Genomic DNA, 177,625 nt, shown 5'->3' with positions numbered 1-177,625 from the left:
CCGGCATCATTGATTGGGGCGATCTGAGCGTAGGCCATCCGGCTTGCGATTTGAGCGTTGCTTACAGTTTTTTACCACCGTACGCTCGCGGCGTGTTTTTCGAAACGTACGGAGTGGCGGACGAGGAAACGAAGCTGCTGGCGCGGCTGATAGCCGTATACATCCCTGTACTGATCTTGATGCAGGCGGTCGATGACGGGAATGAAGCGATTGCGACAGAGGCGAAATCCAACATCATGCGGGCACTGTCGGATTAGGCTCATATTTCGTTACGGCTAGGGGGCTGATGGCTAGGGACTAAATGCTTCAAGGGAAGCGATTGAAAGCGGCCCGGACGAAGAAGGAAGATTTTCACCATTTTCTAAGCTTTTTCTGCTGAACAACGGAACTTCGCAGGAGCTGTTAGATGAATATAATGTGCAAAAGCTATCCTCCACGGGACAACCTCTTTTTAGGCCTAAATCTGAGAAGTCTGTGATAAGCCCTCTGAGGGTAACCACCAAAACAGATGAATTGGACAGGGAACAAAACAGCCAATGGGAATTGGCCGGAGTTGGGGATTAGTGCAGTCCATAGGGTAAACGATATCAGCGGCGGCACCAGCAATGCTCCCGTTATTGCCTTTGGTACCGATTTAACTATTACTAACGTAGGTATTTGGCTGCCTGACGGTCATGACTACGAGGACCAATTTACTGTAGATTATAAAGGATCTGGTCCAACTAGGACAGACTATTGGGTAGGTATCTACTATCATAATGATACTGCCTCGGCAATTGCATATGCGTTATCAAAATTGATTTTACCTACTACCTTTACAAGTAAGGAGAAGCAACTTTGAAGAAGTACCTCGGCATAGCCTCTGCTATATTGATTACGAGTGTGTTCGTTTTTTTGTACGCTATGAAGATTGGTCCTTTCAACAACAGTTCTACCAACAAATCAGTAGAACCGGCTGCCTCAATAACCAGCGAGAAGACCGACGAGATAGACGAGAGCGATGAAAAAATAAGCGTAACCGCGATGGAAGCGCTGCTCCTTGGGTATGAAGAGGCAAAGAAACATACTGATGAAGAGCCATTACTTATACACTTGACAAGCACGGATGATGCGACTGTGCCACAGGAAAGAAACGATGGTGCTGACGGAAAAAGAAACACATGGAATCTTAGTTTTGGCAGTGAGAAAGGGAATTTTTCCATATCCATGAAGATCGACAATGGAAAAGTGATTCCGCAAAACGTGAGAACGGACGACAACAATTTACTAAGTAAAGGGCAGTATGCTATCTCTGATATTCATATTGATTCTCCTAAGGCCGTTAAACAAGCTATTGAAGAACTGGGGATGCGGTCTGGTGACCCTGAAATACCGGATGACTGGATCAAGGGGTATCATTTTACGATCGCCGGATATCTTACAGATCCCAACTCTTTCGAAAAGCATTGGCTTCTAAGAGTTATGGGCATCTCACCGAATTCTCCCAACAGTGAGAATGAAAGCTTGAGAATGAGCGTATTCTTTGATGTCAAAACAGGCGAAATGTTAAACGCCACCGAGATGACTGGTTATGACAAGGATGGAAATTCTAAGTGGAGGGATGTTGAGCCTAAGCATTGAGGATGTCAGGCAATAAGTGAATATCGGGCGCAACGAAGAATATTTGCGTTCTAAGAGAGTCTTACCTTATTGTTACAACAGAGTGATAAAAGACGGCAACTTGGAAGAGCAAGTTCAGGTGATATTGCAGAAGCATAATTGAAATGGATTAGTAGGTGAATTCCTAGGGATTAGGCTGGTGCACTGCAACAATGAGGAACTTGAAGATGGTAAACAAGCTGGCCGGCATGGCCAAGGAGTGGTGAGCACATTTTGAAACGAAAACTCCTTAAACATTTCCCTTTTTTGTACAAAACGCGTGTTGTCCAGCTCATTTTGAAACGACATCTTCAAAACACATTTTCCTTTACTAAGTTTGCAAAAGTATTTGCTTATCCCAACCTTTTGAATTTCATTACTCGGATTATCATAGAGAGAAATATACCGAACAAATGAGAATTATCTTTGTGGTGGAATCGAAGATAAAGATTTAGCTTCTCAAATTTTTGTTGCCTATGAGAGAGGAATAACTCTATATGGAATACCATTAAGTGAGCATTATGAACCTATCGAAAGTCGATATTACCTTGACTCTATTTTACACGATGTTCAAGGAGCTGCGGAGGAGATATTTTTCAATCCCCCTGAGTACCTCACCCCTATGTACCTAACCTTAAATCTCTGCCGAGTTCTTTATTATATGAAAGAAGGTAAGATATCTTCAAAGCGAGGAGGGCGGAGAATGGGGAGTAAAAAATGTGCCTCAAAGGTACCAGCAATTGGTTAAACATTGTCTAAATGATTTCAACGGAAAAACAGATAATATTGATTTTGATTACCAAAATTTCCGAGAATTTGTTGAATACATGATACAAGTAATAAAGCAAGACATATCATTACGCTAACGGGTACGATAGCTGAATAAATACATGACGGCAGCCGGCCAGAACGATCGGCTGCCGTTTCTCAACTATCGGGCAGATTAGTGCCAATGTTGCGCCATAATAAATATAAAGGGAAAATCGCCCAATTTATTGAAATGTTTACTTGGAGTTGCACGTTTTGGGTCCATTCATTCGTCTATATAGAGAAAGGTTGGATTAGAATGGAGCAAAGTTTAGATCGTGAAGAGGTAAGATTGGCCTCCAAGGGAGATACAGCAGCATTTGCTTCATTGGTTAGGAAGTACAAGAATGCTGTGATAGCTTCCTCTTTTCACCTCGTTGGTGATTTTTATCAAGCTCAAGATATAGCGCAAGAAGCTTTTGTTCGAGCTTGGCATCATCTTAATGACCTTAAGGAAGGAGATAAATTTGGGAATTGGCTGTATTCAATCACTAGACGCTTGTCAATTGACTGGCTGCGAAAGAATAAGAAGCTGAAAATGATGTCCTTAGAAGAAATTTCTTCATATAAAGACACGATGACAGTAGAGGATCGAATCATTGCACTTGAAAATCAATCCGAGGTGTGGAGAGCAGTAAACGAACTTGAGGAGCCCTATAGGATAGCCACGCTCATGTATTACATTAGCGGATTCACTTCAAATGAAATCAGCCGTTTTCTGGGTGTATCGAAAAACACAATCGAAAGCCGTATTCGCAGAGCAAGGACTAAAATGAAAAGGGAGCTGATCCAAATAGTGGAGACAACGCTAAATGAGCATAAAGTAGGGCAAGAATTTGAACAAGAGGTCATCCATCGAGTGTCAGAAGTAGCTTGTATTAATCTTCCAGTTAGTAACATTGAGGTCTCTACAAAATGGTATGTGGATCATCTGGGGAGCTCGATACTGCGAGAGCCTCAGCGATTTTCCGATGGAAATGCCAACTCGTTAATTAGGTTAGGGAAAACCGGACCCTTTCTTTTCTTGGTGAAGTTGAAATTGAGAAGAGAGAGAAAACAAACCAAACAACTTCTTATTATTCTTAATTACATATGTATAAAATACGGGTTTTGTGAATATGTATACGGTGTTGAGCGACAATGCGCGCGCTAAAATCAAAAACCCGCAAAAATTGCGGGTTTGAATCGGGCTATGTTCAAAATTCGATCAAGTTGTAATCGTAATCGTTTCATTAACTTTTAAATTGATAACTTCGTCCAGATAAATAACATTACCTTCCCGAACATAAGAAATCGTCTTTCCTGCTGCGGTGACGCTACTTACCTCTTTGCCATCGAGTAAATCGGAGCGGAACTTGCTCAAACCGATTCGACCGTATTTAACGGCCAGCTCCAATTTACCCTTGTGATGAGTAAATTGCCCCCATCCTTCATTCAATGACCAAAAGGCCGCGAACTTTTCACGACTGACAACTGGATTAAAGCCGATATACCGTTCAGTCATATCGTATTCAAAACCGCTTAAAGCAAGTAACAACGAATAAGAAGCCATTGATCTAACGTAATTACTCCCGCATTCGAATTCATTCCAAGGATTTCTGCGCTCCCCGTCATAACGATGGCGAACCGCTTTCACACACTCTAATCCTTCATCGATTAAGCCTTCATAAATCATTTGGCAAGCCGACTGGTATTCGAAACCGTTCATACACTCATCCGCATAGGGCACTGGCACCTTTGGGCTATTGCCTTTTGGCCATGTGCTAATCAACAGCCCCTGTTCGTCGTTTAAACCGTAAATTCGGCAAGCGTTCGGATAATCCCGTAAACACGTGATAAAATTATATTTATAGATCGACTCGACGGCTTTGCGCACTTTTTGCCGGTCAAAAATGTAACCCAGCCCAATAACATGGGCATGCCATTGTCCTAATACCTGATCGATATGACATCCTTCACCGATCTGATATTTAATTTCACCGAGTTCAGGATCGATCGGAAATCGAGTGTCTTGCAAATCGATTTTTTGGTGGAAATACTCTCCGTTGAACAAATTTTCATCCATCCATTTTCGGCCTTTTTCATACATTTCCCGATACTTTACACCGGATTCGTCGCCAAGAGCTTCCGCCATTAGTGAAGCTGCAAGCAAAGCTCCATGATACATTCCTGTAATATATGAGTTCGGACCGTAGATTTCTACGTCAAGCGTATGATGCTGCTCGCCTTCCATCACACCATCTTCGTCGCGATCCCACCAGTCTTCATTCGTCGAATCCCAGGCATATTCCAAGGCTTTCTTTACTTCAGGCCAGATCCTCTTTAGCCACTCCGTATCACCAGAAATTTTCCATTCCCGGTACACTTTCATGATGCCACCCATTTGACCGTCTGCTGCAGCACGTTTCTTACCAGTTTTATGCGATTCGTCCGTCGTTGTTCGTTCGGGAGGCAGCATTAAGCGAAACGCCATTTCCCCATTGGGAAACTGTGCGGAAGTGTAGTCGATGTCTCGCATCGAACGGGCCAACACTGGAAACAAGAAAGGAGTTACCTGTTCGTAATTCCATACATGAGTGCAGGATCCTTCGCACGAACCTTCATCCGTATGACATCCTTCGAACCCGTACAGCGTTCCATCGGGTAGTCGAAGCACAGTCGGTGATTTCAAAATCGAAATGTTTGCGGAAATTGCATCCAGTACATAGTCTGGAATACTGGACTGAAACAGCAATTGTTTAAACAAACTCGTTTCCGTACATAAGCGTTCATAATTTGCAAAAATATATCGCGACGTTTCAGTAGAATCAGCAAACAATAAACTATAATAATTTTTCCAACTTGGCAATGCACAACCTGCCTCATGACAACCTCCAGGATTCCAATAATTCACATAGTTTGGAATGTTCCATGAGATAACAAATGTGAATTTCCCTTTTTCACCCGGTGCAAGTGATTTATGATTGCTAAGTAAACATACGTCACGCCGTTTCTGATGTGCCATTTCATCGTCCAAATTACGATCGGACGGATAAAATCTTTCTTGAAACATGCCCGGAGTAGTGAAGTCCTTCCAGAAAACAGTCAGATTATCGAACCAGCCCCCCCGATACCAATAACTCTGGTAACTGATGTTTTCTCCATCTGTACTTAACGTTATATCCCCGTATTCCGGATCGTCATCCTTGTAGAAATTGGAATGCAGTTTAAAACCTTTGTACGAGTTTTGATCAAAATAAGTGTTTACCGCCCCTCTTTTAAACGGATTTGATACATTTCCAACTAAACTGATATCGAGATGTTCAAGCGTTCGGTTACACACTTCAAAAGTAAAGATCGCTGCGGGTAATGACGAATCTTTATCGTTTAGAGGAATCAACGGGTTAAACGCTGTTAATTTCACATCGACCGGATCTCCCTCGTCATCATAAACGATTTCAGCGAAAGGAAATTCTCCTTTGAATGACGTGTTACTGAAGTGAGGAAATCCTGACATATTTTCTCTTCGCGGCCCATAACCGTACCCTTCATACTTCCCCCTTCCTTCCCCCATAAATGAAGGCAGTTGGTCGCCATGGAGCACTTTTGCCAATTTCACTTCACCTTTCGATTCCACTTTGATGGCAAAAAATGAAAAGCCATTATGACTCATTTTATTTGGCCGGTTAAATATTTCCCAGTCTATAAGTCTCCCATTGCCTGCCAATCCTATACTTCCACTGCCGATTCCACCAAGCGGGAAGGAGATTTCTTTCGTACGGTAGCTGTCGTAATTAAAATATTTGTTTGTCATATCCGGTACCTCCATCAGAATTTTTTATCGAATTATCACCAAGATTTCATCCGTGAGCGGGTATATTTCCCTTTTGTTTGGTTTTGAAAAGCACTCTCCGCTTTGCAGCGAAATGCCTCCACCGCTTCACGGAATACGGGACTCTGAGCATTCTTATTGGTTTATCAATTATTTTACCTAGTAGACGATCATCAAGGAATGAGGGAAATCAAGCGACCTAGTGAGAGAAAACGACTTTATTCAAAAGAACAGCCGCTCGGGAATGGCTGGAATCGAAAAGACCTGGAACGCATATGCGCGAACCAAGTCTTTTTTATTCCAATCTGATGAATGACCTTTTACTGCGTAATGATCATGAGAGGACGGTTGGCAGCCGTCGTTTGTTCTTTANGATCGGCGAATAAACACCAATACTGATTTTTTTATCGGTGAACAAAGCATTGTTAACCTGCGTCGTTACGTCGATCTCAATTGGCGTTCCGACGGCCATCGATGACCAACTTGCCAGAAGAGTGCCTGCAGCGGGTCTATTGTTCCATATGAGCGTCGTCTCTCCCCAAGTGTTATCAGTGATAGAATAAGCACGGTTCGTTGTGCTTGTCGATCCGACGCCTACGGGAACCAACCTGATTTTGGCGCTCTGTACCGTCCCTGTCAACGAGGACAAATCAAAGCGAAGGAACGATTCGCGGTTCACGCCTGACGTGCTTTTTTTGGTAACAAGCCCCGTATCCGCACCATAATTCGTAGTCGGGGTTCCGTCGCGTACAAAAGCATCCGCCTCCGGCAGGAGCGTAATCACAATGATCGGGATTGCGCTTTTTTCATTCGAATTTACACTTTCACCAGTTGTACTGTAGGCGGATACGGCAAAATAGTAGGTCAAGCCGTTCGTTAATCCGGTAACCGTTCCATTTAGCGCCAAGCCCATATCCACAACGTTCGTATAGCTGCCTGGTACGGTACCGTACTTGACTTTATAACCTGTCGCTCCTTCGGCCTGCGACCACGATAATGAGACTTGTTCGCTCGCTATTGGGTCAGTGTTGATTAAGGTTGGCGCTGCAGGTACGATAGGCTCAGCTTGAGTGATGATCAATTGAGGACGGTTGGCAGCCGTCGTTTGCTCTTTGGAGCCATAGATGATATCCCCGGCTGCACCGACGTCGATCGGCGAATAAACACCAATACTGATTTTTTTATCGGTGAACAAAGCATTGTTAACCTGCGTCGTTACGTCGATCTCAATTGGCGTTCCGACGGCCATCGATGACCAACTTGCCAGAAGAGTGCCTGCAGCGGGTCTATTGTTCCATATGAGCGTCGTCTCTCCCCAAGTGTTATCAGTGATAGAATAGGCACGGTTCGTTGTGCTTGACGATCCTACGCCTACGGGAACCAACCTTATTTTGGCGCTCTGTACCGTCCCCGTCAACGAGGACAAATCGAAGCGAAGGAACGATTCGCGGTTCACGCCTGACGTATTCTTTTTTGTTACAAGCATCGGATCTGTTCCATAATTCGTGGTTGGGGTTCCGTCGCGTACAAAAGCATCCGCCTCCGGCTGGATCATCATATTCATGTATGCGTTTTTCTCATTCGAATCTCCACTTTCACCAGCCGCGCTGTAGGCAGATACGGCAAAATAGTAGGTCAAACCGTACGTTAATCCGGTAACCGATCCATTTAGCGCCAAGCCCATGTCCACAACGTTCGTATAGCTGCCTGGTGCGGTACCGTATTTGACATTATAACCTGTCGCTCCTTCGGCCTGCGACCACGCTAATGAGATTTGTCCGCTCGCTACGGGTTCAGCGCTGATTAAGGTTGGTGCTGCAGGTACGATAGGCTCCGCCTGCGTCATGATCAAGAGAGGACGATTGGCAGCCGTCGTTTGCTCTTTGGAGCCATAGATGATATCCCCGGCTGCACCGACGTCGATCGGCGAATAAACACCAATACTGATTTTTTTATCGGTGAACAAAGCATTGTTAACCTGCGTCGTTACGTCGATCTCAATTGGCGTTCCGACGGCCATCGATGACCAACTTGCCAGAAGAGTTCCTGCAGCGGGTCTATTGTTCCATATGAGCGTCGTCTCTCCCCAAGTGTTATCGGTGATGGAATAGGCACGGTTCGTTGTGCTTGATGATCCGACGCCTACGGGAATCAACCTGATTTTGGCGCTCTGTACCGTACCTGTTAACGAGGACAAATCGAAGCGAAGGTACGACTCGCGGTTAACGCCGGACGTATTCTTTTTCGTAACAAGCGTCGGATCTGTTCCATAATTCGTAATTGGGGTTCCGTCGCGAACAAAAGCATCCGCCTCCGGCAGGAGCGTAATCATAATGATCGGGTCTGCGCTTTTCTCATTCGAATTTCCACTTTCACCGGCCGCGCTGTAGGAGACTACGGCAAAATAGTAGGTCAAGCCGTTCGTTAACCCAGTAACTGTTCCATTTGTCGCCAAGCCCATGTCCACAACGTTCGTATAGCTGCCTGGTGCGGTACCGTACTTGACTTTATACCCTGCCGCTCCTTCGGCCTGCGACCACGCCAATGAGATTTGTCCGCTCACGATTGGGTCAGCGCTGATTAAGGTTGGCGCTGCGGGAGTGGTTGCCGCCCCAATATTGAATCGGGCATGAATTGTCTTCCCTTTGCTGCCGTTTACATTGACGGAAAACTTAATAGTTGGGCTGAGCTGCGTTACTGTAATGTTTGGATCGGCGAAGAGAACGCCCGACGAGCTGCTGTTGATTTCAAAGTTGACGCTCTCTGTATTGGCCTGTGTTGGATCCGACACGTAAATATCCACCGCATCAACTGTTTCTTTAAGCAAGACGGAAGCTTTATTGTCGCTGGTAATGGATCCGACCGTTTTCGTCATTGTATTCCAGAAGTTCACGGCAAGAAGATGCAATGAATTTTCTTGAACAGCCTGCGCGTCGGTCGAATTTTCGACGATCGTAAAATCTGGATCGCTAGCAAATGAAGCCGTTTCTGCGGCCAAATAATTCGGAAGGACGGCGTATGCATAGGTAGTGTCCGTTGGATCAATCCCATGATCAAACCAGAACGTTTCGAAGTTGTTTGAAGTCAACGCTGAACTGGAGCTGCTTTGAATGCTCCTCCAGGACCCTGTGCGGGTTTCCCGGACTCCCTTCAGGGTCGCGCCTCCAGGGAAATAATAACCGAAATTCGATCCCGGGACATTGCCCTCCAGATTTAGCCAATTAACGCCGGAATACGTCTGTATTCCTCCTGTTAATGAGGTCGATTGCGACGTACCGTCTACGATGAATGCATTGTTGCCGCTTGCATTCAGTTTCCGATTGTCGACGATCGTTTCGATTCCCCTCCCGGACGTACTTGTAATACCGGCTCCGAGAGCCACGACCTCGTCATCGAATAAGAACCACGACTTTTTCCCCGTTAAGCTGCTATTGTATGCGTTCCACTGCATCCCTACAGCGCCATATGTTCCGTCGGATACACCTCCTACCCAATCATGGCTTGTGGTTATGCTTTGGCCGGCTGCATTTGCTAACGTTCCAACATCCACGGTTGTTCCTGGCAGACGATAAGGATTCACGGTCGGCCAATAATTGTCGTTATACTGGCTGGAATCCGCCGTATAAACATATGTAGCGCCGTCTCCCATGTGCCATCCGTGCAGGTTATCGCCGTTTAACGATTCATAGCGGGAAATACGGCTTGACGACATGGCAATCCCGAAGCCGAAGCCAGGACGCAAATGGACGACACGATCCGAGTCCGGGAAAATCTTGTTTTTGACCAGTTCGCCTCTCGACACTACACTTGGATCATTCATTAGTAATGTTTTTGCCATCACGATATAGAAAATTGGGCTTTGCTGCATAAAATTGAGATACGTATCGGCAGTGATCCAATATTTGACCATGCTTTTGTACGCATTAGCGTCCGAAGAGGGAGCAAAAGTGCTAAGGAGCATGATAGCCCGAAGCGCAACATGACCATATTGATGATCATTTGCACCGCTGTACGAAATGGTGCGTCCGCGTGCCATATCCATCAGGGCACCGTTATAAATGTATGGCTCGTAAGCATCATAAACCCACTTATATACGTTGGACGCATTTGGATCCGTAATCTCCCATGTGGAGCCGCTCAATAAATACATCATTTGTACGATCAGCGATAAAAAGGTTGTCCCGTAATTGCCGTTATACGGATGATTGGTATGCATAATAAAGGAACCGTCCGGATGCATACCGGCCCCACCGTTCACATACTTGAAGACGTTGCTGGCACCATTAGTCCTTGTCGACAAGGTTGTCGAGTCGCTAAGACCGTCACGTCCTAGGGCAACTTTGGCGGCATCCTTGACAATAATGCCGCGCAGGGCAACTACCCAGCTCTTCTCGACGCGATTCGCGCCGTTGGCCGTAGCTCCGTTCGTACGGTTCGGGTCCGGTGCAAAACGATTCACCGCATTCATATAATTCGTGATCTGTGTCGGCGTCAGATCGTCATACATCAGCACGACTGCATCTTCCAGATTTTGCGGTCCGGACATTTCCCAGTGATACCAGTTATTATAAGGAGATGTTGCTTCATTATATCGGTTGGAATACATCCAATCTAGCGCATCGATAATATCTGTTTTTAACGATGCATTGTGATAGAGCGGATTGTACCCAGCAGAGCTTGCACTTGATGCACCTGGTGTTTGATAGGCAAGCGCCATCGCCCGAATGCGGCGAAAATCGTTCACGATATTCGCCGATACCGTCGTACCTCTCAAATCCGTCCATAAACAAGCACATGATGTCCGGCTTGTTCCTGTTTGTAACGTATCCCAATAGCCGGTGGAAGAACTGTTCTGCACTTCACTTACAACATTGCCGATTTGCGCGGCGATATCCGGGTCGTTTGCATCGGCCGCGCCGCCCGTGAGCATATCGCTCCACTTTTGTCTTAATACATCAAATTCATCCGCAGCGAAAGTCTTCGGTGGATTGACAGAGGCAAAAAAAGAAAACAGCAAAACAAACGTAAGGGAAATAATAGATATTTTACGTAAGCCGATCAAAATATTATCCTCCTTCACAAGAATATCTAAGTATAAGAAAGATTCGACGAATCCGCCAACCTTGTAACCGGTTACATCATGATTATGACGTAAATATTCCTTTCAAGGTATGCCGTAATTCGACTACGTTTATGCTAGTATTCACTCCTCTTGAGCCCGTCCTGCATACTGCTGCCGGAACTCAGATGGTGTCAATCCCGTATGTTTTCTGAACAAATCGCTGAAATACCTTCGTCCCAGGTATCCTAACAACTCTGAAACTTCTTGTACGGGAATGCCATCAATGAGCAATCTTTTGGCTTGTTCGATGCGCTCTTGCGTAACAAACTGATTGAAGGTCGCCCCTGTTATTTTCTTGAACAGATTGGCGTAGTAACTTTCACTCAAGTGAACCCGTTTGGCGCAATGCGCCACGGTCAAATCTGCATGCAGGTTATTACGAATATACTTTACGGTTTGATCGATGATCTGAGCTGCCTCATTCCGGTAAATCGATTCGATCCGCTCGCAGCCCTTTACGCAAATATCGAAGATCTGTGCTTTTAAACCTGCAAACGAAGTCGTATTGGAGCGGACTTCCTGCAGCTTATGTTCAAAAGTTGCAACCTCTTCGAGCGGAAGCTTCTCTTGCAACGTTCGGAGCATCATAAATCCCAGCTCGCAACAGATATTAACCAACTTAGCAGGCTCGGGAAGAGGATCCAAGATCGAGAGACGGGCAAACATGCTTTCAAGCAGCGATACAGCCCTTTGCTTATTGCCCGAACGGATAGCTAAGGATAGTTCCTGCTCTTCTTCGCGCGAGTACAGCGTCAAATACCGTTTCGTACTCATTGCATCGCGAAATGAGAAAACTCCATTTCCACCCGTATAGAAATGAAAGGAAAGCGCCGCAAGCCCCCCCACATACGATTCAGATAATTCATGAATGTGCTCCACTTCTCTGCCTAACCCGATCGATACGGTATAGCGGGTAAAGCGGTTGACATGTTCCCTGCATAATTCTCCCAAAGCGGATATATCGATAACTTCGGAGACATTAAATACAGCCACGAAACGATTCCAAGATTCGCGAAAGACGACCCCTTTCGTATGTTCGAGTATCGTCTCTTCCACAATGCTTTGCAGCGCGTAACGCGTCAGTTCGATTTCGCGGATCGAGAAGGACTTGCACTCATCGCCGAATCGATCGATTTCCAGTACCATAACCGCGAGATGTTCCGGCTCCAAATCGACTTGCAAAAATTCCAACCTGTTGCGGGAGCTGTCCCGGTCTGCTTGATGACGGATGAGCAGCTGAAAATACTCCTGCCGCAGTACCGGCATACTTTGCTTGATCCTCTGTTCCATTTGCTCAAACTTGACAGACTTTTGGCGCTCATCCTGCAAAACTTGCTTCGCTTCCAATACCGCGTCTTCGATTTGCCTGAGCGAGAAAGGCTTTGTAATGATATCGAGTGCCCCAAGCCGAAGCGCCTGCTGCGCATATTCGAAATCGGTAAAACCGGTGATCAGAAGTACTTTGCTTTTCGGGAGCAACTGCTTGACCCGCTGCGTAAGCGCGATGCCGTCCAGCTTCGGCATGCGGATGTCCGTCAAAATAATATCCGGCTTGCAGGATTCGATCAACCGCATGCCGTCTTCACCGTTTTGGGCCTTCCCGCAAATCGTAATGCCGTGACGCTCCCAGTCGATTTGCGTCGCAATTCCTTCCGTCACGCTTCGAATATCATCAATCAGGATCATTGTCATATTGTCCCGAAGCTCTTCCATCCCAATCACCCTCTGTAAATTGTCAAGCGGAGTACTCTTCCTAATCTGCTTGGACAGGCACGATAATCGATATTGTCATGCCGATGCCGGCCGTACTCGTCATGGTCAGCTCCGCCTCCTGACCGTACTCCAGAAGAAGGCGCTGTCTGATATTATCCAGCGCGTACCCTTTCATGGAAGAAGTCGCGGTTATCGGACGCATCCCTTCCATTTCAGGGCTCATGCCGCTGCCATTATCCTCCACAACCATCCGAATATGAGTTCCCTCCCTCGTGACCTTTATTGAAATGATTCCGCCTTCATTTCGGTCTTTGAATCCGTGTAAAATGGCATTCTCGGCGAGGGGCTGCAACAAAATTTTCAAAATCGGGTGCTTCATATCGATTTCTTCCGCCACATCGATCCGATACTCGAACAAGTTTTCATAGCACTGTTGTTGAATAATCAAATATTGTTCGACATGGTTAAGTTCATTTTCGAGGGTAGTCATTTCCCGTCCTTTATTAAGGCCAAGCTGGAACAGCCGGGAAAGCGAGAGAACCATTTCCTGCACATCGTCAAGCTGCTTCATTTGGCTCTTCCAGTAAATCGTATTCAATGTGTTATAAAGAAAATGAGGATCAATCTGCGCCTGCAGCGCTTTGATTTCCGATTTGCGCTTTTGCTTTTCGGCATCCATTACTCGCTCAAACGAAAGCTCGACTTCCTCAAGCATGCGGTTGAACCGGTAGCCCAACTGCGCAATTTCATCCTGCCAAGGACTTTCATATCGGACGCTTAAGTCATTTTGCTCGACCTTTATCATGACTCGCTGCAAATCCTTAATCGGCTTCAACAAGAGCCTAACAAGCAATTGTGTAATGGTGTAACAAGCAATTAAGCAGCCTGCGATAATCAAGAGAATCGCATATTTCAAGTCGTCAGTTTGTTTCAGCAATTCCGATCTAGGAATGACGCTGAATAAAACCCAATCGCTCACGGCATTTAATCTTTTGTAGTTTACATTTACGGCCTGTTCTGCGAGGTTAGTGTCAAACTTTCCGTCGTCACCACTAAGCGCTTCCTGAAATTTACTATTTTCGATTAGCTCTCGAAATAATTTCGGATCGCCTCGCAGCACTTCTTTCCGATCTTGGGAAACAAGAAAAATTCGCCCTTCTATCCCATTCAAATTCTGAAGGAGATATTGCTTTAAGGATTCTTCCTTGATATTGACAACAAGGTAATCTTCTTTGGTCACGTCATTCATAACGCCCTCCGTCATGAACGAAACAACTGCCCGCCCGTCACTGAAAAACAGGTCGTCATGTCCTTCTACCCATATTTCGCGGTGTACTCCGGTGCTTTGAAGGAAACGTTTGTGCAAATCGGAATTGACGAACATCTGTCCCTGTTTCCGAAGTTGTGATATTAGGTAATAGTCGCCTTGCGGCGTACTCAATAAGACAGTGTCGATTAGTGGCTCGATCAGCTTCAGTTGCACGAAAGTCGACTGCAACGTGGACTGACGCGTATAATAATCGCTGTATTCCGAGCTATTGTCCAACCCAAGCGCACGGCGGTAATCCGTGTTCAGCATCATGGAGAAGATCGACGTTTTTACCTTGTTCAGTTTCTCATCCAACGCTTGGGACGTTTTGTTCAGCGTCTCCTGGCTGAAGCGGTATGCATTTTGTTCCGTCGTGCCGACGGCAATCCGATAGGTAAGAATACCGATAACAGCAATCGCTAGCGTAACGACCAACGAAACGCATAGATAAACACGCATGCGGAACGATAGCCGATGGTAGACTCTCGTTTTCAATCGCACTACTCCTGTCTGGTGAGGTTTCGATACGGTTATGCTACCATAATTTAACCTCTTTCGTCATGAATTGAAGATACCGCAACGGGTTACCGTTACCCTTTTATTGCACCGACATTCATTTGCATAAACGTTTTGTTTGCCATAAGGTAGACGATCAACATCGGAATCATCGAGATACAGGCCCCGGCCAGCATATAATGGCTATTCATCGCCCCGCCGAAGCCATATCGCAGGTTTGCAAGACCGACAGTAAGCGGCTGCAGCTTAGGCTGCGACATTGTAAAAACAAGCGGCAACAAATAATTATTCCAGCCGCTCCGAAATGCGAACAAGGAGACGACGCCGATTGCGGGCAAAGATAGCGGTAAAATGATGCGGGCGTATATATAGAAGAAGCTTGCTCCATCCATCATGGCCGCCTCATCCAGATCTTTGGAAATACCCTTGATAAAAGCAAACAAGATGAAAAAAGTCGTTCCTCCTGATGCTGTCATCATGATGATCAAACCGAACAATGATTTTTGAAGACCCAGCGATACCATGAGTTCAAACGCCGGTTTCATCGTGATGGCGCCTAAGTGGATGAACATCATGAAGGAATAGACGGCAAGCAGCGGCTTACGACCTGGAAACTGCCTGCGGGCGACGGCATAGGCAGCCAGAGAGCAAACCAGGACCGTCGTCACCGTCGAGCTAACGCTGTAAATCAGGCTGTTCCAGATATAACGGGAAAATTTCGCTTCAACCCAGGTATGGGTGTAGTTCTTCAACTGCCAAGCTTGTGGCAAGATCGTCGTTCCAGCCGTCAGTTCCTGATTGGTTTTGAACGACCCCAGCATGGCCATGACAAGCGGAAACAAGATCAGTACCGCCACTCCGAGCAGAAACACCCAGACAGCGGTTTTTCTGAATACTTGATGCATTAACGAATCACCCCGGTGTTCATCTTCAATAAATGTTGTTCAGTTTCCTTGTCAAGTACAAGTAAATGCCTGTAAGAGCCCCTACCAGAAGCGACAAGAAAAAAGCCACTGCCGAACCATACCCAATATCCTGCGGCACCGTTTCTCCTGTGGACACCGGAAAAAGCAGTTTGAACAAGTACATGTACATCACTTGCGTTTTGCCGACGGGACCTCCGCCTGTCAAGACCATGATCGATTCATAGCTGTCCAGAGCGTTCATGATCGCGATCATCATAATGATGTTCAGCACCGGTCCGAGCATCGGGATCGTTATGTGGACAAATTTCCTCCAGCCGGTGGCTCCGTCCAATTCGGCACTCTCGTAAACGTCTTTGGGAATGCCTTGAAGTCCAGCCAGAAACAACAGCATATAATTTCCGATCCCACCCCAAGCTGCAATGATGATGCAGGTCAGCATCGCATATTCCACTCCGAGCCAATCCACTCCGGTCGAACCGATCGTTTTCAGAACTTGGTTCAATAGTCCGTTGTATGAGTTGAAAATAATGTAAAACACAACAGCCATAACGGCTGTACTGAATATCGTCGGCATAAAAATGATTCCACGCAGTACGTTGCGTCCACGCAGCTTGCCATTTAAGAGTACGGCTAATACAAGTGCAATTGGAATCGTCAGTACTAATTTGCCGGCAGCATAGACGAGTGTGTTCCAGATGGACATCCATAAAACGTCATCATGCCAAAGCCGTGTAAAATTTTCGAATCCGATATAACGAGCCTCGCCGTAGCCTCTGTACTCATAGAACATGTACCGCAATGCCCACAGGATCGGATAAATGCCGAGCGTCATCGTCAAGATGACGCTCGGCGCAACGAACATGTGAGCTTCGATATGGCTCTTCCATCTTCTGCTCACGACAACTGCCCCCAATGTTGTTATTTGCCTTGCAGCGATTTCGAATCAAAGTTGGGAATCACGACTTTTTTTGTCGTTCCGGCAGCTGCGCCTTTTTCCAGGGCTGAATTATAACGGTCGTTAACAGATTGAATGATTTTGTCCAGATCGCCGCCAACCAGTATATACCCGCCGAATTCTTCCTGCCAAGTTTTCCCTTCCAATTTAAGGCCTTGCGGACTTAACGGCCAATTGGCGTCGTATTTCGTCAGCAAAAAGTTTTTGATCCCCGGGATATTAGGCTCTTTGGCCGCTTTAGAAATACTCGGCACAACGGAAAGTCCGTATCCCAGCTCGTGGTAAGCGGTTTGCATTTCGTCGCTGTACATATACTCCATGAATTTCCATGCCGCGTCTTTGTTTTTCGATTTGCTGCTCATCGATAACCAGATTCCGCCACCCGGGCCGGCAGTCCCTTTCGGTTCGCCGCCATCGATCGTAGGCATCGGCGCCGCGTCCCACTTGATTTTTGGAGGAAATTGATTTTTGTAGACGCCCGGTTCGACAGAGTAGGAGATGTACATCCCGATCTTGCCTTCGGCGAACTGCGCGCGCATCGGATCCATATCAAGCGACTCAGAACCCGGCAGCGTACTCCCGTCCGTTTTCATTTTACGGAGTGCCTCGATAAGCGGTTTCCAGCCGGAGTAATCAAACTTGCCTGCCTTGTAATCATACCCGTCAGACATTCCGTTTAAGGCTGCCATTGGCATCAGGGAACGGTTAAGAGCGCTTGCCGGGCTCTTATAAGGAAGCGACCAGCCGTAGATGCCGTCTTTTTTGCCGACCTCGGTAATTTTCTTGGCTGTTTCTACCAGTTCGTCTAACGATTTCGGAGGCTTGACTCCTGCTTTCTCGAAGATGTCGACATTATAAATCAGGCGAAGGGTTGCGCCAGAATTGGGGAACGAAATGATGTTTCCGTTAAACATATTGTCATTTTCGTTGAACATCCCGTCGAACTTTTTCTTTATGTTATCAGTCATGTATTTATTCAGCGGCTCAAAATACCCTTTTGCACTGAATTCAGCGGGAGTAAACGTGCCAAATACATCAGGCGCCTGGTTGCTCGTAAATGCCAGATCCAGCGATTGGGCGTAGTTCTCGGCCATCATAGTCATTTCAACTTCAATATTTTCCTTATTCGACTCATTGAACTTTTTGATTTTTTCTTGGATGAAGTCGGCATCATGACGCTGGAAGGTCCAGTAAACGAGTTTTGTTTTTTCTTTCTTGGCCGCAGGTGTAGGAGAGCTCGAGTTTGCCCCCGGTGCTGTGCTGCTTTTCGCCGAATCATTGCTTGTTCCGCAAGCCGAAAGCCCTACAGTCATCGCCAGACCGAGCAATACAGCTGCTGGCTTCTTCAATTTGTCCATCTTTGTTTTTCCTCCCTTTTGATTGGTCTAACCAGTTGACTTCTTCTTAATCTTACATGGTTTCCAATCGAAATGGAGTGCAACAAAACGATGATCAAAGAGTAACAATACTATGATGTCGATTGAGGAGGGCTACATAGATTTCAGGAAAATCAAAGTACGGTCAAAATTTCTTCATATACAAGCTCCCACCCTTCAATTGAACCTCGAACTATGGTTGTAGATAGGATAACTCCGTACATTTGGAGCTTAATCGCAGCTCATAATTCTAAATGTATAGCACCCGAAATAAACTGGATCGGTTTCCCGTCCAGCATGAAAGTAGATCTTAATAAACTATAAATACCAAGCGGGTTGCGTTCTGAAACAATTTACATAGCACGGGTTGATGAGCGCTCCACTTTACTCCAGTAAAGAGATGAGCCACGATATTTGTGCAAAAAGAGATTCATTTTTTCTATTACGCTTTAGTCAAAAATAAGTCGTGGCTTCACGTAATGAAAATAATACTAAGGCAGCCTTCCAGTAATGCTGCCTTGGATGGAGAGCCGTTTGCTAAGTTCGAATTATACTTGGTGCCGATCCAGTCTTCGCCAATTAACGGTTTCATCATAGAATTTTCTTACATTTTCTAAGCTGTCCATTTAGCGCCCTGAACATAAATTTATTAATCAGAACAAAATAAAAAATCCCACCCCCAAGACATTTGTCTCAGGGACGAGATTGAATTCCTCGTGGTACCACCCAGATTCGCTGATAGGTCACCCTATTAGCCTCTTCAAGTACGGCATTCCTGTGGAATGATTATACTCTAGCTCTGTAACAGGAGCTCCTGTCACACCATCCCTATTCTCGGATCCGATGTGCTGCTCAGAGGCTTTTTTCTGTAAAGAACACTTTACTCCTTTTCAGCTACAGGAGCTCTCTGAGAAAGATTTCTTTACGTACTTCCCTCATCATCGCTTTTCAAATATTAGGAGAATGTTACCAAGATTATTCGGTCTTGTAAAGGTCTTAAAAATAATCGCATTAAGGCCCTAAATATCGAACAAATTCAATTTACTGCCCGTTTAGTTGAGTGCCTCCACTTTACTTCGGCAAAAGGGTCAAGTTCTTGTCGTTCGTCCGCGACAAGAAACTGACCCTATAAAATCAAAAACCCGCAAGTTATGCGGGTTTGAATCGGGCTATGTTCTTGTCGTCCGACAGGTGGTTAGGCTTCCCATTTTAATCGCACAGTCGCCGACTGATCCTGCCGCTGCCGTGCTTCACGCTTTCGCATTTGGGTCCGCTGCCCGTCGCACAATCAATAACCCGCATAACTTGCGGGTTATAATCGGGCTATGTTCTTGTCGTCCGACAAATTGGTGGTTACTTTATATGCGCGGATTTCTTCGGGACACGTTGTCCGGCTATACACCGCATAGCCTCCTTACGAAGTTTTATTCTGTATCGTCAAAAAAGCACACCCCGGGCGCGTTGCCGCGCTAATCGGAATGTGCTTAAATCAATTGTTCCCGCGTCTACTACTGCTGCTTCCCCTCGATTAATTGAAGAACGCGATACAAGAACGTCGCCGCTTCCGCTCTGCTGGTCGTACTCTTCGGCTTCATATAGCCGTCGGAACCCGTAACCAGCCCATGCTCGAACATCGTTGCCACGCTGTCCGCAGCATATGGCGCAATCTGGCTCGCATCATGGAAGCCCTCAAGTGTTGAACCGGATGTGGACGGCTTGATTGCCCCCGTCTTTTGCAGCGCTCGGATCAGCATAACCATAGCGTCCTGGCGGCTGATTGAGTCACGAGGAGCAAAGTTAACTTCGTCCACTCCCGAAACGATTCCCAATTGCTTGGCGATGGACACCGCATCGTAGTAATAATCATTCGGCTTCACATCGGCGAACGTCGAGGTAATCTCGGCGCGCAGGTCAAGCATGTTCACCAGCATCAGGACAAAATCAGCTCGCGTTACTTGATTTGCGGGGCTGAAAGTGCCATTTTCGATCGAGGTGCCTTTGACGATGCCTCTTTCGGCCAGCTTCTCGATCGCCTCGCGCGCCCATTCATGCTGGCCAAGGTCAGTGAACGCAGCCGGTTTCTTGCCGCCGACAGCATAGACGCCGACTTGGTCGATGGAGAATCGCAGTACGCCCTTGTCTTTGTCATAAGATGCGCCATCAATTGCCGCCGCGCTGTTGCCCGTCAGCTCAAAAGCTTGCAGATCAGCTGCTTGCTCTCCCGCTTGAAGCGAATATGGAATCGCAATGGAATTCGGTGCCTTCGCATTGTTCCAAGACAGAGCTTCACCGTCCAGTTGCAATGCAATTTCCACGATTGGCCTGTTGCCGATCCGGCCAGCCGCTTCGTTGCCGCGATACTCGCCTGAATGGTCGCTTACGATAATGAGCAGCTTTCCGGCATTCTTCTTGACTCCTACCAGCATGTCACCATTCAAAGCAAGCTGGGCATACGGCGTGGAGATATGCAGAATCAGATTAGACTGGTTCGTCAGATTAGCTGCCGGAAGCTCCAAAGCATAGCCGCCAGCCGCGTTCGACGACTTCAATTCAAGACGAATATGCTTGTTGCCGTTGCTGTCGGCTGTTGCCTTGAGTATCGCGGCATTCAGATCAGCTGCTCCGACCGAAGCCGCAGCCTGATTGCCTTTCAATGTCGGGACAAGCATGACTTTGACTGAACCGTCCGCTTGCAACGTATACGGATCTTGCGCCTGACCGCCTCCACCGCTACCTCCACCGTTGCTTCCATTGGTGCTTCCATTGGTGCCTCCATTGCTGCCTCCATTGCCTCCGCCAGTGGAAGGCGGCTTGCGAAATTCGAAGGCGGCCTGCTCTGGAGTCGTCATGTCATCCGTTTCAAGCTCGACCGTATACAGTCCTTGCTCTTCTCCGGTCAACGTAAAGGCGATGCGGAAGCTTCCGTCATCCTCTGTGCTCGTCTGACCGGTATATTGAATGTTGCCTTTTGGGTCAAGCACTTTGACATACAAATGTTCTTTCTTGCCGTTCATGACCAACCCGTCGATCGTGACTTTTTTCGTGGAGGCGTCCACGGCGGCTTGTATGCCGTCCAATGTCTTCAGCTCTTGCTGCTGGGCAAGATCGTACACGCCGAATTCATAGAAGGAATAACCGTAGAACGTTGCCCGATTCAGTCCCTCAAACTTGATGTATCTTGCCGTCGTTGCCGGGAATACCAGTGTATTCTTGCCGTCGGACGCTTTAACCACGCCATTGTTGCCGACTTTCAAGGGCTCCCACGTCTGCTTATCATCCGAGACGCTCAGACGGTATTGGTCCGCGCGCGCATATTCCCAATCGATGCGGATCGTATCGAAGGTTTGCTTGTTGTCCAGATCGATCTGGAACCAAGCGGTATCGCGCACTTCGCTCGCCCAGCGCGTTCCCGGTGCGCCATCCAGCGCTTTCGAAGGCTCCAGACCCGCGGCTTCCGTCGAGGATGCCTCTGCTTCTTTGTCTTGCGCGATGCTGCCGATCTCGTAATACACGCCTTCCTTCAGCGCCGTATAAGCGCTTTCCGTTACAAATTCAAGGCCTTTAGCCCCTTCCAGCTTCGCATTGAATGCCAGCAAATAGTCCCTGGCTTGCTCAGAGTCGCTCTCTTGCGTACGCTTCATCATGATCAGGGCGTTGCGCATAGCGCGGACCGTATCGGCATTGCTAAGCTGCTTGTTGTCCGCGTACTCATCAACAAGAGCCAATAGACCTTCAGCGCCCAAACGTGCTTCTATTACGAATTTAACCGTCTTGGATTTGGCAGCCGCCACCGTCAGCTCCAGCACATGCTTACCCGGCTTACCCGTCAGATCTACAACAGTTCCTTCCGTATAAGGCTTGCCGTCATACTTGGCCGTAACTTTAACAATCCCGCTCCCGCCATCTCCCGGAATGCTCCAGGTGAAAGCGGCCTGTGTCGTATCAGGCACGATCGTATGCTCCGAGATCGGCTGCCCGTTCATGAGCGCTATAACATCAGGCGGAGCAGCGTCTTGCTTCTGATAAGTGCCTTTAGAGAATTGGTATAGCCAATCGTAAAGCACGCGGGTAGCAGGGTCTGTGCTTTCAGCCGCGTTGTATACAGCGTTGTTGCCTTGATAGTAAGCTTTATATCCATGCTGCATCAGACCGGTATCCACGCCGCTGTTCAAGTACTCGATGAACCGCTCGCGGAAGACGGCGTCGTTGATCATCCGGTCGTCGAATTCCAGCTCCAGCGACATGCCGTACCGCTTCGCCATATCCGCTGTATCCTCCAGACGCGAAGGGCTCAGTTTCTCGAAGAAATAGTTCGGCTGCAGAGATACGGCATCAATGCCGACATCCTTCCACATGAATGCCTTATAGGCCATAAAATGAGGAATCCAGAACAGCTTCAGGCCTGCGGTATGAACGATGTCGCTCGCTCTCTTGACCATCTCCGGCCCGGTCGCATGCGTGCTGATTTGTTCCTCCAGCCAATACATGCCGACAAGCTCCAGGTTCGAGTAGCCCGCAGCCGTCCATCTGGCTTGCACTTCATCGACCCACCACTGAATCGCTTTGGCCCTGTTATCCAGCGATGCGGCATCGCCGACCGCACCTACATCGAAGTTCAGATACTCGCCTTCAATGCTGCCGAAGTCGGACTGATACTCGCCCGGTTCTGGAATCATCAGAACAACCTTCGTCTTATGTTCGGGCTCGCCAAGCTTCACGCCTGCCTCGACCGTCGCCTCGTTCAACGCGCTCATATCGCCGCCTACGTTAAACGTTTTATCCAAATACCATCCCCATTCCTGTTTTCTGGCTTTGCCGGCCGCTTCTGTCGCTCCGAAGCCTCTGCCGTTATCCGATGTCAAGCCCAGATACAGCACGCCGTCGAATAGCCAATCGACAGGCTCTCCCTGCTCGTTCACATAACTGATATTAGGGATAGCCCGTTCCTTCGTCCAATTTCCTGTGCCGTCCGCGTAGTGTCCGTTATACAGCAAGCCCAGGTTTTGAATCCCGCCAGTAGCATCTCCAGGCTGCAGGAGGGCGTAAGGCTCAGGCTGTACCGGCTGCGCTCCGGAGATCAAGCCATCCGCACCGGTAATCGTCACCTCGTCAATCATGCTCCATGCCCTCGGATGCATGGAGAACACTACTTTCACATACCGAGCGTATACGAGTCCTTCGGTATAATCGCCACGCTTGACAGCTCCAGTTTCAGGGCTGCCGTCCCATGCAAATGTCTCGATGTTGGTCTGGTCGCCCCATAACAACTGAGTTGGATTATGAGACAATACGCCCCAGCTCACCCCATCGTCCGACGCGTAGAACGAAACGGTGAGCGGCACAAGCGTTTCGTTGTTCGGCCAATCGTGCAGGAAACGCGCGCTCACCTCCTGAACCGTCTTTTGCTCGCCTAGATCAAACACAACCGAACGGGATTTCTTGTTGCGGTGGCCCACCCAGTTGCCGCTTTCACGCGCGGGGTCGGCGGCATTGCCGTCCGACAGCTTCGTCCCGTCATCCGGGAAAGCGCCCTCCGGCTGTTCCGACCATGTGTACGTTTTCCCTTGGGCCAGATTATAAAAGCCGGCGCTTTCTCTGCCCGCCTCCTCCGCATTCACAGACGATATTAACGATAACAGCATGACCGGGACAAGCAGCAAAGCAGTCAAGCTTCGTCTAGTTTTCACCTAATCTCACGCTCTCTTTCTATGCATAATTAGTTCTGCTCCTGTTCCTTCAACTCCGCAAGCGCATCAAGCATATTCAGAATAACGGTCACTGCTTCAGCTCTCGTCGCCGAGGCGGCCGGCGCGAACCGGTTGTCCCCGCGACCGTTCATCACTCCCGCCTCCCGGGCTGCTGCCACGTACGGCTTCGCCCAAGCCGGGATTTGATCCGCGTCCTCGTAAGAGAGCTCATGCCCTTCCGCAGTCTTCAGACCCAAGCCGCGAACAATCATTGCTGCCAGTTCTGCTCGACTAATCGAAACCTTCGGTCGGAATGTCCCATCCTCATAGCCGCTGATCAGGCCGGATTCCAAGGCTTGCGTAATATAAGGCTTCGCCCAGGTTTGAATCGAATCTGCGTCCGCGAAGTCCAGCGAACTGTTCGTACCTTGCAGCTTCAACGCTTTCACCAGCATGACGACGAATTCGTCTCTGCTGACCGTCTTATTCGGCTTGAACGTCTTGTCGGTGTAGCCCTCTACGAATCCAAGATCAACCGCCCGTTTGATGGACGCTTCTGCCCAATGGCTCGCAATATCGTTCAGCCGAACCGTTGTCGATCCGCCGGACTCCCCGCCGTTGCCGCTGCCGTTCTCATTGCCATTGCCTGGATCTTCACCTCCCGGATTCGAACCGCCGTTTTGGCCTTCTTCCGGATCAGGAGTTACTGGAGTCGGAGCCCATCCTCCGTCGCCGGAGCCAGGCAGCGCTTTGATTTTGATCTTGAACGTTTTCTCCGCGGATGCAGCTCCCTTGCTGATCGTCGCGGTCAGCACGACCTCCATGTCGCCTGACCCGCTTGACGGACGTTTCAACAACTGTCCATTCGCATTCAGGTAGTCGGGTTTTGAGCTGCTCCAGACGATGCGCGTACCGAGCTGCCCTTTCTGCGGGAGGTAAAGGTTGGATGCGATACTTCCGTTTACATTAAGCTCGATCAGACCCATTACGTCTTCGATCGTTAGACGATCACGCGCAACGCTCAGCCCTGCATACGCCTGTTCGGCCTCAGGACGAGACAGCTGGGCGTTTTGAATAGCCGCAGTCGCTTGCCCAATCGCTTGCTGAAGCTGTGCCCAGCCCTCAGGAGAGTAATTGTCCTCCACAAGCTTGTCGGCCTCGATAGCCGTCAACAGGTCGATAATCGGCCGTAGATTGCCGAGTTTATATTCCTCGCCGTACACTTCAAATTCCTCAAAGGAATAGCCGAACATAGTAGCTCTGGACACGCCTTCGAACTTCACGTATCTGGCTGGCGTGCTCTGGAAGGTAGTCACGACTCGTCCCGGCTTTCCGTTAATTTCCCCGTTGTTGTCTTTCACAACGTTCGTCCAGTTCTCCTTGTCCTCGGACACAAGAATGCGGTACTTCGAACCATAAGCCGTTTGCCACAAAATAGATACAGCATCAATGTTCTTCACTTCACCTAGATCCACCATGAACCAGGTATCGTCCACCCAATCGCTGGACCATCTGGTATCCCCTCTGCCGTCCACCGCTTTATCCGCAGTGTAGGACGAGGATTCCGGTTGCGAGGATTCGGCTTGCTTATGCAAAGCCAGATTTCCATGCAGGTCCAAGTAGGTGTTCCTTACGATGAGTTCGTCAATCAAGCCTTTAAAAGCATTCGTTTCGCTGCCGATTTTGGCTACCGGCAGAACGAATGTTTCCAGCTTGGAGCCGTCTTTGAGAGTAGCCGTATATTCACTGCCGTTAATGAAGATGGAGGTCCCGGTATCGTCGCCGATCATAATGACATGGGTCCAGCGATCGGTCGCCAGCTTATAATTGAATTCGCTGATGTAATTTTCTTTTGTGACGGCGATTTTGCCGCTGCCCCCTATGTTGTATTTCAGCTGTCCGTCCAGAGATTCCAGCAGCACAACTCCTTGCGGGTTGTCAGCGTCCGGTTTGATCCACATGGACATCGTCCAGCCGAAACCAAGCGTGCGAAGCGACGTTTCCACGTAGCTAGCCCCGCCGTTTAGCCTCACGGCTTGACCGAAGATTCCCTTCTCTGTGCCTGCGTTTACCTCGTTGCCGTCAAAGCCGTTCCCCGAACGGTCCGCGAAGCCTTCGTCGAAGGTATAATCCAGTACGAGATGCCGCTCATTGTCGATTTGAAGCTTGTGTGACTGATGAACACCCGGCGGGTCCACGTACCTTGCGGCATCCGCCTGGAAGCTTGCGAAGTTCCGATCGATGCGGTTGCCTCTCCACAGCTTTTCCGCCAGCACTTGCATGGAAGGCAAGATCCGCTGATGCGAGTCCGCCATGGATACGCCTTTCTCTACGGACACATCGTTCCAGAGCGCGAACATGCCGCCTTTGACCTGCGGATGCGCATAAGGAAGCTTCGTCTCCAGCCAATCGTTAGGCTCCCACTCGTTGTAAATAAAATCGTAATTCAAATAGCTGCGGTACAGCTGCGGAACGATGTAGAGCAAATTCGTATTGGTATTGATAATATCGTAGCCGAGCTCCATGGCCTGCTGAGCGCTTCCGTACGGCTCATACCAGATGTCCATCGTCGCATCGTTACTGACCGGCGTCGTGCCGTCGTATGCGGACAGACTGCCCCATAGACGGGCGCGTTTGCCTTTGCTGTTAATGTGGTTAAGGAGCATATCCACGTACCTGCGGAACGCCTCCTTGTCGTCGCCTAAATATTCATCCGTGCCGACGTGCACATCCGGGCCGACGAAGGTCGGATTGCTGCCGTCGAGATACTCGTCAAAGAGTGCTTTAATGAAGTCGAGCGTCTCTGGACGATTGATATCCAGCTGATTGTTGCTGCCCAATCGAGAATCGTAGGCGATGAACGCGCCGGAGTGGCCCGGCGTATCAATTTCCGGCACGACGTTTACGCCGTATTCCATCCCAAGCAACTGCAGGTCTCTGAATTGCTGCTTCGTATAATAGCCGTCCTTGCTCGTCACTCCCGGAAATTTCTCGCTCTCCAGACGGAAGTAACCGACATCGCCGACATCATCGTTCAAGTGAATCTGGAACCGGTTCATCTTATAGTAGGACATCAGTTTGACATAGTCCCGCAAAAACTCGATCGTATAAAACTTGCGGCCCACATCGAGCATAAAGCCTCGATCCGCGTATTTCGGATAATCGCGCGATTGCCCCTTGGGCATCGTCTTATGATCGGCAGCGTGGCCAAGCAGCTGCAAGATCGTTCTCGTACCGAACATGACGCCCGTCTGATCGGAACCAGCGACGGAAACATATTCGCCGATATTCAGCTCATACCCCTCAGTCCCCAACAGTGCTTGCGCAGCATCCAGCACCAAGTAGATGTCCCCTGCTTGAGGTGAGCCAACCGTTACTGTCAGCGGCAGCTTCGTTAAATCAAGCAAGTCCTGCTGCAAAATGTCAGCCGTCCCCCGCATAGCCGCTTCATCATCTGCGCGAATGACGATTTTCGACTTGTCCGTCAAGCGGAACTCGCCTGTTGCGCCAAGCCACTCACGCAAAGAAGGAATGACGCGCGGCTCCTGGTTCCGATCGCTCGTCTGCTTGTAGAGACCGGGTACGGTGACTAGCGCATTATCCGTTAAGAGATATGTCGGATCGCTGTCGCTCTGGATTTGCAGCAGCAGCTGAACCTGAGTATCGACTAGCGGCGCTTGGATCGTGCCCTGCGCATCGATCACCGGCAAGCTGTCTGTGTTCACCAACGACAGCGTATAACCATCCGGTACAGCGGGCAGGTTCAGCTGAGTGTCTCCTTCGGAGACGCCGATGCTGTTTTTGACCGCGTCCATCATAGGCGGCAACAATGGTTTGCCTTTGTATACCTCGAATTCCCAGAAGGAGTATCCGTAATAGATACCCTCAACTGGACGTCTCGTTACTCCTTGAAACTTGACGTATTGCGCCAGTGTCGGCTCGAAATCGATCGTATCCTCGACTGGTCCGCGGGCGACGAGCACACGGTTGTCCGCGAATACGTTCCTCCAGGTTACCGCATCGTCAGACACGAGAACTTGATATTGTTCCGCCGGCGTCTGCCAGTTGATGATGACTCTTCCGATTTCTACAGGCTCGCCCAGATCAACGTAGAACCACTGGTTATCCGTTCTTTCTGAAGACCAGCGGCTTGCATCCCGATTGCCCCCATCGACCGCTTTCTCAGGTCCGAAAAAATCCACTTCGTTCGACGACGAATAAGCCGTCTTCCCTAGAGCCATATTCCCTGTTGCGGCATTGGACCTCTCCGAAGGGGTCGTCACCATTATGAAAGCGGCAACAAATATGACTAAAAAAATAACCCTCTGCCGTAAACCCACGAATATCCCTCCCGTAGTAATTAGCACAAATTACCACAAGCAACCCGCATGACCTTCCATGCTATTTGCTGCGGCAACTTCATTATAAGTAGAGGGCAATGAAGCATCGATATACATGTGTTTACATTCCATATACAAATGTGGACATTTGGCCTTCTACGGTGAATCAAGGCTAAGCACCGCTTTCCGATTCCGCAGTTCGAAACTTCAAACACAGCACCATTATTAAATACAATACCGTCATTTCCAGGTGTTACTAGGTCTCTTTCTAGTAATGTTAATTTTTTCACCTTTCTTTGAACATCAAAATAAAGACATTTTACAAAAACTATGCTACCTCTATTTTTACATGTTCAATTTGTTCGAATATGGGAAAAGGAATGCTCCTTAAACCATCCTGCCCGGTGAAGCTGAACGCCACTTTACTTCGACAAAAAGGTCAAGTTCTTGTCGTTCGTTCGCGACAAGAACCTGACCCTATAAAATCAAAAACCCGCAAGTTATGCGGGGTTGAATCGGGCTATGTTCTTGTCGTCCGACAGCTACATCCCGAGCAAATCAAACGAATAAAAACGCGCATATCCCCAACAAAAGGATATACGCGTTTTTTCACTACGGCGTTGGAATGATTTCAAGCTTCATGTCGTCGAACCATACAGGTGCTCCAGCGTTTGCCTCTAATCTCAAATAAACCTGGAGAATCGTTGCATCGGCTCGGGGGACAAGCTGTACTTCAAAGTACTGCCAGCCCGGACCGGAGGTGCTGATCGGCGCATAGCTATAACTCAAGGATGCACCCGCCTGATTCGTTTGGCGCAAGCCAAATCTGGCGTTGCTATTTTCACTGTACACCCACCCGCTCAAACGATATTTAGCTCCGGGAGTAACCGCAACATCGTGTGAACGGCCTGTTATTACTAACCCCGGATTCTGCGGATCAGGCAACACTTTGACTGCATAGCTTCCGCTATGCGCCTGCTCATTCGATCGCTCAAATTTTGCCGAGGACCAGTCGCTTGGAAGTAAGGGATTCGTCGTACTCGCCTTTTCGAAGCTGGGATTATTCAGCAAGTTGTCGTAATACGCTACATTGAATCTTGTATGCAGCGCATCCTTGCCGCCCATTCCCAAACGAATATCCACGGAGTAGTCGCCTTCTCCCAATTCCACAGGGACGGTTAATGTTCCTTCTACCGTCAACGACTGGTTGGCAGGAATCGTAACCGGGCTGGCAAACTGGAGTTGAATCCCATTCGCTCCCGTACCGGAAAGCTCAACATTCAGAGGGACGGAACCATTATTTTTGATCGTTACGGGAACCTTATACGTCCCTGCACGCGTAACCTTGATCTCTTCGCTGGAGAGCTGAAGATTAAGCTGTTTTCTGATCAGCGCATACGCGCCGTCGACGAGAACCTGACTGTATGCTTCGCTTAATACGCCAGCGGACCGAAGTTGCTCCGCTTCTATGATGAAATCAGCAAGAAGTCCTACATAGGGTTCCATCTCATTCAGCTGATATTTTTGATCGGCCGATTCGAGTAATCCAAGCATCGGCTGAGCTTGGGCGTCGGTCAGCTCCCCTGCAAGGATATAACCGTTTACAACGTCAATCAAATTTGCTGCGCCGCCGTTTCGAGCTTGATAAACGCCAAGGTCATCCAAATAGACGGTGGCATCTTCCGCATTATTGATTTGCGTGTTGATTAGAATATTTTGAATATCGCGGCCGTTAATTTGCGCTGGCATTTCTTCCAAGAAGTTGATCTCCGTCCATTGCCCGGCATGATCGGCTAATGTCATCGCTTTGGAGTAATACACCAATTTGTTCTTCCCGGTATGGAGTTCAATGACGATTTGAACGATACCTTTGCTGGTCGTCCCTGCCGGTGTGTAAAATTTTACAGAGGAAGCCAATAATCCAGGCTGAACATCCACATACTTCCACACACCGGCTTGCTTGGCGTTTGTGAAACGCAAACTGTGCGTTCCGCTAAACGACTGTTCATCCGTAACTTCGATGTTGGCCGTATAATCCGGCCTCCATTTATTCCAAGTAGGGATATCCGCCTCCTCGAATGAAGTATCGACTGCTAAAGACTGCCCGATATCGGTGCGATCCAGCAAGTTCGCAAATTCGCGGAGCTTCGGCTTGGAGGCATCCTTCTGGAAAGCGTGAATGCGTTGCATAACCGCGTTATTCTCATCCAAAGGACCGTGCTCCTCCAAGTAATGTTTGACAAGCCATAGTTCATCTGCATTCCAACCGGTCCAAGTTTCCCCGTATGAAATCGGATCGGAAGGGTATCTTAGCGTCGGGTTTTGGTTAAATTCGGCAATGAGTTCCGGCCGGCGCTTCACCAGCTTTAATCGCTCTTCTAATGTTTGTTCCATATCGTTCAACAGGGCCAACACGTCATTATCGCTAGTCGGCTTTTGGATCTGATGCGGATAAGAAAACGCAGAAACTTCGTAATATTCTAATTGTCCCAGCAATTGCTCCGCTCTTGTTTTTTGCTGCGTCGTCTTAGCCTTGGCGAGTACCGTTTCGAGCAAGGAGCGGCTTTGAATGAGCTCGTCTTTGGCAAGCTCTAAATACGTATCATTTCTCATCGATAAGTAGATGTAATCCTTGGAAGATTGGAACCAGGATGACTGTGGTGCCTTCGTTCTCCAGAATTGTTCCCACAGATCATAATACTGTTTCAAGTACGGAGCCGCTTCCGGACCTACAGCTGCTTGATACCAATGATCGAGTAATGTATCCGCTCTCTGCTCCATACTCCAGCCGAGCTTGGCGATGAGCCAAGGCTGAGGGCCGTCTCCAAGTACAGGATGCATATCCCAGTGGTGTACGAGCACATTATTCTCTTGTGCATACGAGTACAACTCTTCTACCAGATGTGGATAAACACGCGGAAGCGGATAGACATAGCTCAGCATGTAATCATACCAGCCCAATTGCTCCGCCTTTTCACTCCAGGCTTCCATATGCGCTTTGCCTCGCGCTTCCACTCCCGGGTCAACCCAGGTTAACCGATCCTTCGTTATCACAGGAATCACACGCGGGTTCACCTTAAACGAAGGAGCATCCGTAACCTCCCGATACGCATAAACACCAAACCATTTGTCCGGATAGTCCGCCAACACGCCTTCGGCAACCTCATTCACCCATTTGTAATAAATGTCCGACATGTCCTGCAGGCCGACTGAATTGACCTTGTTCGGATATAAAGGATGAGCAAGGTTTCCTTCGCAAAAGCCCCCTACATCGTTAACAGCAAGAGAGTAAGAGCTTGCTTGCGGATTATTTCGGAAGAACTCTTTTATATTGTATACCGCTTCTGTAATAGTAGCCGGATTGCTGAAACACGGCTGCCATCCCCCGTCTGCACTAGCAGCAGGCGGCTTATTATCCGGATAAAAATTCGGATACTTTGCCGTATCTCCATATTTCGCAACCGGGAAAAGATTAAACAGATTATGGCCAAGTGCGATATCCGATGCCGAAATCGTCCGGTTCTGGCGTTTCCACTCTGTACGAAGCGTGCCATAAACCGACTCGCTGCCCATATTCATCGTGCGCTTTAACGCGAATCCAGTTGGTTCGTCTTTCCAACGGTCTTTGGGCAAAAGCAGTTCGTCCAGCTGTGGAACATCAACCCACTCTTCCCCCGGAAATAGCCATGTAACCCCTACATATTTCTCCAAAAAGGCGTATGCGCCGTTACGGGTTCCGACCAGCGTCGGACTTGTAATGATCAACTGATTGTTATCGGGAACGATGATAAAGCCGTCAGGATGCATAGCTCCCACTTCATCTGCCAATTCCCGATCTTCGGTGTAGGAGCCGGCTCCAATCCGTATCGTGACCGTAGAAGGATCCAACATCAACCCTTCCAGCTGATCGACCGCATATACCGAAAGCGTTACACCTGTCGCGCGACCGATATAGTCAGCAACTGCCGTTGTCGCTTCGTTTATTTCCGTACTGCTCTGCACCGGCTTGACTATGACCGCATGGGCTTCTCCTTGCGAAACGATGGCCAAAGGTTTCGCAGTAGGTGCTGGCGACTGAGTAGGTTCAGGCGATTCCGTAGGTCCAGATGACGAAGTAGGTTCAGGTGATTCCGTAGGTCCAGTTGACGAAGTAGGTTCAGGTGATTCCGTAGGTCCAGTTGACGAAGTAGGTTCAGGTGATTCCGTAGGTCCAGTTGACGAAGTAGGTTCAGGTGATTGCGATGGCGCAGGTGTTGCTGTCTGTGTCGGCGTACTCGATGGTGTCGGTGCAGAAGGGGTAACGTTGCCGCCATTGGCCGTTGGCGAAGGTGATGTTGAACCTGCTCCCTCTACCTTATCCGGTTTCTTCTCGAATGTTGAAGCTTTCGCCTGTTCGTTTATGACAGCTTTTCGGATCTGGCCTTTTCCTAGAACTTTGGCCGCTGCCTCCAACAAAAGAGACACAATCGTCGATCCATCGTCGACATTTAACTGGACTCCATTGCTTTTTGCTGTCGTCGTTCCTTCAATCGTCACATTTTCCAGAAATACTTCACCTGCGCCGATTCCTTCAGCCAGAATCAGATTGCCGGTTATTCGCATATTCCGCAAGGAAACGCCGGCAGCGTTTACCACAACGTCCCGTCGCACGGTTTCGACTCCTTCGGACGGTCCGTATGTTCCCTCTTGATTGTAAGTCGCCGTATATCTTACTACAATTGCGCGGTCTAGGATAACGACAGCCTCTGCACGGGTGATCGGCGCTTCCGGTTTGAATTTACCGTCTTCATAACCTTCCAATAAGCCGGCATTGGCCGCCGCCCCTACGGCCTCCCTGCTCCATTCGGCAATGACGCTTGCATCACTAAATCGACCGGCAGCGGCGCGATATACCGTACCGTCCAACCGGATCAGCCTGGCAATCATGATAGCCGCCTCCTGACGGCTAATCGGACGATCCGCACCGATCGTTCCGTCTTCATATCCTTCAATATAACCGGCAGCAACTGCCTTGGCTACTTCATCATATGCCCAATTGGAAGCTGCCAGATCCCGAAAATGGATGGAGACCTTCTCGGTAAATCCGAATGATCGGTTGACAAATGCCATAAACTCCAAACGGGTTATGATGTTGTCCGGTTGGAACGTACCATCCGCATACCCTTGAATATGTCCCTGGGTAGACCAATCCGACAGTTGCTTTTCCGCCCAATGGCCTTTAATGTCAGTCAAATTGCCGGAATCCGAATTTTCCGCACCAAGCGCTACAGACCCCAGATTGAAAACGGATTCAAATGAAGGCAGCATCAGACTCAAAATAAGCAATAGAATAAACTTCGTTCCGATAAACCGAATTCTTTGCATCTTGAACCTCCTGTTTCATAGTAATCGATTTCCCAAAATTAAAACGAGTTGCCCTTTCTTCCATATACACCTCCTCTTCAAAATACTGTTTCAAGCGAAACGAACCGAACTAGATCGAATGATTTAATGGAGATCCAGCATCACATTCCCGGAAGGTATCGTAAGCGACGTGTTCACTTTCAAAGGTTTTTGCACGGTATCGTCTGAAAAGCACTCCGAGTAATAATAATTTGTTCCTGCCCGGACAATCCAAACAAACGTATTCGTCGAGGTTATGACATCATTTACATTATAAAAAACGCAACCCTTGAACAACGTAGTCGGCTTTATTGTACCTTCTTCTTGAATGCGGACAATATAATCGGAAGTATCGATATTCTTTTCGAAGCGGCAATTAACAAATTCCAGTAGTATATTTTTATTTCCGGCTGTTCTCGCAATGAATATCGTTTGTGTGCCTGATAAAGCAAACCTTACATCATCAAAAAGGATCCGTCCGGTTGTCGTGAGATTCATTCCTCCGAAAACGGAACATTTGTGAAATTGAATCTCAGTTGTCGCAGAGGACCCTCCAACTATATGTTTATTGTCCGAAAACTTACAATTATCAAAATAAACCCCCAGAAAATTAAAGAGCATCGGAATCGCCAAGAAACTATTCGCTGCTTTCAATAATGGAGAACCTTGAAGCGCTTTCAAATAAAGCGGCTCGGAAGTGGCGACGCAGGTGCATCGGTCGATATGCATATGAAACTTGGCTTGATTGTACACAACGATGTCTCCGGAGGAGGATGTACTTGATGCGAATGTATTCATATCCATTCCGCTATGATCGAACGTACAATTACTGATTTGAATCGTTGATTGAGATTCGTTGCCGGAACATATCATTCCCACGGCCAGCTGTCCGGGCTCGCTTACGCGCAATTGGATCGAACATTCATTCAGCCTCACCACATCGTTCGGATGGTACGCATTTATGGCAACTCCAAATCTGGAGCCCGTGACATAACAACCCGAGCATGTGACTGAAAACCACTTGGCCAAACTATCGGATGCGATAATCCCATACAAATTATCGATAGCGATACAAGAGTCAAGCACGAAAGCCGCCGCTGCCGATTCTTGAAGTCGGTTGGCCCCCGGCGATACCATAAAGCCGCTTTGGGTGTTATTTTCGGCCACGCATTGGGAATATGTTACGTTCTCCGAATTTTCGGCCCAAAATCCAGTATTATATTCGCCCCCTCCGTAAAGCTTGGACTGATCATGTCCGAAACGAGCATAACATTGCGAGTAAGACAGATTGGTACTTTTACTTTCAGAGACGAACCCGATGCGCGTATAGTCTTCGGCCAAGCAGCGGTCAAATTTGACATTGCGGCTGCCTGCTACGTAAACTGCGTCACCGAAATTTCCTCTGGCTTTTCTCATCGTACAATCGACGACCGTAACCGAATTACAACTTTCAACCCTCAACGTCGCCATCACGCTATTTTGGAATACACACTGCTGCAGGTGAATGTTACTGCTGTTATATACAAAAAAAGCAAGCGCACCGGTAAAAGAATCGTAGTTGGAGCTACTCCAAGCCACCGGATCCGGGCTTACCGCTCCATCGAACGTCAATCCTGTGATTTCGATGCCGTTTTGTCCGATTATTCTCAAAAAGTTGTATCTATTGGATCCCGGCGAATTATTTTTTACTGTTGCTCCTTCGTAGCTGAACCACGAGGTATGGAGCAATAATCCGTAAGTCATATAAGTTCCTGATGGAAAATATAAACGTTTGGACAATGCTGCGGCCGTATTATCGGCGTTCTGAACCACCACGGTATCATCCGTCAGCCCGTCTCCCTTGGCGCCAAACCATTTCACATTCACAAAATCCGTAGCAATGATGCGCTTGTATCGGACGCCGGATGCCGAGACGACAACCGTTCCCGTATTATCAGTCGAAACCGTATCGGACGCATCGCCAATAAAAGGTCCTTCTTGTCCGGCATCCGTTATGTAATACAAATCGTCGGACAGCGGTTCTGAACTGGCTCTCAAATCGGCCAATTTAATAGGGATGCAACAGGTACCAGCCCAACCGCCTCCCGAACCGTAAACAGATTGCGTTACCGTATTTCCATTACCATTTCCGAACACACTTTTTTGTCCGAACATGGTTGAAGCCACAGTCGCTGCACCTACAATACCGATGGAAGCAATTAGTTTTCTCCGGCTAATTCTATTTTCACTTCCCGCCTGTTGCATACCCGAATCAGATTCGAACGTATCGCTCGGCATGTTATCCCTCCTTAAGGACTTTTATTGTCGTCTTTGCCGCTTCCCTTATTGAAACCGCTACCAAAAATAAAAAGCTGCCCCCCTTCCGTTAGAAAGGAATTGTAACCAAAAAAAACGATTAGCTAAACTTACTTTCCGTTCTTCACAGTAATCGATTTCTACAAATATCCTGCGCCGCAACCTTAGATGATCATTTACAACCCAACATTAACATATGTTAATTACTAAGTAAATATATTAACGTATGATAATCCAAAAAAAAAAAAAAAAAACGAGCCTCCGTTTCCGTCAAGGATTCCGTTGCTCGTATTTCTCCCGCTATTCGCCCCTTCTATTCTCATTACAAATCGTAACGCTGCCTCCATGGAATAAACCAAACTTCGACAACAGTATTCGCTGAGGCTCATCGTCCTTATGTCTAATGATCTCGATGAGACGTTTCACAACCAGCGAAAGCTCATCCGGGTCCTGGTAAAAAACCGTGAGCTGCGGAACGCTGACTTTCACAAATTCGGTAAACTCCACCCCGATTAGACTAACCTCGTTGGGCACGCCGACTCTTCGTTCCTTTAAACGATGAAGCACGCTGAACTGGATGACCGAATTCACGCAAAAGGCGGCCGTGTAGTCGATTTCAAGCGTTTCCATCCGATCGCAAAGCTCGTAGCCGTTCTCTTCTTTACTAACCTGAATCAAGCTTTTATCGAGTGTGATCCCCGCTTCCTCCAAAGCTTGCTTATACCCTTGCAAATTATTTTTATGCGTGACAAGCTCAAGGGAGCCTGATAAGAACGCGATTCTTTTATGCCCCAATGAAAGCAAATACTTTGTCGCTTCGTAAGACACCTTCGCATGATCAGGCATCATAATATTGAGATCGCTTCGATTCGTTCCCCAATAAAAGACGGTTGGGATTTTGGTCTGGCGGATCATATCGACGAATAACTCATCCACGGCCCCGGTAACAATCAGGCCCGCCACCTTATGCTCCTTCAGAAACAGCTCCAGTTGCTGGTAACTCTCCCGATTCGCCTTCACACTCCTGAACAAAAGCTGGTATTGATGCGTTCCCGCCGCCTCTGCGACGCTTTTCAAAAACGTAATATAACGTGGATCGTCATCGTCCCGGTCGTACAGAACGAAACAGATTTTCGGACTGACTTCGTTATCGTTATCCCAGTACCCCAGCTCGCGAGCCGCTTGCAGAACCTGGGCCCTTGTTTTTTCCGATACTTTCACATTAGGCGTATTGTTTAATACAAACGAAACCGCCGACCGTGAAATTCCGAGATGTTCGGCGATTTCTTTTTTTGTAACAGCCATTCCTGCTCACCTTCCATTAACTACAATTAACGTTGCGTTAGTTCTGATTTCAAGAGTACATGACTTTTCTAACATTCGTCAATCTGCATTTTGTAACGAAACGATTCCTGGACGGATATTTGTTACACAAATGAACCATTCCACGCACCCATTCAACCAACAAATCGAAAATGCGACATTCATGAAAGATAATAATGTTCAAATGCAGCGAGGCTGCCGAACCATACCGGTAGCCTCGTCTTCGTTGATTATTAAGCTCTCGTACCCGTTGCGTAGCGCCGCTCCAAAAAGTTACTGAAGCCTATTTCAAGTTTCAAAAATGAGTAGACGCCGATCATTTAGACCGACGCCGATTAGTTCTTCAAAAAACGGTAGCCACCCTTTATTTCGTCACGATAAAGTAAGGGACATTTTTTTCAAGATACTTAATTCTTTCCGAATAATCTTGTTTTGCATGAGCTTCCGAAAGTATATTGTTCGACACTAACAAATCATAAAATGATTTCAGCATCTGGGCTGATATAGCGGAAGTAATCATCATTCTTTGACCGTCGATCAGAACAGAAGATATTTTTTCAGGCTGTACAAGTTCAATCTGTACGTCGTTCCTGTCGATTATGAAATACATCTCCTTTGCATTTTCAAACACTAAATGTTTGACTTCTGCCCCGTTTGCCAAGCGACTCTGAACTTCTTTCATTGAATAACCCGGAATCGGATCATTTATCAGCAGCCATTTTGCAAAATCTTTTGCATCGACTTCATCTGTATCATATTTTTTCCAAACCGCGCCATTATCTTTGCTTATCTGTATGGTGTTATCCAACATGACACGAAGATATATTTCGTTGTCCATATAAACTGCACGATACTTTGAAGCCATAAGGCTGTCTATCAACTTCGGTACATCATATTTCTTGTTGAATGATAAATCGTGCGGCATTAAATCAGTAGTGGTGGCACCTTGAGATAATACGGGCACTATTTCGGTAGTGATGGTACCTTGATATAATGCGGGCACTATTTCGGCTGAAGGTTCGGCTGTAGGATTGTCGATATCCGTAACAGCTTCCGTTTTGTCCAATGCAGAAGTCGCAAAGATGATAACGACACTGGCTACAAGCCCAATAGCGAGCAGCATCGTGGCGATAGTCATTTTCTTGGTTTTCATGATCGATATAATCCTTTCTTCGGTTGAGTTTTTGGAAAAGCTACTAATCATCGGCGACAAACCGATTTTCTTCTCTTCCAAACGTACAAGTGCTCTAGCATAAGTAGATTTCGTGTTTTCCCCAAATTTTCGTATGACTGTTTCATCACAGAATAGCTCGATATCACGGTTGGCAAGAATATACATGACCCATACAAAGGGGTTGAACCAATGGACGCATACGCTAGTGGCAAGAATCCATTTTTTTAGTGTGTCGAATCGCTTGATGTGCGTAAATTCGTGGGTCAGGATAAGCGCAAGTTGTTTCTCATCGTCATAATCTAAATTTTTCGGCAAGAGTACAACAGGACGAAAAATACCGTATGTAAGCGGAGTTGAAATATGATCTAGTTGCCTGATTTGAACATCTCTCCATAACAAATTTGAATGCTGCCATCTTCTTATAAAGTCGTTTCTAATAGGCAAAGCCATTTTGTAGATTTTGTGATACCTTAAATGCGGAATGATAAAAAATAAAGCACATAACGTAAAACCAACTAACCACACCCAAACAATAGGCGATATATGTGAAGCCGTCTCCAATGGCATAATCGGCGCGGTCACATGTTCTGTAATTGGTGGCATGATTACCGTAGTTCCATTAACAAATGTTGAACTTTCTGACGTGGGAATCAATTTTGGCACTGTAACCATTCTGCTTAAATGTTCCGCTACCGTAAAAATGCTAAATTGCGATTGAACGGAAACAGGTACAAGCAATTGAATTAATGCAACACCCCAAAGAAACATAAAGGTCATTTTGGGCAGCTTGTGAATAAGCAAGGAACGTAAGAAAATAACTGCAAGTATAAAAACAGAAGCCGAGGTACTTATTTGAAGTAACGACATTCCCTCACCTCACTCCATGCTATCGATAAGACGTTTTAAGCGGCTAATTTCTTCTGTCGACAGTCGTTTGTGTCCCAACAATGAAGCAATCAGTCTGTCGGGGGCGCCATCATACATTTTATTAATCAACTCTGTTGTTTCGTGTTCTTGCGCTTGCTCTCGTGTAACAAGCGCATGGCAAACGAAATTAGGTTCCCGTCGTTCAATCGCCCCTTTATCAAGGCATCTCTTGATGATGGTATACGTTGTTGTTTTACTCCAACCTACTTTTTCTTTTGTAATTTCTGCAATTCTCTTTGCGGGGGTATCGCCATCTCTCCACAAGATTTCCATAATATTAAGTTCGCTGTCGAATAGCTTCATAACCAAATGAATACACCTCGTTCAATATTATTCTACTGCTGTAGAATCACATATTAATATTCTACTGGAGTAGAATCTTTTTGTCGATAGAGTCCTGTAATTTTCTTACACCCGTTCCCCATTCCACATGCAGCCATTCTTGATTGCCTTTGAATTTTACTATCAAAACGAAAAAGACGCCGATTATTCGACGTCAATCCATCGTTTCATATCGTTCATGTACGCCCATTCTTCGGTGTTGTCGCCCGTCCATAGGATTAGGACTTCGTATATCCTTACGTCGATCTCGATGAGTAAAAGGCGGTTTTCATGCAATTGCAGCCAGTGCCTCCGCCGCTTCTTGCTTAATGCCTGTTTTGAAAGTAAAGTATAGGGACTGGAGTTGAGATCGAATATGCGATCCGCGGTCCCGCCGAATCGTAAATATTGCCGCGGATGGGCGGGATGGATAAGCCCTTCGTGATCATGCTTGTCTGGCGTTCCTAGAGACTCGGACCCTCGACGAACTGTAGATAAGCAAAACGTACGATTCGTGAAGAGAACAGGAGAAATGTTAGCATGGAAAAGAATTTCCATACCATTCCTCATTCCGTGTTATTTTCAAAATTTACGCTTCCGAATCCATGAGACCGATGAATTCCCGGATCGGCTGTCGTCTATATAAACGAAGGCACAAATGAACACAAACTAATTTGACGAAGAGGTGTTTTGAAAATGGCATTAACGTCCGCATTCACGAGCTTCAACCTGCCTGTAAAAAACGTAGAACAATCGAAAGCGTTCTTCACCGGACTCGGATTCGAGCTCAACCCGCAATTCCCCGAGAACGAGAATTCGGTAGCCATCGTGATCGGCGACAACCTGCAGGTCATGCTGATCAATCAAGCATTCTTTAATACGCTCACGGAGAAGGAATCCGTCGATACGAGCAAGTATGCGCAGATGACGATCGCATTGGCCTTCGAGAGCCGGGAAAAGGTCGATGAAATCGTGAATACCGCGGTCTCCTTGGGCGGGAAATTGCACGCTGAACCTGAAGATCATGGGTTCATGTATCATTGGGGCTTTGTGGACTTGGACGGCCATCTGTGGGCCATTAACTACATGAACATGGATGCGGCACAAGGTTAAGGTTAAGGTTAAGGGTAAGGTTAACGGAGAGCACGCTCGTACTAGGGTTCAAAAAGAAAGACGCCGGGCATCTTCCCCGGCGTCTTCTTCGCGATGATTAGTTTTGTTCGGTATAGGCTTTGAAATTGTCCATGATCGCTTGCCAGCCCGCTTGCTGGAACTCGACGGGATTGGAGCTTTCCGCGTCGAACGTTTCAATGACCTTCGTCTCATTCCCTTGATCGACGAATGCAATATCCACTCTTCTTCCGTCTTCCATGGTGTAGCCGATCGCCTCATGCCGATTCACGACATCGTAGATGCCGCCAAAATCAAAGCCCATGCTGACATCCTTCGCTTCCATCCGTGTCAGAAACATGCCGCCGACCCGCAGATCGTTTTCGGCTCTCGGTGCATGCCAGTCCTCGGACGCTTGATTCCACTTCGTGATGTGATCCGGCTCGGTCCAATAGCGCCATACCTTCTCGACAGGGGCTTGAATGACGGCTTGCACGGTTACTTTCGTCGGTTGACTCGTTTCCATTTTAAATAGACACCTCTCTCATGATATTCGTCGTTTGGTTATTCTCAATGATATAGACGTAAGCCAATGACGAAATTCATTGGTCAATTCGCTCAGGCAGCCCAAATCGCGAAAATAATGGCGTATGAATGAAGTTTTGAACGTGCAGGATTTGATTTTCTTTGGTTTCGATGATGTGGATGCCCCAGGGTACCAGGCCAGAGCCCTCTTTGCCCGGCATGTACTGGGCCAACGCCGGATAACCGCCATTCACCGTAATGGGTACAAATCGAGAACCTTCGCAATGCCAGCGAGTAAGCGAATAGAAGGCGGATAAATCTTCCTTGCCGCGGATCCACATCTCGAAGGGCGGCATCGACATGCAGCCTTCCTCGTGGAACAACGCGACTAGCGCAGCAATATCGAATTGCTCGAAGGCCTCCACATACCGGGACAGCAATTGCTGCTCCGGTTGAACGTCCATGCTGCTGAGCTCATCCGAGCGAAGCTGCGCCCGGTCCATCGTCTCTCGGGCTCTTTGCAAGGCGCTGTTCACCGCTGCCGGCGACATCGCCAACGTTTCCGCGATCTGCTTGGAGGACCATTCAAATACATCCTTCAAAATGAGTACCGCGCGCTGCCGCGGAGGCAAGGTCTGCAGGAGAGCGATGAAGCACAGTTTAAGGGTATCTCTGCGGACGAGCCGATCCTCCGGATTGCCCCCAAAGTCGGGAGATGGCCAGATCCAGGCAGAGTCCGGCAACGTGTCGCGCGGCTCGACGATGGCGAAGGCCGGGTCGAACAGGTCAACGGGAAGCGCGCGGCGTTTGGATTGTCTCAGCTTGTCCAAGCACAGGTTGGAGGCGATCCGATAGACCCAAGTTTTGAACGAGGAATCCTGTCTGAACGTGCTCCAACTCTGCCAGACCCGAATACTCGTCTCCTGAACGGCATCGTCCGCATCGTCCATGGAGCCTAGCATTCGGTAACAGAACGAGGTTAAGCCCGGCTTCAAGCTTGCAAATAATGGTTCGTCAAATGCGGTCTCGTTCATCGCGGCCTCCCTTAACGATCTACCCGAAGGGTGGTACCTTCATTATATGCAATGAAGCGGACAGCCTCAATCCGAATAAAAACAACAGAGAGTGAAAGTTAATCCGTTCTTTCATAGTAGTTGAGAAACGGCAGCCGGTTGTTCTGGCCGGCTGCCGTTTCAAGTTTTATTGAGCTAATGTACCCGTTAGCGCAGCAAAGTTCCGCTCACTTCGGCGGTTGCTCCAACACGAACGGCCGCGTCCACGTCACGAACTGGAAGCCTTGCTTGCGCAGGATCGGCGCGGAAGTCGGCAACGCGTCGACGAAAGCATGCGTCCGACCGCGGTCACGGGCTTCCTGCAACCTCGAGGCGACCAGCGCGGTAAAATGGCCTTGTCGCCGGTGTGTGGTCTTGGTGCGGCCCCCGGTCAGTTCGGCGTATGACCCGCCGGTTCGGAAGTAGACTCGCCCACAGGCGACGGGCTCGCCGTCCACGTAGGCGATGTGGATGCTCATCTCGTCCAGACTCTCCTTCAACTTCAGAGCCAGCGCGCGCCGTTCTTCCTCCACGTTTCGCCTGCCAATTTCGCGGGACACCTCGGCGTAGTCGGCCAGATCGCGCTCGTCCCGGACGATCCTGATATCGTACCTATCGACGTCACCGAAGGTGGCCAGCGATGCCTCGTCCAGCGGCAGAACCAGCACCTCCTCCTCGTCGTCAGCCTCGAACCCGGCGGCGACGAGCCGCTCGGGAAGTTCTACGGGCGTGTCGTGGCCGTAGTACTTCCACTCCAGACTATAGCCGCCGGCTACAGCGGCGTCCCGCTCCCGGCGGATCAGTTCATTGATCTCCTCCGCTGGACAACTGGAGAACACGATCCTGCACTCCGATCCATCCCCGGTACGCTCCACGACTACGTCACCGCCGGCAGACGGCGTGCCCATCGCCCGGCGCTCCGCATCCAGGGCCGCCAGGATGTCGGATCTCACAAATTGGCTTATGTCACAGCGCTCCTTTACGATTATTGTTATTAAACTGGATTTCAACTTGTTACCACTGTCTATGTATTACAATATATTGAAATTAGCCTGCCCATTAGCTGAGAAGGGGCCGATGGCCCCTAAAAGAAACGCCTATATAATTCCCTTCTCCGTTCACCACGCAGCTGGCCGTAGATCTGGTTACCTGCTCTTGTTAGCGGAACACCTTGTACGGCTATTTCTCCAACTCATATCGGGCCGCGATAATGCCCGATTTGAGCGTTCGGCTGGACAGCAGCTTGAGCCTGATTTTCTCGCCGCCACCGTCGAATACCGATTTTCCGCCGCCCAATACGACCGGACAAATTGTAAGCAGGAATTCGTCGATCAGGCCGAGCTTAAGCAGCGTCTTCGCCGCTCCCGGGCTGCCGAAAATAACGAGATTTTTGCCGGGCTGCTCCTTGAGTGCCTTGATTTCCTCTGCGATATTGTCCTTGATCAGCATCGTATTGTTCCACTCCACCTTGTCCATCGTGCCGGAAATGACGATCTTTTTAACATCCTGCAGCCATTTGGCATGCTCCATACCGTGCCTCGACGCATTCGGATTGTCCAGCACCGTCGGCCAGTAGCTCTCCATCATGCGATACGTCGTGCGTCCGTAAACGGGTGCTCCGACTTCGGCTACGACCTCCTCGGCGTATTTCTCTAATTCCTCATTGTACGGAATCCAATCGAGTCTTCCGTCCGAATCCGACGCATACCCGTCCAGCGACACATGCATGAACAATACAAGTTTTCTCATGTCCGTTTCTCCTCCGATTTCGAATTTATTTCGTTCGATTTTTTTGGCCGTTGGCCTGCGTTTCAACCTGCTGTATCGTTCATTTTAAATCATTACGTTACGTAAGGTTCAAGTGAAAATCTGATTTTTTTTGAAGACAACAATGTTGCGCAAAACTGCCCGATAGTTGAGTGCCTCCACTTTACTTCGGCAAACGGGTCAAGTTCTTGTCGTTCGTCCGCGACAAGACTTGACCCTATAAAATCAAAAACTCCATAAGCCGCTGGGTCAACCGCACAACTAAACTGAAACATAGGTCAACCTGATCACCTGCTCGCCAATTCGATCGCTTGCCATGAGGCGCACGAGGCGCAGCGGCGGCAGCGGACGACGAAGAACGGCTTACCGTGACCCAGCACGGAGATAGAGTCGATACTCATCAACGAGACCGAGCTCCGTTAGACTGTGCGCCAACTCCGGACGAAATCCGTACCACGTACATGTCTCTCGTCCTCACAAACCGACATTTTCAATCGCCGTCACAAAAAGGAAGAGGAATACAGCCATTGATGCATTAATTACTTCGAAAAGCATAAGTGGCGCAGACATTTTAGTCGGTGATTTTGGAAAAATACCAGCTAAGTCGATAATGTACACGATAAAATATAAAACAGCGATAATTTTCGTGATGAGAATGGCATTAGGATGTGAAATCAACAAGAGATAGCACACGATAAACGACGTAATTCCAAGTAAGATAAGAAACAGATTAAACCCCCAAAATACACCCCCTTTTAATTTTGAAAAATCTCTATTCTCAATAGGCCCTCCTGGAACCAATATCGCCAACAACGTTACATTTAAAAACACTAGTAAACTTGCTATGATCATAGTATCATGCATCGTTATTCCTTCCTCTCATCTGTTAGTGTCTCAAGATTAACAGGAAGGAAAGACATTGTATTGTAAAAAATCAGCATCAATGATCAGGCTTTCATCACTTCTGACCATGCCATAAATATCGAAGAGTTAATTCATGTGGCAATTTCTCCAACTCTTTGACGGTTTTGCCTACAAATTTTTTGGCTGTTTTGATGAGGTGGGACTGATCATAGTAACTATCCTGCATATCCTTCCTCAATCCTTCATCCTCAACGTGTTTTCTAAACTTCACAATATCTCCATAGGCCTTTGGAGTCAGTCCGATATGTTTTTTGAAGTAACGCTCCAACGTACTTACTGAAATACAAAAAAAATTTGCCATACTCACAATGTTCAAGTTTTCATACTCTCGTTCTACATAAGTAAGCATTTCCTCTATGCGACCAGTATCCTTCTTATTCAACGCCATTTTATGCAGTAAATAATGATTGATTGCTGTGATATTTTGCTCCACATCTTTAAATCTCATCATCCGGTACAGTTCATCTAGTTCAGGGTCCACATCGATGGCTTGTACGATTCGCTCTTCCAATTCGAGGTTGGGCATTTGAAACAATTGTATAAACCCTAACGGAGTTAATGAAATCCCGATTTGGTACAGCTGTTGTCCATATCGAACATATTTCGCCCTTTTCATTTGACCAATCACAACCGTATTGGGGATCACCACTTCCTGATCATCTCCCACTAGCCTATAAGTAGACCCATAATTGAAAATGATATTGATATATCCCAGCGGCATAATAATATCTTCTCTGTTGTCATCAGCGAGAAAGTCGAAGTCTACGACCCAGATATAGTCCACTACCCGAAGTAAGGCATTTATAGGTTCAAAGGTTTGAATCATCATATGCATCTCCAATACGGTGTTATTGTTATCATTCTCGCTATACCTCATCGTATTGGCCCCCAGCTCCACCGTAGGCAATTTGTCATAACGGGCGGCTCTGTGGAGGAAAGATCTGTCTGTCGCCACCTTAACTATTATACCCTACCAGGTTGGAAAAAGAGAGTTTCAGATTCAGTCGATCACGAACTCCCCCTAATAATTGGGGGCCACGTCCGGCAACGATTGGCTGTACCAATCGGAAATCCACATGGAAAACAGCTGAGGAAGCCCGGGCGGTAGCGAATTTAGAGGGAAAATAGGTATGAACCACTAAAAACGAGGCGGAAGGACTCTCCCACCTCGAAAAATAATAAATTTATTTACTTAGAAAAGAAAGGAAAAACCGCCAAATCCCTTGAATTACGGGCAAGGAAAACGGAAAATATCTACGATAATAGCAATCGGAATTCGAATAACTATGAAGACTCTATCAACACCGCTAAAAACCCTTAAACGAATGACGCCCCCCCTAACCGTCAATAAGCATCCAATAAATGTGCCAACTAATGTGCGGACAACAACAATGTTGTCGATGAGACCAGTGGATAGTTGTTCTTGAATCTTTAATTGCTTCTCCAAAGATACTCTTCTTGACGATCTTATCGTTTTTTCTTCAGCCATCCTAGACCACCTCTAATTTTTGTCTTCTTTTATTCTATGAAAAGTACAAAAAAATGGCCTGCACTCCCCCCTATTCATATATTTCTCTTTGCATATCATTAGGGACAAATATACTGTTAAGAAGCCATTTCATGAATTTCAATCACCACTCCTCAATATTTTTTGAAACTGAATAGTATTGTCCATTATTTCCGTTTTACAAATAGTCATCTCCAACATAAAAACTCTGCTTTTGGAAAGTGTAACAATAAGTGACTTACCGATCAGCAAGGAGCTGCAGCTTGAATTGAAAACGGATGCTTTAAAACAATAGGTGTATTAGGCGTCAGCCCAAGCGACTAAGGGCTCTAGATCATATATTGCATTAGCGCCTATGAGCCTATTTTTCAAACAGGAGTGAATTCCGATGACCTTAAACCCTCCGTCTGGACCGCCAGGACATCATGGCTTGAAGCCGTCTCTGCCACATGGACATCAAGAACCGCTGCATGTTGGACCGCCGCCTCATGAACAACACGTACCGCCGCATGTTGGGCCGCCGCCTCATGAACATCACATACCGCCGCATTTTGGGCCGCCGCTTCACGTACACATTGTACCGCCGCTGTTCCCCCCGCCGATTTTTATTCCTACGTTTCCTGTGTTTATCGTGAATCCCAGTTCGATATCAAACTGCTTGTTCCGAAACACCTATGTTTGGCTGACGAACGGAAACCAATTCTGGTTTTTCCCGACCGATGTCGGATTCGCTACCGTAACAGGATTTTGGTGGACGGGAAACGTCTGGTTAATCATTGTGTTGAGCCTAAATGAGATTCAATCATTTTCTTGCTTCTAAGCTTCCAAAAAAAAGATGTACGGCAAACCCACCCGTATATCTGTCTTCTTATTTGGATCATTAATTCGAAAAAGGGCTAGGTTCTGATCCCGCATCAACAAAGGGTCAAGTTCTTGTCGTTCGTCCGCGACAAGAACTTGACCCTGTAAAACTAAAAAACCCGCAAGTTATGCGGGTTGGGTTTGAATCGGGCTATGTTTTTGTCGTCCGGCACCTAGTAGTCGAACGGTCGGCGGTACTTCACATCATTTGGAAACATTCTTTCAGCCATGGATAACCAAATGATATTTTCTTACGGATCGTTATTTCTTCTTACCCTCCCCCCCCGCTGTCACGCAGCTTCACCGACGAGCCTTGCAGGATTACTGCGGGTCCCGCGTATTAATTGCAAATCTCAATCAAGCGTTACGCCAAGCTCATCAAAGTAGGCAACGCCTCCTGAGACGTTCGGGTCGTCGTGTTCCAAAACAATGTGCACGACATCGCCGGCATCGGCAGGCGCCGTAAAGCTGAACGTATATTGTCCCCAGGTCGTGCTGTTAATGGCCGTGCTCGCCCCCAGGGCGACGGAATCGGTGACATTGTACACGTTCGCTTTCGCTTTCGCGCTGGAGCCATTCGTTTTCGCATAGAAGGTTACCGTATAATCGGCTGACGGCTTGAATCCTCGCAGCGTATAGCGCAGTGTTTGGCTTCCGGCGCTCGGATCGGTAGTCAGCTTGAGACTATTCGTTCCTTTATATTTCTCTGCCGTGTCGATCGCAGCATCGGCAGCAAGCGTGCCCGCTCCGCGCTCCCAATACTTCGGCAACGTTTGGTCATCGTTGTCTTGTTCCTCGAAGCCTCCGTTCGGCGCAAAGGAGTTCCATAACGAAGCGTAAATTCTCACATCGTCAAAATACGCGAATTCGTTTGCCGGGCTATACAAGTTATGATACAGATCGATCTTCAGCGTATCTGTCGGATTGTTCGGTGTCGTGAAGCTGAGTGTCTCCGTCTCCCATGCCGTATCGTCTATGAACAAGCTGCCGACTGCGTTCAAATTCGAATAGTTCATGACATCCGCCCGGCCCATGACACTGCTCGTTCCGGTTTTCCCAACGACTTTCAATTCATACGAGCTGTTGGGCAAATACCCCTTCATCTCCTGCTGCACGATATTCCACGCGCTGCCGTTTGTCCGGTTGGCCAAACCCGCATCTCCTTTATAGGCGTTGGCGATATCCCGATATGCCGTGCTTGATGTTGTATACGGCAAATAGCGTTGCCAGTAAGCCGGCAGCGTGGGATCGTCTTTATCCGCCCACTCGAAATCGCCGTTTACAAGCATCTCTGGATTATAAATGGCGAGATTTGCCATATAGGGTAAGATCCAGGCGAAGCCCTCCTTCCAGGATTCATCTATGGTCGTCCGCATAATCGCATCGGCAATATGCCAAATTTGCGGATCGAATTCCGCCAGCTTCAACCATGCCGACAAATCAGTGTTGTACAGCAAAAGCCATGTGGTTCGCACTTCGTTATAGTTGACTCGGGGACCAATGCCCGGGTTCGTCACGGACCCGTTCCACATGGCATCGACGAAGGTGGAAGCAAATTTCTTCATATCCGTATCGTCGAAAACAACCCCGTAATGGTAAGCCGTAATGACTGCAGACACATCCAGGTTGGCATGCGAGGTATCTTCCTCTGCGCCGACATAAGTCATTCCTTGATCCCACGAGCCGGCAGAATCCCAATAATTCCATTGATACGCAGTAGGCACGGCAGGATTTACCTGGAGGTGGTCTTTAAAATTGTTCAATAAAGCTCGCGCGCGATCCGCATAGGCGCTGTTGCCCTTAATATCGCCAAGCAGCAAATAACATTCGGAAGCGACAAGATATTGATTATGCGGCAGCGTCCGCTCCGGGAAATAAGCCGCTCGGTTGCCTGCCGGGAAGACGTAAACTCCCCGGTCATTGCCCAAATCCCGATAATACGTCTCCCATTTGGGCAAAATGAGCTCCTCAATGAAAGAAAGATATTCGTCCGCCTTCGTACCATAAGCAGCGGTAAGATCGCTGTCTCCGTATACCGTCTTAACAAATTTCAGGGCGGACTTGGCAAGTATCGTTTCATGAACGAGCCAGGTAGACCGTTCGCCGACTGAAACCCGGTCAAATACGGCATATTGCGCGCTGTTATTGGCATATTGCTGTGTAAGTCGAATTTCGATTACATGGTTGCCGGCGGCAGGCGTGCTGAACAACAGTTGCTGACCGGCCCAATCCGTATTCTCGAACGTCATAGACGCCAGTTCAGCGGAAGCCGTAACATCGTATACGACTACCTTGCCGCCATTGGACGGCGCATTTGTCTTACCATGGAAATATAATTCGTAGGGCTTGCCCGGATCGTATCCTTGCAATTGCTGCATCACATAACCGTCCGTCGATCCGTCATTCCCGACGACCAGGCCGTACCCTCCGACGGATTGACCCGCTTCATTCGTTGTATAGGCGGTGAGCTTTGTCTTGTTCACCCGCGTCCATCCGGCGGCGCTTCGTTTCAGGATCGGTACGACCTGCACATCGTCATAATACGAAATCAAACTGTTCGTTGCAGCGGTCGACGTTTGACGAAGCCGGAGATACACCGTATCCGTCACAGAAGACGGCGCCGTAAACGTAAACGAATTCCCCTGCCATGCCGTATTGCTGAAGGTAACGCTTCCCAGGGCGGAAGACGAATTGGCATGATAGATTTCCACTTGTCCTTCCGCAGCCGGCGTGTTCGTTCTGCCCATGAAAGTGACCATATATTCCTGTCCCGGAATCGGGTACAGCTTCTTTTGCAGCATCGGAATCTGCGTATCATCGGACTTGAGGACAACCCCGTTGAACTCCGAATAATACTCGTTCAGCGTATTCGATAAATAAACGTTGTTTGAGGTGGATTGAACCCGTTCCCATCCTTGCGGCAATGTGGAGTCGCTGCTGTCCGTAGAAAAGAATCCGTAATCTGTGTTGATATTCGCAGCGTATGGTTCGATCATGACATTATCGAAGTACGCGATCCAAGAAGGTTCCGTATACGTGCTTTGACGCAAATAAACATAAAGGGTCTTGCCGGCGGCGCTAGGCGCATTAAACGTATAGCTGTGCTGCTGCCAGGACGTGTTGTTGAACGTCTGATCCAAAATATATTGAGAATCCGTAGCATTATAAACGAGGATGCGGCCGTAAGCCGAGGAAGAATTCGTTTTGCCGTCAAACGTCAAGGTGTACGTTGCATCAGGCGTATACGGCAGTTGTTGGTATACTTCTTTCCATGCGGTACCGTCCGATTTCACGACAAGCCCCGTATTGCCGGAGGCATGCTCGCCGGAAGCTGTCGAACTATACGTGTAGGCGCTAGTCCCAAGCCGCTCCCATTGATCCGGAAGGGTGTTGTCTGTGGAATTAGCCGTCTCGAAATCGCCGTTTTGCAAGGAATTGACGACTGTTTCCACCGGTTTAATCGAAAAATCATCGAAGTAAGCCGCCCAACCGGATTGATCGAGTCTGGCGAGCTTGATTTTGACAACCAGTGTCTGACCGGCTGCGGTCGGAGCCGTGAATGCAAAACCTCCCTTCACCCAATCGTCTTTGATGATACTGTCGGAGCCATAACTTAACGTTTCGGCAACAACCGATGACGTTGTTTCATTGTAAATTTGCACGGAAGCCGTCGTGGTCATGCTGTCGGTCTTGGCCATAAACGAAAGGAGATACTTCCTTCCGGGAGAATAGGAGAACGATTGCTTCATCGTTGCCGCACCGCCGCTGTTATACTTGATCGCAAGCCCCGCGGTGCCGGAGTAATACTCGTTTGCAGCAGTTGTTCGATAAGCGTTTACCGCGCTGCCGGCTTCGCGCGTCCAGCTCGCAGGCACGCCGTCAACTCCAGCCGTCTCGAATCCGCCGTTCGCGATGGCGTCCGTTGCCGATGTATCCGGACCGTCAAGCTCAAAATGGTTATTCCATAAATGCTGATAGGAATATACCGGGGTATACCAGCCAAATGAACCGTCTGCTTCCGGATCGATCGCATTCGCCTTCACTTCGTCAAAATGCTGAGCAAATTTGTCCAGCCAGTAAGTATCCTGGTACCGATTATAGATGTCGATATAGGAATCAAGATATTGGCTTTCTGCCCACCCAAGCGTAGCGGCATCTTCGCTTTCCGCGAAACCGAGTCCGTCATTGGTGAGCGATACGTAATGCTTGTAGCGATCAAAAGCACGATCTTGCGCGAATACAGTAGTGGGAAATGTAACCGATACTACTATGGCTAGAAACAACATGATCGTTTTTCTCGTCAACATGTTCATCTCCTTCGGTCCATTTAGCTTTAACTACAACGGAATGCGGCCGTTATGTACCGCATCGCGGCCGCGGCCGACGCGAATGACGGCAGCCTGCAATAAGGCTGCCGTCGCGTTCAACCGCTCACCTTTCCGGCGTGAGGCTGTTATTCTTCTAACGTTACCTGATCTCGCTCGCAGCGAGCGCCCGGTCGAACAGCTTAACCTCGCGAATACGTCCGGAGAAGTGGCATTGCGGCCCTTTGCCCAGCACGAACGGGAAACCGCTCGCCGACAGCGCGGAGGCGGGGCCGGATTCGTCGCTGGCCTGCGGTGGAACCGCAACTGTAGACGCGAGCTCCCCGTCAATATAGAGCGAGAGCCGCTCCCGATCATACACTGCTGTCGCCCGGTGCCACCCATCGGACAGGCTCGCATCTGCGGTCGCCAGCGGGTCATGCGTCAGGCTCCATACTTTGCCGCCCGGCAGCGTTCCGGCAAATAATTGCCCGTCGTACACCGCCATCGTCCAAACCCGGCGATACAAAATATTCGGGTCCGGCTGCTCCAGCACGCCGATCAGTTCCCACTCATGGCCGCCGCCGGCGTAGCGGTACACATGGCCGCCTGGCAGCGTCCCGCCGTACAGCTTGCCATTAAAGACGGAGATGCCCATGACCTCTTTCTCCGCCCCCATCAGACCGAAATCGCTCCAGTCTTTCCCCTGCTCATACCGCAGCATTCGCGCCTCTGGCCAGATACCCGTCAACAGTTCGTTATGGAACACCGAGAAGCAATAGACCTGATCGCATTTTGCCACGGCGCCGCTGTCGGCCCATGGCTCGTCAAGCGTTCTCGCCGATACGCCTTGCTTCTCGTTGCAGCCGATGAACAATTGGCCCCGGAACGGCGACAGCGTCATCGTCCGCGTCTTGCCTTCCGGCCCCGGAGAGCCGAGCGATTCGCAGGAACCGTCTTCGCTGAACGCAAAAGTACCGTACGGGTAAAACGACATCGCGATCAGCTTGCCGTCATAGACGGTGAGCGCGCCGACGCTGTCATTGTTCTCTACAGGCAACCGGGCGAACAGCGTCCATTTCTTGCCGCCTTCATACCGGTAAATGCTGCCGCCCCGCTCCTGATTGGGCGATTCGGGCAGCGCCGAGCCGGATGCCCGGTACTTCATCGTGCCGATATACAGCTTCCCGTTGTACTCCGCCATCGACCAGACCGAGTTGCTGTTGTCGGGAGTGCCGCAATCGGTCCAGACGCCGTCCTTACCGAGACGGTACACATGGCCGCGATTGTCGGAAGCGTCGTCGAACGTCCCTACGTACAAACTGTCCTTGTATACGCACATGGAACAGATATACCGGCAGTCGCCCGGACTCCCCCAATCTTTCCAACGGATCGGCGACTTTCCGCTGCTCCAGCCGAACTGCGCGTTACGCCAGTTCGGCTGACTCGACGTCACCCCCGCCTGGCTCAGCACGGACAGATGCCATCCTTCCATCGCCGTTTCCGAATATCGGCTCGCGAGTCCGCCTGGGAAAAACCCCTTCCCGTCATTCACTTCAAACTCAAGCGACAAGGTGAACGGCCTACTTCCGTCGGTTTCCGGAATATCCGGCAGCTCCACCGCCGCCGAAACGCCGTCAAACACGGCCCCTTCCTCGTACGTCAAATTGCCTTTGGCCGCACCGTGCCGCCCCAACCCGCTATAGTCTTTGCTATCCGTTCCTAGCGGCCAATATCCGATACATCCCGCATTTTTCTCCTGACTCTGTCTCATCCTATTCCTCCGTTTTCCGCCTATGCTGCGGCAGGAGCGGCACGTCGCCAGTTTTGCGCCACGCACCATCCCGCTCCCGACCAATCGTTTCGACACAGAAGATTCAGAAAGCACATTCCCCTGGGCCGCCGAATAAACAGCCATTCAGCAATTCTGTTAGCTTTCTTCTCCTATCCTTCCATCCTGCTAACCCTTCACGCCGCCGAACGCTATGCCTTGAATAAAATGCTTTTGCATCGCAATAAATACGATCAGAATAGGCAATGCGGCACTTACCGAGCCTGCCATAACCCCTGCATATTGGACAAAGTATTTGTCCTCCGACATCATTTTCAGCGCGAGCGGCAGCGTGTACAGCTCAGGCGACCGCAAATAGATCAGCGCGCCTTCGTAGTTGTTCCAATACCCGATAAAATTGAATATAATCATCGTGGCAATAACAGGCTTCGCCAGCGGCAGCATAATGCGGGTAAAAATCCGAAAATGCCCCGCTCCGTCAATCTCCGCCGCTTCATTTAATTCCTTTGGCAGAGTCGAGAAATATTGCTTAAACAAAAAGGTCCCGAACGGAGAGCCCAAACAAGCGCCCAGCCAGATCGCCGCATGCGTGTTGACGAGTCCGAGCTCTTTATAAATCATAAAGTTGGGTAGCATAACGACCTGCGAGGGGATCATCATCGTCGCCAGCAGCAGCAGGAAGATGATGTTCCGCCCCGGAAAATGCATTCTTGCGTAAGCGTACCCCGCGAACGAACAGGTGATCAGCGCGCCGACCATGGCGATGCCCGTCACTTTGATGCTGTTCCAATAATAAAGCCACATGGAAGAACCGAGCACCGGCTTAATCCATACCGCCTTGTAACCGTCCCAGTTTACCGGATTCGGAATCATGGAGAACGGGAATTCAAAAATGCTCCGCTCCGCCGTGAACGAGGCCGCCGTCATCCACAGGAACGGATATACCATGCCGAAACTGAATGCCAGCAAAATAAGCGTTCGCGTCAGCTTCCCGATAAGCAATCGTTTTGTCACGGTTTGTCACCTCCGCTAACGGCCTCAATAATGGACCCATTTTTTTTGTAGACGCCATTGCAGCAAGGTGAAAACAAACACGACAACGAATAATACCCAGGCCATCGCCGAAGCGTACCCCATCTGGCCGAACTCGAATGCGGCTTTGTAGATGTAATATCCGATAACCGTGCTTGAGCTTCCCGGACCGCCGCCGGTCAAAATCTGAATGTGCGACCAAGCTTGAAACACGCCGATCACCGAAGTAATGACAACAAAGAAGGTCGTCGGCGAAATAAGCGGGAACGTAATATGCCAGAACTTGGAGAGCGGCTTGACACCGTCAATCTCCGCCGATTCGTATATCTCTTTGGAGATCCCAACCAGTCCGGACAGAAACAAAATGACGTTTAACCCAAGCCCCGACCAGGTCGTCATGAGGATAACCGCCGGCTTGACCCAAGCGCTGCTACCGAGCCATCCGGGAGGATCGTCAATCCCGAACATCCGAAGCATGCCGTTAATGATCCCTTCCCCAGGGTTCAGCAGCATTCCCCAAACAAGCGCAATGATGACTGTATTCGTTACATAAGGCAGGAACAATGCCGTGCGAATCGTTTTGCTGAAGAAAACGCTTTCGTTGATAATAAAGGCAAGGATAAGCGCCAGCAAAATTTGCAAAGGAACAAACGCAGCAAAGTACAAAATATTAAGCATGGAATCGATAAACCAGCGATCGTCCAGCATCTTCTTGAAATTATCGAGACCGTTAAAGCTCATGTTGTCCAGTCCGGTCGTAAAATCCCAATTGGTAAAGCTGACGATCAATGAGAAACCGATCGAAAAAAACGTAAATATAAGGAACCCGGCCAAATTAGGCAAAATAAACAAATATCCCTCAACGGCCTTCTTTAACTTTCTCTTTGTCAGTACATGCCCGTTTCTCATGCCACCACCGCCGTTTTTGGAGGCAAGCCGTCAATCGCCTTGTATACGCGGATTTGAGGCGACTCCGCTTGACTTATTTTTTCGTTTCCGCTTCGTAAATTTTGAAGGCCGCGATTTTGGCGTTTTCGATCGTTTCGTCCAGCTTGGTTTCATTCGCGAACAAAAGCGACAAATGCTTCTCCAACTCGATTTTCATTTTCGCCGCGTATGCATATTTAATCGAGTTTTTGGCGTAGATCGGCTTGATTTCCGGGTCCATCATTCTGCTGTAAAGATCGTTCCGCTCTTTGCCTTGCGTCAGCTTGCCGTCCTTATTGTTGAAATAACGCCAATTTTCCAGCAGCGTATTCTTGTCCAGCTTCTTGGACGCCGGCATCCGGTGAGCGACCTTGGAGGCAAGCTCGATCGATTTCGTGGCATGCCATTTAATGAAGGTATAAGCCGCATCCGGATTTTTCGTCAGCCTGGATATGGAATCGCCGACAACCGTTTCGAATGCTTGCTTTTTCGGCGAGCTTGCATCCCATCTTGGCATAGGCGCTAACGTATGGTAGCCCGCAGCGTCTTCTTCCGCCGTCAATTGGCCGTACTCGACCGCCAAGTCCTGGAATATCGCGCCATTGCGGCCGCCGATGCCCATCGAGTTGACGCCTTTGTAATAATCGTTTTGCCAATGCAGATTTTTCGCCGTCAATTCGGCGGGACTTGCCATCGACTTATCCACATATACAGCCCGATACAGCATGTCAACCGCTTTCTTGAAATTCGTCCAATCCGGATTGAACGAACCGTCCTCCTTCAGCATTTCCCAGCCGCTGTACAAGGCAATTTTCTGGGCGGTGTCCGCCAAAGAGCCGGTTCCGAAATTCCAATCCTGAACGCCGTAGCGTATAATTTTCCCTTTGTCGTCGTACTTCGTCAGCTTCTTGGCGGTTTCAAAAAATTGCTCCCATGTCCAATCGCCGGAAGATGGGTCGGGCAAGCCTGCTTCCTCAAATTGCTTTTTGTTGTACCAGACGCCGTCCGGCGCTACAGCGCGCGGAATCCCGTACAGCTTCCCGCTAACAACAAACTGATTCGTGTAATCGCCAAATTCCCCAGCTAAATCCCAACCGTCTCTCTTGACGAAATCGTCAAGCGGCAAATATAAGCTATCCGGGCTTGCGCGCTCAATATCGTTGGTTCCCGTATAAATGACATCGACCTGCTCTCCGGCGATCGTCGCCATTTTGACGCTTGTAGCGAAGTCGCTGCCCGAAACGAGCACGAGCTCCACCTCGATGTTCGGATGCAGCTTCTGCCACTCCGGATAAGCCGCATCGAATTCGACCTGATCGTAGGCGGACGCGGTGTAATAGCGCAGCTTCACTTTCTTATTCGGATCCAGCGCGATTCCCGTCTGCGGCTTCTCCTTTTCATCGCCAGTCGGTGCTTGCGTTGATGCTGCACTCGGCGACACCGTTTGTCCCGATTCCGATGGCTTCGGGTCCCCGAAGCTGCAGCCGGAAATAACGAGCAGGCAGACAAGCGAAAATACAACCGCCAGTTTGAAGCTTAACCATCTCTTCATATTCTGCATTCCCCCTAGCATAATGTGCGCCTCTTTCGAGGTACACCTTTATTATAGGAACAGTCGCCCGGTACAAAAATGAGCGCGGTTTAACAAATGGTCGAGTATTTTAACCGTTTTCGCCACTGCTGGAGCCGCTCTCCTGCACCGGCATACGGATCGTCACGGAAGTTCCCTCGTTCGCGGCGCTGGCGATCGCAAGCCCGTATTGGCTGCCGTACAGCATGGCAATCCGCTGCTGAATATTTTGCAGCCCGTAGCCCCCTTTGCCGTAATCGGCTCCCGGCGCCTCGTTCTTGGCAATATGTGCACTCAATCGCGCAAGCCCTTCTTCATCCATGCCGATCCCGTCGTCCGTCACTGTAATCCGCAGTTCATCCCGCTCCACTGCCGCTTCAATCGCGATCGTTCCTTTGCCGCTCCGCAGCTTGATCCCGTGGTACAAAGCATTTTCGACAATCGGCTGCAGCGTGATTTTCGGGACGATACAGGTCAAAGCGGCAGCCGAAGCCTCGCATTTGAACTCGATCTTATCCCTGTACCGGTGGCTCATAATTTTGATATACCGGTTCACATGCTCCAGCTCTTCCGCCAGCGTAATCGTTCGTCTGCCTTGACTCAAGCTGAGCCGGAAATATTCGGACAACGTCGCCACCAGATCGGACACTTCATTGTCGCCGCCAATCTGGAAGGCCGCCTTCCAGCGGATGACTTCAAGGGTGTTGTAAAGAAAATGCGGATTGATTTGCGACTGCAGCGTAATCAGCTCCGCTTCCTTCTGCTTTAATTCCGCTTCGTTCTTCTTGAGCCGGATTTCGTATACTTCCTTAATCAACGTGTCGATTTTCGAAATCATCAAATACACGTTGCTCCGCAATTGCTCGATCTCGTCTCCGGCTACGCGCGCCTGCTCGTAGTCGCCGACATATTGTTCGGCCAGACGGACCACCTGGGCAGTCAATTGATTGATCGGCCTGCCGATGCGTCCCGTATAGCGAATGACGAAAATCCCGATGGACAATATGCTGGCGAGCAGGACGAGCAAGTCGTAGAGCAATATTTTTTCCATACTCTCTTTCGCCGACCTTAAAGACGCTACGTTGACGAGCTTCCATCCCGAATTGCCGATGTCGGCGTAACTGACGACCTCACCGTCTTTAGCGTCTCTAACCGCTTTCCCTTCATAGGCCGTTGGATCTATATAACTCGCCAGCTCCGGCGCAAGCAGCGCCCCGATCTTGTGTTTATTGGCATGCGACATGATCCGATTGCCACCGTTGATCACGAAAAATTCGTTCCCTTCCGTTCGCGTTCCGCTATAAAGCTTTGCCAACTCCTTCTCTTTAAGCGTAATAAAAATATAACCGACGATACGACCGGTCCTCACATCGCCGATCTTTTTGCCGAACGTGATCAGATCGTCTTTGTAATCGTCCCGATACGTATCCAGCCAGGCGTTTTTCTCGATCGTTTCCGGCTCCGCTGCGGGGTACATAAACCTTTCGCTGCGTTTTTTGGACGTATAGAGCCGCTGCATGTCCGCATTATAAATATCGACGTACACGATATCCGTTTTCCGATTCAACGCATTCTCAACGGTTTTATCCAGCGCGGAATAAAACTCCGATACCGGCACGCCGCCGCCTAACGCGGAAATAAACGGGTCGTCATAGTAAAAATAGAAAACCGTCTTCTCCAGATTGGCCGTATAGGAAGCCACCCTTTTCATCGTTTGCTGCGCGTTTATGGTAATCACTTCAATTATCTTCTTCTCGACCAGCGACTGCGTGAAGCTATAGGATAGTATCATCAGCAGGATAACGGGCGTTACAATACAGGTCATTAAGACGAAGGCCAGCTTCGTTTTCAGATGGACGCGCGCCAAAAATCCGGAACTGAGCGTGTAGTAAGGGATGCCGGCTGCGGGAGCGGCTGCGGAGCGGTTGATGGAGTCGACCGCTTCGTTCAATTGATGAAACGGCGCAAGCAAGCGGTTAGCCGCGAATACGATCACCCCGCTAAACAGCAACAGGCATAGAAACGTAAGAAACGCCAGTTCCGTTCGATCGGTCAAAAATACATGGAAGACATCCTCGTAGGGCGTCGCGATATACAGCTTCCATCCGGTATACCGGGATTCAATAGCCGAAACGACGAACGTTTCCTGCCCGAGAGTGCGGAGTTCATGAACGCCCGCAGGCACCGCAAGCGGTTCGGGCATCAATTGGCCGATCTGCGCAGGATCGTTGGCGGAAATAATCCGGTTATGTCGGTCTACCAGCATCATCGTTTTTGTTTTTGCATCGGGATAAAAATTGGCGAACGTGCGTTCCTTCAAAAGCGCTACTACAAATCCGTTATATAACCCGCTGCTGTCATAAATGGCGCGGCTGATGCCGATTAATTTGCGGCTGACGGCATCGTTGTCCATCACGGTGTACGACCATTGAAACCGGCCGTCACCTTGCTCCAGCAGAGCGCGAAACGCAGCTTCATCCAATCGCGCATTTTCCCCGGCAAGCTTATTGGAGTACATCTGGCCTTGCTTCCCGACCACATACACCTGCTCTACATCGTCCGTAACGTTAATGAACTGCGTAATGATTCGCGTCATCTCCGTCTTGTTGCGCACAATCTCCTCGACGCTTGAGGCCGGCTGCAAGTAGGGGTTGAAATCTACGCCCTCAAAAGCATTAATCGTTTCGCGCTCAATCCCCTGCAGCACAAAATCGATATTGTCCGCCGTTTGCCCGGCAATACTCGCATTCGTGTCCACGATGCCGTTATAGATCGTCGCCGATGCGATTCTATAGGAAATGACTCCAATCATAATCAGGTTGAGCAGCAGCACGCCGACGGAATACACGATGATTTTGCTGCGGAGCTTCATCGAGCGCATCTGGGACACCGCCTCACATTTCAAATAAATCGTCCATATAACCGAGCACCAGCTTGCGGTATTCTTTGGGCGTTACCCCGACCGCCTGCTTGAAAACCTTGCTGAAATACTTGGGATCGCTATACCCGACCATATCGCTGACCGCATATATTTTCAGACTGTAGTCGCCGAGAAATTCTTTCGCTTTCGCGATACGGATTTCCGTCAAATAGTCGACGAAGTTTTTCCCGGTTTCCTTTTTGAACCATTTGCTTACATACATAGGGTGCATAAACACGCGCTCGGCCGCCGTTTCCAATGTGATGTCCTCCGCGTAATGGCTTTCCAGAAAAGCGATCAGCTGATCCATCATTTTATTTGGTGTTTGGATTCCTTTCGCGCCGAGGCGCCGAATCATTTCGGCATACAGCTCGTTTATGGAAGCTTTCAGCTCTTCCATCGTTTCCATATGGCGCATATCGAAAAAATCCTGCTCTTTCATCGGTTCCACATGGGAAAACAGCGGATGATATTTCTCTTTCAGCTTTGCGGCAATCCGCATAAACTGGGCGTAGACGTCAACCGCTTCTTCTCTCGTCCAAATCCCGGCAAAGGCCGTCTCCACATATTCGCCCATCTCCTCCGTTCCCGCTTCCTGCACCAAAGCAAGCAGGCGCTCGGCATGAACCGTTGTTCGTTTGTTGCAAGCTGAATGGGCATTGGCCAAGAAGGAAGCTTGCTCTTCCTCTGTAATTCGGCGGTTTTTCCCGTAAAAAAACTTCAGCTTCGTCAGTTCGGCCGCCCGCCGGAACGACTCATGAATCCGGTAAGGATCAGCGGCTGTTGCGCCTATATATATGGTAACGCGGAGCTTTAACAATTCCGCCGCTTTCGCAATCAGCAGGTCGGCCGTTTCAGGAAGGAGGTACGGGGTACCGTCTTGATGAGCAACCAGCATGCCGAAACCGGCTTTCTGCCAGTTAAAAAACGATACCTCGCTTGCGGATTGGAACAGTTCTTCGGCCATATTTTTCAATGCGTACAGCAAAAGCTCCAAATCGGCCGCGCTGTACTTCGCCAGAATCCGGTTCAGCTCGTCAACTTCAACCAGCAGCACCGTAAACGCCTTATATCCGAGATAAACGCCGGCTTCCGCAGCCCGTTCCGGCAATTGCTTCATGACTTCCGGTTTTCCATGCGCCAGCTTGGTTACAAATTCCTCGCGCAGCAGCCTGAAAGCTTGCTTTTTTCTCATATCCTCGATGCCGGACAAATCAAATTCTTGCTTGACCTTGCCGAATACGTCCTTCAGCTTGTCCACATTGATCGGCTTTAGCAAATACCCCGAAGCCCCCGAGTCTATTGCCGCATTCGCATATTCGAACTCATTGAATCCGCTCAAAATGACGAATTTAACCGTCTTGTTATGCTTCCTTACGTTCTCCATCAGTTCGATCCCGGTGCTGAACGGCATGCGAATATCTGTCAGCACAACATGCGGCTGCAGTTCGTTCACCAGCTCCAAAGCCTGCCTCCCGTCCTCCGCCTCACCCACGACCGCAAACCCCATTTTATTCCAGTCTATGAACGTCTTTAACCCTTCGCGAATCCATTCCTCGTCATCGGCGATAAGCACTTTGTACACGGGACCACCCCTGGCGCTAAATGTAAAAAATAAGCTTCCAAAACCACCGGAAGTGGGGATGGAAGCTTATTGGTTTAATGGCTTGCTTTCTACTATAAGGCAACTGCGAGGAAATGAACAGCACGCATTTTCGATAAAAGGTGTAATAATTTAACGATTTTCTTTGTCCAGGATTGCTGTGTTCTAAGCTTAGCCCCTTTTGTTGGAAATGACCTTATCGAGGAACTTATCGGCGTCACGATTGAACTTCCAACCAACGCCAAATTTATCAACCAGCATTCCGAAACAGGAAGACCAAGGCACTTCTGATAACGGCATAATAACATAGCCGCCTACAGACAAACTAGAAAAGTAATTTTCCAGTGTCTGTTTATCTTCATTAATAACACTAATCAAGATATTGTTGCCTTTCACCAACTTGCCTGTGACCCTCATCATCGAAGGTGGAATATCCGATATCATAATTTTTCCGCCACCGAATGCTAACGATGACTCCATAATCATTTTCAATTCATTTTCCGGCATAGGGTAGTTCGGATCTTGCGGCAAATCCTTGAAATTCACTTTTTTTACTTCACTTGCATTCAGAGCCTCCGAATAGAACTCGATGACTTGCTCCGCATTCCCGTCAAAATTCAAGTATGCAATAACTGACATGAAAAATACCTCCTTCTTGTAATACATAAAATATAAGCTATAATAGGTGACACCTTTTATGTCACCTATTATAGCTTTGTGATTATTTTTTTATTACCAGCAAGAGGCCCCGCAGAACGTCTTGTACGTTTCCATAAAAGATTTGACTTATTACGATAACAATCTGGGGGAATAACATGGAGAAACTCGAACGATTAATTTCTATCGTTATGATCTTGCTGCAAAAGAATGTTGTTTCAGCAACCGCGTTCTCACAATTATTCAAAGTGTCTAAAAGAACGATTTTACGCGATATGGAAACCCTCAGTTTGTCTAACATCCCCATTTATTCTATAAATGGAGTTCACGGCGGCTACGGGATAATGGATGAATACAAAATAGACAAACGGCTTTTAAGTAGTATGGACTTGGAAAATATCTTAACTGCACTAGGCGGAATGGGACAAATTCTATTTAGTGACGAAGTAGAACTAACTCTTAAAAAAATTGAAGCCATGATCGGATCCGAATTCAGAAAAAGTTCAATCCAACTGTCATTTTATGATTGGGAGGGTCGATCTGATATACTTCAATCCTTGAAGATATGTCAGGAATCTATCATAAAGAGAAGGCTAGTTGTGTTTGATTATATAGATAAAAACGGTACCGCGACGAATCGAATCGTCGAACCTTACCAGCTTCATTTTAGCGAAACGAGTTGGTATTTGAAGGGATTTTGTTTACAGCGTCAGAGGTATCGAACATTTAAATTATCCAGGATCGATCATCTTCATATGGATAAAAACACATTTAACCCTAGAGGTTTTTCATTGGAACAAGAACATGAAGCAAGTTATCAACCGGAACTAGTCCCTGTCAAGGCGTTAATATCGCCTAGCATAAAGGATCATTTCATTGAAAGGTATGGTCGAAAGAGTATTGAAAACTATAGTTCTGAATATCTCCTGACAACAATCTATGTACCTCAAAACAGCATTGGATTTCAATTCTTAGCAAGCTTCGGTACAAACCTTAAAATCATCGAGCCAAAATCATATGTTGAAGAATTTCGTAATTATTTAATGGGTATGGTCGAGAAATATGTATAAAAAAGGCTGACGGTCCCCTTTAATCTCAGCCCTACTCCGTTTCGTAAGCGATGGGTGTTTCCTTAATTCCTAGCCGATTCCGGCTATAGGCCGGTCAAATCGGCTAGGAATCGTAACCTCAGTATTTTTCCTTACTTTGATGTGTCCGCATCAATAACAAAGAACTTGACGGTATAATAGTTCAGCGTCGCTGTCCCGCCAGTGCTGTCAATTGTGATTGTCATGCCGGTGTAGGCTGAGCCTTCATATATTTTCCATGTACCTATTGGGACAGATGCCTTTACCGTGCCGTCTGTGCCGGTCATTCTTGCTGTTTTCGTTTCGTCCGTACTCAGCTTCAGCGTAAAGTTTTTTCCATGACCGCTCCAACCTGCATCATCCTTTTGGATATTCAGTTTGGCAGTGGCCGTGATGGTGGAGTTATGCTTAACTCCTGTCACTGTGATGATCTGGTGCTCCGTAATATTGCTTACGGTATATACGCCGTTGCCATCAGGTGTAAGGGTCTTGTTGTTTGCTTTTACCGTAATAACGGACAGGTTGTATTCCGGATCCAGCTCCACCTTGAAGCTGTAGCTGCCGTCCCGGTCCACCGGACTGCTGCTGCCGCTCTTTACAGAGGCCGTGTACCCCGTACCGGTAGGCAGGGTTACGTTGAAGCTTGTTTCTACAGGTTTTGCTACAGTCATGATCATTTCGACAGGTTCGCTGGCATAGTCCGTTTTCTTATCGCCGTTAGCCTCCTCATTGAACAGCTTGATGGTGTAACTGCCGTCCGCAAGGGCGGGTACGGTAAACGTGGCTGTGCCGCTTGCTTTGTCGGACAACTTGCCGTAATGCGTAATCCTGGCGTTGCTGTCCATAATCACACAAGAAACATATTTGTTTGCGCCGGTTTTGGCATCGCTGTAAGCAATTTCCACTGTACTGCCGGGGGCATACGTATTCCTCTCGATTCCACTGTAGACCTCCTGGGTCACGGTTAGATTCAGATTGTCTGTATTACGATCCACCATCGTCAGTTTAGCCTTACCAACCGATGCTGCCGCAACCGAAAGCTCCTGCCCTGCGGCTGCCGGTTTACCGCCTTCAGCGGCAGATGTGAAAACGACGGATGACAGATTCAAATGGAAAGCAGGGCGAACCGCAAAAGCAGTAGTAACATAGGTCGAGATCATTTGATTCACTTTGTTGACAACCATCGCACTGTAATTGTTGGCGCCCGCCGACCGGAGCCCCCAGCCGGTGTTATCTATTCGTAAGTCCGTGTCCAAAGAGTTGGCTTCATCCGTGCTTAACGCCCATAATGGATCAGTGGGCTGTGTGCCTGCCACGCCATCCAGCAAACGACTAACCATCACCGACCTCTCCCGCTCATCAATTGCGGTGAATCGAGTCCCTGTTGTCAACTCCGTCCGCAAATTGCTGGTCATGTATTGGTTCTGCACGCCGACTGTCGAATGATTAAATTTGGCGTTTGCTCCAAATCCATTGACGGAAAAAAGCGTGATTGCACCGGGAGCAGCCGCAACACCGCCGCCGTTAAAGCCAACCACATACCACTCGCTGTCCGCAAAATAGACCACAGTCGTGTTGTTTTTGGTACCGTTCACAGTCATCCAAGACCAATCGTTCTTCGTTGCAGAGCCAGGGGCCGTCGCCAGAGGCTCGCCCGCCAGCGGTTCAACCGTATTTGCTGCCGCTGAAATCGGCAGCATGCCCAACATCAAAAATATGGATAGCGCCAGTGCCCATGTACGCCATGTTAGTTTTCGTTTCATATACTCATTACCTCCAGTTCTTCCGTTTCCTAAAAATAATATCCGATGCTGTGAGCGGAGCAGCGCCCCGCCCTATCTATCGGAAGTTAACTCTTTACCATCACATAGTTATGATATTATAAAGAATCTGCACAAACTGCGCCCTGCTTGCCGAATCGTCCGGCAGGATGTTGTCGTCGCTCCCTTGGATGATTCCGGTCTTTACAAATAATTCAACGGCTTCATCGGCAACATTTCCTGCATCCTTGAAATCCGCCAAGTCTTTGGCTGTGGCAGCAATTGGCAATTCATTCATGTTTTTGAGCGCATTGTATACCAATACGAACAATTCCTGCCTTGTTACCTCTTGGTCGGGTGCAAACCTGTTATCGCCAACCCCTGCAGCTATTCCAAGCTTTTTTGCCGCCGCGAGGTATCCTGTGTAATAGGTATCCCCTGCATCGCTGAAATTGTTATCGGCGTTTGTGTCTGGATGGATGCCAAATGCCCTCATGATCATGACTAATGCCTGTGCTCTGGTTACGTTGTCGTTCGAACCAAAGCTTCCGTTGCCTATTCCAAGTGTGATTCCTCTTGCAGCAGCAAACGTAACGGCATCGTAGAAGTACGCATTCTCGGTTACATCAGCAAAGTCAAGCTTGTTGTATCCCACTGCAAACGTTGAGGCATCCTCTGTCTTGAATGTCAGTGTTCCGGCTGTCGCATCATATTTGCAACCGATTACAATCACTTGTTTTCCTGCCGCATCGATCTTGTAAGCTACAATGGCATTTGGATTTTCACCCGTTTTTCGTACATACGGAATCGAGACTTCCGCTTTAGCGCCAAGCTGTGTTAACTTCTTTTCCTCGTCGGTAACCTCAAAGCTTACAACAGGTCTGTCCCCGACCTTCTCCCTGATTTCATCCGTCAATTCCGATGTTTCGACCTTTGCCGCTGTAATCGTAACCATACCTGCTGCCTGTGCGACAATGCCTTCTACGGCATTTTTGTCTAAGGTCATGCTTCCGAAGGATGTGGCGATGATTAATGTATCCGCTTTACTTTCTACAAATCTTTTCAAAGCTTCCGCCGGTAAACGAATACCTGCCGCCTTGCTGTCTGCAGTCGCACTTACTTCAATTCTGATTGCTGTTGCTGTAGGATCACCCTGCTTTGCCGCTTCAGCTGTTGCTTTTGCGATGGCATCAGCCAGCTGGGTTTCGGATATAGCGGCAACTTCCCTTCCGTTTGTGTCTGTTGTGACCTTTACGGATATCTTTGCCGTTACCTGACCTTCCTCAACCTTCGTTTCAGACACCGGGGTTGGCGTTGGTTTCGGCGTTGATGTAGACGTCGGCGTCGCTTCCGGATAGATCGGCGGTTCCGTCGGTGTTGGGGTCGTTGTTGGTGTTGGTGTTGGTGTTGGCGTTGGCGTCGTTGTTGGTGTTGGTGTTGGTTCAAGTTTCAAACCAGTTACCATAACAGTTGCATCAATCTTCCGGTCAACGGGATTGATTGTGATGGAATCCGTAGTTTGTCCGCTTGTACCTGCACCGCTCCATACGTAGTTATAGGAGTCGGAGCCTTTCCCCACAACGGTGATGACCAGCTCTTTGCCGGCGAGAACCGCGGTACCTTTGGCGATAGGGCTTCCGTCATACAAGGCACTGATAGTGGAACCGCCGGGAGCCCCTCCTTCAACCCACTTTGCATGCAAAGTGATATCCGAAGTCACCAGGTCCGTTTCAAAATTCCATTTATTTTCTAGCCCGGCTTCCTTATACCAACCTTCAAATATATACCCTTCTTTTGTTGGTGCTGCCGGAGCTGTGATTGTGCTGCCGCTCGAAGGAACATCGATATCATCGACCTCACTGCCTCCGTTACTGTTGAAGATAGCCGTGTAGGTTTCCGTCTCCAACAAAGAGGTTATGGAAATGATAGATTCCGCAACTTCTTTTCTCCACTTTTCCGCTTCCTCAACGATGTTTTGTTTCCCTACATAATCGGTTAACGGAACAGGGAACTCCAGAAGGTTTTTTGCCTTTACAACTTCCTTTTTCTTTACCTTTCCCGGCATTTCTTTCTCTACCCTCTGCAACAAATCCCAAAGCAGAAAACAATAATCATAGTCTTCTACGCCATCCCTCATCACTTCCCAGCGAATCGAATTTACCGGACCGTTAGGACTTGGGTAAATCTGGGATTCGAGCCCATTTCTATAAAAGAAGGGACCGGTTATTTTCCAGGGATCTTCCTTGCCGGCCCATGTAGACCACGCATAAAGAAACCCTGTATAGCCTTTATTTAAGAAGCCTTGCCAACTTTGCCAAAATGCCGCTCTCGCATCTACTGCAGGCATATCGATTAGAAAATTAGCCTGCGGATGCAGAGGGTCCGTATGATACCACCACAGCTCTTCGCCTCGTTCCAAAGCCTTTTTGGCCTCTTCAGGGTCATCATTCATGCCGGGTACCGTCCATAAGTCTACCGAACCTACCAACTTTTCCTTTGGATAAGTGGTAATCATGATTTTCAATTCCGGCACAACGGCTTTCCATTTGGCTGCCAGCTCTTTCACTGCGGGAAATGTCTCTTCCGTAGGTTCATCCGTCAAATACACATAGGCCATATCCAGCCAGCCCTTTACCTTTAGGTGTTCAACAAACTTTTTGGCTAATTCCGGATCGGTGTACAGATCTCGCCCAACACTAATCGTATTCAAGCCTTTTTTTAATAAACTCTCCATTTTAGCATCGAACTGAACAAAATCAGGGTCCTGTTTTAAGCTTGCAACGGAAGGGTAACGCAATGCTATTCTGGGAGAAATCCTATGCTCAAGGAAATTGTCTATATAGGAATCAATCTGCTCAACAGGTATATTTCTAATATCCAAAGCGGTTTTAAGCTTAGGCATTTCAGGCAACTCGAAAGACCACACCTTGATGCTCATGGGCAGGGTAACGATTGTCTCTGCGTCAGTCTTTATGGTCAAATTGCCTTCGTAAATACCTGGTTCAACATCGGGGGCAGCATAAACCGTAATCCAAATTGGCGTATTCTGTCCGCCTTTTACATCAAAATTGCTGGTCTTCAATAAGGGATCAGGCCAATAACCTGTACGTATTTTCGGGTCAAAACGAGAACCTAATTCCGTGCGAACATAACCTACAGGATTATAGCTTAGACTTCCTTCAGGTAAAAGAGTCCCCTTTTCATTCTTGAATTCGCCAAAAGTCACATAGCTGCTGTTAAAATCTTTACCTTTCTCAGGAGAAAGCACGACCTGAACGGCTTCACGTTCCCTCTTGGCCAAATCAACCGTTACCTGTTCCTGGACCGGGCTATTTTCCAAATCCACGATATCGTCCAAAAATATTTTCTCTAAACTGGGTACGCTCCAAACTACCATATCGGTTTCTTTCGATAAGATAGCGCCGGAAATTTTCCTTTGCTCGGAATCCCCGCCTCCACTGCTCGTTCGAGGCCATGCAGGGAATAAAATCGTATCCTCCGCGTATGTACCTGCGACCAATGGAATTTCAATATCGGGGGATGGATTTTGCAGGGATTGACCTAGCTGTTGTTTGATTCCGTCTTTATATAGACTGGCTTTCAGCAGATAAACCCCATCTTGAGGAGGCGTCCAGGTCCAATTAATCGTAGCCGCGGTTTCATTACTGAGGTTCACGTTAAATTTATGAGGAGCGGTAAATGTATAACCGTCAGGACCTGTTATTTCGATCCTGATTTCCGCATCGCCCATAACCTCAACTGAACTTAATGCGATGTCAAGGGTATTTTCTTTTCCCGCCTCTAATTCCTTCCATTTTTTAATGCCAACGGTAACTTCCGGCGATGCGAAGGCAAGGTCATTTTCTTTTTGCAAAGGCACTACATTCGTATAAAAGGTCGTATCCCAGCTTTCACCAGGTGCCAAATCAATTGTCGTATACAGCCATTCTTGCGTCGTATAGCCGGCAGAACGGCCCAACCACGTGTAATTCATGGCAAGTTTACTGTAATCCGCAATAAAAGAGATACTTATACCATTTTTATCATCTATTGCGCCAAGCCAATTACGAGTGGGCGGTTTAGATAAACTCGGAGCATTTTTATATAGACCTTCTTTATTCGTTGGGAAATAATAATTTGCTGAGTCTGTTTTACCTGGGATCACGTTATTCCAAAGCCACGGCGTGATGGAGAAATTTTTACCCCCATTATTCGTAATTTCCCACTTCGTTTCTATGGACGTGCTGCCTTTGCGCAGCGTGATGTATTTCTTCGTCTCTACCCCTTTACTTGCTGCGGAAGGTATCGACTTAACCAACGCGGTAACCTGATCCTCCGTATGGACAACGATTTCTGCTTCGTACGTCAACTCCGCCCATAAATCGGCAATCGGTGGGATCCGTTCCCGTAACAACCCTCCTCTGTCCGCATTGACCATACCGGTTAAGTCAAGTCCGGTAGGTTTATAGATTAGACTTGAAATCACTCCACCCTTGTTTATTCCACCCTCTTTACCATGGGAAACGATCTTTAGTTTGAGATATTGATTCTCCAGGAATATTGCACTTTCTTCTTCGATCGCTGTTGCAGCGAATGCCATTTGCGGTAAACAAGCCACGAATATCACTAAGCACAGAAATCGTGACAATCCTATTATCAATGACTTTTGCATACTATTTCCTCCATCGCACTCATTTTCAAACCCACACTTTAAACGTGACATGATCCCTCATTATGCTCCGATCGTTGTTTTTACTTTCCACGTAGCCGCCAAATGATGAGAGTCCGTACAAATCCATTCAAACGGCTGTCCGGGAACCGGCGTTTTCAGGCGAAACACGTCGTTCAGAAGTCCTGGAACGGAGCGTCCGATCGGCGTACTGTTTCCCAATATCGTTCGACCTCCGGCATAAACATTGTTTTTCAGTCCGTAGGTCGTCTTCAGCAGATTGATCGATTCATCGATCATGACGTTCGACGTGGTCAATTTACTCGTAGATAAGCTGCTCACGATTTGCAGCAAAGTCGCGGGACTTACCGCCTCAACCCCATCCAGCACAACATTGAAGTCGTAGCCGGACCCGGAAAGACCGAGATAAAAGCTCGTATTGGCTTCCAGTCTTGAGTTCTTGACGGCGATATTGCCGCCTTGCTTCATATACACCCCATAATCAAAAGCATTTGACACCGAGCAGCCGTCCAAAATAATCCGGTTGTTCGATTGAAGCAGATCGGCTTCCAGGTAAACAGCGTATATGGTGTCGGTTGCTTCCACGCTGGCGGCCGCTTTAAAGTCGCAGTTGAGCAATTTTAACGTTTGGTTCGTCTTGCCGTACGGATAAACATTGATGCAGGCGATTTCGTGGTCTCCTGCTACCCACGTCCCGCTAGGGTCTGAAGAGGCATCGTCCGCATAAAACGTGCAATTTTCAAACGAAACGTCATGCGGAGCAAACAAGCGGTTGGCTGTGCCGGTTTTGACGCCGACATGAAAGACGGAATCGGATATTTTCACCATCGAATCGACTGCGTACAAATTAAACGGCGGGCTTTTGCAAATGATTTTTGAGCCAAGAAACATCGAGCCTTCCTTAATCGCTACATCGAAATCTCCTTCCAAATAAATATTGTCCATCGTGATTTCCGTCCGCATCGTTAATCCGTAGCCGGCGCTGTCGACTTCGACATCGATGCCGGTCGGGTGTACATCGCCGTATGCTTTTAAATTCGTCACCTGGACATCCGAATACCCGCCTGTAACAACCACGGAGCCGCGAAAGCAGTTTTCCGCCGTACAGTTGGATATTTTCACCGACGTATTTTTCCAGACGCTGATCGCATCCGCCACGCATTCTTTGAAGAGACAATCTTCGATGATGACGCGCAGCTTCCCCTTCTCCGCATGATGTCCGCTCAAAAACACCAAATGCGCTTGCTCCAATTCGTAATTGGTGTAACTTCCCTGATTGGCCCGGTTCCCGTCGAGCGTGAGTCCCCTGATGATTAGAGGAGTCGAATCCTCCGGACCTCTATAACCTTGATACGTGCCGTGGTAAGTCGTAAACGTCCGTGTCCATTTGGTTTGATTGGGAGGCCGTTTGATGGTTGCCCCATATCCGTCGATGGTTAAACCGTGCTGGATGTTCAACATCGTGACCATATACGTTAATCCCGGCGGGAAATAGACGATACCGCCCCCGGCGGCGATAGCCGAATTGATCGCATTCTGAATATTAGCCGTATCATCTGTTACTCCGTCGCCAACCGCTCCATATTGCACCACATCAAAGATCATTTCTCCTCATCCCTTTCCTGTGTTTTTCTTAGGGCGTGTCTGAATACTCCGATGGGAACAGATTTTGCCGAATTTTCGTTCCATACAAGGCGCGTTTGGGAAGGCGTACCGGGGGTACGGCAAGCAAACGGAACGAAGCAGGGGGCGAAAAGGCGGTGAAAGATGACCCCGAGTGAGTGTTCAGACATGCCCTAGCGGTATTTTTGCAAAATGGCACCCTGTCCTGCGAAAATGTGATAAGAGCCTGCCGTGATCGAGCCATGAAAGGTGAGTATAACTCCGGCATCCGGGACCCACTTCGCTCCTCTGTCCATCACGAAGTGAATATTTGCCGGTATATCAAGATCGCTTGCTATCCGATACATGCCTTTCGGTACGTAAAGAGTCGAATCTTCCGGCGAAGCAAGCTGCAAAAACCCTCTCAGTGCCGGCGCATCGTCTGTTGCCCCGTCTCCCTTCAGCCCTATTGTTTTAACATTTTGCCAGTCCAGCTCCGTCAACGGCCCGAGGTTCTGTCCGTCATCTCCGTTATACACGCTTTTCGTGACCGTTTCTTCCATGCCTAGAACAGGAGCGGAGGCTAGCATCCCTTTGACTGCAACGGCCGTGCCGGCGATTCCAATGGCGGCCAGGAGCTTTCTTCTGCTGATTTGAATTTGGTTTTCCATTTATACCCTTCCTCCCTATTCCTTGATCATAGGTAATTCCTTATCTAACCTTGTCCATGATGCCAGCAATTCGCCTAACCTGCTAGCTTCCTTTCTGCATTGTTGATGCAAAGTAATCTTCTCGCCACTTTCACCGTTATTCCCTCCTTGTATTTGCTCTTACAGAAAATAGAATGCGCTTACAACATCAAAGTTAACATCAAGAAGGAATGGTTGCTTCTTGTATATTGCCGTATTGTCTGTCATTTGTTATTCCAGATTGGCCTGCTCGAATGAATAGAAATAGGCAATACCCCCGGACATGCGAAAGCGGCTGCCGTGCTCTCCGCCTTAATGGGAGGCTCACGACAACCGCTATCCGAGTTTTGGATTTCTTAGTACTTGCGAAACTGTTCTGGTGTTACGCCAACCAACCGTTTGAACGCGGTTGAAAAATTGGGCGGATGTTTAAACCCAACTTTGTAGCAAACTTCCGTAACCGTTCGATTTCTGTCCGACATGAACAGCAGCTTGGCTTCTTTGATTCTTTGCTTATTGATATACTCGAAAACAGTCAAGCCTGTCAATTCCTTGAAAATTCTGGTCAAATAAAATTTGCTTAGATGTACCCCTTCCGCCAACTCATCTAGCGTCAAGTCATTCATAAAATGCTCTTCAATATATGTAACCGTCTTCCTGACGTGTATTTCTTTATGAACAGGAACGCTTCCCTTCTGCTCCATCGGAGTCAGACTGCAGTCGTAAACAAACAACAGGAGCTCCAGTAATGCAGCGCGCAAACGGTTATAGGAGGTTAAATCGGGAGACCCAACGTAATAGAAGCGTCTGATATTCAACAGAAGCTGTTCGATTTCGTTGCGCCGGCTCAAATCAAGATGCCATCGATAATATTGGAAATCCCTGAATGGTTTCAATAAATCGACGGAATCCGGAAGTGTTGTAAGGGGCTTCACATCCGCTTCGCTAAAGCGTATGTCAGTTCGGATACAGCTATCCTTCATCATCGGCCCATGCAGGCTTAACCCGTTCAAGATGATCAGATCGCCTTCCGTCAACGTAAAGCTGTGAACGCCGACAAAATAGTTGTACCAGCCGCTGTGAATGTAGATCAACTCGTACTCAGGATGTGAGTGTAAAAATCGTACGATGCGGTCCGCCATTCGATATGCGAAAAATTCGATAATAGATTGGGGCGTATGCACGAAACTCCCTCCCACTACTATTTGGCACTCTATACATCTATAGGTAATTCGATCATATTAGCGGAGATTGTTCTTTGTCAACCCGGAATCGTTCTGCAATCAAGCATAAGTTCTCAAGATGGAGCGCAATATTGGATGATGTCGATGCGATAAGCTTCGCTTCGCCGCATCAATTGCAGGGGCTATGGATGTTTGGGCATGTGAGTCGGAGTAGGCCTATGCCTTTGTGCTGAAAAATGAATCGTTACCTAGTTCAATGCCACTCCCCATAATGGGTGATTATTTAGGCCCCTGTTAGAGCCTCGCGAACGTGATGTAATCGACTTGGACAGGCGCTGCCGATTCGATCCGAAGTGCCCGGTTGATCTGTCCCCGGTGATATTGCCCATGTAAGAGGACCTGCAACAAGATGTCCCGGACGGACGTTCGGAACGGAACCCCGCTCTGGTTCGCGTAGTCGATCATCTCGTCCAACTCGGATTCCTCGAGTCCTTCGATATAGACACGATATTGCTCGGCGTTTTCTTCAAACTTCGTACGGATCGAAGTCAGGTCTTCCGCTTCCTCCCACAACGAATATTGCGCGCTGCCCTTGCCCTGCAATCGAGACAGCCAGACTCGTTCCGCGATTGCGACGTGCCGAACCAGCTTCAAAAGGTCTTTGTTCTTCGTCCCACTCTCCTCGAGCGCGTCCAAGATGCGTCCGTCCGCCCAGCACAGGTGGTCCATCATACACTTGATCGTCTTCATTTCATTTCCCCCGCTTCGTCTCATCGATAATTTGAACCTATTATGAAGAACTCCTCAGTACTAACATCCCTGGAATCCGTTAATTTCGAAGTGTTCAAAGACTATCTATTCGCTATTTGGTTAAATTATCCTGCCCGTTAATTGAGAAACGGCTAAAATCAAAAAGCCGCATTATATGCGACTCTCAATGAAATATTGTTCTTGTCATCCGACACCTTTACTTACGGTCGTTTCTACTGTTCGTGCCAAAACAAAGGAGGGGGCTCCCCCTCCTTTCGTCATTTTGTCGGATCCATCTTCGATTAGATCTTGATTTACTTGTTTGGCGACACGAACAAGCGCTTTCCATCCAATTGATGATCAAGTATGATGTCGATTTTCTTCCGCAATTGATCCACAAGCCGAGGGCTTAGCAGGAAGATATCCTCTAACTCTTCCGTAGGCGCCGTAATCAGCATTTGATCTACGCGCCCTTCGATAAGTTCGATTACGTGCAACGTATTGTCGATCTCCGCTCTCGTCAACGCTTCGTATTCCAGTAGTTTCGGATCGGCGTCGATCGGCCAGCGCGGGCTGATCTCCGGCTCTGTATCATAATCGGAGCTGTCTATAATGTCCTGGAACCGCATGGCATGGATTGCATTTTTGAAAAAGCAATTCAGCAACAGCAACCGATCCGCCATCAGATGCAGCTTCTCGCTTAATTCCCCGTTTGTCCTTTCGCTGATGCGCCGGATGGAATCCGCCGCGCATTGAATCCGCTCCATTGCTTTCTCCAACGCATTACTTGCCAGGCCAACGGCATACGAGCCGCGAATAAAGCTTGTGCACTGCATATTGAGCAAGTCGCTTGCTTGCGCTTCATCATTCGCCTGAAACTGATACGGTCGGTAGTAACCCTTCTCTTCTTCGGTCAGCTCATGCGGAAACAGTACGAACGGGCGATTGATCCAGCGCTGGTTCACGCTGGTCCAAACCAGTCCCTCGATGCGCGTGTCCTCATAATGAATCTGAGCCTTCTGGAAATCGCTCCAGGCTTCCATTAGTTCACCCGCATGCCCAGCACCTACAATATCCTCCGCGACCTTGCCGAGCATCGCGATACGGTCTTGCACGCCGCGAGTCGGTTGCTTGTTGAACGCTTCAATCACCCGAAAATATTCGTCGTTGTCCGTAGAAACCAGTATAAAAGAAATATTCCGGCTTTGCTGCTGATGCGCCTTCTCCAGTTTCTCAGCGAACGTAAACATGTCGGGCACATTTTTCAACGGTGCCAGCTTATACTCGTAATCCACGTCGAGAATATGTGTGAGCGGAATGCCCGAGCGAGTCTGCCGGTTGATGCTAACGTTGTCGGGTAAGCTGTGAGCAATCGCATTCAACCCGGGGTCGGCCGCTTTCTTCATGATGCTGCTGCTCAGATCAATCTCGATCTGCTTGCCGGACGTGCGGGCGCCTTCCATCAACGCATTCGTAAAACCGATGATGCGGTCAGCCATGGTACGATGCCTGCACGCTGCGGGACCGTTCGCCCCGGGATAAAGCCCGTTGCTCCAGCAGATGCCCCCTCCGGAATCGTTCGTATGGATGAACAGGTACTCAATGTCCATCTCGCGTACCAATTCCTCCATCGCATACCTGTACATCTCCAGCACCTCGGCGTTATCGATGCACGGACTATAGTAATTGTTTTTTGCCCGTCTCGGATGTTCGCAGCGCGGCCCCCTCCAGCCGGGATGATCCCGGTACGCTTCCTCCGGCAAGTAGAACGGTTCACAGAGGCTTAACGCTCCCTTCAACCCGTATTTGCGGGCAATTTCCATGCGGTCCTTCAAGATCTTGTAATTCCGAGCGGCATACGCTTCGGGCAAATACGGCTTTAACGGTTCCGGTACGACGATCTTGAATAAGGAAAGAAAGATCATCCCCCAGTTAGGATACGGGTCGGACCGATCCCGTTCCCAAATCCATCGGCTCTTCTCAAGCTGGTTGATCATGACATGCGTGCCGCCCGCGCGTGCGATGCTTTGCGCATCATTCTCGAATTGTTCCAGCGAATATTCGATCTCGTTCTGATGCGTCACGGTCACAATGACTCTCTGTTTGTTTTCCATAGCGGCCTCCGTGTGATATTTAAGGATGATTTGACGCTCATTCATCTTTCACTATGCCGATCGAAACAAGCCGAGACAACTAGCTTCCCACTTCCTGTCTGCATTAATCAGCAAAATGATAGGAGGCTTCGTATACCGCCGAAATACCCGTTCGGCGCACCATGACGCCCCAGCGCAGTAGGTCGGAACGATGCTCGTAGCCTCTGAATACGTACACCGTCGACCCGGGTTCGCCTTTCATGGTCAGCGTTAGTTTATGATCCGGCAGCACCCAGCTGATTTCGAAATCGCCGTCGACCCGGCAGCTTTGCACGCCCTGCATCAGATGATAGCCGTCCGCCTTGCCCGGCTGCTCCGCAGGAGCAAACGGCAGATTGGATTCGATTTCTCCTGAGCAGTGGAAGAGCCAGTCGAAGGTACGCTCGCGGCTTTCTTCGGTCTGCGTAATCGCAAACTGATCGACAAGCCGGTCGTCAAGCAATTGCAGGGAGCGGGCATAGTTTACGCCTGGATAGACGTCCGCAGCTTTTACGCTGCAGGAATTGCCGTCGGCATCGAAAGCAACCATCTTGCCCGCAGGGCGGTTCGGCTGATTCTCGAGGTCGACCATAACGGTGTTGTGCGCGATCGCTTTGCGCTGCCATTCCTTGAACAGATCCGAGCCGTAGCCGCTATTGGATATGTCCCGTGACAACAACTGTCCGTTCGCGTAAAGCTCGAAGTTCATAATATCCGCATGGGAATGCTCGCGAATGACATAGCCATATTTCAAGAACACGCTTGCCTGCACATTCTGCAGCATGACATAGTGAATGTGCTCATCCATGCGCGACTCCAGACGCGGTGCGATCGAAACGCCGTGTGCAAGCTCGTATCGCTCTCGTTCAGCCACCCAATCGGCGCCGAACAGGAGCCGCGGCAGGCCGCCGAGCGGTGGAAGCGCTTCGTGTGTTGCTGTAGCCCCATTATCCAGCGGCACATAACATTCCGATAAAGCGAAGCGATACGCCGGTTCGTCGAAGGCATTTTGAATCCACTCGTATTGGTGTGCGTAGTCGGCAAAGGTACGCAGCGGCCAGCCGTCGTTCGGGCTTGGCAGCAATCCGTTCGGGAAGACGTAGTCGATCGGATAGCGGTACATTTTGCGGATCGCATCCGTAAACTCCGGAAAATCGTAGTCGTAGATCGCACAGAACGCCGCATAGTAGGTCAGTCCTGCGGCACAGTAATAGTGATAATGAAAGGAGCTCTCGTACCAGAAGCCAGACGGCAGCAGGCCGGTGAACATGACTTCTCGAAAGCCCTCGAAACCCTCTGCTGCCAGACGGCACAGCTCATGCTCGCCGAAGAACAGGCCGGTCATGCCGAGTGCGGATTTCATCCAGCAGGCGATATTCGGCGTGCCGCCGGGCGTCACGTTCATGAAATGAGCCATCGGCATGAAAAAATGCGTTTTGTATTTGATCAATTCATCTTGAGTGAATTCCTCACGGACGATCTCCATCCCGTTTAAAATCGAGCAGATATCAACCGCATCCGATAGGTTAATGCCATTGAAGCGTCCTCCGAAGCCGGCTGGACCGCGATTGGTGAAATCGTTCAGGTTGTCGGCAAGGAAGTTCAGCACTTTACGAATATAAGTCATGTATGCCGGGTCGCCATGAATCCGGTACATGACGGCTGCATGAAATACCTGAGTACATGAAGCTCCGCGGTACGAGCAGTTCCATGCTTGAACGACCTCGTCGGTCAAGCGGTGCGCGCCGCATTGGCTGCATACATGCTCAGTCGGTTTTGTTTTATCAAAAATGAGATGAGCGAAGCACTTGTCGCAGAAATAGTTGTGCATCCAGCCGCTCGTACGCGAGACATCATCTGCGTAGTTGGCTACCCACCAATCGGTTTCTTTTTTCGTTTGGTCATGAATGGCCGAAGCCCAGTCGTAGTCCTTGATTTTTTCTCGAATCGCTTCCCAATCCCGAACTAATCGCTTGTTGGCAGATGAAGACATGTTGAAGCCCCTCCCGGTTGTTATGGTCCAGCATATAGTGCAGCACGAACGATATGATTTCAGAGTTCATTGTAAGGGGAATCAGACTTGTAAACTATGGGATCGCCTTATCTTTTTATTAGGTTTCTTGACATTGGCTGGTGCCGAAAACGGGATGACTTCCGTTTCCCAGCCCTCGACCTGCTTCGGAACGAACTCGACCTCGATCACGGCGTGTACCGGGATCGAGGTCGAGGTGTATCTGTCGCCCTGCTATGAGACGACTAGTTTAAAATTAAGAGTCTTTTTGACATTCTGTAGCGCATGACTGCGAAGGGAAAAAGCAAGTTTATCCTTGCGAATTTGGAAGGGGTTATTTTACATAACACAGTTTTCTATCACAAGAATGAAGGAAAGGCTGGACACGGAACAACCTCGTTTCCTTCGATGAAATTATCAGCAAAACCAGGCATATCCGAAACTAAACAGCCCTTTTTAGACAAAATTTATTTGCCACGATACTCCGAAGCGGTCTTTCAGCCAACCGAACTTTTTACTGAACCCATAATTACCTAATGGCATTAGAGCTTGTCCGCCTTCATTAAGTTTCCCATATAGCTCATCAATTTCTTCCTCCGTATTACAAACAACATAAATCGAGAACGAAGGTGTAAAGGAAAATGCATGTTTGACATTACTGTCAATACACATAAACTCCTGCCCTTTTAATGTGAAAGTAGCCTGGAAAACGGTTCCTTCTTCCCCAGCTTCATTGGGGCCATACCGAACAATGCTTGTGATTTCAGAATCCTCAATGATTGAGGTATAAAGGTTCATCGCTTCTTCTGCCTTGCCATCTTGAAACATTAAGAAAGGTATTACCTTGTCCATTATATGCTCCTCCTTTAATACTTCACTTTGTATTATTGATTTACGCGGGATTTATCGGACCTGACCGGCAATTATTTTTGAGCCTTCAGACTCGAGTTTTCGTATTATGGGGCTGAGTATCCTTGGTTAAAAACTACTTTTGGGACGGCCCAAAATTATTAGTGTCCATATTGTTCTAATTTTATGAAAAGTTCATCACCATTTTCTTTTATACCCTCTCTATATTTAGCATGTATTTTGCTTTCACAACGTGCAAACCAATCATGAAAAACCTGTTTCCATTCTTGTATTTTTCTTTTTTCTAACAACAAATTAGCGTCTGTAGAATATTTATGAGAAATCATTAACAATAAATCGATATTTGCCAGAAGTGGTTGAGCGACATTATCATTATTTTTCATCCAATCAGTTACGCTCTCAATTGTTGAAATAGAAAACTTAATATAATCTACTCCAACATATTGGGCCAATTCATTTCCTTCTGGTGCCGTACTGAATATTTTCATTTTATAACACTTCCTCATAGGAATTGAAAAACTAAGCATCACTTTATAATTTAAAAAATCAAAATTCACTTGGCTTTAAATTCTCCAGCAGAAAATCCATTAGCTTGTAAAAAACGAAAAGGATTCATGGCCAATTTTACTCTGCGAAGTTTGAGTTATTTGAAAGACAAAATGATATTATTTCACTAACACATTTAGGTGTCACTTCTTGCTCAAGAACATTTTCATTTAAATTATAAAAACCAGGCTCAATATAACTACTTTTAATCACTTCTAACTTCGGAAATATACTTCCTTCTGTAACAAAATCAAGTCGGTATATTACAAGAAAATCTTTGGTTGGCGAAATAATATGTACCGCTTTTGCAAATATTTTATCATATGGGTCTTTACCGATATACCAATAAAATTCTTTGTTGTTGACTACAATCTTTCGCTTACGTTTTTCTAAAATCGCCAATTTCATCACCACAGTATATAAATTTTCTTCGCCACACAAAATTACTGATTGATCAATTATTGCTTATTATACACCAACAAACTCTTTCAGTACTTTATTTAAAGCAGCTTCTTACTCGATATCTACAATACGCACACGTTTAAAATCTGGATAACCGGCAGCATTCTAATTCTTCCACCCGTACGTTGTCTATTATTTCGCTTGCAGCCAAACGACTAATAACTGGAGCAAGCGTAATGGCTGAATGCATAACGATTAGATATAGCCCCTCTATCTGATCATAAAAGCCAACGATGGGGTATCCGTCTACAGGCATAGGTCTCATTCCTACCTTGATACTTTCCAATTCCAATTTCTCTCCGCCTTTTAAACCGTTACGAAGGATTTCAAACGTTCGTTTTCCAATTGCCTCCGGCCCATTTTCTCCGGACTCATCTCTATAATCTTCGGCCGCAATTAGCATACCGTCGGTTAGTTGTCTTGCTTCAAATTGTGAATTCGAAATTAAAGTATGAATTAAATTTTCATTCGATTTCATGCGAATCATAATAGAAGGCGAAGGAGCGACAGGAACATCGAGGCCTAACGGATTACAGAGTTCAGGTAAAGCTGCGCCGGTTGCTAATACGATAACATCCGATTCGATAAAACCGTTTGAGGTGTGAACCCCCACAACCTTGGCATCCTCTATCATTATTTTCATCACTTTCGTATCAAAAAGTATTTTCGCTCCATTTTCTTCAGCCTTATCCGCCAAAAGTTTTGTTGTCCAAACAGGATCAACAGCGCCTTCTTCGCGCGCGTACACGGCTTCATCCGGATATTCCATCAAGTTAGGCTCCAGTTCAATGATCTGCTGCCGATTTAATTTTTGTACACGAGACTCAAAATTTGCAGGAACTCCCCATGTCAGTGCTCCGTGCCAGTTTATTTTTAACTCAGGTATTTCTTTTTCTAAAGCATGATATTCGGTTAGTGCTGCATCATATAAAGGCCGATATTTTTGTAAAACTCGGCCCGACGTATTGATCCAAGCGAAAGATTTTTCGGTTACTTCACACGCAACCGTTGAATTGCACTCGATCAAAGTGACATCCTGATTCCGCTTTGCCAAGTTGTAAGTCATTGATGCGCCAACAATCCCTGCACCAATCACTACAATTTTTTGTTTCCTGATCATGCACGCGTTTCCTCCTGACACTAATACGTTATTTTTGATAGCTGGAGGTTCATGATTAACGTTTAAAGATAAAACGAACTCTCTGTTCGTAAAAAGCGCACTAGTTACTCCCCGCAAATGCTATCATTCTTACGGCACAGGCATATCACAAAGTTTATTGACGGGTTGGCTCCCATCGATCATCTCCATGATTTGTTAATTTATATTTCAAGTTCGACGACTGGCCCATCGGGTTTTGATTTTAACTCGTTTCGTTTAAATCCTAAACTTGCATATAGTCTTTGTGCAGCATCATTATCTGGCTTATAACTAACCTGTATTCCTTTACAATCGTTTTTTTGCTTGATAATGTCAATGGCTGCTTGAATCGCACGTTTTGCAATCCCTTTTCCCTGATATTGCTCATCAATCATCAAACGAGGTATCACATATATCCCGTTGTTTGGAACCTCATCCCACATTATAAATCCAACCATGGTCTCTTCCTTATAAATCGCAAGCGGTACAAATGAATAAAAATCAGTTTTTTGGTACTTGGCTTGTACAAGAGAATACAGATTTGAAGGTAAAAAATGTTCTTGTTCTTTTTTCACCTTTAATTTAATACATTCTTGCCAATTCTGATGGTCGATTTCTTTTAATGATATCAAAAGCTCCCCACCTTCCTATTTCCCTCAACCTTACAATAGATATCAAAATAATTCTTCGGAATGTATCGTTATTAATTAACTTTGCCGACAGTTAGAGGAAAAGGCTGCCGATTCGGCAGCCTCGCTCTGGGCGAACATTAAACTTTCTTCACCCGTTGGTTTTAAGTTGCCTTGAACCATGTGAACGCTTGTTGTTCCATTTCTTTTACAAACGCTTTTTTTGCTGGACTATAACCACTCGTGTCCTCGAAGCGTTGGGATAATTCTTCTTTGAAGCTGCTATACCTGACAACCTCTTTTGGATGACATCGCAAATAATCTCGAAATATGAGATGACGTTCGATTTCCGGGTTATCCAATTGGTAGAAATGAATATGATGCGTTCTAGTCTACCCGCCTTTTCGAAACAATCTCCTTCCTGAAATTCCCCATTCTCCTGCAATATCGTATTCGTAAGACAGCATTTCATCATTATATAAGTCGATTCTTTGTATATTGTTCACAATGCACATCATATCTATTACCGGTTTCGCCTTCATAACGGGAACGGATGTACTGCCAAAATGCTCGAAACGTACGATTTCATCCTTAAATATTGTCTTCAGAAACTCAACCTCATCCAGAAACATTCGAACCCAATCTTCACAATAATTCGATAACCTCACCTTCACTGCATTACCCCCTTAGTGAAAATTACCACTGCTCATTAAAAATGTTATAGATTTTTCTTATTTCATCTTTCACTCCCCGTTATTAGAGAAAAGGCAGCCGATCATTCTGACCGGCTGCCTTCGTCTATCTTCTGAGCTAATGTTCTCAATTGTGTAATAAGTCTGGTTGATCGATTATGGTTGCCAAACTTCCCATATGTTACCGTCAGGATCTGCGAATGTTATGTTGGGTCCGCTTGTCACCCGTTCTCCTAAAATATTCACTCCGTTTTCCTTGAAACGTTCTAACAGCTCCTGGATCCTTGGAGTAATGAAACATGCCATTGCATGGGGTTTGCCGCTGTCCAATGACCATGAAAAGCTTAGTCGACCGCCTTCTTCATCCGATTTGTGAAGGAACAGAGCAGGTACGACTTGCCTTAAACCAGGTGAAGGCAGATTTCCATTCCGATCGGGAAAATTCAAAACAGCTGTCGCCATCCCGGGCTCAACTCGGTCGTTGTTTGCAGGCTGGAATCCTAAATTTTTTTGATACCACTTGATCGACTCGTAAACATCATTTACCGGTACATAGATACAAGTTAAACCCGTAATGTCTTCCAGTCCTTCTTCCACTTGGATTTCCTCATCGAAAGAATCCATTCGGAGTGTATCCTCCTTTATGCTATTAATAACTTTAAGAGCTCTAGGAACTACATTAGGTTTGTACCCGTCTGCGTTTCGGTGGTTCTCTTTTTCTGGAAACATGCACTCATTACCTCCTGTCTTACTAAATATTAACATACGTACGATCCCGATCTGTGTATTTTTTTATCAACTTATATTGTAAACGGCTATTTCGTTTGATAAAAACAAGGAGCAGCTGCCGCGGCAAACTGCTCCTTGTTTCGTTCATCTATGTACCTGTTTAGCATAGTCAACTGCTGTACTTTTTTTTCCAACCATCGGACCAATCTTTAAACGTTCGTCCTGTTACTTCCTCTAGCGTTTTTCCGTCCAGGGAATACACGCTGCCATTCAGACCCTCGATATTAGGAAAAGAATATCCGCCAATAACCTTACCTTCGGCAAGCATAATATATACATTCGTTTTAGCTTTATTGCTTTTTTCCAGAGGATGATTCGACACAGTAAATCCATACACAGTTATTTCTTCACCAAAATACATATCAGGCTCTACAGTTTGAACCCTCCAGCTCTGCCGGTATGGTATTGTTTCTGTACTTCCGTAAAGTTTGCTTTTGTCTAAGAGGTACTTATCAGTTTCGCCTTTGTGGGAAGTAATTTTATAACCTTGATCCTCGACGTATTGCTCGGCTGTTTTTTCATCGCCTGTGACATCTTTGCTGCATCCAGCAAAAATTAGAAATACTATCGCAATCATTACTCCCATTTTTATAAATCCCCTCATATTTCCTCCGTAATTGTTTATTCTTTTAACGTTTCATTCTTGAAATTGGTTGCGAAAGCTTCTAGTATTCTTCTGAATCTCTTCAAAGTCATGCATACAACGGCTAACCTTTCAGATACGTCCTCTTTTGAACATGGATTTATGTGAGAAAAGACCACCAGCATGCCGGCAGTCTTTGGAGATGTTTAATGAGCAAATGGTTGCCGTAAGCGCAACTTATTTTAATCCCATACCTTCTCCTGTATTCCGGTTAATATCCTTTCAACTGGAGCCCATCCTATGAATTGGGGTTGGGTCCAACCTGGTGCTGGTCTAAGACTTTCAATTGCTAAATAGTTATCTATTCTTACTTTATCCCAGGCGTGTATTGCATCTCCATTCCCTAAAGACAAAGCTACGTGTCCCCAATTTTCCACTTCACCTTCGACCATGCCAGAACAGGAATAGAAAACAAAAGCTCCTTTCGGTGGGAAACCAATATTCTTGTGGGCTTCGTAAATGTTAGCGGACTCGCGAGCATCATCGCCTCCCTACATCTCAATTCCGTTGCTTCTTTCATAAGCATCTTCAACAAAACCGAGACACCGTAATTGGTAATCCTCCGAATTCAGGTAATTTATTGCCCATGCAATAGCATTTTCGATTTCCTTGTCAAATTTCAAATAGCAACCCCCCCATGTTTTGGTTAGCACCTACTAATATTACTCCTAGTTGCTGAGAAGTTACTGGTAAAAAACGATTATTATTAAAGTAGCCTTCCCGTTCATACTATAAGGGGTTCACCTCGAAGTAAAGCGCTATCCTCCAACATTTTGTAATATAATGATTTTAGGATTTCATCTTACCTATGAAAGGCTCAGCTAGTTTATTTAACACACAAAAGTACGGTGGTGAATTTGAATGAATGAAAAATTTTGGTTAGTGCTGCAGTATCCCTTGAAAAGCGTAAAAGGAAACCAACGCGACGAATGGTTAAAAAATAAAGTAACGGAATATTTGAATACATATTTATCTGATGCTGAACTTGGTCATGTCGATGGTTTTGATATGGGGAAATGCGTGTCTGACCCACATAAATATGTACTTAACATATTTTGTGTCATTACGGATGAAGAACGGGGTATTGCTTTGATAAAAAGAGTATTAAGAGAACACAGGCTTGATTATACTCGAATCAAAATTGCAACAATGCCCTTTGAGGAAGGAGAAACCTACACGCTGAAATATGCCTATAAGAAAGGCGTGACCGATTTTTCGCTATGACAGGATAATGCGGGTCGCGCACGTTTCCATGCTGAGAAAACAGGCTTATACGCGCTGCGATTCCTTTTGTGCCCCCTTGCAGGATCATCGCACATTTGCAGGAAATGCGGCTCGCCCACCGAACGGGAAAAGAGCCTTTATTCTTCGGACAGCTTTGACGCTTACTTTGAAAAGAACAATGGCAGGGCTGCCATTGTTCTTTTATCAGCATCAATTTTATGCAAACCGATGCTATTAACAATAGAACTCTCTATCAGTTCGGCGTATCCTGCTCAATCGTAAAGACTGTCGGTCGAAAACGTTCGAGCCGGTGCTAGATCAAATACGCTCCGATCATAGATGCGGTATGCTCGCCGAGCATTTCCGGCGCCCTCTCTGTGTGCGCTGCGTCCCCTCCGAGCCGTTCACTCCACACCTCCAGGCTGCAGCGAAACGATACATGCTCTCAGCTGATTCAGCTCCCTGAGCCCTTTCGCCTCCGCGCGCTTTGCATCCTCCAGAAACTTAATGGCATTAATGATGTTGTCCGGATCCTTTGGATCTCCCCCTCCGGGAAAAGGAAACAGCTCGGCAAGGCCTTTCAGCGCAGCAGCCACAGCTTCATAATGGCCAACACATTTCCGTATGCAAGCTTCAATCATCTCATGATCTTGAAACTCCTCCAAGAGCTCACGCAGAAACTGGACACCAAACTGGCGGAGCTCCGCATAGACGACAATATTGTAAGCGTTGAAAAAAGATACGATCCTCCCCCCTTGAAACGCCTCCATCCATGCATCATACGCGGCAAGCCCTTTGGCCAATTCCCCGTCGGCATGCTTTATCGGCTCCGCCGTATAGCCATGTTCAATCGCTTGATTCAACATACGGATGATCGCCGTCCGACGATCGGTCTTATTTCGGGTCGTAATGGAAATAAAACCGATTTCCGCCGTTTTCCCTTTTCCGATTAGATCGTAAGCGAGCGGCTCCTCCCGCAACTTGTCCAACCCGTTCAACTGCCGCTTGTTATCATCGTAGCCATAAACGAGTCCGAATTCGGCATGGAAAATATCCCATAGGATGATCGGGACGCCGCGGTCAATCGACCGTTGGGCCGTATCCAGCACATCGGTTACAGTGTCCGGTTCAACCGGCAAAAAGTTTAACACCTTAAAATCATAGCCAAGGTTGGCCAAAGCCTGCTGGAACCGCTCTTCGCCAGCATAAATGAACGGTCCTCCGATATGAACCGTATCCTTAAAAATATTCAGGCTAAACGCGTACCCCGCCAACGCATTCACTTCAGCAAGGGATATCCCCTTCTTGTCGGTGTATTGCAACAGACCCCATAGACAATACGTAACCGATGGTCTCGACCCGAGAAAATGGCTGTCGCCTACCCGCTCCGTATATACGGCCGGACGTTCCAAGCATTTTTTTGTCATTCTATTTTTCTCCCTTCGCTGGATCAAATGTTCATTGATATATACTCGTATACGCTCGTGCTGCAGCTTCTGGTGTGTACGGGAAATCGACTGCAATCAAAGCGGATTCCTCCTGATCCCGCTCATCGGCGGGGGGGTGTCCGAATTCAAAACGGTTCACGTTTCAACTCCTTTATGCGCTAGATAAACTCTCGAACAATAGATGCCAGAGGCGGAAGCTTTTGGACATAATTTTGAAAAATATTCTGGAAAACTGATGCAAAACCCTTTTTCTATGGATCCTCTAAGGTTTACCTGCTTGTGTACGGGTCTTACTCCATCCGCATTTGGATCGTTTTGACAATCGATTTAGCTAAATGTTATTATCTAACTAACGATAGGTAGAAAAAGGTGAGATGATGAGTAAAAGCGAAACAACAAGACAAAAAATTCTTGAAACGACCACCTGGTTAATTGGACAGTATGGAATTGAAAAATCTTCACTTTCTATGATCGCGAATTCTGTAGGCATACAGAAGCCATCCATTTATTATTATTACTCTTCGAAAGAAGAACTAATTGACGCTGTATTCACTTGGATTTTAGAGGGATATAGTTTTGATAAATACTTTCCTATTATGGCGTATACGAAAGAGAATTTTGTAGAGAAGATTATTAATGACGGCGTGCAGTTGTTGAATGAAGAATCTACTGATACACAAATGCTCGTTGTCCAAGTATTAAACGAGTTTTTATTATATGGAAATCGGGAATCATCGCATAATAAGGCGTATAAATTAAAAATTCAAGCCGTTCAGCAAGGGTTTATTAACGGTTTTGTACACTTAATGCAAAAAGGTGTAGAATATGGTCTTATGGAATCAAATGGACTACGTGAAAAAGCGGTTGTATTAGCGTTAACACTTGATAACTTATCAAACTATCCGATGATAGGAATTCAATTGGATACTGCAGCCGTATGGAAACAAGCCATTTCAAGTGTATTATCTGGAAAAGAGGGAATGTAAATGAGCGATAATCCTACATTATTAAATTTTTCAAAAACGGATAAGGTTATCATCTGGCTTGGGTTCCCTCTTATCGGTTTAGTGTTCGGTTGGTTTCTTCCGAGTATTGCTAAATGGGGGATTTCTTTGCCGTGGGTACCTTTCGAGGGACCTTTAACATTTGTTGCGTCCTTTAATGGAGCGTGGGTAAGTATCATTACAATGCTCCTTGGTTTGATCGCTGGACTTGTTTTGATTTTTGTATCTTTTCATGAAAGCTTAAAGATATCTATATACGATGATAAAGTTTTATTAAAACTTAGAGATGATGAAATTATCGTTAATAGGAAAGATATCTCCCTTGTATTTATAGATAAAAAACAATTAGTGTTATTAGGTAATGATGAGAAAGAACTTTTTCGTTGTACGCAGGAGCTTAATGAAAGCAAAGTAGGTGCAGCGTTTATTAATCATAATTACCATTGGAGCGATACAGATCCATTTATTATTGATTTTAAAACATGGGTACAGGATGCTCCTGACCTGTCCCCTGCTGCAAATGCTCTATTAAAAGCAAGGAAAATAGCAATTGAAGATGGAGATGATGAAGAAGTTTTTCAGTTGGCTAAAGAACTTTGGAAATTAAGAGTATCCGTAAAGGAAAAGAAAAAAAGGCAATACTATCGATAAAAATCAGCTAAAATCAGAAGGTATTTCTTGTAACGGTATTAACATGCAAATTGATTCGGCTCCTCCGTCACGAATCCGCGCCTCGCCCCTTCGAAAGAAGGAGCGGGGCGTTTATAGTAAAATTATTATTTGCAATTCCAAACATTAACTCGGTTTCCCTCCGGATCTATAAGGTAGAACGCCGCCCAAGTTTCGGGATTTCCGGAAATATCGGAGATCGTGTGTCCCTCTGCTTTTAACTTTTCCCAAGCCATTACAAAGTCTTTCTTCTTGGGCCCAATCCAGAAGTGCGGTTGTGTGGATTGATTCGTCACTAACGATTTCTCTGTATCGTCAGGAACTATCAAAACAAGATCGTGTACCTTGCTGCGTGCATCCTTGGCACCTAAGAGGGCGAATCCATTAGGAACTTCATATTCGAGTTTCTCCATACCAATTACGTTTTCATAAAAGGAAATCATGTCCTTCAAATTTTTTGCCCCAATTATCATCACGATGTCGGAGTATCCCGCAATTCTTGATTTAGGATACTTGGATCTCTCAGCATTCGATGTTACAGCAGTTAGAATCGTACCGCCGAAAGCATGAATTTCAAAACTTTCACGTCCGTCAGGTAAAGCTTTCATTTCGGAAGTTTTTATCCCATGAGTTGCAAAGTAAGATAAAGCGTTTTCTTTGTTTTCAATTTTGAAGCATAGTCTACTGTTACTTTCCGGAGCTTGTTTATAATTAAATTGCGGGTATTGGTTTTCGTATGATTTCAATACGACTTGACCCTTACCAGGGAACTTTAAGAAAGCCATTCTTCCTACATTTTCAAAGTTCGCTTTACAAACCCATCCCATGTGGGTACAATACCATTCAATCGCTTCGTCAAACTGCTCAATAGGAGCCATAATAAAACCGCCATCCCACATAAAATCAAATTGATTCATTTTAAGTCACTCTCCTTATCAATCAAAATTTGAGTATCCCGTTAATACATAGATGCCGCCAATAATAAATTTCTAACAAAAACTCCTCTAATTCATTCAATTTCGTTCATTTTTCATCGCTGTAACAAAATAAGGCCGCCGATCGTTCTTTCGGCAGCCTCGTTGACATTCTCGTACCCGCTTTATAGAAAATTAGGGGGGGTTAAATTTCATATATAAGTGTACCCCTTCCACCAAAACGGCGAAGGGAAGCCTATGCTTTCCCCAAGCAAAAGCCCCCTCCACACCCTTTTTAAGTACGCTCGTCAATCAACCGTTCTAAAAACTCCGCAAATGTCACAGCATACGTGTCGATTAAATCATTCATGAGATCATAACACATAATCGGAAATTCACCCTGCTCGTTTCTGGAAGATGTATCAAAAAAATAAAGCTCGTCACTATCCGGAACGAACAAGTCCATTCTGTTGGGAAACCGGCTTACCCACCAGTCCTCGGCTTTATTTAACCTATGTATGTACAGCAGGTCGCTGTCATCATACTCTCTGTGTTCCGGAGCAGAGACAGTTAAAATATTCCCGCCATTTAACCGTGCATTTCCATAATGAACCAGCCACCAGCGGTAAGACGGAGGCAGGCTGAACCCTAATTCCTCTTCCACTTCCGCTATCCAACTCTCTTCCGCCCCGTGACCGGGAAACCATTTTAACGCGGATGTCGTCTTCAGTTTGTCTGCCAAACGTTCATACATAGGTTCCATCCTCTCCCTCCTATTTCTTTGTCTAGTTCTATCTTTTTTATTTATTGTAACATATTAAAATTACTGAAATCAGTGTCCAACATCCCAACTTTCCTATGTCCTCTTAAACGAATGTTCACTGTTCGTGCTGGCGGAATAGAGCCTCTTAAGTTTATTTTAATCGGTACTTGGGCAAATGGACGATAACATTGAATTGATCGCCATCCACTTCGATGTTAATCTCTCCGCCATGCAATTCCACTATGCTTTTTACAATGGTGAGACCAAGTCCGGTCCCCTCGGTTTGCCGGGATACATCCGCTCTTTTAAAACGCTCGAACAACTCCTCTGCAGCAAAATCAAGCTCATACGCAGCTGTATTTTGGATTTTTAATCGTACTTGGTGATCTAAATCATCTAAATAAATATATATCCTGGTTCCTGGAAGGGAATATTTCATCGCGTTGCCGATTACGTTTTCGAACACACGCCATATTTTGTTACCGTCCAAATTTGCATAGATCGGAGACTTCGCTATTCTCTCTCTGATTTCGATTGCGTCATTACTCGCATGATGCTTGGATTCCGCGATCGCCTGCGTTAATAACGTTGCAACATCCAAATGTTCGGTATTGAGCTCAACGGCTCCACTAGTCATTTTCGACACTTCAAACAGGTCTTCAATAAGAATTTTTAGTCGTTGCGCTTTACGCTCAAGAATTTGAAGATGGGACTTTGCCGTTTCCGAAGGAAGCTCTTCTTTTTTTAACAAATCGACATAGTTGATAATCGAAGTGAGCGGCGTTTTCAAATCATGAGAGACGTTAGTAATGAGTTCGGTTTTTAGACGTTCGCTTTTGATTTGATTCTCCAGTGCATTTTGATAGCCCTTTTTCATATTGTTAATGTATTCCGCGAGCTTGGAAAGGACGTCTCTCCCCGTATCATGTATGGTGGATTCGACATGGCCGTTCGCAATTTCCATGGTAGCATTCATAATCACTGTAAAACGTCTAAGTTTGCTTAGAACGAAAGGAACTACCAGCATGATGTACAATAACATGTAAATCGTCAGCCATGCCAGCTCGATTCGGCTTGGATAGAAGAATGCACTGGAAACGACTAGACCGAATAATACGGTTAGAAAAAAGATGCCTATAAGTGCAAGGGATATTGTCGGGGCTTGGAGAACAGTTTTCACATGATCTTTCCATCTGGAAAAATAATATGTTACAGCACTTCTTTTCCCATTAAATTGGTTATTGCGAAGGAATACCTTTACCGTCAATAAAAGCGCCATCAATACCGGCAGAAATCTTTGAAAAAAATAAATGAAAAACCAGCTCAATCCCAGGTTTACGTAAAATCTTCTTTGCGTCCAGAAAAGTACCGCCAAAATCGCTATCGCAATAAAAATCATCCAATCGACCGGGATTTTCCGAATCGACTTAATTTTTTTCAATTTTATATCCAATTCCCCATACCACCTTTAAATATTTCGGATCCTTCGGATTGATCTCGATCTTCTCGCGAATATTTCTTACATGTACAGCGATTGTATTATCCGTTACGAAAAGCGGTTCATTCCATACGCGATCATAAATCTCTTCGATTGAGAAGATTCTGCCCTTGTTCTCCATCAGCAGCTCTAAAATTTTGTATTCCTTAGGGGTCAGCCTAACCCCCTCGCCATCCACCTCTACGGTCTTGGAGCTTTTATTTAGCACAAGTCCCCTTACTTGAATGATCTCATCCTCTGATTTTTGTATAGCGCCAAGGTTAGTAAACCTTCGCAGCTGCGAGCGAACTCTTGCAATCAGTTCAAGGGGGTTAAACGGTTTCGTCATGTAGTCGTCCGCGCCTACGTTAAGACCCAAAATCTTGTCATTGTCTTCAGACTTCGCAGAAAGCAAAATAATGGGTATGTTTTTGTTTTCGCGAATCTTGAACGTTGCTTTTATTCCGTCGAGCTGCGGCATCATAACGTCCATAATAATTAAATGAATGGTTTCCTTCTCCAAAATTTCTAAGGCTTCGAGCCCATTTGAGGCTGTAAAAACTTCTACTTGGTCATTTTTCAAATAAATAACCAACGCTTCTCGAATTTCCAATTCATCGTCCACGACAAGAATATGATGCATGGTCATTTGATTATCCCCTGTTAAAAAAGATATGAATATTTCAAGCTGTGAAATTGGAGTTAGCCGCCATTTTTTTATCTTGGCTTTTTCTTCATTCGTTTAAACATCATCTGGAGCAGATACGTTATGCTTATCAAAAAGTAGCCGGCCAAAGTTAAAATCAACCACTGTATAAAATAAAAATTCATAAGCCCTCCAGAATTGTATTTGCTTTGAATTTGGTAAATAAAAACTTCGCAGCAGAAGGAATATATCCAACCATTTGAAAAGGATTTGTATCATCTACTGCTTGAGCGAGTTCTGTTGGCGTAACCTCCAAGTTCGTATACACGCCGTGCACGCCGATGCTTTTTAGCACCTGCATAGTCCGAATGTTGTCAACCGTGTGCACGTAACTTTTGACACCCAGCTTACTCAGAGCATTAACCAAAGTGGGATTTACAATAACGCGATAAGCAGGCATAGCAACCGCGCTTATCTGTTTTTCCTTCACAAACTTAACGATGCTTGAAGCTGAAGCGTTTGATTTGTAAAGGGAGTATACGGTATTTGGAAAAGGATAGATGTTCATAACGGTCTCATACATCGTTGGACTGAAAATTTCGGGAATTATTCTTTCAAGCAGAATAGGATCCAGCCGAATTGCCTCCGATACCAGAATCTCGAATTGTCGCCGTATATGTTCTGTATTGCTCTCCTTCGAATCGATTATTAAATAGAAATCAGGATAATCGATCATTAATTGCAAAATCTCCGTCATCGTTAAGGAATGAAATTTCCCCATAATAAGCGATCCTTGAAATTGCTCTACTGTCATTCTTGCTTTGTTTTGTGAAAAATCGTGCGATGCAATAAGCTCCCCGTCCGCAGTATTTACGAGATCAGTTTCAAAGAGCCGGTAACCTTTAAGGTAGTTGGAAACGAAAGCTTCGTAAGAATTCGTATAATGGAAACCTTCAACTCCTCCAAAAGCATGGGCAATAAATCTGCTTTCTTCCCAGCCGCCGATCGGACCGGCTGAGACCCGATTTTCCTCGTCAAACCGGATATTACCCAAAACGCACCATTTATAAACGATTGTAATTAATATCGTTAAGTATATGATTTTCCTCATCCTCGTTATCACCGCCTTCATGCTGATATAAGCCATACTACCGCATGAAAATGAAGGGGAATTTCATAAAAAACGAAGGAAAAAATGAAGAAAAAGATGAATGTCCGCTGTTTCTTCAGGAAAAACCCCTGTAAATGGAAATAGGCCGCCGATAACGGCAGCCTGTTGTTTTGGGTCTCTTATTTTGTAATGCAGTCCTTCAGATTTTCTCCCGCGCCTCTTTTGTGTACCTTATTTGAGCTCTTTATAGGACGGATATGGAAGAACGCTGGGAACTTGAATGAGCATGATATGGGAATCCGCCTGTTCCTTGGACTGTATATGTAAGGTTTGCGTCATTTTCGCTTCGCAGACTGTGAAATCATTGGCGTTTACTTGATGCATATCAATCCCAAATTGCCAGGTCGACTCCCCCTTTACGGCAAGCCCTGCAATAGAATATCCTTCGGGAATCACATGCTCAAACGACTGCCCCGCAGGAAGGTTTAGCTCCCACATTTGAGCGTCGGCTACCGTTCGAACCGGTGAGTCTGCACCCAGAATTGTTTTGATTGTTGCCTTGTTTCGGATTTGAACAGGAAAATCCCGGTCTTCATAGTCCGCATAAGTTGGCGTTGCATTGTTCGCCTCACCCATGAAGGGTTCGAACCAGATTTGAAACCCCGACGTTTCTTTCCCGTACTTTTCGGCATGTTGAACCCCTGTACCTGTTTGCATGAGCTGCAAACCGCCTGCTTGGATCGTTCGCTCATTCCCAAGCGTATCCCGATGTTGAACGGAGCCCTCTACTAAATAGGACAAGATCTCAAATCCACGATGAGGGTGCATAGGGAGAGTCGCCTCTTCCTTTGTGCGAAACCATGCCCAGTAAAATAACGTTCCAACGCGATCGACAGCCGACCCTTCCCCTGGAAACCCGATCGGTTTTTGCTCCGCAATTTTACCTTCATCGAATTGTCCTGAAGCTTGCTTATCAACAGAATAAACCCGAATTGTCATCACAATCATCCTTCCTATATAAGCATATAGCTTCCTCAAACAGTTGCCTGCATCTGTTGTCGCATGGTAACATGAACACAGAGCAACGACACATTCCCTTATCCTATGGACACTTTATCAAATTATGATTAACCTGACAATCGCGTTCGGTTTAAGTATGCTCCGAAAATGGCACCTGAATAATCATGGATCACACACATTCCGTTGGACATCAAAAAAACTAAGCGAAGGAGCTATGGATCATGTTGGAGATAAAACAAGACGGAAACTCTTTTTATCTTGGCGAAGCAAGCGATAAAACAGCCGAGATTCACTTTGTACCGAACGGAAATAACTTGATCATCGTGGATCATACATTCGTTTCCGAGAGCCTGCGAGGCCAGAAAGTCGGGGATGCGCTTGTGAAACGCATCGTTGAATACGCCCGCGAGGAACAGCTTAAAATCCTTCCTCTTTGTCCGTTTGCCAAAAGTCAGTTTGATCGTCACCCGGATTACCATGACGTCTTAGCGTAAGAACCTTTATCACGATGCAGAGCGGAAGGCAATCGCCTTCCGCTCTTTCTTTTATGCATTCCGCAAGAGGACTTCCGCTTATTCAAAGTCAAACTCAGCCCCTAGACAGGACTCGCCGTGCCGCCAATCTGAAGCCATAGTAAACTGGAACTTTACCGCTTCTTGGTCAGGACATCCGCCAAAATGTCGACTTGCTTCATCGCAAAGATGGGATCGTTAAACAGAAACTGATCGAAGTCAATCTTATACACACGGTTGTTTTTGACGGCATCGAGATTTTTCCACAGACCGCTTGCCATAAGCTTATCAACTGACTCTTGAGCGCTGGAAGCCGCGGCCACAATGAGATGATCGCCGACGTATTCAGGAATGGCTTCCTCTGTTATGTCCAGATAGGAGGATTCGTCGTCAATACCGTTGATGACATCTTTGAGAACTTTCTCCTGCGGCTTTAATCCCCAATACGAATACAAAATATTGCCGCCCATATTGCGATCCCGATAAATCATCCGAGCCTTCTCGCTCCGTACATTTAGAATCGTGAAAGTCTCGTCAGGTCCGAACGATTGCTTCACACGTTCTTTCGTTTGAGCAATCTTATCTTGAAATTTAGTAATCCATTGCTCGGCCTCTTCTTTCTTATCAAGCAAATCCCCAATCAACCGGATATCTTTCACCGGATCTTGATTGGCCTCAATGACGACGGTCGGTGCGATTTTATTAAAGCCCTCATACCCTCCGCTCGGTTCGAGATAAGCTTCAATTAAGATAATCAAATCCGGCTCCAGATCGGCAATCTTCTCGAGATTAAGAGGAGCGCCCAAATCCACGACGCCGGTCGTATCCATTGCGTCCTTGGAGTATTGCAGAATGTAAGTCGCAGCACCTAGCGGACGTTCACCTAATGCCAGCATATGTCCGAGATGATAAGCGGTGACGACGCGTTTCGGTTTCGCCGGAATTTCCGTCTCGCCGTATTTATGCTTGTACATTCTAGTTTCGGAAGAAGGGCTTCCCTTGCTTTCCGTGCTTGCATTGATGCCGTCGCCCGCTTGGCACGCGCTGATGAGCAGTGACAGGCATAGCATGACCAAGGCGGTCATTGAAGATTTTGATCGGTTGTTCGAAATCAATTGTATCTCTCCCTCATCATGAGAATGATTTTCATTTACATTCTGATTATAGGAGAGTGTCATAGGCGGAACAATGGAGGATAGTGACGTATTTAATGGATTAAGATGGAGCGCGTTATCCTCGGACTCCCGTTTGCGGGTTTGAAGCGGCGAGACCCCGAACTGTTTTTTGAACAACCGGCTAAAGTAATACACATCCGAATAGCCGACGGATAAAGCAATTTCCCGCAGATTAAGCTTAGTGGTTAGTAAGAATTGTCGTGCTTGCTCCATTCGTATTCCGATGATGTAGTCATTCGGACTTTTGCCAATCTCCGCCTTAAACAATCTGTACATATAGCTGCTGCTGCAGCCGAGCAGATCAGCCAATTGATCCATGCTTACGGCTTCGGTGTAATGCTCATGGATGTAACGCAGGGCGTACGCCACAAGATCCGAGGGACTGCCCCTATCTTTGGAATTCTTCAATTGACTGAACAACTCATATATAAATTCAAACAGCATCGATTTCATACGAATCTGGGCCAATACGCCGGACTGCTGCCATTCTTCGTACATTCGGCGAACCAGGCTGTGCACCAGCCCGGGTTCCGGAAGGATAACATGGTAGAAATGGCCGAATGATTGTGGCTGTGCGATCAAACTAGCAGCGGGCTTGGAAACGGGCAGAACTGCTTTGTAGTAAACGAGATAAAAAGAAAATTCATGCTTCGCAGGCATGATATCCACATTCATCCCTTTGCCTGCGTGCAGCAGATGATGCCGTTTGAGATAACATTTATGATCATCGATTCGCACGTAAGCGCTGCCGCTAACCACAAGCAGAAAGATGTTCGCAGGAAGCTGATAAGAAAGCAGATCCTGCCCCTCCCACAGCACTTTATAGCGAACATCCAATACAGTGGCAGCCGCCTGATTCCACAGTTGCATCTGCTCATCCCAATTCAATACCTACACCTCACGATTGCCATTTGCAGAATTGGGGTAATTATAATCGATAATAATTCTCATTACAAGAGGTCAGATAATCGGTTGAGCAGGTTTTTATTTTTCATAGGATCTCCACATTTACCCTTCCTCCCCTAGCCAAAGTAATGAGATAATGTACTTGGTCTGTATCAATTGTCCCCTTGCAGATCATTCGAAATTTACAATGGAATGAAGATAACTATGTCGGACTGCTTAATGGAGGAAAAAAGAAATGAAACGAGAACATATCGTCCATTTTAAAATTATAAGCAAGGCGGGAACGCGTCAGCTAAGAGGACTTATTTATTTGGAGGAAAATCAGGAGCCGACATTACAAGACTTTGAGCAGTGCCTTAAAGACTGCGGTCACGATGTACGCATAGAAAATAAGGAGCAGTTCATTTTCAAAGCGTTTAAACCCGGAGAAGAGTATCTGATCGATGTTCTGGAAGATTACGAGGATCCGCAAACAAGGGATCGGCATGCGGAAAGCTTGTTCAAAACGTTTATGAAGGACAATAATCCCTTATAGTTGCCATGTGACGACCATTACGCTAAATGATTATAAAAACAGTCGCAGAGTGCCGGCGGTTACGCCGGAGACCTGCGACTGTTTGGCGTGTATCGAATCAAGAACCTTCGTTCATTAGGCTTACTCGTCGGCCGAAGGGCCATACATGCCCGGCACCGGAATATCGAGAAGCCGTAAGTATACCCCTAGCTGCGCACGGTGGTGGACCATGTGGCTTAATCCGAAGGAGCGGAGCGCGAGCGCCCGCGGTTGGCGAAGGATCACATGGTCTCCGTGGCGCAGCGTCCATTCCTCGCCGAGCGTTTCCTCGTCACATTCGGCTAGCAGTTTTTCAAATTTGCCGACGTTCGCGTCGAACTCCTCCAGAACGTCAGCGCGTTTGTCCAAAGGCTCCCGCCGTTGCGGTACGGTCGAAAGATCGAATTCCCTTTGTTGTAAAATCGCGATTTGCCAGTTCATCAGATTAATCAGGTGGGTAGCCAACCCGCCAAGCGTCATCGATTTCTCGTGCGGCTTCCACGACATATGCTCCTCGGGCAAGCGTTCCAAAACGCGGCGCGTAGTGGCCAGTTCATGCATTGCGTCGCCGACGATCAGTTGTTTGACCATATATACCTCTCCTTCTTATGGTAAAGTATACAATAAACTGGGACCTAGTGGAAAGCTCGTCCCCATTAAGGTAATGTCTTGACCCGAACGGTACCTCTTCCTTTGATTTCACATTTACGTCCACTATGCTGACTTATAGCGTATTAAATTCCACTTCGTATTTATCGAAGATGGCCTTGTATTTATTTTCGAATATGGTCCATCGCTGTTCTGTTCCGTGCTTTTCATGCAATGCCTTCAAGTAATGTTTGGCCGCTCCTACATCATTGGATTGTAGTAACAATTGAAAGCTCTCTTCGCCCAGATGTAAAAATGGACCTGAAGTGTAATAATCAACAATGGATCTCGCACTAGTCATCGTATCATAGAAATGAATAACCTCTTCTAATCCGCTTAGCAGCGTATTTCTTAAATCATTCATATTCGTATCAGCAGTGATTGCAAACCGGTCTGGAGCAGACTCAACAATTTCCCTCATTCTTGCTCGAAAGTGACACTCCGCTTCTTGAGGTGCCGTCAGAATCTCTTTGGATTGTATCTGTGCCAGCTCCGCTGAATAAATACCGCAGTTCACATAAAACATTACATTGTCCGCTGAATTGCCGGAGGACTTTTGGAAATTGAACATGTAGATGAGGCTTTCCGATATCTTACTGAAATTCAAACTCTTCTTTGCGAAGCCATGCTTGGCCAGGAACGGCTTTACGTCCTGCTTCATCATATCGTTAAAGCGCTGCTGCAACATGATCCCTCCATTTTTTTCAAATAAAAACTCTTAAAAATCTGTTCTTTAATTGCTACTACATACTTGCTAGCTTGCATTCTTTAAAAGACTTAATCGGGCTTAATCCTTCTCAGTTTGATTGCAGACAAGACATCATTATTCAAGGCTGGAGGCAAATCAAAGTTGGATCCTAACCAATAGTCACCAAAACGTTTCATGATCAGTACGTCCCCGCATAGGTAAAATGCGTGTGTAGGTCCCTCTTCTTTGGGGCCAATATAATGCCCGTTTAGCCATACATCTTCAATCGGCTTATCAAACAACATCTGTATATTTTCAAGTTTCCCTTCTATTGAATAAAGATGGTTGCAGCCAAAAACAACCTCCTGTAAACAAAAACTTTTCAGAAAATGATACAAAGAGTCATTTACCACGATAAATCCCTCTGCATCATCATCCCAAAGCAAGCGTTCGTCGCAGTAGACAGGTGAATCTTTGTTGCCCGCCTCCACTTGGCAAGTCCAGTTTGCTTGGTTTTCCTCGAGAAACGTAACCTTATCCTGCTCCTTCTTCAACCGCTCCACCGAATAAAGACAATCCTGTTGTTGAAAAATTTCTGGGGAGTTCTCGAGGTGTTCGTCCGAACCGTCTTTCCAGCGTCCTGCGAAAGCATATAATTCATGCAGCGCCTTTGGCAGATATGCTGGAATCTCATCCACCTGCACACCGTAGGTGCTGTCGTACGTTCCGTACCAGTTAATCAGAAAATCCTTTAGATCGTCCAATTGATCCGTATCTTTCAGCAGCACTGTAATTCCTCCTGACTAACTTTCAGTTGGATAATGTAGTAACCTCAATAAATCAAAATCCCATTATCAAGAACAGATTTGTTTTGCACTTGATTCCCCAAAATATATACTTTTTGTAATTTTTTCAGATTCACCAGAGGCTCTACATTTGAAATAGCGTTATTTTCTAAATGAAGCACCTCAATTTGTTGCCATTTTTTCATGAAATCCAACGATTGAAGCGAACTGTCTTGCATCGTAAATGAACGTAAGGCTGTCAAATTAGCAAAGTGAGGCAATACGTTATCCATTTCATTCACATTCTCATTACCTATTTGAAAATATGCATGATTCAAAGTTAAATGTTCCAGTGTGTTATTTGAAAGCGGAGCCTGATCATTAAATTCGAGCTTACATTCATAACAATTTATCGTTTTTACATGCTGCAAATTGAAAACCGCACTCGTTTCCTCGTAAAAAGACGTCTCATTTAGATTTAATGTTTGCAAACTAGGCAGACTATTTAAAGAACGGATACCTTTAAAGGTTCCTTCCATCACTGAAAGTTGTTCTAACTGCGGGTACTTCACTAAATCTGCTCCATTCAAATCATTCCCTATGCCTCGTATATAAACAGTTAAAGATTTTAAAGCAGGCGCCTCTAACTTTGTTAGGAAAGAAGTTGATAATTCAGCTTTCTTTAAATTCGGCAACGAGAATGCCGATTCAGATCCATAATAACCGGTTATCGATAAATCGGTCAGTGAAGTCAAGCTATTCACAACCTCAACAGATCCCAATTGACTTAGAGATGATACATGCAGCTTCGTCAACGATTGCTTATTTCTAAGGCGTTCTAAATTCGTAATGGCGGCATTCTCAATATCGAGCGATTGCAGGTTAGGCATGTTTTGAATAAAATCAAGCGTTTTTAAATTCTTTACAAACGAAAGCTTCAACTCTTGTAATTGACTCAGTGAATAAAGCGAACTGAAATCTGTTGCATCGCTATAATTTATCGCCAACGACTCTAAACCGGTTAATGAAGACAACCACTTTACATCATTGATAAACGTTATTCCTAATGACTTTAACGGCAGCTGATTCAGCAGATGGAAGTCTGTAACGGATTCATCGACATATGTAATTTCAAGCGATTGTAAATTCGGAAACTCTAACAATAAAGCCATTTCCGCATTGCTTCGAATTTGGGTAGAGAGTTCTACTATTTTAGCTTTATCGCCAAAATAATGTGCAAACGAGCTAAATGATTCGTTAAAGCCGCCCGTATAACCTTTTAACCCTTTTAAGTGTCGAAAACTCACTTTCCGACTTTGCGAAATTTCGTATTCGTTCATCAAATGTAACTCCGTTAGTCCGCTAAATGTCTCAAAGTCTTTTTGTTCGATTCTTTGCGTATTCAATATCTTATCCGTAATGACATAATCGGAAATTTTAGCTTGCTCATTCGTGAACGGATCGTCAAAGCTATACGCAAAGTGCCATTGATCTTCATATTTGCGAGTAGACAAATAACGGATGCTTGCGATTTCTTCTTCTGTAGGCATAGCAGCACCTTTGTTAAAAATATCTTTCAAAAAGAACAGAAGGACTTCGCTCTCAGGCATGGATCGAATCGATAACTTTACTTCCCTGCTGTCATCCGATTTATTGTTAGTCAAAAGGAAATAGCCGACTATAGAACAAATCAGTACGAGCGCCACAATGAATACCGTCTTTACATTCGCCTTTGGTTGTGCTGCCGTATTCGCAGGAGATGTCCCGTAGTAGTTGTTGATCGTTTGGTCAACATAATAGACGTTATTCTCCTTCAACAATAATTCCGTTTCACAATAAGGACATTTGAATGTTTTCCCTGTTTTATTTTCGATTTTTCCATTACAATTTGGACAAGTTAATTTGATAAATTCCACCGGCCGACCCTCCGAGTATTCATAACTATGAAGATAAATTCTATCATTCCTTTTGTATAACGAAAAAACAAAATAAAAGGTTCCCAAATCTACCCTATTTATTTTCAATTAAGCTTATTTGTCTAAAACGTAAATGTCAACTTCCTCCTTACAAGTGTACGATCTCCACTTCTCTTTAGAAGACAAGCTGCCGTTTATGCCGGCAGCCTGTTGTTATGTTGCTCACGTCAATTATCCCGGCTAATGATATAAGTCAGCAAATGCTTCAAAAATACGGGATTGCGCGGCAGCTTTTTCAGCTCGTTCATGGCGAGGCAGTAATGCTCCCACATCTCTTTTTTGGCGCCTTCCCGGCCCAGGACGGTCACGAAAGTCGAGGTGCTATTATCGATGTCTTTGCCTGCTGGCTTCCCTAGTACATGCACATCCCCTTCCGCATCAAGCAAGTCATCCTTGATCTGAAAGGCAATTCCCGTATGGTAGGCAAATCTTTTCAAACCGGCAATTTCCTCCGCCTCGGCTTTAGCGAGAATGGCCGGCATGACCAGTGAGGCCTCGAAGGCGATTCCGGTTTTGTAAAAACATATGCCGTTTAACTGCTCCAGTGTCAGCACTTTTCCTTTGGATTGCAAATCCATCGCCTGTCCGGCGCACATGTCCCCCGCTTTTTGCGACGAATATTGCATCAGGGACATCACGACTTTGGGCTCAAACCCGTCCAGGGAAGCCTGTTCCTCTACCGCCTTTTGGATCAGAAACAGGCCGGTCAATTCCGCAGTGGCGCTATCGTGCACCTCATGTAGGGTTGGACGCCCCCTGCGGACGGTCGCGTTGTCCTGAGACGGCAAATCGTCGAAGATCAGCGAGGCTGTATGCATATATTCCACCGATCTCAGCAGCGGAGCGATCGCGGCTGCCTGAAGCCCGTATTCCTCGACTCCCATGACCCAAGCCAGTATGGGCCGCAGACGTTTGCCTCCCCCATCGAGACTGTAATTGGCGGCGTCGATTATCGCTTCCTTCATCGGAGGAATCCCGTCCTGCTTTGGAATGAGCAGCAGTCTGTCGATTTGCTCTCGAACCGTTTTGACCTTTTCGAGAAACTGCTGCTTTTCTATTCGCTCGTTTTTCAGAACGGTCACCATCTGGTCTCGGAGCAGTTTGTCGAAAAAACTAACATCGGCCTCTCTGCCGACCATTTGTTGGACAAGTCGATTGAATGCCGGAATTCCCGAAGTGAACGCACCTACGATCTCGTTGTACGTTTCCGCGCCTACGCGCTGCCTGCATCGTTTTAAACCGTTGACGGCACGATCAAGGATCACTTCCCGGGTTTTGGCATCATCGTCGTACACGTGATGGATCAGATGCGAGATGACCGTCCAATACAGCTCAAAGGGATTGATCAAGTCCGGACGCTGGCCGCTGTAGGTCAAATAATACGTAAAGGGTGTTACCGCGCCTGCCTTCATGTCTTCAAACATATCTGCAAAATCGTCGGCAAGCTGGTTATAGATGCCGTAATAAAAGGTTCGTTGGTCGAAGCCTTCGTCCGCTGCGGCATGAATAACAGACCGGACTATCAGCCGGGAAAAGGCGGATTTCAAGATGACCGGCACATACAACTCTTCGTTCGTGTAATTCGGATTCGAAAGCTCTTTGATCCGGTCCATATCCTGAGCATGAAAAAAGATATACGACTGTTCGAAAAAAAGGCGCTGCGTTTCCGGTTGCTGATGCTTCTTGATATAAACGTAAGCGTCACGAAGCTCGGTGTGTACGTACCGGATCAATTCCTTGTTTGGTCCGGCCAATTTCCCTGGTTCCGGCACGACACCGGTTAGAAGAGAGGTTCGAATCATACGGCCGTATTGTTCTTTCTCTCGAACGGTTAAGACGGGAGAATCGAGCAGATCGTCAATAAAAGGATAAGTCAGACCGTACGAATACCCGAGCCGGATCGCTTCATCCAATCTGCTAGCACGTTCCTCAGGAGATGTATGATCGCCCATCTCTTCGATTACATGCAGAACAACGCCGGTAATGATTTTGATAAGCTTGCGCAGCGAGTTCTCAGCGTCCATTTCCTTAGGTATGTGAGCGGAAACGGATTTGAGCTTTTCGATTACCCAGATTATGGAGGTTTCTATCCCTTCCTTCCTGGCCCAACCGTACAGCCCGACCAAGCTCATAAATTCCGGCTCCACTCCCCCGTTTGCCGCCGTGGAACGAATCAAGTACCTTTTGACGTCGGCAACTACTTGCTGAATCCGGGTTTGGGTAGCGGGATCCTTCAGCGACTTGCCCAAATCCCGCATGTAAATATAAGAGACGCTTCTATCCAGGTAACCATCCAGTTTGCCTGTATGGTTCAGCCAGCGTATATAGTTGTGATAATCCCGGGAATCCGGTTTTCGAATGGCTTGTGAAATAATGGGCAGCAGCGACTTACGACCCATATGGCTTTTTTTCCACAATTGAAAGTCTTTTGTCAAAGCGGGTACATAGGTTCTTTCCTTGACCTGCTCGTTTAGCGATGCAAAATATTGAGCCGCCTTCCGCTCGGCCAGCCTATACCACAGATCCGCTTGATGCGTATTCTCCTCATTCATAGGGCAGCCCTCGACTTCTGGTTTTTTTAACAAGAATCCGTGAAAGGGATTATGTTTACTTTTCTATACGTGAAAATCGGTGTCGGGTTACGAAATCGGCTGAGGTTGGGCGACTGACTTTTCGATTTATCGTCCGTCGGGCAGCTTCTCTCGCCGATCTGACCGGCGTGGAACAGCCAAGGCCGCGTTCACTAAGGCCTACTCGAAAAACGCACGGCCCTAGTCAGGAGCGGGACTGCTGCAAAATGCCAATCACGCTTCCATGCGGCAAAATGAATCCGAAGAAAGCACCCGTCGAACATCTGCATCATGAAAAAATCAACGGCAGCCACGGACGAGAGAAACTGTCCTAGACTGCCGCTTATAACGGAATGTTATCGTTTATCGTTGAGCTGCACATTGTCCAGCCATTTTTTTGACTTCTCAAGCATTCCAAGTGTTATTTGATGATTGATCCCTGAGTATTCGACTAATTGCAGATGCTTCTCAGAGATATTTGACATTTCATTCATAAGGTGTACATGCTCTGATCTTGCAATCGAATCAGCACCTTGCCAAAACGCCCGCCCTGCCGAACGACGACTTTGCCGGACGGATACGCTCGCTCCAAATAGTCTGCAACCAATTTCCTGTTCCGTTCATCTGCAGACAGACCGTGCATCGGAAGCAAGTGCATCATTTCCTGCAACGCAGCTTCTCTGGAGACTTCCGTCGTTTTCGATTCCCGTGTTATAAGCGACTCATAAGAGTAGCCTTTGAGATATAGCAGATGGAGTAAATACCCCATTTCCTTCGGTTTTGTTTTGAAGGGCTTGCCGGTGAGGATCGGCCAGATTTCATTCACAAGACTGTTTTCGTTAAAACTCACGGGCATACTGATATAGCAAAACTTTTGCGCGCAAAGAAGTACCTTTTCCACACTCTCCCAATCGAGAAAGATCGGACACATCGAAACAAACACAAGATCGAAGGAATGGCTCCAGCCTCTAGCCTGAACGTTTATATCTTCAAAAGGTTCGGGCACGATTTCCACCTTGTTTTCGGCGAATTTTGCGGTGTTTTCTCGCAGCAGTTCGACCAGCGGGAGAGAGGATTCTACTGCAGTTACGCGGGCTCCCCGCTCAGCGAACGGCACCGAAAATACGCCTGAAGCGGCGCCAATATCCAGCACGGTGGCGTTATCGAATCGAACCCCTTGGCTTTCCATCCAATTCAGGATTCGTGCACTCCTTTTTCTCCCCTCTTCATTAAACGATTGCTCGTTAAAAGATATGGCTTTATTGTCAAAAGCTTTGGACGGTACAATTCCAACCTCTTTCATCTTGTTCACGATGGTATCGCTATGATCTTTCCATGCTTTTTCCCAAAGCGCTTCATTAAAAAAATCGTTCATGATCATTCCTCCCTTATCATTATGGCTGACTATTTTCGTAAAAGACTCGGCGCTTGATCGCTCAAATTATTTTTCTGTCCGCCCGACATATTCATCCGTATCCCTACCATGCCTCTGCATTCAGTTCATTGTTCATCGCCGCAGCAGCAACTGCGCCATTAGAGGCGGCAACAATAGACTGATGTAGCCGCGATGTCATATCCCCGGCGCTGTAGACACCCGGAACATTCGTTTTCCCATAGGTATCGACAACGACATTTCCCGTTTCCGAGATGTGGCATCCGACGGCTCGCGGCAAGTCCGATCCCATAACCAGATCCGGCTTGAAAAAGATCCCTCTGCACGGAATGGTCGTTCCGTCTTCAAGAATGACTTCACGAACGATTCCGTCTTTCGAGTCGATGTGCCGAATCGGCGATTCGAATATCGGTGCTTTTTGCCGGATCGCCTCGCGCTCCGTATCCGTCAGCTCGTCAGGGCCGTTCGTGCAGAATGTAAAACGATCTGTCCATCCGGAAATCAATGGAGCAAAATGCACGAGCTCAGGTCCTTTATTTATGATAACTAACGGCTCGTCTCTTAGTTCCCATCCATCGCAATAGGGACAAACGAAGGCGCTCCTCCCATAAACCTCCGCCAGTCCGGGAATGTCCAGCGGCCGATCTTTCATGCCGACTGCAAACAACAGTTTTTTACTCGTTATGGCGTGCCCTTGCTCAGTCGATATTTGAAAATGACCGTTTGATCCCGTAATCGACTCGGCAGTATCCTCCACAAATGACACGGAAGGATAAGCGCTAATTTCTTCTTTGGCTATTCGTCGAAAATCGCTAGGGCTTATTCCATCGCGGGTAATAAATCCGTGGGCCTCGCGAGTCACGGCATTGCGCGGACGGCCTTCGTCAATCACCACAACGTTTTTCCTGGCTCTCCCCAACACCAGTGCCGCATTCAAACCTGCCGGGCCTCCGCCAACAATTGCCACATCGTATAGCTGTTTATTCAAAGTCACAAAAAAACACCTCCATGGATCTAAATTATCCATAATTATATTACAAGAAGTGTATCACTTCTTGTTTGCCTCATGATTACAACGCTTGAAGGCCTCATCCATGACAGATTGAATCGTGTGCTCCTGCAAGTATTGATGCAGATGCTGTTCCGCGCCTACCATCACTTTCTCAACCAAACACTGGCAGCTTTCGGGGCTTTTCTTCTCTGCAGTATCCACTTCCGCTAGCAAAAGATGCTGCTGCGATTTCGAATTCGAGCATTCGAACAGATGCTGTCTTCCTTCAATCACTTGAATCACATCAAGGAACGTAATCTGATCGGCTGGCCGCGCCAGTTCATAACCGCCGTTCACGCCAGGTACCGCTCGCACGATTCCATCCTGCCTTAACTTGGACATGATTTTGGATAAATAGCTTTCCGAAACGCCCAGTGTCGCAGATAACTCCTTGATTCCTACATTCTTGAATCGATCCGAGTGACCCAAATGAAGCAAAGCATGTAGCGCGTAATCTGTACTTTTGGAGAACTGCATGGTCCCCTCCTCCCATTCTAAAATATTTTTTATTGTAGACCCACTATGTCCATAATAAACAAAATGTCCCCCATTTGCAACGGTTAGTTTGTTCTCCATGTCTGATGAGCCTCCTCGAACGTCCGTTCCCGATTCACTCATTCGAGAGATGACAAGTAGAAATACGGCTGCCATTACGATCGCACACTTCTAATTTGATCGGCTTTGGATTGAAGGTAATATTATGAAACTCCATATTCGTCTCTGTACCTTGGTTTTGTGTTCCAGCCTACTTCGGATCCTATAATTTCTTTACATTTGTCTTTGCAATTATGTCACCTAGTCTTCTTTGAGAAACTACCAATAGGAATATTTCAATCGGCCATAAAATTATGGTTACATTTCTGACTAACAATCTGAAAGCTCCTGGAGTAACGGAGTCGTTATCCAAATCTCTTACGCCAATTCCAAGCAATCGCTTCCCAAAACTTCTACCTTTATATATGTCCTTTAATAGATAATAAACCATGCCAATAGCTAAAACTTCATAAAAAGTATCAAAGGGTTTCATGAAATTCGTTTCTGTTGGAGCTATTATTGAATCCCAATTAATCGCCAAGAATAAAATCCCAAAAATCAGCGTTCCGATTAATTCTCAGCGACGAAAACTTGTTCTAATAAAAACAAAAGATGCCTCCCGGTTAATCTTCATTTGAAGGTTCTTTTGAATCGACTCAAAACAACCCATTCCGCAATGACGAGATTCGCAGCGAGCCCGACCCAGATATTGATTTCGAGCACCTGTTTCAATACGGCCGCAACGCCGCCTGACGATTGACCCCCATGCCCCGCCAAATAGATCAAGATACACAACGGAGTAAGAAGACGCGCGCTGGCAGCGACTAGCGTCATGGAGTAATTTCGGATCATCCACACTGCGTGCTCATCGAAACGTCCCAGCCTCGCTTTTCGGTACCCTTTCCAGGCGGTAAACAGCCACAGAAAACCTAACGTCAAAAAGGCCATCTGCCTGACATAGCTGGTTGCAAACATTCCGACAGTAAGCCCGGTCAAGCCTCCGACTGCGACCAACCCTAGATAAATCCGCCCAAACAGCCGGTGGATATCCGCTCTCCGCTTTCTAAGTCCGGGTACAAACTGCAGCCAACCGATGAGAAGCGCGAGGAAGGAGCACCAAATATGCACAAGCAATAGCGGATAATGCGGCGGAAAAGAAGGATGTATGTCCACCCGGCTGAGACTAGAATCGAAAGTAAGATAAGGGGCGACGGCGAAACCGGCCGCTCCCAAAGTAAGCACAACGATCAAACCCCATAGGATCCCGACTTTACTTTTCATCCTCCATGTTCCTGCTCTCTTCTTAGTTCGATATCTCCATTAACGCTTGATAAGTGGAACGATCCGCAATCGATCGGAGCATGAAATCCGCCAGGTCCGCGCGCGATATTCCAACGGCACGCGATACGGGCTTGTTTATTGCCGTGCGATAAGATTTCGTTCGCGGCCCGTTCGTCAGCCTCGGAGGGCGAATGACGGACCATGATAGTCCGGAGGAAGCCCGGACTGCCGCTTCCATGCGCGCCATATCCTCATAGGCGTGCTTATACATCCGCTGAATGACGAGCCGGATAACCAGCCGCTGCATCAGCGGCGTATCGGCGGGGATATCCAGCCCCGCCGACGATAGGCAGATGAGGCGACTTACGCCTGACTCCTTCATCGCCTCCATGATCGCTGCCGTTCCTGACGAATAAACCGTCGTCGGATTCCGGTGCGATACGCCAAGAGCGGACAGTACCGCATCTTTCCCGCTCATCGCTTGTCTGAAAGTGGCCGGCAGAAGAACGTCGCCTTTGACCACTTCCAGTTTATCGTGGCGAATATCCAACGCCTCGGGCTTGCGGACGACGGCAGCGACATCGTGCCCCTCCTCCAAGGCTTGAACGACAACCTGCCGGCCTGTGCCGCCGGTTGCTCCGAAAACGATAAGCTTCATGCCTTGAATCCTCCGGCGAATGCGTCGATAAGCTGTTTCACGATCGCTTTATGGCCTTCTAGTGTAGGATGAACGCCGTCGGGACCAAGCAGCGGCGGAGCGGCAAGCACTGCAAAAGCAGCCTGCGTATCTGCAACTTTATCCGGCAGGCTGCGGATGACATCGCCGACACGCGTAATATCCTCGTTCCGCCAAGTAAGCTGGCCGTTCTGAAAGTAAGGATAAGCTGCCGCGCGCTCTTCGTTAAAGGTTGGAGGAGTCATCCACACCCAGCCGGCTTTCGTCCGGGAGGCGGCGATATGACGGATCGCCGTCAAGTTTTTGGCCGTCTCCTCTGGGCTGATCTGCATTTTGGCCGGTTCCGGGCCTATTCTCATCACGTCGTTGCCTCCGATCATACAGAAGATCCAGTCCGGCTCCCTCGCGGCAATACCGTTCATCCTGCCTAGAACTTGTGCTGTCGTATTTCCGGATATCCCTTCGTTAAGAAACCGGATTCCATCATCCGGTCTCCTCAGTTCGACAAGATGGCGCAGCAGCTCGAACCAAGACAGCAGATCGTCCGTCGTGCTTTCGCCAACCGCAATCACCAGATGGCCCGCACGGATAGGCAAGTGATCCACCTTGCCGGCAAACGCCGAATCTTCCAGCATTTCCAAAGCCGTATCCCTTGCCAGCTGCGTCAAGCGGTTCTTAATCGCCCTGTATGTGTCCACCTCTATTCCATATATGGCGGCAAGCGTCTGCTCATCCATATTGCGCGCGAAAGGCAACAGTTTCTCCGGATGCTGTGATTGGACCAGCTTCATCCACTGAGGCGTAATTTTGGATTCCATTACAGTTTCATCTCCTTATCGTCATCTCTTATTTATGACTCCGTTGACATGTACGTGCCGGTTACCGCCGATCCCGCCGCTGCCTCCAGTAACTAAAGCTCATTGTCCGGTTAACAGCTAGTTCATCCTTTTCCTTCCTTGAATTCGGTTTGATTTCTCCTGAAATGGCCCGCATCCCCATCACGTTTTCCTCGCCGCAGCAATCGCCCCCCAGAACAGCAGCATCGCAATTAGCGGATGAAGCGCCGCAATGACGAATACGGATGAAAACACCTGAATCGTGAGAAATTGCATAACCACTAGCAAAAATAACGCAAGGCTGAGAAGCCGTTCGCGTCCTTTGATCCCTCCGATAAAAGTGAGAAGGAACATGACCAGAGGCGCCATAGCGAATATTTTCACGAACGATGCATGGGATTGCCACTTGGACGGATCCCCGAAAGTCGCCATTCCCGCAATAAAAACTTGAATGACAATACAGCAGAGAAAGGTCCAAGCCAAAACCCTGTAAGCGATTCGGCCGAAGTTCATGCCATCACCCTCCTTTCCGCAAATGTTTCGTTTCGACATGACTAATCGTAACCTGCGAATCTAACGAAAGGCTGAGTGAAACAGTCACAAAACAATCACCGATTCGTTACAATTCATGCAAATTGAACCAGGCACAACGATCTTTGTGCTACAATATTTTCAAATTCTCATTTATTAACGGCAGAGGTGAGCGACTTGAGCTTGAACGGAAAACGTACGGTACTCATTGTGGACGACGATAAAGAAATCGTAGAATTAATGCGGGATTACCTCGAGGACGAACAGTTCGAAACCGCCTTCGCGTTCAGTGCTACCGAAGCGCTAGAAGCGCTTAACACCGTGCAGGTCGACTGTATGCTGCTGGACGTCATGATGCCTGGGCAAAACGGCCTGGAGCTATGCCGTCACATCCGCAAAACGCGCGATATCCCCATCCTGTTCCTCAGCGCGCGCGGAGAGGATATGGATAAAATACGCGGGCTCAGCTTGGGCGGGGACGACTATATTGTCAAGTCCGCCACTCCGGAGGAGGTTGTAGCGCGCGTAAAAGCCGTACTAAGACGCTATGACAAAAGCGAAAAAGAGACGAAATCCGAATGGAGATTCGGCGGGCTTGTGCTGGACGTAAAAGCGCATGAAGCCGTGCTGAACGGGCGGCCGCTGCCGCTTACGCCGAAGGAATTCGATATGCTTTGCTTGTTCGCGGAGTATCCGCGCCAAGTGTTTACGTACGATCAACTGCTGCAGCGGTTTTGGGACGGGATTGGCGACAAACATACGGTTACCGTTCATGTGGGGAGAATTCGCGAAAAAATCGAAGAGGATCCTCGAAAACCGAAAATCATTACGAACGTATGGGGCATCGGCTACCGGTTCGAGGGGGTGCGGGGATGAAGCCGCGGCTTCGCATCCGTCAGTGGATGATCATCGGCATGCTTATCGTCATTGTTATGCCGCGGTTATTGTTTGAACTGTCGGACCTGCTCGATCGTTACGTGTTCGAGAGCTCGCTCTATGAGCGGCAGCAAGCCGGCTTGGCTGAGGCAATCCGCAATGTGAACGAATCGAATGCGGCCCAATGGACGGATTCGGATTGGCAGGCTTCGCTGCAAAGCACCGCCAAGCAAGCGGGCATCGGAATCGTCCTGCAGGATGGCTCCGGCCGCGAAATTGTACTTGCTGGACCGATCGGTACGGAAGAATCCGCAACACGCCAAATCAATATCGTCGAACAAGGCGAACTGCAGGGCAAAGCGCTTATTTTCCTCCCGCAACGAAAAAGCGAGGTGGCAACGGTATGCGCCATCATTGCAGCGATTGCAGCAATACTGTTCATCGCCTGGAAAATAGGCCAAGTCGTCGTCAAACCGCTTGAGGCCATGAGCGCAGCCGCACGCCGGATTGCCGACGGCGATCTTGATTTTCACCTGCCCGAATCCAGCGTGCTTGAAGTCACGACCGTGCGCTCCGCTTTCCATGCGATGGGCAGCAGCTTGCGAGAGTCGCTGATCCGCGAGTCCGAGCTGCAAGAGGAACGCCGATTTTTCATAGGCGCAATCGCCCATGATTTAAGAACGCCGTTATTTATGCTTCGCGGTTGTTTGGCTTGGTTGGAGAAAGGCAAGACCGACAATCCGGAGAAAACCGCTCGATACCTTTCGATTTGCACGAAAAAAGCGGAATCTCTCGAAAGGCTCGTATCCGACTTGTTTTCGTTCACCAAGCTCGAATCCATCGAGCAAACGCTGCGGCCGGAACCTGTGGTACCGGGACGGCTCTTTGCCGATCTTGCCGAGGAGTACAGCCCTGTAGCCAAGGCTAAAGGCGCCGAGATTCATTTTGAAGGGGACGTGCAAAGAGGAGACATAACCGTTCAGGGGGACTCCCATTTACTGCGGCGAGCGGTAAGCAACCTGCTCGACAATGCCATCAGGCATACGCCCGCCGGCGGAACGACTACATTCGCGTGGCACTTGGAAGACGGCCGTATCGTCTTCACGATTGAAGATACGGGGCCGGGCATTGAAGTGCAGGATTTGCCGCATGTATTTGAGCCCTTCTATCGGGGGGACCCGTCCCGGAATTCCGAAAGCGGCGGAGTCGGTCTGGGTCTTACGATCGCGCGCCGCATTATCCGGGCGCATAAGGGCGATCTCTCCGTAAGGAACCGTAGCCTGTCCGGCGGAGCAATTTTTACAGGATGGGTGCCGCTTACTATCGGTCCTTTAACGAACCTGAACTAGCACTTTACAAGCCCATTTTCGACAACACATCGGCCTGACGGTTATATTCCCGCTTACTGCCGGCAATGTCGAGGAGGATCCGGACGGGACTCCGCCTCCTGGGGATCAGATTTCTGGCAAACCGATAAATCCAAGCGACGGGCACCAAGTAGGGACGATTTCTTACAAAGGCATAAGCGCCGCTATTGCTCAAAGTGCGATAGCTAGGAAAGAAGAACTTACTATAGTAGCTGCCGGCTGCGGGCTTCTTTTGTCCCCCCCTGTGTCCGTCATTGAATTTACGGCGTATGCTCGCATATTTGTTCCTCCGGTAAAAACCGAAGGTCCCTGCCGATAAAATGTAATCGCTGATTTCCTTATAAACAGTCTCTTCCATCTCGGAATGCCCGTGCATGGGGGTTAAGGTGCCGAACCATCGCCGGCACAAGCCGAATACATTACTCGCGAACACTGACAGCCGGAGCTTCTTGAGCTCACCTTCTATCCAAGCCCAATCCAGCGTCTCTTCAACTTGCTTTACATACGCGGCGATATCCAAGATCATGCGGATGCCGCAGCCGTGACCGTGAAAATGCTTCGCCATATGCACGAGCAAATACAGCAAATGATACGCCGGCTTAAACATATAGGTAAACCCGTTCGGCTCCCTGACCGCATGCTCCCATGCACCTGAAAAATAGCCGATATAATCGAAGCGGTTGTTGATATTATCGGAAAAAAGCTCCGAATGCACCTCCAGGGAGACCTTGCCCTTTGCATAATGCCACACGTTCCCGTTCGCCGGCCCCGCCTTGAATCCCAGCGCCAACAACAGCCCGTGTGATTTCGCCCGGTCCTCTCGCTTGATTAAAAAATCGATATCCCCCATCGTTCGCAACTCTTTAACGGGATAACAGCCGCGGATTGCAAATCCCTTCAAAAGAAGATGAGGGATCTCCGCTTTGCAGAACTCCCGGATGACGCCGTCCATTTCTTCCTCTTGAGCGGCCGATCTTGCGAGCGTGGAAGCAAAGTCTTGTTTCATGCGATGCAAAATATGACCGGGCGGCCGGTTTCCCTCGCGCAGTCCCCTAGCCGTAAAAAATATCATTCCGCTGACAAAATGAATGTTCCCCAGCCGATAAACCCGCTCCCAGTCGATCTCGTTCTCCTGCAAGGGGTCATGCCGATGGAGGAAGGCGGACAGCAGCTTGATAAAATACGTCGAATTCGCTTCCATATCCGGCTCCTTTCTCATGTGTTTGAGGTCAAAGAATCCATCTGCGCCAAACCCGTATGCTGCGTAACGCGAACGATCGGAAGGGCAGCAGCGTCAGCCACAAGGCGACAAACACCCGGTAAGGAACATACTCGCAGCTGTAGGTCTTATTTTTGCGCGTGAAGGACTTAACGACGGCGATGACGTTATCCTTCGGCACATGGCGTTCGACCCGGTCTTGGCCATCCCCGCACATGTCGTAGCCGCACTTGCTTACCCTGACGATTCGATGCAGGACAAGCTGTCCGGTGTGCCTTCGGTACAAGGGAATATCCCCTTTTCTCAGCGTATCCTTATCGCAGCACGTGAGAGTGACGCGGTCCCTGCCATGCTTCCACAACGGGAACATGCTGTTGCCGGCCACTGTGATTTCCACATCCCGTTTCTCTTCTAGCAGCGGCAGCAGCATAGACATAAATTGCTCCGACGTCAGGCGCGCTTTGCTTCTCTCCATGTAAAGCCTCTATTCCAGTAAACCCGCATGCCGTAATGTCCCGACGAATTGTCCGACATCCGTCTTCGCCGTTTGCTCGTCTACTTCGTATTCGGCCTGCATGGCTTGCAGCAACTGCTCTTCTGTCTTATCCGTTTCCAGCTGCTTCCACAGAAAAGCCCCGCTGCCGTTTAAAGTGATCATACCTTTAAAGCTGACGCCCGCCGTCCCCACGGGAACGACGATGTTGCTTCCGGCAATGTTTCGTAGGCTGAAGCCTTGGCTAATTTTCATTCCAGCTTCCCCGCTTTCTCCATAATTTCATTAAATGCTGCGTCCACCGCTTCTTGACTGATGCTGCAGTGTAGTCTGTATATGGGCACGGTCGCGATCAATCGTTCGATCCGATCCAGCGTTTTCATACCCAATCCGCTGTCGTAATAAGGTCTTGCGATTTGTCCCGTCAAGTGGAACAGGCTTTCTTTGACAGTCAACCGTTCGATCCTGTTCGACTCCGCCCGATGAATGAATACGATCGCATGGAGCGGAACGCGGACATTTTCGTTCAGAGCGGTCTTCCCGCTCCAAGGCGTACCGTAACAATGGGGAAATCCGTCATCGAACCGGATGGCCGGCTTATCGTCATTGACAATGGTAACGGCTTCTCCGAAACGCTCCTTCCAAAGCTGCGTATGCGTCGATTTCCCCGTTCCGCTGTTGGCGGAGAAGATGATTCCCCGCTTGTTCATCGCGATGGCGGAACCGTGCAGAACAACCCCGCCAAGCTCCGTCAACCGGTCGCAAAACGCAAAGCCCGTGTACATGTATTCGAAATCGGCCAAAGTAAAAAGGGGATGCTTTCTCCCCTTCCACAGACGGATTTCCACTTCCGAATAGTCCCGATTGTAAAAAAACGCCGCTGCGAGTTTTCCCGTTTCTTGATCGCGTAAATACCGGCAAAACTTACCGGCGCCGATCCGTATGATCGTAGCGGCGTTCACCTGCTCGACGTACGTGCCCTGCGGTTCATCAAGCTCGTCGCAGACGATTGTTCGCAGCTTCATGTCGGTCCGGCTGCCGGTACTTCCGTATGCCGATAACCTCGGGATCAAATAGGAGCCGTCTATCCCCGTATAATCGATCGTGATGCCAGCAATACTTGCCCGGTTCATGGCGTCATCCATCCTCCCAGCAAGACGGGGAAGCGGGAAAATGCGCTTTCCCGCCGCTTATCGTCAACCATTCCCGTCTCAGCCGTCTAAAAATCTTCCCCGTCTCCCAATCCGCCGGATTCCGAGCATATGCAAGGTAGCTCATACTCTTCGATCTCGATCTGCGGTTTTTCATATTCTTTCTTCATGGCGGTTCGTTCCTCCCATTTGCAAATTCGACATTTTGTTAACTTGGTTAATTAACTCTTTCAATTTAATAAAGGGTACAGGAATTTAAGCAAATGTCCAAGGAAGCTCATTAAGGCATCGTGCTCGAAACGGTGGCGCTATAGATGGTAACCACTTTGCCTCCGCTATCCTTGTAAATCAAATAAGCCCTTGCATACCAGGTATCTCCGTGGTTGACTCCCGTCTTGTTCATCATGTATTGCCCCGTCGCCGTTTGCGAGCTGGATTTGGCCCGAATCGCTCCAGCCGTGCTGAAATTCAGATCTGTTACGGGAACAGCCGATTGCTTGACGACTAACCCGCATTCCACAAGCGAAAATCCAGCAGGCAAATCAATCTGGCCGATAAACGAGATTTTTCTGGCGACCGGATCGGCGATCGGGTCCGGCGAAATCGTCACGATCGGCTCTCTCGCCGCGGGAACAGCCGAGAAAACGGCGGTAATCGTCGTATCCCCCGTCATGTAAAGGGAATACGTTGGGCTGTAGCTGACGATATTTCCTTGCATGGTCCAGTAACTGAATTGCTGTCCCTCAGGCGGCGTATCCGCCGTTACAGTCACTTTCGTATCGAAGTAATAGGGCTCCGCACCATTTTGGACGCTTCCTCCGACAACAGTCAACGTATACGTTTTGACTTTGGCCGAGTATACAGGCTTGAGGGTCAAATCCGACTGCACATTCGTATAGTCAACGCTCCAATTAAGAAAAACGCTGTCAGGCTTGGACGGGCTAGGCGGCGGTGTCGCGCTTCCCCCTTTGACGACCTGCTGCACGGAAAGGATTTGTCCGCTCTCGCTTAGGAACATAACCGTGAATCGATCAGGAATAATTTCCCCGAAGTTCGCCGTCAAGCTAACATTGGCCGTGACTGTAAAGCTGTAGGCTTCTTTCGTGCTGAGCGTTTTTCCCGTCGTCGTATCCGTCCACCCTTCGAACTTATATCCTAGCAGAGAAACCGCCGTCAGAGCGGCTTGTTCGCCATATGCGTAGCTGGACTTAACCCCGCTAACGGTTCCGTTCGCCGACGTGATCGCCACTTGCAGTCCCGTTATTTCCGTCCACTTGGCATAAAGCGTCGTGTTCGCCGTGATAACGGTATTGTCAAAATCAAACGGATTTGCAAACGTCAAATTGTCCGTATGCCAGCCTGCAAAGGCGTAACCTTCCTTTGCCGGATCCGCAGGAGCAAGCGCCTTGCCGTTATGGGCTACGGACTGGCCTTCTACCGCTGTGCCGTCATTGGAATCAAAGGTAACCGAGTAGTTGTTCTGCGTCCACACCGTTACCGTCCAATTCTGCGTACTGTTGTCGGCCGCTCTCACCATGTAAGTGACCGGATTCGTGAAATTGTTCGCGGTTACGCCGCTCGTTTGCGTCTTGGAGCCGACCTTGGCGTAGGCCCCCGAGGAAAGCGAGAATGTGGCCGTCAGGTTCGTCAGGTTCGTTCCGGGCGCCACTTCAACCTTTACCGTGTGCGCGACCGCATCAATGATCGCCGGTTTGGTTTGCGCAGCCAGACTGAAGGCTGTAATCTCTTTCGCGCTGCTAGGCTCAAAGACTACAATTACCTTCCAGTTCTGCGTGCTGCCATCCTCCGCTTTCACCGCATAAGTGACCGGATTCGTGAAATTGTTCGCGGTCGTTCCGCTCACTTGCGTTACCGAACCAACCTTTGCCGTGGCGCCTTCAGATAAAGCGAATGCAGCCACCAAACCGTTCCGGTTGGTACCGGACCTCACTTGAACCAGTACCGTGTGGGCGTCAGTATCGATTGCCGCTTCTTCGGTTTGTTCAACCATGCTGAAAGACAGGATATCTTTTTCGCTGCTGATAAATACCGTAACCGTTACGGTCCAATTCTGCGTGATACCGTTCGCCGCCCTGACCGTATACGTAACCGGATTCGTAAAATCGTTGGCGGTCGTTCCGCTCACCTGATCGACGCTCCCAACTTTAGCCGAAGCGTCCTCGGATAATGCAAAAGCGGCAACCATACCGTTCCGAACGGTACCGGACTTCACTTGGATCGCGATCGTATGCGCAACCTCATCGATCACTGCGGGTGCGATTTGCTCAGCCAAGCTGAAGGCCGTGATGGCATTCGCCCCGTTAGCGGCTACAGTCAACGTATACGTCACTTGCGTAATGCCGTCCTGCGCCGTCACGATTATTTTTTTGCCGGTAGTCAAGGCGGTCGCCAGCGTCACTCCATCCTCATCGTAAATGTCGAAAGTCGCTTCCGCCGCCGGCGTAATTGCCGCCTTTAAGTCGTCGAGCGTCGTTCCATAAGGAATGTCCGTAATACGTTCATCGGCGCTTCCACCGTTGCTTACATTCCCAATCGTGGAGGTTAACGTTGCGTCCGTGCTTGGAATCATCCATATCGCATACAGAACGGTGTGGGAAGCGATCGGAAAGGAATCGCCCGCCTTAAACAACGTGCCGCTGCCATCCGCTTTCGTGTTCCAGCCATATAAGATATGGCCTGTTTTCACCAAATCGACGGCGCCCGAATACACCTTCACTTGAGATCCCTTTATGAAAGAACGGCTCGCCGGTACCGTACCGCTTTCGTTCCCATTACCGTCATAATCGACATATGCCTGAGCTGCTTGCAAATAAGGATACCCGTCGTTACGGACCGAATCGATCACCCAGACATCCGTAAAATCCCAAGGGTTGGCATCATCTTGTTCGTACGTGCCGGATTGCTTCATCTGTCCGGTTGTCAGGCCGGTGCCCCCTGCCGAAACTGCTTGGCCGGTTGCTTCCAAGTCGTAGTAACTGTTAACCGTCGATCCGGAGGAATTGTAACCGACTAGTCCGCCTACATTTTCACTCCCCTCGACTCCGCTTGTTTTCCCTGAAGCGTAGCTGTTTCTGATCAAGAAACCGTCATTGTTATTGAAACCGACCAATCCGCCTATGTAATACTTGCCGATTACTTTCCCTGAGGCGTAGCTGTTGTCGATCTCACCGTTGTTGTTGCCTACTAATCCGCCTGCATGGAAGCTATCCCCACTTTCGGTTACATCCCCTTTTGCGTAGCTCATACGGATCGTTCCGAAATATTCGGTGCCGACCAAGCCGCCAACCTCTTGACTGCCGTCTCCTGCGCTAACATTCCCCAAGGCAAAAGTCGTCTCAATCGTTCCTGTGTTATCGTAGCCGACCAAACCGCCTATACTGGCGCTGCCATCGCCTACGCTCACATTCCCAGAGGCATAGCTGCCGCTGATCGTTCCCGACATATTGTATGCAACCAAGCCGCCTACATAAAAGTTTGCCGAGCCTCCGCTCACATTCCCCGTCGCGTAACTGCCGCTAATCCGGCCAAGCATATGATCGCCAACCAGACCGCCGACAAGACTACCTTCCGAGTTCGCAACAACATCGCCTTCGGCATAGCTGTTTATTAGCGTTCCGTTGTAGTTCCTGCCGACCAGTCCGCCTATCGTGTTTCTTCCGCTGACCTTACCCAAGGCGTAACTGTCGTTAATCTCATTGCCTATGGAGATGTTGCCTACCAAACCGCCTACATTCGTACTTCCGCTTACATCCCCCGAGGCATAACTTTCACTGATCGCGACCGAGTAGGTGACGCCAACTAAACCGCCTATCATTTTACTGCCTCTGCCGCCTGTCACAGAACCCTTTGCGTGACTTCCGCTGATCGTTATGCCATTCGCCATGCCGACCAAGCCGCCAAGCTCCTCGCTGTTCCTGCCTCCACTCACATTGCCCGCGGCCGAGCTGTTGCTGATGACCCCTTCGCTCCAGGACGCGTATCCGACCAAACCGCCTACGCCCATTGATCCGCTGACTGTCACCGCGGCCTTACTGTTGGAGATGAGCCCGCCGGAGCTGTTTCCGACCAAACCGCCCACAGCACCGGAGCCGGACACACTCCCCGAAGCGGAGCTGTCGGTGATTGCGCCTCCTTCGTTGTAGCCGACCAAACTGCCGACAGCGAATTGTCCGTTTATCGCTACGTCAACCAGCTTCATTCTTTTTATCGAGCTGCCGGTACTTATATAACCGAACAAACCGATAAAACCGTTCTCGGGGGTATTGATCGAAAGTCCGGTTATTTGATAACCGTTACCGTCGATATTACCTTTGAAGGGAGCATCTTCATTGCCGATCGGAACCCAGCCTGCTGCGGCATAGCCGCTTAAATCGATATTTCGGGTCAGCTTGAAGTACAAATTCGCATTCAAATAATTTTCTCTGATCTTGTTCAACTGTTCTGCAGTACCGACAAGATAAGGATTGCCGGAGGTGCCTTCCCCTGAGAAATCGCCGTTCCCCGCCGCCAAAGCCTGGCCGTTACCGAAAATCCCTCCTGAAATGACAGCAACCGCCATCATCATCGTCATGAATCCTATCAAAACTTTTGTTGCTTTTCGCATTGCCGTTTCTCCTTTCACGCCATCCACTCTCCTCCAATCGTTACATCCATGCCGCTTATTACGGTAGGAGTCCTTCATGAGTAAGTCTACTGCAGCCGGATAAAAGAATAATGAAAGAATTCATTCCCGAAACAAAAAAAACGCGAAACGGCAAGCTTTCGCGGCTTTTACAAATTGATGTCATTTTATAAAATAAGTGAAACGACTTGCCGCCGCAGCGACTGTCGCTTCACTTCCTAGGATTGCTTATTTTTCGTACCAGTTCAACGGCATCCTTGGAATCTGCCATTTTTTCGGGGGCAGCCAGCAGTAAAATGTGCGTCTTACCATGCCGGCGAGCACCTCTTTTTGCCCGAAACCGGAAACCATCGACACCCGCTTCCCGTAGTAACGGGTAAGAAGACCGTTTTCATAAAACTTTTAGGGAGCTGATTCTAATGATAGGACGTCTAGTGAAACGCATTATGCATTCGGTGCTCGGCCAAAAATCGCATCGCCGTTATTCCAGCAGTGCACGCTATCGTCAAGCCCCGCCCCCATACAACCGATATTCCAGCAGCGATAATCGTAGACATCGCGGCGGACACGGCGGTTATTCGCAATACAGACGCCGCGGCAGCAGCAGCTAATTCCATCCGGTGAAGGGTTACCAAAGTTTAAGATAAGGGCAGATTGCCTTGTGGCATTTCGTCCAATACCGCTTCAAGCCGTTCGAGCAGCTCTCCGGCATTCGTAAACGGCCGATCGGTTTCCAGCAGACGCCGTAATAGCTGTTTGGTTCCCGGAGTCAGCGACAGCTCCCGCTCCCAGCCGCGATCCTCTTGATCGGGCTCTGGACGGTATCCGGCATACAAAAGATAGAGCACAATTTCGCCGATATCGACAAAATCGCAGCCGATGTCGCTGCGGTCCGCTCTCCTCGGCTCCGGTATGCCGGACATTTTGTCCATGATCGGTTCTTTCTCGCCAATTCCGCAAGCCAGCCCGAAATCGATCAAATGTGCGGTCCCGTCTACGAACAACACGTTCGGCAGCCGTATATCCCGATGGACGACACCCCGCTCGTGAATGTACAAAACAAGCTCGGCAAGATGCTTCAGGACGAATAACGTTTCGCGTTCGCTCCACATCCGTCCTTCCTCGAACACAAGCTGCTCGGCCGTCAAACCGGCCACGAATTCGGTAACGAGAAAGGTTTTCCTCCCGGACTCGAACATGTCAAGCTTTTTCGGAATTTGCGGATGATCGAATCGCTCCAGCCATGCCGCTTCCCGTTCAAGCAGCCGCCTGCTGAGAGATCCCTTGCTCGGACGATCATGCTTCAGTAAACGGAATTCGCCCGTACGAATATCTTCGACTTTGTACGCAAGCCCATAGCTTCCCATGCCCAGCGAACTGACGATACGATACCGGCCGCACACCAGCATCCCCTCCGCAAGCGGGTAATCGTTCCAATTGTCCTTTACTTGCCTGACCCAAGCAAATAAATTGAAACGGTTCCGAAAGTCGAACAAGAAACGCCCCCCTTTCTGATTAATTCTATCAACCCGCCGAGAATAGGCTTTCTCGAAATTATCCGTTAAAGTAAACTGCCACTGGAAATACAATTAAAATTGTCGGTTTCATTATCACATTTTCATAAATCACTATCAACTTTATTATGAATATCCGAACTCCGTATCGTATAATAGTAACCAATAAATGGTCATTACCTCTATATGATGAAACCATTCTGAAAGGGGATTTGCCAAATGAAGGAACCGGAAGTTCAAAATCATGCTCCGAAGCTCACCTCCATCGGGGTTATTTTTCGGCATGTAAAAGATGTAGCGGCCGCCTGCGATTTTTATGGGAATTCGCTCGGTTTAAAGCAGCTTTGGAAAGCTCCGAACGGAGCAACTGCATTTACTGCCGGGTCGGGTCCCATTATTATCGTGGATCAAAAACAAGAAAGCATTGAAAGTGAAGTCCCATTCAATATGGAAACATCGGATATCAGCCATGCTTATCGTTCCATGAAAGAATACGGCGTTGACGTATCGGACATAAAAATTGCCGGCAATTCGTCCATGTTTTTTTTCAAAGATCCCGATGGAATTACTCTGATGATTTGGGCGAATCATTTACCTGACCAGAAATTGCCGCAATACCGGGAATAGCAACGCCGTTGAGGCTATCGTCATATACGACAGCCCCAACGGCATCATTTTTTTACGCAAACTTAAGCCATTCATACGTATCATTCAACATTCCAGACCAGTCTATGTCGGCCGTCGGCACTATTTATTATCGAATACGAATGCTTTCAACTCTTCGATTCTAACGGCTCCGATTAATTTATTTACCGGCTTGCCGTCTTTAAATAAAATCGTAGTCGGAAGACTCATTACTCCAAAATACGCGCTAGTATCGGCTTGCTCATCGACATTGACTTTGAGAATCCTAACTTCCTTGCTGTAATCCCGGTCAAACGCTTCGAGTACGGTGCCGAAAAAGCGGCATGGTCCGCACCAAGACGCCCAAAAATTGACTACCGTTAGGCCTTCGCTTTGCATATCATTTTTAAAGGTAGCATCCGTTGTGTGGCAAATGGTCATTTTTATCCCCCAGTTCATCGTTTGATAAGTATTTGGCTTAAACGTTATTTGGCGCTAAGCTTATTCGGCGGCCGCTCTTCTTCCCATTCTTCATGATGCGACGGTTATTTCATCACCTCCTTAGAAGAAGTAATCTGTTTTTTTAGTTCCGTTTACAGCGGTACGACTCCCACAGGCTGCGACGTAATCCCCTGCCCCTATACCGATAATTGCGCAATCCTGCATCATCATCCGCTTCCGATAACGCAGATATTAAAGACTCATTTTATCTTTAATTGAAACAAAAAAATAAGCAGAAAATACTCTTATCTCTCTATAAGAATCAATCTCTCCGCCTTACCGTTGAGTTAGTTTGACGGCCAGATCGGACAATTTCGTTGTTTTGAGATGATGCTCCATTTTCTCTTCCGCTTCCTTCATAACCGCTTGAATCAAGCATTCTTCGCCGTGGACAAAATCGCACTCGAATAACGAAGCGGTCCCCTCAATCGCGTGGATGATATCCAAAAACGTAATGTCGCCTTTCTTTCGGGATAACCGATACCCTCCGTTTGCTCCGGAAACCGACTCGACCATTCCCGCCTTTACGAGCCTCGTTAAAATTTTGGAAAGATACGTTGGAGACACGCCCTGGGCTTCCGCCAACTGCTGTACGCCTACCGGCTTAACCGGAGAAGCTTCAATAAGCGCAAGCATGGTGTGAAGGGCATAGTTCGTCGCTTTGGTGAATCTCATGGAAGCACCTCATTCAAAGACTTGTTGTGTCTATAATATCCCCGATTCCACCTTTATGTCAAGCCAAGCCTTTTCATGATTTTGTATTCTCCCCAACCGCTCATAGGATTGTAAAATTGACTCCATAAAAGTTCAAAGCTAATTTCCGCGCCACACTTTGGGATGCGGAGTTTTCCCAAAAGGTACTGTATAAGGGGATCGCCCCAACTTCCCGAACCGCCTTTGCCCATCCGGCTACAACCTCAGCGGCATATCCTCTACCGCGAAACGTTTCCAGCGTCTCAAGCCCTGCTTCATGTGCCCTTGATGTGATGCGAACGCTGCGGCAGATCGAGACGGCACGGTTTCCGATCACAAGCGCTATACAAGGCTGAGCGTAATCTATTTCAGAGATCAGCCATTCGAAGCCGCCATGCAAATAGTTCAACATATTTTCTCGGGTAACGCTCACTACCTGCATTGTCGGCTCCGCTTCACGAGGTATAAGAAAGCAAGGCCCCATAGTAAACCGCTCCCCTTGAAGGAGACGCATGTATGACGTTAAATGCTTCGGCTTCGTCCGGAAATCTGTGACGAGCGGTTCATCGGCACATAACAGCTTCATTTGCTCGACAAGCTGCTCCGGTAAATCGTACCGAAACCGGCAAACTGTCGTTCCCTCTACTGTTCTTCCTAAGAAAAACTGCGGGGCTGGGGTTTCTCCGGGCCAAGGTTCGTTTATCGTACGGAGACGCATGTTCCGGTCGTGCGTAAATAACGCCTCAACATGGAGCTCCATCAGATCATGGGCGGTTATTCGAATCTTTTCGTTTGCACTCATATTTTCCATCCCTCGATTCCACGCTTATTACAATCAATAGTATCAAAATATCCAATGCTCGCTCGGGAAAAATTAATAATAATCGAATAATCCCGCCTGTTAACGCATCGAAGCTACCGATAAGCTTCTTCGGCAGCTTCGATTTTTTTGACGATCAAACAGACTCGCTTCTGCATATGATGAAACGGCGAACCGGCCGCACGTCTGTTATCGCTTATTGTAATGGATCATACGTTTGTAGATCTCTTTATCCTCCAGGAAAGTAAAAATGCCAATTGAAGGACGTACGTTTACCTCAATAATCCACACGTTTCCCGTATCGTCGATGCCAATATCCAGTCCCAGCTTATTCACCTTCCATCGCTTCAGATGCCGTGCTGCGCTCAAAGCAACATAATCGACAATCTCTTCCGCCACGTATGACAAAGAAGCAGCCGTCATGGCTTGCTCAAAAGGAAGAATCATTTTGGAAGCATTCGTCACAATATACCCGTCCATCGCTACTTTTACAGCCTTTCCCGTTACTTCCCATGGACAGCCGTAACGCTTTCGCTGAACCATAACTCGAATATCAAACGGGCAGCCGTCAATTTTTGCTAACGGTATCGCTTGTTGAACAATACATCTTTTATTTTTACATGCATAATCATTGTTCAAAAAGTATGCGATCTGCTCCTTGCCCGATTCGGTCACATGTTGATTTTCAATATGATAGTCGTAGCGGTTATCTCCGGCATCGGAAACCTGAAGCACACCATAACCCAATCGGCCCGTGCAAGGTTTAACGATTACCTTCTTATCTCTTTCGAGCATCGACCAAAAAGCATTTTCGGTATATAGCAACGTTTCAGGCAGATGATTGGAAAGTCCGCTGCATGTTTTTAGCAAATGATATTGACTCCATTTTTCCGTAAACAGCCGCTTCATCTGCCATCCTCCCATGATGTCGATATAAAATCGAAGTAATTATTCGTATTCTCCAATGGACTGCGTTGCTTGTTTGTCTGTCATGGATAAGCCAAAAAGGAAAACCGCTTCGTCATTTCGACCAAGCGGTTTTTTAATGGTTTACATAATTTTTATTATGTAACTTAATAAACCTTTTGAAACCGCATATGCGGCCCCGCATGTACGGAGGTGTGAGAAGAAGGAAGCTAGGTGCTCCCTCCTGCTCGATATTTTAGAAGAAATTGATTACTCATTTAAATAAGTCACTACACGGTTCTGGATGAACTTAGCGACGGCTTCAGCTGTTTTCTGGCCACTGAAGAATGCTTTCGTTTCTTCGGCAATAATCTTTTGGACAGTCGATTCATGCCCCATATCCCTGGAGCTAGGTGCTGACAGCAACTCTCGGATCAATTCGAGATCTTCAGCATTAATTTTAATGTTCCCGCTCTTTGGATCTTGCAAGACCTCTTTTGATTTTAGGTCTTCGATGGCTTTATCATTAATCGCTTTATTCATGGAGAAGCCCGTTTGACGAGGATAGGATTGCATTTCCTCGGACAATAAAAACTTCATAAACTCCCACGCATCTCTTTGCACCTTGGAATTCGCGTTCATTGCGATTTGATTGGTCGGCACGAACGAAACACCGGATCTCTGATCGGAGGAATGCGGTTTTTGATAAACTTTGCCGTTAGGATAATACAATCCAAGCCTCACAAGGTAATCGCTTGGCGATGTAATTAACGAATACATAAAACTACTGTTTTTGTTATCTACATATTCCGATTTCAGTACGTTATCATCATATAAGGTTTTGACTTGTTTAAGCATATCCATGAATATCGGGGATTCAAAGGATGCCTTTCCGCTCGCGCCATCGATCAATCGGGAATAATGATCCGAAACAAGATTGTTAATCATCGTCTCAGGAGCGATGTTCCCCATCGCGTAGCGCCTGCTGCCCTTCCCTTTCATTTGCTTACTGATATCGGCAAAGTCGCTCCATGTCCAAGACCTATCATCGATTGCAATACCAGCACTTTTGAAGGCTTCCGCATCTCCATAAAGTGCTTCCAGGTAATATTCAATGGGCAGAATGTAAGATCCGCCATTCATTTTAGAACCTTCGAGGATATTCGTTTGATATTGTTTAGGGTCGAACGAGGAATCTTTTTGAATCCACTCGTCCAGGTTAACGAAGGCTTTCTTGTTAATATATTTGTCGATAGGCAATTCGACTGTCGTAAACGCGAACAGATCCGCTCCCTTTCCTGACAATACTTCCGTCGTCGTTTGTTTGACGAATTTTTCCACCTCGGATTTGCTCAAGACGCTACCGCTGCTTTCAAACTCTTTGAGTAGAATCGTCGTATTCGGGTGGAGTTTTTCGTATTTTTCTTTGGCGAGTTGATAAAAATCGTTCGCGGCAAGAACGGAAATAACGATTGTCTTCGGTTTATTATCTAGAGGTTCGAGCCCCGGTTTGACTGAGTTTTCGTCAGAGGTTGAATTAGACGGCGCAGTAGTCTGAGATTGCCCTTGTTCGGGCTTATTATCGCTGTCGGAGCATGCGGATAAACCAACAGCCATGATGCAAAATATGATAATAGCAATAAGCTTTTTCATATTCATCCCCGCTTTCCTAATCGTAAGTTATGAATTTATTTTGTTCGTTTTGACTCTTATGCGCTCTCCGTCTAGGATCGGCTCGCTGCTCTCCAGGATAATCGGCGAATCGGGAAAAATGCCTCCTTTGACGACGGTCTCGTGCTCATTGGCATCGCCTGTTTGAACATTGACTTTTCGAGCTACGCTCGTGTTGCCCAGAGCTCCCTTTTTCTCTTCGACGACAAAAATGTAGCTTTCGCTTCCCTCACGGTGTATAGCTTTATTGGGGACAAGAATTCCACCTTCGTTCGGAGAAGAAATGCTGAGAAGGAGACTTGCTTGTTCCCCACCGCGAAGTTTCTCGTTATTTACGTTAATCAAAATACGTTTGTTCGTTGCCCCCTCCCGCTTGTCTTGGGATTCGTTCTCGCCCTGATTCATTACACGGCTCATCGTTTCCGTTGTATCCATAAGTTGAATCACACCACTCATCGTTTCCGTTGTATCCGCAATTTGGACTTGGATATCGGTTGTCTGTCCACCCCCGATAAGTCTGCTTAAGGAGGCGGGGATTTGGAGTTGCATTTCGTACCCCTGATTCGATGAGGCCAATTGGATGTCGGGACCGACACTTGCGGATGCCATTCCCTTTACGGCATTCACTTTTTGGACGATTCCATCGAAGGGTGCCTTTAATTCGCGTTCGGAAACAAGCGCCTCTTTTAAGCTGTCGAGATTTCTTTGTTGAACTTCTAAAGTAATTCTGGCGCCTTCAAGATTCCGTTTCACGGTTCGACTTAGATGCTCATCGCTGTTTCGAGAAGCTTCCACGTATTGATCCTGCAGCTCTTCAATCGCAAGCTGCTGTTGCATGAATTGGGCCTGGGCATCCAAATATCGATTCTCTGCTTCGCGGTTTGCGTAAACGACAAGTGCTTGTCCCGTTTTTACGCTGTCCCCTTTCGCAACCATTACTTCTTTGATCTCCCACCCGGATTTGTTCGATAAAGAAGCTTCGATGGCCGGTCTCAGAACGCCCTCGCCATTAAAGACATGGACGAGCGGTTCTTGTCTGCCGAGCGTGACCCAGACTTTCGGGAGGCTCATCGATAGCAGCGTATTGCTGTAAAGCGTCAGCATGAGTAGTCCGCCAATAAATAACAATAATAACCGTTTGATGGTTCTCTTTCTTTTCACATTTTCGCGTTCAGGTTCAAGGTTATTGATATGGAATCCCCCTATCCCTTGATGCCGGTCATTTGGACGCCCTGGATAAAATGAGTTTCCGCATATAAAAACAACAACAACATCGGAAACATATACAATACGGATGCGGCAAACCCAACACCCCTTGCTTCCTCTTGGATGACGGATAGATAAACTGATAACGGTTGCTTGTAGTCATCATCCAGAAAAATAAGCGGTTGTTCTACCATGTTCCAATAATCGACGAACAATAAAACGATAAGCGCAGCTAAACCTGGTTTAGCGAGAGGTAAGATGATCCGCATGAAAATGCTCAAATGGCCCGCGCCGTCCATCGTCGCGGCTTCCACATAATCATTGGGGAGCGTTTTGATAAATTGTCTAAGCATAAATACGCCGAATGCTCCGAATATTCCGGGAAGAATGATCGCTCCAGCACTGTTCAATAAATGCAATTTGTCGGCGATAATGTAGTTCGGGACGAGCGTCACTTGAAACGGCATGAGCATCGTCATCAAATAAATGAAAAATAGATTATCTCTGCCGCGAAATCGAAGCTTCCCGAAAGCATAAGCGGCTAGTGCTGCGACGATAACCTGACCTCCAATTATTAGTGCAACAAGATACACCGAGTTCCAAAATAGTTTCAGATAAGTCGGAGTCGCAATCAGTACTTTCGCATATTGCTCGAAGGAAACCCAATCGGGAATGATCTTCAAATTAACGAACGCATCTTTTCCGTTTGCGGAATCAGCGGTCATTTGACCGATCAGATCATAATTGGATCCGATCTCCTGCTCGGACATTAGTGAATTCGTTAAGGATATAACGAGCGGCGCCAACATGAGGATACCCAAAAGCGACAGTACGATCGTGATTATGCTTTTAAACACTGTGCCCCTTCGACTCATATTCCCTCCCTCTTTACTCCGTGAATGATGAAATGCGACGTTCCAAAGCGAACATACCGGAAACGATGATTAGCATGCATGCAACCATCAAGGTCGCTGCCGATGTTAGCTTCTGAACGTCCAGAGACAGAAACATATTGTTCATGTAATGTTGCAGCATGTAGATGCTGTCATGCGGGTAATCACCGGCGATTAAATACGTTTCCCGAAATATCCGGAACGAACTGACAAGCGCCATTAAGGCGACAAAAAACGTCGTGGGCGTTAGATATACCAGCGTAATTCGCGTAAATTGGTGATAAACGCCTGCACCCTCAAGTTCGGCCGTCTCGTAATAGTCCTTCGGAATTCCTTGCAATCCAGCCAGAAATAAAATTACGTTATATCCGATATTTTTCCATGCATAAACGACGGAGAGCACGACTCTCGCCCACTCCGACTTCATCCAATCCACGCGTTCAAGACCAATGCTGCTTAACCAGCTGTTTAATGCCCCGTTCCAATCGAAAAGGATTTGCCAAATGAGGACGACGGATGCAACCGGCACTACGAGCGGCAAGACGTATGCTGTCCTAAGCCAATTGCGCAAATAGATATTTTGATTCAGCAGCAGGGCTATGAAAAGTGAGATTACTACTGTAATCGGGACGCTGACTGAAGTAAATAAAGCCGTATTTATCGCAGCTTTTCGAAAAGAATCGCTGGCTAGCAAATCTTGATAGTTGGCGAAGCCTACGAACGATCCTTCGGACGTTCCATTCGTGAAGGAATAATAAACCCCCATTACGAATGGAATGAAATAAAAAACGGAAAAACCTATCGCGCTAGGCGCAAGAAAGCAGGCCGCAATACAACTTTGTTTTATTGACCATTTACGAAAGCGCATCTTTTCACCTCAGAGCATTACATTAATGCATCAACAATTCCACGAACAACCGCAGCGGATAACAGCTCTTGATAAGAGGTTGACGTAATCCGAAAATTTTCGTTTTTATTCGAAAGGTAACCAAGCTCGAGCAAAATAGCCGGTTTTATATTCTCTCGAAGTACACGATAATCTCCGAATTTTACACCTCTGTCTTTCGTCTGCAGATCCGACTTAAAAATCCCGTCATGTAATTGCTGTGCGAGCGGTTGATCGGTTGTCTCGTTGAAATAGACCGTTATTCCGTGGACGTCCGGGTCATCGTATGCATCAAAATGGATGCTGACAAACAAATCAGCGTCATGAATACTTGCCATATTCGCTCTCTCGCTTAGCGATACCGTCACATCATCGGAGCGTGAAATAATGACGTGTGCGCCTTCCTCTTGTAATTTCCGTTGAATTTTAAGTGCGGTAGGCAATGTCACGTCTTTTTCGTAAGTGTTTTGTCCCCCGATTGCTCCGACGTCTTTTCCGCCATGTCCCGGGTCGATGATGATTGTTTTTCCGTTCAGCGGTTGTGTAGGGCTGGTTGTTCCAGTAGCAGATAATGGTTGTATCGTATTTTTGTTAAAAACCCCCTCCTGTCGTAAGTTAAAAGAATAATAAGCAAGTAGGATTGCTGCGACGCCAATTGTGAAAAAACGAATGATTGTTTTCATGAATTAATAGTAATTTCCCTGTATAAAGATCAAATGGAGCCGAAATAAAGATAAGATAAAGATTTTGAGAGGTGGACTGACAAATAAAAAAACAGACTAAGGAATGGATCCATTAGCCTGCCGATATTTTCAATTCTAACGATGCATGTAAACTGATGAGATTATGCTTTCTTTAGCGAAAAGTAAAAGGCGACCCCGTTCTCGGTATTTTCTACTCCGTATGTGGAGTCGTGAAGCTCTAATATTTGTTTGGAAATCGCTAATCCTAAACCGGTGCCCCCATGAGATCGATGTCGAGAAGTGTCCCCACGGTAAAAACGATCCCACACTTTGTCTAGTTGTTCTCGAGGGATATGAACGCCATAGTTCTCTACGCAGACTATAATTTCTCCCCGGTCTTCAATTGCCGATACGATAATGCGCTCATTCGCAGGCGTATAGCAAATGGCGTTAGTCATAAAATTCGTGATGACCTGTTCGATTCGAAGCTGATTGCCTACCACTTCCGTTAGATCAAGCCGCAATCGAACGTTAAGCTGTTTGGCAGCGATGTCCAAAGCAAGTTGTTCAACTATCGACTCGATGGTCTTATCGATCGGGAATACGTCCAACTTCATTTTGTAAGTCCCGGACTCGAATTTCGCCAGTTCAAGCATATCAACGATTAAGTGATCCATTTTATCGGCTTCGTTTTCCATCGCTTCGAAATAATGCTCTTTCTTATCGCTGGCTACGCCGTCTTTGAGAATGGAGATGCAACTTTTCATGACGCTTAGCGGCGTTTTCAGTTCGTGCGATACGCCGGAAATAAACTCTTTGCGCGTGCTCTCGAGCTGTTTCTCCATTTCGATCTCTTTCCGCAGCTGTCCAATGTATGAATGAAGCGTATTGGACAAATAGTTGATATTGCGTGACAATTCGCCGATCTCATCCTTCGAGGAGACCGGTATCGACTCCGAAAAGTCCAAATTCGCAATCTTTTGAGTTGCTGTATTAAGTCTTAAAAGCGGCTTTGCGATCTTCCTGGAATAATAAAACGAGACGAGTAAAATAAGCACAAGCACGAAAACAACGATATAGACCGAGTAATCTTTGATCATTCGCGCCGCCTCGTCTACGGGCTGCAAGGAAGTCATCGCAAATAAATAAGCCGGGTCACCGTCTACGTCCTCGATGCTCTGGACAAAAAGCTTGTATTTCAAGTTGTTTTGCTCGTAATCAAACGATTGAACAGTATTGATGGGTTGAGGATTATTCGATTGCAATAGGCCGGCCTGAAAAACCTTGATCCGCTCCATAAAGAGGCTGTTCGAGAAAATATAACTCGAGGACGCTTCCGGAGGTGGAATTTGAACGTCGGTTACGGTAGCTTTGTCTTCAAAGCCAGGCATGATTAGAAGTTGGTCATTCGTCCCGTAAGTAACGAACTTGTCCTGTATTCGTACCGGCAAAATCGTAGCATCTTTTTTAATTCCGGAAATAATCAGACGTTGTTCTAGACTGAAGGCGATCCTTTTTGAAGATACATCATCTATTTTAATCAAGTGATACAACGGCACTTTGTAAGACTTGGATTTATCACTATCCAATTGAACTTCGAGAAAGAAATCGCTCGTATTCTTAAGATTACCGTAACGGTCGAGCGTCGTGATCCACGTGTTATGGTCTTGAAAGAACATTTGCTCAAGTTTCAGGATGTACGGAATGTCCATTTTCGCGGTCTTATATTCTAAATAATCCTGTTTGAATATTTCGATGTTCGCCTGTATTTCTTTCGTTTTCCTGTTCGTATAAAATTCCTTAAAAAAAATCGTTTGTCCTACGTAAATAACAGCCAAAATAAGCGTGCAAAGAGCAGTCGTGAGAAGAAATAGCTTTGCCACGATTCCGATCTTCATAAGCTATCCACGAACTTATAACCGGTCCGCACGACCGTTGTAATGTGTCGCGCTTTGTTACCTAATTTCGTTCGCAGGTTTCGTATGTGTGTATTCAAAGTGCGATCATCTCCGGCATAAGCGTATCCCCATATTTTCATGATAAGTTGCTCCCTTGAAATCACGATCCCTTGATTTTGCATCAAGTATGCTAGAATTTCGAATTCCGTATGCGTGAGGCTTACTCGCTCTCCATCCACGGTTATTGATCGCGACGGGAAATGAACATTAATGCCGTTAATAATAAATGAATCGTTCGTATTAATCGTTTTATTCGTGCGTGCCCGGCTATCGAGCAGACGCTTTGCCCTTGCTAATAGCACTGCAGGGCTATATGGTTTCGTTACATAATCGTCGGCTCCAAGCTCGAAACCGAGCAGCGTATCGTCTTCGTCTACTCGGGCCGTGAGCATAATAATGGGTACATCGGACGTTTTACGAATACGGCGGCAAACCGACCACCCGTCCATTTCAGGCAGCATAATGTCGAGAATGATCAAGTCGACCTCATGTTGTTGATACAAATCCAATCCGGTTTTACCATCTGAGGCTTCCATAACCTCATAGCCATCATTTAGAAAGTAATCCATTAAAATTTCACGAAGTATTTTTTCGTCTTCAACGATCAAAATCTTGGCCATGTCCATCCTCCACTATTATCGATCTCCATACCTTCATTTTAGCTGATTCATTGTCCAAATAAAACGAATGGAATAACAGCATGGATTCAGGGCGTCGAATGTCTGTTATTCATTATTTCACTCCCACAGTAAGATCTATTTTTCTCACGCATGCTCACTTATTCACAGGATTTCAAACTCGACAGACATGCAGAAAAAGAGTAAGAGGAACCATGTAGCGGACCAGGACAAGTATCTCTTTCCCTAGGCAAGTGGACAATGGAAACTACATGAATAAAAAAACCGGGATTCCTTGGAGTAGGAAAACCCGGCTTTTTTAACTATCGAACAGTCCTTTAGCAAAAATTCCGTTATCTTGTTGGCGCAACTTCGAGAGGAACTAATTTAAGCGAATTCCCCGCATAAATTTTACCCAATACTTCTGCAGGCAGCTCAAGCGAGTTTAGGAAATCCTGAAGATTATTGTCCCAGTCATCTCTCCCGTATAACATACGATCTTGAAACTCCAGAATGAATTCTTTACTGAAAGCCCGGTCTCTCTTTAACGCATTTAATCCCGACCCTGCTGATAAATCGCAATACAGGTTGTCGTAAGTGCGCATCAATTCCGTGACTCGCCCCCCAGCCCGTACCGGACCTTTCGGATAAGACTCCTTGAGGTAGAGATCATCGCCCGAAATATGCGCCCAAAAACCGGGTCCATGGCCCAGGAAAACAGTATCGGAGCATTGCCGGATCGCACGCTCGAAAGCATCGATTCCGCCGCCGTACCAGTAGCCTGGAGTCGCATATGGCCCGCCTTCCCCGATGCCGTAATTCACCTCGACGATAACCGGCAGCCCCCGCTTGCCGCAATACCGGAACATGCTGACTGCATCCGGATTGTCATACATCATGCGCAGCATCACTTCACCATATACGCGCACGCCGAATTGTTCGATTGCCGCCTCCAGTCTGTCTATCGCATAAGGCTTGCGAGGATCAGGCGCATAGCCGAGAACGAATTTTTCCGGCGCTTTCTCTACACAGGCCAAACAATTCGTGAAAGGAATCGGTCCAAGCTCATTGCCCCAAGTGATACGGTGATATCCGGGCGAATATTCAAATTCGGGCGTCTCCAGACTTAATAGCCAAGTCCGGTCTATGTTGTATGCTTTCATATTTTCCAAAATCTTCTCGCATGTCATGTTCAAATAGTTCGGGTGATTATGTGAATCGATGATCATCTCTTGCTCATCCCCTCTTTAGTCCGTATCCAAGCATTTAATCGACAATCGCAACATTCAAAACCTTGCCAATAACCAAACATCACACATTCAGTTTTTAAGGATAAGTGCCTTGTAAGCCCCCTTGGCCGCCGAGTAACGAGCAATCAAAAGCCGCAATCCACATAGCTTATGTCATTAACTTTTAATACCATTAAACTAATGGAGGGTGTCACTATCTTAATCTAACCTTCAACCCCATTGAACCGCCATGTACACACACTACATTTCCATCATAGTACAAATGCAAGATGGTTGTACGCCAAAACCTTTACAACGAGCGGCCATAATTTAACAAGCAACAAAAAAGAAACACTGCCCTCTCGCCATTAAAGCGATGACGCGGTGTTTCTCAACCATCGATCCCTCTTCCTTATAACGGAAATCCGTCGAAAAGCGGATCAGATCATAAAACTATCCGCCGTTTGATTCAAAGCTCCACTTTTACCGTTCTACCGTCACACTATATAAATCCGTCAGTATATCTCGATTCCGCTTATTATGAAACTGCCTCTCGAAAGTCATCCCGAGCTTCTCCGCCACTCTTCTGGTTTCTATGACTTGACTCATGTCGGCATCTCCTCTCTGACATCCCTGTGTCGTAATCCGGGGATTTTGCCCGAAATATTATTCATCGCATGCTTCAGTTGTTTATTATCGACGTGCGTATAAATTTGCGTCGTTTCGATGCTCGAATGACCGAGCAGCTCTTGAAGCGTACGAATATCCGTTCCGCTGCGGATTTGCATGGTGGCGAAGGAGTGGCGCAGCTTGTGGCTGGACAATTTTTTGGCGTGTAAATCGGGATTTTTCTGTTTGAGCTTAGCAAACATTTCTTCGGCGATCGCTTGAATCATCCTGATCGACAATCTGCGTCCGAATTGCGAAACAAAAAACGCCTCTTCCTTGCTTTTATTGGGCTCAATCCGCTCTTCTAAAGCTTGACGCATATGTACATGCAAAATATCGGGCAGCGGGATGATCCTCCACTTACGGCCTTTACCCAGCACATGAAGGGAGCCGTCCTGAGTCAGATCCTGCCTGTTCAGTCTGTGAATTTCTCCGACCCGCAAGCCGGCGTAAGCCATCAAGCATAAAATCGCCATGTTCCTTGCCGCATACTTCCCTTCCATCGGTTCGAACAAAGCTTCAAGCTGATCTTCCTCCAGATAAACGGGAATCCTGTTTTTCTCTTGCTTGGATTTGGCGATGACAGCGGCAGGATTTAGATGAAGCCGATCCATTTCCACAAGCGATTTGTAAAATGTCCGGATGGACGAGAGCTTGCGGTTTCTGGATTCGTCTCCCGCTCCGCGTTCGCGCGCCTGAGACAAGTATCCCATCATTTCCACCTTTCCAACCTCATCCAAGCTTGCAGGATAAATCGAATGAAGGAAGCTCCGGGTATCGCATAAGTAGGCGTGCTGAGTCGCTTTGGTCATACCGCGGTTTTTCATCCACATGGAAAATAAACGCAGCTCCGACTCGTATGTATCCATAACATTGTGCTTTTGACCTGCCACTCGATTTTTCACCGCCAACTATTAAAATCTCGTCCTTCAATCATACCTAAAAGAACGCTTAAGATGCAAATTGCGTGAAATTCATATTTCATGCAATTTATTTGCCTTTTTTGAATGGTAGATTTATCAGCCTTATTTAGTTTACATAACATATATTATGTCCTCAATATTTTTAACAACAAAAAAAACCAGACCGTCCGAATGACGGTCTGGTTACCAAAGAAAAAAGCATCTCTCGATTTACTGATACTCATGTCCCCTGTTAAGCTTTAAGCGACGCCATCTCCGGTAAACGGAATCGCTTTTTTGAACATATTAAACGCGTCAGCGTTTGAATCGCAGCGTCATTTCGTGGAGCTCCTGAGCCATTGTCGTTAGCGTGTGAACCGCCATCGTTACCTCTTCCATCGTCGCCAGCTGTTCCTCGGAAGAGGCGGCTACGCTTTCCGTTTTGGCGAACGTCGACTTCGTAATAGTCTCCATATCCTGCAAGGAAGCCGTAATTTGTTCGCTGCCCGCCGACATTTGCTCGGAGGATGCCGATACTTCCTGCATTTGATAGGCGACTTCCTGGACGGATTGCAGGATGTTGCGGAACGCTTCTCCCGCTTCCCTCACTATAACGGCCCCGCTCCCTACTTCCACATTGCCTTTCTCCATTGCATGAATCGCATGACCGGTCTCATCCTGGATAACGCGGATAATGCCCGCAATTCGATCGGCTGATTGCCGCGACTGTTCTGCCAGCTTTCGCACTTGATCCGCCACGACAGCGAAACCTTTGCCGTGTTCGCCTGCGCGAGCCGCTTCAATGGCAGCGTTTAAGGCCAACAAGTTTGTTTGTGACGCGATGTCGGTAATCGCATCCACGATATTTCCGATCTCCTTAGAGCGCGCTCCCAATTGATTGACAATCTCCGTCGACTCGCTAACCGTTGTTCGAATCGAGTTCATTTGCGCGACCGCTCTTTGAATGGCTGCATTCCCTTCCTCCGCCTTCTTGGAAGCATCCGCCGACATCATAGAAACGCTTGAAGAAAAATCCGCTATTCGGTTTATCCCGACAGCCATCTCCTCCATCGCTCTGACACTTTCGGTCGTGCTTTGCAGTTGTCTATTCGCCCCGGCTGCAATTTCTTGAATCGCCTGCACGACTTGATTCGTCGATTGATTGGATTGCTCCGAGCTAGCTAGGAGCTGCTGCGAATTGGCTGACAAATTTTGCGATTCCGAACCGATCTTCACGATAATCTCGCGTAACCCCGCAATCATTCCGTTAAAATCTTTCGTAAGAAGTCCGATTTCGTCATTCGAGCTGTAGTCGCCTTTAACCGTCAAATCTCCTGCCTGGGCTTTCGTCATCCAGTGTTGAATGCCGCGAATCGGGCGGGTTATCATGTTTGCAATCGCATATCCGAGACCGGAGCACAGCAGCACGGTGATCAGCGTAACGACGATGATAATCGAGCTCGCCGTCCTGGAGCTTTTTACGCTTTCTTCATAAAACATTTTCGCATCTTCCTCGTTATAGCGAACCACGTTTTCCAAAGAAGTTATCATTTCGGCGCGAATGGGCTTAAACGACTCCGCATACGCCTTGTGCGCCTCCTCCTTTTTGTTCGCAACCGCCAGATCGTCGACCTGTTTCTTCGCTTCATTGTTTTTCGGGATCAGCTCGATAAACTTCTGATACTCTTCCTTCGCTCGCTGCGACAGAACGGTTTCCTCCAGCTTCTTGCGGGTCGTCTGATTTTTTTCGCGCGTTTGGGCGATTTGTTGTTGAATTTGCGCGACCAGCTTTTCATCCTTCGCAAGAAGAAGCTCGAGCTGCAAAGCATCGATCTGCGAGTTGCCGAAAAGAAGCGCTTCGACCAAGCTGTTCGGCATCAATTTCTCTTCATACATGGCTCGGGCGTTACTGCCCATCGACTGCATGACGCCTAAGCCGGTATTTCCGATAATAAGCATGAACAAGATTGCGATTCCCAGCATAACAAAAATTTTCGTTCTGATTTTCCAATTGCGTATGTAGCCCATTTTCGATTGCCATCCTTTCAAGTACCCGTCAATTGTTTATCGCAAAAGCATATGGGCCCGGTTTACAGTATCAATTCCCTCCTGTCGAGCGTTTTCGGAATAAAAAAATCCACCCAAAAAAGGATGGATCTCAACGAGTAAAACCACCTATTTTCGGCGGCACGGCTGCCATAGACTGCTAGAGCAGTCCTTAGGCCCGTTGCTTTGCGTCCTCCCCTTTCGAAGAGTTTGCCATTATCGTATAAGCTTTAAGTTCAATCGAAAGTATAATATAGACTCGCACGATCACACAAGACCTTTTTACTAAACTTAACAATAAAAACGCAGACCGAAGTCCTACACGGCCGCTGAAAATGTAGTCTGCTAGTATGAAACTCCACAAGGATACACGCCTTTGCCGTTCTAAACGCTTTCGAAAAAAGCGGGTTCGTTAGCAAAAGCTGGGACACGCGAGTTTACCGTTGAGTTAAGCGCTTGATACGAGGTTTCATATATGTAAAAAGAACAGCCCGAAGCCGATCTCACGGCATTGGGCTGCCCTCTTCTTATAACGGTCAAGATCTTATGGACTTTCACGAAAACATCTTGTGCGCAAGCGCCTCTCCCAATTCCTCGTGGTACGCCGGATCCGGATGATTGATGCCGTTCGAAAGACGCTTATGGATATCAATGCCGTCCCGCTCCATTTGCTCCCACAAAACGTACGAATCGAAACAAGGAACTTGCTCTTTGTTTGCATATGCCCTCAGCGCTTCCACGTACATGGCGAGATATCCCGCTTCGGCAACCCGTATAAAATCAGGAACGATTTTGCGGTGCGTCTCATGCACATTTTCGTTATCCCGCTTCATCATCATTCCCGGAATCAGCAGCAAAATATCCGCGTCCGTCTCGCAACGCAAACGTTCGACAAGCTCGGAAATCGACCGAATGAACGGTTCGACGCCTTCCGGCCCGCCATGAGCGTCGTTGAGGCCGAAGGCGATCGTTACGAGATCCGGCTTATACATGAACACGTCCCGCTCCCATCGAACTCGCGAAGCAACCGCGCTATCTCCGGAAAATCCGGAATTGATAGCATTAAAGACGGTTCCCGGAAACCGGCGTTCGACGGAGCGCTTCAGAACCTGATGATAAACCCGCTCGTATTCGATAACGCCTAGCTCCATGCACCCCTGCGTGACGCTGTCGCCGAAAGCGACATAGGTGACCGCCCGCGCGCCGGGGTTTTCGATTTTCTCCCTTATTCTCTCTTGCAACCGGCTAAAAGAACTGGACATGGCCATGCCTCTCCTCTCAACATCCGCTTGGAATTTGTCCTATCCCAAAGACGAATACATTTACTGTACTTGGTTCACATGTTACAATTTGTGTGGAATTTCGTCTATTGCATTTTTGGCTAAGGAAGGATGGATTGGCATGCAGGTTCGCGCATACGGCACCGACAGCTCTATGAATCCGTCATCTCCGCCCGCATTCTCCGATCTGCTTCCTGGCGCTTTACCGGAGAGACTGGGCGGCATTCATCCCGGGCATCATGAAATGCTTTATATTGCGGAAGGAAAAGTGAAGCTGTCCACGAACAGCCGACATTACTTCATCGCAGGTCCTGCGCTGATTTTAATCCCGCTCGATACGTCCCACCGATTGGATATGGTGTCCAAGCCTTACCGATTTGCCTACTGGGAGCTTCAGGACGATCCGGCCGCCTCCTTCCCCAGTCCGCATGAATGCACGCTTTGGAACGAAATGCAGGACAAACGAGACCGGAACGCGGCCGATATGAAAATGATTTTCGAGCGTGTCGATGCGCTTAATGAAGTCATGAATGCGGATTGGGTTCGCAAACATCCGGAGCTTCTGCAGCAAATCAGCCTCTCGGACATTCAAGCGATCATGGCTTTGATCCGTCATGCCGTCAAATCGCAAATACCGGACCTGCCGAACCGGCCATTCCTCAAAAGACACTCCTCCGCTGCGGAAACGGTCGAAATGCTCGTCCGAACGATGGAAAGCACGTATTGGAACGATTTTACACTGCAGAAGCTTACCGAATTAAGCCGTTTCAACCCCTCTTACTTAATCCGCTTGTTTAAGACGTACAAAGGAATGACGCCGTTTCAATATTTGAACAATATTCGCATGAATGCAGCGGAAAAATTTTTACAAAACAGCGATATGAGCATCCAAGAGATAGCGATCATTACCGGTTATCAGAGCATCCACTACTTCAGCCGCTCCTTTAAGCAAAAATATGGCGTTAGCCCGATTCAATGGCGGAACGAGCATAACAAGGATAAACAGCTTCGCCGTCCATAAGGACAGGCGCGTTTACCGTAGAAATATAAGCACTTGATAGGTGAAACTTATATCGTCTTCTATTTGAAAATTAGCGGCAGTGCCTATCCCTGCTTCCAATCCAGCACCACGCCAAGACACGGACGGTTCTTGTCCAAAATAAGCTCCCATGCTTCTGCAGCTTGTTCGACCGGGAACCGGTGCGTAATAAGCTGTTTCGTGTGCAGCCAACCTTCGGCGATCCCTTGCAGGGAGGCATCCATCCTTCCCTTCTCCCAGCCTGAAGGACAATGAAGCGTAATTTCCTGCGCGCGCAGCTCCTGTATATCGATCAAGCCGTCCGTACCGAGAAATCCGGCCGAAACGAGATGGCTGTTATGCTTCATCAGCGGCTTCAACTCCATAACTGTCGCAAGCGATCCGACGGTATCGACGACAACGGCGATTCCGCCCGCATCAGCCAGTTCTTGGGCTGCATGCGTACGGCGTGCGTTGATCCTGCCGATTGCGTCCGGCAGCAGACTCAGCCGATCGTCGTGACGTCCGATCACCGCCACCTTCGCACCGCGGTGAAGCAGCGTATGCGCAGCCCATTGACCGACTAAACCGTCGCCGATCACGACCGCTAACTGCCCCTCTTCGATCGCAGGACGCATGCCACAGTTATAACCGACCTGGACGAGCACAAGCCCGGAATAGTCGATCGGGTCGGCATCATCCGGCAGCTTCCACACTTGACTTGCGTGCGTAACCGCCGGACTTATATGTCCGCCGCTAGGGAATGCCATACCGTTAACGCGGCTCATCGTGGCGAACACGCGGTCGCCTGCCTGCAAACCGGTCACATCCGCTCCTACAGCGGTAATGACGCCGACTTTTTGATAGCCGTTAATTTGCGGAAAAGGCATCTTGTCCCCCTCCCGGTAAGGCGTTTCGCCGGCAATTCGGTCGCATCGCAAGAAGGACGATTCCGTTCCGATACTAATCCAGGAATACTCCACATCGATGACCACTTCATCACGTTCCGGTTCCGGAATATCTACCTCCAGGTAAGCTACCTTAAGCTTTTCGGTAAAAACGACGCCATGTCCCCTCATGCCGTTCCTCCCTCCTGTGAAGCTGCGACCTCTTGTACCTTCTCTTCGGATTCCGCATCGAAATCGGTTTCGGGATAGAAAAACACTTTAATCGCTTCTTGCTTTTTCAGCAGCTCGACAGCTTCTTCATAACGCGTAAACGGCACATGATGCGTCTGCAGGCATTCCATGTCGAGTCCTTTGTTCGCAACAAGATCGATCAGCAGCTCGTGATCTCTTACGCCGACCGGACGGTATTTATAGGATTCCAGCTTTGTTCCTTTGGCCCACAAATGCTCCGGATATTTCACCTCGCCTTTCAAGACGCCGAAAATGACGACATGATCATTAACGTGGTTAAGGACATGCTGCACGGACGGAGCCGCACCGACGCAGTCATAACCCAAATCGAAACGCTGCTCCCCAAGCTCATTCGAGAGACACGCCTCTCCGAGACCGTTTTCACGGACAAAACGGACGCGTTCCTCGTTAATGTCGATGCCGACCACTTTCGAAGCGCCCCACAGACGAGCCGCTTGGATCGCCAAAATACCCGCCGGTCCGAGACCCGAAATGAGCATCGATTTTCCCCTCAAGTCGCCGAACTGCAACATGCCGATGATGACGCATTTCAGAAGCTCGAACGACGACGCTTGCTTAAAGGAAATGCTGTCCGGCAGCTTGATCAATTGTTCCTCCCGGTAGCTTGCAAATTGAGCGTATGCGCCGTTAGGCACGATATGCTCGAGTGCGGCCACCCGATCGCCCGGGCTGAAGCTGCGCACGCCGGAGCCTGCCGCGATGACGACACCGGCCATTTCATGACCGGGAAAACCCGGGGGAAGCGGGTATTCGGGCGATACGGCATAATTGAACATATCTCTGCCCGCCATCATGTTCATATCCCAGCGCGGACATGTCGAAACCACTTTGATTTCAACAAGCAACTGATGATCCTCAAGACTCGGCAACTCCGTTTCGATAATGGAATATTGTCCGGGACCGTTAATTTGCAACGCTTTCATTTTTCATCAACCTCTCCTCAATATTCGACCGCAAGCACAATCGCCGATGTGCTTTTATCGTACTCGAATAACGGCCTCGCGTCTTTGCAGCGAATATTGATTTTTGCGATTTGCCATACGTTTTTTTATCACGCAGCACCCGGCTTTCGCATTGTTGATTTGCACAAAATTGACTTTTGCGGGAGAGCAACTGTCATATCGTCCTGTAAACGTGAATAATGATGGTAAAACCGACAGTTAAAGCCCGATTTTCAGGCTTCACGATTGAATATGTAGGAATTCAACGTATCCAGCGGGTTTGATCTTATTTGACTTTCTTGTATAATTTAAAATTAAGTACAACTATATTCTTATCAAATAAGGGAGGTGTACCTGTCTGCCGGTAAGTTGGGCGGATGGGAAACTATTTGGACAGTGAGCCTGGACCGTTACTTTTGAACCTGGTATTTGCATTCGTGTTGATTCTGCTTAACGGTTTTTTTGTCGCCGCAGAGTTTTCCATGGTTAAGGTAAGGGGAAGCCGCATCAATGCCCTTGCTCTCGAGGGTAATCTGAATGCGAAATTCGCAAGCAATATTTTGAACAATTTGAACGCCTATTTATCGGCTTGTCAGCTTGGCATTACATTAACGTCTCTCGCACTCGGCTGGCTGGGCGAGCCTACGATCGCAAGAATGCTGACTCCGATTCTGGAGAAATGGAACGTTCCGGAGAGCGTCACGCACGTTATCGCATTTATTATCGGATTTACGATCATCACTGCTCTTCATATTACGATCGGCGAACAAGTTCCTAAGACGTACGCCATCCGGAAATCCGAACAAGTCACGCTTTGGTCGGCAGGACCGATGGTCATCTTCTATAAAATCATGTATCCGTTTATCTGGTCTCTCAACGGCATTTCAAACTGGATGCTGCGCAAATCCGGCATCGAACCGGAATCCGAGCATGAGGCGGTGCATACGGAGGAAGAAATTCGGCTGCTTGTAAAAGAAAGCCACAGGAACGGCTTGATCGACAATACGGAATTGACGCTCGTCGACAACGTATTCGAATTTACCGAAACCGTTGCGCGGGAAATTATGATTCCCCGTACGGAAATGTCTTGCCTTTATGCGAATTCGTCCTTTGAGGAGAATCTCGAAATCGCAACGTCCGAAATGCGTACCCGGTACCCGTTATGCGATCCGGATAAGGATAACATTATCGGCTTCGTACACATTAAAGATTTGATGAGAGCCTCCCGCACAGGACTCAACGATATAAATAAAGTTTGCAGACCGCTTATGGCGGTACCCGAAACGGTTCCGATCAGCTCGCTGCTGAAGCAAATGCAGAAGAAGCGGACGGAAGTCGCCTTGCTGATTGACGAATACGGCGGCACATCGGGTCTCGTCACGATGGAAGATATTTTGGAAGAGCTTGTCGGTGAAATACACAACGAGTTCGACCAGGAAAGACCGACCATCGAAAAGAAGGATGAAAATAATCATTCCGTCGACGGCCTGCTCCATATTGACGAAGTTAACGAATACTTCAGCTTGACGATCGAAACGGATGACTACGACACGATTGGCGGCTGGGTATATTCGCAGGTCGAAACGCCCCCGGCTAAAAATCAGCGGGTATACTTCGAGGATTACGAATTTATCGTCGAAGAAGTCGACAATCTGCGAATTTCGCGGGTTACGATCAAGAAGCTGGCGAATGAGAACGATGCCCTTTCCGTTGTATCCTGACCGCAAAAAGAGTGACTTATGCATAGCGCATAGTCACTCTTTTTTAAAATATCAGAATTTATATGTTTCACAATTACTTAAGCCTGATATTTCACCGGTAAACGCGCCAGTCCTTAGCTTATGCTTACGAAGCCGCTTTCTTCGAAAGCGTTTAGGACGGAGAAGCCGTTTATCCTTGTTCGGCGTTTACCTGCTACGTTCGTACGACGAACGGCTCGTCCTTCGCTTCCGCCTGGAGCCTGTTCAGCTCCTGCTCCAGCTTTTTGACGACATTCGCGTAATCCGGATCGTGGTATACGTTAATCAGCTCGTTCGGATCCTTTTTCAAATCGAACAGCTCCCACTCCGGCGTCTTCGGAATATCTTTGGAGCCTGTCGTGCCCAGCGCATCCGCGTAATAATAAATCAGCTTGAATTGCTCCGTACGGACGCCGTAATGTGAATACACATGATGATCAACGTCCAGATGCATCCAATACCGGTAGTACATCGAGGTCCGCCAGCCCTCCGGCTTCTCCCCCCGTAAAATCGGCCGCATATCGACGCCCTGAACGTCCTCTGGAATTTCTACGCCGGCATAACTTAAGAAAGTCGGCGCAAAATCGACGTTCAGCGCAATATGACGATCCTCGCCGCCCGCTTTGATCTCAGCCGGATAACGGATGACGAACGGCATGCGGAGCGATTCCTCGTACATAAACCGTTTGTCGTACCAGCCGTGGTCGCCCAGGAAAAATCCTTGATCCGATGTGTACACGACGATCGTATTTTCCTCAAGACCGTTTTCCGCCAAATAGTCGAGCAGCCTTCCTACGTTATCGTCGATCGAAGCGACACAGCGCAAATAATCTTTCATATAACGTTGGTAATTCCAGCTTTTCAACTCCGAAGCGCTCAGCCCTTCCGGCGGATCCATTTTCAAATCCGTCTTCGTCAGGTCGCGGTCGATCCGCATCCTAGCTTCGACTGCGGCGCTCGCGCGGTTCGAGTAGTCGTCATGGAACGTTTCCGGCTCCGGAATATCGACATCCTCGTACATATGCGCATGCTTGGCGTCCGGAATCCAAGGCCGGTGCGGCGCTTTATGATGACACATCAGGAAGAAAGGCTTGTCGCGATCCCGTTCTTCGAGCCATTCGATCGACCGGTCCGTAATAATATCGGTCACATACCCTTCAAACTTGCGGTTACCGCCCTCTTCGATGAACATCGGATCGAAATAATCGCCCTGTCCGGGCAGCACGCTCCAGAAATCGAAGCCGGTCGGGTCGCTTTCCGCCCCATGCCCCAAATGCCATTTGCCGACGATTGCCGTTTGGTAGCCGTTTTGTTTAAGCAGCTTCGGCATCGTTTGCTGGCTTCCGTCAAAACGGTCGGACAATGTTCTGACCCCGTTGATATGATTGTATGTTCCGGTTAAAATCGTCGCCCTGCTCGGCGCGCAAATAGAGTTCGTGCAAAAACAGTTATCCAGCCGCATGCCGCCGTTCGCGATCCGGTCGATATTCGGCGTCGCATTCACTTTGCTGCCGTAGCAGCTCATCGCATGGGCGGCATGATCGTCGCTCATAATAAAAAGAATGTTCGGTCTGCTTGTAGTCATCGCTTTGCCCCCTACAGGAATAATATCTCCATTATAGATTGCACAGCAGCCGCCAAGCGATGTATGATTTTTATAAAGATGTACAATTCTACGATTATGTGAGAGGCATTTGTTGTTGACATTTGATCCTGCCGATTTTGTAGGATGATTTCATAACGCTTGCTCCAGGAAGGATAATATAAAAAATGATTACGCTGCATTCCGTCCATTTCGACGATCGCATTCCGAATTGGAGTACGAGAACCGAAAACCTGACGTACAATATTATGGTTCTCGTCCTTGACGGTACTGTCAGCTATCGCTTGAACGAGAAGCTTGTCGGAGCGGAAAAAGGCGACTTCCTCCTCCTTCCGGCAGGCACGTCGCGATCGGCTCAAAACACGGATACGCCTCACCAAAAGCTGACTGCGCTATTTTATACGGACGGCAACGACTCCGGTCATAAGCAGCTGCCGATTCGCCCTTTGAAGCTGAAGATCAAAGACTTCGACTATGTGCACAGACGATTTTTCATGCTTTATCAAGAAACGCTTGAGAAAAAGCCTTATTTCGAAAGCTACTGCATCAGCATTCTGACGGAAATACTCAGCTTGGCCAATCGCCAGTCGGAAACGGCCGACGCGCCGCCCAGCAAAGTGCTTCTTGCCCATAAAATGCAGCAAGCTCTTCACACCCGTTACCGGGAACGCATTCAAACGGAAGAGCTGGCCAGGCTTACGAACCGTTCCCCCAACTATTCGATTACGATTTTCAAAGAGGTGATCGGCGTGACTCCGCTCGACTACGTGCATGAGCTGCGCATTAAAGAGGCTTGCCGGTTATTGACCGAATCGACGATCGGCGTAGCGGAAATCAGCGATTATCTCGGCTTTTACGATACCTCGCATTTTTATCGCATTTTCAAGAAGATAACCGGGTTGTCGCCGTCAGCATACGCCGAACGAACGAATCGCCCTTCCACCTAGACGGAAGCTTTCTTCGCCTGTTTGCGGTCCCATACGACCGCAGCGGCGACGGAAACGATAGCGGTAATGAAGCCGAGAAATTTGATGCCGATCTTTTGATCGAAGACGACATAACCGATAATGCCGATGACTTCGGATAGCATGATGCCGAATAAATATCCGCCGATCAACGTGAGCGCAATCAGTTTGAGCACTCTCATACGGAAGCCTCCTTTCCGCCGAAAACCGTACGCCAAGCGCGCGGTACGATCAAAACCGCCAGCCCGAACAGCACCAATGCGGCAACAGGATGAAAGGCCGCCGCAACCGGAGCGACGCTAATGACGTTGGCCGTAAAATACATCACGATAATTAACGCGAAACAAACGGCGCTTTGCCATAGCAGCTTGGCCTGCAGCCGCCCGACAAACCCGAACATCAGCATGAGCAGCGGCAAATATTCGAATATATGCACGAAGCTCACATGCTTGGACCAATGAATCGGATTCATGAATACGGACATGCCGGCCAAAAACACCTGAATCGCAACACTTAGCGCGAATGCAATTGCCAAAACGACGAAGGAGATTCCGGTAAATCTTCCTTTTTTGTTCGGCTGCGCCGTACGTTCCGCTTCCTTCTCCGCTTCATTCCCTTTAACGATTGCCATCCCGTTATCCCCTTTCCATGTCTAACGCATCGACTCGGCATGCATGCTGCGGCCGACAAAGAAAGCTTATCAGCTACATGTTGCGAACTTGTGAAGAACCTTTGCGATTAAGGTGAATTTTTCCCGCAAGCATATAAGACAAGGTATAATCGGGAAAAAGACAAGAGAAAGAAAGGCGGGATCATGTTGGCCCACAAGCTTCTGCTGGTCGATGACGAACAAAAGGTGCTGGAATTTATGGAGCCCTTCTTAGCTGCGGAAGGCTTTCATATCGTGACGGCTAAGACGGGAACCGCAGCGATCCGAATCGCAAAGGAGCAAAAGCCGGATCTTGTCGTCCTCGACTGGATGCTGCCCGAAAAAAGCGGCATCGCCGTTTGCAGGGAGCTCCGTCAAATAAGCAGGATGGGAATCATAATGGTGACGGCCAAAACGGACGAAACCGATAAAATAATCGGGCTCGAGGTCGGCGCAGACGATTATATGACGAAGCCCTTCTCGCTGCGGGAGCTTGCGGCGCGCATACGATCGGTGCTTAGACGGATTGAAGGAAGGCGTGAAGACAGCGATGACATTATGCAGCGCGGAGAATTGGCCATTTCCGAGGCCAAGCGCCGCGTTTACAAGCGGGGTGAGGAGGTTCCGTTGACGCCTACCGAATTCAAGCTTCTGCTCACACTGGCGGCAAAGCCGGGCATCGTTTACAGCCGGCTTCAGCTCCTGCAGAGCGCCCTGGAGGATGACTTCCTGAATGACGAACGCACAGTAGACGCCCACATCAGCCACATCCGCAAAAAAATCGAGGACGATCCGGGAAACCCGTCTTATGTACAAACCGTATACGGCTTCGGGTACCGCTTCGGTGACCGTTTATGAGCGTTAGACGCAAGTTGTTTTTCGCCATGGCCTTTTTCATTGTCGGAATGGGGCTTGTTTTTGCCTTCGTGACGCAAATCGTGCTCAAAGATACGCTTCATCTAATGGTCGAGTCGGGAAAGAAAAATGAGATCGGAGAATGGTCCGGCCCGTTTACGGAATTTTACGAATCCAACGGACGTTCATGGGAAGGCATACAAACCTATGCCGATGCATCGATGAGGAAGGATAAGCTTGCCGAACGGTCGGCCAGCATCGCCTTATTGTCGCAGAACAAGCAAACATTGCTTTTTTTCGGCGATGCCGAGTATAACCTCGTGAAGAGATTCGGGATTGAAAGCCGGCTGTTCGCAGACGGCGATTGGATCGGCAGCTTATACTACTACGATAAAGATGCCGATTTTACATCAAAGCTCCGGATCGGCATCTTGGATTCGACCCGCGTCCTGCTAATTATAGGCACGTTGGGCTTCGTCATTATTTCGCTGCTGCTTGCCTTTTGGCTTTCCAGGCGGCTGACCGCCCCGCTCCGCTCCCTTATAACGGCGATCGACCGGTTGGCTAAAGGCGGTTACGGCATTCAAACGCCTGTCCTGTCCAAAGACGAGTACGGCAAAGCGGCCGCAGCCTTTAACCAAATGTCCGTGCAGCTGAAACAGCTGGAGGAGGCCCGCAGAAACCTGGTCGCCGATGTCGCCCACGAGCTGAGGACACCGATAACGATCGTCCAAGGCAAATTGGAGCTTATTCAACAGCACGGTCAACAAATTGCGCCGGAAAGCCTGCTTCCCTTGCAGGATGAGCTTATTCGGTTAACCCGGCTCGTCGACGAGCTGCACCAGCTCTCCCTTGCGGAGGCAAAGAAGCTTCCGCTGGACCGGAAGCCTACGGACATCCACGCTTTGCTCAAGCGGATCGTCGAGCATATCACCCCGGACGCGGACAACAAGAATATCCGGATCGAACTGAATTGCTCCTCCGATACGGTGACGGCGAACGTCGATTCGAATCGGGTTAAGCAAGTTTTTCTGAATCTGCTTGTCAACGCAGTTCGCTATACACCCGAGAACGGATTAGTCCGACTCTCGATTTCCGCCGAAAATAGGAAGCGTAACAAACCCGGCGGCAATCTTCTCGTATCCGTTTCCGATACGGGAGCAGGCATCTCGTCCGAACATCTCCCCTACCTGTTCAACAGGTTTTACCGTACGGACGAGGCGCGCGACCGCAACAGCGGCGGCATGGGACTCGGACTTGCGATCGCGAAGGAATTTATTTCGGCTCACGGCGGATCGATCGAAGTCGACAGCAAACCTGGCAACGGTACGACTTTTACCGTATCGCTTCCGATTTTTCCTGATAGTTAGCAACATTAACTATGTTTATTAATGTTATTAAATAAAGAGCTGGAGCCTACCTGTCAAACGCGACATCCCACCCGCCGTACAGGCCGATCGCCTTCATTAAATCTCGATGAACGGGAATCACGAACTGCATCGTTCCTAGCGTAAAAAGACCGCTCCGGTTATGCAGCGTCGCTTTCTTCGCATAAAACCTATATCGCGGCGTGCCGTCATCGGCTTGGACGATTTCTTGCTGCGTCTCCTGCTTATTGACGAACCGAAAAGGCGCGAACAGCTTCGATTCGAACGGCGTGATACTGATAACGTCCTCAAAGTTTAAGTAATAATTGGCATGCGGCTTATGCAGCACGACCTCTTTCGTCGAAACCGTAACGCCGAAATGATTTTTCTTGTGCGATAGCTTCAGATCGCCTGCCATTGGCATAAGCTTAAGGAAATTGGAATTCATGACGGATATCCTCCTCTGCCGATGAATAGCGGAATTTAAAATGGCAGCCGGCGCAAGCCCGACATTATCGCCAGGCCGCAAACCGGCTCATAAGGAAAAATAATGGTGGCTCGCGGAAAAACTTCCTCCGTCTACCGTCACGATGCCGTACGAATATTTCGGCTGCCGCCTCTTATCCGTCGGCGAACCGGGGTTGAACAGAACGGTTCCCCCATGCTTCTCCATGAATGGAATATGGGAGTGGCCGAAGACGATCAGATCGACGCTTTCATCGGCAAATGCGCGTCTCGCCCGTTCAGGAGTCGAACGGCCGGGACCCTCGTGTCCATGGACGATCCCGATGCGTAATCCGTCGAACAAGACTATTTTACGGCTGCCGAACCGGCGGTACAGCGCCTCGCCATCGCCGTTTCCCGTCACGCCATGCAGAGGCGCAAGCTTTGCCAGCTCGTCGGCCGCTTCCATCGTCACCCAGTCTCCGGCATGTATGATGGCGTCAACCTGCTGTAAACCATTTACCAATATGTCCGGCAGCAGCTTATTTGCTCGTCCCGGTATATGCGTGTCCGCGACAACTCCGATTCTTATCATCCTCTGTACACCTCATTTCGGCATATATCGAGCCAGGCCGCGGAATATTTCCGTCATCTCCTCAATCCTCATCCGGACCAAGCCGCTTGACGACGGGGCGACAAACTCTACGACTCCTTCGACGACGGACTCAGGCTGCTCTCCCCACCCCATTCCGGAACGTCCGCTGTATTGCTCGTATACGCCTTTTCCTACAAAGCAAGCAACCTTCGGCTTGTATTCACGGATCTTTGCGATAAGCAGCGCACGACCTGCTATATATTCATCTTTCGATATTTCGGCAGCCGTTTTTGTAGGACGGGGCACGATATTCGTAAAACCGAAGCCGAGACGAAGCAATGCTCCGTCCTCCTCCGGCTTGAATTTTCGCGGTGTCAAGCCGGCCTCATGGATGATTTTCCAGAAGCGATTGCTTGGGTTGGCATAATGATGGCCTGTCTCCGACGAACGCACGCTCGGATTGTACCCGATAAACAGAACGGACAAGCCGTGGGCCAGATGATCGGGAATCGGTTGCATGGCAGCATCTCCTCCCTTGCGTTTCCTGAAGTTTTTAATCATTATAGCACATTGGGGAAGACGAATCCCTTGTCTGCTTTTTGCAAGTGCAGCCGGTCGATCATGCTTGAAGCAAGCCGCCCTGACGAATGCGTTCGAAGACATTGCCAAACTTTCAAAAGTTGTGATCTAGCGAAAATAAGAATAAAATATAAAAATAAACTAGATATGTTCAACTTGGAAAGGGGAAAACCGTTACATGTCCGTCATTTCAGACATCATGCAGTACAACCGGGAGTTCGTCGGGAATAAAGAATACGAGGAATACTTGACCGATAAATATCCGGATAAGAAAATGGCCATTCTCACCTGTATGGACACGAGACTGGTCGAGCTTCTTCCGAAGGCGCTGAACCTGCGGAACGGGGATGCGAAAATTATCAAGAACGCCGGCGCCATTCTTACGCAGCCTTTCGGCAGCGCCATGCGGAGTATTCTTATCGCAATTCACGAAATGGGCGTTCAAGAAGTGCTTGTCATCGGGCATTACGGCTGCGGCATGGCTGCCCTTGATTCCGAAAAAATGGTAGAAAAAATTAAAGCCAACGGCATTCCGGACTTGGTTCTGCAAACGCTGGAGCGTTCCGGCATACGTATGGAACGTTTTCTCAAAGGCTTCGACAACGTCCAAGATGGCGTCATGCAAAGCGTCGAGATTATCCGCAACCACCCGCTGCTCCCGGCATTCATACCCGTTCACGGCTTCGTCATGCACCCCGATACGGGAGAGCTTGAGCTTATATCCGAAGGATACGAATTCACGAAGCCGCGTTGAGTGGGCTTGTCCGCCTTGAAGTTACCAGCGTTCTCCTCCCCTAACCCAAGTCAATATGTATTTGACTTATTCATGTCAAAGGGGTAATATGGCATAAATTAACTTAATGAAGCAAAGGCAAAGAAGAGAAGAGTAATTTTGAAGTGTTGTTCCCAGAGAGCTCCAGATCGGTGAAATGGAGTAACGATGCTCATCATGAAAAAAGTCTCGGAGCCTCATATGGAATTGAGCAAACGCTCAAGGATGGTATGACGGGATCTCCCGTTACAGAGATAGGGTATACGCTTTATTGCCGTACCCGAATAAGGTGATCATGGGAACATGTTCACAAACCGAGGTGGTACCACGACGCTAACATAGCTCTCGTCCTCAAGATGAAAATCTTGTGGATGGGGGCTTTTTTTATATTAATAAAAAATAGTTAGAGGTGATTTGCCGTGCATTGGGCCAAACGAATAGCGAGCCAGTTAATCCAAAATCATCCCGAAAGACAAACATTTGTGTGCGCTTCAGGGATTAGTCCTTCAGGGTCGGTACACATCGGTAATTTCAGAGAAATTGTAACCACTTATTTTGTAACAAAGGAGCTTGTGAAGTCCGGAAAGAAGGTTCGATTTATTTTTTCGTGGGACGACTTTGATCGATTTCGAAAAGTTCCTACTCATGTTGACCCGTCATTTGAGAAGTATATAGGAATGCCCTACTCGGAAGTCCCCTGCCCGTATGGATGCCACTCTTCGTACGCAGAACACTTTGAGACGGAATTCGAAAATGCGTTGTCGGCGTTCGATATCAAACCCGAGTTTATTTATCAGTGCCAAGAATATAAATCTACAAGATACCATTCATCAATCCTCCATGCTCTTAAGAACAGGATGGAAATTTATGATATTTTAACGGCATTTAAAACTGGCGGCGCCAACGAAGATGAACGGTCTTCTTTCTTTCCCGTTCACATTTATTGCGAGGTGTGTAAAAAAGATAATACGACCGTTCAACAATATGATGAACAAAATGAAATGATTACCTATTGCTGCAAATGCGGTCACCAAAACAGTCTCTCCATACGCCAAGCGACAAATATCAAATTACATTGGAAAATCGATTGGCCGATGCGTTGGAAAATGGAGGAAGTCCTATTAGAGCCCGGAGGCCGGGACCATTCTTCTGAAACAGGCAGTTATAATGTCTCAAGGGTTATATCCGAAAAAATTTTCAAAAATCCTCCGCCCCTTTATGTGCCATATGAATTCATTAACATAAAAGGCAGCTACGCTAAAATGTCCAGCTCTTCCGGAAACAATTACACGCCAATTGATCTTTTGAACGTGTACGCCCCGGAAAATATTTTATTTTTGTTCGCTAAGTACCAACCGCATGCCGCTTTCCAAATCGGAATGGATGAAGATGTGATAAGGAACTATATGGAATACGAAAGATATCGGGATAGTTACGGCTCCCCTTCTCTGACAAGCGATATCAAAGAAGCGTTAGAGCTTTCCATGATGACCGACATGGGTATGAAAATCCCAAAATTCAACCAAATTACAAGTTTATTACCATTGATTAACTTCGATACCAAGTTGTTGAAAGACTTATTGTACCGTGACGGTGAAGATTATCCTTCAGAAATGCTGGAACAAATCGCAAAACGAGCGGAAAACTGGATTAAGCTATGGAATCCCCAAAAACTTATAACTGTCAACGAGTGCCCGGATCATGCCTTTTACGGAACGTTAAGCTTGATTGAACAGGAGTGGATGAAAGCTTTCTGCAGAATACTGAAAAACGAAAGCATCGAAAAAGAGCATCTGATGGAAGAAATCTACGCAATTTGTCAGGATGAAGATAAAAGAATTATGAGAAATAATCAAAAACGACTATTTACTATAATTTATAAGTTAACCCTTAATAACAATGAAGGTCCACGCATCCCATTATTAATTCAAGCAATAGGAGCGAATAAGTTATTACATTTATTAGAATTCGATAAATAAGATTTTGGATTAACTCAACGTTCATAGCTTGACAATCGGTACCATCGCTATGTTACGAAACTCCTGATTCGATATTTATTATTTGGATGTGCAGACCCAGAGTTAAGAAAAACGCCAAAGGAGAGAAACGGTTTCTCCCCCTTGGCGTTCGATGTCCGATATTTACAGCTGAATCTCCTTACCCTGCTTAGCCGATTCGTAAATGGCACCTAAAATCCGGATCATATCGACACCCTGTTCCGGCGTGAAAATCGGCTCGTTCCGGCCTAGAACGACGTCAACGAAGTGATGGATGTTTGAGCCGTGACCGTGACCGTTTTTGACGATTTGCGGTTGGATATTGCACAGCGTCCCTTCGATTTCAGTAAACAGCTTCAGATCGTCATCGATCAAACTAAAGCCCGCTTTCGTGCCGCGAAGCTCGACGAACCGCGTCTCCTGCTCGATGTTCGACGCCCAGCTGAATTCGATTTGCAGCGTAGCGCCGTTCGCGAAACGGATAAAACCCGATGCCAAATCCTCCACGTCAAAAACGCCGCCGGCCCGCTTCTCTCCGAATGCGCTGTGCGCCGAGTCGGAAAGCTCGGTTCCTGCGAACTTCGTGTATACCGAACCGCTGACCGATACCGGCTTCGGGTTCCCCATAATCCAAACCGCCAAATCGATCATATGGACGCCAAGATCGATAAGCGGGCCTCCGCCGGAAAGCTCCTTCGTCGTAAACCAGCCGCCCTTGCCGGGAATCCCCCTTCTGCGAATCCATCCGCATCTGCCGGTATAACATTCGCCCATATGGCCATTCTCGACGTAAGCTTTAAGAAATTGTGCGACCGAGCGAAACCGGTTGTTGCGCATGACCATAAGCACTTTGCCGCTCTCCTTGGCCGCCTCCGCCATTTGGACGGCTTCGTCCGGGCTTACGGCGTCCGGCTTTTCGCAAAAGACGTGCTTGCCCGCCTTCAGCGCCGCTACCGCGATCTCGGAATGATACAGGTTGGGCGTGCAAATGTTAATGATGTCCAGGTCGGCGCGCGCCAGCAAATCGCGGTAATCCTCGTATACATCGGCAATGTTATGCTCCGCGGCAATCTTCTCCACCGCTTCTTTGTTGACGTCGCATAAAGCGACGAGCTCGGTGTCCGGATTCGCAAGCCAACTGGTCAAATGCGATCCCTTAAACATGCCGCCGGTTCCTACTGCTCCTACTTTCAATTTAGCCATTGCAATCCTGCCTCCTTTATGGTTTACGGTTTAAGCGGCTTCGGGTTCGGCACTTGCTCAAGTGCCGGAGCCGGCCCTTCGGGCCTAACGTACGGTACGGACTCCGGATCGGGAGCAGCCCACCGCACCCCGTTCGAGATGATTTGCATAACGGTCGGATGATGAAAGGTCGGGTACGTCTCGTGACCGGGACGGAAGTAAAAGATTTTGCCGCTTCCCCTGCGGAACGTGCAGCCGCTCCGGAATACTTCGCCGCCTTGAAACCAGCTGACAAATATCAGCTCCTCGGGATCGGGAATGTCGAAAAACTCTCCGTACATCTCCTCCTGCTCCAGCTCGAAAAAGCGGTCCACCCCGCGCGCGATCGGATGCGCCGGATTGACGACCCACAGCCGTTCCTTCTCGTCCGCAACCCTCCAGGACAATGTGCAAGAGGTTCCCATCAGCTTGCGGAACACTTTGGAGTAATGACTTGAGTGAAGCGCGATAAATCCCATGCCCGCCAGTACCCTGTCGCAAACCTTTTGTACGATGGCGTCATCCACATCCTCATGCTTGGTGTGCCCCCACCAGATCAGAACATCCGTATCGCGAAGCACCTCATCCGTAAGTCCGTGCTCCGGCTCATTCAGTGTAGCGGTCCGGAGCGAATAGCCGTCCGGAGCGAGACCGTCGGCGATAGCGCCGTGAATCCCTTTCGGATAAATGCGGGCCACCTTTTCTTTGCGCAGCTCATGACTGTACTCGTTCCAAATCGTGACTCGAATCATCGCTCTTCCTCCCTTTTGGGCATTCGTAAGCGGGCGTCGTTCCCGGACTCCTTGCAGTGCGGTCAAGTATGTGGCCGATACCGGGTACGGCAGCCGAAATATGTCTTCAACTTTGTTTCCTATCAAGAGTCAGCCGCCAATATGCAATTCGTTCTCTCTTCCAGGTGTAGGTAAGATGAAGCTCGCCGCCGCAGGCGACGATCGCCGGGTACGAATATTCGCCTGGTTCGTCTTCCAGTACGACCTCCTGCTCCCAGCTGCGCCCGTTATCATGCGAAAAACGGATAACGAGCGGCGTACGCTCGCCGTGTCTCCCGCTAACCGGGTTATACACGAGCGCCAGCAAACCTTCGTCCAGTTGAGCGAGATCGATCCCGCTATTGTTGTTAGGCAATCCGGTCGCATACGCTTCGCACCACGTGCGGCCCCCGTCCATGGAATCGCTTCGAAAAATGGAGCTTTCCGTGCTTCGAAGAAGCATATGCACTTGTCCTGGCGATGATTCCCACAGAGTCGGCTGAATAACGCCTTTATGCGTTACGGCATTCTTATCGAAAAACGTTTCCCCCGATGGCGGCAGCGTTACCCTTCTAAGAGGAATCGTCTCGCTTCTCTGCCAGCTCGCGCCCCCGTCGGAGGACAAGTCCGCGAACGCGTCCCACCGCTCCTTCGTCTCGATGGAAGCGGGTGCGGCAAGCACGCCTCCGATTAGCGGAATCGGTTTGTTTTTGACAGGGCCGCGTCCGCCGACATCTCCGGGCACCAGTTCCTTCGGCGATGTCCAGGTTTTGCCTTCATTGGCAGAGGTCATAATCATCGTCCGCCAGCTGCGTATTTTTTTGCCGGCTTTATAGTACAAAGCAATGACTCCATCCGCCCCCCGGTACAATACCGGATTCCACAATGGCTCGCTGCCGTCGCCGGCAAGTTGCCGCGGTTCGCTCCATACTCCATTCGACCGAAGCGCCCCCCAAATGCCGACGTCGTCGGATCCTTCCTCCGAACCTCCAAACCAGGCTGCCAGCACGTTGTCCCGATTCAAGACAATCAAGGTAGAAGCATGACAAGACCGGAAAGGACGGTCGTCGTCAAATAGGAACTCCTTGTTTTTCGTTTCAACCAGCATGCAAATCCCCCTTGTCCGGCAAAAGCCACACTTCCGCCACATTCAATCGTTTAAACCCTCGGGTACGAATAAAAGTCAGCTTCAGCTTGCCGCCTCGTATCGCTTCAACGGGAACTTTGCACTCGCGTACCGTCACCCCCCCGGCCTTCACGGCAACCTCGTCGTCGAGCACGAAGCCGTCGTTTGCGGTAAGCCTTACCCAGCAGTCCCTCGGCGTTTTGCCGCTCGTTTCGCCGATGTAAACGACTTTGACGATATAAGGAACAGCCGGGTCGAGCGTTTCGTAACGGACGACGATCGGCGTGTCAAGCAGTGCATTCGCATGGGCGATCCACGCAAGCGGTATGCCGCCAAGCTCCCGCTGACGAGCTTCAGGTATCGATAGCAAATGCATCGCATGGGCAATTCTCGGCGAATTTAAATAACCGGGATCGTTCCTCCAGCCCGCACCCGGATCGATACGGCGAAAACCGCGGTAAGAACCCAAATGATCGTAAAATCCGCCAGGACCGGGATTCGTGCGGTTCAAAGCGCGATCGATCAGCGCCAGCCTTTGCTCCTCGTCGTCCGCTTCGCGTACAATGGCAAGCTGCGTGCGAAGCCAGCGAATGTCGTTCAGCGGCGCGTCGATCGTATCCAAAAACGCGCCTCTACCCTGCGATCTGGCGAAATGCCGTGAAACGGTCAGTTGATACCCGATGCTGCGGAACAGCTCGTCGGCCAGCTTCTCGCAGCGCTCGCGATAAAACCGGGCGATCGGCTTCTCTTCCGCTTGCGCCAGAATGGCTTCCGCCCGCTCAGCCGCAGTCAAACTTCCGGCATGAGAAGCCTGCCGCAGCGCATCCCTCGCCGCCTGCTCGAGCTCAGCTTCGTAGTGGAGCCTTCGCTTAATGCAGACATCGTAATAAGCTCTTAACAGATGCATCTGGAAGCGGTAATTGCCATGCACACGCGCAGGGGCTTCACGCTCGATTCGCTGCCACTTCTGCAGCGTTTTTTCGACCTTTTCGTTCTCGGCAAGCGGCCCGACCCAATTTTCTTCCAAAGCGAACAGCCCTTCTGTGATCGACATGGCACGCTCGCTGTCGATAAACCATCTTGCGTAATCCCCGAGCGTCTCAGCCACGGGCGTCTCCGGGTCCCAATCTTGGTCGCACCAAACGAATTTGTTGAGGTCGTCGTTGATCCCTTCCGAATATCCGATATTGCCCGCCGCATAAGGCGCCAGCAAATTATGGATATGCTTCTGGGCGTTCGGCCGCGGGTTGCAGCTTTCCCTCCCGAGCGTCAGCGCGAAAGGCAAATCCCAGTCGGCCACAGGATATTGGCATTGGTAATTATGCGTAATATCCTCGTATCTTCGAATCGGGTATTTCCCGGGAATAAGCGTTCTCAGCTCCGGCAGCGGAACGTCGACATGCGGACCGAATACGATCCCGCCCAGCCACTCGGGCTCTGCCTTCACTTGCCGGTAGAAAGCCTCCATCCAGGAAGCGGAATCGTACCGCATAATTTGCGGCGACACCCATATTTTCGCCTTGGGGTGGTAGCGCTGCAGCAGCTTCGCCACTTGCTCCAGCCACGCGAATAAAGGATCCGGCTCCAGCTTCCCCGGATCGCTTCCGGGAACGAACAACGCGTGGATATGCGGCAACTCTCGGAATATTCGCTCCCGCTCCTCGAGCTCCGCCCGAATCGTTTCCGGGTCGGAATAATCCTCGCCCATATTCGGATACCAAATCCACGTATCCAAGCCGTAGCTGTCGATGATTTCGCCAAGCCGCACCATCATCTCCAGTGGTTCGACCTTCATCAGCGGTCCGGTCGGATGGTCGTCGGTACGCGGAGGCAATATTTCAATGCTATTCGCGCCGAACAAGGCGAGCTCCCTGATATAGCGATCGAACTGGGCAGTATCCCAGGCGTCGAACGCGTTGTTTTTGGGGCGGTAACCGAGCTGATGGCCGCGTATCGTGGAATAAGGAGCAGTAATCACATCTAAGGGAGCTTTCAGTCGAATGGATCCCTCCCCCCAACGCAAACGTCTCAGCAGCTTCCCTACCCCATACAGCACACCGCGGGCTTCCGCACCGACAATCCAAACGGTTTGCGCGCTTTCTTCGCATACCGTCCGCAGCATATACCCTTCCGCCTTCAAATACGGGACGAACGATGGCCGCGCCGGATTGGGCATCTTGCTTAACGATTCGATCGTACCAATGACAATGACCGGTACGGAGTGATTTGGGAAAGCAAAAAGACGGCTCAGCTCAATCCCCGTACGGAACGCCAACTCTTCAATCAGCACGTCGACCGCTTTGGCTTCAACGCCTGCGGCTTCCCCGGAGCAAACGACAACGGCCCGTGTTAAATCGATGTCCATGACGTTTTCGCCTCCGCTTTTCTCAACTCTCCTTGATCCCCAGCCAATCGAGCCATGCCGCCGTATCCGAAAAATCGCCGGCTATCCGCTCCGCCCCTGCGGCCAGCAGCCTTGCGTGCTTAACCGGATTCACGCCTTCACGCGTATGCTCGTCGCTCGCAAGACCAAGAGCTAGAGCGCCGTTTTCCCGTGCGATTCGAATCTCGACCTTTCCGTCGCCGATAATCGCCAGCTCATCGCCGCGAAATCCTTTTTGTTCCAATAGATCGCTCATCACCTTCTCTTTGGAGCAGTCGGCGCGTCCGACGGGCGCTCCCGCTATTTCCTTGAAATACCGCTGCACCCCCAGCACCTTGGCTTCATTGACGACATCGGGATGATCGGTTCCGCTCGCCACGTACATCTCGATGCCATGCCGTTCGAGCGCTTCCAGAAACGCTTCGGAGCCTTTCATCAAATAGTCGGTCGGACTTAGGCGTCCCGCTTGCAAATCGTCGATCCTTCGCTGCACGTTCAGCAAAAGCCGGCGGTTATATTCCGCCTTGTACGCCCATTCGCCGAGCACCTCCCGGTTCCAGCCCGTCTCCGCGACTTTGGCGGCCAGCCAGCGCATTTGAAAAATCGTTTGAATCCCTGTCGACTGATCGATATAGTCGGCGATTTCCTTCGCGAGCGCCGCCGATTCCTCCGGCGTTAGCCTGCGCTCTCCCGCAATAGACTCGAGCATGAACGGAGCCATCGTCTCCTCCCAACCCGCTCTCAGCGTCGAAAGCGTGCCATCAAAATCGAATAATACCGCTTTAATGGATGTCATCCTATATGACCTCCCGAATGAATAGAATAAGGCCGCAAGCCGTTCAACCTTTTGGAACGCCTGTTAATGCCGACCAGAGGGCCGGCACGGTTTCCTCGTGTAGCCCTTCAAAATGAAACCCTTTCCCGCCCAAGCTCGTCGGCCGGTGCACGATATTTTTGCGCGGACGGTAGTAATAATCCCAATCCTCGTAGCCGACCTTCTTATGGTAATCGCCCAGCCTGACAATATCGAAGTTCGCCGTTGTGATATGGTGCACGGGATACTGCAGATTGCGTGCGATTGACAGCGCCTTCAGAAACACTTCAGGCCCGGTAACGGTAGAGCCGAAATTGACGAAGACCCCGCCTTCCAGATGAGCGACCGTGTGGCAGTAGGATTGGAAATCGAATCCGCTCGCCCGCCCTTGTACGGCAAAATCGGAAAGCGGATGAAGCTGGATATCGTCAGGACCTATCGTAATATGGCAGGTGTAGGGGATGCCTTTCTTGATGCAAGCTCCAAGCAAGCTCTCGTCGAGATGCGGAAAACGCTCCGGATACGCGCCCGCGTATTCGCCCAAGCTCTGCCCGTACCCCCAATCCCGGCCGTAACCTTCCTGAAGCGCTTTGTGTACGATGTCTCCCGTTTCTTCCCACAACCCGAGCTTTCCTTCCCGCAGCGTTCCGACTTCGACCGCTTCCGTACGGCCGAAGGCAGCCAGCTCGATATCCTGGAAGCAGGCAGCGCCGGTCAATGCGAGATGCGTGATGTAACCGCGCCCGATCAGATCGGTCAAATACCGGTGCACGCCGCTCCCGATAACATGACTGCCTAGCGACACCAGAATGGGACATCCGGTTTCCTTCGCTTCCCGCAGCCTGCCGATAAAATCCGCAAACGGAGGTTCCGCCGCTTGCCCGGCAAACGTTCCGCCTGCGTGAGGACTTGGATCGCCGCGCTCTCCCGGCGATAACGGAACGCTGTCGGCCAGCGCCTCGGGCTGCTGCTCCAAGCGAAGCCGGCTCCTTCTGGAACCTATGGGGAACGTCGTCGCCGGCGGAACATCCGTGCCGGAAAGAGCGCTTCCCGCATCCTCCGCTACCGAGGACGAAACCGTAGAAGCAGCCTCTCCCCCAGCGCCTGAAGCAGGTGCCGAAAACTGAAAGCCGAGCTCCGCTTTCCTTCGCATGAGGCCGTCATAAAGCGCCGGTATGGTTTGCTGATGCAGCCCGTGGAACAATAGCCCCGTTCCGCCGATTTCTGCAAGTCGGTCCGCCAGTACCCGCCTCGGCCGGTAATGGTAATCCGGATCCGTTTCTTCGGGGCGGAAATCCGCCGTGACCGGGACGATATCGAAATTGGCGGCGACGATATCCCGCATCGGCAGCCCCCGGTTACGGGCCAGCGACAAACCCCGCAGTAATATTTCAGGTCCCGATATCGCGGAGCCGAAATTCAGAAATACGCCGCCGTCCTTCATATCGGCGATGGAGCCGCACATCCGCCGAAAATCTTCGCCCGATGCAGCGCCCAACGCCTCGAAATCGACGATCGGATGCTGATGGATAATATCCGTCCCGATCGAGATATGGCAGGTGTAAGGTACGCCATAGCGCTGACATTGCACGAACACGCAGTCATCGTAGTAAGGAAACTTTTCCGGATTGGCGGATAAGTACCGGTATAAGCTCGGGCCGTAGCCGAGCCCCAGCGCGGCTCCCTGTTGAATCGCCTCGTTCATGAACCGGCCGGTTTCTTCCCACATGCCGAACGAGCCGTCCTCGATGGAACGCGCCACATCCTCCGACGTTTCGCCGAGAAAAGCGAGTTCGAAGTCATGGATGCTGGTTGCCCCGTTGCCCGAAACATGCGTGAGAAACCCATGCTTCACCATATCGATGATAAAACGCGATAGCCCGTTTTTGATGACATGCGCCCCCATCGACCAAACGACCGGCTTCCCATCCATTCTTGCTTCAAGGATCCGCTCGATCAACCCTTGAAACGCCGGGTTAGCCGCACCGCGCCATTGCTCCGTTCTCTCCGCGTCCGGGCGGGCCATATTTCGAATCGTAACCAGGTTCGTTCTGTCGTAAACGGAATTCGTTCTGATCCCCGCAAAAGAAAGCCGTTCCCCTGCCATCCGCTTTCCTCCCCTTAGCTGTTAATGCTCCTGCCGTAGTCCACGTCTTCTTATATGGAACCGCACACTTCGAATTCAAGCCATGACGTTATGCTTCCAAGCGGAGGAACGGCAAGCGCCAACCCTCTTTCGACAGCCTCGCTCAGCGTCAATTTCGGCGGGACGTTGAACATTTCCAAGCCGATGTTGTAATCGCTTCCGAAAAACGGATATTGCATATCCGCCTGAAAATTTTGCCAATACCATAAATAAGGCCACACATTCCCATCCCACCTGACTTCAAGGGAAACGCCGGTACTCGCATTGGTCAACCTGTATCTACTGTCGGGAACGGAAAGATAAAGCAGATCGCGGCTCGTTCCGGCGTCAGGCATGATCGATAAGTCCGTGTCCGCCCCGTCCAGCCGCATAACAGGCCATTTCCAGCTTTCCCCGGTAACCGGATGAAACACCTTCGCGCCTTCTCCGAGCGTTATGAATGATTCCTTCCCGAGAAAAGGATGTCCGTATGCCAGATGATGTCCCCAATTGGCCTCCAGCTCCGTAGACGGCGATAAGTTCCGCACCGTCTCCTCGATTCGGACGACTGCGCTGCCTGCGGTTAAAGTAATCAGCTTTTCCGTACGAAACGGCATAGACCTGATTTGATTGACCAGCAGCACCTTGATTTCTTTCGGTTCGTCCTTGACGATCCGATAATCCCATGGCGTAACCGCCGATTCCCCGCGGTGAACGGTTCCTCCCCGATATGCGGACGTATAGCTGACTTCGGGAAACATTTCCTGCCAACCCCCCAGATAGCCGATCTCGTACTCGGCGTAAAGCGGATGAGGAGGACCCAGACCGTTATGCGAGTGCCAAATGAAATCCGTATCGGTCGGCTTATGCAGCCAGCGGACCGGTTCCCCGCCTTTATCCAGAAGCAGGTGAATGAGAAGCTTGTCGTTCTCAAGCAGCAGCGACCGGTAACCCTTGTAAATGATGTCGTCGATAATTCTGCAGCCTGCATTGCGGTAAGGACGATACGAATCTCCCATATTCAGACTCCTTTCGTTCAAGCACGCCGCGGATCCGGCTTTTTCCAGGCAACTACTTCGCACTTTACTTAATCTTTAAGTTTATTTGGCGAGCATAAACGATTTCGTCATCGTTTGGCGAGACGATTCGTTTATCATTAAAACGCCGGCCGGCTAACTCCCTTCCGCGAGCGACAGCAAGCGCACCGGCTCGGAAAGCAAAAAACCGAATAACAGTGCCGCGGCGCCTACGGCGCTTTGGGAAGTGCCGAACGTCGACGGCTCTATACGCAGCCGATCCTTGGCGAATGCATATAGCCTTGATCGCAGATGACTTCTGACGGGCAGCAGGTAGTCCGCCAAATAAGGATATAATCTCCCTCCCAGCACAACCATTTCCGGATCGTAAAGATTGTAAACGTTGATAAGCGCCGTCTCCAAGTAAGTAAGCGTATCTTCCATGCAGCGGAGCGCTTCCGAGTCCCCTTGCTTGATCGCCTCTTTCAGCTGTTCCATCGAATTCCCGCCCGGCCAGCGGCCTAATATGCCCGGAATCGATCCGACCGTCTCCCAGCAGCCCCTGTTGCCGCAGTCGCAAATTTTGCCGTCGAGCACGATCGTCATATGGCCGACTTGACCGCACAGACCGTTCGTACCCCGGGAAACCTTGCCGCCGGAAACGACGCCGCCGCCGATCCCGATGCCCATCGTAATGAACACAAGATCCTGCACGTTCCTTCCGAGTCCGTACCAGCGCTCGGCCATAGCCGAAGTCCGCGCATCATCCTCGATAAGCGTAACCATTCCGAACCTTTCCTCCAAGGTCCGTTTCAGCGGAAAACCGCTCCAGCCCGGGAAATTAGGCGGATCCAGCAGATTGCCCGTGTTGTAATCCATCGGTCCCGGCACACTGGCTCCCAAGCCGAGAATGACGTAACCCGCTTGCTCGATTTCCTGCTTCGTCTCGGACAATAACGGCCCGATCACCTCAAAATATTGCTCCGGTCCTTGCCGGTCGCTCATATCCCGTTCAATTGTTCGGATAATCGTCCCGTTCAAATCGACGACGACGATCTCAATCGTCGCCCGTCCGATATCCAAGCCGATTATGCGGTAATGATTCGTATCCAAGCCCAGCATCACTCTTCTGCGGCCTACGCTTCCTGAGACTGCTTCAAATTCGCGAATGATATTGAGCTCGATCAGCTCGGCCGTCAGATTCGTTATCGTACCCGATGTCAGCCCGGTATGCTCGACAAGCTCTACCCGGGAAACTTGTTGAAATTGCCAAATGCGATCCAAAACCTCAGACATATTGCTTTGCTTAACCTGCTTTAAATAGGCGATTTTATTAGGCTGTATTGCAAGCTCCTCCTATTAACTTAATTATTTAGTTAATTGTTATTATAATCAATCTCGTATCTTCTTGTAAATGCTTACGAGCCTCGTTGGCGGCAATCCCCCGGTAAGCTCCGCCGCCTTCAGCAGCCTGCACTTCCTATGCCGGCCTCCTTTCCGGTCAAACGCGCCGTCGGCAGCACGACTCACGACTCATTCCGGGAAAAATTCCTCCTCGAGCATCATGCACAACGTATGGTACACCGGCAAATGCCGCTCCTGAATGTCCGGCGTGCGATCGTGCGGCACCCGGATCGTCACGTCGCATATTTCCGACATACGGCCTCCGGTTCGGCCGGTCAGCCCGATCGTGCGCAAATCCAGCGTTTTGGCAACCTGAAGCGCATGCAGCACATTAAGCGAATTGCCGGAGGTGCTGAGCCCGACAAACACGTCGCCCGGGCGTCCGTATCCGTATACCTGCTGAGCGAAAACCATGTCCGCCGCTACGTCGTTGGCAAATGCAGACGCAAGAGCCGTCTGGCTGACGAGCGATATGGCGGGCAGCGCTCCTTGCAGCCGATCAGCCAAATATTCGCCTTCTCCCGCTAACCGGCTTAACCGCTCTCTCATTAACGTCGGAACCGGCCGTTTTGACATAAACCCCTTCATCAGCTCGCCTACGATATGTTCGCAGTCGGCCGCGCTGCCTCCATTTCCGGCAAGCAGCACTTTACCGCCGTTTCGGTAGCAGTCTCTCATCGTCTCGAACGCCCGGCCGATATCCCCCGCACATACGGACAACTCCGGATATTTGGCCAAACATGCTTCCAGTTTCGGATTCATCGACAAGCTCTCCCCGCACGAATATAGTCGCAACAACCCTAATTAGATGCTGCCCGTTTCCTGAAAATAACCCTAAAACGGCATAATCGAAGCGGATTACCGCCCCTTTTTTCCAAATCCCGTTTTTGCAAATTTGAATTTACTTAATGATTAATTAAATGTATTATATAGGTAAAACTTGGATGTTGTAAACCTTTTTAGGAGGATCGCCATGAATCCGATTGCGACATTATCAGACGAGCTTTTCGTTCCCTTGGACTTGTCAGCGGCCTATAACCGAAACATCGCGGGACTGCAGGCGGGAGACTGCTCTGCTGCCGTTTTATCCCATAAAGATCGGCTGCTAACAGGCGATCATGAGCTATGGGGGATCCCATTCCGGCTCGGTCCGCAGGATCAAGCGAACAATGTCATTCTTCTGAAAGACCGCGAAATCGGGATCGCATTTCCGGAGCCGCTGCACGATCCCCACCTGCTTCTTCTGCATGCGGCCGACTTCAAAGAGAGTCCGGCCGATCATGGCGATATTATCAGCCCGATGATGGGCACTCCCCGTCTCGGCGAAACGGTATGCGACTATGTGCTGCTTTATTCCGACGGAACGGAAGCGGTTATTCCGATTCGCAGACGTTATCAAATCAGCGAATTTCAAGTCAAATGGGGCGAGAACAGCTTCGAGTCGGTCAAACACGTCAAGCCCCGCACGATGGCGACGAACACGGATCTGCTAAACAAGGAAGCCCCCGTCATCCCTTGGGGACAAAGCCAGCTGCGCACCACGTTCCAAGGCTTCGGGAGTCTGATGCATCATTGGCTGTACGCGCTTGAGAACCCTTTCCCGGACAAATCGATGGTCGGGATTTCCATGAGACCGGTCGACGGAACGGCCTTTATTTTCGGTATCACGCGGACCTGCCTGACCACCAATCCGTTCCGCTGGGACGCCCGCAGACAAATGCGATACGTTTCGGAGCCCGGCTTCGTTCCGCAGCCTTACGGCGAGCATGCCAATATACGGCTAGACCTGGGAGAAGTAATTGCCGTCGCGCCGGCTCTCGAATACGATCACGACAACTGGCTAAACCATGCCAATCCGCGTCTCCCTTCAGCCAAACCGAACGAATGGATCATCGATTATACGGCTCATCCGGACGCTCGATTAACCGTGATGAAGGAAGACGGCGGAATCCGCGTCATTCCGCTGCGTATGCTGGCCGAATCTCCGGAATGGACCTTGATGGAGCATATCGCGCGTAAAGTGACCGTACGCGTCGTCGATCGGACGAGCGGGTTGAAAATCGCCGCCAAAATCCATGTCCACGGCTCATTCGGCGAATATATCGCTCCGATTAACGGGCATCGGCTGCCCAATTCGCACTGGTTCGAGGATTACGGGGCGGAATATGTCCAGCAATTTCACTACAGCGCTTACATCGACGGCGAAGCGGAATTCAAGCTCCCGCTCGGAACCGTTTTCGTTGAAATAACGAAAGGCTTTGAAATCCGCCCGATTCGCCGATCCTATACGGTTACTGACGAGACCGATTTGATAACCGTAGAGCTTGAGCGGGTGCTTCCTTGGCGGCAAAAGGGCTGGGTGACTGCCGATACGCACGTCCATTTCCTGTCTCCCCAAACTGCGCTGCTGGAAGGCGAAGCCGAGGGCATCAATGTAGTCAACCTGCTTACGAGCCAGTGGGGCGAAATGTTCAGCAATCTCGGCGATTTCGACGGAAGAACGACGATAGGCAGCAAAGAAAACGGCGGCTCCGGGGAATATTTGGTACGAGTCGGAACGGAAAACCGCCAGCATGTCCTCGGTCATATTTCCTTGTTAGGGTACGAAGGTAAAATGATTTTACCGTTATGTTCGGGCGGACCCGACGAATCGGGACTCGGCGATCCGCTTGAGGCGACGATCAGCGAATGGGCAAGGCGCTGCCGCGAGCAGAACGGCCTTGTCGTCATACCCCATCTGCCGAACCCGCGAGCGGAGGGCGCCGCCGCTATCGTGATCGGAGAAGTCGATGCGGTTGAAATGTGCTCCTTTGAAAATATCGGCATCAACCCCTACTCTCTGTCCGACTGGTATCGGTACTTGAATTGCGGGTACATGCTGCCGGCCGTAGGAGGAACCGACAAAATGTCGCAAGCGACGGCTGTCGGGACGATACGCACATACGCGCTCATTCGAGACGAACCGTTTACTTACGACGGATGGATGAATGCCGTGCGGCGGGGACATACGTTCGCTACGCTCGGTCCGCTGCTCGATTTCCGGGCGGGCGACGACGGCGAGATGGGCTCCCGGCTTCAACTTCCGGCATCCGGCGGCACGCTGGACGTCGTTTGGCAAGTATCGTCCGTTACCGTACCCGTCACCAAAATCGAGCTCGTCGTGAACGGCGAGCTCCGCGAAATGCAAACGACGGATCCGGACGCCGGGCACTACGCCGGCCACTGGTCGGTACCGGTCAAGGAAAGCTGCTGGATCGCCCTTCGAATACGCGGCAAATACCACGATCAGAGCGAAATGATCGCCGCCCACTCCAGCGCGGTAATGATTATCGTCGACGGGAAGCCGTGTTTCCGCGCATCGGATGCGGTTACGATCCTTGAGCAGATCGAGGGGTCGACCGCCTACGTGAAATCGCTCGCCACTAAAGCCGACGACCAGACCTACAAACGCCTGCTCATGACGCTGACGAGCGCGCATCGCGCACTGCACAACCGGATGCATCAGAACGGGGTCATGCACCGCCATTCGGCGGCCGATCAGCATCAGCACCCTCATCATCCGCATCATGACGATCATCAGCACGCCAAACCCAAAGGCCACGGGCATCATCATTGAAATTCTTCTGTTTTTAATCAGGGCCGCCAGCTTGTGCCTGGCGATCCTCTTCTATGCGCATACGATTAATCCACTACTTGAAAAAGCTGCGGGATTGCAGGTCCGATATACCTGATCGACATTTTGCCGTCCTCGAAGCCGAGCCACCACACGCAGCCGTTATCGCCGAACGGCCTTAACGCGTTTGAATACTCCATCCCGAGAGCCGCCAGCATCAGTCTGCGGTTAAGCGCGCCATGTGCGAACAAGGCTACGCGTTCATCCCCCGTGAAACGGCTGCGAAGCCTTTCGAGCAGGCGATTGGCCCTCAGGTAGCCAGTCTCCGACGTCTCGCCGCCGGGGCAGTGCCAGCCGAGCGGATCGGACTCCGTTTCCTCGGCAAACCGGATTTCCGGATACATTTCGGCAAGCTGCTCCGTCGTAGGACCGCGATAACCGCCCCCGGTCCATACCTCATGTGCGTCAAGCCATACTTCCACAGGCAGCTTCACCGCGCGCGCGAGCGGCTGCGCCGTTTCTATCGCGCGCATCAGGGGACTCGAGAAAATGTGCGTGAGGCGGGCACCAACCATACTAACCGCTACTTTTTTCGCTTGGGCGCGCCCCCTTTCGGTCAATCCGCCGTCCGCCAGCAGCGTAGGCGAAGTATTCGTGACGGACTCGCCATGACGGATAATGAATAATTCCATACCTCTCCCCTCCTTGCTTCAAGCACTACATGCTAACTTTATTCCGCAGCAGCCAAAGTCAGCCGGACGGGCATTCCTGTAAGTGCCGATTCCTTGGCGGCAAGAGCGATCTCAACGGCTTTGTAAGCATCCCGCGCGGTTACTAACGGTTCCCCGCCGTGGCCGATGCACGCCAAAAAATGCTCGAATTGGACCCGAAACGGACTTATCACCGACGGTCCTTCCTCAACGACGACCTTAGGCGCCGCCTTCAGCCCCGTGTCAGGCGCCGAATCCGTTCCCGGTTTCCCCTCCAAATTGCTGTATTTGGCAATGCCGTTGCTGCCGATCAACTCGATTTCCGCCGTAAAAGGCCCCGGGTAGCCCCAAAATCCCTGCACATGGGCGATGGCCCCGCTCGCGAACTGCAGCGTAATCAATGCGTGGTCCGCCGCATCCCACCGTTTGTTATAGGCAAAAACCGTTTCGACCTCTCCGAGCACGAACCGGGCATAATCGATATCGTGAATGAGCAAATCGAGTATGACCCCGCCGCTCTTGGCCGGATCGTTGTACCATGACCGCGCCAAACCGGGATGCAAGCCGCCCCGCTTCAAATGAGCGGCCTCTACCAAACCGATCGCTCCTGAAGCCGCCTTTTGCCGAACGAGCTCGTATTCGGGGTAAAAACGCAGTACATGACCGACGAACAACCGGACACCCGCATTTTGGCATGCCCTAATCATCTCCGCCGCATCCGTCAAATTCGGCGCGATCGGCTTTTCGCAAATCGCATGCTTGCCCCGCCGAGCCGCATCCATTACATATCCCTTGTGCAAATAGGTCGGCAGCGTCACGCATAAAACGTCAGGATCCGTTTCTTCCATCATCTTTTCGTAAGATGTATATGGAGCCGCTCGGCACAAATCAGCCGTTTGCTCGGCGGCTTCCAAACGCGTGCTGCAGACGGCCGTCACGTTGACGCCGCCGATTTGAGACAGATTGCGGGCATACAGCTCGCCCATCGTACCGCAGCCGACAATCGCGATTTTCAATACAACCGCCCTCCATTCTCTTCATTCAACCGATTAGACCTCATCCCATATTCGGCGAACGTTTTCGAACGCAATCCTCGCGCCGAGACGAGCGGGTTCCATTCCTTCAAATTCAATGGATAAATATCCGTCATAGCCGGATGCCTTGATCGTCGATAAAATATGAGGCAAGTCGAGAGAGCCGAAGCCTGCGATCGCTCCCCGCAAGTAATTGCCATAGAGAGTGGGAAACCAGCCTTCTCCCGGATTTTTACAGCGCTTGCGGGAGTAAAAATCTTTGATATGCACCATGGAGGCGTACGGCATCATCTTGGCGACCGCGATATGCGGATCTTCGTCCGCGCACATGAAGTTGCCGACGTCCACCGTCGTTTTATAGTTGGGCCGATTGACGCGCTCAAGCACCCGAAGCACCCGGTCGCTCGATTGTACGTAGTAGCCGTGATTTTCGAGACTGGTCGTAATGCCGCAGCCGGCCGCATAATCGGCAATCTCGCCGCAGGCTTGGGCGATAGCAGGCAGATCCGCTTCAAACCGGTCGATCGAGCACCGGTCGATCGGCTTTTTCGCTACATCATGCCGCATCAGCTTCGCGCCTAAGGCGTGGGCGATATCCACTTGCCTTTTTATTCTTTCGATTTCAGCGCTTAATCCGGCATCGTCCTTATCGGCAAAGTTGCCGCCGACGGCATAATTGGAAATAGCCAGCCCTTCCTCCGCAGCCGTCCGGCGAATATCCGCTACGAACCGCTCGTTCGTCATTTGCTCCTTCATCCCGGACAACGGCACGATTTCCACATGCTCCGCACCTTGTTGGCGGATCCAGCCGATCGCTTGAAAAATATCCATTTCCCCTGACGCGATACAGGAATTTAAACTGTAGCTGCTTATGCCGAGCTTCATGCGATCACCTCTCGCTTTTTTAGTCGCTCCAAACTTTTACTACAATCGGATTTTCGCCAGAACGGGATAATGATCGGAAGGAAGCTTTCCGTCAAACTTGTCTCGGATAATCGCCACGCCATCCACATGGACATCGGGCGTAACGAAAATATAATCGATCGGCCCGCCTTCCTCGCCTCCCTTGAAGCCGTGAAAGGATAACCCGGGATTGCCTGCCAATACCGAGTAAGCGTCCTTAAGCGCACAATGTGCCCCGTTTACCTCCGTTTGACCGCGCAAAAAAGCGATAACCGGATTATCCGGCTCGGCGTTTAAATCTCCCGTAATCAGAGCGGGAAGTTCCAGCCGATTCTTGTGGTCAGACAAACGTTCCCAAAGCAGGACGCTGCCCTTCGCTCGGGCTAACTGGCTGCTGTGGTCCAGGTGCGTATTATAATGAAGAAACTGTTTTTGCGGTTCGTTGCGGGTTTGAAAATGCGCCCAGGTGCAAATCCGGTGATGCGTGGCTCCCCAGCTCATCTCTCTTGGCTCGGAAGGATATTCGGAAAGCCAGAACTGGCCCCATTCCCGCACCGCAAGCTCCTCTTTTCGATAAAAAATGGCGTTATACTCGTTTTCCGTCCCGCCGTTCCTTCCCTCACCGACCCTGCCGTACTCCGGCAGCTCCCGGTCAAGATATTCAAGCATGTCGTAAAGCCCTTCCTGCGTCCCCGCCACGGTAGGACGGTACCGCTTCACGACTTCGGCTGCGTATCCTTTGCGGAACGACCACGCATTCCCTTCATCCTCCGCCGACTGTCTGCGCAGATTGAAGGTCATGACCGTCACATTCCTCGCATTCATGGCATCTCACTCCGTATGTCTTCCATAGTTTAGACGGTTAGCCTTTCAGCTTCGCCGTTTTGGCTTACCGCCCGGTTCGTTCCCAACTTTTTCACCCCATACAGGACACCGATGCAAACAACCGCTCTTTCCCTACCCGACGTCGGCAGTCTTCACCGGTCTCGGAACAGCCGGCAGCCGGCCGACCGGCGCATGCTCTTCCTGCTGCGTCACGACCGTACCGTCCTCCATGCGTTGCCACGTCTCGAAGCCCCGCTCGCCTTCGCGGAGCCGGATCACCCTTGCGCCTCGGGGGAATTCCGCATCCTCACCGGCCGTATTATAGCCCCCGGCGCGTCCGTAGCAGAGCCATATGCCGTACAGCTCGCCGCAATAATCGTTCGTGTGGTCGTGGCCGACGAACGTCCCCATCACGTCGCCCATTTGTTTCATCGCCGCGAACATGCCCGTATTTAGCCGAGGGCAGCCGACGTTTTCATTTTTAACCCCGAAGCATGTATGAAGATCCCAAACGTCATTGTATTCCGGCAGAGGGATATGAAAGAAAGCAAGTGCGGGCAGCGGTTCGCCGTTACGTTCCGTAAGAGCGGACGATTGCCGGATGTACCAGTCCACCTGATCGCGTTCCAGCCAGGCATAGCTTTTGATAATATGCTTGGGCGCGCTGCATCCCGTATCAAAAAAATAAAGCGCCGCTTTCGCCTTCTCTCCATCACTTCCGTATACCTGAAGCACATAATTACCGACGCCGGTAACGTCCTCCGGTCCGGCTTCGGCCAGACAGAGCGCTCGGCTGGATACGCCCTCCATCCATTCGACGCGCGTACAAATGTCGTGCTCCGTATCGTGATTCCCGAGGGCGATCGCATACGGAATCCCGAATTTCTCCGGGAGCGCCGCCAGCTCCAGAAATTGCTCCAACTGATTGTCGCAGCGGTTCCCTTTGACCGCATCTCCGGTAAAAACGACGAGATCCGGCCTTTCCGATGCGAGTACCGACTCGATGACGGCGATCGTGCGCAAATCCTCCGGTACGCCGCCTTCATAATGCAAATCCGCAATTTGCACGATCGTAAACGTGCCGTCCTCGCGAAAAGCCAATTGTTTATTACCCTTCATGGCGGTTTTGCGAGCCTCCTTTCAAGCCTTGCCGCACAAGCTTCCTTGCTGCCGCTCCGGTTTATGCACCGGCTGACGGGTTACAAGCGAGCCGTCCTCCAGCCGGATCCACGTATCGAAACGGCGTTCCCCTTCCCTTAACCTTATGATGCGGGCTCCGCGCTGAAAGCCTTCCTGCACCTTGCCGTTAAACCCGCTGACCCGCCCATAACAGAGCCGGATCCCGTTTAGCACGCCGCAATAGTCGTTGGAATGGTCGTGTCCCGCGAATGTCCCGATGACATCGCCTTTCTCCACCATAGCGGCAAACAAACCGGCGTTACGCCCGGGACATCGCACCGCGTCGAATTTATACCCGCAGCACGGCTGGGTATTCCAAACTTCCTCGTATTCCGGCATCGGAATATGGCAAAAAAGAAGCGCAGGCAGCGCTCGGCCAAACTTCCTCTTAAGAGTGTCGGACTCCCGGACGTACCAATCCGTTTTATCGCGGTCGATCCACTCGCTTCTTCCGTCATGGACCTCGCTCTCCGGCGCATTGCGGTCGCTGTCGATAAAATAGAGGACAGCCGCAACTTCCGGCGATCGGGATGCCGATACCAGAAGCAAATAATTGCCTACCCCGCTCACATGCTCCGGTCCGGACTGCGCCAAGCAAAGAGGCCGACGGCTCTCCATATCCATTAGTTCCTGCCGGGTGACGTTACGCCGCGAATCGTGGTTGCCGAATGTGAATGCATAAGGAATTCCCGCCTTTTCGGCGATTGACGTAATCTGGCGAAATTGCGCTAGGGGATCGGGTCCGCGGCTGCGGATCTGATCCCCGGTGTATACGACCAAGTCGGGCCTCTCCTCGCGAAGGATCGCCTCGAGCATCGCGAACGAGCGCAAATCCTCCGGGGTGCCGCCTCCGTTATGGACGTCGGTAAACTGCACGATCGTAAACGTGCCGTTATCGCGAAACTTCAATTCTGCTTCTCCCGTCAAACGGCTCTCCCCGGTCGTCATTGCATCGTTCCCTCCTTTAGATGTTCACAGGCAATCCGGATGCCGCCGAATCGTTCGCAGCCAGCGTAAGCTCGACCGTCTTCAAGGCATCCTCATAAGGAGAAAGTATAAGCGACGAATCGCCAGTAATTACCGCGCGGATGAACGTTTTATCCTGTATGGCCAAACCGTCCGACCGTTCCTGGTAAACGACCGTCTTCTCGCGGTCGGCAATGGTCAGGCTTTTGCCGTCCAGCAGTACCCGGAATCCCGTCCCCATGAGTTCGACGCCCGAACGCCGTTCAAACTGGATGCAGTTGTTCTCGATGCTACCGATCGCGCCTGACGCAAACACAACATTAACCATACCTACGTCGGGGATGTCGCTTCCTTCGATTTCCTCGGTGGCCAGCCGCGCCATGTTGGCGTACACCGTATGGACATCGCCTGCAAAATAACGCATCAAATCGGCGAAATGCGTCGTCATCTCCACCAGCTGTCCGCCGGATTTGGCCATCACCTTCCACCACGGAGCGCGTACGAACTTGGTCGTATTGTAGCCGCGTACGGTCAATATCCGTTTATCCTCTAAATACGCCTTTGCGATGGCGGTCGTATCCTGGTATCGGAGCAAATAGCCGGAGGAGGACAGGACGCCTGCCTTGCGGATCGCCTCCGCTTTGCGGCGGATAACGTCCATTTCGAGGCCTAACGGCTTCTCGACGAAAAGATGAATTCCCCGGGCGGCAGACTTTTCTTCGTAATCCCCGTGTGCGAATGGAGGCACGCAAACGAATAAAATATCGAGCTTTTCCTTCTCGAGCATAACATCGAAATCCGAATAAGCCGCCGCTCCGTACTGAGCGGATACTTTAGCCGCCTGCTCGGCGTTAATATCGCAAATGGCGGTAATCGTCACTTCTTCGAACGAACGCAGCGCATTCAGATGCGAATTGGCGATCCCGCCCGCACCGATAAATCCTACTCGAACCGTCATATTAACTTCCCTCCATATATGTGTAAAAAATGATTATCTCGATTCGCCGCCGATAATGACGTCCAAATGACGGGCCGTATCGTAGACGGCCTGCAGAGGCGCAGACGCATACGAATGGATTTCGGCCGTCAACACATCGTCGTAGCCGATGTCCTGCAGCGCCGAACGAACGGCGTGCCAATCGACGTCGCCCGCCAGAAGCGGAACGACGAACCCCGCTCCATTGCCCACCCTTCTGGAAAAATCTTTGACATGCACCTTGAATATGCGAGGTCCCAAAATCCGGATCCACTGCTCGGGAAAACCGAACTGGAGCACGTTGCCGACGTCGAAGTACGCCCCGAGCATAGGAGAGTCGAGTTCATCGATATAACGGGCCATTTCTAGCGGTGACAGCAAGAAATGATTCCAAACATTCTCTACGCCGATCCGTACTCGTCTGCGCTCCGCTTCGGCCGCCACCTTCCGCAATTCATCCCTCGTACGGGAATAGCAATCATCGTATGACGTCGTTTGATCCACTAAACCCGGTACGACCAGCACCGTATCCGCACCGACGGCTTCCGCAAGCTCCAGAAGCTTGCTTGTAACGCGGCGGCCTTCGGTTCGTACGGCTTCGTCCGGCGAAGAAAGCGGCGTTTTGCGTACAAGCCCGCCTGACAGCGAGCTCAGCCGTATGCCGTGCTTTTCGGCCAAGCGCCGTATTTCCTCCGCTTCGGACGGCGTTGTCTCCAGCGTCAAGCCAACGCGATCGGCATGATGAACGACAAGCTCTACTGCATCGTAGCCGGCTTTCCGGCTAATCGCGAACAACTCCTCGAGCGGCATATCGTTTGGGAAGCATCCCTGATAAATCCCTTTCAGCATGCGAACACCTCCTATGAAAATGCGATTAGTTTTCCTTTGCCGGGTTCCAGCTCTAATGCCAATATGCCCTGCTCAAGGGAGGCTTCAACTTTTCGGCCGTCTTCCCAAACATGAACCGCTGTCGCCTGCGTTGACAAATACAAGCGGAGCGAGCAACGTTCACTGAAGCTTTCATTAACGATCAAAGCATAAGGGAGACCTTCTTGATCCCGAAAACAGCCGACGATGACCGGGTCGCCTTCCATCCTGCCGATCGGAGCAAATTGTGTCAGGCCTCCTTCGATGGCAGGCTGCATTTCACCGTGCGTAAGCACGCCTGCGGACACCAGCTTCACGAGAACTTTCCCTATCCGCTCGATTTCACGGTTAATCCTCTGCACTTCGCCGTAATGCCTCGTCTGCTTGCCGCCCTTATCGATCATCGCATCCCCGAATGTTTCGTTCCCGTCATCCGGCGTCCAGTAGGTAAAATATTGAATACCTTTGACGCCGAAGGCCAAGCTCGTATAAACCTGCCAGTGAATTTCCGCCTCCGACGGGTCACGGTTCGATCGGTTGAAAGCAAGCGTCTGGATAAACAGCCACAACGGCACGCCGGCGCCCAAAGCGGCTTCCCTCATCATTTGGAGGTTTTCATAATAGTCTTTCGTTAATTTCCGGTCCTTCCCCGGACGAGGGGTCAATAACGGATAATGGTCGTAGGACAATACGTCCGGCTCGAACTTCTCTATAAAGCTCTGCACGTATACCGCATGACTGCCGCCCCTCTGTTCATCGGATGCATAGGTCGGAAACAGATTGACATAGGCCAATCCATGCGGGACCGCCTTTCGATAGACGGACTTTAAGGCGCGCAGCCGGTCGAACTGATCCATTGACGGTTCGTCGACGAATAAATGGCCTAGATAAGCCGGGTGGCCGGCAAATTCCGCAACATAGGTTTCCGCCTTATCCATCTCGTCTATGGAAAGCTCGAGCAGTCTCGTATCGTACACCAAATACTTCAGTTCGTTTTGTTGAGCTGCGTCCAACGCTTGATGAATAAACCGGGTTCCGGCACTAAGCTCCGATAGGCCAATGACAAACGTAAAACCTGCCTCGCGGATTTCGCGGTACCGTTCCGTCGTAATTTCGTCTGGCGGCGGCGATACCCACAATCCGATCGGAATGCCTTCTTCCCGCAGACTTATGGAATTCCCTAGTTCGTTCATCCAAACACCTCCAATTGACGACTCTGTTCAAGCTCTGTATCGCTTAATAAATGCAATTGCGTTGCGGATATTCAGTTCACGCTCCGGCACCTCGCCTTTTTCCCGCTCAATGGTCAGGTAGCCGGTATAACCGATTTGCCGCAGCGCCGCAAAATAATCGTCGAACCGCACCTCGCCCTCCCCGATCGGCGTTTCCGCATGATCGTATTCGGTTTCCCCGTTTACCGTTCGGGGAATACGGACGCCGTCCTTGACGTGGGTATGGACGATATACTTTTGCAGGACAAACACGCCTTGCACCGGATCGTCGCCTTTCACCATCCATAGGTTGGCAGGGTCGAAGTTGACTGCCAGGCCCGGAGCGTTTATCGAATCAAGGAACGTTTTCAGATGCACCGCCGTTTCCGGTCCCGTTTCTATCGCATAAAAGGCTTTCATCGATGCCGCGTGCCGGCCGATTTCGGCGCATACGTTCTGCAGCGCTTCATACAGCTCGGAGCTCGTATCGTCCGGAATCGTACCGATATGCGCGGTTACGATCGGCGTCCCGAGCTCGGCCGCCATATCGAGAATACGCTTCGTTTTATCGATCCGCTCCCGATGCGTGGCGATCTCCATAAACCGGGGACCGCCCGTATCGCCGCATAAGGAGGCAACCTCCAGCCCAAGCGAATCGATGAGTTGCTTCAGCTCCTTGCGATCGGCTGTTCCGAGTACTTCTGGATCCAGCT

The 177,625-nt window shown here is 48.7% G+C and carries 138 protein-coding genes, 1 pseudogene, 1 riboswitch and 2 other annotated features (1 of these 142 only partly in view); of the genes and pseudogenes, 24 read left to right on the top strand and 115 right to left on the bottom strand.

Annotation, left to right across the window (positions count from 1 at the left end):
• From DQG23_RS14995 to DQG23_RS14970, 6 genes are all read left to right on the top strand, one after another.
• On the top strand, window positions 1–257 hold a 257-nt coding region (locus tag DQG23_RS14995; protein ID WP_146762312.1), incomplete at its 5' end, for a phosphotransferase.
• A gap of 251 nt (window positions 258–508) precedes the next feature.
• Window positions 509–841 carry a hypothetical protein gene (locus tag DQG23_RS14990; RefSeq protein ID WP_113031659.1) on the top strand — a complete coding sequence of 111 codons (333 nt, stop codon included), beginning with the start codon at window positions 509–511 and terminating at the stop codon, window positions 839–841.
• Entirely contained in the window at window positions 838–1,620 is a 783-nt protein-coding gene (locus DQG23_RS14985; protein ID WP_113031658.1) for a hypothetical protein, read from the top strand. Before DQG23_RS14990 ends, DQG23_RS14985 begins: the two co-directional genes overlap by 4 nt.
• Before the next feature lie 418 nt (window positions 1,621–2,038).
• The gene (locus DQG23_RS43760; protein ID WP_113031657.1) at window positions 2,039–2,386 is read left to right on the top strand and encodes an aminoglycoside adenylyltransferase domain-containing protein; all 348 of its coding nucleotides are present in this window, start codon (window positions 2,039–2,041) and stop codon (window positions 2,384–2,386) included.
• A complete protein-coding gene (locus DQG23_RS43755; protein ID WP_113031656.1) occupies window positions 2,358–2,504 on the top strand; it encodes a hypothetical protein in 147 nt (48 codons plus the stop codon). The genes DQG23_RS43760 and DQG23_RS43755 overlap by 29 nt, the downstream gene beginning before the upstream one ends.
• 200 nt (window positions 2,505–2,704) lie before the next feature.
• On the top strand, window positions 2,705–3,598 hold the full coding sequence (locus tag DQG23_RS14970; RefSeq protein WP_158560517.1) for an RNA polymerase sigma factor: 894 nt from the start codon (window positions 2,705–2,707) through the stop codon (window positions 3,596–3,598).
• A 54-nt stretch (window positions 3,599–3,652) separates the two neighbouring features.
• Here the strand turns inward: DQG23_RS14970 and DQG23_RS14965 are convergent, their stop codons facing one another.
• The 14 genes from DQG23_RS14965 to DQG23_RS14895 form a co-directional block, all read right to left on the bottom strand.
• Window positions 3,653–6,238: a GH116 family glycosyl-hydrolase gene (locus DQG23_RS14965; RefSeq protein WP_158560516.1), complete on the bottom strand. Its 2,586-nt coding sequence runs from the start codon at window positions 6,236–6,238 to the stop codon at window positions 3,653–3,655.
• A gap of 352 nt (window positions 6,239–6,590) precedes the next feature.
• Window positions 6,591–11,186: a CBM96 family carbohydrate-binding protein gene (locus tag DQG23_RS14960; RefSeq protein ID WP_475111003.1), complete on the bottom strand. Its 4,596-nt coding sequence runs from the start codon at window positions 11,184–11,186 to the stop codon at window positions 6,591–6,593.
• A gap of 273 nt (window positions 11,187–11,459) precedes the next feature.
• Window positions 11,460–13,091 (bottom strand): response regulator, encoded by a 1,632-nt coding sequence (locus DQG23_RS14955; protein WP_113031652.1) that lies wholly within the window; start codon window positions 13,089–13,091, stop codon window positions 11,460–11,462.
• Between the two features lie 40 nt (window positions 13,092–13,131).
• On the bottom strand, window positions 13,132–14,895 hold the full coding sequence (locus DQG23_RS14950) for a sensor histidine kinase (RefSeq protein WP_113031651.1): 1,764 nt from the start codon (window positions 14,893–14,895) through the stop codon (window positions 13,132–13,134).
• 95 nt (window positions 14,896–14,990) lie between these two features.
• The gene (locus tag DQG23_RS14945; RefSeq protein WP_113031650.1) at window positions 14,991–15,821 is read right to left on the bottom strand and encodes a carbohydrate ABC transporter permease; all 831 of its coding nucleotides are present in this window, start codon (window positions 15,819–15,821) and stop codon (window positions 14,991–14,993) included.
• 25 nt (window positions 15,822–15,846) lie between these two features.
• On the bottom strand, window positions 15,847–16,740 hold the full coding sequence (locus tag DQG23_RS14940) for a carbohydrate ABC transporter permease (protein WP_420330231.1): 894 nt from the start codon (window positions 16,738–16,740) through the stop codon (window positions 15,847–15,849).
• Between the two features lie 20 nt (window positions 16,741–16,760).
• The gene (locus DQG23_RS14935; RefSeq protein ID WP_113031649.1) at window positions 16,761–18,155 is read right to left on the bottom strand and encodes an ABC transporter substrate-binding protein; all 1,395 of its coding nucleotides are present in this window, start codon (window positions 18,153–18,155) and stop codon (window positions 16,761–16,763) included.
• Between the two features lie 710 nt (window positions 18,156–18,865).
• Window positions 18,866–19,124: a binding site (T-box leader), on the bottom strand.
• Between the two features lie 557 nt (window positions 19,125–19,681).
• Window positions 19,682–23,860 (bottom strand): DUF4855 domain-containing protein, encoded by a 4,179-nt coding sequence (locus DQG23_RS14925; RefSeq protein ID WP_113031647.1) that lies wholly within the window; start codon window positions 23,858–23,860, stop codon window positions 19,682–19,684.
• A 29-nt stretch (window positions 23,861–23,889) separates the two neighbouring features.
• Window positions 23,890–28,200, bottom strand: a complete 4,311-nt coding sequence (locus tag DQG23_RS14920; protein WP_113031646.1) for an S-layer homology domain-containing protein — start codon at window positions 28,198–28,200, stop codon at window positions 23,890–23,892.
• A 612-nt stretch (window positions 28,201–28,812) separates the two neighbouring features.
• Window positions 28,813–33,564: a DUF4838 domain-containing protein gene (locus DQG23_RS14915; protein ID WP_113031645.1), complete on the bottom strand. Its 4,752-nt coding sequence runs from the start codon at window positions 33,562–33,564 to the stop codon at window positions 28,813–28,815.
• 123 nt (window positions 33,565–33,687) lie between these two features.
• Window positions 33,688–35,859: a right-handed parallel beta-helix repeat-containing protein gene (locus tag DQG23_RS14910; protein ID WP_113031644.1), complete on the bottom strand. Its 2,172-nt coding sequence runs from the start codon at window positions 35,857–35,859 to the stop codon at window positions 33,688–33,690.
• A 318-nt stretch (window positions 35,860–36,177) separates the two neighbouring features.
• The gene (locus DQG23_RS14905) at window positions 36,178–37,182 is read right to left on the bottom strand and encodes a LacI family DNA-binding transcriptional regulator (protein ID WP_113031643.1); all 1,005 of its coding nucleotides are present in this window, start codon (window positions 37,180–37,182) and stop codon (window positions 36,178–36,180) included.
• 382 nt (window positions 37,183–37,564) lie between these two features.
• Window positions 37,565–39,241: a M56 family metallopeptidase gene (locus DQG23_RS14900; RefSeq protein ID WP_113031642.1), complete on the bottom strand. Its 1,677-nt coding sequence runs from the start codon at window positions 39,239–39,241 to the stop codon at window positions 37,565–37,567.
• A 9-nt stretch (window positions 39,242–39,250) separates the two neighbouring features.
• The gene (locus tag DQG23_RS14895) at window positions 39,251–39,604 is read right to left on the bottom strand and encodes a BlaI/MecI/CopY family transcriptional regulator (RefSeq protein WP_238177895.1); all 354 of its coding nucleotides are present in this window, start codon (window positions 39,602–39,604) and stop codon (window positions 39,251–39,253) included.
• A 714-nt stretch (window positions 39,605–40,318) separates the two neighbouring features.
• Between DQG23_RS14895 and DQG23_RS14885 the strand changes: the two genes are divergently transcribed.
• Window positions 40,319–40,735, top strand: coding sequence for a VOC family protein (locus DQG23_RS14885; RefSeq protein WP_007729208.1), 417 nt, complete (start codon window positions 40,319–40,321; stop codon window positions 40,733–40,735).
• Between the two features lie 97 nt (window positions 40,736–40,832).
• Here the strand turns inward: DQG23_RS14885 and DQG23_RS14880 are convergent, their stop codons facing one another.
• From DQG23_RS14880 to DQG23_RS14795, 15 genes are all read right to left on the bottom strand, one after another.
• A complete protein-coding gene (locus tag DQG23_RS14880) occupies window positions 40,833–41,258 on the bottom strand; it encodes an SRPBCC family protein (RefSeq protein WP_113031639.1) in 426 nt (141 codons plus the stop codon).
• A 76-nt stretch (window positions 41,259–41,334) separates the two neighbouring features.
• Window positions 41,335–42,291, bottom strand: coding sequence for a sigma-70 family RNA polymerase sigma factor (locus tag DQG23_RS14875; RefSeq protein ID WP_113031638.1), 957 nt, complete (start codon window positions 42,289–42,291; stop codon window positions 41,335–41,337).
• A gap of 206 nt (window positions 42,292–42,497) precedes the next feature.
• Window positions 42,498–43,319, bottom strand: coding sequence for a GNAT family N-acetyltransferase (locus DQG23_RS14870; RefSeq protein WP_202865915.1), 822 nt, complete (start codon window positions 43,317–43,319; stop codon window positions 42,498–42,500).
• A 169-nt stretch (window positions 43,320–43,488) separates the two neighbouring features.
• A complete protein-coding gene (locus tag DQG23_RS14865; RefSeq protein ID WP_113031637.1) occupies window positions 43,489–44,058 on the bottom strand; it encodes a dihydrofolate reductase family protein in 570 nt (189 codons plus the stop codon).
• A gap of 492 nt (window positions 44,059–44,550) precedes the next feature.
• Window positions 44,551–44,940, bottom strand: a complete 390-nt coding sequence (locus DQG23_RS14855) for a DUF8051 family protein (RefSeq protein ID WP_113031636.1) — start codon at window positions 44,938–44,940, stop codon at window positions 44,551–44,553.
• 94 nt (window positions 44,941–45,034) lie between these two features.
• A complete protein-coding gene (locus tag DQG23_RS14850; RefSeq protein ID WP_113031635.1) occupies window positions 45,035–45,877 on the bottom strand; it encodes a DUF6597 domain-containing transcriptional factor in 843 nt (280 codons plus the stop codon).
• A 351-nt stretch (window positions 45,878–46,228) separates the two neighbouring features.
• A complete protein-coding gene (locus tag DQG23_RS14840) occupies window positions 46,229–46,489 on the bottom strand; it encodes a hypothetical protein (protein WP_113031633.1) in 261 nt (86 codons plus the stop codon).
• A gap of 1,232 nt (window positions 46,490–47,721) precedes the next feature.
• On the bottom strand, window positions 47,722–51,675 hold the full coding sequence (locus DQG23_RS14830; protein WP_158560514.1) for a carbohydrate binding domain-containing protein: 3,954 nt from the start codon (window positions 51,673–51,675) through the stop codon (window positions 47,722–47,724).
• Between the two features lie 160 nt (window positions 51,676–51,835).
• Complete coding sequence (locus tag DQG23_RS14825) at window positions 51,836–53,446, bottom strand: LamG domain-containing protein (protein WP_158560512.1); 1,611 nt, start codon at window positions 53,444–53,446, stop codon at window positions 51,836–51,838.
• 186 nt (window positions 53,447–53,632) lie between these two features.
• Entirely contained in the window at window positions 53,633–54,478 is an 846-nt protein-coding gene (locus DQG23_RS14820; RefSeq protein ID WP_113031630.1) for a carbohydrate ABC transporter permease, read from the bottom strand.
• Window positions 54,479–54,502: 24 nt separating this feature from the next.
• Window positions 54,503–55,405, bottom strand: a complete 903-nt coding sequence (locus tag DQG23_RS14815; RefSeq protein ID WP_113031629.1) for a carbohydrate ABC transporter permease — start codon at window positions 55,403–55,405, stop codon at window positions 54,503–54,505.
• Between the two features lie 73 nt (window positions 55,406–55,478).
• Window positions 55,479–56,975: an ABC transporter substrate-binding protein gene (locus DQG23_RS14810; protein WP_158560510.1), complete on the bottom strand. Its 1,497-nt coding sequence runs from the start codon at window positions 56,973–56,975 to the stop codon at window positions 55,479–55,481.
• A 109-nt stretch (window positions 56,976–57,084) separates the two neighbouring features.
• Window positions 57,085–59,874, bottom strand: a complete 2,790-nt coding sequence (locus DQG23_RS14805) for a cache domain-containing sensor histidine kinase (protein WP_113031627.1) — start codon at window positions 59,872–59,874, stop codon at window positions 57,085–57,087.
• Window positions 59,875–59,887: 13 nt separating this feature from the next.
• A complete protein-coding gene (locus DQG23_RS14800) occupies window positions 59,888–61,498 on the bottom strand; it encodes a response regulator (protein WP_113031626.1) in 1,611 nt (536 codons plus the stop codon).
• Window positions 61,499–61,687: 189 nt separating this feature from the next.
• Window positions 61,688–62,155 carry a VOC family protein gene (locus tag DQG23_RS14795; protein ID WP_113031625.1) on the bottom strand — a complete coding sequence of 156 codons (468 nt, stop codon included), beginning with the start codon at window positions 62,153–62,155 and terminating at the stop codon, window positions 61,688–61,690.
• 176 nt (window positions 62,156–62,331) lie between these two features.
• On the opposite strand from DQG23_RS14795, the gene DQG23_RS14790 reads away from it, so the two are divergent.
• Window positions 62,332–63,243: a helix-turn-helix transcriptional regulator gene (locus tag DQG23_RS14790; protein WP_113031624.1), complete on the top strand. Its 912-nt coding sequence runs from the start codon at window positions 62,332–62,334 to the stop codon at window positions 63,241–63,243.
• 131 nt (window positions 63,244–63,374) lie between these two features.
• On the opposite strand, the gene DQG23_RS14785 is transcribed toward DQG23_RS14790, so the two are convergent.
• From DQG23_RS14785 to DQG23_RS14710, 16 genes and pseudogenes are all read right to left on the bottom strand, one after another.
• The gene (locus tag DQG23_RS14785; protein ID WP_113031623.1) at window positions 63,375–65,024 is read right to left on the bottom strand and encodes a hypothetical protein; all 1,650 of its coding nucleotides are present in this window, start codon (window positions 65,022–65,024) and stop codon (window positions 63,375–63,377) included.
• A gap of 100 nt (window positions 65,025–65,124) precedes the next feature.
• On the bottom strand, window positions 65,125–69,693 hold the full coding sequence (locus DQG23_RS14780) for an S-layer homology domain-containing protein (protein WP_158560509.1): 4,569 nt from the start codon (window positions 69,691–69,693) through the stop codon (window positions 65,125–65,127).
• Window positions 69,694–69,753: 60 nt separating this feature from the next.
• Window positions 69,754–71,316, bottom strand: a complete 1,563-nt coding sequence (locus DQG23_RS14775) for a glycosyl hydrolase family 28-related protein (protein WP_113031621.1) — start codon at window positions 71,314–71,316, stop codon at window positions 69,754–69,756.
• Window positions 71,317–71,507: 191 nt separating this feature from the next.
• On the bottom strand, window positions 71,508–71,984 hold the full coding sequence (locus DQG23_RS14770; protein ID WP_113031620.1) for a glycosyl hydrolase family 28-related protein: 477 nt from the start codon (window positions 71,982–71,984) through the stop codon (window positions 71,508–71,510).
• Window positions 71,985–72,358: 374 nt separating this feature from the next.
• Window positions 72,359–73,186: an AraC family transcriptional regulator gene (locus DQG23_RS14765; RefSeq protein ID WP_113031619.1), complete on the bottom strand. Its 828-nt coding sequence runs from the start codon at window positions 73,184–73,186 to the stop codon at window positions 72,359–72,361.
• Window positions 73,187–73,480: 294 nt separating this feature from the next.
• Window positions 73,481–73,936: a DinB family protein gene (locus tag DQG23_RS14760; RefSeq protein ID WP_113031618.1), complete on the bottom strand. Its 456-nt coding sequence runs from the start codon at window positions 73,934–73,936 to the stop codon at window positions 73,481–73,483.
• Between the two features lie 314 nt (window positions 73,937–74,250).
• Complete coding sequence (locus DQG23_RS14755) at window positions 74,251–76,050, bottom strand: hypothetical protein (RefSeq protein ID WP_113031617.1); 1,800 nt, start codon at window positions 76,048–76,050, stop codon at window positions 74,251–74,253.
• Between the two features lie 103 nt (window positions 76,051–76,153).
• A complete protein-coding gene (locus DQG23_RS14750; RefSeq protein ID WP_113031616.1) occupies window positions 76,154–78,061 on the bottom strand; it encodes a heparinase II/III domain-containing protein in 1,908 nt (635 codons plus the stop codon).
• Window positions 78,062–78,535: 474 nt separating this feature from the next.
• Complete coding sequence (locus DQG23_RS14745; RefSeq protein ID WP_113031615.1) at window positions 78,536–78,931, bottom strand: VOC family protein; 396 nt, start codon at window positions 78,929–78,931, stop codon at window positions 78,536–78,538.
• 158 nt (window positions 78,932–79,089) lie between these two features.
• Window positions 79,090–79,437 (bottom strand): hypothetical protein, encoded by a 348-nt coding sequence (locus DQG23_RS14740; protein WP_113031614.1) that lies wholly within the window; start codon window positions 79,435–79,437, stop codon window positions 79,090–79,092.
• 136 nt (window positions 79,438–79,573) lie between these two features.
• Window positions 79,574–79,897: a hypothetical protein gene (locus DQG23_RS14735; RefSeq protein WP_146762310.1), complete on the bottom strand. Its 324-nt coding sequence runs from the start codon at window positions 79,895–79,897 to the stop codon at window positions 79,574–79,576.
• Between the two features lie 139 nt (window positions 79,898–80,036).
• A complete protein-coding gene (locus tag DQG23_RS14730; protein WP_192894590.1) occupies window positions 80,037–81,077 on the bottom strand; it encodes an NAD(P)/FAD-dependent oxidoreductase in 1,041 nt (346 codons plus the stop codon).
• A gap of 200 nt (window positions 81,078–81,277) precedes the next feature.
• On the bottom strand, window positions 81,278–81,727 hold the full coding sequence (locus tag DQG23_RS14725; protein ID WP_113031612.1) for a GNAT family N-acetyltransferase: 450 nt from the start codon (window positions 81,725–81,727) through the stop codon (window positions 81,278–81,280).
• Window positions 81,728–81,888: 161 nt separating this feature from the next.
• Window positions 81,889–82,398: pseudogene (locus DQG23_RS14720) on the bottom strand (GrpB family protein).
• 174 nt (window positions 82,399–82,572) lie between these two features.
• On the bottom strand, window positions 82,573–83,145 hold the full coding sequence (locus DQG23_RS14715; protein ID WP_158560507.1) for a VOC family protein: 573 nt from the start codon (window positions 83,143–83,145) through the stop codon (window positions 82,573–82,575).
• Between the two features lie 169 nt (window positions 83,146–83,314).
• Entirely contained in the window at window positions 83,315–83,791 is a 477-nt protein-coding gene (locus tag DQG23_RS14710; RefSeq protein ID WP_238177893.1) for a hypothetical protein, read from the bottom strand.
• A gap of 918 nt (window positions 83,792–84,709) precedes the next feature.
• Here DQG23_RS14710 and DQG23_RS14705 point away from each other — a divergent pair.
• Window positions 84,710–85,072, top strand: a complete 363-nt coding sequence (locus DQG23_RS14705; protein WP_113031609.1) for a hypothetical protein — start codon at window positions 84,710–84,712, stop codon at window positions 85,070–85,072.
• A 404-nt stretch (window positions 85,073–85,476) separates the two neighbouring features.
• On the opposite strand, the gene DQG23_RS14700 is transcribed toward DQG23_RS14705, so the two are convergent.
• On the bottom strand, window positions 85,477–86,499 hold the full coding sequence (locus DQG23_RS14700) for a hypothetical protein (RefSeq protein WP_113031608.1): 1,023 nt from the start codon (window positions 86,497–86,499) through the stop codon (window positions 85,477–85,479).
• A gap of 398 nt (window positions 86,500–86,897) precedes the next feature.
• On the opposite strand from DQG23_RS14700, the gene DQG23_RS14695 reads away from it, so the two are divergent.
• A complete protein-coding gene (locus DQG23_RS14695; RefSeq protein ID WP_113031607.1) occupies window positions 86,898–87,506 on the top strand; it encodes a TetR/AcrR family transcriptional regulator in 609 nt (202 codons plus the stop codon).
• The gene (locus DQG23_RS14690) at window positions 87,507–88,175 is read left to right on the top strand and encodes a YqeB family protein (protein WP_113031606.1); all 669 of its coding nucleotides are present in this window, start codon (window positions 87,507–87,509) and stop codon (window positions 88,173–88,175) included. It abuts the gene before it with no gap.
• A gap of 125 nt (window positions 88,176–88,300) precedes the next feature.
• Here the strand turns inward: DQG23_RS14690 and DQG23_RS14685 are convergent, their stop codons facing one another.
• The 6 genes from DQG23_RS14685 to DQG23_RS14660 all read right to left on the bottom strand — a co-directional run bounded on the left by DQG23_RS14685 (window position 88,301) and on the right by DQG23_RS14660 (window position 94,103).
• The gene (locus DQG23_RS14685; protein ID WP_113031605.1) at window positions 88,301–89,110 is read right to left on the bottom strand and encodes a VOC family protein; all 810 of its coding nucleotides are present in this window, start codon (window positions 89,108–89,110) and stop codon (window positions 88,301–88,303) included.
• Between the two features lie 292 nt (window positions 89,111–89,402).
• The gene (locus tag DQG23_RS14680) at window positions 89,403–89,861 is read right to left on the bottom strand and encodes an SMI1/KNR4 family protein (RefSeq protein WP_113031674.1); all 459 of its coding nucleotides are present in this window, start codon (window positions 89,859–89,861) and stop codon (window positions 89,403–89,405) included.
• Between the two features lie 160 nt (window positions 89,862–90,021).
• Window positions 90,022–91,323, bottom strand: a complete 1,302-nt coding sequence (locus DQG23_RS14675) for a sensor histidine kinase (protein WP_113031604.1) — start codon at window positions 91,321–91,323, stop codon at window positions 90,022–90,024.
• Window positions 91,298–91,996: a response regulator transcription factor gene (locus DQG23_RS14670; protein ID WP_113031603.1), complete on the bottom strand. Its 699-nt coding sequence runs from the start codon at window positions 91,994–91,996 to the stop codon at window positions 91,298–91,300. Before DQG23_RS14670 ends, DQG23_RS14675 begins: the two co-directional genes overlap by 26 nt.
• Window positions 91,997–92,174: 178 nt before the next feature.
• Window positions 92,175–93,104: a phosphatidylinositol-specific phospholipase C/glycerophosphodiester phosphodiesterase family protein gene (locus DQG23_RS14665; RefSeq protein WP_158560505.1), complete on the bottom strand. Its 930-nt coding sequence runs from the start codon at window positions 93,102–93,104 to the stop codon at window positions 92,175–92,177.
• A 231-nt stretch (window positions 93,105–93,335) separates the two neighbouring features.
• Window positions 93,336–94,103, bottom strand: a complete 768-nt coding sequence (locus tag DQG23_RS14660; protein ID WP_238177894.1) for a pirin family protein — start codon at window positions 94,101–94,103, stop codon at window positions 93,336–93,338.
• 242 nt (window positions 94,104–94,345) lie between these two features.
• Between DQG23_RS14660 and DQG23_RS14655 the strand changes: the two genes are divergently transcribed.
• Window positions 94,346–94,618, top strand: a complete 273-nt coding sequence (locus tag DQG23_RS14655; protein WP_113031600.1) for a GNAT family N-acetyltransferase — start codon at window positions 94,346–94,348, stop codon at window positions 94,616–94,618.
• 152 nt (window positions 94,619–94,770) lie between these two features.
• Here DQG23_RS14655 and DQG23_RS14650 read toward each other — a convergent pair whose 3' ends face one another.
• Window positions 94,771–96,699, bottom strand: a complete 1,929-nt coding sequence (locus DQG23_RS14650; RefSeq protein ID WP_113031599.1) for an AraC family transcriptional regulator — start codon at window positions 96,697–96,699, stop codon at window positions 94,771–94,773.
• Window positions 96,700–96,952: 253 nt separating this feature from the next.
• On the opposite strand from DQG23_RS14650, the gene DQG23_RS14645 reads away from it, so the two are divergent.
• Window positions 96,953–97,252, top strand: a complete 300-nt coding sequence (locus DQG23_RS14645) for a hypothetical protein (RefSeq protein WP_113031598.1) — start codon at window positions 96,953–96,955, stop codon at window positions 97,250–97,252.
• Between the two features lie 120 nt (window positions 97,253–97,372).
• Here DQG23_RS14645 and DQG23_RS14640 read toward each other — a convergent pair whose 3' ends face one another.
• The 13 genes from DQG23_RS14640 to DQG23_RS14580 form a co-directional block, all read right to left on the bottom strand.
• A complete protein-coding gene (locus tag DQG23_RS14640) occupies window positions 97,373–97,861 on the bottom strand; it encodes a DinB family protein (protein WP_113031597.1) in 489 nt (162 codons plus the stop codon).
• A 133-nt stretch (window positions 97,862–97,994) separates the two neighbouring features.
• Window positions 97,995–98,606, bottom strand: a complete 612-nt coding sequence (locus DQG23_RS14635) for a DUF4304 domain-containing protein (protein WP_113031596.1) — start codon at window positions 98,604–98,606, stop codon at window positions 97,995–97,997.
• 89 nt (window positions 98,607–98,695) lie between these two features.
• On the bottom strand, window positions 98,696–99,394 hold the full coding sequence (locus DQG23_RS14630; RefSeq protein WP_113031595.1) for a hypothetical protein: 699 nt from the start codon (window positions 99,392–99,394) through the stop codon (window positions 98,696–98,698).
• A 44-nt stretch (window positions 99,395–99,438) separates the two neighbouring features.
• Entirely contained in the window at window positions 99,439–101,307 is a 1,869-nt protein-coding gene (locus DQG23_RS14625) for a leucine-rich repeat domain-containing protein (RefSeq protein ID WP_113031594.1), read from the bottom strand.
• A 227-nt stretch (window positions 101,308–101,534) separates the two neighbouring features.
• The gene (locus DQG23_RS14620; protein ID WP_113031593.1) at window positions 101,535–103,919 is read right to left on the bottom strand and encodes a polyprenyl synthetase family protein; all 2,385 of its coding nucleotides are present in this window, start codon (window positions 103,917–103,919) and stop codon (window positions 101,535–101,537) included.
• Window positions 103,920–104,427: 508 nt separating this feature from the next.
• Window positions 104,428–105,312 carry a class I SAM-dependent methyltransferase gene (locus DQG23_RS14615; protein ID WP_113031592.1) on the bottom strand — a complete coding sequence of 295 codons (885 nt, stop codon included), beginning with the start codon at window positions 105,310–105,312 and terminating at the stop codon, window positions 104,428–104,430.
• A gap of 103 nt (window positions 105,313–105,415) precedes the next feature.
• Window positions 105,416–106,318, bottom strand: a complete 903-nt coding sequence (locus tag DQG23_RS14610; RefSeq protein ID WP_113031673.1) for an NAD(P)/FAD-dependent oxidoreductase — start codon at window positions 106,316–106,318, stop codon at window positions 105,416–105,418.
• A gap of 60 nt (window positions 106,319–106,378) precedes the next feature.
• Window positions 106,379–106,858, bottom strand: a complete 480-nt coding sequence (locus DQG23_RS14605; protein WP_113031672.1) for an RrF2 family transcriptional regulator — start codon at window positions 106,856–106,858, stop codon at window positions 106,379–106,381.
• A gap of 280 nt (window positions 106,859–107,138) precedes the next feature.
• Window positions 107,139–107,465, bottom strand: coding sequence for an RDD family protein (locus DQG23_RS14600; RefSeq protein ID WP_272949049.1), 327 nt, complete (start codon window positions 107,463–107,465; stop codon window positions 107,139–107,141).
• A gap of 80 nt (window positions 107,466–107,545) precedes the next feature.
• Window positions 107,546–108,196 carry a DUF2306 domain-containing protein gene (locus tag DQG23_RS14595; RefSeq protein ID WP_113031590.1) on the bottom strand — a complete coding sequence of 217 codons (651 nt, stop codon included), beginning with the start codon at window positions 108,194–108,196 and terminating at the stop codon, window positions 107,546–107,548.
• Between the two features lie 22 nt (window positions 108,197–108,218).
• Window positions 108,219–108,854 (bottom strand): NAD(P)-dependent oxidoreductase, encoded by a 636-nt coding sequence (locus DQG23_RS14590; protein WP_113031589.1) that lies wholly within the window; start codon window positions 108,852–108,854, stop codon window positions 108,219–108,221.
• Window positions 108,851–109,690, bottom strand: a complete 840-nt coding sequence (locus DQG23_RS14585) for an SGNH/GDSL hydrolase family protein (RefSeq protein WP_113031588.1) — start codon at window positions 109,688–109,690, stop codon at window positions 108,851–108,853. Before DQG23_RS14585 ends, DQG23_RS14590 begins: the two co-directional genes overlap by 4 nt.
• Window positions 109,691–109,870: 180 nt before the next feature.
• On the bottom strand, window positions 109,871–110,221 hold the full coding sequence (locus tag DQG23_RS14580; RefSeq protein ID WP_113031587.1) for a DUF6220 domain-containing protein: 351 nt from the start codon (window positions 110,219–110,221) through the stop codon (window positions 109,871–109,873).
• A 201-nt stretch (window positions 110,222–110,422) separates the two neighbouring features.
• Here DQG23_RS14580 and DQG23_RS14575 point away from each other — a divergent pair, with 201 nt between their 5' ends.
• Both DQG23_RS14575 and DQG23_RS14570 read left to right on the top strand, forming a co-directional pair.
• Window positions 110,423–111,115, top strand: coding sequence for a response regulator transcription factor (locus tag DQG23_RS14575; protein WP_113031671.1), 693 nt, complete (start codon window positions 110,423–110,425; stop codon window positions 111,113–111,115).
• Window positions 111,112–112,464, top strand: coding sequence for a sensor histidine kinase (locus tag DQG23_RS14570; RefSeq protein WP_158560499.1), 1,353 nt, complete (start codon window positions 111,112–111,114; stop codon window positions 112,462–112,464). Before DQG23_RS14575 ends, DQG23_RS14570 begins: the two co-directional genes overlap by 4 nt.
• Before the next feature lie 4 nt (window positions 112,465–112,468).
• On the opposite strand, the gene DQG23_RS14565 is transcribed toward DQG23_RS14570, so the two are convergent.
• The 6 genes from DQG23_RS14565 to DQG23_RS14540 form a co-directional block, all read right to left on the bottom strand.
• Entirely contained in the window at window positions 112,469–113,683 is a 1,215-nt protein-coding gene (locus DQG23_RS14565) for a nucleotidyltransferase domain-containing protein (RefSeq protein WP_158560497.1), read from the bottom strand.
• A 28-nt stretch (window positions 113,684–113,711) separates the two neighbouring features.
• The gene (locus DQG23_RS14560) at window positions 113,712–114,176 is read right to left on the bottom strand and encodes a S24/S26 family peptidase (RefSeq protein WP_113031584.1); all 465 of its coding nucleotides are present in this window, start codon (window positions 114,174–114,176) and stop codon (window positions 113,712–113,714) included.
• Between the two features lie 9 nt (window positions 114,177–114,185).
• Window positions 114,186–114,449, bottom strand: coding sequence for a PqqD family protein (locus DQG23_RS14555; RefSeq protein ID WP_113031583.1), 264 nt, complete (start codon window positions 114,447–114,449; stop codon window positions 114,186–114,188).
• A complete protein-coding gene (locus DQG23_RS14550; RefSeq protein ID WP_113031582.1) occupies window positions 114,446–115,327 on the bottom strand; it encodes a hypothetical protein in 882 nt (293 codons plus the stop codon). Before DQG23_RS14550 ends, DQG23_RS14555 begins: the two co-directional genes overlap by 4 nt.
• A gap of 298 nt (window positions 115,328–115,625) precedes the next feature.
• Window positions 115,626–119,969 carry a GLUG motif-containing protein gene (locus DQG23_RS14545; RefSeq protein WP_158560495.1) on the bottom strand — a complete coding sequence of 1,448 codons (4,344 nt, stop codon included), beginning with the start codon at window positions 119,967–119,969 and terminating at the stop codon, window positions 115,626–115,628.
• Window positions 119,970–120,625: 656 nt separating this feature from the next.
• Entirely contained in the window at window positions 120,626–121,483 is an 858-nt protein-coding gene (locus tag DQG23_RS14540) for a serine/threonine protein kinase (protein WP_113031580.1), read from the bottom strand.
• A gap of 237 nt (window positions 121,484–121,720) precedes the next feature.
• Between DQG23_RS14540 and DQG23_RS14535 the strand changes: the two genes are divergently transcribed.
• On the top strand, window positions 121,721–122,128 hold the full coding sequence (locus DQG23_RS14535; protein ID WP_113031579.1) for a VOC family protein: 408 nt from the start codon (window positions 121,721–121,723) through the stop codon (window positions 122,126–122,128).
• 120 nt (window positions 122,129–122,248) lie between these two features.
• On the opposite strand, the gene trxA is transcribed toward DQG23_RS14535, so the two are convergent.
• The 16 genes from trxA to DQG23_RS14460 all read right to left on the bottom strand — a co-directional run bounded on the left by trxA (window position 122,249) and on the right by DQG23_RS14460 (window position 139,067).
• Complete coding sequence (gene trxA / locus DQG23_RS14530) at window positions 122,249–122,566, bottom strand: thioredoxin (protein ID WP_113031578.1); 318 nt, start codon at window positions 122,564–122,566, stop codon at window positions 122,249–122,251.
• Between the two features lie 336 nt (window positions 122,567–122,902).
• Window positions 122,903–123,301, bottom strand: coding sequence for an Rrf2 family transcriptional regulator (locus DQG23_RS14525; protein WP_113031577.1), 399 nt, complete (start codon window positions 123,299–123,301; stop codon window positions 122,903–122,905).
• A gap of 100 nt (window positions 123,302–123,401) precedes the next feature.
• On the bottom strand, window positions 123,402–124,121 hold the full coding sequence (gene aac(2')-IIb / locus DQG23_RS14520; protein ID WP_238177892.1) for a kasugamycin N-acetyltransferase AAC(2')-IIb: 720 nt from the start codon (window positions 124,119–124,121) through the stop codon (window positions 123,402–123,404).
• Window positions 124,122–124,328: 207 nt separating this feature from the next.
• On the bottom strand, window positions 124,329–125,048 hold the full coding sequence (locus tag DQG23_RS14515) for a YheC/YheD family protein (protein WP_158560493.1): 720 nt from the start codon (window positions 125,046–125,048) through the stop codon (window positions 124,329–124,331).
• A gap of 267 nt (window positions 125,049–125,315) precedes the next feature.
• Window positions 125,316–126,704: an ABC transporter substrate-binding protein gene (locus tag DQG23_RS14510; RefSeq protein ID WP_113031575.1), complete on the bottom strand. Its 1,389-nt coding sequence runs from the start codon at window positions 126,702–126,704 to the stop codon at window positions 125,316–125,318.
• A 21-nt stretch (window positions 126,705–126,725) separates the two neighbouring features.
• Window positions 126,726–127,820, bottom strand: coding sequence for an efflux RND transporter periplasmic adaptor subunit (locus DQG23_RS14505; protein WP_113031574.1), 1,095 nt, complete (start codon window positions 127,818–127,820; stop codon window positions 126,726–126,728).
• A gap of 98 nt (window positions 127,821–127,918) precedes the next feature.
• A complete protein-coding gene (locus DQG23_RS14500; protein ID WP_113031573.1) occupies window positions 127,919–128,797 on the bottom strand; it encodes a carbohydrate ABC transporter permease in 879 nt (292 codons plus the stop codon).
• Between the two features lie 13 nt (window positions 128,798–128,810).
• Window positions 128,811–129,683, bottom strand: coding sequence for a carbohydrate ABC transporter permease (locus DQG23_RS14495; protein WP_113031572.1), 873 nt, complete (start codon window positions 129,681–129,683; stop codon window positions 128,811–128,813).
• Window positions 129,684–129,700: 17 nt separating this feature from the next.
• Window positions 129,701–130,384, bottom strand: coding sequence for an N-acetylmuramoyl-L-alanine amidase family protein (locus DQG23_RS14490; protein ID WP_113031571.1), 684 nt, complete (start codon window positions 130,382–130,384; stop codon window positions 129,701–129,703).
• A gap of 161 nt (window positions 130,385–130,545) precedes the next feature.
• A complete protein-coding gene (locus DQG23_RS14485) occupies window positions 130,546–132,282 on the bottom strand; it encodes a sensor histidine kinase (RefSeq protein ID WP_113031570.1) in 1,737 nt (578 codons plus the stop codon).
• Window positions 132,279–132,962 carry a response regulator transcription factor gene (locus tag DQG23_RS14480; RefSeq protein WP_113031569.1) on the bottom strand — a complete coding sequence of 228 codons (684 nt, stop codon included), beginning with the start codon at window positions 132,960–132,962 and terminating at the stop codon, window positions 132,279–132,281. The genes DQG23_RS14485 and DQG23_RS14480 overlap by 4 nt, the downstream gene beginning before the upstream one ends.
• A 350-nt stretch (window positions 132,963–133,312) precedes the next feature.
• Window positions 133,313–134,188, bottom strand: coding sequence for an amidohydrolase family protein (locus DQG23_RS14475; RefSeq protein WP_113031568.1), 876 nt, complete (start codon window positions 134,186–134,188; stop codon window positions 133,313–133,315).
• 483 nt (window positions 134,189–134,671) lie between these two features.
• Window positions 134,672–134,797 (bottom strand): hypothetical protein, encoded by a 126-nt coding sequence (locus tag DQG23_RS43435; protein ID WP_272949047.1) that lies wholly within the window; start codon window positions 134,795–134,797, stop codon window positions 134,672–134,674.
• Window positions 134,794–135,750 (bottom strand): tyrosine-type recombinase/integrase, encoded by a 957-nt coding sequence (locus tag DQG23_RS14470; RefSeq protein ID WP_238177891.1) that lies wholly within the window; start codon window positions 135,748–135,750, stop codon window positions 134,794–134,796. The genes DQG23_RS43435 and DQG23_RS14470 overlap by 4 nt, the downstream gene beginning before the upstream one ends.
• A 324-nt stretch (window positions 135,751–136,074) precedes the next feature.
• On the bottom strand, window positions 136,075–137,787 hold the full coding sequence (locus tag DQG23_RS14465; protein ID WP_113031567.1) for a methyl-accepting chemotaxis protein: 1,713 nt from the start codon (window positions 137,785–137,787) through the stop codon (window positions 136,075–136,077).
• A gap of 152 nt (window positions 137,788–137,939) precedes the next feature.
• Window positions 137,940–138,030: riboswitch (cyclic di-GMP riboswitch) on the bottom strand.
• A 329-nt stretch (window positions 138,031–138,359) separates the two neighbouring features.
• Entirely contained in the window at window positions 138,360–139,067 is a 708-nt protein-coding gene (locus DQG23_RS14460; RefSeq protein WP_158560491.1) for an SGNH/GDSL hydrolase family protein, read from the bottom strand.
• A gap of 139 nt (window positions 139,068–139,206) precedes the next feature.
• Between DQG23_RS14460 and DQG23_RS14455 the strand changes: the two genes are divergently transcribed.
• A complete protein-coding gene (locus DQG23_RS14455; protein ID WP_158560489.1) occupies window positions 139,207–140,106 on the top strand; it encodes an AraC family transcriptional regulator in 900 nt (299 codons plus the stop codon).
• 83 nt (window positions 140,107–140,189) lie between these two features.
• Here the strand turns inward: DQG23_RS14455 and DQG23_RS14450 are convergent, their stop codons facing one another.
• Window positions 140,190–141,182 carry an alcohol dehydrogenase catalytic domain-containing protein gene (locus DQG23_RS14450; protein WP_113031564.1) on the bottom strand — a complete coding sequence of 331 codons (993 nt, stop codon included), beginning with the start codon at window positions 141,180–141,182 and terminating at the stop codon, window positions 140,190–140,192.
• Window positions 141,179–142,186, bottom strand: coding sequence for a zinc-dependent alcohol dehydrogenase (locus tag DQG23_RS14445; RefSeq protein ID WP_113031563.1), 1,008 nt, complete (start codon window positions 142,184–142,186; stop codon window positions 141,179–141,181). Before DQG23_RS14445 ends, DQG23_RS14450 begins: the two co-directional genes overlap by 4 nt.
• Before the next feature lie 395 nt (window positions 142,187–142,581).
• Between DQG23_RS14445 and DQG23_RS14440 the strand changes: the two genes are divergently transcribed.
• Window positions 142,582–143,925, top strand: coding sequence for a hemolysin family protein (locus DQG23_RS14440; RefSeq protein WP_113031562.1), 1,344 nt, complete (start codon window positions 142,582–142,584; stop codon window positions 143,923–143,925).
• 193 nt (window positions 143,926–144,118) lie between these two features.
• On the opposite strand, the gene DQG23_RS14435 is transcribed toward DQG23_RS14440, so the two are convergent.
• Complete coding sequence (locus DQG23_RS14435) at window positions 144,119–145,528, bottom strand: sulfatase family protein (RefSeq protein WP_113031561.1); 1,410 nt, start codon at window positions 145,526–145,528, stop codon at window positions 144,119–144,121.
• A gap of 185 nt (window positions 145,529–145,713) precedes the next feature.
• On the opposite strand from DQG23_RS14435, the gene DQG23_RS14430 reads away from it, so the two are divergent.
• The gene (locus tag DQG23_RS14430; RefSeq protein ID WP_113031560.1) at window positions 145,714–146,493 is read left to right on the top strand and encodes an AraC family transcriptional regulator; all 780 of its coding nucleotides are present in this window, start codon (window positions 145,714–145,716) and stop codon (window positions 146,491–146,493) included.
• Here the strand turns inward: DQG23_RS14430 and DQG23_RS14425 are convergent.
• A complete protein-coding gene (locus DQG23_RS14425; RefSeq protein WP_113031559.1) occupies window positions 146,490–146,693 on the bottom strand; it encodes a DUF5957 family protein in 204 nt (67 codons plus the stop codon). The genes DQG23_RS14430 and DQG23_RS14425 overlap by 4 nt on opposite strands.
• A complete protein-coding gene (locus DQG23_RS14420; protein WP_113031558.1) occupies window positions 146,690–147,142 on the bottom strand; it encodes a DUF6220 domain-containing protein in 453 nt (150 codons plus the stop codon). Before DQG23_RS14420 ends, DQG23_RS14425 begins: the two co-directional genes overlap by 4 nt.
• A gap of 186 nt (window positions 147,143–147,328) precedes the next feature.
• On the opposite strand from DQG23_RS14420, the gene DQG23_RS14415 reads away from it, so the two are divergent.
• Together DQG23_RS14415 and DQG23_RS14410 are read left to right on the top strand one after the other, a co-directional pair.
• Window positions 147,329–148,018: a response regulator gene (locus DQG23_RS14415; RefSeq protein WP_113031668.1), complete on the top strand. Its 690-nt coding sequence runs from the start codon at window positions 147,329–147,331 to the stop codon at window positions 148,016–148,018.
• Window positions 148,015–149,385 (top strand): sensor histidine kinase, encoded by a 1,371-nt coding sequence (locus tag DQG23_RS14410; RefSeq protein ID WP_113031557.1) that lies wholly within the window; start codon window positions 148,015–148,017, stop codon window positions 149,383–149,385. Before DQG23_RS14415 ends, DQG23_RS14410 begins: the two co-directional genes overlap by 4 nt.
• A gap of 46 nt (window positions 149,386–149,431) precedes the next feature.
• On the opposite strand, the gene DQG23_RS14405 is transcribed toward DQG23_RS14410, so the two are convergent.
• From DQG23_RS14405 to mug, 3 genes are all read right to left on the bottom strand, one after another.
• On the bottom strand, window positions 149,432–149,830 hold the full coding sequence (locus tag DQG23_RS14405; RefSeq protein WP_113031556.1) for a hypothetical protein: 399 nt from the start codon (window positions 149,828–149,830) through the stop codon (window positions 149,432–149,434).
• A gap of 87 nt (window positions 149,831–149,917) precedes the next feature.
• Complete coding sequence (locus DQG23_RS14400) at window positions 149,918–150,421, bottom strand: metallophosphoesterase family protein (protein WP_337589400.1); 504 nt, start codon at window positions 150,419–150,421, stop codon at window positions 149,918–149,920.
• A 12-nt stretch (window positions 150,422–150,433) separates the two neighbouring features.
• Window positions 150,434–150,940: a G/U mismatch-specific DNA glycosylase gene (gene mug / locus DQG23_RS14395; RefSeq protein ID WP_113031555.1), complete on the bottom strand. Its 507-nt coding sequence runs from the start codon at window positions 150,938–150,940 to the stop codon at window positions 150,434–150,436.
• Between the two features lie 238 nt (window positions 150,941–151,178).
• Between mug and DQG23_RS14390 the strand changes: the two genes are divergently transcribed.
• Entirely contained in the window at window positions 151,179–151,754 is a 576-nt protein-coding gene (locus DQG23_RS14390) for a beta-class carbonic anhydrase (protein WP_113031554.1), read from the top strand.
• A gap of 111 nt (window positions 151,755–151,865) precedes the next feature.
• Window positions 151,866–152,128, top strand: a binding site (T-box leader).
• A 63-nt stretch (window positions 152,129–152,191) separates the two neighbouring features.
• Window positions 152,192–153,751: a lysine--tRNA ligase gene (lysS, locus tag DQG23_RS14385; RefSeq protein WP_113031553.1), complete on the top strand. Its 1,560-nt coding sequence runs from the start codon at window positions 152,192–152,194 to the stop codon at window positions 153,749–153,751.
• A 162-nt stretch (window positions 153,752–153,913) separates the two neighbouring features.
• Here the strand turns inward: lysS and DQG23_RS14380 are convergent, their stop codons facing one another.
• From DQG23_RS14380 to DQG23_RS14340, 9 genes are all read right to left on the bottom strand, one after another.
• The gene (locus tag DQG23_RS14380; protein WP_113031552.1) at window positions 153,914–154,972 is read right to left on the bottom strand and encodes a Gfo/Idh/MocA family protein; all 1,059 of its coding nucleotides are present in this window, start codon (window positions 154,970–154,972) and stop codon (window positions 153,914–153,916) included.
• Between the two features lie 23 nt (window positions 154,973–154,995).
• Window positions 154,996–155,742 carry a ThuA domain-containing protein gene (locus DQG23_RS14375; RefSeq protein WP_113031551.1) on the bottom strand — a complete coding sequence of 249 codons (747 nt, stop codon included), beginning with the start codon at window positions 155,740–155,742 and terminating at the stop codon, window positions 154,996–154,998.
• Between the two features lie 106 nt (window positions 155,743–155,848).
• Complete coding sequence (locus DQG23_RS14370; RefSeq protein ID WP_113031550.1) at window positions 155,849–156,868, bottom strand: sialidase family protein; 1,020 nt, start codon at window positions 156,866–156,868, stop codon at window positions 155,849–155,851.
• Window positions 156,858–159,251: an alpha-glucuronidase family glycosyl hydrolase gene (locus DQG23_RS14365; RefSeq protein WP_113031549.1), complete on the bottom strand. Its 2,394-nt coding sequence runs from the start codon at window positions 159,249–159,251 to the stop codon at window positions 156,858–156,860. Before DQG23_RS14365 ends, DQG23_RS14370 begins: the two co-directional genes overlap by 11 nt.
• Window positions 159,252–159,273: 22 nt before the next feature.
• Window positions 159,274–160,065 (bottom strand): HAD family hydrolase, encoded by a 792-nt coding sequence (locus DQG23_RS14360; protein ID WP_113031548.1) that lies wholly within the window; start codon window positions 160,063–160,065, stop codon window positions 159,274–159,276.
• A gap of 43 nt (window positions 160,066–160,108) precedes the next feature.
• On the bottom strand, window positions 160,109–162,190 hold the full coding sequence (locus DQG23_RS42560; RefSeq protein WP_192894589.1) for a GSU2086 family protein: 2,082 nt from the start codon (window positions 162,188–162,190) through the stop codon (window positions 160,109–160,111).
• A 50-nt stretch (window positions 162,191–162,240) separates the two neighbouring features.
• Window positions 162,241–163,227, bottom strand: a complete 987-nt coding sequence (locus DQG23_RS14350; protein WP_113031547.1) for a DUF4432 family protein — start codon at window positions 163,225–163,227, stop codon at window positions 162,241–162,243.
• A gap of 153 nt (window positions 163,228–163,380) precedes the next feature.
• Window positions 163,381–164,520, bottom strand: a complete 1,140-nt coding sequence (locus DQG23_RS14345; protein WP_113031546.1) for an ROK family protein — start codon at window positions 164,518–164,520, stop codon at window positions 163,381–163,383.
• A 237-nt stretch (window positions 164,521–164,757) separates the two neighbouring features.
• Window positions 164,758–165,390 carry a D-sedoheptulose-7-phosphate isomerase gene (locus tag DQG23_RS14340; protein WP_113031545.1) on the bottom strand — a complete coding sequence of 211 codons (633 nt, stop codon included), beginning with the start codon at window positions 165,388–165,390 and terminating at the stop codon, window positions 164,758–164,760.
• Between the two features lie 211 nt (window positions 165,391–165,601).
• Here DQG23_RS14340 and DQG23_RS14335 point away from each other — a divergent pair, with 211 nt between their 5' ends.
• The gene (locus DQG23_RS14335) at window positions 165,602–168,244 is read left to right on the top strand and encodes a CehA/McbA family metallohydrolase (RefSeq protein WP_202865913.1); all 2,643 of its coding nucleotides are present in this window, start codon (window positions 165,602–165,604) and stop codon (window positions 168,242–168,244) included.
• Between the two features lie 65 nt (window positions 168,245–168,309).
• Here DQG23_RS14335 and DQG23_RS14330 read toward each other — a convergent pair whose 3' ends face one another.
• The 10 genes from DQG23_RS14330 to DQG23_RS14285 all read right to left on the bottom strand — a co-directional run.
• Entirely contained in the window at window positions 168,310–168,933 is a 624-nt protein-coding gene (locus DQG23_RS14330; RefSeq protein ID WP_113031544.1) for a histidine phosphatase family protein, read from the bottom strand.
• A 38-nt stretch (window positions 168,934–168,971) separates the two neighbouring features.
• Window positions 168,972–169,967, bottom strand: coding sequence for a Gfo/Idh/MocA family protein (locus DQG23_RS14325; RefSeq protein ID WP_113031543.1), 996 nt, complete (start codon window positions 169,965–169,967; stop codon window positions 168,972–168,974).
• 33 nt (window positions 169,968–170,000) lie between these two features.
• Window positions 170,001–170,870 carry a sugar phosphate isomerase/epimerase family protein gene (locus DQG23_RS14320; protein WP_113031542.1) on the bottom strand — a complete coding sequence of 290 codons (870 nt, stop codon included), beginning with the start codon at window positions 170,868–170,870 and terminating at the stop codon, window positions 170,001–170,003.
• Window positions 170,871–170,909: 39 nt separating this feature from the next.
• Window positions 170,910–171,713 carry an endonuclease/exonuclease/phosphatase family protein gene (locus DQG23_RS14315; RefSeq protein WP_113031541.1) on the bottom strand — a complete coding sequence of 268 codons (804 nt, stop codon included), beginning with the start codon at window positions 171,711–171,713 and terminating at the stop codon, window positions 170,910–170,912.
• A 132-nt stretch (window positions 171,714–171,845) separates the two neighbouring features.
• A complete protein-coding gene (locus DQG23_RS14310) occupies window positions 171,846–172,832 on the bottom strand; it encodes a metallophosphoesterase family protein (RefSeq protein WP_113031540.1) in 987 nt (328 codons plus the stop codon).
• 21 nt (window positions 172,833–172,853) lie between these two features.
• Complete coding sequence (locus DQG23_RS14305) at window positions 172,854–173,840, bottom strand: metallophosphoesterase family protein (RefSeq protein WP_113031539.1); 987 nt, start codon at window positions 173,838–173,840, stop codon at window positions 172,854–172,856.
• A 16-nt stretch (window positions 173,841–173,856) separates the two neighbouring features.
• Window positions 173,857–174,816, bottom strand: a complete 960-nt coding sequence (locus DQG23_RS14300) for a Gfo/Idh/MocA family protein (RefSeq protein ID WP_113031538.1) — start codon at window positions 174,814–174,816, stop codon at window positions 173,857–173,859.
• 33 nt (window positions 174,817–174,849) lie between these two features.
• The gene (locus DQG23_RS14295) at window positions 174,850–175,683 is read right to left on the bottom strand and encodes a sugar phosphate isomerase/epimerase family protein (RefSeq protein WP_113031537.1); all 834 of its coding nucleotides are present in this window, start codon (window positions 175,681–175,683) and stop codon (window positions 174,850–174,852) included.
• 11 nt (window positions 175,684–175,694) lie between these two features.
• The gene (locus DQG23_RS14290; RefSeq protein ID WP_113031536.1) at window positions 175,695–176,894 is read right to left on the bottom strand and encodes a beta-galactosidase; all 1,200 of its coding nucleotides are present in this window, start codon (window positions 176,892–176,894) and stop codon (window positions 175,695–175,697) included.
• Between the two features lie 27 nt (window positions 176,895–176,921).
• Window positions 176,922–177,625 carry the 3' portion of a sugar phosphate isomerase/epimerase family protein gene (locus DQG23_RS14285; RefSeq protein WP_238177890.1) on the bottom strand. It continues 118 nt past the right edge of the window, so 704 of the gene's 822 nt are visible here — the last part of the coding sequence; the start codon falls outside the window, past its right edge; the stop codon is at window positions 176,922–176,924.

The organism is Paenibacillus contaminans, assembly GCF_003285015.1.
Lineage (GTDB): Bacteria > Bacillota > Bacilli > Paenibacillales > NBRC-103111 > Paenibacillus_V > Paenibacillus_V contaminans.
This window is presented reverse-complemented; position numbering and strand designations above follow the sequence as displayed.

Coding starts and splice junctions, on each gene's coding strand:
- DQG23_RS14715 (WP_158560507.1), bottom strand. CDS start 83,145: ATGTTTCCAGAAAAAGAGAACCACCGAAACGCAGACGGGTACAAACCT.
- DQG23_RS14545 (WP_158560495.1), bottom strand. CDS start 119,969: ATGCGAAAAGCAACAAAAGTTTTGATAGGATTCATGACGATGATGATG.
- DQG23_RS14655 (WP_113031600.1), top strand. CDS start 94,346: ATGTTGGAGATAAAACAAGACGGAAACTCTTTTTATCTTGGCGAAGCA.
- DQG23_RS14440 (WP_113031562.1), top strand. CDS start 142,582: ATGGGAAACTATTTGGACAGTGAGCCTGGACCGTTACTTTTGAACCTG.
- DQG23_RS14825 (WP_158560512.1), bottom strand. CDS start 53,446: ATGAGACAGAGTCAGGAGAAAAATGCGGGATGTATCGGATATTGGCCG.
- DQG23_RS14495 (WP_113031572.1), bottom strand. CDS start 129,683: ATGCGCTTTCGTAAATGGTCAATAAAACAAAGTTGTATTGCGGCCTGC.
- DQG23_RS14370 (WP_113031550.1), bottom strand. CDS start 156,868: ATGCTGGTTGAAACGAAAAACAAGGAGTTCCTATTTGACGACGACCGT.
- DQG23_RS14365 (WP_113031549.1), bottom strand. CDS start 159,251: ATGGACATCGATTTAACACGGGCCGTTGTCGTTTGCTCCGGGGAAGCC.
- DQG23_RS14935 (WP_113031649.1), bottom strand. CDS start 18,155: ATGGACAAATTGAAGAAGCCAGCAGCTGTATTGCTCGGTCTGGCGATG.
- DQG23_RS14510 (WP_113031575.1), bottom strand. CDS start 126,704: ATGAATATGAAAAAGCTTATTGCTATTATCATATTTTGCATCATGGCT.
- DQG23_RS14665 (WP_158560505.1), bottom strand. CDS start 93,104: ATGAGGAAAATCATATACTTAACGATATTAATTACAATCGTTTATAAA.
- DQG23_RS14690 (WP_113031606.1), top strand. CDS start 87,507: ATGAGCGATAATCCTACATTATTAAATTTTTCAAAAACGGATAAGGTT.
- DQG23_RS14450 (WP_113031564.1), bottom strand. CDS start 141,182: ATGAGGGGACATGGCGTCGTTTTTACCGAAAAGCTTAAGGTAGCTTAC.
- DQG23_RS14435 (WP_113031561.1), bottom strand. CDS start 145,528: ATGACTACAAGCAGACCGAACATTCTTTTTATTATGAGCGACGATCAT.
- DQG23_RS14535 (WP_113031579.1), top strand. CDS start 121,721: ATGAAGGAACCGGAAGTTCAAAATCATGCTCCGAAGCTCACCTCCATC.
- DQG23_RS14515 (WP_158560493.1), bottom strand. CDS start 125,048: ATGAAGCGGCTGTTTACGGAAAAATGGAGTCAATATCATTTGCTAAAA.
- DQG23_RS14400 (WP_337589400.1), bottom strand. CDS start 150,421: ATGATAAGAATCGGAGTTGTCGCGGACACGCATATACCGGGACGAGCA.
- DQG23_RS14745 (WP_113031615.1), bottom strand. CDS start 78,931: ATGGACAAGGTAATACCTTTCTTAATGTTTCAAGATGGCAAGGCAGAA.
- DQG23_RS14410 (WP_113031557.1), top strand. CDS start 148,015: ATGAGCGTTAGACGCAAGTTGTTTTTCGCCATGGCCTTTTTCATTGTC.
- DQG23_RS14770 (WP_113031620.1), bottom strand. CDS start 71,984: ATGGAAAACCAAATTCAAATCAGCAGAAGAAAGCTCCTGGCCGCCATT.
- DQG23_RS14875 (WP_113031638.1), bottom strand. CDS start 42,291: ATGAACGAGACCGCATTTGACGAACCATTATTTGCAAGCTTGAAGCCG.
- DQG23_RS14615 (WP_113031592.1), bottom strand. CDS start 105,312: ATGAACGATTTTTTTAATGAAGCGCTTTGGGAAAAAGCATGGAAAGAT.
- trxA (WP_113031578.1), bottom strand. CDS start 122,566: ATGACCATTTGCCACACAACGGATGCTACCTTTAAAAATGATATGCAA.
- DQG23_RS14945 (WP_113031650.1), bottom strand. CDS start 15,821: ATGCATCAAGTATTCAGAAAAACCGCTGTCTGGGTGTTTCTGCTCGGA.
- DQG23_RS14700 (WP_113031608.1), bottom strand. CDS start 86,499: ATGACAAAAAAATGCTTGGAACGTCCGGCCGTATATACGGAGCGGGTA.
- DQG23_RS14850 (WP_113031635.1), bottom strand. CDS start 45,877: ATGAGGTATAGCGAGAATGATAACAATAACACCGTATTGGAGATGCAT.
- DQG23_RS14345 (WP_113031546.1), bottom strand. CDS start 164,520: ATGTCTGAGGTTTTGGATCGCATTTGGCAATTTCAACAAGTTTCCCGG.
- DQG23_RS14740 (WP_113031614.1), bottom strand. CDS start 79,437: ATGAAAATATTCAGTACGGCACCAGAAGGAAATGAATTGGCCCAATAT.
- DQG23_RS14380 (WP_113031552.1), bottom strand. CDS start 154,972: ATGGCTAAATTGAAAGTAGGAGCAGTAGGAACCGGCGGCATGTTTAAG.
- DQG23_RS14815 (WP_113031629.1), bottom strand. CDS start 55,405: ATGAGAAACGGGCATGTACTGACAAAGAGAAAGTTAAAGAAGGCCGTT.
- DQG23_RS14695 (WP_113031607.1), top strand. CDS start 86,898: ATGAGTAAAAGCGAAACAACAAGACAAAAAATTCTTGAAACGACCACC.
- DQG23_RS14990 (WP_113031659.1), top strand. CDS start 509: ATGAATTGGACAGGGAACAAAACAGCCAATGGGAATTGGCCGGAGTTG.
- DQG23_RS14880 (WP_113031639.1), bottom strand. CDS start 41,258: ATGGAAACGAGTCAACCGACGAAAGTAACCGTGCAAGCCGTCATTCAA.
- DQG23_RS14295 (WP_113031537.1), bottom strand. CDS start 175,683: ATGCTGAAAGGGATTTATCAGGGATGCTTCCCAAACGATATGCCGCTC.
- DQG23_RS14680 (WP_113031674.1), bottom strand. CDS start 89,861: ATGTATGAACGTTTGGCAGACAAACTGAAGACGACATCCGCGTTAAAA.
- DQG23_RS14300 (WP_113031538.1), bottom strand. CDS start 174,816: ATGACGGTTCGAGTAGGATTTATCGGTGCGGGCGGGATCGCCAATTCG.
- DQG23_RS14810 (WP_158560510.1), bottom strand. CDS start 56,975: ATGAAGAGATGGTTAAGCTTCAAACTGGCGGTTGTATTTTCGCTTGTC.
- DQG23_RS14305 (WP_113031539.1), bottom strand. CDS start 173,840: ATGACGACCGGGGAGAGCCGTTTGACGGGAGAAGCAGAATTGAAGTTT.
- DQG23_RS14640 (WP_113031597.1), bottom strand. CDS start 97,861: ATGGTCAAACAACTGATCGTCGGCGACGCAATGCATGAACTGGCCACT.
- DQG23_RS14755 (WP_113031617.1), bottom strand. CDS start 76,050: ATGGAAAACAAACAGAGAGTCATTGTGACCGTGACGCATCAGAACGAG.
- DQG23_RS14335 (WP_202865913.1), top strand. CDS start 165,602: ATGAATCCGATTGCGACATTATCAGACGAGCTTTTCGTTCCCTTGGAC.
- DQG23_RS14895 (WP_238177895.1), bottom strand. CDS start 39,604: ATGAAGCTATTCGACAGCGAACTTAATATTATGGAAATCTTGTGGAGA.
- DQG23_RS14855 (WP_113031636.1), bottom strand. CDS start 44,940: ATGCATGATACTATGATCATAGCAAGTTTACTAGTGTTTTTAAATGTA.
- DQG23_RS14750 (WP_113031616.1), bottom strand. CDS start 78,061: ATGTCTTCATCTGCCAACAAGCGATTAGTTCGGGATTGGGAAGCGATT.
- DQG23_RS14905 (WP_113031643.1), bottom strand. CDS start 37,182: ATGGCTGTTACAAAAAAAGAAATCGCCGAACATCTCGGAATTTCACGG.
- DQG23_RS14465 (WP_113031567.1), bottom strand. CDS start 137,787: ATGGGCTACATACGCAATTGGAAAATCAGAACGAAAATTTTTGTTATG.
- DQG23_RS14560 (WP_113031584.1), bottom strand. CDS start 114,176: ATGGAGAGAAGCAAAGCGCGCCTGACGTCGGAGCAATTTATGTCTATG.
- DQG23_RS14595 (WP_113031590.1), bottom strand. CDS start 108,196: ATGAAAAGTAAAGTCGGGATCCTATGGGGTTTGATCGTTGTGCTTACT.
- DQG23_RS14620 (WP_113031593.1), bottom strand. CDS start 103,919: ATGAATGAGGAGAATACGCATCAAGCGGATCTGTGGTATAGGCTGGCC.
- DQG23_RS14550 (WP_113031582.1), bottom strand. CDS start 115,327: ATGAACCGGGCAAGTATTGCTGGCATCACGATCGATTATACGGGGATA.
- DQG23_RS14670 (WP_113031603.1), bottom strand. CDS start 91,996: ATGACCATGCATCATATTCTTGTCGTGGACGATGAATTGGAAATTCGA.
- mug (WP_113031555.1), bottom strand. CDS start 150,940: ATGCAACCGATTCCCGATCATCTGGCCCACGGCTTGTCCGTTCTGTTT.
- DQG23_RS14685 (WP_113031605.1), bottom strand. CDS start 89,110: ATGAATCAATTTGATTTTATGTGGGATGGCGGTTTTATTATGGCTCCT.
- DQG23_RS14805 (WP_113031627.1), bottom strand. CDS start 59,874: ATGCGCTCGATGAAGCTCCGCAGCAAAATCATCGTGTATTCCGTCGGC.
- DQG23_RS14910 (WP_113031644.1), bottom strand. CDS start 35,859: ATGCCGAGCGATACGTTCGAATCTGATTCGGGTATGCAACAGGCGGGA.
- DQG23_RS14635 (WP_113031596.1), bottom strand. CDS start 98,606: ATGTTGCAGCAGCGCTTTAACGATATGATGAAGCAGGACGTAAAGCCG.
- DQG23_RS14585 (WP_113031588.1), bottom strand. CDS start 109,690: ATGGAATCCAAAATTACGCCTCAGTGGATGAAGCTGGTCCAATCACAG.
- DQG23_RS14475 (WP_113031568.1), bottom strand. CDS start 134,188: ATGATCATCGATTCACATAATCACCCGAACTATTTGAACATGACATGC.
- DQG23_RS14570 (WP_158560499.1), top strand. CDS start 111,112: ATGAAGCCGCGGCTTCGCATCCGTCAGTGGATGATCATCGGCATGCTT.
- DQG23_RS14405 (WP_113031556.1), bottom strand. CDS start 149,830: ATGAATTCCAATTTCCTTAAGCTTATGCCAATGGCAGGCGATCTGAAG.
- DQG23_RS14320 (WP_113031542.1), bottom strand. CDS start 170,870: ATGAAGCTCGGCATAAGCAGCTACAGTTTAAATTCCTGTATCGCGTCA.
- DQG23_RS14310 (WP_113031540.1), bottom strand. CDS start 172,832: ATGAAGGGTAATAAACAATTGGCTTTTCGCGAGGACGGCACGTTTACG.
- DQG23_RS14350 (WP_113031547.1), bottom strand. CDS start 163,227: ATGGGAGATTCGTATCGTCCTTACCGCAATGCAGGCTGCAGAATTATC.
- DQG23_RS14315 (WP_113031541.1), bottom strand. CDS start 171,713: ATGAATGCGAGGAATGTGACGGTCATGACCTTCAATCTGCGCAGACAG.
- DQG23_RS14965 (WP_158560516.1), bottom strand. CDS start 6,238: ATGACAAACAAATATTTTAATTACGACAGCTACCGTACGAAAGAAATC.
- DQG23_RS14645 (WP_113031598.1), top strand. CDS start 96,953: ATGAAACGAGAACATATCGTCCATTTTAAAATTATAAGCAAGGCGGGA.
- DQG23_RS14915 (WP_113031645.1), bottom strand. CDS start 33,564: ATGCAAAGAATTCGGTTTATCGGAACGAAGTTTATTCTATTGCTTATT.
- DQG23_RS14455 (WP_158560489.1), top strand. CDS start 139,207: ATGCAGGTTCGCGCATACGGCACCGACAGCTCTATGAATCCGTCATCT.
- DQG23_RS14605 (WP_113031672.1), bottom strand. CDS start 106,858: ATGCAGTTCTCCAAAAGTACAGATTACGCGCTACATGCTTTGCTTCAT.
- DQG23_RS14840 (WP_113031633.1), bottom strand. CDS start 46,489: ATGGCTGAAGAAAAAACGATAAGATCGTCAAGAAGAGTATCTTTGGAG.
- DQG23_RS14795 (WP_113031625.1), bottom strand. CDS start 62,155: ATGTCAGTTATTGCATACTTGAATTTTGACGGGAATGCGGAGCAAGTC.
- DQG23_RS14790 (WP_113031624.1), top strand. CDS start 62,332: ATGGAGAAACTCGAACGATTAATTTCTATCGTTATGATCTTGCTGCAA.
- DQG23_RS14425 (WP_113031559.1), bottom strand. CDS start 146,693: ATGAGAGTGCTCAAACTGATTGCGCTCACGTTGATCGGCGGATATTTA.
- DQG23_RS14485 (WP_113031570.1), bottom strand. CDS start 132,282: ATGAAGATCGGAATCGTGGCAAAGCTATTTCTTCTCACGACTGCTCTT.
- DQG23_RS14445 (WP_113031563.1), bottom strand. CDS start 142,186: ATGAAAGCGTTGCAAATTAACGGTCCCGGACAATATTCCATTATCGAA.
- DQG23_RS14565 (WP_158560497.1), bottom strand. CDS start 113,683: ATGGAAGCGAATTCGACGTATTTTATCAAGCTGCTGTCCGCCTTCCTC.
- DQG23_RS14505 (WP_113031574.1), bottom strand. CDS start 127,820: ATGCTGACGCTTTACAGCAATACGCTGCTATCGATGAGCCTCCCGAAA.
- DQG23_RS14490 (WP_113031571.1), bottom strand. CDS start 130,384: ATGAAAACAATCATTCGTTTTTTCACAATTGGCGTCGCAGCAATCCTA.
- DQG23_RS14340 (WP_113031545.1), bottom strand. CDS start 165,390: ATGAATCCGAAACTGGAAGCATGTTTGGCCAAATATCCGGAGTTGTCC.
- DQG23_RS14500 (WP_113031573.1), bottom strand. CDS start 128,797: ATGAGTCGAAGGGGCACAGTGTTTAAAAGCATAATCACGATCGTACTG.
- DQG23_RS14330 (WP_113031544.1), bottom strand. CDS start 168,933: ATGGAATTATTCATTATCCGTCATGGCGAGTCCGTCACGAATACTTCG.
- DQG23_RS14780 (WP_158560509.1), bottom strand. CDS start 69,693: ATGCAAAAGTCATTGATAATAGGATTGTCACGATTTCTGTGCTTAGTG.
- DQG23_RS14430 (WP_113031560.1), top strand. CDS start 145,714: ATGATTACGCTGCATTCCGTCCATTTCGACGATCGCATTCCGAATTGG.
- DQG23_RS14580 (WP_113031587.1), bottom strand. CDS start 110,221: ATGAACTTCGGCCGAATCGCTTACAGGGTTTTGGCTTGGACCTTTCTC.
- DQG23_RS14360 (WP_113031548.1), bottom strand. CDS start 160,065: ATGACATCCATTAAAGCGGTATTATTCGATTTTGATGGCACGCTTTCG.
- DQG23_RS14970 (WP_158560517.1), top strand. CDS start 2,705: ATGGAGCAAAGTTTAGATCGTGAAGAGGTAAGATTGGCCTCCAAGGGA.
- DQG23_RS42560 (WP_192894589.1), bottom strand. CDS start 162,190: ATGGCAGGGGAACGGCTTTCTTTTGCGGGGATCAGAACGAATTCCGTT.
- DQG23_RS14885 (WP_007729208.1), top strand. CDS start 40,319: ATGGCATTAACGTCCGCATTCACGAGCTTCAACCTGCCTGTAAAAAAC.
- DQG23_RS14705 (WP_113031609.1), top strand. CDS start 84,710: ATGAATGAAAAATTTTGGTTAGTGCTGCAGTATCCCTTGAAAAGCGTA.
- DQG23_RS14760 (WP_113031618.1), bottom strand. CDS start 73,936: ATGAAGACGATCAAGTGTATGATGGACCACCTGTGCTGGGCGGACGGA.
- DQG23_RS43435 (WP_272949047.1), bottom strand. CDS start 134,797: ATGAGTCAAGTCATAGAAACCAGAAGAGTGGCGGAGAAGCTCGGGATG.
- DQG23_RS14525 (WP_113031577.1), bottom strand. CDS start 123,301: ATGAGATTCACCAAAGCGACGAACTATGCCCTTCACACCATGCTTGCG.
- DQG23_RS14955 (WP_113031652.1), bottom strand. CDS start 13,091: ATGGAAGAGCTTCGGGACAATATGACAATGATCCTGATTGATGATATT.
- DQG23_RS14460 (WP_158560491.1), bottom strand. CDS start 139,067: ATGTCCAGTTCTTTTAGCCGGTTGCAAGAGAGAATAAGGGAGAAAATC.
- DQG23_RS14900 (WP_113031642.1), bottom strand. CDS start 39,241: ATGTCGTTACTTCAAATAAGTACCTCGGCTTCTGTTTTTATACTTGCA.
- DQG23_RS14660 (WP_238177894.1), bottom strand. CDS start 94,103: ATGACAATTCGGGTTTATTCTGTTGATAAGCAAGCTTCAGGACAATTC.
- DQG23_RS14390 (WP_113031554.1), top strand. CDS start 151,179: ATGTCCGTCATTTCAGACATCATGCAGTACAACCGGGAGTTCGTCGGG.
- DQG23_RS14710 (WP_238177893.1), bottom strand. CDS start 83,791: ATGGGAGTAATGATTGCGATAGTATTTCTAATTTTTGCTGGATGCAGC.
- DQG23_RS14555 (WP_113031583.1), bottom strand. CDS start 114,449: ATGAAAATTAGCCAAGGCTTCAGCCTACGAAACATTGCCGGAAGCAAC.
- DQG23_RS14420 (WP_113031558.1), bottom strand. CDS start 147,142: ATGGCAATCGTTAAAGGGAATGAAGCGGAGAAGGAAGCGGAACGTACG.
- DQG23_RS14290 (WP_113031536.1), bottom strand. CDS start 176,894: ATGAACGAACTAGGGAATTCCATAAGTCTGCGGGAAGAAGGCATTCCG.
- DQG23_RS14865 (WP_113031637.1), bottom strand. CDS start 44,058: ATGAGAAAACTTGTATTGTTCATGCATGTGTCGCTGGACGGGTATGCG.
- DQG23_RS14775 (WP_113031621.1), bottom strand. CDS start 71,316: ATGATCTTTGATGTGGTGCAATATGGAGCGGTTGGCGACGGAGTAACA.
- DQG23_RS14830 (WP_158560514.1), bottom strand. CDS start 51,675: ATGTTGACGAGAAAAACGATCATGTTGTTTCTAGCCATAGTAGTATCG.
- DQG23_RS14375 (WP_113031551.1), bottom strand. CDS start 155,742: ATGATTCGAGTCACGATTTGGAACGAGTACAGTCATGAGCTGCGCAAA.
- DQG23_RS14590 (WP_113031589.1), bottom strand. CDS start 108,854: ATGAAGCTTATCGTTTTCGGAGCAACCGGCGGCACAGGCCGGCAGGTT.
- DQG23_RS14785 (WP_113031623.1), bottom strand. CDS start 65,024: ATGAAACGAAAACTAACATGGCGTACATGGGCACTGGCGCTATCCATA.
- DQG23_RS14730 (WP_192894590.1), bottom strand. CDS start 81,077: ATGATCAGGAAACAAAAAATTGTAGTGATTGGTGCAGGGATTGTTGGC.
- DQG23_RS14480 (WP_113031569.1), bottom strand. CDS start 132,962: ATGGCCAAGATTTTGATCGTTGAAGACGAAAAAATACTTCGTGAAATT.